The 230686-nt window shown below is 41.4% G+C and carries 186 protein-coding genes, 6 tRNA genes and 1 other RNA gene (1 of these 193 only partly in view); 110 read left to right on the plus strand and 83 right to left on the minus strand.

Annotated features, from left to right (window positions below; all coding sequences use genetic code 11):
• Both ABTV71_RS23480 and ssrA read left to right on the plus strand, forming a co-directional pair.
• Positions 1 to 1351, plus strand: the 3' portion of a protein-coding gene (locus ABTV71_RS23480; RefSeq protein ID WP_433901292.1) for a M3 family metallopeptidase. The gene continues 680 nt to the left of window position 1, outside the view; the window shows 1351 of its 2031 coding nt (coding positions 681–2031); its start codon lies off the left edge, out of view; its stop codon occupies positions 1349 to 1351.
• Between the two features lie 160 nt (positions 1352 to 1511).
• Positions 1512 to 1879: a transfer-messenger RNA gene (ssrA, locus tag ABTV71_RS23485) on the plus strand.
• Positions 1880 to 1924: 45 nt separating this feature from the next.
• On the opposite strand, the gene ABTV71_RS23490 is transcribed toward ssrA, so the two are convergent.
• Positions 1925 to 2773 (minus strand): AraC family transcriptional regulator, encoded by an 849-nt coding sequence (locus ABTV71_RS23490; RefSeq protein WP_433901293.1) that lies wholly within the window; start codon positions 2771 to 2773, stop codon positions 1925 to 1927.
• 232 nt (positions 2774 to 3005) lie between these two features.
• Between ABTV71_RS23490 and ABTV71_RS23495 the strand changes: the two genes are divergently transcribed.
• From ABTV71_RS23495 to ABTV71_RS23510, 4 genes are all read left to right on the plus strand, one after another.
• A complete protein-coding gene (locus ABTV71_RS23495; RefSeq protein WP_121126687.1) occupies positions 3006 to 4685 on the plus strand; it encodes a GMC oxidoreductase in 1680 nt (559 codons plus the stop codon).
• A gap of 4 nt (positions 4686 to 4689) precedes the next feature.
• On the plus strand, positions 4690 to 5262 hold the full coding sequence (locus ABTV71_RS23500) for a gluconate 2-dehydrogenase subunit 3 family protein (RefSeq protein ID WP_433901294.1): 573 nt from the start codon (positions 4690 to 4692) through the stop codon (positions 5260 to 5262).
• A gap of 63 nt (positions 5263 to 5325) precedes the next feature.
• Positions 5326 to 6387 (plus strand): sugar phosphate isomerase/epimerase family protein, encoded by a 1062-nt coding sequence (locus tag ABTV71_RS23505; RefSeq protein WP_121126689.1) that lies wholly within the window; start codon positions 5326 to 5328, stop codon positions 6385 to 6387.
• A gap of 20 nt (positions 6388 to 6407) precedes the next feature.
• Positions 6408 to 7559 (plus strand): Gfo/Idh/MocA family protein, encoded by a 1152-nt coding sequence (locus ABTV71_RS23510; protein ID WP_433901295.1) that lies wholly within the window; start codon positions 6408 to 6410, stop codon positions 7557 to 7559.
• Between the two features lie 140 nt (positions 7560 to 7699).
• On the opposite strand, the gene ABTV71_RS23515 is transcribed toward ABTV71_RS23510, so the two are convergent.
• Both ABTV71_RS23515 and ABTV71_RS23520 read right to left on the minus strand, forming a co-directional pair.
• Complete coding sequence (locus tag ABTV71_RS23515) at positions 7700 to 8746, minus strand: glycoside hydrolase family 18 protein (RefSeq protein WP_433901296.1); 1047 nt, start codon at positions 8744 to 8746, stop codon at positions 7700 to 7702.
• Between the two features lie 110 nt (positions 8747 to 8856).
• A complete protein-coding gene (locus ABTV71_RS23520) occupies positions 8857 to 10140 on the minus strand; it encodes a DUF5009 domain-containing protein (RefSeq protein WP_433901297.1) in 1284 nt (427 codons plus the stop codon).
• A 433-nt stretch (positions 10141 to 10573) separates the two neighbouring features.
• Here ABTV71_RS23520 and ABTV71_RS23525 point away from each other — a divergent pair, with 433 nt between their 5' ends.
• Entirely contained in the window at positions 10574 to 11077 is a 504-nt protein-coding gene (locus ABTV71_RS23525) for an N-acetyltransferase family protein (protein ID WP_433901298.1), read from the plus strand.
• A gap of 72 nt (positions 11078 to 11149) precedes the next feature.
• Entirely contained in the window at positions 11150 to 11590 is a 441-nt protein-coding gene (locus tag ABTV71_RS23530) for a hypothetical protein (protein ID WP_433901299.1), read from the plus strand.
• A 75-nt stretch (positions 11591 to 11665) separates the two neighbouring features.
• Here ABTV71_RS23530 and ABTV71_RS23535 read toward each other — a convergent pair whose 3' ends face one another.
• Together ABTV71_RS23535 and ABTV71_RS23540 are read right to left on the minus strand one after the other, a co-directional pair.
• Positions 11666 to 16408 carry a TonB-dependent receptor plug domain-containing protein gene (locus ABTV71_RS23535; RefSeq protein ID WP_433901300.1) on the minus strand — a complete coding sequence of 1581 codons (4743 nt, stop codon included), beginning with the start codon at positions 16406 to 16408 and terminating at the stop codon, positions 11666 to 11668.
• 10 nt (positions 16409 to 16418) lie between these two features.
• A complete protein-coding gene (locus tag ABTV71_RS23540; protein WP_433901301.1) occupies positions 16419 to 19181 on the minus strand; it encodes a hypothetical protein in 2763 nt (920 codons plus the stop codon).
• Positions 19182 to 19322: 141 nt separating this feature from the next.
• Between ABTV71_RS23540 and ABTV71_RS23545 the strand changes: the two genes are divergently transcribed.
• Positions 19323 to 20804 (plus strand): FAD-binding oxidoreductase, encoded by a 1482-nt coding sequence (locus ABTV71_RS23545; protein ID WP_121126695.1) that lies wholly within the window; start codon positions 19323 to 19325, stop codon positions 20802 to 20804.
• A gap of 18 nt (positions 20805 to 20822) precedes the next feature.
• Here the strand turns inward: ABTV71_RS23545 and ABTV71_RS23550 are convergent, their stop codons facing one another.
• Both ABTV71_RS23550 and ABTV71_RS23555 read right to left on the minus strand, forming a co-directional pair.
• Complete coding sequence (locus tag ABTV71_RS23550) at positions 20823 to 21641, minus strand: universal stress protein (RefSeq protein ID WP_121126696.1); 819 nt, start codon at positions 21639 to 21641, stop codon at positions 20823 to 20825.
• A gap of 118 nt (positions 21642 to 21759) precedes the next feature.
• Complete coding sequence (locus ABTV71_RS23555; RefSeq protein WP_121126697.1) at positions 21760 to 22647, minus strand: sugar phosphate isomerase/epimerase family protein; 888 nt, start codon at positions 22645 to 22647, stop codon at positions 21760 to 21762.
• A 257-nt stretch (positions 22648 to 22904) separates the two neighbouring features.
• On the opposite strand from ABTV71_RS23555, the gene ABTV71_RS23560 reads away from it, so the two are divergent.
• The 4 genes from ABTV71_RS23560 to ABTV71_RS23575 all read left to right on the plus strand — a co-directional run bounded on the left by ABTV71_RS23560 (position 22905) and on the right by ABTV71_RS23575 (position 25872).
• A complete protein-coding gene (locus ABTV71_RS23560) occupies positions 22905 to 23087 on the plus strand; it encodes a hypothetical protein (RefSeq protein ID WP_121126698.1) in 183 nt (60 codons plus the stop codon).
• 539 nt (positions 23088 to 23626) lie between these two features.
• Positions 23627 to 24130: a helix-turn-helix domain-containing protein gene (locus tag ABTV71_RS23565; RefSeq protein ID WP_121126699.1), complete on the plus strand. Its 504-nt coding sequence runs from the start codon at positions 23627 to 23629 to the stop codon at positions 24128 to 24130.
• A gap of 265 nt (positions 24131 to 24395) precedes the next feature.
• Complete coding sequence (locus tag ABTV71_RS23570; RefSeq protein WP_121126700.1) at positions 24396 to 24890, plus strand: hypothetical protein; 495 nt, start codon at positions 24396 to 24398, stop codon at positions 24888 to 24890.
• 319 nt (positions 24891 to 25209) lie between these two features.
• Positions 25210 to 25872: a DUF6266 family protein gene (locus tag ABTV71_RS23575; protein WP_433901302.1), complete on the plus strand. Its 663-nt coding sequence runs from the start codon at positions 25210 to 25212 to the stop codon at positions 25870 to 25872.
• Positions 25873 to 25914: 42 nt separating this feature from the next.
• Here ABTV71_RS23575 and ABTV71_RS23580 read toward each other — a convergent pair whose 3' ends face one another.
• Together ABTV71_RS23580 and ABTV71_RS23585 are read right to left on the minus strand one after the other, a co-directional pair.
• Positions 25915 to 26133, minus strand: coding sequence for a hypothetical protein (locus ABTV71_RS23580; RefSeq protein WP_433901303.1), 219 nt, complete (start codon positions 26131 to 26133; stop codon positions 25915 to 25917).
• 25 nt (positions 26134 to 26158) lie between these two features.
• The gene (locus tag ABTV71_RS23585) at positions 26159 to 26434 is read right to left on the minus strand and encodes a hypothetical protein (RefSeq protein WP_433901304.1); all 276 of its coding nucleotides are present in this window, start codon (positions 26432 to 26434) and stop codon (positions 26159 to 26161) included.
• Between the two features lie 206 nt (positions 26435 to 26640).
• Here ABTV71_RS23585 and ABTV71_RS23590 point away from each other — a divergent pair, with 206 nt between their 5' ends.
• From ABTV71_RS23590 to pstB, 4 genes are read left to right on the plus strand one after another with little or no spacing between them, the layout of a single operon-like run.
• On the plus strand, positions 26641 to 27501 hold the full coding sequence (locus ABTV71_RS23590; RefSeq protein WP_245971444.1) for a PstS family phosphate ABC transporter substrate-binding protein: 861 nt from the start codon (positions 26641 to 26643) through the stop codon (positions 27499 to 27501).
• 6 nt (positions 27502 to 27507) lie between these two features.
• Positions 27508 to 28398 carry a phosphate ABC transporter permease subunit PstC gene (gene pstC, locus ABTV71_RS23595; protein WP_121126705.1) on the plus strand — a complete coding sequence of 297 codons (891 nt, stop codon included), beginning with the start codon at positions 27508 to 27510 and terminating at the stop codon, positions 28396 to 28398.
• Positions 28388 to 29245, plus strand: a complete 858-nt coding sequence (gene pstA, locus ABTV71_RS23600) for a phosphate ABC transporter permease PstA (protein WP_121126706.1) — start codon at positions 28388 to 28390, stop codon at positions 29243 to 29245. The genes pstC and pstA overlap by 11 nt, the downstream gene beginning before the upstream one ends.
• Positions 29235 to 29981, plus strand: a complete 747-nt coding sequence (gene pstB, locus ABTV71_RS23605; protein WP_121126707.1) for a phosphate ABC transporter ATP-binding protein PstB — start codon at positions 29235 to 29237, stop codon at positions 29979 to 29981. Before pstA ends, pstB begins: the two co-directional genes overlap by 11 nt.
• 130 nt (positions 29982 to 30111) lie before the next feature.
• Here the strand turns inward: pstB and ABTV71_RS23610 are convergent, their stop codons facing one another.
• Together ABTV71_RS23610 and ABTV71_RS23615 are read right to left on the minus strand one after the other, a co-directional pair.
• The gene (locus ABTV71_RS23610) at positions 30112 to 30522 is read right to left on the minus strand and encodes a hypothetical protein (protein ID WP_433901305.1); all 411 of its coding nucleotides are present in this window, start codon (positions 30520 to 30522) and stop codon (positions 30112 to 30114) included.
• A 293-nt stretch (positions 30523 to 30815) separates the two neighbouring features.
• On the minus strand, positions 30816 to 32681 hold the full coding sequence (locus ABTV71_RS23615; protein WP_433901306.1) for a YfbK domain-containing protein: 1866 nt from the start codon (positions 32679 to 32681) through the stop codon (positions 30816 to 30818).
• Between the two features lie 81 nt (positions 32682 to 32762).
• Here ABTV71_RS23615 and ABTV71_RS23620 point away from each other — a divergent pair, with 81 nt between their 5' ends.
• The 4 genes from ABTV71_RS23620 to ABTV71_RS23635 all read left to right on the plus strand — a co-directional run bounded on the left by ABTV71_RS23620 (position 32763) and on the right by ABTV71_RS23635 (position 37195).
• A complete protein-coding gene (locus ABTV71_RS23620) occupies positions 32763 to 33341 on the plus strand; it encodes an RNA polymerase sigma factor (protein ID WP_121126709.1) in 579 nt (192 codons plus the stop codon).
• Positions 33328 to 34596, plus strand: a complete 1269-nt coding sequence (locus ABTV71_RS23625) for a carboxypeptidase-like regulatory domain-containing protein (protein WP_121126710.1) — start codon at positions 33328 to 33330, stop codon at positions 34594 to 34596. Before ABTV71_RS23620 ends, ABTV71_RS23625 begins: the two co-directional genes overlap by 14 nt.
• Positions 34597 to 34721: 125 nt before the next feature.
• Positions 34722 to 36692, plus strand: a complete 1971-nt coding sequence (locus ABTV71_RS23630; RefSeq protein WP_433901307.1) for a transglutaminase domain-containing protein — start codon at positions 34722 to 34724, stop codon at positions 36690 to 36692.
• A 326-nt stretch (positions 36693 to 37018) separates the two neighbouring features.
• On the plus strand, positions 37019 to 37195 hold the full coding sequence (locus ABTV71_RS23635) for a MepB family protein (protein WP_433901308.1): 177 nt from the start codon (positions 37019 to 37021) through the stop codon (positions 37193 to 37195).
• Between the two features lie 21 nt (positions 37196 to 37216).
• Here the strand turns inward: ABTV71_RS23635 and ABTV71_RS23640 are convergent, their stop codons facing one another.
• On the minus strand, positions 37217 to 38692 hold the full coding sequence (locus ABTV71_RS23640; RefSeq protein ID WP_433901309.1) for a PLP-dependent aminotransferase family protein: 1476 nt from the start codon (positions 38690 to 38692) through the stop codon (positions 37217 to 37219).
• A gap of 127 nt (positions 38693 to 38819) precedes the next feature.
• On the opposite strand from ABTV71_RS23640, the gene bioB reads away from it, so the two are divergent.
• From bioB to bioD, 6 genes are all read left to right on the plus strand, one after another.
• Positions 38820 to 39896: a biotin synthase BioB gene (bioB, locus tag ABTV71_RS23645; RefSeq protein ID WP_433901310.1), complete on the plus strand. Its 1077-nt coding sequence runs from the start codon at positions 38820 to 38822 to the stop codon at positions 39894 to 39896.
• Between the two features lie 44 nt (positions 39897 to 39940).
• The gene (bioA, locus tag ABTV71_RS23650; RefSeq protein ID WP_183078827.1) at positions 39941 to 41227 is read left to right on the plus strand and encodes an adenosylmethionine--8-amino-7-oxononanoate transaminase; all 1287 of its coding nucleotides are present in this window, start codon (positions 39941 to 39943) and stop codon (positions 41225 to 41227) included.
• Positions 41227 to 42384, plus strand: coding sequence for an 8-amino-7-oxononanoate synthase (locus ABTV71_RS23655; RefSeq protein WP_433901311.1), 1158 nt, complete (start codon positions 41227 to 41229; stop codon positions 42382 to 42384). The genes bioA and ABTV71_RS23655 overlap by 1 nt, the downstream gene beginning before the upstream one ends.
• Complete coding sequence (locus ABTV71_RS23660) at positions 42381 to 43088, plus strand: DUF452 family protein (RefSeq protein WP_433901312.1); 708 nt, start codon at positions 42381 to 42383, stop codon at positions 43086 to 43088. Before ABTV71_RS23655 ends, ABTV71_RS23660 begins: the two co-directional genes overlap by 4 nt.
• A gap of 17 nt (positions 43089 to 43105) precedes the next feature.
• Positions 43106 to 43936 (plus strand): malonyl-ACP O-methyltransferase BioC, encoded by an 831-nt coding sequence (gene bioC / locus ABTV71_RS23665; protein ID WP_433901313.1) that lies wholly within the window; start codon positions 43106 to 43108, stop codon positions 43934 to 43936.
• Between the two features lie 116 nt (positions 43937 to 44052).
• Positions 44053 to 44700, plus strand: a complete 648-nt coding sequence (bioD, locus tag ABTV71_RS23670; RefSeq protein WP_433901314.1) for a dethiobiotin synthase — start codon at positions 44053 to 44055, stop codon at positions 44698 to 44700.
• A 202-nt stretch (positions 44701 to 44902) separates the two neighbouring features.
• Here the strand turns inward: bioD and ABTV71_RS23675 are convergent, their stop codons facing one another.
• On the minus strand, positions 44903 to 47416 hold the full coding sequence (locus ABTV71_RS23675) for a phosphocholine-specific phospholipase C (protein ID WP_433901315.1): 2514 nt from the start codon (positions 47414 to 47416) through the stop codon (positions 44903 to 44905).
• An 82-nt stretch (positions 47417 to 47498) separates the two neighbouring features.
• On the opposite strand from ABTV71_RS23675, the gene ABTV71_RS23680 reads away from it, so the two are divergent.
• The 4 genes from ABTV71_RS23680 to ABTV71_RS23695 all read left to right on the plus strand — a co-directional run bounded on the left by ABTV71_RS23680 (position 47499) and on the right by ABTV71_RS23695 (position 51363).
• Positions 47499 to 48275 (plus strand): response regulator transcription factor, encoded by a 777-nt coding sequence (locus ABTV71_RS23680; RefSeq protein WP_220700163.1) that lies wholly within the window; start codon positions 47499 to 47501, stop codon positions 48273 to 48275.
• A complete protein-coding gene (locus ABTV71_RS23685) occupies positions 48272 to 49675 on the plus strand; it encodes an ATP-binding protein (RefSeq protein ID WP_433901316.1) in 1404 nt (467 codons plus the stop codon). The genes ABTV71_RS23680 and ABTV71_RS23685 overlap by 4 nt, the downstream gene beginning before the upstream one ends.
• Before the next feature lie 374 nt (positions 49676 to 50049).
• A complete protein-coding gene (locus ABTV71_RS23690) occupies positions 50050 to 50883 on the plus strand; it encodes a sulfite exporter TauE/SafE family protein (protein WP_108636901.1) in 834 nt (277 codons plus the stop codon).
• Between the two features lie 78 nt (positions 50884 to 50961).
• The gene (locus ABTV71_RS23695) at positions 50962 to 51363 is read left to right on the plus strand and encodes a DUF1634 domain-containing protein (protein ID WP_433901317.1); all 402 of its coding nucleotides are present in this window, start codon (positions 50962 to 50964) and stop codon (positions 51361 to 51363) included.
• Positions 51364 to 51383: 20 nt separating this feature from the next.
• On the opposite strand, the gene ABTV71_RS23700 is transcribed toward ABTV71_RS23695, so the two are convergent.
• A complete protein-coding gene (locus ABTV71_RS23700) occupies positions 51384 to 51923 on the minus strand; it encodes a GNAT family N-acetyltransferase (protein WP_433901318.1) in 540 nt (179 codons plus the stop codon).
• 270 nt (positions 51924 to 52193) lie between these two features.
• On the opposite strand from ABTV71_RS23700, the gene ABTV71_RS23705 reads away from it, so the two are divergent.
• Positions 52194 to 52781, plus strand: coding sequence for a Crp/Fnr family transcriptional regulator (locus ABTV71_RS23705; RefSeq protein WP_121126722.1), 588 nt, complete (start codon positions 52194 to 52196; stop codon positions 52779 to 52781).
• Positions 52782 to 52888: 107 nt separating this feature from the next.
• Positions 52889 to 53482: a YceI family protein gene (locus tag ABTV71_RS23710; RefSeq protein WP_121126723.1), complete on the plus strand. Its 594-nt coding sequence runs from the start codon at positions 52889 to 52891 to the stop codon at positions 53480 to 53482.
• 128 nt (positions 53483 to 53610) lie between these two features.
• Here ABTV71_RS23710 and ABTV71_RS23715 read toward each other — a convergent pair whose 3' ends face one another.
• The 4 genes from ABTV71_RS23715 to ABTV71_RS23730 all read right to left on the minus strand — a co-directional run bounded on the left by ABTV71_RS23715 (position 53611) and on the right by ABTV71_RS23730 (position 57384).
• Positions 53611 to 54399 carry an SDR family oxidoreductase gene (locus ABTV71_RS23715; protein ID WP_433901319.1) on the minus strand — a complete coding sequence of 263 codons (789 nt, stop codon included), beginning with the start codon at positions 54397 to 54399 and terminating at the stop codon, positions 53611 to 53613.
• Positions 54400 to 54479: 80 nt separating this feature from the next.
• Entirely contained in the window at positions 54480 to 56135 is a 1656-nt protein-coding gene (locus ABTV71_RS23720) for an ABC1 kinase family protein (protein WP_433901320.1), read from the minus strand.
• Between the two features lie 114 nt (positions 56136 to 56249).
• Positions 56250 to 56891, minus strand: a complete 642-nt coding sequence (locus ABTV71_RS23725) for a hypothetical protein (protein ID WP_121126725.1) — start codon at positions 56889 to 56891, stop codon at positions 56250 to 56252.
• A complete protein-coding gene (locus ABTV71_RS23730) occupies positions 56881 to 57384 on the minus strand; it encodes an RNA polymerase sigma factor (protein WP_121126726.1) in 504 nt (167 codons plus the stop codon). The genes ABTV71_RS23725 and ABTV71_RS23730 overlap by 11 nt, the downstream gene beginning before the upstream one ends.
• 122 nt (positions 57385 to 57506) lie before the next feature.
• Here ABTV71_RS23730 and ABTV71_RS23735 point away from each other — a divergent pair, with 122 nt between their 5' ends.
• Complete coding sequence (locus ABTV71_RS23735) at positions 57507 to 57944, plus strand: acyl-CoA thioesterase (RefSeq protein WP_433901321.1); 438 nt, start codon at positions 57507 to 57509, stop codon at positions 57942 to 57944.
• A gap of 111 nt (positions 57945 to 58055) precedes the next feature.
• Here ABTV71_RS23735 and ABTV71_RS23740 read toward each other — a convergent pair whose 3' ends face one another.
• From ABTV71_RS23740 to ABTV71_RS23750, 3 genes are all read right to left on the minus strand, one after another.
• On the minus strand, positions 58056 to 58499 hold the full coding sequence (locus ABTV71_RS23740; RefSeq protein ID WP_121126728.1) for an Hsp20/alpha crystallin family protein: 444 nt from the start codon (positions 58497 to 58499) through the stop codon (positions 58056 to 58058).
• Positions 58500 to 58786: 287 nt separating this feature from the next.
• Positions 58787 to 59512: an AAA family ATPase gene (locus ABTV71_RS23745; RefSeq protein WP_433901322.1), complete on the minus strand. Its 726-nt coding sequence runs from the start codon at positions 59510 to 59512 to the stop codon at positions 58787 to 58789.
• An 80-nt stretch (positions 59513 to 59592) separates the two neighbouring features.
• On the minus strand, positions 59593 to 59961 hold the full coding sequence (locus ABTV71_RS23750; protein WP_121126730.1) for a dihydroneopterin aldolase: 369 nt from the start codon (positions 59959 to 59961) through the stop codon (positions 59593 to 59595).
• Positions 59962 to 60145: 184 nt separating this feature from the next.
• Between ABTV71_RS23750 and ABTV71_RS23755 the strand changes: the two genes are divergently transcribed.
• The 3 genes from ABTV71_RS23755 to ABTV71_RS23765 all read left to right on the plus strand — a co-directional run bounded on the left by ABTV71_RS23755 (position 60146) and on the right by ABTV71_RS23765 (position 63952).
• Positions 60146 to 60874: a 3-keto-disaccharide hydrolase gene (locus tag ABTV71_RS23755; protein ID WP_121126731.1), complete on the plus strand. Its 729-nt coding sequence runs from the start codon at positions 60146 to 60148 to the stop codon at positions 60872 to 60874.
• A 159-nt stretch (positions 60875 to 61033) separates the two neighbouring features.
• Entirely contained in the window at positions 61034 to 63211 is a 2178-nt protein-coding gene (locus ABTV71_RS23760; protein WP_433901323.1) for a DPP IV N-terminal domain-containing protein, read from the plus strand.
• 135 nt (positions 63212 to 63346) lie between these two features.
• Positions 63347 to 63952 carry a CDP-alcohol phosphatidyltransferase family protein gene (locus tag ABTV71_RS23765; protein WP_245971446.1) on the plus strand — a complete coding sequence of 202 codons (606 nt, stop codon included), beginning with the start codon at positions 63347 to 63349 and terminating at the stop codon, positions 63950 to 63952.
• A gap of 149 nt (positions 63953 to 64101) precedes the next feature.
• On the opposite strand, the gene ABTV71_RS23770 is transcribed toward ABTV71_RS23765, so the two are convergent.
• Together ABTV71_RS23770 and asnB are read right to left on the minus strand one after the other, a co-directional pair.
• On the minus strand, positions 64102 to 65667 hold the full coding sequence (locus ABTV71_RS23770) for a M20/M25/M40 family metallo-hydrolase (RefSeq protein WP_433901324.1): 1566 nt from the start codon (positions 65665 to 65667) through the stop codon (positions 64102 to 64104).
• A 226-nt stretch (positions 65668 to 65893) separates the two neighbouring features.
• Complete coding sequence (gene asnB, locus ABTV71_RS23775) at positions 65894 to 67582, minus strand: asparagine synthase B (RefSeq protein WP_121126735.1); 1689 nt, start codon at positions 67580 to 67582, stop codon at positions 65894 to 65896.
• Positions 67583 to 67820: 238 nt separating this feature from the next.
• Between asnB and ABTV71_RS23780 the strand changes: the two genes are divergently transcribed.
• Positions 67821 to 68396: a Crp/Fnr family transcriptional regulator gene (locus ABTV71_RS23780; RefSeq protein WP_121126736.1), complete on the plus strand. Its 576-nt coding sequence runs from the start codon at positions 67821 to 67823 to the stop codon at positions 68394 to 68396.
• 169 nt (positions 68397 to 68565) lie between these two features.
• Positions 68566 to 69027 carry a VOC family protein gene (locus tag ABTV71_RS23785; RefSeq protein ID WP_121126737.1) on the plus strand — a complete coding sequence of 154 codons (462 nt, stop codon included), beginning with the start codon at positions 68566 to 68568 and terminating at the stop codon, positions 69025 to 69027.
• A 133-nt stretch (positions 69028 to 69160) separates the two neighbouring features.
• Here ABTV71_RS23785 and ABTV71_RS23790 read toward each other — a convergent pair whose 3' ends face one another.
• From ABTV71_RS23790 to ABTV71_RS23800, 3 genes are all read right to left on the minus strand, one after another.
• The gene (locus ABTV71_RS23790; protein ID WP_121126738.1) at positions 69161 to 69496 is read right to left on the minus strand and encodes a HopJ type III effector protein; all 336 of its coding nucleotides are present in this window, start codon (positions 69494 to 69496) and stop codon (positions 69161 to 69163) included.
• Between the two features lie 38 nt (positions 69497 to 69534).
• Entirely contained in the window at positions 69535 to 71373 is a 1839-nt protein-coding gene (locus ABTV71_RS23795) for a UbiD family decarboxylase (RefSeq protein ID WP_433901325.1), read from the minus strand.
• A gap of 163 nt (positions 71374 to 71536) precedes the next feature.
• Entirely contained in the window at positions 71537 to 72406 is an 870-nt protein-coding gene (locus tag ABTV71_RS23800; RefSeq protein ID WP_433901326.1) for a hypothetical protein, read from the minus strand.
• A 464-nt stretch (positions 72407 to 72870) separates the two neighbouring features.
• Here ABTV71_RS23800 and ABTV71_RS23805 point away from each other — a divergent pair, with 464 nt between their 5' ends.
• From ABTV71_RS23805 to ABTV71_RS23820, 4 genes are all read left to right on the plus strand, one after another.
• Positions 72871 to 74127, plus strand: coding sequence for a deoxyribodipyrimidine photo-lyase (locus ABTV71_RS23805; protein ID WP_245971447.1), 1257 nt, complete (start codon positions 72871 to 72873; stop codon positions 74125 to 74127).
• A 181-nt stretch (positions 74128 to 74308) separates the two neighbouring features.
• Entirely contained in the window at positions 74309 to 77050 is a 2742-nt protein-coding gene (locus ABTV71_RS23810) for a 2-oxoglutarate dehydrogenase E1 component (protein ID WP_433901327.1), read from the plus strand.
• A gap of 63 nt (positions 77051 to 77113) precedes the next feature.
• A complete protein-coding gene (odhB, locus tag ABTV71_RS23815; protein WP_433901328.1) occupies positions 77114 to 78355 on the plus strand; it encodes a 2-oxoglutarate dehydrogenase complex dihydrolipoyllysine-residue succinyltransferase in 1242 nt (413 codons plus the stop codon).
• A gap of 279 nt (positions 78356 to 78634) precedes the next feature.
• A complete protein-coding gene (locus tag ABTV71_RS23820; RefSeq protein WP_433901329.1) occupies positions 78635 to 79711 on the plus strand; it encodes a hypothetical protein in 1077 nt (358 codons plus the stop codon).
• Between the two features lie 6 nt (positions 79712 to 79717).
• On the opposite strand, the gene ABTV71_RS23825 is transcribed toward ABTV71_RS23820, so the two are convergent.
• Together ABTV71_RS23825 and ABTV71_RS23830 are read right to left on the minus strand one after the other, a co-directional pair.
• Positions 79718 to 81643 (minus strand): LTA synthase family protein, encoded by a 1926-nt coding sequence (locus ABTV71_RS23825; RefSeq protein WP_433901330.1) that lies wholly within the window; start codon positions 81641 to 81643, stop codon positions 79718 to 79720.
• Between the two features lie 4 nt (positions 81644 to 81647).
• Complete coding sequence (locus tag ABTV71_RS23830) at positions 81648 to 83531, minus strand: LTA synthase family protein (protein ID WP_433901331.1); 1884 nt, start codon at positions 83529 to 83531, stop codon at positions 81648 to 81650.
• A gap of 362 nt (positions 83532 to 83893) precedes the next feature.
• Between ABTV71_RS23830 and ABTV71_RS23835 the strand changes: the two genes are divergently transcribed.
• The 7 genes from ABTV71_RS23835 to ABTV71_RS23865 all read left to right on the plus strand — a co-directional run bounded on the left by ABTV71_RS23835 (position 83894) and on the right by ABTV71_RS23865 (position 97262).
• Positions 83894 to 86530, plus strand: coding sequence for a valine--tRNA ligase (locus ABTV71_RS23835; RefSeq protein WP_433901332.1), 2637 nt, complete (start codon positions 83894 to 83896; stop codon positions 86528 to 86530).
• 156 nt (positions 86531 to 86686) lie between these two features.
• Entirely contained in the window at positions 86687 to 87028 is a 342-nt protein-coding gene (locus tag ABTV71_RS23840; protein ID WP_241254838.1) for a DUF4342 domain-containing protein, read from the plus strand.
• A 24-nt stretch (positions 87029 to 87052) separates the two neighbouring features.
• Positions 87053 to 87427 carry a MauE/DoxX family redox-associated membrane protein gene (locus ABTV71_RS23845; RefSeq protein ID WP_433901333.1) on the plus strand — a complete coding sequence of 125 codons (375 nt, stop codon included), beginning with the start codon at positions 87053 to 87055 and terminating at the stop codon, positions 87425 to 87427.
• Between the two features lie 389 nt (positions 87428 to 87816).
• Complete coding sequence (locus ABTV71_RS23850; RefSeq protein WP_433901334.1) at positions 87817 to 93102, plus strand: translocation/assembly module TamB domain-containing protein; 5286 nt, start codon at positions 87817 to 87819, stop codon at positions 93100 to 93102.
• Positions 93068 to 95398, plus strand: a complete 2331-nt coding sequence (locus ABTV71_RS23855; protein WP_121126749.1) for a BamA/TamA family outer membrane protein — start codon at positions 93068 to 93070, stop codon at positions 95396 to 95398. The genes ABTV71_RS23850 and ABTV71_RS23855 overlap by 35 nt, the downstream gene beginning before the upstream one ends.
• Before the next feature lie 259 nt (positions 95399 to 95657).
• Complete coding sequence (locus ABTV71_RS23860) at positions 95658 to 96596, plus strand: malate dehydrogenase (RefSeq protein ID WP_121126751.1); 939 nt, start codon at positions 95658 to 95660, stop codon at positions 96594 to 96596.
• A gap of 210 nt (positions 96597 to 96806) precedes the next feature.
• On the plus strand, positions 96807 to 97262 hold the full coding sequence (locus ABTV71_RS23865; protein WP_433901335.1) for an aspartyl protease family protein: 456 nt from the start codon (positions 96807 to 96809) through the stop codon (positions 97260 to 97262).
• 53 nt (positions 97263 to 97315) lie between these two features.
• Here the strand turns inward: ABTV71_RS23865 and ABTV71_RS23870 are convergent, their stop codons facing one another.
• Positions 97316 to 98536, minus strand: coding sequence for an MFS transporter (locus ABTV71_RS23870; RefSeq protein WP_433901336.1), 1221 nt, complete (start codon positions 98534 to 98536; stop codon positions 97316 to 97318).
• Between the two features lie 178 nt (positions 98537 to 98714).
• Here ABTV71_RS23870 and fsa point away from each other — a divergent pair, with 178 nt between their 5' ends.
• The 3 genes from fsa to rnr all read left to right on the plus strand — a co-directional run bounded on the left by fsa (position 98715) and on the right by rnr (position 102327).
• Entirely contained in the window at positions 98715 to 99374 is a 660-nt protein-coding gene (gene fsa, locus ABTV71_RS23875) for a fructose-6-phosphate aldolase (RefSeq protein ID WP_433901337.1), read from the plus strand.
• Positions 99375 to 99504: 130 nt separating this feature from the next.
• Positions 99505 to 99933: a Fur family transcriptional regulator gene (locus tag ABTV71_RS23880; protein WP_121126754.1), complete on the plus strand. Its 429-nt coding sequence runs from the start codon at positions 99505 to 99507 to the stop codon at positions 99931 to 99933.
• A gap of 261 nt (positions 99934 to 100194) precedes the next feature.
• Entirely contained in the window at positions 100195 to 102327 is a 2133-nt protein-coding gene (rnr, locus tag ABTV71_RS23885) for a ribonuclease R (protein ID WP_433901338.1), read from the plus strand.
• A gap of 71 nt (positions 102328 to 102398) precedes the next feature.
• Here the strand turns inward: rnr and ABTV71_RS23890 are convergent, their stop codons facing one another.
• On the minus strand, positions 102399 to 102812 hold the full coding sequence (locus ABTV71_RS23890) for a hypothetical protein (protein WP_433901339.1): 414 nt from the start codon (positions 102810 to 102812) through the stop codon (positions 102399 to 102401).
• An 857-nt stretch (positions 102813 to 103669) separates the two neighbouring features.
• On the opposite strand from ABTV71_RS23890, the gene rpsL reads away from it, so the two are divergent.
• The 4 genes from rpsL to rpsJ all read left to right on the plus strand — a co-directional run bounded on the left by rpsL (position 103670) and on the right by rpsJ (position 107211).
• The gene (rpsL, locus tag ABTV71_RS23895; protein ID WP_002993550.1) at positions 103670 to 104083 is read left to right on the plus strand and encodes a 30S ribosomal protein S12; all 414 of its coding nucleotides are present in this window, start codon (positions 103670 to 103672) and stop codon (positions 104081 to 104083) included.
• 19 nt (positions 104084 to 104102) lie between these two features.
• Positions 104103 to 104570, plus strand: coding sequence for a 30S ribosomal protein S7 (gene rpsG, locus ABTV71_RS23900; RefSeq protein WP_077437603.1), 468 nt, complete (start codon positions 104103 to 104105; stop codon positions 104568 to 104570).
• Between the two features lie 133 nt (positions 104571 to 104703).
• Positions 104704 to 106827: an elongation factor G gene (gene fusA, locus ABTV71_RS23905; protein ID WP_121126758.1), complete on the plus strand. Its 2124-nt coding sequence runs from the start codon at positions 104704 to 104706 to the stop codon at positions 106825 to 106827.
• A 78-nt stretch (positions 106828 to 106905) separates the two neighbouring features.
• Positions 106906 to 107211, plus strand: a complete 306-nt coding sequence (gene rpsJ, locus ABTV71_RS23910; RefSeq protein ID WP_028070501.1) for a 30S ribosomal protein S10 — start codon at positions 106906 to 106908, stop codon at positions 107209 to 107211.
• Positions 107212 to 107282: 71 nt separating this feature from the next.
• Here rpsJ and ABTV71_RS23915 read toward each other — a convergent pair whose 3' ends face one another.
• From ABTV71_RS23915 to ABTV71_RS23925, 3 genes are all read right to left on the minus strand, one after another.
• Positions 107283 to 107948, minus strand: a complete 666-nt coding sequence (locus tag ABTV71_RS23915; protein ID WP_121126759.1) for a porin family protein — start codon at positions 107946 to 107948, stop codon at positions 107283 to 107285.
• A gap of 866 nt (positions 107949 to 108814) precedes the next feature.
• A complete protein-coding gene (locus ABTV71_RS23920; protein ID WP_121126760.1) occupies positions 108815 to 109948 on the minus strand; it encodes an AI-2E family transporter in 1134 nt (377 codons plus the stop codon).
• A 116-nt stretch (positions 109949 to 110064) separates the two neighbouring features.
• Positions 110065 to 110682, minus strand: coding sequence for a porin family protein (locus ABTV71_RS23925; RefSeq protein WP_433901340.1), 618 nt, complete (start codon positions 110680 to 110682; stop codon positions 110065 to 110067).
• Between the two features lie 380 nt (positions 110683 to 111062).
• Here ABTV71_RS23925 and ABTV71_RS23930 point away from each other — a divergent pair.
• A tRNA-Cys gene (locus tag ABTV71_RS23930) sits at positions 111063 to 111133 on the plus strand.
• Between the two features lie 33 nt (positions 111134 to 111166).
• Entirely contained in the window at positions 111167 to 111346 is a 180-nt protein-coding gene (locus ABTV71_RS23935) for a spore protein (RefSeq protein ID WP_077437607.1), read from the plus strand.
• A 34-nt stretch (positions 111347 to 111380) separates the two neighbouring features.
• On the opposite strand, the gene ABTV71_RS23940 is transcribed toward ABTV71_RS23935, so the two are convergent.
• Positions 111381 to 112127 carry a copper homeostasis protein CutC gene (locus ABTV71_RS23940; RefSeq protein WP_433901341.1) on the minus strand — a complete coding sequence of 249 codons (747 nt, stop codon included), beginning with the start codon at positions 112125 to 112127 and terminating at the stop codon, positions 111381 to 111383.
• 296 nt (positions 112128 to 112423) lie between these two features.
• Between ABTV71_RS23940 and ABTV71_RS23945 the strand changes: the two genes are divergently transcribed.
• Positions 112424 to 112822 carry a hypothetical protein gene (locus tag ABTV71_RS23945; RefSeq protein WP_147430538.1) on the plus strand — a complete coding sequence of 133 codons (399 nt, stop codon included), beginning with the start codon at positions 112424 to 112426 and terminating at the stop codon, positions 112820 to 112822.
• A 46-nt stretch (positions 112823 to 112868) separates the two neighbouring features.
• On the plus strand, positions 112869 to 113162 hold the full coding sequence (locus tag ABTV71_RS23950; RefSeq protein WP_108636779.1) for a Smr/MutS family protein: 294 nt from the start codon (positions 112869 to 112871) through the stop codon (positions 113160 to 113162).
• A 58-nt stretch (positions 113163 to 113220) separates the two neighbouring features.
• Here ABTV71_RS23950 and ABTV71_RS23955 read toward each other — a convergent pair whose 3' ends face one another.
• The 10 genes from ABTV71_RS23955 to ABTV71_RS24000 all read right to left on the minus strand — a co-directional run bounded on the left by ABTV71_RS23955 (position 113221) and on the right by ABTV71_RS24000 (position 130471).
• Positions 113221 to 114201 carry a 3-keto-disaccharide hydrolase gene (locus ABTV71_RS23955; protein WP_121126764.1) on the minus strand — a complete coding sequence of 327 codons (981 nt, stop codon included), beginning with the start codon at positions 114199 to 114201 and terminating at the stop codon, positions 113221 to 113223.
• 137 nt (positions 114202 to 114338) lie between these two features.
• The gene (locus ABTV71_RS23960; RefSeq protein ID WP_433901342.1) at positions 114339 to 115877 is read right to left on the minus strand and encodes a sodium:solute symporter family protein; all 1539 of its coding nucleotides are present in this window, start codon (positions 115875 to 115877) and stop codon (positions 114339 to 114341) included.
• 187 nt (positions 115878 to 116064) lie between these two features.
• On the minus strand, positions 116065 to 118347 hold the full coding sequence (locus tag ABTV71_RS23965) for an FAD-dependent oxidoreductase (RefSeq protein WP_433901343.1): 2283 nt from the start codon (positions 118345 to 118347) through the stop codon (positions 116065 to 116067).
• A 66-nt stretch (positions 118348 to 118413) separates the two neighbouring features.
• Complete coding sequence (locus ABTV71_RS23970; RefSeq protein ID WP_433901344.1) at positions 118414 to 119091, minus strand: GDSL-type esterase/lipase family protein; 678 nt, start codon at positions 119089 to 119091, stop codon at positions 118414 to 118416.
• A gap of 171 nt (positions 119092 to 119262) precedes the next feature.
• Positions 119263 to 120699, minus strand: a complete 1437-nt coding sequence (locus ABTV71_RS23975; protein WP_433901345.1) for an SGNH/GDSL hydrolase family protein — start codon at positions 120697 to 120699, stop codon at positions 119263 to 119265.
• A gap of 35 nt (positions 120700 to 120734) precedes the next feature.
• Positions 120735 to 122168 (minus strand): hypothetical protein, encoded by a 1434-nt coding sequence (locus tag ABTV71_RS23980; RefSeq protein WP_433901346.1) that lies wholly within the window; start codon positions 122166 to 122168, stop codon positions 120735 to 120737.
• 20 nt (positions 122169 to 122188) lie between these two features.
• Positions 122189 to 124837 (minus strand): glycerophosphoryl diester phosphodiesterase, encoded by a 2649-nt coding sequence (locus tag ABTV71_RS23985; RefSeq protein ID WP_433901347.1) that lies wholly within the window; start codon positions 124835 to 124837, stop codon positions 122189 to 122191.
• Positions 124834 to 125718, minus strand: coding sequence for a DUF5017 domain-containing protein (locus ABTV71_RS23990; RefSeq protein ID WP_433901348.1), 885 nt, complete (start codon positions 125716 to 125718; stop codon positions 124834 to 124836). Before ABTV71_RS23990 ends, ABTV71_RS23985 begins: the two co-directional genes overlap by 4 nt.
• Positions 125719 to 125749: 31 nt before the next feature.
• Positions 125750 to 127315 (minus strand): RagB/SusD family nutrient uptake outer membrane protein, encoded by a 1566-nt coding sequence (locus tag ABTV71_RS23995; RefSeq protein ID WP_433901349.1) that lies wholly within the window; start codon positions 127313 to 127315, stop codon positions 125750 to 125752.
• Positions 127316 to 127333: 18 nt separating this feature from the next.
• Entirely contained in the window at positions 127334 to 130471 is a 3138-nt protein-coding gene (locus tag ABTV71_RS24000) for a SusC/RagA family TonB-linked outer membrane protein (protein WP_433901350.1), read from the minus strand.
• A gap of 248 nt (positions 130472 to 130719) precedes the next feature.
• Here ABTV71_RS24000 and ABTV71_RS24005 point away from each other — a divergent pair, with 248 nt between their 5' ends.
• Positions 130720 to 131730, plus strand: coding sequence for a substrate-binding domain-containing protein (locus ABTV71_RS24005; RefSeq protein WP_220700164.1), 1011 nt, complete (start codon positions 130720 to 130722; stop codon positions 131728 to 131730).
• A 145-nt stretch (positions 131731 to 131875) separates the two neighbouring features.
• Here the strand turns inward: ABTV71_RS24005 and ABTV71_RS24010 are convergent.
• Positions 131876 to 131949 (minus strand) — tRNA-Pro (locus tag ABTV71_RS24010).
• Between the two features lie 766 nt (positions 131950 to 132715).
• On the opposite strand from ABTV71_RS24010, the gene ABTV71_RS24015 reads away from it, so the two are divergent.
• On the plus strand, positions 132716 to 135091 hold the full coding sequence (locus ABTV71_RS24015) for an ABC transporter permease (RefSeq protein WP_433901351.1): 2376 nt from the start codon (positions 132716 to 132718) through the stop codon (positions 135089 to 135091).
• A gap of 170 nt (positions 135092 to 135261) precedes the next feature.
• Here ABTV71_RS24015 and ABTV71_RS24020 read toward each other — a convergent pair.
• Positions 135262 to 135335: transfer RNA gene (locus tag ABTV71_RS24020), tRNA-Pro, on the minus strand.
• Positions 135336 to 135910: 575 nt separating this feature from the next.
• Here ABTV71_RS24020 and ABTV71_RS24025 point away from each other — a divergent pair.
• From ABTV71_RS24025 to ABTV71_RS24060, 8 genes are read left to right on the plus strand one after another with little or no spacing between them, the layout of a single operon-like run.
• Positions 135911 to 142888 (plus strand): SDR family NAD(P)-dependent oxidoreductase, encoded by a 6978-nt coding sequence (locus ABTV71_RS24025; RefSeq protein ID WP_433901352.1) that lies wholly within the window; start codon positions 135911 to 135913, stop codon positions 142886 to 142888.
• A gap of 19 nt (positions 142889 to 142907) precedes the next feature.
• Positions 142908 to 147152 (plus strand): beta-ketoacyl synthase N-terminal-like domain-containing protein, encoded by a 4245-nt coding sequence (locus tag ABTV71_RS24030; RefSeq protein ID WP_433901353.1) that lies wholly within the window; start codon positions 142908 to 142910, stop codon positions 147150 to 147152.
• Positions 147140 to 147439, plus strand: coding sequence for an acyl carrier protein (locus ABTV71_RS24035; RefSeq protein WP_433901354.1), 300 nt, complete (start codon positions 147140 to 147142; stop codon positions 147437 to 147439). Before ABTV71_RS24030 ends, ABTV71_RS24035 begins: the two co-directional genes overlap by 13 nt.
• Positions 147430 to 148212: an alpha/beta fold hydrolase gene (locus ABTV71_RS24040; RefSeq protein WP_121127195.1), complete on the plus strand. Its 783-nt coding sequence runs from the start codon at positions 147430 to 147432 to the stop codon at positions 148210 to 148212. The genes ABTV71_RS24035 and ABTV71_RS24040 overlap by 10 nt, the downstream gene beginning before the upstream one ends.
• The gene (locus ABTV71_RS24045; protein ID WP_433901355.1) at positions 148205 to 150610 is read left to right on the plus strand and encodes a glycosyltransferase; all 2406 of its coding nucleotides are present in this window, start codon (positions 148205 to 148207) and stop codon (positions 150608 to 150610) included. Before ABTV71_RS24040 ends, ABTV71_RS24045 begins: the two co-directional genes overlap by 8 nt.
• Positions 150611 to 150613: 3 nt before the next feature.
• Positions 150614 to 151885 carry a condensation domain-containing protein gene (locus ABTV71_RS24050; protein WP_433901356.1) on the plus strand — a complete coding sequence of 424 codons (1272 nt, stop codon included), beginning with the start codon at positions 150614 to 150616 and terminating at the stop codon, positions 151883 to 151885.
• The gene (locus ABTV71_RS24055) at positions 151882 to 153135 is read left to right on the plus strand and encodes a condensation domain-containing protein (RefSeq protein ID WP_433901357.1); all 1254 of its coding nucleotides are present in this window, start codon (positions 151882 to 151884) and stop codon (positions 153133 to 153135) included. The genes ABTV71_RS24050 and ABTV71_RS24055 overlap by 4 nt, the downstream gene beginning before the upstream one ends.
• An 8-nt stretch (positions 153136 to 153143) precedes the next feature.
• On the plus strand, positions 153144 to 153686 hold the full coding sequence (locus ABTV71_RS24060) for a hypothetical protein (RefSeq protein ID WP_433901358.1): 543 nt from the start codon (positions 153144 to 153146) through the stop codon (positions 153684 to 153686).
• A 36-nt stretch (positions 153687 to 153722) separates the two neighbouring features.
• Here ABTV71_RS24060 and ABTV71_RS24065 read toward each other — a convergent pair whose 3' ends face one another.
• From ABTV71_RS24065 to ABTV71_RS24075, 3 genes are all read right to left on the minus strand, one after another.
• On the minus strand, positions 153723 to 154202 hold the full coding sequence (locus ABTV71_RS24065) for a hypothetical protein (RefSeq protein ID WP_433901359.1): 480 nt from the start codon (positions 154200 to 154202) through the stop codon (positions 153723 to 153725).
• Positions 154203 to 154597: 395 nt separating this feature from the next.
• Complete coding sequence (locus ABTV71_RS24070; protein WP_433901360.1) at positions 154598 to 157162, minus strand: tetratricopeptide repeat protein; 2565 nt, start codon at positions 157160 to 157162, stop codon at positions 154598 to 154600.
• 293 nt (positions 157163 to 157455) lie between these two features.
• Positions 157456 to 157529, minus strand: a tRNA-Pro gene (locus ABTV71_RS24075).
• A gap of 342 nt (positions 157530 to 157871) precedes the next feature.
• Here ABTV71_RS24075 and rplS point away from each other — a divergent pair.
• The 5 genes from rplS to ABTV71_RS24100 all read left to right on the plus strand — a co-directional run bounded on the left by rplS (position 157872) and on the right by ABTV71_RS24100 (position 164142).
• The gene (gene rplS / locus ABTV71_RS24080) at positions 157872 to 158219 is read left to right on the plus strand and encodes a 50S ribosomal protein L19 (protein WP_077437627.1); all 348 of its coding nucleotides are present in this window, start codon (positions 157872 to 157874) and stop codon (positions 158217 to 158219) included.
• 334 nt (positions 158220 to 158553) lie between these two features.
• A complete protein-coding gene (locus ABTV71_RS24085) occupies positions 158554 to 159639 on the plus strand; it encodes a carbohydrate-binding family 9-like protein (RefSeq protein ID WP_433901361.1) in 1086 nt (361 codons plus the stop codon).
• 125 nt (positions 159640 to 159764) lie between these two features.
• On the plus strand, positions 159765 to 161375 hold the full coding sequence (locus ABTV71_RS24090) for a CTP synthase (RefSeq protein WP_121127187.1): 1611 nt from the start codon (positions 159765 to 159767) through the stop codon (positions 161373 to 161375).
• Between the two features lie 39 nt (positions 161376 to 161414).
• Entirely contained in the window at positions 161415 to 163238 is a 1824-nt protein-coding gene (gene yidC, locus ABTV71_RS24095) for a membrane protein insertase YidC (RefSeq protein WP_121127186.1), read from the plus strand.
• A gap of 121 nt (positions 163239 to 163359) precedes the next feature.
• Positions 163360 to 164142 (plus strand): META domain-containing protein, encoded by a 783-nt coding sequence (locus tag ABTV71_RS24100; RefSeq protein WP_433901362.1) that lies wholly within the window; start codon positions 163360 to 163362, stop codon positions 164140 to 164142.
• Between the two features lie 80 nt (positions 164143 to 164222).
• Here ABTV71_RS24100 and ABTV71_RS24105 read toward each other — a convergent pair whose 3' ends face one another.
• Positions 164223 to 165572, minus strand: a complete 1350-nt coding sequence (locus tag ABTV71_RS24105) for an acyl-CoA dehydrogenase family protein (RefSeq protein WP_394342610.1) — start codon at positions 165570 to 165572, stop codon at positions 164223 to 164225.
• Between the two features lie 347 nt (positions 165573 to 165919).
• Here ABTV71_RS24105 and ABTV71_RS24110 point away from each other — a divergent pair, with 347 nt between their 5' ends.
• From ABTV71_RS24110 to ABTV71_RS24125, 4 genes are all read left to right on the plus strand, one after another.
• Entirely contained in the window at positions 165920 to 166141 is a 222-nt protein-coding gene (locus ABTV71_RS24110; protein WP_121127183.1) for a PG1828 family lipoprotein, read from the plus strand.
• A gap of 151 nt (positions 166142 to 166292) precedes the next feature.
• Positions 166293 to 166496 (plus strand): hypothetical protein, encoded by a 204-nt coding sequence (locus ABTV71_RS24115; RefSeq protein ID WP_286858028.1) that lies wholly within the window; start codon positions 166293 to 166295, stop codon positions 166494 to 166496.
• A 125-nt stretch (positions 166497 to 166621) separates the two neighbouring features.
• Entirely contained in the window at positions 166622 to 167971 is a 1350-nt protein-coding gene (purB, locus tag ABTV71_RS24120) for an adenylosuccinate lyase (protein ID WP_121127182.1), read from the plus strand.
• A 72-nt stretch (positions 167972 to 168043) separates the two neighbouring features.
• Complete coding sequence (locus ABTV71_RS24125) at positions 168044 to 168598, plus strand: NifU family protein (RefSeq protein ID WP_433901363.1); 555 nt, start codon at positions 168044 to 168046, stop codon at positions 168596 to 168598.
• Positions 168599 to 168705: 107 nt separating this feature from the next.
• Here the strand turns inward: ABTV71_RS24125 and ABTV71_RS24130 are convergent, their stop codons facing one another.
• On the minus strand, positions 168706 to 169995 hold the full coding sequence (locus tag ABTV71_RS24130) for a glycoside hydrolase family 3 C-terminal domain-containing protein (protein ID WP_433901364.1): 1290 nt from the start codon (positions 169993 to 169995) through the stop codon (positions 168706 to 168708).
• An 82-nt stretch (positions 169996 to 170077) separates the two neighbouring features.
• Positions 170078 to 170677, minus strand: a complete 600-nt coding sequence (locus ABTV71_RS24135; RefSeq protein WP_433901365.1) for a hypothetical protein — start codon at positions 170675 to 170677, stop codon at positions 170078 to 170080.
• Between the two features lie 187 nt (positions 170678 to 170864).
• On the opposite strand from ABTV71_RS24135, the gene ABTV71_RS24140 reads away from it, so the two are divergent.
• The 7 genes from ABTV71_RS24140 (at position 170865) to ABTV71_RS24170 (ending at position 176703) form a co-directional block, all read left to right on the plus strand.
• Positions 170865 to 171713 (plus strand): transketolase, encoded by an 849-nt coding sequence (locus ABTV71_RS24140; RefSeq protein ID WP_121127179.1) that lies wholly within the window; start codon positions 170865 to 170867, stop codon positions 171711 to 171713.
• 2 nt (positions 171714 to 171715) lie between these two features.
• Positions 171716 to 172669: a transketolase family protein gene (locus ABTV71_RS24145; RefSeq protein ID WP_433901366.1), complete on the plus strand. Its 954-nt coding sequence runs from the start codon at positions 171716 to 171718 to the stop codon at positions 172667 to 172669.
• Between the two features lie 21 nt (positions 172670 to 172690).
• Positions 172691 to 173236 (plus strand): RNA polymerase sigma factor, encoded by a 546-nt coding sequence (locus tag ABTV71_RS24150; protein WP_104385686.1) that lies wholly within the window; start codon positions 172691 to 172693, stop codon positions 173234 to 173236.
• A gap of 33 nt (positions 173237 to 173269) precedes the next feature.
• Entirely contained in the window at positions 173270 to 174238 is a 969-nt protein-coding gene (locus ABTV71_RS24155; protein ID WP_433901367.1) for a hypothetical protein, read from the plus strand.
• Positions 174238 to 174657, plus strand: coding sequence for a hypothetical protein (locus ABTV71_RS24160; RefSeq protein WP_245971482.1), 420 nt, complete (start codon positions 174238 to 174240; stop codon positions 174655 to 174657). The genes ABTV71_RS24155 and ABTV71_RS24160 overlap by 1 nt, the downstream gene beginning before the upstream one ends.
• A 61-nt stretch (positions 174658 to 174718) precedes the next feature.
• Positions 174719 to 175915 carry an aspartate aminotransferase family protein gene (locus ABTV71_RS24165; protein ID WP_433901368.1) on the plus strand — a complete coding sequence of 399 codons (1197 nt, stop codon included), beginning with the start codon at positions 174719 to 174721 and terminating at the stop codon, positions 175913 to 175915.
• A gap of 26 nt (positions 175916 to 175941) precedes the next feature.
• Positions 175942 to 176703 carry an SGNH/GDSL hydrolase family protein gene (locus ABTV71_RS24170; RefSeq protein WP_433901369.1) on the plus strand — a complete coding sequence of 254 codons (762 nt, stop codon included), beginning with the start codon at positions 175942 to 175944 and terminating at the stop codon, positions 176701 to 176703.
• A 60-nt stretch (positions 176704 to 176763) separates the two neighbouring features.
• Here the strand turns inward: ABTV71_RS24170 and ABTV71_RS24175 are convergent, their stop codons facing one another.
• Together ABTV71_RS24175 and ABTV71_RS24180 are read right to left on the minus strand one after the other, a co-directional pair.
• Positions 176764 to 177960: an MFS transporter gene (locus ABTV71_RS24175; protein WP_433901370.1), complete on the minus strand. Its 1197-nt coding sequence runs from the start codon at positions 177958 to 177960 to the stop codon at positions 176764 to 176766.
• 59 nt (positions 177961 to 178019) lie between these two features.
• Entirely contained in the window at positions 178020 to 179207 is a 1188-nt protein-coding gene (locus tag ABTV71_RS24180; protein WP_433901371.1) for a class I SAM-dependent rRNA methyltransferase, read from the minus strand.
• Positions 179208 to 179311: 104 nt separating this feature from the next.
• Between ABTV71_RS24180 and ABTV71_RS24185 the strand changes: the two genes are divergently transcribed.
• Positions 179312 to 180214 carry a hypothetical protein gene (locus ABTV71_RS24185; RefSeq protein WP_433901372.1) on the plus strand — a complete coding sequence of 301 codons (903 nt, stop codon included), beginning with the start codon at positions 179312 to 179314 and terminating at the stop codon, positions 180212 to 180214.
• Positions 180215 to 180229: 15 nt separating this feature from the next.
• Here the strand turns inward: ABTV71_RS24185 and thrC are convergent, their stop codons facing one another.
• The 3 genes from thrC to thrA all read right to left on the minus strand — a co-directional run bounded on the left by thrC (position 180230) and on the right by thrA (position 185135).
• On the minus strand, positions 180230 to 181537 hold the full coding sequence (thrC, locus tag ABTV71_RS24190) for a threonine synthase (RefSeq protein WP_121127171.1): 1308 nt from the start codon (positions 181535 to 181537) through the stop codon (positions 180230 to 180232).
• 123 nt (positions 181538 to 181660) lie between these two features.
• Positions 181661 to 182599 carry a homoserine kinase gene (locus tag ABTV71_RS24195; protein ID WP_121127202.1) on the minus strand — a complete coding sequence of 313 codons (939 nt, stop codon included), beginning with the start codon at positions 182597 to 182599 and terminating at the stop codon, positions 181661 to 181663.
• Positions 182600 to 182687: 88 nt separating this feature from the next.
• A complete protein-coding gene (thrA, locus tag ABTV71_RS24200) occupies positions 182688 to 185135 on the minus strand; it encodes a bifunctional aspartate kinase/homoserine dehydrogenase I (protein WP_433901373.1) in 2448 nt (815 codons plus the stop codon).
• A gap of 531 nt (positions 185136 to 185666) precedes the next feature.
• On the opposite strand from thrA, the gene ABTV71_RS24205 reads away from it, so the two are divergent.
• Positions 185667 to 186248, plus strand: a complete 582-nt coding sequence (locus ABTV71_RS24205; RefSeq protein ID WP_121127201.1) for a C40 family peptidase — start codon at positions 185667 to 185669, stop codon at positions 186246 to 186248.
• A gap of 105 nt (positions 186249 to 186353) precedes the next feature.
• A complete protein-coding gene (locus ABTV71_RS24210) occupies positions 186354 to 186866 on the plus strand; it encodes a phosphoribosyltransferase family protein (protein WP_433901374.1) in 513 nt (170 codons plus the stop codon).
• Between the two features lie 8 nt (positions 186867 to 186874).
• On the opposite strand, the gene ABTV71_RS24215 is transcribed toward ABTV71_RS24210, so the two are convergent.
• From ABTV71_RS24215 to ABTV71_RS24235, 5 genes are all read right to left on the minus strand, one after another.
• Positions 186875 to 188347, minus strand: a complete 1473-nt coding sequence (locus ABTV71_RS24215) for a LysM peptidoglycan-binding domain-containing protein (RefSeq protein WP_433901375.1) — start codon at positions 188345 to 188347, stop codon at positions 186875 to 186877.
• A gap of 182 nt (positions 188348 to 188529) precedes the next feature.
• Entirely contained in the window at positions 188530 to 188730 is a 201-nt protein-coding gene (tatA, locus tag ABTV71_RS24220) for a twin-arginine translocase TatA/TatE family subunit (RefSeq protein ID WP_108636737.1), read from the minus strand.
• A gap of 93 nt (positions 188731 to 188823) precedes the next feature.
• A complete protein-coding gene (locus ABTV71_RS24225; RefSeq protein ID WP_121127167.1) occupies positions 188824 to 190137 on the minus strand; it encodes a murein hydrolase activator EnvC family protein in 1314 nt (437 codons plus the stop codon).
• Between the two features lie 108 nt (positions 190138 to 190245).
• A complete protein-coding gene (locus ABTV71_RS24230) occupies positions 190246 to 191049 on the minus strand; it encodes a DUF4292 domain-containing protein (protein ID WP_121127166.1) in 804 nt (267 codons plus the stop codon).
• The gene (locus tag ABTV71_RS24235; protein ID WP_433901376.1) at positions 191039 to 192760 is read right to left on the minus strand and encodes a tetratricopeptide repeat protein; all 1722 of its coding nucleotides are present in this window, start codon (positions 192758 to 192760) and stop codon (positions 191039 to 191041) included. Before ABTV71_RS24235 ends, ABTV71_RS24230 begins: the two co-directional genes overlap by 11 nt.
• 235 nt (positions 192761 to 192995) lie before the next feature.
• Between ABTV71_RS24235 and rplM the strand changes: the two genes are divergently transcribed.
• The 6 genes from rplM (at position 192996) to ABTV71_RS24265 (ending at position 197844) form a co-directional block, all read left to right on the plus strand.
• Positions 192996 to 193439 carry a 50S ribosomal protein L13 gene (gene rplM, locus ABTV71_RS24240; protein ID WP_077437655.1) on the plus strand — a complete coding sequence of 148 codons (444 nt, stop codon included), beginning with the start codon at positions 192996 to 192998 and terminating at the stop codon, positions 193437 to 193439.
• 11 nt (positions 193440 to 193450) lie between these two features.
• On the plus strand, positions 193451 to 193837 hold the full coding sequence (gene rpsI / locus ABTV71_RS24245; RefSeq protein ID WP_108636733.1) for a 30S ribosomal protein S9: 387 nt from the start codon (positions 193451 to 193453) through the stop codon (positions 193835 to 193837).
• Between the two features lie 18 nt (positions 193838 to 193855).
• Complete coding sequence (rpsB, locus tag ABTV71_RS24250; protein ID WP_104385702.1) at positions 193856 to 194653, plus strand: 30S ribosomal protein S2; 798 nt, start codon at positions 193856 to 193858, stop codon at positions 194651 to 194653.
• 198 nt (positions 194654 to 194851) lie between these two features.
• Entirely contained in the window at positions 194852 to 195688 is an 837-nt protein-coding gene (tsf, locus tag ABTV71_RS24255; RefSeq protein ID WP_108636732.1) for a translation elongation factor Ts, read from the plus strand.
• A gap of 214 nt (positions 195689 to 195902) precedes the next feature.
• Entirely contained in the window at positions 195903 to 196766 is an 864-nt protein-coding gene (locus ABTV71_RS24260; RefSeq protein WP_121127200.1) for an SDR family oxidoreductase, read from the plus strand.
• A gap of 253 nt (positions 196767 to 197019) precedes the next feature.
• Positions 197020 to 197844 (plus strand): helix-turn-helix domain-containing protein, encoded by an 825-nt coding sequence (locus ABTV71_RS24265; RefSeq protein WP_433901377.1) that lies wholly within the window; start codon positions 197020 to 197022, stop codon positions 197842 to 197844.
• Here ABTV71_RS24265 and ABTV71_RS24270 read toward each other — a convergent pair.
• Positions 197841 to 198101, minus strand: coding sequence for a hypothetical protein (locus ABTV71_RS24270; protein ID WP_433901378.1), 261 nt, complete (start codon positions 198099 to 198101; stop codon positions 197841 to 197843). The two genes, ABTV71_RS24265 and ABTV71_RS24270, sit on opposite strands and share 4 nt — an antisense overlap.
• Before the next feature lie 203 nt (positions 198102 to 198304).
• Between ABTV71_RS24270 and ABTV71_RS24275 the strand changes: the two genes are divergently transcribed.
• From ABTV71_RS24275 to ABTV71_RS24285, 3 genes are all read left to right on the plus strand, one after another.
• Complete coding sequence (locus tag ABTV71_RS24275) at positions 198305 to 198694, plus strand: hypothetical protein (RefSeq protein WP_433901379.1); 390 nt, start codon at positions 198305 to 198307, stop codon at positions 198692 to 198694.
• Positions 198695 to 198844: 150 nt separating this feature from the next.
• A complete protein-coding gene (locus ABTV71_RS24280) occupies positions 198845 to 199621 on the plus strand; it encodes an ABC transporter ATP-binding protein (protein ID WP_433901380.1) in 777 nt (258 codons plus the stop codon).
• 1 nt (position 199622) lies between these two features.
• Entirely contained in the window at positions 199623 to 201302 is a 1680-nt protein-coding gene (locus ABTV71_RS24285; RefSeq protein WP_433901381.1) for a hypothetical protein, read from the plus strand.
• A gap of 562 nt (positions 201303 to 201864) precedes the next feature.
• On the opposite strand, the gene ABTV71_RS24290 is transcribed toward ABTV71_RS24285, so the two are convergent.
• Together ABTV71_RS24290 and ABTV71_RS24295 are read right to left on the minus strand one after the other, a co-directional pair.
• Positions 201865 to 201938, minus strand: a tRNA-Met gene (locus ABTV71_RS24290).
• Positions 201939 to 202229: 291 nt separating this feature from the next.
• Positions 202230 to 202303 (minus strand) — tRNA-Met (locus tag ABTV71_RS24295).
• A 65-nt stretch (positions 202304 to 202368) separates the two neighbouring features.
• On the opposite strand from ABTV71_RS24295, the gene ABTV71_RS24300 reads away from it, so the two are divergent.
• From ABTV71_RS24300 to ABTV71_RS24320, 5 genes are all read left to right on the plus strand, one after another.
• Positions 202369 to 202746, plus strand: a complete 378-nt coding sequence (locus ABTV71_RS24300) for an START-like domain-containing protein (protein ID WP_028070596.1) — start codon at positions 202369 to 202371, stop codon at positions 202744 to 202746.
• A gap of 101 nt (positions 202747 to 202847) precedes the next feature.
• Positions 202848 to 204332, plus strand: a complete 1485-nt coding sequence (locus ABTV71_RS24305) for an LptF/LptG family permease (RefSeq protein ID WP_433901382.1) — start codon at positions 202848 to 202850, stop codon at positions 204330 to 204332.
• A 71-nt stretch (positions 204333 to 204403) separates the two neighbouring features.
• Positions 204404 to 205618: a bifunctional 3,4-dihydroxy-2-butanone-4-phosphate synthase/GTP cyclohydrolase II gene (locus ABTV71_RS24310; protein ID WP_121127158.1), complete on the plus strand. Its 1215-nt coding sequence runs from the start codon at positions 204404 to 204406 to the stop codon at positions 205616 to 205618.
• Between the two features lie 78 nt (positions 205619 to 205696).
• Positions 205697 to 206131: a thiol-disulfide oxidoreductase DCC family protein gene (locus tag ABTV71_RS24315; RefSeq protein ID WP_433901383.1), complete on the plus strand. Its 435-nt coding sequence runs from the start codon at positions 205697 to 205699 to the stop codon at positions 206129 to 206131.
• Between the two features lie 165 nt (positions 206132 to 206296).
• Entirely contained in the window at positions 206297 to 207727 is a 1431-nt protein-coding gene (locus ABTV71_RS24320) for an NAD-dependent succinate-semialdehyde dehydrogenase (protein ID WP_121127199.1), read from the plus strand.
• 165 nt (positions 207728 to 207892) lie between these two features.
• Here ABTV71_RS24320 and ABTV71_RS24325 read toward each other — a convergent pair whose 3' ends face one another.
• The 6 genes from ABTV71_RS24325 to ABTV71_RS24350 all read right to left on the minus strand — a co-directional run bounded on the left by ABTV71_RS24325 (position 207893) and on the right by ABTV71_RS24350 (position 212745).
• Positions 207893 to 208699: a DUF4476 domain-containing protein gene (locus ABTV71_RS24325; RefSeq protein ID WP_433901384.1), complete on the minus strand. Its 807-nt coding sequence runs from the start codon at positions 208697 to 208699 to the stop codon at positions 207893 to 207895.
• Between the two features lie 56 nt (positions 208700 to 208755).
• On the minus strand, positions 208756 to 209316 hold the full coding sequence (locus ABTV71_RS24330) for a CopD family protein (protein WP_121127155.1): 561 nt from the start codon (positions 209314 to 209316) through the stop codon (positions 208756 to 208758).
• Between the two features lie 290 nt (positions 209317 to 209606).
• Positions 209607 to 210644, minus strand: coding sequence for a uroporphyrinogen decarboxylase (gene hemE / locus ABTV71_RS24335; RefSeq protein WP_121127154.1), 1038 nt, complete (start codon positions 210642 to 210644; stop codon positions 209607 to 209609).
• Positions 210644 to 211162: a hypothetical protein gene (locus ABTV71_RS24340; RefSeq protein WP_245971480.1), complete on the minus strand. Its 519-nt coding sequence runs from the start codon at positions 211160 to 211162 to the stop codon at positions 210644 to 210646. Before ABTV71_RS24340 ends, hemE begins: the two co-directional genes overlap by 1 nt.
• Before the next feature lie 10 nt (positions 211163 to 211172).
• Positions 211173 to 211880, minus strand: coding sequence for a response regulator transcription factor (locus ABTV71_RS24345; RefSeq protein WP_070563139.1), 708 nt, complete (start codon positions 211878 to 211880; stop codon positions 211173 to 211175).
• The gene (locus ABTV71_RS24350; RefSeq protein ID WP_121127153.1) at positions 211870 to 212745 is read right to left on the minus strand and encodes a sensor histidine kinase; all 876 of its coding nucleotides are present in this window, start codon (positions 212743 to 212745) and stop codon (positions 211870 to 211872) included. The genes ABTV71_RS24345 and ABTV71_RS24350 overlap by 11 nt, the downstream gene beginning before the upstream one ends.
• Positions 212746 to 212863: 118 nt before the next feature.
• On the opposite strand from ABTV71_RS24350, the gene ABTV71_RS24355 reads away from it, so the two are divergent.
• On the plus strand, positions 212864 to 213568 hold the full coding sequence (locus ABTV71_RS24355) for a YjjG family noncanonical pyrimidine nucleotidase (RefSeq protein WP_433901385.1): 705 nt from the start codon (positions 212864 to 212866) through the stop codon (positions 213566 to 213568).
• Positions 213569 to 213674: 106 nt separating this feature from the next.
• Here the strand turns inward: ABTV71_RS24355 and ABTV71_RS24360 are convergent, their stop codons facing one another.
• The 3 genes from ABTV71_RS24360 to ABTV71_RS24370 form a co-directional block, all read right to left on the minus strand.
• Positions 213675 to 214484, minus strand: a complete 810-nt coding sequence (locus ABTV71_RS24360; RefSeq protein ID WP_121127257.1) for a 3-keto-disaccharide hydrolase — start codon at positions 214482 to 214484, stop codon at positions 213675 to 213677.
• A gap of 66 nt (positions 214485 to 214550) precedes the next feature.
• On the minus strand, positions 214551 to 216995 hold the full coding sequence (locus ABTV71_RS24365; protein WP_433901386.1) for a TonB-dependent receptor domain-containing protein: 2445 nt from the start codon (positions 216993 to 216995) through the stop codon (positions 214551 to 214553).
• A gap of 104 nt (positions 216996 to 217099) precedes the next feature.
• Positions 217100 to 217381 carry an ATP-dependent Clp protease adaptor ClpS gene (locus tag ABTV71_RS24370; protein ID WP_172396517.1) on the minus strand — a complete coding sequence of 94 codons (282 nt, stop codon included), beginning with the start codon at positions 217379 to 217381 and terminating at the stop codon, positions 217100 to 217102.
• 78 nt (positions 217382 to 217459) lie between these two features.
• Here ABTV71_RS24370 and ABTV71_RS24375 point away from each other — a divergent pair, with 78 nt between their 5' ends.
• Entirely contained in the window at positions 217460 to 218506 is a 1047-nt protein-coding gene (locus ABTV71_RS24375) for a 3-oxoacyl-ACP synthase III family protein (RefSeq protein WP_121127260.1), read from the plus strand.
• A 70-nt stretch (positions 218507 to 218576) separates the two neighbouring features.
• Here the strand turns inward: ABTV71_RS24375 and atpG are convergent, their stop codons facing one another.
• The 9 genes from atpG to ABTV71_RS24420 form a co-directional block, all read right to left on the minus strand.
• Positions 218577 to 219479 carry an ATP synthase F1 subunit gamma gene (gene atpG / locus ABTV71_RS24380; protein ID WP_433901387.1) on the minus strand — a complete coding sequence of 301 codons (903 nt, stop codon included), beginning with the start codon at positions 219477 to 219479 and terminating at the stop codon, positions 218577 to 218579.
• A gap of 78 nt (positions 219480 to 219557) precedes the next feature.
• Positions 219558 to 221132, minus strand: a complete 1575-nt coding sequence (atpA, locus tag ABTV71_RS24385; RefSeq protein ID WP_121127262.1) for a F0F1 ATP synthase subunit alpha — start codon at positions 221130 to 221132, stop codon at positions 219558 to 219560.
• A gap of 55 nt (positions 221133 to 221187) precedes the next feature.
• Entirely contained in the window at positions 221188 to 221730 is a 543-nt protein-coding gene (locus ABTV71_RS24390) for a F0F1 ATP synthase subunit delta (protein ID WP_433901388.1), read from the minus strand.
• Positions 221731 to 221759: 29 nt separating this feature from the next.
• Positions 221760 to 222260 (minus strand): F0F1 ATP synthase subunit B, encoded by a 501-nt coding sequence (locus ABTV71_RS24395; RefSeq protein WP_104385733.1) that lies wholly within the window; start codon positions 222258 to 222260, stop codon positions 221760 to 221762.
• 111 nt (positions 222261 to 222371) lie between these two features.
• Positions 222372 to 222560 carry an ATP synthase F0 subunit C gene (gene atpE / locus ABTV71_RS24400; RefSeq protein ID WP_028070619.1) on the minus strand — a complete coding sequence of 63 codons (189 nt, stop codon included), beginning with the start codon at positions 222558 to 222560 and terminating at the stop codon, positions 222372 to 222374.
• Positions 222561 to 222596: 36 nt separating this feature from the next.
• Positions 222597 to 223685, minus strand: a complete 1089-nt coding sequence (atpB, locus tag ABTV71_RS24405; protein WP_433901389.1) for a F0F1 ATP synthase subunit A — start codon at positions 223683 to 223685, stop codon at positions 222597 to 222599.
• 94 nt (positions 223686 to 223779) lie between these two features.
• Positions 223780 to 224178: a hypothetical protein gene (locus ABTV71_RS24410; protein ID WP_433901390.1), complete on the minus strand. Its 399-nt coding sequence runs from the start codon at positions 224176 to 224178 to the stop codon at positions 223780 to 223782.
• Positions 224171 to 224398, minus strand: a complete 228-nt coding sequence (locus ABTV71_RS24415) for an AtpZ/AtpI family protein (RefSeq protein WP_233789610.1) — start codon at positions 224396 to 224398, stop codon at positions 224171 to 224173. Before ABTV71_RS24415 ends, ABTV71_RS24410 begins: the two co-directional genes overlap by 8 nt.
• A 49-nt stretch (positions 224399 to 224447) precedes the next feature.
• Entirely contained in the window at positions 224448 to 226673 is a 2226-nt protein-coding gene (locus ABTV71_RS24420) for a helix-turn-helix domain-containing protein (protein WP_433901391.1), read from the minus strand.
• 199 nt (positions 226674 to 226872) lie between these two features.
• On the opposite strand from ABTV71_RS24420, the gene ABTV71_RS24425 reads away from it, so the two are divergent.
• From ABTV71_RS24425 to ABTV71_RS24440, 4 genes are all read left to right on the plus strand, one after another.
• Positions 226873 to 227370, plus strand: a complete 498-nt coding sequence (locus tag ABTV71_RS24425) for a cupin domain-containing protein (protein WP_121127268.1) — start codon at positions 226873 to 226875, stop codon at positions 227368 to 227370.
• 298 nt (positions 227371 to 227668) lie between these two features.
• A complete protein-coding gene (locus tag ABTV71_RS24430) occupies positions 227669 to 228403 on the plus strand; it encodes a hypothetical protein (protein WP_433901392.1) in 735 nt (244 codons plus the stop codon).
• 10 nt (positions 228404 to 228413) lie between these two features.
• Entirely contained in the window at positions 228414 to 229523 is a 1110-nt protein-coding gene (locus ABTV71_RS24435) for a hypothetical protein (RefSeq protein ID WP_121127270.1), read from the plus strand.
• Positions 229524 to 229555: 32 nt separating this feature from the next.
• Positions 229556 to 230545: a hypothetical protein gene (locus ABTV71_RS24440; RefSeq protein WP_433901393.1), complete on the plus strand. Its 990-nt coding sequence runs from the start codon at positions 229556 to 229558 to the stop codon at positions 230543 to 230545.
• The last annotated feature ends 141 nt before the right edge of the window (positions 230546 to 230686 follow it).

Consider the following 230686-nt stretch of genomic DNA (forward strand, 5'->3'; position numbering starts at 1 on the left):
CTATGCCGACAACCGCGAATTGCGTAGGGAAATCACCTTGGCCGCAGGGCGAAAGGCTTTTCAGGACAATGAATATAACAACGTTGAAAACGTATTAAAAATTGTAAAACTACGTTTTGAACGCGCTAAATTATTAGGATATACCACCCATGCAGATTTTGTGCTGGCTGAACGAATGGCACAGAATCCGACGAAGGTAACCGAGTTTCTGAATGATTTGCTCGGGAAGGCGAAACCAGCCGCGCAGCGGGAGTTCGCTGAATTAAGTGCTTTTGCTAAGAAACTGGACGGCATCGAACAGCTGGAGAAATGGGATGGTGCATACTATGCGGAGAAACTAAAACAAGAACGTTTTAATCTGGATGACGAGAAGCTTAAGCCCTATTTCAAGCTCGAAAATGTGCTACATGGTGCATTTGAGGTTGCACACCGCCTATTTGGCATCAATTTCAAAGAAGTCAAGGATATTGAAACCTACCACGAAGAAGTACAGACCTTTGAAGTCACCAAAGATAACGGCGACCTCGTCGCTATCTTCTATGCCGATTTCTTTCCACGTAAAGGGAAACGAAATGGTGCCTGGATGACTTCCTTCAAGCCGCAGTACGTACAGGACGGAAAACAAGAGCGTCCGCATGTTTCCATTGTATGCAACTTCACCCGCCCGACGGCAACAAAACCATCCTTATTGACCTTTCAGGAGGTTACAACACTATTTCATGAATTCGGTCATGCGCTGCATGGTATGTTGGCTGACACGATTTATCCAACCTTATCCGGCACCTCTGTCTATTGGGATTTTGTTGAATTGCCAAGCCAGGTCATGGAAAACTGGTGCTACGAAAAAGAGGCCTTGGAATTGTTTGCCAAACATTATGAAACAGGAGAAGTGATCCCAATGGAATTGGTGGAAAAAATCCGTGAGAGTGCATCTTTTCTGGAAGGAATGGCCACGATGCGCCAATTGAGCTTTGGCTTATTGGATATGGGCTGGCATGGACAAAACCCAAGTGCTATTGCTGATCTGAAAACATTCGAAGATGAACAATTCGCATCCACCAAGTTGTACCCTGATGTCAAAGAGAATGCGATGAGCACAGCCTTCTCCCATATTTTCAATGGCGGCTACTCATCAGGTTACTACAGCTACAAATGGGCCGAAGTACTGGACGCAGATGCTTTTGATTATTTCAAACAAAATGGCATTTTCAACACCGAAATTGCCCATAAATTCCAAGATAATATCTTATCCAAAGGCGGAACAGAACATCCAATGCTACTCTATAAACGATTTAGGGGACAGGAGCCGTCTGTTGAGCCTCTACTCAAACGGGCAGGTTTACTTAAATAAGCAGCATACAACTTTTATAAAACCCCAGAAGATAAAATAGCTGGGGTTTTCTTATAGCGTATAAACAGACTTAACAGCCTCGTTTTCATTAATTTATCAGCTAGAATGAACCTTCAGTTGATTTATTATCAAAAAAGTCGTATCTTTGCTAAACATAATTGGGGTTGACCGGAATTGACAGGATGGAGACGGTTATGTAAGCATGTAGTGCGTTGTTAGTAGAGCACTTTAATCTGAACTTTCAGAATTATAACTGGCGAAGAAAACTACGCCTTAGCTGCTTAAGTTAGACTTAACATAGCTATTTGTCCCGTTAGATCCTGTTCTTTGGTTTAACATTTGGGGCATCGAACGATAGAACTGGCAAGTGTGATGTTGCTAAGCACTTGTGAGAAACAGCAACTACGGCGTACGGTATAGGTAAGCGACTCACCTTCCCTCGCCCGACAATCAAAGAGAAGCTAAACATGTAGAAAGCGTATACAGTACCATGACTGGACGAGAGTTCGAATCTCTCCAGCTCCACTTGAAAAGCCATATTCAGCATTGCATATGGCTTTTCTTTTTTAGTCACTATCCCGTACGAAACTGTTTTCTATACTTTAAGGGTGACACCTTTGTAACCACTTTAAACTGTTTGCTGAAATGTGCCCAACTGTTATAACCACTGTCATAACAGATATCCAAAATCGGCCGATTCGTATCTCGCAACAGTTTGCAGGCATGACCGATCCGGAGCTCCTTTATAAAACCAAAATAACTCTTTTTAATGTTCTTTTTAAAAAAGCGGCAAAATGCCGAAATTGACATATTCGTACTGGCGGCTACCTCCTCCAAGGAAATAGGATTTAAGAAATTCTTGAAGGAATAATCTATTATCGCTTCGATAACGATGTTTTCCTCACGGCCTGCGATCGTATCAAAAGCCATGGTGATCACCTTTTGTTCCTCTGATGCCCCGATCCTATCCATACAGCTTAATAGTAGCTGAATACGTTCAAGCCCCTCTGTATTTTCAATCTGACGGATCATAAGCGCGATCTCTTTCGAAAGATCTCCCGTAAGCTGGATTCCCGTGCTATCATTTTTCAACAAGCCCGCGATAACATGCATCTCGGGAAGCGCTAAAAATCCCGTTCCCCAAAAATCCTTTAGAAAATGAACCACTATAGCACTCCCGACCGCGTCCTGCTTCGATTTGCGAAACCAATGGGGCAGATCCGATCCAAGAAAGAACACGTCTCCCTGCTTGTAATCACCGATGTAATCACCAATAAGCGCTGTACCGTTTCCCTCGGTGATCAAAATTAGCTCACATTCGGGATGCCTATGCCAGGCCGTTTCAAAAGTCGGTGTTCTGTACGTTCGACAGGCAAAAGAGTATTGTTCTTCAACGTGTATTTTCTGGATCAGTGTTTTCATTCTAAAAATCTTACTAGCGAATACATCTGCTATCTGAACACATAATATACGATTATAAAGGCGAAAAATGGCAAGATAACATATTTTTTCAGCCAAATAGCAGTTGAAAGATGCTCGATGGATACTGTAAATTTATCGTAGGACAAGGGAACCAAATGTAAATCGTATGCGGCTATCGCATAAAAAATAAACCAAAATAAAATTATGAACTCAACCTCAATAATAATCAACCATGGAAGCTAATACGTATGATGCCATCGTCGTAGGCTCCGGCATCAGTGGTGGATGGGCCGCAAAAGAGCTTTGTGAAAAGGGATTAAAGGTCCTGATGCTGGAACGTGGAGGCCCCTACGAACATGTCAAAGATTATAAATCTGCCTTACGCGAACCATGGGATCTCCCGCACCGCGGACGTACAACTACAGAACAGAAAAAGAAGTATCCAGTTATCCATCGTGGCTGGGCCGCCTCAGAGGCCGTCATGGACGGTTGGGTGAATGAGGAGGACTGTCCTTATACCGAATTGAAACCTTTTACCTGGTGGCGTAGCTACCGCATGGGCGGGCGCTCTACCTTATGGGGCCGGCAGTCCTATAGGTTTAGCCAAATGGACTTTGAAGCCAATGAAAGGGATGGAATCGCTGTATCTTGGCCCATTGGCTATAATGATATTGCCCCTTGGTATGACCATGTTGAAAAATTTGCCGGTATCAGCGGATCCATAGAAAATATCGCACACTTGCCCGACGGACAGTTTCTTCCCCCAATGGAGCTGAACTGCGTCGAAAAGGACGTAGCCAAACGTATTAAACGAGAATATGGAGACAAACGACACCTGATCATCGGACGAACCGCAAATCTGACAGCCCTGATTCCGGGGCGGTCAAAATGTCAATTTAGAAACCGATGCTGGGAAGGGTGTCCTTTTGGCGGATATTTTAGCACACAGTCCTCTACCCTACCAGCTGCTATGAAAACCGGCAACCTGACCGTCCGGCCCTACTCGCTGGTTCGGCAAGTCATCTATGATAAAAATACCAAAAAGGCTAGCGGCGTAGAGGTGTTGGACACCGAGAACAACCAAACTTATGAATTCAAAAGTAAAGTGGTCTTTCTGTGCGCATCGGCTCTCAACAGCACATGGATTTTATTCAACTCCGCAACAGACATCTGGCCAGATGGTTTGGGTAGCAGCAGCGGGGAACTAGGACATAATGTGATGGACCATCATTACAACATCGGTGCTTCCGGAATCGTGGAAGGTTACGAAGACAGGTATATATTCGGTAAAAGAGCCAATGGCTTTTATATTCCCCGATTTGTCAATATAGGTAACGACAAAAGAGACTACCTACGTGGTTTCGGTTACCAAGGTAGCGCCAGTCGTGAAGGTTGGGGCAGAGAGATTGCCGAACTCAATATTGGCGGTGATTTCAAAGATGCGCTCACCGAACCCGGTCAGTGGACCATCGGCGCTACCGCTTTCGGCGAGATACTCCCTTACCACGATAATAAAATCGCACTGGACAAAGAGCGAAAGGATAAATGGGGATTACCGGTACTGGCCATGGATGCGGAGCTGAAAGAGAATGAGCTGAAGATGCGGAAAGATATGCAGGAAGAAATGAAAGCCATGCTTGCCATTGCGGGAATAAAAAATGTGAACACCTGGGATAATGGCCACGCCATGGGGCATGGCATCCACGAAATGGGAACCGCAAGAATGGGGCTGGATCCCAAAACCTCAGTACTCAACAAATGGAATCAAGTATGGGATTGTCTCAATGTATATGTCACTGATGGCGCCTGCATGACTTCCTCCGGTTGCCAAAATCCTTCACTGACTTATATGGCACTGACAGCAAGGGCGGTAGATCATGCCGTCAGTGAGCTCAAGAAAATCAACAGTTAAGCCAATGGAAAGAAGAACACTTTTAAAGATGATCGCCTTACTTACGGGCGGAGCCGTAATTGGCGGCGATGCTTTTCTGACGGGCTGTAGCTCCAGCAAAGAACGCGACCTTAGGGAACGCCTCAAGTTAACTCCAAAACAAATCGTATTTTTGGATGAGGTGGCAGACACCATACTCCCCACCACGCAAAAAAGCCCGGGAGCCAAAGCAGCTAAAGTCGGCTCTTTTATGACTGTCATGGTGAATGACTGCTACGAGGCCCCAGATCAGGAAATATTTATTGATGGGATGGAAAAATTGGAGGCGGCCTGTAAAAAAATGCATCATCTGGGATTCTTGGAAGCTACAGCCGAGCAGCGGCTTGCCCTACTAACAGCTATAGACAAAGAAGCAAAAGAGTATGCACAAAAAAAAGGAGAGGCACCCAATCATTATTACACCATGTTTAAGCAGTTGACACTCCTTGGCTATTTCTCTTCGGAAATTGGCTATAAACAGGCACTCCGTTATAATCAGGTTCCGGGCCGATATGAAGGGGATGTTCCCTATGAAAAAGGAGATAAAGCCTGGGCTTAAAACAACGAACAGAAAACTATAAGGCCATCCCTATGGGCAATCTTATTTACGTAAAAAATATCTATGACAACAATTAAAGGACCTGCTATTTTTTTAGCGCAATTTGCCAGCGACAACGCACCGTTCAATACCCTGGAAGGCATCTGTGAATGGGCTGCCTCGATCGGTTACAAAGGTATCCAGATACCTACCTGGGATGCTCGATTGATCAATCTCCAAAGAGCCGCGGAAGATAAAGACTATGCATTGCGGCTCAAGACTACTGTACAATCCTACGGCTTGGAGATCACCGAACTATCCACGCACCTCCAAGGGCAGCTAATTGCTGTAAACCCCTCTTTTGACCCGTTATTTGACTCGTTCGCACCGTCAGAACTACATAATAATCCCAAAGAGCGGCAACAATGGGCGGTACAACAGCTCCACTATGCGATCAAAGCTTCCCATAACCTCGGACTGAAGGCCCTTGCAACGTTTAGCGGCGCATTTCTTTGGCCTTACGTTTATCCTTGGCCGCAACGTCCGGAGAATCTGGTGGAAACAGGATTCACGGCACTCGCCAAAATGTGGCTCCCCATATTGGATGCCTGCGAACAATACGATGTGGACCTCTGCTATGAACTCCATCCGGGTGAAGATCTGCACGATGGCGTCACCTTCGACATGTTCTTGGCAAAAGTCAATTATCATAAACGGGCAAATATCCTGTACGATCCCTCACATTTTGTCCTGCAATGCCTTGACTACCTGCAATTCATTGACATCTATCACGAGCGGATCAAAATGTTCCATGTAAAAGATGCTGAATTCAATCCATCCGGCCGTCAAGGTGTATATGGTGGTTATCAAAATTGGCAAGCACGGGCTGGACGTTTTCGTTCCATTGGCGATGGGCAGGTCAATTTTAAGGCGATCTTTACCAAGCTGACGCAATATGATTTTCAGGGCTGGGCAGTCCTGGAATGGGAGTGTGCCTTTAAAAACTCCGAAGATGGGGCCCGTGAAGGTGCACAACATATCAAGGATTACATTATTCGGGTAAGTGATCACGCGTTCGACGACTTTGCTTCTGCTGGTCCTGATGACAACCTGAATCGAAAATTGATAGGTTTATCAGACCATTAAAAACCTAAAATACAGTTATTATGGAAATCAGAAAAATCAGGATGGGCATGGTGGGGGGTGGCAAAAATGCTTTTATTGGTGCCGTACACCGCATGGCAGCAGGTATAGATGGACAGATCGAACTATGTTGTGGCGCATTAAGTTCGGATCCTGTTAAAGCACGGGAGTCCGGAGAGCTGCTTTCGCTCCCTACGGATCGAATCTATCCAAATTTTCGGGAAATGATCCTGCGTGAAAGTCAGCTACCATCTCACGAACGGATGCATTTTGTAAGCATAGTAACTCCAAACGTTGCCCATTTTGAGCCAGCGATGCTCGCCCTCGAACATGGATTTCATGTCCTATTGGAAAAACCCATGACTTTCACGCTAAACGAAGCGGAGTTATTAGAGCAGAAGATCAACGAAACAGGGCTGCTACTTTGCGTGACTTACACCTATTCGGCATATCCTATGATCAAACAGGCACGTCAGCTGGTTCGCGAAGGCAAGCTCGGCAATATCCGTAAAATCATGGTCGAATATCCACAGGGCTGGCTCAGCACATTGATCGAGACCGAATCGCCACTGGCGGCCTGGAGAACAGATCCCGAAAGAGGTGGATTGAGCAGTTGCATGGGTGATATTGGAACACACGCCGCCCATTTGGCTGAATATATTTCCGGTTTAAAAATAACCCGGGTATGTGCCGATCTCCGAACTTTCGTGGCGGGAAGACGATTAGAAGATGACGGAAATGTCCTGCTGGGGTTTGAAAATAATGCAACAGGTGTACTCTCGGCTTCACAGGTAGCGGCAGGCGAAGAAAATGCTTTAAAAATAAGAATATACGGCGAGAAAGCTGGTCTTGAATGGAATCAACAGGATCCCAACACCCTACTATTGAAATGGCTTAACGAACCGGCACAAATATTCCGTGCCGGACAGCAATACCTTTCCCCCCTCGCCCAGCACAACACTCGCTTACCGGCCGGACATCCCGAAGGTTACATCGAAGCGTTTGCCAATATTTACAGAAATTTTTCAGCCGCTGTTCGCGCAAAGATAAACGGTACCAGTCCCTCGGAGGCCATGCTGGATTTCCCTACCGTTGCAGATGGAACTAGGGGCATGAAATTTATCGAAACGGTAATAGCTTCTGGACAGTCCAGTCAAAAATGGACAGCTTTCTAATCGTCATCACAATAACGTAAACGCTAGAAGTCAATTCCATAACCGAAATTACTGCACCTTCAACTATGAAGCCTATCAATAGGTCAGTAATTTCGGTTTTCCACGTTCTTTTGAAATGCTTTCTATTGGAACGCCTTTTATCAACGTATAATTCCCTTATATACCGCATCTCGCAGTACGCCCGCCTCGGTATCACCGGCATATTCCCAATACATCGCTCCCAGTAAACCCTGCTCATGCACATAATCGCATTTCAAGGAAATGGATTTGGGTGTCTCAAAAGTCAATATCAATGTTCCCTCTGCATTGACCAGATAATGTGCCTTCGCTTCATCGTCCCATTTCTGTTCAAAGCCCTGCAAATTCAGGAGATCCTTATAGTCTATAAAATCTTTAATATCCGTTTTATTTCCACGTCCGTAAAATGGGATACCGAGCACCAGCTTTTCAGCGGGCATGCCACCTGCGATATGCGCCTTCACCGCTTCAGCACAGGTCGTGCGCCCTGATAAAGGTGAACGATGCAGACTCGCATGATGATAAGGGGGATTTCCTGAATCATAAGTCATGATATTCACAAAATCCACGTCGTTTTTAATCTGGTCGAATGCGATATACTGACCACTTGATACAGAGGCTAGTGTCAATAGTTTTTTTCTACCGATAGCCTTACGAATATCCCGCATTAGTAACGTATAATTCTCGGTATCCGATTCCGTCGCGGAAATACCGGCAGAAGGGTTGGTCGGGTATTCCCAGTCAATATCAATGCCGTCAAGTTTAAACACTTTCACAACACGCGCGCAATCCGCAGCAAATTTTTCCCGGTTAACGACATCAGCAGCCATCTCACTAAAGCGACCACTTCCCCAACCACCAATGGATAACAAGACTTTCAAGTGTGGATGCTTTTTCTTCAGCGCTATAATACTTTGTAATCTGGCTTCATTGTCGATACGCACTCCATCAAAACTGTCATTGACATGCCCAAAAGCATAATTGATATGTGTCAGGTACGTCGGATCCGGTATCACGCTTGACCAGGAAGTCACATAAGCAATTACCACTTTTTTATTTTTTTCAAATGCACAGCTCTTTTGGGGACAAATAATCATTGCCAATAAAGCTATCGCTGTAAAGCCAAGGGTTATTAACTCGAGGGGATTTATACTGTTTTTAGATTTCATACACATCATAATATTAAAGATTCAAATTAAACTGAGCCGATTCTGAGTCGCTTGACTAAATTTCGTTCTCTATTTAGCCATATAGTAAGCGTACAACGATCCGTCTTCTATTAAAGTTTTAAATAGATATTTATCTTTTTCAATAAAATAGCATACCACAGCATAGCGAAAGCCCATAGCAGTGAACCACCAACAGCAAGGAGCATATTATCCGATTGTTTATAGAAAAACAAAGGAATCTGCAATCCCCAACAGATGAAATAAATTAAATCCGGTGCGAGATAGGTCGTCAAAGAATTCTTTCCGGCCTCCTCGAAGACGAATATTCCTTTATGGTATTTCCGAATATCTATTACATAGTAGATAACAAGCAGTAAGAGCAGGCTGATACCACAACAGAGCAATGCCCAACTTGGCGTGCCGTGAATTTTGGATAATATAAACCAGGGACGCAGTGCAAACCCGCCCACGAACCATAGTATTCCAATAATCAGCATCCAACGTAAAAGCAACTTCGGTGTAGCAGCATACCGTTTGATTAATATGCCAATGATTGTTCCAGCCAATACAATACAAGGTACATTCCCTGATAACAGCACCCCTAAGTAGTCTCCAATGATCGGAATATGCAATTTGAATGCTGTTTGAGACAGGATATTCAGGACAAGAAACAGCAGCCAAAAGCATCCTACAATGGAGAGCCTTCCCCGACTTAACACAAAAGTAGTGGCAGCAGCAAAATAACCCCAGCCGATCAAGCCCAAGATTCCCCACCAACCGATCTCCAAGCCTTTACCCGCTGCAGCTTTAAAGCAATAAGCCAAATAACAGATTCCCAGAACCCCAAGCAGACGCATCCCTTTAAATAGGGCCTGATTACCGGATGTAGTAGGATACCTATTCCAGACCAGAAATATACAGAGGTACAACAAACCCAACCACAGAAAGCTGGACATTCCTGTCAATATCGCATCCACACGGCCTCCGTTCAGAATCAATACACCGATAAGGATCAAACTCAAGGTACGGGAGACAATATGAAAAAAGATAAGCCCCATGGACTCGCCCATCTTTTCCCGTGCGGCCACGGCATAAGGTACAGCCATTCCCACCATGAAAAGGAATCCCGGAAAAACCCAATCTGCCAATCCCATGCCATCGACATCCGCTTCCGTATGCAGCATCCACTTGGGGACACCGGGAGCGAATATATCGTTGACAAATAACATCAGAAATAGGGTCATACCACGCATGACATCCATTGAACGGATTCGAATTGATTGTTTAGGTTGTTGTTGATCCATAATGCTATCGATAAATCCCAAGAAATCAGCTTTCATACCCGCCAAACACTCGGTTCCAAGCATCCCCCCCACTGTATCCGGCAGCTCCATAGAATTAAAAAAACACGAGATATAGTCCTCAAAAACTAGGCATACCTGATTTTTCTTGTTGTAAGGTTTATATCCGGCAAACAAAGCTGCTGTTTGCTTACCCTAAGATGAGAAAATTAGGTCGTATTCAAGAGAAAAAAATGTTCAGATTAGTGCAATTTTTGCTCTTAAAAACTGATCTTTATAAGAACATAGTTGCTTTATTAAGCTTTTATACTGGAATATTGATTCCGCTATCAAGCATTCACCCCGGGAGACGGCACTATTTATTAAAACCTTGAAGTCAGCGTAACCTAGGCTGTTGATCAACAAAAAAAAACTCGCTTTTTAATAGCGTATATGAAACTTCTTCTGTAGGAAAAACTTTGACAAAAAGCATCAACTATATGGTAAAACTTATATTTTTGACTTTAGTTCTAAAACAGCATTTAACATGAGCCAGTTAATATTTCGGGACGCCAGACAGGCGGATTTACCCCTTATTGTCGCGATATACAACACCACCATTGCATCCAGGATGGTCACGGCCGACACCAGTCCAGTGTCCATAGAAAGCAGACAAAAATGGTTTGATGAACATAGTCCGTCAAAAAGACCGCTTTGGTTGGTCGAGGACGAAAATAGCAATATCCTCGGCTGGGTGAGTTTTCAGTCGTTCTACGGCCGGCCGGCCTACGATGCCACAGTAGAGATCAGCATTTACCTGGATGAACAGCAAAGGGGCCGTGGACTGGGTAAACAAATCCTTCAGTACTGCATAGAGCAGGCTCCAGCGTTGGGGATACATACCTTGTTGGGCTTCATCTTTGCGCACAACGTCCCGAGCATCACACTTTTTGAAAAAATGGGCTTCCAGGAATGGGCGAACCTTCCCAATATCGCTACGCTAGATCATGTGGAACGGAGTCTAAAAATAATGGGTAAACGGGTAAGTTAAGTCATACAATTGGCCTTCAAGAGAAAAATCATTAGCTTTAGGTAATGATTTTACACTCTTAAAGCCACAGATATGACTTCACGATCACACCCATTACTATTGACGCTTCTTTCTATATTCTTTTGGGTCAATCCAACCTCAGCGCAAAATCCGGAACGGACCAAGACCATCATGATCTCCGCGGATTCTGCCTATACAAAAATTGTACAGGCTCTTCATGAAAGCGGCTATTATATTGCTAAATTAGACCGTCCTTCGGGTTTTATTCAGACAAGTGTATACAACAAAAACACAGGATTATTTAGTAATGAAGGCGACACAAAAATTTCCAACTTTTTGGTTAGCCCCTTATCCGATAGAACAGCTAAAATCGTCCTCAATATATTCCTGATTGAACGTCGTAGAGGCGGAAGCTTTGATTCTCCGAATTATTACGAAGAAAATAAAGGCATCATTCGAGATGATAAGATTTACCAGCAGATCTGGAACAAAATTTTACCACTTCTACAATAAAGCTTATAAAACCAAGCCTGCCACCAAACTTTTGGCAGACTTGGTTTTATCCGATCGTACAATTAGGCTATTTGACTATTCAATCTCGACCTTCAATCCTTCTTGCCAATCTTTTAGCTCTTCGGTATAATATAAATAGCCCGAAGATGCGGCGCCTTGGTATCTCCCTGGCACTTGGGCTTTTAAATCTATAGACAGTTCTTTCGTTTCATTTGCATCAATTCCGCGCCAATATAACACCAGGTAATTTTCAAAAATTTCGTAGTAGTCTACGAAGCCTTTCTCCATTAAATCCCTTAATTGTTGAGGCTCGGGAGTTAATCCTCCTGGAATACCGACCTTCGCTAATGGCATTGCCTGTGCCCTACCCCCCTTATTGTGTAACCGCACCTTGAGTACCGTATTGTCACCCAGACGAACACGATTGCTGGATAAAGATGTTGACAGATCCAGTGTCCTATCCTTTGCACTTGGCGGTTCCAGTGTCAAATAATTAAATCGGTAGGAAGCTACAGCATAATCCAGGTTTTCCAGGCGCAAGGAGATTTTATGTTTTCCTGCAGGCAGCTCCGTCAAAAACATTCTGCTCAGCGAGTCAGCCACGAGAGTGGTGTCACGGATCAGTAGTTGCCCGTCCAGCCATAGTTCCATCTTTTTCCCTTTTTTCACCCGCATATCCCGATCAAACAGTTGATAATATCCTGTTGCAGCTTTTAAGGCGAGTCCCGTTGCCTGGGTTGAACCATAATAGCCCTGATCAGCAGATTTTACAAGTGCCTCCATACAGGCTGTCAATTCCGGAGATGCTTTGTTTTCCAATTGGAAAACAAGTGCGATCCAGGCCAGCGTTTCATTTCGCAGCGAACGTCCATCCGAATTCGTAATGCTTCCTTCTGCTAAGCCTTTCTTATCTTCAATTACCATAGGAAGAATCTCCTTTAGGCGTAACTTCAGGCTCTCCAATTGCTCCAATTTATTGAGATTCTTTGCCGTAAGCGCTACTATTGCCATACGATAAGGATCTTTTGTCCCCAGGACTTCCTGATAAGCCTTTTGAAACTCCAGCTCGATTTCCGCCCTTTCACCTGCAACGCTTAATGCATAAGTGATATAAGCATTATTTATAGATTCGCGATTCCCGGAAAAAGTGTACCGTCCTGCTCCTTGATGGTATCCTCCCCGACCATCTTTTTTTGATAAAAGCCAGTTCTGAGTACGTTCGATCATCTTTTGATCTACAGCGATAAATGGCTTCATTTCTATAAATTCAATTAAACCAAAAGCTGAAAGCACCTCATGTGCCGGCGGTTTTCCATACCAATCAAAGCCTCCTCCTTTGATTTCGTAGGCCGCCAATTTTTTATAACCACTGGTCAAAAATTCTTGTGTTTTGCGTTGCAAGGATTCATCTCCCCTAAGTTGCTGAAGGAGAGAAAGCGCATATATATTGGGATAGACTGACGAAGACACCTGTTCGAAACAACCGTATGGTTCGCGGACAATGCGTTTCAATCCCTGCGTAATCTGCTTCAATGGATTAAGGTATAGCTCCACCGAAAGCCGTTGTGAACCCACCATAGTGTTTTTCAGTTCAAATTCATGTGCTAAGTATTTGGATGTTGAATGACCGAATTCTACAGGGAAACCTTTGTCAAATAATTTAATATCCTTTATAATTCCCAATACCGTGGAATCAGTACGGATAGAAAAACGTATCTTGTCTTTTTCATTCGACGGGTGCCTTACTTCAAGTGGTACACGCACCTGACTTTGCTCCTGTGCGCCAATTTTCAGATTATTCCCCTCAGATTTCCATTCAAGGTTGTCCCCTATCAGGTCGACCTGACTACGGATTGATACAGGTTGCCGTCTTGTATTATCAACCAATAATTGCGCATTGATCAAATCTCCCTGAGAAGCATACAAAGGCAATTTGACGTCTAAGCCAATTTCGTCTTTCACTTGATATGTTGTCTGTTGACTACGTCCTATTAGACCATTTTTACCAATCCCTTCCGTTATGATCCGATAAGAAGTATTTTCATCAGCATTGGAAAAAGTAACTTGGGCATATCCTTGAGCGTCAGTCTCAATATGATAATTCCAATAGATATTATCCCTAAAATCGTCTTTGATCAAGGCCTGTTTATTTTGGTACTTCGGCACATAAAATTCTTGTGGCTGATCAAAACGAACCTTTGGATATACCGTATTCAAAGTCAGATATTTTTGATTTCCCACAAGATGGCCTTTGCCAAACAAATTGAAGGCATCACCTTCCATTCCTTTTCCGCCTTTGGTCGTAATCACGATAACACCGTTGGCACCACGTGAACCATACAGCGCCATGGCCGAAGCATCTTTTACGATACTGATACTTTCGATCAAGTCAGGCGGAAAACCGGCAAAATTTGCTATATTGGCCTCGTTATAAGCTACCCCATCCACTACGAAAAGAGGTCCACCGGTGCCGCCGATGGAGCTGATCCCACGAATAACAACAGGTGCATTGGACCGCTCACCCGAGGGACTGACACTAATTCCGGCCACCTTACCCGATAAAGCAGAGATTAAGTTCACCTGTGAATAGAGCTCTTCGCGGCTGATTGTGGCCACTGACCCAGTCACTGCGGTCTTCCGGTCTGTTCCATAGCTGATCACAACCACTTCTTCTAAATTCGATTCTTGATTAAATCGTGGAGACGCCATTTCCAATTTCGGCGGGATAGCCGTTTCATCGTTGACAAGTTTGATAGGCAAATTCGTCTCAATCTGTACTGAAACAGAATCGGTTAAACGTCTCTTTTCCCTTGTAGGTAAGTTAGCAGGAGATTCACTCTGAAATGTGGAAACATAATACAATTCATTTTTTCGATGAGTCGGTACGTAGATTCGCCATAACGTAGTAGGGATAGTCCGGATCGAAAAACATCCGTTTTTATCAGGCATTACAGTATATAGCAAACTATCTGCTACTACGTAGATTTTTGAGGAATACGGAGTATTTTGTCCGTTTACCTGCTTATAAATTACACCCCTGAACATATTATTCGGTTGATTTTTTACCACCAAAAGTTCATCGTTGCTCAACACCTTATCCCATTGATAATTTCGCCAGCCCTGTGTCAGCAAAAGCATATCGAGGGCTCGCGTACGTTTGTCCTTGGTTGGATCAAAATAGAATGCGGGTTGATAGATATCGCCCTGCACTGCAGTACCCAGCCACATCCAAGAGAGGATATGATGCTGTTTATCATTCAAATAGCTTAAAACCTTATCATCAACAACACTCAAAGATAACGCGGCCGGAATAGATTTTCCCTTCGCATCCCGTGTCTCAATCGTCAACTTCACATCCTCCCGCGTCTTATAGATCGCTTTATCGCTTGTTACATGAATCTGCAAACCATCCTCTACTGCATTAAAAAATAATCGCTCACTCAGAATTTGTCCTCCCTGTAAAATAGATATACTCAGCACCCCTTGCGGCAAACCAGCTTTTGGTACAGTAAGAGAATTTGTACCTTTGGTCACCGCAATCTCTTCAGTGCCGAAGATTTTATCTTCCTTTCGGATAAAATAGCTCACCCGACTGTCCATGCTACTGATGACTTCCAATCGCAGAACATCTTTTGTCTGTTCTTTCAGCTGCACCTTTACACCGTTATTTTTTACTGTAGGCAATGCCATCCTTTCTGTTGTCGGATATGGCTTTTTCAATTGCGCATAATAGGTTCGTCCCTTTTCTGGGACGAATGAGAATTTCCCCATACCCTGGTGAAAGGAGGCAAATTTGCTGATCTCCTCGCCAGCATCATTATAGACAACACCCTCGATATCTGCAGGAAATCCTTCCGGGTTCAAAGCTTTAAATGCAACCACATTCAAAAAGTCTGCTAGAAGATATCCCCCTTCAGGCATAAAACTAACAGCGATATCTTCAAAAACAATAGGGACATTCTTAGATATTGACTCAATCAGCTGTTGCTGTACGAAACGGACATTCAAACTTACATGATTATCTTTCAGAATTTCCGGTAATGCAAATGATATTCGGTATTTACCCAAATGATCGGTCTTAGCCACCTTCGAAAGATATAGCTGCCCACCAATACTCACGTCATAGTCAAAAGTTTGATTTGAAATCGGACGGTTCGCCAAGTCCTTGATACCAAATTCCGCTACAACGGTTTCTCCTTTCCCATAAGATTCCTTTTCCAGTTCCAATTGCATGAAGAGACGCGGTGGATTGGTACGCATTATGGTGATTTCCTTTTCATAAGCTAGATTTGGAAAATTGGTCATCCAAGGAGTCTGCACTTTCAATCGGTAGATGCCCCCCGCAAGCTGACCTCCCAATTTCATGCTTCCTTTCGAATAAATTGTATTTGCCGCAAATTGCTTACGCAGAACTACCTGTCCATTCGGTGCAATTAGGTCTACGATAATAATATCACTTCTACTAGAGACACCGAAACCCGTATTGCATAGATATGTAGTAAAATAAACTGTTTCTCCCGGTGTAAAAATAGTCTTATTTGTATGCGTATATATACGTTCCAAAGGTAGCAGGTCATTATATTCATTCATTTTAGCACGAACCGACTGCATCTGACCAAAAGTATTAATTGCAAATAACAAACATAATATTGTAAAAAAATAAGCAAGGCAATACTTTTGAATCTGTCTTGGATCAGCAATTTTAAATACCAATGAATTATTTTCAAGAATATCAGCATTTCTTTTAGTGGTGATATCAGCTAGGAAACCTTCATCTCCAGATCTATTTTCTTTAATTTTTAAGTTATCAATAATCATGGCAAGTCGGTTAAAAATTCAGTAATACATTAAAACCAAAAGTTTTCATCAACGGTGAGTTAAAGTAATCCAATCCAACCGCATTACTCTGTCCCAACAAGGATGAGCCCGGAAAATTACCTTTATATTTACTCCAATACATCAAATTTTCGGCATAAAGAATTAAGTCAATTTTTTGGAGATAGTGCCATGATATATCAAAACTACGTGAAAGATTCACTTTGGAAAGTCGTAGGTAGCTTGCGTCTTCGATAGCCTCTTCAGCGACTCCCGATATCCCATAGCGCACCCACCTATTAAGGTCTGTACTTTCGCCCGGATCATAGTAATCAACCCGTTTATTATTTTTATTTCCCTGTGGATCAATTCCCGGGAACAACTGATTTTTCAGCAATCGCTCAGTGGCGGTTTCCCTTGAGCGTCCCATATAATTGAGCGTTTGCCGTGTCCCGTTCCAGACCTTACCGCCCTTGCTCCATTCGAGATCAACATCCAAACGGAATCCTTTATATTGCAAAGTATTGCCAAAGATGAAAGAAAAATCGGGATTTGGGTTTCCCAGAATCTTTTGCTCAGGGGACATAATGGGATAGCCATCGCCATCAATCTGGAGTTGACCATCTGAGGTACGTTCGTAGACGGTTCCCACTATCACTCCGATCGGCTGGTTGACAATATAGTTTTTACTGATTTCCTGCATACCAGCTATTTGGACACGATCAGCTGCCACATGAATTTTGTCAACCTTATTGATATAACGGTGAAAATCCAGTCTCGGCGACCAAACTACATTACTATTATAAACGCCAAACTGAGAAGAAAGAGCAATTCGAAATCCTTTTTGTTGATAGTCGACTACGTTGTTTAGTTTATATTGATTGCCTTGCAACAGCGGCGCATAACCATTTTTCACATAAAACTGATAAAAACTTCCATCGAGGTTCCAAAACTTTCGTTTGAGAGAAGCACCAAACTCATAATTGATCTTCCTTTGCAGTTTATCCACAGGGTTCCATAACAGCAATTCATCCATCGGCAAGAAAGATTGAAAATCCTTGATGGAATATCGCATCAGACTAAATTGTATATCATTATTGATCTGGTTGGGCTCAAGGTGCGAAAGGTCGAATTTTGTCCACACATTACTGATAATATTTTCCCAATCAAATAGATCGAATTCAAACCTCCTTTTCACCTGACCAACAAAATTAAAGGCGGTCTTATTTTTACTCTTGTCGTTTATCAGTATACTTGGTAACAAGTCCAAATTCCAGTTGGCATTATAGCCGCCAAATTCTTTTGCTACCAATCCAGCTTGAAATTCCAAAGATTGATGCACCAATGAAACCGGAGCAAAATCTGTTTTTGATCTTTCCAATGACATCCACTGTTTTTTGTGCCAAAAATTTCCTTGTAGATACAACTTTTTATTTTCACCCAGATAGTACTTTCCCTGAACATTTGTGTCAAACAGTTTTGTTTTTAATCTACGATTGACAAATACATTCCTATTCATTCCGCTCACGCTTCCTACCAGACCATAGTTCAGTTTATTTTGTTGGTATTGATAGTTGAGTTGTGCGCCCAAGAAAAATCGGCTATGATCCCAGTCATATTTCAGTGCGCCTATGTATTTCTGGTTGAATTGGTTGTCCCGATTATTTTGGAACAGATACCAAGGATTAGTATAAACATCGGAAATAATGGAAGTAGGCTGTGCTTTAGCGTCAACATTGACCGGAGACAGGTATGCTCCCATAAGGACATTGGCGTAGTTATTGCCTACCATGGGCATATCTTCATCGGATTGATTGAATTTATTCAGTACCTGAAAATGATGTTCAACGCCAAAATAGCGCGAGTAATTCAGCTGCGTTCCCCAGAACTTAGCCCGATTCGGGTCAAAGAGGCCCTGCTTCTTGGAATATTCAATTTCACCATAGAATTTACCCACACCATCTTTATTATAGGTCATATCCAACGTGGTAGAGCTGTGATGGCCTTTGCGATATACATTTTTGTTGTTATAAAAACCAGGCAGGTCAATTTGGGCGACAGAAGGTCCCCAGCTGTAAGGAACGTCATTCGAGGCAATCAATAGTCCGTCTTTCGCGCGCCCCTGAACATAATCAGTTTGCAGTCTGACGCGGTCATCAGCTTTACTGACCGATCCCCCGAGCGTCAGATTGATATCAAGCAGTCCATAGCCCGGTTTTTGATTTTGATGGATGTAAATCCGATTTCCTTTCTCCGTCATACTGTAATAAGCTCCCCCCTTATTTCTAAAGACCACAGGTCTTGTGGATACGATCGTCGAGGTATCCAATGGAAATAAATTCAGATCGGTATGCTGTTCTCTTGCCGCCACAAGTTCCACAAGATATCCTCCGGACTTAGCAAAGGGATCCGACCGAAACTCATATAATAGGTAAGTCGTTGGTAGCTGAACTGGATATTTCCATAACTGTATTTTATCACGATCATTGAGATCCATTCCAAATACACCATTGACATCAGTGCGTATCAGTTTCCGTGTATGTAATCCGGTATTCAGTTCGGCAAAACTGGATACGATATTGTCAGCAACACGAATCACCGCTGCATCTTTCAATGGCCTTCCGACAGCGTCTGTAATCTTACCTTCGTAATGTTGTACCTGACCAAATAGCATCTGAGTAACACAGAGAAATAAACACAAAGAGGTATACTTTATCATCTTTTCAAGTAATAATTTAGACAGGGATGCAGCAGGCAACGGAATTCCATAACGCATATTATTTTTTTTGAGACTTTTTATAGAACTCGGTTAAATAACTTTTCGGATAAAAATAGAATAAAAAAAACAATAAATTTATATTATTTTGGCAGTGAACTATCCTTTCGATCGTTCGCATTATTAAATTGAACGGAGACCATGCGTATAACCCAAAGAACCAAACGTTATTCATTTCTAACCTTGCTTATTCTTTTAGTGGTTATTGCATTCCCCATTATCCATCTACTCAAAACCAAATGGAGAGAAACCGATAATCACAGGGTCCTTCCTTCGCGGCATGTGGATGATGCCAGCGCACTTAATCTGACCAGCGTCGATACCATCATTGCTATACCAAAAGACAGGTCGGCTATTGAAAATCAATTGCGGCAAATTCTGCATTATGCAAATACCAAGAGGTTAAAAATAGCGTTGGCCGGAGCCCGTCACAGTATGGGCGGGCATACAATGTATCCGGATGGTATAGTGATCAATATGCTCCCTTATAACCACATGCAGCTTGACACGGTAAACAATATACTAAGCATCGGATCAGGTGCACTTTGGACGGATGCCATTCACTACTTAGACCGTTATGGTAAATCAATTGCAGTGATGCAAGCTTTTAGTTCATTTTCTGTTGGTGGATCACTGAGTGTCAATGGACATGGATGGCAAAAGAATTCGCCGCCCTTAGCTTCCAGCGTACTTTCTTTCACATTAATGAATGCCCAAGGTCAGGTACTCCACTGCAGCCGCGACGAGAACACGGAACTGTTTCATCATGTGCTTGGTGGATATGGCCTATTTGGTATTATACTCGATGTAAAGCTAAAAGTTGTCGATAATCAGTCCCTAAAATATCATTACGTCAACTTAGCTCCAGAAAATTATACGAAGTATTATAAAAAATATATTCTTGACAATCCAAAAGTAAATCTGGTCTTTGGACGATTACGCGTTTCCAAAAAACATTTTCTAGCGGAGGCAACGCTCAATTATTTTGAACAGACAGAAGAACTGCCGATACAGCTATCCCGACAGGAAAAGAAAATTGAAGAAACCAAAAGACTGATATTTAGGGGTAGTGTCAATAGCGAATATGGAAAGCGGCTCCGCTGGGATCTCGAAACATCTTCAGCCATTCCTGCACGGCATATCACATTTACCCGAAATGAGATCATGGATAGCCAAGTCTCCTTGATCGAAAACAAAGATACCACATCGACGGATCTGCTCCACGAATACTTTATTCCTGAACGAAATTTCATGAATTTTATTCAGGACATAAAACCTATTTTATTAAAATCGGAGCTGGATTTGCTGAACATTACCATCCGCGCCGTCAATCGGGACCATGACGCCTATTTAAATTATGCACGGGAAGACGTATTTGGTTTTGTGCTCTTATTCAATCAAAAAAAAACAGCCCTACAAGAGGCTGATATGTATAGCCTCACGAATCTTCTGGTCGATGCGGCCATTAAAAACGAGGGGACATACTATCTCCCCTATCGCCTACATATCGCAAAAGACAAAATGAGAAAAGCCTATCCGCAAGCAGATAGTTTTTTCAGAACTAAAACAAAATACGACCCGTCGGAACTCTTCAACAACAAGTTTTACAGACACTATAAATAATCCACAAGACCTGACCAATTATATGGAGATGGTCAACAGCGGAACATCCAGGCCTGAGGCCATCATGCGCGTTTTGCTTCGATGTGTCAGTGAATTCCAGAAACCATATTTATAGGGAATCATGACCAAAAGATCAGTATTACTTTCTTTAACCTCATCACGAATGGCTTTGACCACCTCATTAGACGTTACATTTTTATAATAATAACTGACGATGCCCATGACGTCTCCGATTGCCGCTCGGGTTTCATTTCCCTTTTCTTCATTTAGCTGCTCAACGGTTTTACGGATATTAAGCACTTCCAATACGGCATTAAAGTCAGTTGCGAAATCTTTCACCTTTTCAAGAATTTCTTTTTGCACTCCGCGTACGATGTCGCAGGCGAAGAGGATATGCTTAAGCCCACTAAATTGTGCTCCAAGCGGAACAGATAGAATAGGAATTTTTAGTTTACTAATGGCCGACGTAGTTGTATTACCCAACATATCCTGGTCAAACGAGCGTTTGGCCATACCCATGACCAATAGGTCGGCACCTGTCTCCTGAATGCATTTTGTAATCTGATCGTAGAATAAACCCGTTGCCAGATAAGGAACAGCAGGCACCCCGCTTTGCCGCGTGATACCCTCCGCTTTATGGGTTAAAATCTTGTTTTGATGTTCAAAAATTTTGAACATGGAATCGGGAGAAAGACGTGCGTTCATCGCATGTATCGAGGGGTTCTGCAGTGAGAACAAGATGATCTCATATTTTTTACCAGCGAAAACTTCGAGTATAAACTTTAGGGCATGTTCTGCCTCTTCAGCATAGTCTGTAGCAACAATAATCCGTTTCATATTTTCCGTTTTTATACGATTAAAAAATCCCTTTTTAATACACTCAAGTTAACGAAAAATAATAAATCCATCAACCGGACAATTGTCTCAGCATCGTCAATTTTCTCCCGATTAATGGCTATTTAGAATAACTGGCCTTTACAAAAGGAGCCCTTTTTAGGTAGTCTATACTTTGCTCAAGACCTGTGTAAATATCATTATGTGTTTCTTCCAATTCAACAAACAAGTATTTCAGTCCACCTGTTTTGACATTGTTAAAGATCGCATCAAATCCGACCATTCCACTTTGACCGATTTCACGGTGATCTTTAATATGTAAAGCCTTAAATCTACCCGCATATTTGTTGAAGTAATCAACGGGACTGACATCACCGATTACAGCCCAGTAGACATCCATTTCGAAGAATACATTTTCGGGATTGGTATGCTCCAGCATGTAATCGTACATTACTTTATCTTCAACCTTTTTGAATTCATGAGCGTGGTTGTGGTATCCATAAAGCAACCCCTGTTCACGGCATTTTGCCCCCACAGCATCCAGATAACGGCATTGTGTTTCCAAGTCTTTGAGTGTCTTAGGCACATCCATCCAAGGCGTCACAATATATTTCATGCCAGCAGCCTTGTGGGTAGCGATACATTGGTCCCACCATTTCAAGGATTCGGAGAAATCTCCAGAGGCAAGCTCCTGCGCAGACAATGTTTTGGTTGCATGGGAAGAAAGGACCTTCATCCCTGCTTTTTCTACCTTGGCCTTAAATTCCTGCGGGCTCAGATTGTATAGCTTGCCGTCATTATAACCAGCAGCTTCTACGCCTGTATACCCAAGTGCGGCGATCTTTTGTAAAATTTGATCGAAATTTGGGTTCTTGCTGATTTCCTCACGTACGGAGTACAACTGTAGACCAATTTCTTTCTTTGCGGCTTTCTGTTGCGCAAAAGTCGGATTAACGGCTAATAGCATACAGCCAGCCATGAATGATCCGATAAGCGTTCTTCTTTTCATGTGTTTTATTTATTACCGACCTATCCAACACGAAAGTTATGGTAAACATACGTTTACGGGTTGTTTAGGTTTATTCGTGTTAAGTGCAGTTGCAATGTATGCAAATACTCTAAAAAACGCAATGCTTTTGGACTTTATTTATTCACACCGCCTGTTTTCCATAGCGAGAGGAATCTTTTTTCTTCCAAAAAAAATTGAACATCTTAAACGATTTACCTACCAAACATGTTCTATGCATAGGACAATATGAAATAAAGATGGAAAATCAATTCACTACCCCAGAGCATAGCCAGGACAAGCCAGAGGAAAAATTACCCGATGTAGCCGTTGAAGAAAAAGACGATGCGCCTGCGGGTCGAAATATCAAACGCACATTAATTATTGCCGTTTGTGTGCTGATTGTATTTTATTTGATCTATTATTTTATGAGTGACCATTAAGCATTGAATTCGCTTTTCTTCATAATTTGCTAGTTATATCGGAGATTTCCATCTTATCGGCTCACGGATCGGTAAGATGGAACCATTCGTTGTAATCGGAGCGCTGGATATAAGCAAGTAGTAAAGTAATCGTTGCTTGGTTAACAGGCAGTTCTGCAAAGAAGGAACACGCAAGTACAACAAGCATGGGAAACTATAAAGATTATCAGAAAAAGCAGTAAATAGTTGCATGATGCAACTTACCACAGCTCCGGCGGAACTTGACGGATTCTTGGAAACCAAAGCTGGGCAAGTCGACTTATTTTTTGTTTACATGTTTTTCAATTGGTATCCCGGAATGTATTATAGGATATCGATATAGGGCTGTTACGCAATCCTCGTCTCTGTTATATAATAATATTTTTTTAAAAATTTCTTAATAAAACCACGTATATAACTGATGTCTTCGTAAATCCATCTCAAAACAAATATAAAAAAAAGCAATTATTTAAGCAAAATAATAAACATTATTTTGCGCAAATTCTCATTCAATTCGTCATATGACGGAGAAAGACAGAGAAAAACTCGCATCGATTGGTCTGCGCTTCCGTGCACGGCGCAACGAATTATACTATTCTTTAAGGGATCTATCTAATTTAACCGGTATTTCTACCGGGACACTGAATGGTATAGAAAAGGGCAAAGACCTGACCTTAACCAACTTTTTGGTACTATGTCATAGCCTCCAGATCCAGCCCAAAACATTCTTTGAAAATGATATCGCATTTGATTCTCCATATTCCCTTCCTCCTGAAGTACAGGAACGAATTGCTGTCAGCAAAAATTTGGATAACCTAGTCTATAATTCAGATTTCTTTAATACACCTAAGCGTGTGGCAGAAGTTCTACATGAATTGGGAATTGATAGAAGTCAAAGCAATAAATTCTCAGTATACCTCTCCGCTTATTGCGAAGAAGGCGCACTTGAATATGAACAACTACACAACTATAAGAAATACCGGAAGAAAAGAAGCTTTACTTCGAAAGCTCCCGAAAACGGTTAGCTCTTTTGAAAGTCTTCAGGTCGTTAAAGCACCATATCTCCGTAAGACCTTCAGTGCTTTCTTATGGCCCACATCAGACTTACCAACATGTTATCCACATTGTATGGATAACTCTTATCTTCCAATGAGCACCACTTATTCTTTAATCTTCCTGTTCGGACAGCCATAGGTACAAAATATTTCCTACATTTTTTTAAAAAAATCTGTAACACAATGTTCAGACACCATACTAATTTAAAAAATAAACATACTAAACTAGACAATTATGGAAAAGCGATCTATTTACAGCTGGAAAAACAATTTATTGGGAAATAAATCAAAACTATATAACAATGATACCCTGATCGGCTCATTGGAATCCAATGACTGGACACTAGATGCCAATGTTTCTATCCGCTCAGATCAATATAGTTTTAAAAATAAAGGTCTTTTCAACCCATATACTGAAATACGCAATAAACAGGGTGAACTAATCGGTGACATCGAATACAACAACTGGACAGGAGGAGCAACCATTAGTCTAATTGACAAAAAATACAAGTGGAGTACTCGTAATATGTGGATGTCGGCCTGGAAAATCGAAGATGAACAGGGACAAATTGTTGAAGTAAGTCCTTCTGTCATGGGGAATGGCGGAACAATAGAAAGCATTGAAAACAGCGAGCTATTATTATCAATCAGTCTATATCTCCAGAAAAGAGTTGCGGTGATGTATTCAATGGTTACACTTATTCCCGTCTTCGCAATACTCTTATTTTAATCAGTCTCAACGACATTCATTACGACTTCATATCATATAAAACAGGCGAAATGCCTGTTTTTTTTGTACTAATCACAAGCCACAGACCTCTCCCATTCAATACTAAAACTTTTCTTCAACTAGGGATCATGCTCTCATTTAATAGGGATTTCATACGGACCTCATTCGGACTTTACACGGACCTCATTCGGATGAAAGCGTATAATCTCCCTGTCATACACCTGTTTTGTATCAGTTAATTTACAATAAATATACTGCTTGATGTAAACTTTCCCCCTACTTGTCTGTTAAAAGAATCAAACAAATTATAAATGAATTTATGGCACGAGTAAATAATGGAGCAAACGGCGCTCCATCCGGAAAGGTTGGCGCTGTCGTGTTTTGCAAATGGAAGGATATCACCTATGTACGTTCGCTTCCTAAAGTCAAGAAAAGAAGAAAACTATCTGACAGGGAAAATAAAAACAGAAGTAAATTTGCCTTTACACAAACTTTTTTGGGTCAATTCACTAAATTTTTCCGCTTAGGTTTTCACCGATACAAAGAAAATATGACCGCATTTAATGCGGCGATGTCCTATCATCTTGAACATGCAGTCTTCATGGGTGCACAGGGGCCTGCAATCAATTATGAAAAATTTGCGATCAGTAGAGGATTGGAAGATATTATCATTTCCACATCCACCGAGATCATAAACGGCAAGCTCGAGATCAAATGGGAACTCAACAGAACGAAAGAATTGCTGCACCATGAGCTAAGTGACTTTAGAAGCATGGTACTCCTATTGCCTGAGGATCCGAAAAACCATGCCACAGGAGTATCATTGGGCAACTCTATCGAATATCGATCCCAATTGATTGACCTACCTAAGGTCGGTGAAAGTTCAGTTTTTCATGTCTATCTGGGTTTTGCAGCAACAGATGGCAGCAATCGTAGTATGAACAGCGTTTATCTGGGTATAGTAACAGTAGAGAAAGAATGATTTAACTTTATGCCAAATACCTTATGACGATAAACAGGATTGCTATTCTCGTTTCGCAGTAAATGATTCATAGCTCTGCTGTATATAAAGGTACAGATCATACGTATTCCAAGATTGCACTTGTTCAAAAGTTGGCCTGTAGGCTTCCATAAAAGGCGTAATATCCTCGTCTTTTATGGAAGTACCCAATTTAACAGCATTTCTATTAAAGACACTGTCTATTTTGCTTTCCCTAATCGCATGTTGAATATTCTTCTCCATTGCTCTAGCTCGTTTTCCATTCTTGCTAAAAAGTTCGTAGAAAAAAGTGATCGGTTTTCCTGTTCTTCTCCTTTTCTATTTCTTTTAAATCATCGATCTCTTTGTTATGTCGGTTCCTTGTAATCACAATTTCATCAAGTACGATAGGGCGTTTCTTTAGAAAGATAGAATCTGTTAGCTTGTCGCCAAAAACTAGCTTCGTTTGCCAGTGATCATGTCTAAATTCAATGGTATCACCTAATTTATAGTCAAGGACAAAATTTCCATACTCATCTGAAACAGTATGTTTTTTTGAATTCAAATTTAAAAGGTTAATCCCCCGGAGCAGCAAGGTTGTATCAGCCGACAAAATTGCGCCCCGGTATTCATTTCTCTTTTGGCCATAAACTGGCCGTACCCTGGTTGACGACGACCAACATGAGGTAATGTATTTACAAAATATGACTTCACAATAAGATAACATAACGCTAACACAAAATCATTCTTCTTCTGTTTAACTTAGTAAGAATGAATAACATGACTTTCAACCGTCTTATTTCTACTGTACTTTTAAGTTTCAGTATCCTCTTATGCTCCTGTGGCAATAATGACCATACCATCAAGATGAAAGGTTCCGATACCGAGGTCAACCTTGCTGTTAATCTTGCCGAAGCATATAACAAGATGGATCCAACCTTCAGTATAGCCATCTCTGGCGGCGGTTCAGGTTTGGGTATTACTTCACTTTTGAATGGACAGGCAGATATTGCCAACTCCTCGCGCCCGCTTACCGAAGAAGAGCAGACACTCTTTCAAAAGAAAAATATACGGCTGAAAACCGTTGTTTTTGCCGAAGATGCTACCGCTTTCGTTGTTCATAGCGACAATCCGATCACGGAAATCGATGTAAAAACACTGTCAAAAATCATGAGTGGACAGGTTGAAAACTGGAAAACAATTTCCGAACAGGATGTCCCGATTAATATCTATGGTAGACAAAGCAGTTCGGGAACCTATTCATTTATTCGCAAGAAGTTAAAAATAGCCTATAGCCAAAAGGCCAAAGAAATGACCGGTAATGCACAGATACTGGAAGCCATCAAAATCGACAAGTCGGGTATCGGTTATGTCGGTGCAGGTTATATTTCCAAAAAAATTCAGGACAACAAAGGAATCAAGGTATTGAAAATCAAAAATGAAGTAGATTCCAATGCCATATCCCCCTTAGATCCGACAGCCATAAGAAATAGGTTGTACTTTTTCCAACGGCCCCTCTATCAGTTTATTCCCGAAAAATCATGGGACAAGGTCCTGTCATTTATCCAATTCGAGACCAAAGGGGAAGGAATGAAGATTATTGAAAACTCAGGTTATTACCTTATCCAATAAAATAACATGCAGTACAAAAAACGAATAACCATCGATAAGATCGCCAAAATCATATTCAAGTCTACCGGATATTTGGTCCTTGCGCTTCTGGGAGGCATCTTCTTTATGTTGCTCTATAACGCCATTGCGTTCTTTCTACAAGTTTCACCGCTTGATTTTATTACTGGAAGCCAATGGAATCCCACTGCTGCAGAGCCTGCATACGGTATTCTGCCTTTAATTGTGAGCACCTCAATTGTTTCGCTGGGCGCCATGCTAATTGCCATTCCACTTGGTGTGGGGACAGCAGCTTTTATTTCCGAATATGCGAATCCCAAACTCAAAACGGTTTTAAAACCGACCATAGAGATGCTTGCTGCAATCCCTTCCGTCGTGATCGGTTTTTTGGGGATCGTGCTCCTTGGCCCCGGAATAGCAGATCTGAACAACTTGCCCAATGGACTAAATGCGTTAAATGGTGCCATCTTACTAGCGATCATGGCCCTGCCAACCATCATTACCATTTCAGAAGACGCCATCCATGCAGTACCACAAACCTATCGTGAAGCAAGCTATGGACTCGGTGCCTCCCGTTGGCAGACATTGCGCAAAATTACGATCCCGGCAGCAGCTCCGGGAATCATTGCAGCAGTGATGCTGGGTCTAGGAAGAGCGATCGGCGAAACCATGACCGTACTCATGGCAACCGGCAATGCGGCGATCTTTCCTAAAGGATTTTTTGATTCGGTGAAAACCATTACCGCAACGATCGCCATTGAAATGGGAGAAGTACCTTATCAGACAACGCACTATTACGCCCTGTTTGCCATAGCGATTGTCTTATTCTTTATGACTTTGGTAGCCAATCTGATTGGTGAATATTTTATTAACCGTTTTAGAAAATACCATGCAGCATAAATTCAAAAAACTGGCACCGATCGTCGAATGGAGTACACTTCTCCTCTCCACGGGACTAGTCTGCTTCTTTTTGTGCGTGATCCTGTACGATATCTTTACCAAAGGTTATCAGGTGCTGTCCTGGGAATTTGTATCCAAACTGCCTACCAATGGTATGACACAGGGTGGTATTCTAACCCCGGTTATTGGTACCGTATTTCTGACGTTGATCACGGCGATCTTCTCCATTCCCTTTGGAATCTGTTGTGCCATTTACCTCAACGAATATGCTGAGAATACCTGGCTGACCCGGACGATCCGTGCTTCTATCCGTAATTTATCCGGTGTCCCATCTATTATCTATGGTCTCTTTGGTCTGGCCTTATTTGTTCAGGCGTTGAATTTCGGAACTTCAATTTTATCAGCCGGACTGACCTTGGGTCTATTGTCCCTTCCCTATATTATTACAACAACTGAAGAGGCCCTGCTCCGTATTCCCAGGAGTATGCGCGAGGCTGCATTGGCCGTGGGTGCCACCAAATTCGAATCAATCAAAGATGTAGTGCTTCCCGCTTCCTTGCCCGGCATACTGACGGGAATTGTCCTGACACTTTCCAGAGCTGCCGGCGAAACAGCCCCCATTCTCTTTACAGGGGCCGCTTTCTATATCACCAATTCCTTTGGCAACATCAATCAGGAGTTTATGGCACTGCCCTATCACCTGTATATGCTGTCAACACAACATCAGTCTATCGAAGAGGTCAGACCCATCGCCTACGGTACCGCTTTAGTCCTTATCGTCGTGGTCTTCCTTATGAATTTAACAGCTTTCTATATTCGGTATAAGTTTAGAAATAATGAAAAGTAAATTGGTCGCTGAACATCTCAACCTTTGGTTTGGGAGCAAACAGGTGTTGAAGAATATCAATATCGAATTTGAAGAAAATAAAGTTACGGCATTGATCGGGCCATCCGGCTGTGGCAAGAGTACCCTCTTACGAAGCCTCAACCGGATGCATGACCTCTATCCGGAAGCTCGGATCGAAGGACAGATCAAACTGGATGGCCGCGAGATCTACCAAAAGGATGTGGAAGTCACTGACTTGCGCAAGCGTGTGGGGATGGTATTCCAAAAAGCCAATCCATTCCCCAAAAGTATTTACGAGAATATCACTTATGGCCTCAAGATCAACAATCTGCTTGCTGACAAAGCAACCGTACAAAAGGCATTGGAAGAAGCATATATCTGGGAAGAGGTCAAAGATGATCTCAAAAAGCCCGCTACCCGGCTTTCCGGAGGACAGCAACAAAGGCTCTGCATCGCCCGTGCGGTAGCCTTGCGCCCCGAAATTATTTTGATGGACGAACCTTGTTCGGCGTTAGATCCAGTGAGTACCCTGAAGATTGAGGAACTTATTCACCATTTGAAAAAAAAATATACGATTGTCATCGTCACACATAATATGCAGCAAGCACAGCGTGTGGCCGACAAAACAGTTTTTATGTATCTCGGTGAGATTATTGAACAGGGAGATACACATCAGATTTTTAACAACCCACAACACGAAACCACCCGTAATTATATCAGTGGACATTTTGGTTAACCCACTCAGCAACTCCGAAACACACCTTCTGTGTGCAGGTCCACTGCTTTCTCTCATGTTCGGCGAGGTCGTGTATCGCCGAACATCTTAGATCACAAAATAAATTCAACAACGGTACCCTATTCAGCTATTAGCTTCCAAAAGGATCAGTCTTTTTTTCTGTTTTCAGTATCCCGATCAGATGCTGTAAGGCCTTTTGCAAACGTTTGGCATCATCTTCTGTCTGGATCGCCCATAGGATTTCTTCGGTATTCGCAGCCGATTTATAGCGAATCTGATAGCCGGCCTTTACTCTTGCAATGATAAGGGGTTCCGACTTAGAAATATCACTCCGATAATGTTGCCCTGTTGAAAGAAATACAGTCAGGACTTTCCCGTCTACCGTAACGGTATCAATTTTGGTTTCTTTGTAGCGGTAGGCCATTTTATACAGCTTGTTGATATAGGCTATGGTTTGCTGTTTGTTGAGCGCCGTATGTTGCCCTTGTGACGGTGTCCCCATTCCTATTAAAAGGAAGCAACATAAAAGGAAATTTTTCATTCGAAATGGTGTTATTTATCTGCTCTTTATTAATCTGTGCTGGTGTTCATGCCGACACATAAAACGGTAAGCAATTATTCAGTCTTAAAAATATCTATTTATTTATAATTTTCCGATGTCTATTTTTCAAAAATCTGCTTACCCAGGCCGAGCATACAGCAAATTGATAGCTATTCTTTCTGTGCAACGCTTTAAATGAAACAACCCGGAGCGATTTGTCAATCAACTGCACCGGGTTTTTCCTCTCCTTTTCCTCAACACATTATTCCTTTAAATTTAAACAGGAAAGTTAGCTACAATTTTGTTTTCGATAAGTCGCGTGCATTTTCAGCCATCCGGATAAATTCGGCTCGGTAGCCTTCATCGTCAGCTCCCTTTGCAGTCTTTGCCCGTGCGATCAAACGATCAAAATTAGCCTGCTGTTTAAAATCCGAATCTCGAAGTAACAGCCCCAGTTCGGCCACCGCAGTTGCAAAGCGTAAATCTTCGCTAACTTTATTCAAATCAGTAACCTCAGTCGGCACTACCTGCTGCTGCAATTTGCTTTTTTCACCTTCAGGTTCCTTGTAACGGAATTTGACCGTCGCTAATTCTCCATTACCTCTGACCTCGATATATTTCGTCGAATTCTGTTGGTATTTCAATGGATCCACTGTCCCGACCATCGTCGAGCTGACTCCTACGGGAACGATCTCATATAACGCTGTAACCATATGGCCTACGCCCATATCGCCACCCATCTTTTGATCGTTGTTGAAATCTTCCGCTTCAAGCAGGCGATTTTCATAACCGACCAATCGATAGGCCTGAACATAATTCGGATTAAACTCCACCTGAATCTTGACATCTTTAGCCACCGTAAATAACGTGCCGCCAAATTCGGTGACCACGGCTTTCCGGGCTTCGGAAATATTGTCGATGTATGCGTAATTGCCATGTCCTTTATCCGCTAAAATCTCCATCTTGCTATCTTTCAAATTTCCCATACCATAACCGAGTACAGTCAGAAAAACCCCCGATTTGCTCTCTTTACCAATCAGCTCTTCCATAGACTCATCGTCGCTCTCACCCACATTGAAATCACCGTCGCTGGCCAAGATAATCCGATTGTTCCCGGCCTTAACCAAGTTTTGGCGGGCAATCTCATAGGCTTTTTTGATCCCTGCAGCGCCAGCCGTACTTCCTCCGGCCTCCAGTTCGTCTATGGCCGTTTTGATTTTCATTTTCTGACTACCGCTTGTACTCTCCAATTTTACGCCGGCCGAACCCGCATAGGTGACAATAGCAACACGGTCGATATCGCGCAGCTGATCCACCAACATTTTTAAGGAAGATTTCACCAAAGGCAATCGCCCGGAGCCCATCATTGATCCGGATACATCAATCAAAAAAACCAAGTTTGAGGCTTTAAGTTTGTCCGTTGGAATATCTTTGGCTTTTAACGTCACACGCATCAACTGATGCGCATTATTCCAGGGGGCCTTGGTCAATTCGGTTACAATATTCACTGGCTCGCCATTCTTTGGTCCCGCTACCCGATACTGAAAATAATTGATCATCTCCTCAACACGTACAGCATCTTTATCGGGTAAACTGCCCGCATTGATAAACCGACGGACATTGCTGTATGAAGCGCCATCCACATCGGCAGCAAATGTTGACAAGGGTTCCTTTAGCGGATTGATAAACTTATTTTCCTTGATTTTTTGATATGATTCCTGATTTTGATCTGGTACATAGGCCATTCTCCTTATGTTTAAACTCGCAACCTGTCCAGACAATGCTGCGACCATCTGTGCTGAACCCACCACGCTCTGCTTGGCTTTTGGGGTATAACCCCTAACGACAACTTCATCCAGCGTACGATTATCCTGTACCATTGCGACATCTACTTTGCTCTTTCTCTTTACCTCGACACGCTGTGTAATATAACCGAGATAACTGAATTCCAGGATTGTCTTCCCTGCTTCCGCCTCAATCCGGTAATTTCCATCACGATCAGTGGATGTGCTTTCTTTCGTTTGCACATTTGTTACCACCACGGCATTCAGCGCCAATTTTGTCGTTGCATCCGTTACTTTACCTTTCACCTCATATTTTTGCCCGGCATATCCACCGACGGATAACAGCAGGCTCATTAAAAAAAGTATTGTTCTCATAAACTTCATTTTTTTGTCAAGGGATGCGGCAAATATTAAATTTCCATAAACCAGAAAAAAAAAATATTTTTAGCAAATAAAATGTTCGCATTCAAGTCGTCAAAAAAGGATTCAACGCAAGACCATGAGCTCTTGCAACAATATCAGGAGGCATCTGATCTCAAGGTATTGGGCGATCTCTATCAACGACATACCGAAATGGTATATTACGTATGCTTACGGTATCTTCAAGATCCAGAACTGAGCAAAGATGCGGTGATGAATATTTTTGAAGAGCTTATCTACAAAGTTAATAAGCAAGAAATCAAAGACTTTCCGAGATGGCTCTATGTGTTGAGCAAAAACCATTGCCTGATGTATTTAAGGTCAAAAAAGAACAAATCTCAAATTTCTCTGGATGAATTTGTGAAATATCCCGAAGATCTGCATCAGTATGAACAACATGATGAAAAAGAGGAACAATTGACGGCCATGGAAGGCTGTCTGGAGAAACTACCGGATAAACAGCAACAGTCCGTCAGACTCTTTTTTTTGGAGGAAAAATGTTACAAAGAGATCAGCGACTCGACAGGATATAGCTTAAATGAAGTGAAGAGTTATATCCAGAATGGGAAGCGGAATTTAAAAAATTGCATGGAGACTTGGAATGAGCGACAGTAATTACGACATAGCATACTTAAAGAAATACGTCAATGGCCTACTTTCTCCCAAAGAAATGTACGTCATTGAACGTGAGGCCCAACGTGATCCCATGTTGGCAGATATTCTTATGGGTATAGAAATGGATCAAAACAATGCTGTTCCTTCCGATCTCAATGCACGTATTGCACGGCGTGTCGAAGACGATAAAGAGACAAAAGTAAAAGTCTTCGACTGGAAACGACTGGCCATTGCCGCCAGTGTGGTTACTCTTTTAGGCATAGGAATTATCTATTTCCAACAACAGAAAAGCCCGCCTGAAGCAAACCGTACAGCTGATGTTGCCTTGCCGGCTGATGCTCCGTCATCAAAGTTAAACCCTCAAGCGGATTCTGTTGCCTCAACTGTTATTGAGCCCAATCTCAAGGAACCGGATAATCCTCGTTTGGCTAACAACAGTAAATCTTCCGATATCCCTCAGCACAGACAGGAGGAGAGCATCCCCCCTTTAAAGGAACAATCTCTGCGTGTAGCCCCGGTTGAAATGAACAGGGGTATTCAATCAGATAGATCCGCTCGCGATTCAAAATTAATGGACAGCGCGGTTGTATACGGTTACGCTCCAAAAGCAAAACAGAGTGTCACAGGAAGTAATGTTATTATCAGAGGTCAACAGCTTAATCAAAGCAATGCGCTCGCAGGTCGGGTGGCGGGCATCAATGTGACCCCACAGACCAATGGCAGCCCATTACAGGTCACTGTACGTGATAAAGAAACTGGCTTACCGATATCGGGTGTTACAATCATGCAACCAAATAGTAAAGTGGCAACAAATACAGATGCTCAAGGAAAAGCCACCATACAGCCAAGCTCAGTGGACTCGCTGGTTGATATTATGGCTGTGGGTTATAATACGGTTGCATTAAATATGCGTCGCAACAAGAACCTGAACATAAAACTGCAGCCTTCGAGTGCAACACTGGAGGAAGTGGTAGTCACAACCATGTCCTCCCGGAAAACAAAAAGTGCAGAACCGGTCTGGGGCTGGAAATCATTTAACAATTATGTCAAGAAAAAAACGGCGAACAGCCGATATGAAGGCACGGTACGCCTAAATTTTTATATAGATAAAGATGGATTCCCGTCCAATATTAATATCTTACAAAGTGCAAATGATTATCTGGACAATAAGGCCAAAGAGATTTTACTTTCCGGACCAAAATGGAAAGGTGAAGACAACCGATACGTCACACTGACATTTGATTTTACCTATTAAAGTCCAACAAAACCCAACTAATAATAATAGCTTATATATTAACATCAACAAAAAATTTAAGCTTATAAAATTTAAAATTATTTCATACATTCGCTATATAATTCTTAACCATATAGTGACTTTTTATGAAAGGCTTTTTAACCAGTCTGCTTCTTTTCGGCAGTTTTTGGGCACATGCCCAAGATTTTTCATTTGGTAAAATAAAAAAAGAAGATTTCGCCATCGATATTGGTAAGCTGGACACTGCTGCCAATGCATTTGTCATTCGTGAATATGGCTCCGCACAGGTCAACTACACTTCCCATACCGGCCTCGTTGTCGAGTTTGTCAAGCATGTCAGGATTAAAATATTGAACAAGGAAGGCTATAACCATGCAAATTTTACAATCCCACTTTACAAAAGTGGAAATGATCGTGAAGTTGTCACTGAAATCAAAGCTGCTTCTTACCACCTACAGGGTGACAAAGTGATTGAAACCGAAATGACGAAGGCAAATGTCTTTAACGAAAACTCTTCAGAGGACATCTCCTTGACTAAGGCTGCTATCCCACAAGTGCAGGAAGGAACAATTATTGAATATCGATATAAAACAGAATCCCCCTTTATTTTCAACCTCAACTCCTGGGAATTTCAGGAGGAAATCCCCAAACTATATAGCGAATATGTCACACGTATCCCGGAAATCTGTCATTATAAATCCAATTTAAAAGGCGGTATCCCGATCAAGGGCCGCAAAACTGAAAATTATAACACCGGGCTACATAGCGAAGTTGGCGAAATCCTGGGCGAAAAAACGACCTATACCATGGAGAATATTCCCGCCTTCCACAGCGAAGACTACATGACATCTTCCAAAAATTTTCGATCAATTATATTTTTTGAGCTCGGGCGGTATAGCATCCCTATGGGCCCGACAAAAGACTTTTCCCTAACCTGGGAGAATGTACGCGAAAAATTGATCGCCGATGAAAGTTTTGGCGGTCAGGTAAAAAGAAAAGGAGCCCTGAAAGAATTTATCGACCCCGTATTGCAAGGAGCAAATAACGATATAACAAAAGCTTCCCGTCTTTATGCCTATTTCCAGAAACGGATCAAATGGAATAATAAGCATTCCATCTATGCAAAAAACGTTAAGGATGCACTTGAAAAACGCACTGGCAACAGTGCTGACATCAATCTCGGATTGGTCAATGCACTACGTTATGCGCAATTAGAGGCTATCCCAGTGATCTTGTCAACGCGGGACAATGGTTACGCCGGATTGTATGCCCCGGCAATGTCAGAATTCAACCACGTTATCGCCCAGGTAAAACTCGGTGAGGAATATTATCTACTGGACGCTACCTCACCCTATGAACCCTTTGGCAACATCCCCCTTAAATGCGTCAACTATCAAGGTCGTTCTATTCCGTTGACCGAAGAGTCCGATTGGGTAAAACTGGAATCAAAACTCCCATCTTCCCAAAGTAATTTCTTCGTTGGTGAATTAATGGAGAATGGCACTTTAAAAGGAAAATGGGTCACCTCCCGGAATGGTTATATGGCCTCAAGAATGCGCGAACGTTTACAGGGGAGCAATTCTGAAGAGGAGTTTTATGAAAAATGGGACGAGGAAAATAATCGATTCAAAATCAACAGCTTTAAAGTCTCCAACCGGGATTCACTAGACAAACCCCTAGCCGAAGAATTTGAAATCGAAATTGAAAATTTTGCTAGCTTACAAAATGACCAACTCGCTTTTAACCCTTACATTGATAGCAAAACGACCAAAAACCCTTTTAATTTGACCGAACGGAATTACCCTATTGATTTTGGTTCCTTGATTCAAGAGGAAAGCTATATGGAAATCAAACTGCCAAAAGGATATACATACGCCCCAGAGACAAAATTAAAAAATATCAGTATGGCCTTACCTGAACGTGCAGCCCGCTATATTTTTAAGGTCAGTAACTCAGATCCAAACGTCTTGTTTATTGAGTCCGCAACACAATTTAACAAACCGTTGTTTCTGCCCGAAGAATATTTTGATTTAAAAGAGTTTTTTAGCCGGATCATCCAAGCACAGAAACTGGACATTTCATTAAAGAAAATCTAATCGCCACCTTAACAAAAACTTCATGTTATATTGACGATAAGCTTAAATAAGGGTGATAAATTTGAATATCAAAAAAGAAGAAATAAAATGATTAAAGATTCAGAATTATTCGAACTAGAGCACACCTTCCTTGGTGAAGGTTTTGAGTTAGATGGTGATGACATTATCACCGATGAAGACTAGGTCTTCACCTTTTTTTAAGCAAGTATTATTCCCCTTATATAATCTCTAAGCCCGGTTTATTCCTCTCCGGGCTTTTTCTTGTCATTTTTATTTTTGCTTCTCTGGCATGATACGCACTCAGACAGCAAATCAATCTTCGATGGATGTTCTATCAAGCCCCCTTTACAATTGACGACAAGATTGATTACTACCTTATTTCCTTGGAACAGGACCAGCGTCTTGGTTTCTTTATTTTGCCAAAACAGATTTTAATCGGCAGACGCATCTTATCAACCGCTCAAAAGGAAGGCAAACGCATGTTTTGCGTTTATAAAAATTAACACAAATCCTACAGGTTAAGGTTAGCTAACCAGTCCCTGATAAGCCTCATGCAACAGGAGAACTGCTTCACATAGATCTCTTTCATCGAAATGGGCAAACCCTAACCGGAGAGCAGTGATGCCCCTGTTCTGATACAGGCAATTACTGGGTAGCAACACACCTTTTTCTTTTGCTCTTTCCTGCAAAGCGATTAGTGAAAAACTGGAATTAAACCGGACCCAAAAAGCTAATCCCGAAACCGGGACCTCAAAGGCGACTTTATCTCCAAAATGGTTATGCAGCATTTGCGCAAATAATTCTTTTCGCTCAGCGACTATTTTTTGAAACTTGCGTTGATAACGAAAAATATCACCTTGATGGATAATTTCACCCAATGTTTTTTCAATCATAAAATTGGGCTTCCCAAAGAGATTGAGGTATTTTTTCCCCTCTTCCAAAAGATCCTGGGGGGCAATCAAAAAATTCATTTGAAAGCCGGGATCCAGAAAACGGCCGAAAGTACCTGTGTAAATGACACGCTGACCGCCGTTCTTCCGAAAAAGGGATTCCTCTTTACCCTTGACCAACGAAGACTCAAAATCAACATCATCTTCGATCACGATAAAACCATATTGTTCGGCCAGCTGCAGCAGTTGTGTTTTTCTTTTTTCCGAAAGGCTTACCGTAGTCGGGTACTGGCATTTCGTATTGATATACACACATCTGATCTCACCCGGCTTAAACTGTGCTGCGATGTAATCAATATCCATCCCTGCGGCATCCAGAGGGACCGTTTTAAGCCGGGCACCGGCTTGGCTAAAGATCATATTCGGCAAAAAATAGCTTAGACTTTCAATCAGCACGATATCGCCCTGCTGGATCAATAAACGTGATAAAATAGAAAAGATTTGTTCCCGGCTGGCGATCGGGAGCAAAAAGTTGCGGGAGAGATGAAACCCACGTGTTAGGTTGAGATAATAACTCAACTGATCCCTGAAAAACAAATTCCCATCAGCAGTGGCCGGCAATTCGTCACCCTTCTTTTTCCGTTTCACCATTGAAGCATAAAAACGTACCAGCTCTTCGCTCTCGATGATCCGGTAATCCGGGGTACCGTCCGTAAAATAATATTTTTCGGGAATCTCAAACATAGGTGTATCCAGAATCAATTCCCGTCTAAAAGGATATGGAGCCCGATCCGGAGGTTGCCGAAAAGCTGCAGCCGGAGAAGCTGCACTAGCAACACGTTCGGGATTTTTCACGAAGGTACCTCGGTTTGGCAGAATCTCCACCCAGCCCTGCTCCTGCAGTTCGGCTAACGCGGCCACAACGGTTTTCCGGTGTACCTTAAGTTCCGTAGCGACCTTTCGGCTTCCCGGAAGAAGATCACCTTCCTCCAGCAGGTTGCGTTTGACGGCATTGATAAATTGATAGACGATCTGTATATAAACAGCATCCTCTTTGCGACGATCAATCTTAATAATCGAATGAAAAGCTATACTAACCGGACTACTCATTATGTTTATTTCGGACTACCAAAATTAAGGTTTAAACTGTAATATTTGCAATTCATCTATAAAAATTCAAAACACAGGTGATTTAACCACAACAACATATTGGTTCACGAATGATAAAACAAAAAACATGAGTACAGAAAAAAAATGGACACAAGTCGAAGTCGTCGCCCTATATAACAAGCCGATTATGGAACTAGTGTATGAAGCAGCGACAGTCCACCGCCGTTACCACGACCCCAATAAAGTACAGGTTTCCACATTGATTTCCATAAAAACAGGAGGATGCCCTGAGGATTGTGCCTACTGCCCGCAGGCGGCACGGTATCATACTGAAGTGAAGGCTGAACGGCTGATGAGCGTTGAGCAGGTCAAAGCACAGGCGCTGGCTGCCAAGGCTCGCGGGAGTTCGCGGATATGCATGGGGGCCGCCTGGCGTAATGTAAAAGACGGACCTGAGTTTGACCAGGTATTGGATATGGTACGTACCCTCAACAGACTTGATATGGAAGTATGCTGCACCTTGGGTATGCTGACCGAAAATCAGGCACAACGGTTATCGGAAGCCGGACTCTATGCCTATAATCACAACCTGGACTCTTCTGCCGAATATTATGAAGAAATCATCTCGACCAGAAGTTACAATGACCGTCTTCAGACCATCGAAAATGTACGTAAAACCAACATCACTGTATGCAGTGGCGGTATTATCGGCATGGGTGAAAACATAGCCGACCGTGCGAATATGCTGATTACACTTGCCGCTCTCCTACCACAACCAGAATCTGTACCGATCAATGCCCTGGTGCCTGTCCCGGGTACACCAATGGAAGCGATGGAAACAGTATCCATCTGGGAAATGGTACGTATGGTGGCTACGACACGTATTTTACTACCACAGACACAGGTCCGCCTATCCGCAGGCCGTAGTAATATGAGCCACGAAGGACAGGCACTATGCTTTTTTGCGGGTGCCAACTCTATTTTTGCAGGCGACAAACTGCTGACCACACCCAACCCGGACATCAATGAAGACCTCGCGATGTTCAAAACCCTGGGGCTGAATCTACAAAAGCCTTTTGAGAAAAAAAAACAGCCCGAAACCATCGCGACGGAAGCGGCCCAATACCATGCATTGGGCGAACGCCCGCAATGGTCAAGACCCGGTCATAGCATTGGACGAAACCTTGCCAAACAACAGGAGTAATAAAACGAAGTCAATGTTCAGCTTTTGAAAAGAAAATAAAAATAATGATACAATACGACGCCACGGACGATTTCGACAGACAACATTTATGGCATCCATATACCCGGATCCAGGATCCCCTACCGGCCTACAAGGTCCGTCGCGCCGAGGGCTGTATGATCGAACTGGACAACGGTCAGCAGCTTATCGACGGGATGTCATCCTGGTGGTGTACCATCCATGGCTATAACCACCCAGTCCTAAATGCTGCGGTAACTGCACAGCTCAACAGCATGTCCCATGTGATGTTTGGCGGGTTGACACACGAGCCGGCAATTGCGCTGGGTAAAATACTCCTCGACATCACGCCATCTTCGCTCAACAAAATATTCTATGCCGATTCCGGTTCCGTTGCCGTGGAAGTGGCACTTAAAATGGCGTTACAATACTGGGTAGCGCAAAACAAGGTCAACAAAACTAATTTTGTCACCGTTCATTCAGGCTACCATGGTGACACCTGGAATGCTATGTCCGTATGCGACCCTGAAACCGGAATGCATCGCATTTTCGGCAATACCCTTCCACTACGTTATTTTGCAGAGGCCCCCAAGATCGGGTTTGATGAGCCATGGGACGAGAGCGATATTGCTTCCCTGGCTGAGCTGATCCGAACACATCGGGACGAACTGGCCGCGCTGATCCTTGAACCCATTGTCCAGGGTGCCGGCGGGATGCGTTTCTATCATCCCGAATACCTGCGCCGGGCAGCTAAACTTTGTAAAGAGAATAACATCCTACTGCTATTTGATGAAATTGCCACGGGATTCGGACGTACGGGGAAGCTCTTTGCCTACGAACATGCTGCCATAGTACCGGATATCCTCTGCATCGGCAAGGCATTGACAGGGGGATATATGACGCTGTCAGCTGTCATCACCTCCACTGCTATCGCTGAAACGATTTCCAACGGTAAGCCCGGCACATTTATGCATGGCCCGACTTTTATGGCTAATCCACTGGCCTGCGCCGTAGCCTATGCATCGGTCAAATTATTGTTGTCCACAAACTGGAAAGCAAAGGTCAAATCCATTGAAGCTCAGCTTGTAAAAGCGCTTACCCCGGCAAAAAACCTCCCTCAGGTTGAAAACGTAAGGGTGCTAGGCGCCATCGCCGTCATTGAGATGAAGGTCCCTGTCCCCATGGCCGAAATACAGCAAAGATTTATTGAAGAAGGTGTCTGGATCAGGCCTTTTGGCAAACTGATTTATATCATGCCGCCCTTTATCATTAGTGCCACGGAGCTTGACAGATTAACACAGGCTTTGCTTCGAGTTGTCAGAGAAATCAATTAATGGAAAACAATCTACTGCATAGCTTCGTGGATGAGCTCCACGAACTCGAAAAACAAGGCAATAGCCGCGAGCTTCCCCGGATTACCCAACAGGGAAATACCATAAGACAGGGAGAGCAGACGAGCTACAACCTCTCTTCAAATGACTACCTGGATCTTGCAGGAGATACCGAACTACGCGAAGAATTCCTTCAGTTGCTCAATAAGGACAATGCCTTTTTCAGCGCCTCATCCTCACGCCTGTTGACAGGAAATCATATGCTGTACGCAGCACTTGAAACGCAGCTCAGCATGATGTTTGGCACCGAAAATGCACTGATTTTTAACAGTGGCTACCACATGAACGTGGGCATCCTTCCTGCTATCTGCCATAGAGGTACCCTCATCCTCGCCGACAAATGGGTACATGCCAGTCTAATTGACGGCATCCGGCTTTCGAAGGCTCAACATTTTCGGTACCGCCATGGCGACCATGCCCATCTCGAAGAATTATTGGCAACCTATGCTTCCCGCTTTGAACGCATCATTATCGTTACTGAAAGTATTTTCAGTATGGACGGCGACTGCACAGACTTAGGTTACCTGGTCAGTCTCAAACATCGCTATGCTAATGTTCTGCTGTATGTCGACGAGGCGCATGCGGTGGGTGTCCGCGGTATAAAAGGGCTTGGTTGTGCCGAAGAACAAAATTGCATTGCCGAGATTGATTTTCTGACCGGAACCTTTGGAAAAGCACTGGCTTCCCTGGGCGGATATCTAGTCTGCCGGCAGGCTATCCGTGACTATTTGGTCAATAAAATTCGAACATTACTGTTTACGACAGCTCTTCCTCCGGTCAACCTGATGTGGAGTTTATTTGTCCTGAAGCGCTTGGATAGTTTCACGGACCGCCGTCAGCAACTCCAAAAAAACAGCATATTGCTCAAACAGCAGATCCTCGCAAAAGGTTATGATTGTCGTTCGGAAAGCCATATTCTTCCCCTTATTATCGGAGACAGCAAGACGACAGTACTGAAAGCTGAGGACCTGCAACGAAAGGGATTTTATGTACTTCCTATCCGTCCGCCCACTGTACCGGAAGGAACCTCAAGAATACGCATTTCATTAACAGCAGGCATAAAAACCTCACTCATTCATCAACTTTCGGCAAACTTATGATACTCAAAAAAATTACGCCCGCGTTTCATGCCGTAAAACCGGACAATCCTGTTCTGATGGATTATACCAGCTCGTCCAACAAAAAGCTTGTATTATTTTTTGCGGGCTGGGGAATGGATGAACAGCCTTTTTTGGGATACGGCAGGCCCGACAGGGACCTGATCATTGCCTATGACTACCATTCCCTTGCACTGGACGAAAGCCTGCTCGGGGGATATAAGGAAATCTGGGTTTTTGCCTGGTCTATGGGGGTATGGGCCGCCACACAGGTATTACCCGAGCTCAAATCCAGAAATTATCCAATCCGCACCTGTACAGCAATCAATGGCACGGCGTTTCCGATCGATGACAAAAAAGGTATTCCCAGCCAAGTATTCAAAAGTACCCTTGCCACACTGAGCGAACGGACACTGGATAAATTCCGGCTACGTATGTGTGGCTCCAGGAACCTGTTGCAACAATTTCTTGCCAGGGCACCCAAGCGTGATATCGAAAGCCTTCGAAAGGAACTGATCGCGATCGAAGAGCAGGTCGGAGCGTCTTCAGATATGGCTTTTCACTGGGATCAGGCTTACATCGGAACGGAAGACCGAATTTTTAGCCCAGAAAATCAGCAACGCGCCTGGAATCATACTCCACATAGATTTTTCGATGCTGGCCATTATCCCCCGAAAATAGTTCAAGCGCTTTTGCAGCAGGTTTAAAATAGATATAGTTTAAAATGAAAATAACGATCGACAAACAGCGGGTTAGATCCCGCTTTTCCAAAGCCGCACCAAGTTATCATTCAACAGCTGTGATCCAAGGTCAAATTGCCAAAAAAATGATCACGCTGTTGCAGGAATTTATTCCAATGAAACCAGACCGTGTATTGGAAATAGGTTGCGGAACCGGCCTTTTCTCCAGCCTATTGCTCCAACATTTTTTACCAAAGCATGTCTTCTTCAATGACATCAGTCCAGAAATGATAACCCGGGTAACAGATATGGTTAAGCCACCAGAGGAGTGTCCAGTCCAGAGTTTACTGCAGGCCCCCTTGCAGTCCCCCCCTTCAAGCCAATACAGTTTTATCTGTGATGACGCCGAAAGCTGCACCTTCCCCGAACAATTGAATGTGATTGCCTCCTGTTCTACCATCCAATGGTTTGAACGCCGCGACTCTTTCTTTGCACGCTGTCATTCTGCCCTCCTTGCAGATGGTATTCTTGCTTTTAGCACCTTTGGCGAGGAAAATATGCACGAGATGACTGCAACAATACAGGTCGGTCTCAGCTATGGTTCGAAATCAGAACTTGTAGCAGAACTAGTCGACTTGGGTTATGAAATTCTGCTCGCCGAGGAAGAACGGATCAGACTCTATGTTGACAACCCTTTACAGGTACTTGACCACCTAAGACAAACCGGAGTAACAGGCATAACAAGCCACTGCTGGACAAAAGGCAAACTGCAAGCTTATTGTAATGCTTATACAGCACGCTATACGATAGGAAGGCAGGTTACACTGACCTACCATCCCATCTATATTATTGCAAAAAAAAGAAGGGATCGCTAAACAGAAAAAATGCATGTATGCATATCGGCTGATCGAAAGTAAAATCTATCGAAAGACAAACAAGCAGCTAATCAATACAAGTAATTGATTAGCAACAGCGATATACTAGAAATTGAATGATAAAAAAAGAAATGAACAACAACATTTATTTTGTCTCTGGCATAGATACAGGGATCGGAAAAAGTTATGCGACCGGCTTTATCGCAAAACAATGGAATGCAGCTGGTCTGCGCACAATAACCCAGAAACTGGTACAGACAGGAAATACATCAATTTCAGAAGATATTATCCTACACCGAGAACTTATGGGAATCGCTTTTACGCAGGAGGACATGCAAAAAATAACCATGCCTGAAATTTTCAGTTACCCGGCCTCCCCTCATCTGGCGGCACGTATAGATAAACGGGAAATTAATTTTGAAAAAATGAGGCAGGCAACAATCCAATTAAGCCAACGTTATGACGCTGTACTGATTGAAGGCGCCGGAGGCTTAATGGTGCCGCTCACGGAGAATTATCTGATTATAGATTATATCAAGGAAATGGACTACCCTTTGCTTTTTGTAACGTCCGGAAAATTGGGCAGCATCAACCATACCCTGCTTAGCCTGGAGGCGGTTGCCAGACGTAAGATTCAACTGCACACAGTGATTTACAATACATTCCCTGTACCCGAAGACAATACCATTAGCGCAGATACGCAGCGCTATCTGCGGACATATATTCAGACCCGGTTTCCGGAAACCGCCTTTATTGTCATATAACAGTTGATCACCTTATAATGTAGTATGGCGGTCCGCAGACCCAATTTTACCGTTATATGCCACAGCTTTAACGTAAGTCACGGGACTTCACATAGGGGTATAGTCATAATTAGCCAATGCCTAATTAACCACCCAAAAGATCTCGCAGCGAAATTCAATTCTGCTACAGCAATCTTATCCCGTCCATGCTGACGAAAAAAAACTAGGCCAATAAAGGATCTGTGGTGGTTTCCGCGCCAGTCTCCAATCGCCCGGCAAGCTGTAACCCGAAATTTGCACCACCCAGCCCCATAATGGTAAAATCATACCAATTGCCCTGTTCGGCAACATCCACAATCAGGGCCAGCTCTTTACCAGCTTCGATTTCTTTTGTTGATCTATAGGTCTGATAATGCAAACTTTTGACTTCCACCTGAACGGCCTTTACGTCGAGGTTCTTCAAAGTCAACAGCAGCTTCCCGCTTGGCGTTCTGGTCAGTGATTTAAATTCCGGCGACACCGTAGCTACGAGCGCCGGCGCATCTTTATGCCCGGCAAACCTCCGGTAAAAGCCATTTGGTCCATGCAGATCAAAGGCATATTCTCCGCCTTCAAACTTATTAAGATCCCATTGATAGCTGAGTCGATCTCCCGCCTTAACCGCAAAATTCCAGTTTCGATAGGTTTCGGTTTGTCCCGCCGCATCGGTATAGGCAAGCGGGCTATACACATTGAAAGGCACCCCACTGGTCTTTTGACCAAACAGGGTGGTATCCACCAGCATCGTCATATGAAATATACCGTTCTGCACATAACCAAAGACATCATGGCCATAAGGCAAACCAGGAGATTTACGAATTCCCTTTTCCTGTATACGATTGAATTGTGGCGTCCATACCTGCTGTTTAGCCCGGTTCAGATCTGTGATCTCCGCAAATCCGCCAGGGTCTTTCTTGAACTGTGCATTGTAGATAGTTTCTATATATTGGTTCCGCTCCAGAAAAGGAAGCTGTTCCTGTCTTTGGACAAATGGCGTAAAAGCCGATGTCAGGTCACCACAGATTGTTCTTCGCCAGGCACTGATATGATCTAGGCGGATATTCTTGTTGTATTTTTGATTAAAGAAGTATTCTAAAAACTGTAAGGTAGACGTATGGTCGAATACCTGTGAACAGACTTTTCCGCCACGCGACCAAGGTGATGCAATATACATCGGCACACGAAAGCCTAATCCGACGGCCCCTTCCCGGGCCTGTTTCTTCGGAATCCCCTGTTTGAGTTCATTGTCCAGCCGCACCATTTCAACCTCGCTGTCTATCCCCGCTGAACAGGCTCCGGTATCCTTTTTCATCAGATCTGGAACCAGGAAAGGTTTCACATGGTCGTAATACCCATCATTCTCATCGTAAGTAATGATAAAAATAGTCTTCTTCCAGACTTCGGGATTTTTGGTCAGGATGTCCAAGACTTCCGAGACGTACCAAGCACCATACCAAGGTGCGCTGGGATGATCGGAAAAGTTTTTTGGACCGGCCAGCCAAGATACCGCAGGCAATTTTCCGCCATCGACATCTTTTCGGAACTGATCGAGCACGTCACCTTTGGGTACTTCGACCGTCCGTTTTTTGCCTTGGTCTTTAAACTGCAGAGCCTCAAGCTTACGATAATTATCGTCACCTTTATTTATGGTAAATGCGCGCTGATGCAGCGATTTGGTAAAATCAGAAAGCTTATTATACTGATCTGCGTTGAATTCCTTCAGTTCGGCTTCGGCCCGTCCCAGTGCTTCGCTTTTCTTACGGATATCAGCACGGATTTTCTTTGCATTTTCCTCCGATTCGGGAGACCGCTCTTCGAGCCCCGAAATCTGCCCCGGCAGATCGCGCACCTGCGCCACAAGATTGCTGACATAAGTATCTTTGAACTTCACTTGATAGGCCTGAAAAAATTCCAGCAGATTACAGCCGAAGTTGGACAACCAGGCGCGTTCTTCACCCGATAAGCCTCCGCCACAGCTTGTTTCATTCTGATAAAAGCGCCAATCGATGCCATTCTTTTCCAACAGTTCCGGAAAGGTTTGCCAGGTCATTTTGCCATACCCAAAATCATCATTGCGAATATTGACCTTTTGCAGACCGTCCTTCATTTCGGTGATCTTTCCTGTCCAAAAGAACGAACGGTTGGGGGTTGTACTGGTCATGCCCGAACAGAAATTCTGATCGCATACGGTAAAAGCGTCCGCCAATGCATAATGAAAAGGTAAGTCTTCGCGGTTAAAATACCCTAATGTCAGCGGCATGGCGGCATATTGCTTATTTCCGGATTGCTTTGCCGTCAACCATTGGTCATATTTCCCCTGATTAAAGGCATCAACCTGACTTGCCCTGCTGTGTGGAAGGGAGCCCATCCAGGTCACCTTGCTGTCTTTGAGATTTAAGCGGAAAGGAGCAAATACCCTACCCGATTTGTCCGTCTGATACCAGGCTGGCAGACCATTGGGCAGGCGTACAGCACGTGGATCGTTAAAGCCACGTACACCGGATAAGCTTCCCAAGGTATGATCAAAAGAACGGTTTTCCTGCATCAGGATCACAATATGCTCCGCATCCAGAAAACTGCTCCCCGCCACGGGATCTATCGCAAAGGCTTTTTGAATGGATGCCGGCATAAAGCTAGCAATACCAGCGGCTCCTGAAAATAACAAGGTCTTTCGAAGAAACTCTCTTCTGCTTTCCATAATGTTTATCTATAGTTTCGATTTGAATTTACTTATATTTCTTTTTGTTTCATATTTCTTCGTGTAAATCTTACGTTACTAAATGATATTACCAGAAGGGCGCTATCCCAAAGTTACTTTTGATGCGGTTGGCAAAATTTGTTTATTTTTACGAAACGACAATGCATACATTATGGTGGACATTTTGCTACTCGAAGATGACAGGGTTCTTTCGACTGAAATCAAATCCTTTTTATTGAGTCAGGGCTTTACCTGTGATCTGGCTTTTGACGGCATTGAGTTTCTGGCACAGACACATCAAAAAAAATATGATTTTTACCTGTTGGACATCAATGTCCCAAAGATCAATGGTCTTGAAATCTGTAAGAAGATAAGAAGCCATGATGCGCTGACCCCGATCATCATTCTTTCAGCCTATGATGATATCGGCGACAAAAAGGAAGCATTTCTGCGTGCCGCAGACGATTATCTGGTCAAACCCTTTGTGCTGGATGAGCTGTTGATGCGCATCAACTCACTCCTGCGCCGGCAGCAGTATAAGGAAAGCGACAGCTTAAAAACTTTGATTATTGATGATCTTGTTATCTATCCCGAAGAAGCCCGCGTCCTCCGGGCCAATGAGGAAATCAGCCTGACACAGAAAGAATTTCAGTTACTGCTGATCCTGGCTCAGGCCAATGGGCGCACCTTGTCCAAGCAGTATATCTCAGAAGAAGTATGGAAAAATCAATTTCTGACAACACAAAACACCATCGAAGTCTACATTAATTTTTTACGTAAAAAAATAGACAGGAATTTTGAAAAAAAGCTTATCCACACCCGCCCCGGATTTGGTTATTACCTTGCAGCCGACAAATGACTTTAAAAAAGAAAATAGCGATCGGTTTTAGCATTGTCTTCTCCATTTTATTTGGAATTGCAATGCTTATTATCTATTACGCCAGCGTCGATTTCAGGAATGATCAATTCCGTCAGCGCCTGGTAGATAAGCTGGACTATATTTCACATTACATTGCCAACACCCCTTCCTTTGACCGCGAATCTTATAAAATCTACTTTCAGGATATTGAAGATGGACTTTTTTATGAGGACGTCATTATCCTGGACAAGAATAAAAAACTTATTTTCAGCACGGTAAAAGATAAAACCATTACCTGGGATCAGCGCATTATCAACCGACTGGAAAATGAAAAACGCATCTTCTATAAACAGGATCAATATGAAATACTGGGCAAATATTATCTGATTAACAAACAGGCCTACTATCTTTTGGTAAAGGCCCAGGATTATTCGGGCAACGAAAAATTAGACCACCTGGCCATCGTACTAACCATCTTATTTTTACTGAGTGCCCTGCTGATCTGGTTTTTTAGTTACAACCTTATTCTGCATTTATTAAGTCCTTTAGACAGGCTAAAAAAAGACATCACGCAGATCAATGCCAGTAAGCTGACAAATCCGGTTAAATACACCGGAAATACGGACGAGATCGCGGTATTGACCCAGGCATTCAACACCATGTTGAAGCGGCTGTCCAATGCATTTGAATCCCAAAAAGAATTCAACTCCAGTGCCTCCCATGAGCTACGGACACCGCTGGCCAGAATGTCATTTCAACTGGAGAACCTCCGCCATCAGCATCAGCTTGATAAAGACATCAGCCATGTACTTGAAAATATCTCAAAGGAGACACAGCATCTTTCGGAAGTAACAAACTCCTTGATGCTGCTTTCAAAATTTGATTCGGCAACACTACAGACTACTTATCAGGAGGAACGCATCGATGAGATTATTTTTATCGCATACGAAAAGGTAGTAAAAACCTTTCCCGACCTGCAGCTCGACTTTTCTATAAAGGGCGTCGACGACCCCACACTGAGTCTTTTTTGCTCCGCCCAATTAATTGAAATAGCGTTTGTCAATCTTTTCAAAAATGCAGCACTCTATTCTTTTCATCCCGAGGTGACTGTTGTTATCCATGAGTCCTCGGACCAGCTAAAAGTAGTGGTCAGCAGTCACGGTGCCCCCCTCAGCACGAATGATCAAAAGCGTATTTTTGAGGCCTTCAGCCGAGGGGAAAATGCTTCGGAAATCACTGGATCGGGCTTGGGTCTAAGGATTGTCAAACGCATTGTAGATTCTCACCAGGCAAGCGTCGAATACAAAGCCGATACGACGCATTCCGCACATACATTCGTGCTCACGTTCCTTAAATCAGCAGATGAAGACCGTCCGCCCTATCCCCTTTCCGATAGGTAGCCGCCATCAGATCTGCTATACTATTTTCTGATCAACGGATACAGGGGAGCCTGTCGTCCGGCGGTTAATTTTAAGTTTTTTTTAAGTATTTATTAAGGAGCTTTTAATCTATATCCTTTTTCTTTGCGCCAAAGATCTGATCAGGATAACAACAAAAGCCTTGTTATTTTTTAATGTAGTTAATTCAGACCCTTTGCGGTCTTCAATACTACCTACGTCATGAGGTACCTGGCAGTACTTTTTTCGGGATACATGCTGATGTAACATTTGTATCTATTCGGGCCACAAAGTTTCAAAAACAATAAAAAGCCCTTAAGTTTACAACAAATTATCTTCCGGGGCTATCTGATGTCCCCGGAGCAACAAACAACTATATGACTATTCTCACCTTTACACTCATCCTCCTTTTGGGTGCATTTGTAGCAGGACTCTTAGGTTCGCTGACAGGATTGGGGGGAGGGGTCGTCGTCATTCCATTGCTGACCCTCCTGTTCCACGTTGACATCCGTTACGCCATTGGGGCAGCACTACTGGCCTCAATAGCAACTTCTTCGGGTGCAGCCACCGCCTACGTCAAAGAAGGGATCACCAATATTCGGCTCGGGATGTTCCTGGAAATCGCAACCACAATTGGCGCTGTCATCGGTGCTGTTATCGCGATCTACATGCCCACCAATACCATTGCGATTATCTTTGGTGTGGTATTGATCTTTTCGGCTGCAATGACGGTGCGCAAGAAAAATGAACATGCACTATCCGGTGGTTCGGCTTTGGCCGAAAAGTTAAAACTGAACAGTACCTACCCCTCGGAAGGTAAGCTTGTTCCCTATAAACTGACCAATGTCGTCGGCGGCTTTTCATTGATGGGCGTTGCCGGGGTACTCTCGGGACTACTGGGCATTGGTTCAGGCTCCCTTAAAGTACTCGCCATGGACAGCATGATGAAAATTCCGTTTAAAGTAAGTACAACAACAAGTAATTTCATGATCGGCGTTACTGCCGCGGCTTCGGCTGTGGTTTACCTACAACGGGGCTATATGGACCCGGGCATCGCCTTTCCCGTGATTTTGGGTGTACTTTGTGGCGCTATTACAGGGTCAAAGCTTTTGAAACGAATGAACCCCAAGACCTTGCGCATTATTTTCGCTGTAGCCATCACATTGGTCGCACTCGAAATGATTTTCAATGGATTTCAACAAAAATTTTAAGCGGACAAGTCTTTAACGATTAACAATACGTTTCGTTCATGCCGTTGGCAATAAACATGAAAAAATAATTATTTGCAGATGAAACAGGTATTTTCAAAAAATTATTGGGGTGATAAAGATATCTCACTTTTGGTGGGGCAAATTTTACGCATAGGCGTTATCCTGGCCTCCTCTATACTGGCGATCGGTGGTATCTGGTATCTGGTAGTCCATGGACAGGATTCAGTACCCAACTACAGAGATTTTATCGGTGAGGGAAAATCCAATACCACCATCCATGGGATTATCATTGGGGTATTCAACAAAAATATTCCCCAAATTATACAACTTGGGGTTTTGCTCTTGATCTGTACACCTATTGTGCGGGTAATCGGCTCCCTCTTCGGTTTTATTATTGAAAAAGATAAGCTCTATATCATCATTACATTGATTGTATTGACCGTTATTGTCGGCAGTATATTGAGCGGAGTCAAGGGATAATTCAGCTAAGCAACAGCTGTTTATCGCTTGGCTCTGAGCCATGTGGACTTATCCAGGGCATATTCAAAATTCTTTCGTTCGGGCTCGTTGACGTAAGACACCATTTTCTCGGCCACCTTGCTCGCCCCCAAACGTTCTACCGCTTTTTGTGAACGGTAATTTTCGGCCCCTACGTGCAAATAAATCCTATCCACAAAATTAAAGGCAAAGTCAAACATCATTTCCTTGACCAAAGGGTTTATTCCTGCTCCCCAATAGGCTCTCGCATAAAAGGTAAAACCGACGAAAATAGACTTTTCAGCCTCATTCAAACCATAATACCGGGTGCTTCCTATGCATTGCCCGGTTGTATTATCTAAAATAAGGTAAGCCGCTTTGCTCTCCAGGGCCGCATCAAAAAATGCACGAAAGACACCCTCCTTCCAGCGGTCTTTATTAGGATGTTGTTCCCATATCAAAGGATCTTTCGCCACTTGATACAGGGCATCAAAATCGACCGGGTCAATCAATTTTAATACGACCTTATCATTCTCAAGTTTATTAGGTGCTACAAACTTCATTAGAACATGTTTAACGTTGGACCTCTACCAAAATTTAAAATTTCAATAAAAGATACCAATTATTGATGAAACCAAGTTGAATTACGTTTTCTTTATTCAAATATTACACCAAAATGTCCAAATTAATAGATACCTGAACCATCATATTGTTCATAATCAGCAAATGCCGCTGTTTCTTTCACCCTAAGCTTCGCCGCTAGGTTATTTTGCTTTAAAATTGGCTGAAATCAACGGTCGGATTAAAAGTAAAATTTTGTATTTTGCACCCTAATGGAACAATTCAAGGAATTTGTAAAAAAGCGTATCAATGTCAGCGAAGAAGAATTAGATGATATTATATCGCGTTATCATGTCAGAAAAATCAAGAAAAAGGATTACTTTTTAAGGGCCGGTGAAATCTGTCACTATGAAGCCTATGTCGTCAGTGGCCTGTTTAAATCATTCTATGTCACAGCCGATGGTATCGAGCATATTCTACAATTTGCCATTGAAGACTGGTGGGTCGGTGATATTGCGAGTTTCAATTATCAGGAACCGGCTCTGCAGAATATCCAGGCCCTGGAAGATTCGGTTGTCCTTACCTTATCGAAAACCGATAAAGATAAACTATACGAAGACCATCCGATCTATGAAAAGCTTTCCAGAATTATGGCCCAACGTGCACAAATCGCCTCCCAGCACCGTATCATATCAAGTATAGGTTTTACGGCCCAGGAACGCTACTTGGATTTTATCAAAAGATATCCTAAAATATACCCACGGATCTCGAATATGCAACTCGCCTCCTATCTCGGGGTCACACAGGAGTTTCTGAGCCGTTTAAAAAGACAAATTTTAAAACCCAATCGAAATTCTTGACCTACATCAATTTTTTCTATTTAAGATTATCCCACCTTTGCAAAAGCTTGTTCAAACAAACATTATGAACAATTAAACGTTTGATAAATAAACAAATAGAAAACAACATGAATAGAATTTTCCAATTTCTGGCAGTAGCAGTATTAATGGTTAATGTTGCTGTGGCACAAGTAAAATGGTCGGCAGACCCCGGGCATACCAACGCGAGATTTGATGTCAAACATCTTGGCATCAGCTTCGTTGATGGTCAGTTTACCAAAGTGGAGGGAACAGTGGAAACCGCAACCGCAACAAGTTTCAACAATGCAAAAGTAAATTTCTCCATTGATGTCAATAGCGTTGATACGCGCATTGAAGCACGTGACAATCATTTAAAAACGGATGATTTCTTTGCCGCGGAAAAGTTTCCAAAAATGACGTTAAAATCAGTTACCTTCAAAAATGCCAAGCTGAAAGGTAAATACATCATGGTAGCGGATCTGACCATCCGCGACGTAACGAAGAAAGTAACCTTCGATGTCACTCAAAATGGCGGTGTCATTACCGATCCTTGGGGAAAAACACGTGCGGGCTTTACAGCAAAAGCTAAAATTAACCGTCATGATTTTGGTATAAAATACAACGACAAATTACCTTCAGGTGTAGAAGCTGTTGCTTCCGATGTCGACATTATCGTCAATACTGAGTTGGTTTTGAACTAAGCAAAGTTTTTTAAATCACACAAACTAAAAGTGGCTACCCAAGATTTGGATAGCCACTTTTTTAAAGGTTTACTACTCCTCAGCCATAAGCTCGCCGCCCTCATTCTCGGGCGAATTTCTTTTTTACCTTACAGGCCTTTCAACATACCCCCATCCAGGGGAATATTAGTCCCCGTGAGATAATTAGCGTACTCTGAACAAATAAAGGCAACCAGATAACCATATTCCTCAGGTTTGCCTAGGCGTGCGGCCGGCACCTGTTTTAAGCGTAACTTTAGCGCTTCCTCATACGATATACCTAACCGCTGTGCATCCATATTAGTCAACGATTGAATCCTTTCGGTATCGAATAACCCTGTTAAAATACTATTGACTGTTACGCCATTTTTTGCGACATCATCCGAAAGCGATTTGCTCCAGCTGATCAATGCGGTACGGATGGTATTTGATAAAACAAGATTAGATACGGGCTCTTTTACAGTGGAAGAGGATACATTGATAATGCGTCCATAACCATTTGCCAACATATACGGCAATGCGCAAGAAGTCGTATAGCAATGATTCTGGAACAAAAGTTCAAAAGCATGCTGGTAGTCCGCTAGATTTTTCCGGTCGATGGTCCCCGCCTGTGGTCCGTTGGAATTATTGACCAGAATATCCACTTTATTTGACAGAAAATAGTCATCTATTTTCATCTTATAGGCTTCGTGATCATTATAGTCGACCCGGATATATTGGTGCCGCTGCCCTTTCGAGGTATCCAGACTGTCCAACGTATGCTTCAATTTCTCCTCGCTGCGTGATGCCAGGGTAACCGAAGCTCCACAGGATGCCAGCACTTGAGCAATGCCCGCGCCAATACCGGCAGAACTGGCGCCGATCAGAGCCTTTTTTCCAATTAAATTGATTTCCATCATATGTATTGTGCTATGTCGTTATCCGAGATTATTCATTGTATAAATCATTCAAAAAAACAGGCTAATGCCAACGAAGTCATTTAATCATTATCCTTCGCCCTGATCATGGCGATAAACAAATATACCGCAAAGACCCATGCCGACCCCAGACATATCCAGGCAAAAACAGGGATCCCCAGCCACTGAGGTTCAATACGTGCGACAATAACCATTCCCCCCAATAAGTTGAGCGACATAAACATAATACCGATCACAATCCGGTTTACCCCCTTACGGAGAATGGCATTGAACGAGCGTGCACTGATCAAGCGATGGTTAAGCGTAAAATTCCCTGTACGAAAAAGGCGTACCAAAGCGCGCATGTCTTCCGGCAGCTTTTCCACATCCCGGGCGAAGGATTCGACCTTATGTTTTCCTTTCTTAAAAATAGCTTCAGGCGAAAGCCGCTCCATCATAATCCGACGCGCAAAAGGCTTAATGCTTTCCATGATATTCAGATCAGGATAAAGCTGACGGCCTATACCTTCCATCAGCGAGATGCCACGCATAAGCTGATAGATATATTCTGGAAAATATAAACGATTATCACCGATGATTTTCCAGAGTTTATTGAACAGCAGATCGAGACTAAGATCACCCAGGGAAACATTATCGATCATATCAAATATTTCGTACAGGGAGCGTTCAAACTGATTTCGGTCAGGGATATGGCTCACGACAGCCACATCTTCAATAACGTCAGCGAGTCGAACTGCATCTTCGGAAATTGCAGACTGAATAAACTCTTCGAGCTGTCGTCGGTCAATTCCGAGCAATTTGCCCATGTTGCCGAAGTCCAGAAAGGCAATACGGCCATCTGGCATCACCATCATATTACCGGGGTGCGGGTCGCCATGAAAAAAACCATGGATAATCACCTGTTCCAGGTAAAGGTTGATCCCATTTTTCACTAAGGTTTCCACATCCATTCCTCGCCGTTTGATTTCTGCTACATCCGTCACTTTGAATCCTTCGAGGTATTCCATACAGAGCACGCGGTCGGTAGACAGATCAGGATAGACTCTGGGCACTTTGATCAGCTTGTTGCCTTTAAAATTCTTGGCGAAGCGTTCGATATTATGCCGTTCAATGACCAGGGACATTTCTTCCTGTAGGGTCATTGCAAAAGATTCGACAATCAACGACAGATTAAGATTCTCCAGAGCATCATTGTACATGGTCAGGATCTTGGCGATATCCCGCATGAGCGCAAGATCAACGCGCATGACCTCATCTATTCCAGGCCTGCGTACTTTTAAAACGACTTTTGTTCCGTCTTTTAAGGTTGCCCGATATACCTGCGCGATAGATGCTGCGGCAAAGGGATCGGCATCGATGGCCTGAAACTGTTCTGTAGTGTCTAATCCCAGTTCCTCAGCAAGATATTCTCGGATGTTGACTTCAAAAGGCGGCACATTGTCTTCCAGGCGTTTGAGTTCCTCGACCAAGTCTTTTGGGAGCAGTCCTTCGCGTGTGGAAGCAGACTGCCCCAACTTAATAAAGGCAGGCCCAAGCTCCTCCAAAGCCATTCGGATACGTGTATATACGCCAATCTCGTCAACATCAATATTACGTTCCAAACTCGCTCTTGGCCCTTTCCAGGGCAACCGGGCAATAGCATCCTTGAAACCATATTTTGCCAATATGCTTAATATCTGGGAACTTCGCTGTAACTTCTTGGTCGGATTGTACATCATGGACAAGGATTTTAGAAAACAAGATACGGAACAAAAACCTTACCTTTTTCGCTTCACGGTTTGCTGAAAGTAAAAATTCAGTTATCCAGTAGGTTCCGGCCGTCCAAAAACGAGCTATTCAGCTTCCATTTGATCCAAATTTTCTTTGATCTGTTTGACGTAATCCCCGTAATAGACACGGATCATAATTTCAGTGATCAGTACAATAATTAGGATAGAAATAATTGCAGACAAGATGATCCATAAAATAAAGTTGGGATCCTGCTGTAAAGTCTCCTTGAAGTGATATAATTTTTCAAACCAGGCGACTGCCCTATTTTGGCCAATCATAATGAGGTAGAGAAATAAGCCCTGGGGAATCATGACGTAAGCTACAATACGATAGGTCTCTACGGCGTATTTAAGGTCATAATACAACTTCAGGAGATGTTCACGGGACGCGAGCAGATCAATCTGTCTGGCACTTTTGATCAGATAATAGAATCTACGGTAGTAGAGGAGGCTTGACAGGGAGATCTGTACAATAAAAAAGTAATAAGCAAAAGCCGCATACCCGGAGATTTTATAGATAGGCAGCATAGGTACGGCAATCAGGAAAAACATGCAGACCACCCAGGAAATAAATTCACGTTTGATATTGCGCCTCAGTTTGGCCATGATATTGCTGACTTCCTTATAATGTTTAAGATTTGGATTTTGTAAATCCTCATCCATAGGCTGTTCTTGCCAAGATTTTTTTAATTCATCAAAATTCATAATTGTATTTTTTAATGATTTGTTGAATCCGCTCTTTGGTACGATTTAATTTAACCCGCGCATTCACTTCAGATATCCCTAAATGCGCGGCTATTTCACGGTGGCTCTGACCTTCCAGAAATAAAAAGATCAATGCTTTTTCCACCGCGTTTAATTCATGTACTGCCTGATAGAATATTTTTAACTGCTCATCTTTATCCGGATCATAGGACTCTTCCGCAAAATCATGACGTTCCTCGAGGCTATCGTAAATCTGCTGTTTCTTCTCTTTCTTTAAAAATACCATCGCGGTATTCAATGCGACACGGTACATCCAGGTCGAAAACTTACTTTGATGCTTAAACGAGGCGTAAGACTTCCAGAGCTGATATACAATTTCCTGATAAAGATCCTGCCGTCCCTCATGGTCATCCATATACATACGGCTCACCTTGACGATAATTCCTTTATTTTCGTCAATCAACCGAAGAAATTCTGTTTCCGAATGGGTCACTTGGTAAATTTTTCTTTTAAGATCTTTTCAGGTAATATGTATAGCAAACAAACAAAGTGTTACAGCTTAAGTTAAAAATATGTAAATTGTTCATAAAAAGGAGGCAAATCAGGATAATAATTATGGAAAATATATTTTACGAAGGCCAGGTTATCTGGGCACAAATTGATGCCAATAGACATATGCGCCATTCTGCTTATGCGGATATCTGTGCACAGGCACGGAGCAATATGTTAAATAAAATGGGGTTCTCGCTGGATAAGTTAGCCGAGTTTCAGATCGGACCGATTCTATTTAGGGAAGAGCTGATCTACTCCAAGGAAGTACATCTAGACGAATATGTACAGGTTAAGGTAGAACTGACCAGATACAATAAGACAAACAGCCGGTTTTCTTTTGTACATCAGGTCTATCGCAAGGATGGTGCACTGTGCTGTACCGTCAACGTCGACGGTGCCTGGCTTGATTTAAAACGACGAAAGCTGACCAAATTACCCGAAGAAATGGAACCCTATTTGGCCAAAGTACCACGCGCCGCGGGATATGAAGAGATTGGATAAAAAAATCCCCCGGAATCTAAATGCATTCCAGGGGATTAAAACATAAACTAAACCTAAAAACTATCTTATGAAGCATCCGTCGCCCAAGTCTGACGATGCGCGTTATATCAACTATTTTACTTCGATCAAACGTTTTGCAATGATCGCGTCTTCTTTCTTTCCGACAGTTAAGATCAGTATTCCACCTTCGTACGCTGCCTCAATATTACTATAGTCAACAGTTTCGGGTAAAGTGAATGATCTTGAAAACGAACTATAATTGAATTCTTTTTTGCTGTACAATTTTTCCTCACTTGTCTGTTCGTCTTTTTTCTCTGCTGAAATCGTGATCAAATTTTTATCCACATTGATTTTAAAATCTGACTTATCCAATCCAGGAGCGGCCATTTCGATCTTAAATGATTTTTCAGATTCCGAGATATTTACTGCAGGAACACGTGAAACCAAACGATCTGAAATAAAATTGTCGTTGAACAGATTGTCAAATACGGTATTCACAAATGGGTTTACTGCGTCGGTGTTTAAACTTTTCGTAGGGAATTTAATTAATGCCATTTTTTTGTCCTCCTATTTTTTTTATTTTTTTGTTTAAGCTTTATTTTCTAACTCTTTTGTAGGAGCTATTCAATTCACGTACCAGTCGCAAAATAAAGACAAAATGTCATTTTATCATAAAAATAAAAGACATATTGACATACCTAAATTAAAAGAGGCTTTAAAATCGAACGATTTTGTCGTCGGTACGGGCCATGTCCCACTATGCGTTATTCGTATTAACGTCACAGTGGACAAACTGTTTTCAGAAGAACTTAATTTGACAAAACATCAAAATAAGTAACGCCTTAGCTTTCCTGTCCCTGCTTTTCTTCATGTTCCAGCGCCGCAATCAGCAAAAATTTAACCGCATTATATGTATAATCTTTTGCTTCGGCATAGGAGATCCCATAGATGCGTGACACAAGCGGATCGTATTGCGGAAAAGGCAAAAACAACGTATCGTAATAAGTATCCAACTGTACCTGAGTCGGCAATTCAAAAGCCAGACGAAGCTGGAATCGCCTGACAATTGCCGTGTCCAGTATTTCGGGATGATTGGTTGCCGCAATCAGTACTGCTTCAGCCGGAAAATAGTCGATCAGCTGAATAATCGTATTCACGAGACGGCGCATCTCACCCACATCTTTCTCTTCACTGATGCGCGCTTTCCCGATCTGGTCAAACTCATCCAGAAACAGCACAGCTTTTTCACGACCTGCCTTATCAAACGCCTGTTTGATATGCTGCGAAGTTTCACCGATACGGGAGGAGATCAGGTTGCTCAAATTCAATACATAAATGGGCTTGTCGAGTGCTGTCGCCAGCGCTTTTGCCGTTGTCGTTTTTCCACAGCCCGAATAACCGTGCAATAGAATCTTATTGCTTACAGGCAGGCCATATTCCGAAAGTTGCCGGATATAACGATGTTCCTTGATCAGCTGCAAGAGTTTCTGGCGGCTATCTGCCGCTAAAAAAACATCTGCTAGCGCTATCTTTTCCTTATCGGCTATAACAAGATCGTAAATATTCATTTAATTAGATTGATACATTATACAATGGATCCGCAAAATTAAGCAAGCACTCCGAGCTTTCGCTGGTCCAGTTTGAGAAATTAATCTTTCAGGTATTTGAGACTTACCTCCGAAAAGGACAGATCTCCGCCGAAAGGTGGGTTTGATTTACGGATGACAACCACGATTGTTTCGGCATGTGATACAGCCATTCTAATCTGCTCCAGTATCTCTGCGGCGGCAGATTCCAGCAATTTCCGCCTGGGCTGCATCACCTTTGCTGTAATCTGGTACAGCTCTTCGTAGTTTAAGGTATTGCGTAAATCTTCGGTTTCCGTATTATGAAAAGGAAAACAGACATCAATGGACACAAAAAATTCATTACCGAGAATCTGCTCTTCTTCGTAATAGCCAATTGGCGCATAAAACCGCGCCTCTTTCAAGGATACTGTCTGTAAAATGGTTGCCATGCACAAACCTAAGCAAATTGTTCCAAATCAAAAAAAACAATAGCCTTAACGAATTCCATGATATCCAGCTTAAGCAAACATCCTGAATACGCCGACATAGGCGCAGGGATGTACCCTATTCTGAAATTATAATTGTATATAAAAACAAATTTTCCTAAGTTTAAATACAACAAAAACCAAACAGATGAACTTTTCTTTACCTTCGGCACTAACGATGGCGATCCTATGCGGTGCCAGCGCGGTCTATGCCCAAACGAATATGAAAGCCAGCGACACAGAATATTATACTCCTGTCCCGCCTACTGTCACGCTTGACAAAGGAATCCCGAGTGATGCCATTGTACTTTTTGACGGCAAGGATCTGAGTAAATGGAAAAGCGAAAAGGGAAAAGCAAATTGGACTGTCGCCAATAATACGCTTGAAGTAAAACCCGGAAGCGGAAATATAGAGACAACCGAGCATTTTACCGACTTTCAGCTCCATATTGAGTGGAAGAGTCCGGAACTGATCAAAGGTGAAGGACAGGGCCGTGGCAATAGTGGTATATTCCTGCAGGGCCTCTATGAAATCCAGGTCCTCGACAACAACAACAATCCAACCTATGTCAATGGCGGCGCCGGAAGCCTTTACAAACAACGCCCACCCTTGGCGCAGGTTATTGTGCCCGACAAATGGCATGTATACGACATCATCTACAAAGCGCCTCAGTTTAATAAAGACAGTTTACTGATCAGCAAAGGCACAGTCACTGTCCTTCACAACGGTGTCATCGTCCAAAACAACACCCAGATCGATGGCACTACGGAATACATCGGACTACCGAAACAGGTGAGCCATGGCCCGGGCCCTATTATCCTGCAAGATCATGGTGATCTGGTGCAGTTCAGAAACATCTGGCTCCGCAAATTATAGGCAAACGCAACAATTTCAGTTAGACAAGCAACAATTCTGTACTAGGTTTTATAGGGCTATTTACCTAATTTAGCCCTATAAAATTTAAAAGCAAATGCCATCATAGCGACAAAAAAACGCTTATGATCGGTACAGCATCATTAAAAATAAAATATTCTAATGAAAAGAATTGCGCTATTCTTCTTGTTGGCAAGCGCTCTAACCAGCCATGCCCAGCGAAACCTTAATTTGGAAGAAACGGTATTTGGACCGCGCATCTACGCACCAACATCTATTCCTGCCACTTCCTGGATCCCAAAATCAAACAGCTTCTCTTACCTCGATAAATCGTATCAAAACCTGTTCTCCAAAAGCGCGGAAAACAACTGGACTGAAACAAGCTTGCTGTCGAAAGCAGAACTTGAGGCAGCTTTAAAAGCCGCGATTCCAAACGAAACATTCCATTTGCAAATGTTTCCTTACGACTACAAATGGCGTGACGGTAATTCATTGTTGCTTCAGGTAAACGGAAAGGACAAGGTGTACACAGTAGTCTACAACGTCAAATCAAAAAGCGTCGAAAGTTTTATCGGAAACGATAGTCAGGGAGCAAACCGTGAATTGAGCGCAGATTTTTCAAAAATTGCTTATCTGCTCGACAACAACATTGCTATCGTTGACAAAAATGGAAAAGTGACTGCAGTTACCAATGACAGTGACAAAGGTATCGTCAATGGCAGCGATTATACCCACCGTCAGGAGTTTGGCATAAAAAAAGGAATGTGGTGGAATGCTCAAAATGACAAACTGCTCTATTATCGCAAAAACGAGACTATGGTTGCCAACTATCCGCTGCCACAGTGGAGTCCCAAAGTAGCGGAGATCAAATGGATAAAATACCCCATGACAGGACAGAAGTCGGAAGAGGTAACTTTAGTCATCTTTAATACAGTAACAGGGCAAAAGGTAACACTACAAACCGGAGATCACAGTGAGCAATACCTGACCTGCGTAACTTGGGATCCTTCAGGTAAATTTATTTATGTGGGTGTTCTTAATCGGGATCAAAATGACCTTAAGTTTAATAAATACAATGCCGAAAACGGCGCATTGGTCAAAACATTGTTTGAGGAAACTGCAACCACCTGGGTAGAACCGGAAAATCCGCTCACATTTTTACCTAACAAGCCAGACCAATTTCTTTACCAGTCCGACAAAGAGGGCTACAACCAGCTGTACCTCTACAATACAGAAGGAAAACTGATCAAAAAATTAGGTTATCAGGATATTGTACTGGACAATCTATTGGATTTTTCTGCGGATGGAAACAAAGTAAGCTATATCGGTGTCACCAATAATGGCATGGACCGTCAGCTATTTGAGGTAGACCTGAAATCCGGAAAAACGGTTCAGCTGACAAACGAACCCGGTATACACCAGGCTTCGCTGAGTGATGACGGAAAATATATCTATGATCAATATAGCGATCTGAAGACGCCGAACATGATCCAGATCAAAGCGGTCAAATCAGGCAAAGGAACGGTACTGGTCAAAGCTGACAATCCGTTCAGCGGAAAAATCAATAATCCAAAAATAGAATTTGTCCAGCTGACTTCGGCAGACGGCAAATACCCGTTGACCGGCCGCATTATCTATCCAAATGATTTTGATCCAGCCAAGAAATATCCGGTCATGTACTATTTGTACGGCGGTTCACATTCCCAACTGGTTTCCAACAAATGGCTGGGCGGTGCAGGCTACTTTGATCTCTATATGGCACAACAGGGATATATCGTATTTACCATGGACAATCGAGGCACCAATTACCGGGGCCGTGATTTTTATACCGCTACCCATCGTAACCTTGGTCAAAATGAAATGGCCGATCAACTAAAAGGAATTGAATTTCTGAAATCAAAATCCTTTGTCGATCAACAACGCATGGGCATCTTCGGTTGGAGCTTTGGCGGTTTTATGACCACCTCATTTATGTTGCACCATAACGACATTTTTAAAGCAGCAGTCGCTGGGGGGCCGGTTATCGACTGGAAGTTTTATGAGGTTATGTATGGTGAGCGCTATATGGACACACCACAGGAAAACCCTGAAGGATATAAATTGACGTCTTTACTAAATAAAGCGGATCAGCTGAAAGGACGTTTATTAATCATCCATGGCGCACAGGATCCGGTCGTTGTACAACAAAACAGCATGGAATTCCTGGAGTCATGCATTAAAGCCGGAAAACAGGTCGATTATTTCTTATACCCTACCCACGAACATAACGTAATGGGTAAGGACCGCATTCATATGTACGAGAAAATTGCCGATTATTTTAATCAGCATCTCAAAAAATAAGCGAGCATATCATTAAACATAAGGCGCCTTTCTTTCCGATCGGCGCCTTTGTATTTTTTCGGGACAATGTTTATCTTTAATTTACATTATTTTGTACCGTTCACTATCAACCAGATACACCAGCATTTGTAAATTTTGAAAAAACAGATCCCTTTTGCACTGATCCTGCTTCGCCTTTTTCTAGGCCTATTGCTCCTGGCATTCTATTGGTTTAAAATCGATTATTTTAAATACTACGCCATCACTTTTCTTGTGATCGGTCTCCTGAGCGACATCTTTGATGGCATAATCGCTCGAAAGTTGAACATTTCTACGCCCTCATTACGCCGATGGGATTCCAGTGTTGACCTTATTTTCTTTAGCTGCATTACGTTGGGAACATACCTAAGCTGCCCTTTATTTTTTAGGAATAACGCGACACTAATATTCGTTCTACTCGGTTTGGAGGCCTTGACCTATGTGGTTAGTTTCACAAAATTCAAAAAAGAAATTGCTACCCATTCTATCGGCGCCAAGTTGTGGACTTTGTTTCTATTTACGCTATTGATAGAACTGCTCCTACATTGCCAATCCACCTTTTTATTCCAGGTGACCATTTGGCTGGGCGTCATTACCCGACTGGAAATTATCGCCATTATCCTTATTCTGAAGAATTGGTCTAATGATATTCCTACTGTCTACCATGCCATTCAGTTACGCAAAGGAAAGACCATTCGCAAAAACAAACTATTCAATGGTTAATTTGGATACTGTTCCAATCCTTCAGAAAGGCTATACAGCGTCCAATGGTTTGCCTTAATGGCGCCAGATTCTGTCTGCATAGGAAATCTGGGCAAAGGCGAAACAATGAAAGAAAAGGGATACGATCGTAAATACAAGCTGTTTCATCATTAATTACCACTTGTTCTTTTGGATTGTAAATTTGTCGGCCAGGACATTTGTTTACCTGACTTATCGATGGGGAGCACAATTTTGTCGCGCGATACCAAGCCCGGCTCCTCGCAAGCGAGGTAAGTCAACACCGCGACGATAATCGCATTTTGCCGGACCTCATCAAAGACGATTTTATCGTAAGTATCCCGATTGGTATGCCAAGTTACCTTTCCATAATCCCAGGAGGTGGAAGAAAGACCAAAAGCCGGAATTCCTTTTTGGACAAAAGAAGAGTGGTCACTCCCACCGGTTCCGGGCATCCCCGGAAAACTAGTCTGGATTTCATTACGAAATTCTTCGGGCAGATACTGCAGCCACCGGCCAATGTATTCATAAGCTTTTTCAAAACCACTTCCAGCGACGCGCACAATACGTCCGGTTCCATTATCCTGGTTCCAAACCACCTGAATATTGTTAGCGATATCGGGATGATCTTCAACAAAAGCCGACGAACCATTCAGCCCCTGTTCTTCACTGCCCCAGTTGCCCACCAGGATGGTTCGTTTGTTGTCGGGGTACACTTTTCGTAAGATGCGAACAGCTTCCATCATCGTGATGACCCCTGTTGCATTGTCCGTCGCCCCCGAAGCTCCATCCCAGGAATCCAGGTGCGCCGACAGGACCACATATTCATTTGGTTTTTCTTTTCCCTTGATCTCAGCAATGCTGTTATACGTCTTTGCTGTTCCGAGTTCTCTGGATTTCCCCTGCAAAAGTATACGCGGTCTGACACCACGTTCAGCCATGCGATAAAGGAGGCCATAATCTTCCAAAGCGACATTAAACACCGGAATCTGTCTGGATTTTGCATCAAAAATGCGCGTAATCCCCGGTAGTTCGGTCCAATAGGAATCAATCACTCCTACAGCACCTACGGCTTCCAGGGCCAATGGCAGCGTACGTCGGGTGCTACCCGTATAGGACATGCTAAGCTCCCATTGCCTGAGCTGCTCACTTTTGAGCGCCTGATATTTTTCATAAGCTTTGGCAGAAGCCGATTCCTTCCAGTTGGCATCGGATCTACCTGAAATGGGATTCATTCCGATCAGGACAATTTTCCCTTTAACTGTCTTTAGCCAGGACTGAAAATCAGCTTGAGAACGAAACAGCGGCATCGCCAACACCTCAGCTTCCACACCTTTTTCTTTTGTCGTCGGACTAAAAGCCAGCTGTGTTCCTTCGAGCGATTTAATCCGTGGATAAGTCATGGTCACCTGGGAGGTTCCCCTTTCCCAGGAGCGCCATTCACCGTAGGCTTCATTACGTGCATCCGCACCCAGCGCGGTATACTGCTTGACGACCCAGTCATGTGCCTGCTGCATCTGCGGGCTTCCGACCAGACGGGGACCGATCATATCAACGAGTTCAAATGCATAGTTTTCGAGCTGCGAATTGACCTGAGCTTCCCGGACAATGGCAGCAACGACGGCATCTTTATTTTGCGCAAAAATAGCTGTGCTGCTCAACAGCAAAAATGCCAGTCCAAAAGACTTCAGATTTCTTTGTTTCGTATATTCTTTCATTCGTATGTTCGTTCAGCATCCTGTAGGTTCGGCAGGATTGGTTTTCGGAAATTTACAAAAGATAATTCAAAAAACATACGCATAGCGCTTGTTTATGTAAAAGCAACCCTTCAGCTACCTATACTTTTACGAAGCGGGGATCAGTCTTCGCGGATCTACAGTTCAAAAAAAATAGGGATATCCCCGGATACCCCTATTACAACATTATATGAGATTGGTTGATTAGTTACACGGCTTCGACTTTGGATTTCTCATAACTTTCCTGATGTACGGAGGCTACCGCCCTACCCGATGGATCGTTCAGGTTCTGGAATGATGCATCCCATGCCAGTGCTTCCGGCGTGCTACAGGCGACAGACTTCACTGACGGAACGGTCTGCGCAGCTGCAGTAGACGGAAAATGCGATTCAAAGATTGTGCGGTACAAAAACTCCTCCTTATTTTTTGGTGTGTTGATCGGAAAACGTTCTGCAGCGGCAGAAAATTCCTGATCTGAAACCTTACTTTCAGCCTGTTCCTTTAAGGTATCAATCCAGCTATATCCGACCCCGTCTGAAAACTGTTCCTTTTGGCGCCAAGCAATACTTTCCGGAAGATAATCTTCAAAAGCCTTACGCACGACCCATTTCTCCATGCGGCCATCACGGATCATCTTATCCGATGGATTGATACGCATGGCAATATCCATAAATTCTTTATCAAGGAAAGGAACACGCCCTTCGACACCCCAGGCTGCCAGTGATTTATTGGCACGCAGGCAGTCATAGAGATACAGTTTTTTCAGCTTACGGACAGTTTCTTCGTGAAACTCCTGTGCATTTGGCGCCTTATGAAAGTACAGATAGCCTCCAAAAAGCTCATCAGAGCCTTCACCAGATAGCACCATTTTGATGCCCATTGATTTAATGACACGTGCCAATAGGTACATTGGTGTTGAAGCACGCACGGTTGTGACATCATAGGTCTCCAAATGATAGATCACGTCACGGATAGCGTCCAAGCCTTCCTGGATGGTAAAGTTGATTTCATGATGGATTGTTCCGATATGATCTGCTGCTTTTTTTGCAGCGATTAAATCCGGAGCCCCTTTCAGCCCCACGGCAAAAGAATGCAATTGTGGATACCAGGCCTCTTCTTTATCGTCCGTTTCAATACGCTTGGACGCAAACTTTTTGGTCACGGCAGCAATCACCGAGGAATCAAGCCCCCCCGACAGCAATACACCATAAGGTACATCAGACATCAGCTGACGATGCACCGCATCTTCCAGGGCTTTACGCAAAACAGCAATATCAGTCTCATTGTCTTTTACTGTATCATAACTTTCCCAGTCCCGTTGGTACCAGCGCTGTGGCGCTGTACCTTCTTTGCTATATACATAATGTCCCGGAGGAAACTGCTCAATCGTCTCGCAGAAACCTTCCAGCGATTTTAATTCAGAGGCCACGAACAGTTGTCCCTGTGCGTCTTTTCCATAATACAACGGGATAATTCCCATGTGGTCGCGGGCTACAAAAAATGAATCATCACGTGAATCATATAATGCGAAACCAAAGATACCATTGAGCTCATCGACAAACGATGGTCCCTTGGCCAGATAAAGCGCCAATATCACTTCGGAATCACTCTGTGTTGCAAATTCATAATCCGGAAGACTATTTCTTAATTCATGGTGGTTATAGATTTCGCCATTCACAGCCAGTACTACTTTGCCATCCGGACTGTACAAAGGTTGACTACCTGATTTCGGATCAACGATAGCTAATCGCTCATGCGCCAATAAAGCCTTCTCGCCAGTGAATATACCAGACCAATCTGGACCACGGTGACGAATACGTTTTGACATTTCCAATACTTGGGATCTCAATGAGTCTGCGGGTTGCTTCAATTCAAAAGCGCCAATAATTCCACACATATTATGAAAATTTTAAATATTTCGTTTTTACATTATGTTATTGACACAAAGTAAAACAATTAAAAACTAAATTCATAATAATTTTTAAATTTTATTATATTTTTATCAATGAATCATATTTAAACAAATCAAATTAGCAACAAAACATCTGTTTATTTACAACAATCACACATCAGATTAAAAAAGCATTTCAAGATTTATCTTTAAATTCACTACGTAATCAAATAAACCAAGGACAATGGATCTAATAGGAACTTTTTACAGTGGCCTCGCTATCACGGCGGACGAACTGAATTCCATAAAAGAGAAACACCAGGCCATTACAATAAAAAAAGGCGATTTTATTTTAAGCAAAGGGCAGGTGTCCAATGCCTATTATTTAATAGAACATGGCCTTACACGGTCTTTTTTACACGACTACGAAGGCAACGAAGTCACCATCGGTTTTTGTGGCGATAATGACGTAGTGATCGAGGTCGCATCTTTTTTCCAACGCACCCCAACCGTGGAAAATATACAGGCGCTTACGGACACAAAACTTTGGAAAATACGATTTGAAGATCATCAGGAATTATTTCATCGCATCCCCGAATTTAGGGAATGGGGGCGTTCGTGGATGGCACAGGAACTGGTTCACAGCAAAAATAGAGCTATCGCGATGATTACCGAGCCAGCCACTAGCCGCTATCTGCGCCTGATAAAAGAAAAACCCATCCTGATTCAGCAGGCCCCGTTGAAACATATTGCTTCGTACCTGGGCATCACAGATACTTCTTTGAGCCGCATCCGCAAAGAAATTGTTCATGGTAATTAATGGTCTCCCCGTCGACAGAAGTCTATTTTCAAATCTTGCCTTAAGGCAAGATTTTTATCGAAAGTTCCGCTTAATTTTATCTTCAATTCCAAAGATAGTACTCCTGGTTGCTATACTAGAAGAAAGAAAAATTTGAGAAAAAAATCAATATATCCAAAAATTAGATATCATGGCAAAATTACACGCTTATTTAAATTTCAACGGTAACTGTGAAGAAGCTTTCACATTTTACGAAAAAGTCTTTAAAACAAAAAACCCGGGGTACATGCGATATGGTGATATTCCGGCAGATCCACAAATGCCCCCAGTTCCGGATGATGCCAAAAACAAGATCTGCCATACCGCCATTTCAATCAATGGCGAGAGCATGCTCATGGGAGCAGACGTTATTCCCGCTTTCGGCCAGCAATATGTACAGGGCAACAATACTTATGTGATGTTGATGTGTGACAATGCTGATGAAGCCAAAACACTCTATGAAGCCCTCAGTGTCAACGCAAAAGTAGTAGAAATGCCTTTGGGTGAAACATTTTTCGCGGAGCTATACAGCTCATTCCAAGATCAGTTTGGCATCTGCTGGATGGTCTATTTCGGTGGCAGCAAAGATGAAGATTGTGAAAGTAAAGATTAAAAAAATCGTTTTCGCATAGATCAGCATATGAAAAAGGGGCTTCCGATGAAGCCCCTTTCTATTTTATGGTAACAACACTCTCCTGGAAGGCATTGGTTTGCTTTCAGCTAAATAGCAAACCATCCATTTGATATTATTTATCGGTTAGGACTTCGGCGTCAAAAACAACACCGTTCCAGCCGTTCGCCATAAACTGCCGGATATTTTGATGCCCCTCGCCTGTCGGGTTATCCAAAACATTCTGATAATGCTCGGCAAACAAAACCAAAGTATCTGCTACCGAAAGATCGTGGCGTTTGGCAAAATACAATACTTTTGCGCTTCCCTGATTTTCCGTTGCCATATTTTTCAGGCTTCCATTTTGAAATGCCGCTGGACTATAGTGATAGTTTTCTGCAATATGATCCAGGACCTCCTGAAACTGCAGCTGATTCTCTTTTGATCGGGCTAATAATTCTTCTGTTTTCATCAGATTAAATTGTCTATACTTATTTTGCTTAATTGTCCTTAAATGATTCCGTGCAGCGAGCCCCCTTTAGCTCCCAATCGGTCAACTCGTTTCTCAACAGCCTCGTCCTTAATCAGTGCCGGGGCATGATGCGGTTTGCTACGGGCATCAATAATAATTGGCCCTTCACAGCCCCAATGCTTGAAAGCAGTAAAACTCTTGATACCATAAATATCAAATGCGGGGTTACTGCGTGTAAAGGATATCCAGACAAAGTTATTGACCGTCTGAGCCGTAAAACCAGCATCATCGCACAATATCAACAGCGGAAAACCTTCCCAGGCCAGTCCTTCGGCAGCACGACACCATTCCCCGATGAGCCTAGCTTCGTCCACATAGTTTGTAAAGGCCGCTCCTTCAAGCGCCAATACACCCGGAATAACAAACTTCGCCCGGTTGAAAGGCCTTGGCAGATCAAAATTTGACGGCAATTCACGCGCAAGTGCTCTTTTTCTGGTACCCGCAGCAGCAAACACCACCTTTGATCCCGCGTTTAATCCATCACCCGAATAATCCAACGTATCTATGGTCGTATTCGTCTGAAAATGGAGATCTCTTGTCGGATCAATGCGCTCCAGAATGTGACCGAAGAATCCCGGGATATCGTAAATATCCAATTTTGGATTATCCTCATGCGCCGAGATAAAAAGATATTTGGCTAAACTCAGCTGATTTTTCCCGAGAATCTGATTGGCAATGGTTAAAATTTCCTGCGGACGGTCCACGGTCTGATAAGGTGTATAGCGCTCCGATCCGATCGCAAACAATAAGGGATGCACTCCCGCTGCATCTACAGCATTGACAGCATGCAGTCCGGAGATCTCCTGCGGAATTGCAGCCCCCGTGATTTCATGAATAAGTGCCCCGAAGCTCGTATCTTCCTGCGGCGGCCGCCCCACCACGGTAAAGGACCAGATCGGATCCTTCTTATGGTATACATTATGCACCTTCATCAGGGGAAAAGGATGGGTAAGACTGTAATAACCAATATGATCACCAAAAGGCCCCTCGGGTTTGTTCTCATTGGGATATACTGTACCTGTAATAACAAAATCCGCATCGGCAGAAATGCAAAAACCTTCATTATCGTAGAAATAGCGAAACCTTCTATTCCCTAATGCACCGGCAAAGATCATTTCAGAAAGCCCTTCAGGCAGCGGCATGACGGCAGACAAAGGATGTGCCGGCGGGCCGCCAACAAAGATGCTTACCATAAGTGGCACGCCGAGCTCATTGGCTTTTGTTTGATGAATGCCTATTCCGCGGTGCAACTGATAATGCAGTCCAATTTCCCGGTCCGGAATATAATCGTTGCCTGAAAGCTGAATCCGGTACATGCCCAGGTTGGCATGCATGATTCCCGGCTTAGTTACATCTTCGGTATACACCTGTGGCATGGTAACAAAGGCCCCACCATCCATTGGCCAATTGACAATCTGAGGAAGTTTACCAATGCTAGTTTTACCATGTAGGATCGGAGCCCCTGATTTCTTCTTCCAGGGCAGGGCACCTAGAGCAGTCATGGATGAGCCGATATATTGAAATGGTTTTTTTAACACAGCACCCGGATTCATCTTGACATCCACCAATTTTTTTAGATGGTCCAATGAATCACGGAACATAAACTTCGAACGGTCCAACGTTCCAAATAGATTGGATACGGCGGGAAATTCCGAGCCTTTTATATTTTCAAAATACAGCGCCGGTCCGGCCACATCAAACACCCGCATATGAATTGCAGCCATTTCCAGGTAAGGATCAACTTCCTCTTTAATCCGGATTAAATGACCATTTTTCTCAAGATCCGCAACACATGCTGCGAGACTATTGTATCCCATATATTAAATCTGTATCAACGCGTTAATCCACAAATTTAAGAGAATAAATCAGAAGTAAATAATTATTCATACCAGAAAAACTCACCCGTGCACAACGCATCAGAGACCTTAAATCAAAGAAGGGATTACATGTGGCTGGCAGCGGACAGCAGGTGTCACACCATCAGGTATCCATACTGACATAGGCTTTCAATGGCGTAAATTCAAAGGGCTGGACTTTCTGCCAGGTCGAGTTGTCCACATTTTTTTCATAATAAAGCACCCGTCTAAATTCATCAATATCTTCCTTATTGATATCGTTGAACCGGCTCAGCAACAATTTCGCAAAAAATTTATTGACGCCGATCTCCCGTTTTTGCGTGTCGGAAGTGGAGCTTAGAAATTGATAAAACAGATTTCTAAATGTCACCTCTTCATGTCCGCCGAGGTAAATCACCTCAGAAATAAAATTATTCTCCCAGGGCATTTCCCGAAGCCAGCGATAAACATCCAGCAAAGGTAAAGGATGAAATTTCAGGGAGGCCACCCAGTTCCAATAGAATATAGTCTGCCTTTTGGCCAGTTTGCTAAAAATTCGATTTAACACACTTTCCTTTCCGATAACACTACTTTTGACCACAATGGTATACTGCACGCGCAAAGCCTCCAGGAGGTTGCGAACAGGGTCCAAAAAATGCTCATCCATCAATCGGGCCACATAAATCACACGGTTATTGCCCGCCCGCTTACAGATTTCCACAAAATTACGGAGCCCAAGCAGTTCCAGTTGAAGCTGAATATCATTATCGAGCGAAGGAACCTGTGTAAAATAAATCCCGAAGTTCAGGTCACTGATCTGAAAATTATCATATGCGGGGCCTTTTCGTAAAAGATCCAGTTCAAAAAGTTTTGCTGTCACCTTCTCTTTCACAATTTTATTAAAAATGGATAAATTTCGCACCAAACCTGTAACATCAAAATCTTTCGTTTGTAAATAGCATGACGCCCGTCGTCCTAAATAGGTATTTAGCCCACTGATTAAAACCTTTTTCATCCTTGTAATTATTTCTGAGCACTCGCTTTAAATGGCATAAATGAATTGATTTTATCGGTTTATCCCATTCGAACTGTCCAATAGATTGTGTAAGCTCCCGATGGTTTTGTTTTCCAAAATGCTGACTAACTAATATCATAATTCCCTGATTTTAGAACAGAGAAACATCAAATAAGTTTAACACTATTTTTATTTTTCCTTTCGAATACCTTGCTTTTCCCAACAAAGGAATGATTATCGGTCAGTTAATCCGTTTTTTATCACTGAATTAAAAACCTGCAAAGACAGTATTCCGAATTTATTCTCCTCCGAAATTTTGTCCCAAACCTCTTCTTTGTCCTTTTTATGTCAATTCATGCCCAAATATTTTCATAAACACAATATCCTTATATATTTGTAAATCTTCTGAAAATAGGCTGCACTAAAAAGTATTTATCTTCACCTCTATGGACAAAAGGGCTACAATGATCTGGTTTAGAAATGATTTAAGACTTCATGACAATGAAGTATTTTATCAAGCCTCTGAGAAGAGTTCTTTCATCATTCCGGTCTATTGTTTTGATCCCCGTTATTTTGACCGCAATCAATTTGGCAATTTAAATACAGGAGTACTGCGCGCGGCATTTATCATTGAGGCAGTTACTGCACTCAAAGAAAAATTGAAAAGCCATGGCAGTGACCTGCTGACTTATATTGGCAAGCCTGAAGATATTATCCCGCGGATTGCTCAAAAATACCAGGTTAATGAAGTCTATCACCACCGGGAAGTTGCCCTTCGCGAGACTTCCATTTCCGAGAAAGTAGAAAGTGAATTATGGAGCAGCAAAATCAATCTCCGTCACTTTATAGGCCATACACTTTACCACAAAGAAGATCTCCCTTTTCCAATTAAGGACATCCCTAATGGATTTTCCATTTTTAAGAAAAAAGTAGAACGTGAAAGTTCGGTGCGCCAACCGATTCCTTTCCCGTCAAATTTCCTGACGCCACCACATCTGGAAGACACCAAGATTCCGACGCTAAAGGACCTTGGTTATTCGGAGCAACAGATTAAGTCTGTTGATGACATCTATATATTGGGTGGCGAAGACACAGCACTGAGTATTATGCATTCGGTTTTGTCCACCTATCCGGAGACAGAGCAGGATCCGGTCATATTAGGTCCTTTTATCGCTGCCGGAGCCTTATCGCCAATTCTTCTTTACAACAACATTAAGAAATTAGGAGAAGGAAAAAAAGATAAACGATTTGAGAAAATAATAGACATTTTACTTTGGCGGGATTATTTCCGTTTTATGCTCAAAAAATATCCCAATATATTTTTCAAGCCCCTGGGCACGAAAAATAACAGCACTGTAGATATTCCGGCATTAACGGTAAATGAGGAGTTATTTGAGAAGTGGAAATCCGGACAGACAGACCATGACTTCATCAATAGTACCATGATACAACTCAAAAAAACAGGCTACATTCCCTATCAGGCCGGATTGATCGCAGCAAGTTACCTGGTGCATGAATATCAGGTCAATTGGTTAAAGGGGGCTTCCTGGTTTGAGGAACAGCTATTGGATTATTCTCCGGCTACGGTATATGGCCAATGGTCACATGTCGCCGGTGTCGGGACGAGTGAGAAAGACAATAAGGCCTTGGACTGGCAAAAATTGATCAAAACAAATTTCCCAAATGGCCTTCCAAAATTGGATGAATTATTCGCTAAATAAATCTTCGGCAGAAATAAATAATTTCAAAACAAAAGAAATTTGCAGGGCATAATAGACCCGTTTTAAATCATGCTAAAAATGTTAAGAATTGGATAGATTTATTGATTAAATTATTCAATTTCAGTATTAGAAACTCTTTTTTTATTCATAACTTTGACAAATTTCATAGTTTTAATTGTAAATGGACAATCTGACATATTTGAGTAATGCTGATTCGGCTTATGTCGATGGCTTATATCAATCGTACAAGCAAGATCCCCAATCGGTAGATTTCGGATGGCAAAAATTCTTTGAAGGTTTTGATTTCGGTCAAAATGCTGGTGGAACGACAGGTTCAGTAGGCGAAGCTACTCCTGAGCACGTATTGAAAGAAATCAATGTGCTGAACATGATCAATGGTTACCGTGACCGTGGCCACCTCTTCACACACACCAACCCTGTTCGCGAAAGACGTAAGTACTACCCCGGAAAGGAATTGGAAACCTTTGGTCTTGCTGAGGCAGACATGAATACGGTTTTCAATGCAGGTGTTGAAGTGGGCTTAGGTCCAGCAACATTAAAAGACATCCGTCAATTGGTTGAAGACACTTATTGCCGTTCTATTGGTGCAGAATTCAAATATATCCGTAATCCAGAAAAGATAAAATGGTTGCAAGACCGCATGGAAGCGGATCGTAATATGCCAAAATTTTCTTTGGATACCAAAAAGAGAATCTTAAACAAACTTAACGATGCCGTTGCTTTTGAAAATTTTTTGGGAACCAAATTTTTGGGTCAAAAACGTTTTTCATTAGAGGGTGCGGAAAGTTTAATTCCTGCATTGGACTCTGTCATCGAGAAAGGTGCTGACATCGGTATCCAAGAGTTTGTGATCGGTATGGCGCACCGTGGTCGTTTGAATGTATTGACCAACATTATGGGTAAATCCTACAAATCCGTATTCTCTGAATTTGAAGGCAAAACCTATGCGGACGACCCCGAAGTCAACTTCGGTGGTGACGTAAAATACCATTTGGGGTTCTCCTCAGAAGTGAAAACCAACGATGGCAAATCTGTGCATCTTAGTTTGGCACCAAATCCTTCCCATCTGGAAACGGTAGATCCAATTGTCGAAGGTATGGTACGTTCTAAAATCGACTTCAAGTACGATGGCGATTCATCGAAAATTGCACCTATCATTATCCATGGTGACGCTGCAATAGCCGGTCAGGGCGTTGTCTATGAGGTCACTCAAATGTCCAAACTAGATGGCTACAAAACAGGAGGTACAGTCCATATCGTTATTAACAACCAGATTGGATTTACAACAAACTATAAAGATGCACGTTCTGGAACATATTGTACAGATGTAGCAAAAATTACGTCTTCGCCAGTATTCCATGTCAATGGAGATGATGCTGAAGCTGTCGTTTATGCGATTAACCTAGCTGTTGAATACCGTCAAAAATACAAAACAGACGTATTTATTGACTTGTTATGTTATAGAAGATTTGGTCACAACGAGGCCGATGAGCCTAAGTTTACACAACCTTTGTTGTACAAAATCATTGAAAAACATCCAAATCCGAAAGAAGTATACGCAAAAAAATTAATTGCTGAAGGAAGCGTTGATGAAGCGTATTCGAAAAATATAGAGAAAGAATTTAAAGCGGAATTGCAAGCTAAATTCGAGGAAGCAAAAACAGTTGAAGTATTGACTGAAGAAATTCCGATGTTTAAAGGTGCATGGGAAGGATTGCGTCCTGCGAAAAAAGGAGAAGTATTAACAACAACCGATAAAACACAAGTTGCGAAAGATACGTTCCTGAAATTAGCGAAAGAGATTACCACGTTACCTGCGGACAAAAAATTCTTCCGAAAGATCACCCGTTTATTTGAAGACCGCGCCAAAATGATCAGCAATGATGCATACGATTGGGCAATGGGTGAATTAATGGCCTACGCGACCTTATTGGATCAGGGTAATCGTGTTCGAATTTCTGGTCAGGATGTACAACGTGGTACATTCTCACACCGTCATGCGGTATTGACGCTGGAAGATTCCGAAGAGAAATATGTTCCATTAGCAAACATTAAAGGTGGTGATAAGTTCTCGATCTACAACTCCCTTCTTTCAGAATATGCTGTTTTGGGCTTTGAATATGGTTATGCATCTTCTAATCCAAATTCATTGACAATCTGGGAAGCGCAGTTCGGTGATTTCTACAATGGTGCTCAAATTATTGTAGATCAATATCTGTCAAGTGCAGAAACAAAATGGAAACGTTCAAACGGTTTGGTCATGATGCTTCCACATGGTATGGAAGGCCAGGGGCCTGAACACTCTTCGGCACGTATCGAGAGATTCCTGGAATTATGTGCAGATGAGAACATGATCATGGCAAACTGTACATCCCCAGCAAACTACTTCCATTTATTGCGCCGTCAACTGGTACGTGAATTCCGCAAGCCATTGGTGGTATTTACGCCAAAATCCTTGTTGCGTCACCCGAAAGTGGTTTCTCCATTGAAAGACTTTACAGAAGGTGTATTCCAAGAAGTTATTGACGATGCAAATGTTGCTGCAAAAGATGTAAAACGCGTATTGTTCTGTTCCGGTAAAGTTTATTACGACTTATTGGAAAAACAGGAAGCGGACAAACGTAAGGATGTTGCAATTGTCCGTATTGAACAATTGTTCCCGATTCCAATGGATCAATTAAAAGCAATCCGTAAAAAATACAACAAAGCCAAAGAGTTTGTATGGGTACAAGAGGAAAATGAGAACATGGGTGCATGGTCTTACTACTGCCGCAAACTGATGGGTACAGAAATTGCATTTACAGGTTTCGTAGCGCGTAAAGAAAGCGGAAGTACAGCGACAGGTTATATGAAACAACACGTTGCCCAACAAGCTGCAATCTTAAATAAATCATTCGAATAAAAACAATTTAAAATCAATTGCGTCTTATCTACAGGACGCAATTGTCAATAAAGAACATTATATATGAGCTTAGAAATTAAAGTACCAACCGTAGGTGAATCTATCACGGAGGTAACCTTATCACAATGGTTGAAACAAGATGGCGATTATGTGGAGATGGATGAAAACATCGCCGAACTGGAGTCAGACAAAGCAACGTTTGAATTACCAGCTGAAAAAGCAGGTATCTTAAGAATCATTGCACAAGAAGGTGATACTTTAGAAATCGGTGCTGTCGTTTGTACAATTGAAGAAGGTGAAGCTCCTGCTGGCGGTTCAGCTCCAGCTGCAGCGCCTGCTACTGAGGCATCATCAACTGCTGCTCCGGCTGCTGCTGCAAAAGACGAAGATCCAGATAGCTATGCTGCTGGTACAGCCTCCCCTGCTGCTGCAAAAATTTTGAGAGAAAAAGGAATTGATCCTTCGACTATAAAAGGAACAGGCAAAGATGGCCGCATCACAAAAGAAGATGCTGAAAAAGCGCAACCTGTTGCTAAAACTGCTGCTCCAGCGGCAAAACCTGCGGCTCCGGCTGCTACCCCTGCCGCCGCTCCAGTGGCTGGTTCAAGAAATGAACGTCGTGAGAAATTATCGTCTTTACGTAAAACAATCGCGAAACGTCTGGTCGCTGTTAAAAATGAAACAGCAATGTTGACAACATTCAATGAAGTCAATATGCAGCCGATCATGGATCTACGCGCTAAATATAAAGATACGTTCAAAGAGAAATTCGGTATCGGTCTTGGTTTCATGTCTTTCTTTACAAAAGCAGTAACAACAGCATTGGCAGAATGGCCAGCAGTTAATGCTCGTATCGAAGAAAATGAAATCGTATACTCGGACTTCGCAGACGTTTCTATCGCAGTTTCTGCACCTAAAGGTCTGGTTGTACCTGTTATCCGTAATGCGGAGTCTATGTCTTTGGAGCAAATCGAAAAAGCAATTGCTACATTGGCAGGTAAAGCTCGTGACAACAAATTAACGATCGACGAGATGACTGGTGGTACATTTACAATCACTAACGGTGGTGTATTTGGATCCATGATGTCAACACCTATCATTAATGCACCGCAATCGGCTATCTTGGGTATGCACAACATCATTCAACGTCCTATCGCTGAGAATGGTCAGGTTGTGATCCGTCCAATGATGTATATCGCGCTTTCTTATGACCACCGTATTATTGACGGTCGTGAGTCAGTAAGCTTCTTGGTTCGTGTAAAACAATTATTGGAAGATCCAGCTCGTTTATTGTTGGGCGTATAATTGTTACCAGAATATTTTAACGTAAAAAACCTATACGATTGTCGTATAGGTTTTTTTATGCGAATGTTAATCATCTCTCCCGCTTCCTCGTCGCATAGACCGTCTGATTTAGCTTTTGCCGAATTCGCCGTTGCGAATATAAATCAGGGTTTTAATTTCTTCTTTTTAATTTATACTTTCATCTGTGGATATTTGATTTCGCTGATAGCCTCTTAGCAAACAAATAAGCCTAGCAGGTATTTATAACCGGCAGAACGGAAAATGCATTAAATAAACATTATGAACGGAAAGATAATAAGTCTGACGATGGTTCTTTTGCTCGCTGTGCTCACACTCTCTGCCAATATGGCCAATCCTTTTGGCCCGCACAGCATCACAGCACAATTGGTTCCTGCAGGTAAAGCGAAAGTACTTCGCGAACGAATTGATATACACCTTGTGCGCGACTCATTGGATTATGATGATAAGAGCCAATTCAATATCGAGTATATAATCCATGCGGAGGAAAACATAGACTTCCCTTTGGTATTCCTTGCCCTCAATTTAGATGGATTAGAAAAGGTGACCATTAACCAAAAAGAGATTAAATCCGTCCCTTTGGATCCATCGGACACAAAATTCTCTTTCTTACGGTTCAAAGATGGTTATTATGAGATCAGCTATGGAAAAGCGGAATGGGAACGAATTAACCTGAGTGACGCATTTTATTTTACGGCCAAGCTTCACAAGGGTGAAAACAGCATCAAAGTTCAATACCGTGCATTTATGGGTTATGACCGTCGGGATATCCTCACAAAATATCAAATTGAATATCTCCTATTTCCTTCAAAGTACTGGTCTTCCTTTGGCCCGATTGACCTATACCTGCATACGGGGAATAAAATGAAGGCATACGCACAGGATTTGGGTGTTCCTAAAGCGCAAACTGATACGCTCGTTCACTGGATCATTGAATCCACCGGAAAACAGGACAGTTTTAAAATCGAAGTAGGCGAAAAAATATCGTTCCCCGCAAAGATACTTCTTTGGATAAATCCCGAAGTCCTTGCCCTGATCGGATCCATTCTACTGCTCTATTTTCACATCAGGTATATCTACAAAAAATACAAAACAGGTGCTTACCGCTATGCTTTGCTGCTAGGAAATCTTATTGTACCGGCGTCATTTTACGGTTTTTGTTGGTTCTGGACCAGTCTGGCAAATTACTTGGTCAATGGCATTTTTGAGCATAACGCCAGGGGTTATATCCTCCTGGTCATGTTTACGCTACCTCTGATCTATATCACCTATGACCTTGCCCTATTTGTTGTCGACAGGAGTATCAGGGCTAAATTTCAGAAAAAGCAACCGGAATAAGCAGGCTTATCTTTTATAGGTCAGCTTATTTTCAATCATCCGATTGTTATATTGCTGAATAAAAGCTTTCATCTTGGTTTCCATTGTATCCAGGATTGCAGGATGCTGCTTAAGTAAATCTTGCTTCATCAACCGATCTTGCTTCATGTTATAAAGCGATACCGGTTTAAGACCATCATAAGACATCATAAAGTCTTTATAATAAAAGTTATAGCTTCCTGCATTATTGTTCAGCACAAAATTGTCCCTTCCCGGCATAAATGCATCCGAGCCAAATGCAAAATAAGGCTCATCATAATGGAGGTAATTTAAGACCGTGGGCATAATATCAATTTGTTGGACCAATTTATCCGTTTTGCCGACCAATCCATCTCCGGGTGCATAAAATATAATCGGAATCTGAAAACCACCCGCTGTGGTCTGATACTCCGGGAGGTAACTTACCGTAGCATGATCGGCGCAGATTACAAATAAGGTATTGTTGAACCAGGGCATTTTGGAGGCCGTCGCAAAAAATTCACGTAGGGCATTGTCGGTATAGCCGATCGGTTCCTGTACCGGCAGTGGCCCTTTGGGAAATTTTCCCTGATATTTTTCGGGAACCTTAAAAGGATGGTGTGAGGAAAGTGAAAAGAAACTCGCAAAAAACGGTTGTTTTAACGTGTTGATCTTATTGGCCGTAAACTGCAGAAAAGGTTCGTCCCAGATGCCCCAAATACCGTCGAAATCCTGATCGTTATTGTATTCGTTTTTACCAAAATAGTGTTGAATTCCTGCCAGTTTCATGTAGGCCGAGAAGCCCATACTTCCGTTTGGAGCACCATGGAAAAAAGCGGTTTCATAGCCTTTCTTTTTCAAAAGTTTGGCCAGACTGGTGGTCTCATTACCGGAATACACCGATAGTACAAATGGCTCACCAATGGAGGGAATACCTGTAATGACCGACGGTAAAGCATCGATGGATTTGCGGCCGTTGGCATAGGTGTCAGTAAAGGTATAGCCATGGCGAATCAGAGAATCCAGAAAAGGAGTATATCCCTTATATTTTCCGCCTTGAATATCTTTATTCAGCTCGCCAAAATGCTCTTTTGCAAAACTTTCCAAAATCAGCACAACAACATTCTTTTTATTGAAAGGCTTATCCGTCTGCGGGAGATGAATCGGGTCATATATCTTGGCCAGCTCTTGCTCCGGATAATAATTCTTCGGTTTGAGGCTCACAGCCTTTAGAGTTTTCAGTATGCTGAATGGTGTATTCAGCACGATATTCATTTCCTCTGGGGTGTCTACGTAATCGCCGGCATTGCTCAAAGTGATCGGACGGGTGCTATGTGCCCACCCGCCACGGACACCACCTATAAAAAGAAAAGCGGTCATTAAAAAGAAGGGAACCTGAACCAGGAAAGTCTTCCAGGAATAACCTTTTGGTTGTTCGAGTTTGATCAACCGATACGATTTGGACAGTCCATAAACGAGCATTGCAAATACCAGCAGGAGATACCAGTAATCAAGACAAAAGTCAAATGCCAATTTAAACAAATTGGTTTCATTTGAAAACTGGCTCAATACTGTGCCAGTGGTCCGTTTTAGTGTAAAAGGATAATAGACATAGTCAATTAAATTCAAGGCGATCCCTAGCGAATTGACTACGACAAAAATCCATTTGGAAACCCGCTGATAGGTGGGATTATAAATGAATGGTCCGGGTACCGTTTGCATAACAATGTAGAGAATATTCAGATAGAGCAAAGCAACGGTATCAAAACGAACGCCCCCGCCAAACATCACAAACAGTTTTCCTGCATTTACGTTGGGAAATAAAGAAGAATTCAGTAGGTAAAATCCCCATCTCAGCAGGGCATAAATGATTAAAAGAAAGGCAAAACGAATGGCGACTGCAATATAGGGTGCTAGTATTCCTCTTAATTTCATCCTGTTAATATTTTAGAAATTCACGATAAACCTGTTGATAATATGCTTTGGCAATATTTAAAATACTGTCTGTTTTAGCTGCAGGATAGTCTTTGTTAGCTCGATAATTGATAATTCGCCCCACATTATCAAAAGATACCGCCTGTTCGGGTGTGATTGTCCCAAAAGCATCTTTGGAGTTATAGAACGCAATTTGCGATGTCGTAGGGTTGAATAAATCACGGCTCCAATGATATCTATTGGTTGGGAGCTTCAGCTGCGTCAATAACGTGGCTGCCAAATCCGTTTGATTTCCTATGCGATTGAAGATTTTGCCCCGATATTCAGGCTTAATTACATCGCCAAAAAAGATCAACGGAATATGAAATCTATTCGGGTGATAAAGCTCCCATTTTTCCGAGGGCAAACGATGTCCATGATCCGCAACAATTACAAAGAGCGTATTTTTATACCATGCTTCCTTTTTGGCTTTGCCAATGAAATCGAAAACAGCCGAATCCGTATAGTTGGCCGTGCTTCTAAACTTATCTGCATTATTGGTACTACCAAATTTGTAACCATGCTTTAATTCGAATGGTTCGTGATTGATCAAGGTAAAAATCGTTGAAAAAAACGGTTGTTTTTCTTTGTTAAAATCTTTGATCATCTGATTAAACACGACATGATCGTAAACGCCCCAGGAAGCTCTTTCGGCATCCAGTCCAAAACTGCCATTATCAACTACTCTGGAGATCCCGTGTGTCAACATATAGGACTTGAAATTATAAAATTCACTTTGTCCGCCATGATAAAATGAGGTTTCATAACCTGCGTGATCAAATTCCTGCCCAATGGCAGGCATATTTTCATGTTTGTCAATATATTTAATGATACTTTCCGGTCCTTGGGCCGGAAATCCGCTCAAAATAGCAACCATGCCCTTGTCCGAACGGTCAGCCGCCGAATAGATATGATCAAACAAAATCCCGCCTTTGATCAGTTCTTCCATATGAGGTGTAATTCCCTTCTCACCGCCCAAAGATTGAATAAGATCGCCGACAAAACTTTCCAGCATAATGATGACAACATTCGGACGCGTGGTGGATAATACCTCGACTGCCGAATCGGGCTTGCTCTGAAAAACTGGCTTTAGCTGTTCCCGAATAGCCTTATCGTCCGATCCATAGAAATCATAAGGGTTTTTCAGCTTTGTGCTTTTGGTGAAAAAATCGCGCAAAAGTGACCACTGTGTATTCACCGCTGCATGATTATAAAAGGTAACTTCGGAATAATAAGCTTTACTGGGGTTTAGTGTCGCGCGGCCATAGCCCCCGCGAATAAAGGTAAAAAGAACAAAGACGCCTACTACCAATTTAAAAAAATTGCCAACCGGTGATTTAACATTATAAAAATGCACCTTTTTAAACATCCAGCGATAAAGAAAATAGCCACAGAATATGCCCACTAACATCCCCAATATCGGAAGAAAAACCGGTGTAGATTCTGCTGAAGCTACCGCTCCGGAAGGTGAAGCCAAGAAAGCATCTATCGCACGTTTCGATATTTTGTCGCCCCATTCGCGATAGATATTGACATTGATAAAGCTGGTTACGAAAAATAAAACGAGTACAATAACGGTATAAACATCAAGGATGGTACGCTTTGGCTGAACCTTTGGAAAGAATCCCAGAATACAATAAATAAGAAATGGAAGGGCGCAGATATAGGATACCGCTGAAAAATCAAGGCTTAATCCATGAAAATAAATTCCAAAAATTTCAGTCAGATGATCCGTCCCTATTTTCTCAAAAAAAGCAGAAATAAAGATAAATCTGTCTAAAAAACAGACAATTAGCCAAAACAAGAAATATTGTGTTAACGCTCTAAGTTCGTTCGCAAATCGTTGCATCCCTTCGTGTAAAAATAAAACAGGCAAATTTACATTAATTTACATTAAAACTTGGCTAATTGACTAGTAATATGAAGAAAAGATTAAAAAAGTATTAAGGTTTGAGTAGTGAGTAGTGAGTATTGAGTATTGAGTACTGAGATTCTGCTTGTACAAGCCTTCGGCTTATTCGGATGGTTCCAACTTTTTAATTTTTGCCTCTTTAGACATTGTCTTCGATCTTTCATCTCTAATGCTTGCCCATTTCATCTTTAGTTCCTCGTCTTTGATCTACAATCAATAACAAGATCAATGATAACAAGGAAAATAACATAGAATTCCTTACTTTTGTATTCCTTAAAAATTTGAATATAAAATTTAAAATGAGCATAGCGAAAACTTACAATCCAAAAGAAGCTGAAGAAAAATGGTACAGCTATTGGAAAGCGAACGGATTTTTCCGGTCCACTCCTGACGAACGTGAACCTTATACGATTGTAATGCCGCCACCGAATGTCACTGGCGTATTGCACATGGGTCATATGCTGAACAATACCATTCAAGACGTTTTGATTCGCCGCGCACGTATGCAGGGTAAAAACGCTTGTTGGGTACCGGGGACTGATCACGCCTCCATCGCCACTGAAGCTAAGGTCGTCGCTATGTTAAAGGAGCAAGGCATTGATAAAAGGTCCTTATCGCGTGAGGATTTCTTAAAACATGCCTGGGAATGGAAAGAAAAATACGGTGGTATTATCTTAAAACAATTGGAAAAACTAGGTGCTTCCTGTGACTGGGACCGTACCCGTTTCACCATGGATCCTGAATTATATCAATCGGTAATCCGTGTATTTGTCGATCTTTACAATAAAGGATTAATCTACCGTGGTTACCGCATGGTCAACTGGGATCCGGAAGCAAAAACCAATATTTCGGATGAAGAAGTTGTTTACAAAGAAAAGAACGGGAAATTATACCACCTGAAATATCAAGTTGAAGGATCAGATCAATATATTGTTGTTGCGACCACTCGCCCTGAAACGATCTTTGGCGACACGGCCGTATGTATCAATCCAAATGACGAACGTTATGCCTGGTTAAAAGGAAAACAGGTAATTGTACCGATTGTAGGCCGTAAAGTGAATATCATCGAGGATGAATATGTTGATCTGGAATTTGGTACGGGCTGTCTTAAAGTAACTCCGGCACACGATGTCAATGACTACAAACTCGGCAAAAAGCATGATCTGGAATTTGTGGACATCTTTACAGACGAAGCGAAGTTAAATGACAACGGCTTACATTATGCCGGCATGGATCGTTTCAAAGTCCGCAAAGAGATCGAAAAAGAACTTGAAGAAAAAGGATTGCTGGAGAAAGTAGAGAACTATACCAATAATGTCGGCACATCGGAAAGAACCGGTGCGGTTATTGAGCCTAAGATCTCCAACCAATGGTTCCTGAAAATGGAAGACCTGGGAAAACCTGCCTTGGATAATGTCATGGATGATACCATTAAATTTCATCCAACTAAATTCAAAAATATCTACCGTAACTGGATGGAAAATGTAACAGATTGGAACATTTCCAGGCAATTGTGGTGGGGACATCAGATACCTGCTTACTTCTATGGCGATGGTAACGACGATTTTGTTGTTGCTCAAACCGCCGAAGAGGCACTTTCACTGGCCCAGCAAAAATCGGGCAATGCGGGTCTAACGCTTACAGATTTGCGTCAGGACGAAGATGTGCTTGACACCTGGTTTTCAGCTTGGTTATGGCCAATTTCTGTATTCAACGGTATCAATGAACCTGAAAATGAAGAGATCAACTATTACTACCCAACACAGGATCTAGTCACTGCACCTGATATAATTTTCTTCTGGGTAGCACGTATGATCGTATCGGGTTACGAATTCCGTGGGCAATTGCCTTTTGAAAATGTTTATTTCACTGGTATTGTCCGCGACAAGCTAGGCCGCAAGATGTCAAAATCTTTAGGTAATTCACCAGATCCGATTGATCTAATGAATGAATATGGTGCCGATGCAACACGGATGGGCATGTTATTGACAGCTCCTGCTGGGAATGACCTGCCTTTTGATGTCGAGCTTTGTGTCCAGGGCCGTAACTTCGCCAATAAGATCTGGAATGCCTTCCGTCTGGTAAAAGGCTGGGAGATTATTGATGCTCCGGCTTCGCAAGCAGATAAAATTTCGGCGTCATGGTTTGATGCTCGGTTCAACCAGGCATTGGCTGAAATTGAAGAAAACTTCAAACACTACCGTTTATCAGATGCCCTGATGACAACATATAAATTGGTCTGGGACGATTTCTGCGCCTGGTATCTTGAATTAGTCAAACCGGCTTATGGTTCTCCTATCGCTTCGGAAACCCGAGACAAAGTAACATCTTTCTTTCAACGTGTATTGACATTGGTACATCCGTTTATGCCTTTCCTAACGGAGGAGCTGTGGCATGATGAACTGTTCGGCGCAAAAGAGGAGCAGGACTGTATCATTGTTGCTGAATTTCCAAAAGTCAACGTATTTGATGAGCAGGTTATCAAAGATTTTGCGGTAGCGCAACAAATCATTTCCGAAGTTCGTAATATCCGCAACTCAAAAGGTATTTCTCCAAAAGTAGCATTACCTCTGGCCATTAATCAACAATCTGATATCGATCTTGGGCAATACATTGCCATCATCACAAAAATTGCCAACCTGGAGTCTGTCACTTTTGTAACTGAAAAAGTAGCCGGCGCAACAAGCTTCCTGGCAGGAAAAGATGAATGCTATGTGTTATTGGAAAATAATGTCGACATCGATGCTGAGCGCGAGCGTATCGAAAAAGAGCTGGATTACCTGAAAGGATTCCTAGTGTCTGTAGACAAAAAGCTTTCAAACGAGCGCTTTGTACAAAATGCAAAACCTGAAATCGTTGAAAACGAAAAAAGCAAGAAGGCAGACGCAGAGGCTAAAATTAAGATCCTTCAAGAAAGTTTAACGGCGTTAGGTTAAAAACCATAATATCATAATTTTTTAAAGTCCCGCGAAACCCGCGGGACTTCTTTTGAGGTGCACTTTCCTGTCCATTTATGGCCTGGTAGAATCGTACCCCTTTTATATGCTAGCTTCATTGTTGATTTTTAACTTTATACGGATTCCTGTAAAAAAATGAATAACTTTATAAGAACGAACTTAAATTATATCATTATGGGATTCAAGGAAACATTTCAAATCAACGGAGAAAACCTTTTACAAAAGATCAAAGAAATCATTGCAGAGGGTAATGTAAATAAAATCAGTATCTCGGACAAGCATGGTAAAGAAATCATGAGTTTTCCGATTACAGTTGGCGCGATCGGACTGATCCTGGCGCCGGTATTTGCCGCAATAGGCGCCGTGGCAGCCTTGCTTACCGAATGCACAATTACGGTAGAGCGCAATAGCGAAAAGAAGGAAGAGGATAAAAAGGATGGTCCCTCAGAACCACCGACAACGATCACTGTCAACTAATTTGACCTTAAAAAATTTACGATCATGAAAATCCTAAAGAATATTGTTTGTGTTTTGTTTGGCTTACTTTTTATGAATGCAGGCTTAGATAAAATCCTTCATTATATGCCTATCCCACCAATGGACATGGACATGCAAAAGGTGTTTGAAGCTTTCGGCACGATAAAATGGTTATTGCCTCTTGTCGGTGTCATCGAAATCGTCGGTGGATTATCATTTCTATTCCCTAAAACAAGAACTGTCGGGGCACTGGTTATTCTGCCAATACTAATTGGTATTTTTACGCATAATATGGTTTTTTATAGCCAACAGGGATTAATTATCTGGGCCGTACTTTTCGTCATTTGGCTATGGGTCGTATTTGAAAATTGGGGGAAATATAAAAAACTGATGGCATAATTATCCTGTTCATCCAAACAAAAACGACAGGATCCTGTCAGGGAAAATTCCTATTATTAAGAAATTAATAGGGATTGTACGTTTTTGTTAGTATAAAATTAAAAAATAAAAAACTTTATACTCCAAAAATGGTTTGGTCAATTATTTGATGGGTTTGTAGATACTCCTCAATAGCACGATTTAGCGCGAGATGAGGGGGGCGGCTCAAGGTTTACATATATCTATACGTAGCGCAAATTAAACGTTATGTAGCAGAAATTAAACTTGCATATACAAGCAAATTTATCTTAGTTTGCTGAAACGGCGGGATATAACTTAATATCTGAAAAACTTTGCAAACTTTTTTCCGTTTTAGTTTTTATTAATAGATACTTAAATCAAATTATACGTTGAACAGATTTACCCGAATTGCATTCAGAACAATATTGTGGATTATTGGAGTAATAATTGCGCTGATTATTCTAGTTGTATTTTTGATCCGGATACCCGCCGTTCAAAACTATATTGCCGGAAAAGTAACGCATTATGTCGAAGGGAAAATAGGCACTCCGGTTAAAATCGGTTACATCAATATTGATTTTCCGAAAAAGTTAGTCTTACAAGATATCTATATGGAAGATCAGAGCAAGGACACTCTCGTTGCCGGAAAAAGCATCGCTGTGGACATCAACATGCTCAAGCTTCTGAAAAACACCGTAGAAATCCAAAGTATCGAAGCGGAAGGGATCACTACAAAAATTCGACGAACACTGCCTGACAGTTCCTTTAATTTTGATTATATCGTCAAAGCATTTGCCTCCGAAAAGGAAAGTAAACCTACCGCAGATACCACTTCTGCCCTCGTTTTTAATCTGGACAAGGTAAAGCTTGATAAATCTCATATCGTTTATGCTGACGATGTTATCGGAACGAGCGCTGATGTGTATCTGGGCACGCTAAATACCAATATTAAAAAATTTGACCTGACCAAAAATATGGCCTTCAACCTACCGAAGGTAAAAATAGACGGATTGAATGCGACCGTAAAACAATGGAAGCCGGCCGTTGACGGTTCAGCTCCATCGGTCGAAGATTTTGGGATTACGGACAAGACAGCAAAAACAACGACGCTCCTTCCGGATGTGGGAATACAGATCGCCGAGCTGACTAATATCCTGGTTCGGTATGAGGATGAATCCAGTTCTCTGAAAACCAAGTTTAATATAAAGAATCTTCGGGCAGATATCAACAAGATTGATTTAAACAAAGAAATTGTCGATCTCCAGACCATCCAACTTGATGGTGCCGATAATGACGTGCTCTTTGGAAAGGTTGCAAAGAAAATTCCGCCCAAAGGCGACACGACAGCCGATACCACAAAAATTAAGTGGGTTGTCTCTGCCAAGGATATCAGCATCAATAATACAAGTCTGGCCTACAGAGATGACAATCAGGCGCGCATGAAAGGCTTTGATTACTTCAATATTAAAATTCCGGGGATAAAAACAAATCTAACCGACTTATATTATAGTGCGGACTCCATTAGTGGGTCACTGAATGAGCTGACGGCATCCGATCACTCAGGCTTGGTTATTAAACAGCTCAAAGGTGACTTCAAGTATACAAATACAGGGGCAGAAATTAAAAACCTCTATGCGGAAACACCACGTACACTTATCCGCGACTACCTCAAAGTCACCTATCCTTCCCTGGATATCATTAGCAAAAAGCCGGAACTGATCTATGTAAATGCAACGGTCAAAAAGAGTCATGTCGATATGCGTGACATTTATTACTTTGCTCCTTTCCTCGATACGATGCAGGTCATGAAACCTTTGATGGATAAAAAGTTTAATATTGATGGACGCGTGATAGGCAAGTTAAACGACCTCAATATTCCTAATATTGATTTCCAGACGCTATCCAATACGCGGATAATCGCCAGTATGCGACTGAAAGGACTGCCAAATGTGGATAAAATGTCCATTGACCTGAATCTAAAAAAATTAACCACAGGACGTTCCGATATTGAAAAACTCGTTGCAAAATCCATGCTGCCAGCCAATATCGAACTGCCGAATACGATCGGACTAACAGGTACCTTTAAAGGCGGTATGACGGCTTTTGACACCAATCTTTCATTGGTAACCGAAAAAGGAACAGCAAAATTTGACGGTAAAGTCAGCATGGCAAACAGAGATACCAGTTACGATGCTCTTGTTAGTATCCGCGATTTTGATATTGGGAAGATCATGAAAATGGACAGTACCTTAGGTATACTTTCCTTTGAAGGAAAAATAAAAGGACATGGCACGGATCCCAGGAAACTTGTCGCCAATTTCGATGGTAAAGTAAACCGCATGGATGCCATGGGTTATCGGTATCAGAATATCGATATGAATCTCGTTGCAGATAAAGGAGACATCAAAGCATCGGTCGTGAGCCCCGACCCCAATATTAAGCTGAAACTGGATGCCACGGCCAATATGAAATCCAAGTATCCACAGGTAGATTTTGAATTGATGGTGGATACCATCAACCTCAAAAACCTGAAGCTAATGGCGGACGATTTCAAATACCACGGTAAGATGGTCGGTCATTTTACTTCCGCTGATCCAAACTTTCTCAATGGGGAGGCACATATCACCAACTCGTCCATTGCCTACAACGATGCCTATTACTCCTTGGACAGTATTTCCCTGATTGCAAAATCGGATACATCCAGAAATTTGTTACTTCTTAAATCTGCTTTTTTCAATGCACACTTGGTTGGGAAATATAAGATTCTAGAGCTACAAAATGCTATTCAAGATATTTTGCAAGTTTATTATCAACCTGGAAAACCGGTGAAGGTACCCCCCTATGAACCACAGAATATCGAGTTTTCAGCGCAGCTGACCCGTACCAAATTTGTACAGGATTTTGTCCCGGAATTGACAGAAATGAAAGATATCACCCTAGATGGAATGTTCAATAGTGCCACGAAAACCATATTGGCCAAACTGGATGCCCCTAAAATAATCTATAACGGAACAGAAATAAATAACGTTACCTTGGATATCAATACCTTGGATAGCACCCTTTATTATTCTGCTTTGATCAATAAGATCAAGGTCAGTAATATTGAACTAGTCAATACCGTGTTTAGTGGTAAGGTCATCCAGAATAATCTGGATTTCGGGTTATGGATCAAAGACAAGAAAGAGAAGGAACAATATCATTTAGGTGCCAATATGCGCGTGGACAATGGGGCCTTTGTCTTTAGTCTACTACAGGACGGACTCATGCTGAACTACGACAAATGGACCGTAAATCCGTCCAACGTGCTCAAATTTGGAAGTACGGGGATTCAGGCAAAAGACTTTGTCCTGAGCAACAAGGGGCAAGAATTGAGTATCACTTCGCAGGACAGCGTTTTGAATTCGCCTGTCAATATTTCCTTCAATAATTTCCGTATTGAGACTATAAGTAAAATGCTCGAAAGCGATATTATGGATCTGGGCGGTGGCATCAATGGGCAGGCTACTATATCACGACTGGAAAGTAATCCTGTATTTGTTTCGGATCTGGTCATCGATAAATTCTATGTTGGGAAAGATACCGTTGGAAATGTGAACATCAAAGTCAATAATGAAAAAGAAAACACCTATAATGCAAACATCAGTATCAGCGAAAATGGCAACAACGTGGTGTTAAGTGGGGATTTTATCAGTCCACCGAAAGGAGAATCGAGTCTGGATTTCACCTTGGATATTAAGCCATTGACCATGCAGACTGTGCAAGCATTTAGTTTGGGCTATCTGAAGGAGTCAAAAGGAAACCTCGAAGGTCAATTAAAAATAACAGGCTCCCCTTCCAAGCCGCTTATAGATGGCGATGTCAAGTTTAAAGATGCCCAATTTAATATCGCGATGTTAAATGCTCTTTTCAAAGCAAAAGATGAAACTATACATTTTGGTAATAACGGAATCACTTTTCCTAAATTTGCATTGGAAGACAAAAAAGGAAATATTGCTAAGGTGACGGGGTCGATCGATACAAAAACCTATACTGATTTTGATTTTAATCTCAATGTCAATACCAACAATTTTGAGGTGCTCAACTCTACCCAGACAGACAACGACATGTTCTATGGTAAGATGTACCTAACCTCCAATCTACGGATCAGAGGAAACCTAGATAAGCCTGTTGTCGATGGAACAATCAAAGTACTTGACGAAACTGACTTCACCTTTGTCATGCCAAATGAAAACCCCGGGATGGCTGACCGCAAAGGGGTGGTCGAATTTGTTGATAAGAGTGATACAACCCGTGCGAATGTATTTGCCAAGTTGGATTCGATGACCGTTACCAGATTGACAGGAATGGATGTAGACCTCAACCTGCAGACAGACAAAGAAGCTAAATTTAAAATTCTTCTGGATGCAGGCTCCCAGGATGCTCTTAATATTCAGGGTCAGGCTGAATTAAATGCCGGTATAGATGCCAGCAGCAAAATTACTTTGTCCGGAACATTTACTGTAGACAAAGGGAGTTACTCGTTTAGTTTTGGTCCTGTGAAAAAAGATTTTACCTTCCAAAAAGGAAGTACCATCACCTGGAATGGAGACCCCTTGGATGCACGACTGAATATCACAGCAGCATATACGACCAAAGCGCCTACGTTGGAATTAGTCGCGACGCAATTGGGTTCGGAAAACGCAAATTTGTATAAACAACGTGTACCATTCAACGTGTTGCTAAAAATTACGGATAAGCTCTTCCAGCCGCAATTGGGTTTTGACATTGATTTGGATGAGAACAACTCTATTGTATCCCAAGACGTGGTCAGTAAAGTAAACAATGCATTGACTACCCTCCGCGAAAACCCCTCAGAACTTAATAAGCAGGTATTCTCACTCATTGTATTGGGAAGATTTATGTCGACTAATCCATTTGAAAGTTTATCCGGAGGCGGCGGCACAGAAGCGATTGTCAGAAACAGCATCAGTTCGTTTTTGAGTGGACAGTTAAATCGTTTGGCTTCAGAATTAATTACGGGTGTAGAATTGGATTTCAACTTGACTTCTGAAGAAGATTATACTACCGGGGCTGGGCAGACAAGGACAGATCTGAATATCGGTGTCTCAAAAATGCTCCTCAATGACCGGCTGAAAATTACGATAGGTTCCAATTTTGAAGTTGAAGGCAATACCCGTCCTGGCGAAGCGTCCAATAATATCGCTGGCGATATTCAATTGGATTACCAACTTTCACAAGATGGCCGCTATTTTGCCCGTATGTATCGCAAAAACCAATATCAGGTAACCCTTCAAGGGCAATATGTGGAAACAGGTATCGGATTCATTATTAATATGGATTATAATAAGTTTAAAGAGATATGGATGAGTTCAAAAAAACTCAAAGAATACTATGATACCGACAGCAAAGGGTTTAGGAAACGCTTTAATGTGGAGCGGATGGAAACCGACTCGGTCTATCGGGACAGTGTACGTACAGTGATTAGAGACAGTTTGATGCTCCATAGTCCAGCATATCGAAAACGTATTGAAGAACGCGAAAAAGAAAAACGTAAACAAGAATTGGACTCAAGCAAGAATGCGCCAAAAAATCCGGGTCCAAAAACAAAATTAGATACGATCAGAACGACTGCGATTAAAAATGAAGATGAGGAAAGGAGTTATCATGCGAGCTAAGCTGAAATTTGCTATCGGAATATTGACACTGACTACGATCATAGCATCCTGCTCTTCTACCAAGAATTTGAAAGAAGGGGAAAGCCTGTATGTCAAAGGTAATGTCATTATAGATTCAGACACCATTTCAAAAGAGAACAAGGAAAAACTTTCGACCTATCTCCAGTCGTCCTTGATGCCCAAACCCAATAAACGTCTGGCAGGTGTCCCATTTAAGCTATATTTTAACAATATGGCCGGTGATTCCGCCAACAAAAACATGATCAAAAGATTCTTCAAGAAAATTGGAGAAGAACCCGTTCTGTTGAGCGACGTCAACCGTGAGTACAATGAAAATCTCCTACGTAACCGCATGGAAAACATTGGTTTTTTCAATGCCGAGGTTAAATCAGACACCTTGGTTGAAGAGAAAAAGGCAACTATCAATTATACGGCTAAACCGAATCTGATCTATAGGATACAATCGGTCAAGTTTGACATGGATAGCACAAGCCAATTGGGACGGGATATTCTTTCATCTTCAGACAAAAGCTTACTCCAGATAGGGAAAAATTACAGTCTTGATGTTATCTTGAATGAGCGTGACCGTATTGACAATGACCTTAAGAACAAGGGCTACTACTATTTTAGTCCGGATTATATTTTGGTGGAAGTCGATAGCTCACATCGAAATAATCGGGTAGACATGTATGTGACCGTAAAAAAGGAAACACCTGCCCAAGCGAAGATCCCGTCTAAAATCAATAAGATCTATATTTTCCCGAACTACACAGAGACCAGTTCGGGCTACCAAAGATCAACGCGCAATGCCGAACTCTTTGACAGCAGTTACTATTTTATTGATCGAAGGCGTACCTTTCGGAAGCCGGTCATTGCCAATCATATTTTCTTTAAACCGGGGGATGTCTATAACCGTACGGCGCACAACCAAACAATCAGTCATTTGGTCAGTCTAAATAGCTGGAAATTTGTGAAGAACAATTTTGTCGATAGCAAGGAAGTCCCCAATGCACTGGATGTCTACTACTATCTGACACCGTTGCCAAAAAAATCGTTGCGGGTAGAGCTTTTAGGAAAAATGGCTTCAGTCTACAACGGTACAGAGGTAAACGTCAACTGGACATTGCGCAATGCATTTAAAGGCGCTGAGCAATTGAGCTTTAACGTCTTTGGCGGATATGAAACACAGACCGGGGGAAATGCGGATCTAAATTCCAGTTATTACCGCTACGGAATGGAAGCTACAGTAACTTTTCCGAGGATACTCTCTCCCTTCGGGCATATCAATCCCTCGCGTCGCTTTATTCCCAAAACCTATGTGAAAGGCCGATACGAATTCCTGAACCGTCGCAAGGCTTATACCCTCAATTCCATTGCATTGGACTATGGTTACATCTGGCAGGAATCGGAAGAAAAGCAGCATGATTTGGCTTTACTGGAAATTACCTATGTACAGCCGAAAGGCATTTCGGAGAATTACCAAAAGCAAATGGATACGATCCCTGCTTTGCGGCATGCGATCGATCCCCAGTTTACGATCGGACCAAATTACAACTTCACGTTCCAGAATACGATGAAGCAACATTTGAAGAATACGTTCTATTTCAAAGGAAATTTAGACCTGTCGGGCAATATCCTCGGTCTGATCAAGGGAGCGGATTTTAATAAAGGCAAAACCTTCAAGTTATTTGACGCATACTTCTCTCAGTATATCAAAATAAGCGGTGACGGAAGACATTATCTTAAATTATCGGAGAATTCACAACTAGCTTCAAGGGTGAGCCTCGGTTTGAGTTATTCCTATGGGAACTCGCGCTCCCTACCTTATTTGAAACAATATTATGTCGGCGGTCCAAACAGCATCCGTGCCTTCGGCGCCCGCGCTATTGGTCCGGGAACCCTTGCCCCGGAAAAACTGAGCAATGGCCTGTTTTATGCTGATCAAACCGGTGACATCAAATTGGAATTGAATACCGAATACCGCGCTAAGCTGGCCGGTTTTGTACATTGGGCAGCATTTATTGATGCTGGTAACGTCTGGTTGCAACGTGAGGATGTCAACAAACCCGGAGCCAAGTTCAGTAAAAACTTTCTAAATGAACTTGCCGTGGGCGGTGGCGCCGGCCTACGTTTTGACTTTACTTTCCTGATTGTCCGGACGGATTTTTCGATTCCCTTCCGTATCCCTTACTTACCAAAAGGAGAACGTTGGGTGTTTAAAGATATAGATTTTGGCAGTTCGAAGTGGCGAAAAGATAACCTGATGTTCAATTTGGCTATTGGATATCCGTTCTAGAATTTATTTCTATCATTTAACCCACTCTCTTGATGCATTGATTTACCTAAGGTCAAAATCAAATTGCTACCTTTTTTATCTTTGCAATCAAGTTATTCCAGTGAAATTGATTGATTTACTGATAATAATTCATTAAATTCAAGCATTATTTACTAATCCACATTAATGCTCATGAAATATCCATGCAAAAGAACGGTACAAGCATTCGTGAAAATGGACTGGATATTCCATATGCCCATAATAAACAAATAATTTACATATGAAAGTAACTATTGTTGGTGCTGGAGCTGTAGGCGCAACTACAGCAGACAATTTAATCCGTCGAAATGTCGCCGAGGAGATTGTATTATTGGATATCAAGGAAGGATTTGCGGAAGGAAAAGCGCAGGATATGGCTCAAACGGCGGCCTTATTGGGATTTGAATCCAAAATCAAAGGTGTAACCAATGATTATCTGTCAACTGCGGGCTCCACTGTTGCTGTCATTACTTCTGGCATTCCCCGTAAACCGGGGATGACCCGTGAGGAATTGATCGGAACAAATGCAAATATCGTCAAATCAGTGGTAGAGAATTTAGTAAAACATTCTCCGGATATCATTATTGTTATTGTATCCAACCCAATGGATACGATGACTTATCTTGCACTCAAATCGAGTGGCTTGCCTAAAAATAGGATTATCGGGATGGGAGGAACATTGGACTCTGCACGCTTCAAATATCAATTGAGTGAAAAATTAAATGCTTCGGCGGCGGATCTCAACGCCATTGTCATTGGTGGCCATGGTGATACCACGATGATCCCGTTAATCAAGCACTCCACGTGGAACAGCATTCCGGTCAGCAACTTCCTTACGGCTGAGGAGCAGGAAGAGATCGTCCATAAGACGATGGTCGGTGGGGCCACATTAACGAGTCTGATCGGTACTTCAGCTTGGTATGCCCCCGGTGCCGCTACCGCTGCCGTCGTGGAAAGCATCGTGCGCGACCAAGGTAAATTATTTACTGCTTCTGTTTACCTCGAAGGGGAATTTGGACAAGAAGATATTAATCTAGGTGTTCCGGTTATCATTAACAAAAAAGGATGGGACCGTATTATTCCATTGCAGTTGGATGAGGAGGATAAAGAAAAATTCAGTAAGAGTGCCGATGCGGTACGTGCCATGAATAACGTATTGAAAGAAATCAATGCATTATAATTGGTATAAGCAAATGAAAAAAAGGCTGTTATTTTAAATGACAGCTTTTTTGTAATATTCCGACCGGGCTGCCCACACTCTACAGCCGCCATTAAAAGAATAGATTATTTCTCCCTTATCTTCTATCTGACAGATGACACCCCTAAATTTTACTTTTGAGGTGAAGATAATAAGCCGGCGTCAAAATTTTTTTTAATTAAATTTTTGGCTATGTTTGGGACTATGACGAAAGTACCATTTCAAATCCTGGATCTTCAAGGGCAAGGAACACATATTCTAGTTGATGTAACGCTATACGAACGCAATTTTAAAATGGTGATTGACACAGGAGCATCTAAAACCGTATTTGACAAAACTCAAATGGCACATCTTCTGGAAGATCAGTTGCTGCTGGAGCCATCAGAAACCCTTTCAACTGGTCTCGGCACCAATTCCATGGAGAGCTTTACTATGGAAATCCCCAGCCTGGCGATCGGCACCTGGCGAATCAACAAATTAAAAACTGCAGTATTGGACTTAAGTTCCATTAATTATGCCTACGGGCAAATGGAACTTGATCCCGTCATCGGGGTATTGGGGGGTGATATTTTTGCCGACTATGGCGCCGTCATTGATTACGCCAAGCAGACATTACGCTTACGCGACCGAAAAATCAAGAATAAGTAAACCTCCGGCTTGTACTCCCAAAAATCTAAATCCTCCATACGAACTACTCAATACTAAAATCGAAAAAGCCTTTTATGGATATGTAAGCGAAGGTAAGTATAATAGAGGATAGCGATCAATATCCCCAATCCCCCCATGGTATATAAAGTCGCCCTTAGACCACAATAACTGGCCAAGGAGCCGATCATCAATGTTCCTATCGGAAAAATTCCCTGGAAGGCCATGACATAATATGAAATAGCCCTGGCCCGGTATATCGGTATGGCATGTGTCTGAATATAAGTATTGATACTCGAGTTCTGCATCATCATGGCAAAGGAAACCAGCATTACATAGACGAGCGCCATCTGCAACATACTCGAATGAGCAAGGAAGAGCAAGGCCAGTCCCATCAGCGCAGCAGCCCCCATCACCTGATACCGCAGGTTTGATCCGGACTTCAAGCGAGCCATATTAAATGCGCCGATCATAGCTCCCAATCCAGCTGCACTTTCAAACCAGGAGAAAGTGCGTTCATCCCCATGGAACATTTCTTTTGCTATGGCCGGTAAGAGCGAGGTATAAGGGATCACAATCAAACTGGAAAACGTCATGATAATAATCAAGGAGGAGATATGTGGCGAACGCTTGAGGTAGCGGAAACCTTCAACCAAGCCTTCCCAGTTGCTCCCTTTACTGAGCTGCCCTTTGGTTTCATCCACCTGCATCATCAACAATGTAATGATAACCGGTACAAAACTGATAAAATTCAATGCGAAACAGACCAGCTCGCCATAAGTACTGAGCAAAATACCCCCAATCGCGGGTCCCAGCATCCGGGCAGCGTTAAAGATAGTCGAATTGAGCGCAATGGCATTGGGCAGATCCTTGCGGTCACCGACCAGGTACATCATCAAAGACTGCCGGCCGAGCACATCAAAGGAGTTGATGACCCCTTGTATCAGACCGAGAACCGAGAGCCACAGTACACTCTCCCACTTGAGGTAAACCACCAACGTGAGTATACCAGCCTGTATCATCAGGCCGATCTGCGTCAATAATACCAATTTATATTTTTTGTGCTTATCGACGAAGCTTCCGATAAAAGGCGACAATACCAACGAGGGCAATAAAGAAATAAACTGAACGAAACCCAACCAAAACACAGAACTTGTCAGTTCATACACCAGCCAGCTGATCGCTATCCGTTGCATCCACGTTCCCATCAGGGAAATTGCTTGTCCTATAACATGTAAACGGAAGTTTCTATAATGGAGAGACCTAAAAACCTGCATATTGAAAGATAATACTATAAAAATATAACAAAAAAGAAAGAGAAGAGGTTCTTATTTGCAAAAATAATGATGCAATTCATTGAAATCAATGCGTAATACTGGAATATAATCAATAACTTTGCACCTATTATTTCGAACGTTAAAATAATCAAATAATTATCATTCAATAACATACACAATGAAATTTTTTATTGACACAGCGAACCTAGAGCAAATCAAGGAAGCCCAGGACTTAGGCGTATTAGACGGTGTAACGACCAATCCAAGTTTAATGGCTAAAGAAGGTATCAGCGGTGATGAGAACGTAATCAACCACTACAAAGCAATCTGTGCAATTGTTGACGGCGACGTGAGTGCTGAAGTTATTTCGACTACTTATGAAGAAATGATTAAAGAAGGAGAAGCCTTGGCAGCTCTTGACAGCAAGATCGTGGTCAAAGTTCCTATGATCAAAGATGGCGTGAAAGCAATCAAATATTTCAGCAATAAAGGGATTAAAACAAACTGTACATTGGTATTCACCGCTGGTCAAGCGCTATTGGCGGCAAAAGCAGGTGCGACTTATGTATCTCCTTTTATTGGCCGTTTGGATGATATCTCTACCGACGGATTGGCATTGATCGAAGATATCCGTCTGATCTATGATAACTACCAATATCCAACACAGATCTTGGCCGCTTCTGTACGCCATAGTGCACACATCTTGGGCTGTGCTAAAATTGGTGCAGATGTGATGACAGGCCCATTGTCGGCAATTTTATCTTTATTAAAACACCCTCTGACTGACAGCGGTTTAGCAACATTTTTAGCTGACCACGCAAAAGCTGCGGGTAAATAAATTAGACTATATTTCGGTATAGGTTTTAAACCGATAAGGAGAAGATGACAATAATCTTAACCTTATCGGTTTTCTTATGTGGATAAATTCCGTATTTTTGTAGTTGATCTAAGGTTTAACGAAGAAGTCCATGGAACAATCCAATACCGTATATCCAGAAATCCTGAAACGGAATAGCTTAAAAGTCACCCAACCCCGGTTGAAGGTACTTGAAATTATTTCAACAAAAGATTCGGCCATCTCCCAACCTGAATTGGAGAAATTATTGGGTAAGGATATCGATCGTGTGACATTGTATCGTGTGCTGGCCAGTTTTGAGGAAAAAGGTATTATCCACAAGATCTTTGATCTGCACGGAACCGCTACCTATGCCATGTGTTCCACCAACTGCTCCGAACACGACCATCATGACCAACATGTACATTTCATCTGTCGGGTATGCAACTCGGTCTATTGCCTGGATGAAATTACATTACCAAAAGTAAATATCCCCAATGGGTTTAGCCTGGAAGCGATTGCCGTAAATGCACTCGGCGTATGTAACCATTGTAAAAAATAAATCACAACTTACAGCTTCAAAACAATTTTTCGCTTGATCTGTCTATAGTTTGATAATTGGATTCGCTCCGATTGGCTCGGCTATTGTACAGGTGAATGCTGATTTTTTTTGTACCTTGTATCAACACCGCAAGCATACTTGATAAGTGATTGCGCACATAGCTGGTTTATTGTACCTGCGGGTCTAATAACCACTGTTTTACACATTGGCTATCATACAAATGACTTGGTGGCTAATACGAATGAGTAAATAATAAAACGAATGAAGACAAGAAAAGATAATCCCTATAAAGAGGTATTAACACAACTGATCATCGATATTTTCGAAAAATCAGGAAACAAGCCACTCAACTATAAACAAGTTTCTTCCAAATTGAATCTGACGGACAACGATTCCAAAGTTGCCATTGCCGATATTTTACAGGATAATGTCCGGAGTGGACTATTTGTCGAGGTTGAGCGTGGAAAGTTCAACCTCAAGCAGCTTAAGGTATATGTGACCGGAAAAGTGGATATGACGGCTGACGGCTCTGCCTATATCATCCCAGACGATGAGTTTGAGAACGATATTTATATTGCACCCCGTAAACTAAGGCAGGCTCTGCATGGGGATATTGTCAAAGTACATACTTTTGAGAAAAGAAAAGGTGGACGTAAAAAAGAAGGCGAAGTTGTCGAAATCTTACAACGGGCCAAAACCGACTTTACCGGAACAATCAGCATTTCAAATAATTTCGCATTTTTTATCGCCGACGACCGCAAGATGTTGCACGACATCTTTATACCACTGGACAACCTGAATGGTGCCAAGGACAAGGAAAAAGTTGTGGTTTCGATCATTGACTGGCCAAGCGGCAGCAAGAATCCGGTTGGTACCGTCAAGCATGTCCTGGGGGTCAAGGGAGAGAACAATACCGAGATGAATGCTATCCTCGCAGACTACGGTTTCCCACTGGAATTCCCAAAGAAGGTAGAAGAAGAAGCCAATAAAATTACGGAGGAAATCAGTAAGGAAGAGATCGCCAAAAGACGTGATTTCAGGGGAGTTCCAACCTTCACGATTGACCCTGCGGATGCCAAAGATTTTGATGATGCCCTATCGTTCCAAAAGCTGGAGAATGGCAATTACGAGATCGGTGTCCATATTGCCGACGTATCACATTTTGTGATTCCGGATACCGAACTGGATAAGGAAGCTTTTAACCGGGCTACATCAGTCTATCTAGTAGACCGTGTTATTCCAATGCTTCCCGAGCGATTGTCCAATGGCGTATGTTCATTACGACCACATGAGGACAAGCTCTGTTTTTCGGCGGTATTCGAGTTGGATGAAAAAGCCAATATACACGATCAATGGTTTGGCCGCACGGTTATCCATTCAGACAGGCGCTTTAGTTATGAGGAAGCACAGGAAGTCATTGAGACAAAATCTGGTGATTTCAGTACTGAGATTTTAAAATTGAATGAACTGGCATACATCCTCCGGGAGCGTAAGTTTAAGAATGGTGCGATCGCCTTTGAAAGTGAGGAAGTCAAATTTACCCTGGATGAAAACGGCAAACCTACAGGTGTCTATACCAAAATACGTAAGGATGCACACAAGCTGATCGAAGATTTTATGTTGTTGGCCAACCGTAAGGTGGCTGAATATATCGGTAAGCAAGGCCGCGGTAAAAACAAATTAACATTTGTATACCGTTACCACGATGTGCCGAATCCGGAAACATTGACGACATTTTCGCAATTTGCGGCACGATTTGGCCATAAGCTGACCATTAAAACAGACAAGGAAACAGCGAAGTCCCTAAACGCAATCATGACGAAGATCGAAGGTAGTAAGGAGCAAAACATGCTGACCTCTTTGGCGGTGCGCTCCATGGCCAAGGCCATCTATACGACGAAGAAAACAAGCCATTATGGATTGGCATTTGACTATTATACCCATTTCACCTCCCCTATCCGTCGATATCCGGATGTGATGGTACACCGTCTTTTGCAGTTCTACCTGGATGGTGGCACAAAGGTCAATGCCGAGCACTATGAGAAAATGTCAGAGCACTCTTCACAGATGGAGAAAAAGGCAGCCGAAGCGGAACGCGCATCCATCAAATACAAACAGGCAGAATATCTGCAGGATCAGATCGGCACAGAATATACCGGTATTGTCTCGGGTGTGACCGAATGGGGTATGTATGTGGAGATTGAGGAGAACAAGTGTGAGGGTATGGTACGCTTACGTGATATCACGGATGATTTCTATGTACTGGATGAGAAGAACTACGCGATTATCGGCCAGCGGAAGAAAAAGAAATTCCAATTGGGTGATGAGGTGCAAATCCGTGTGAAGAAAGTAGATCTGGATAAACGACAGATAGATTTTACGTTGTTGTCTTAGTACAGTCAGATTTAAAGCCCTGTATCAGGAATACCGATACGGGGCTTTATTACTCTTGCATCGAAGGAAAATTATTGCTTAGTTCCTTCAAAGGTATAAAAAACTTCAGTTGCACTCGTCTTCTCTCCCTGGCAAAGAAGAGTTTTATTCTTCACGTCAAACAAGAATTTTCCTTCGGGAGAAACGCCTGATGTTTGAATCGATATATTCATGTTATTGACAACCTTGAACTCTTTTGCTGGAATCTTTAATGCTTTATCTCCGATCTCAACTTTGAGTGTATTGTCAGATACTTTTGTAACCGTTAAAATTTTATCAAACATAGGTCCGTTTGTATTTGATAAATCCAAACTACCCTTGTAAGTACCTACAGCTGCATCGATACTTCCGCCTGTTTGGATAGGCTCATCTTTATCCTTAGAACATCCGACAAAAGCGAAAGCTACTAACGCTAATACCATTGCATACATTAATTTCATTTTCATAATTTGCATACTTTAATTTGTTTTTTTCTGTTAATTATCCGTCCGTGTTTGACAAACGTCTTGCCAAAAAGAAGCATAAACACGCAAAAAGATAAAATATACTCAGAAACCAGTAGAAGAATATTTTCACAGAAAAAACACAGAGCGACTAGTATTCAAGACAATAAAGATTTTTACGAGTCAAACATTGTGTTCTGCTTTTCGCTCCCAGCCTAAGACAACGCTACTATCGTTGTCCTTATTTGACAACATAATAATAACCAGTAGCAGCTGCTAAACTTGCGAGCGCAATATCGGATTGTACAAGCAATAAACGAGGGACCCATTATTATCACAACAAACCTTACATATTATTGCGCTATCTCAGAAAAGGAAACATTCCGCACTGTGTTTACTCCATTTCGCCAAGTAAAATATCGATTCTGCGCGATGTCGGATTGGATCAAACCAGTGTTGGAATCATTTTTCCATGTGGGGAAATGAAAATTCCACTCGGCGAAATCATCCAAACCATTGACAAAACGAGCCAGACAGGTGGCGGAATCATTTCGACAGTGAACTGGATCATTTCGTTACTGCGGCGGATGACACAAACGGGCGTCGAACCAATTCCGACAGACGGGGAAATGAAACTTCCACCCGACTAAATCATCTAAACCAAGGACAGCATGCACGAGAAGGAGCGCGAACTCATCAAACCAGGAGGGAAAACAGCTTCGCCAGAGGGAAAAGGCATCCGACATCTCTAAAAAATAATCTAAATTTTATACACTAACTATTTAATATTCAAAACGGAATCAGTATCTTTGCGAACTTAAAATAATTTAGGTATAAAATTTATAAACAAAAACAGGTAAATGCCTACTATTCAACAATTAGTTAGAAAAGGTAGAGTAGCTCTGGTTGATAAGAGTAAGTCACCAGCGTTGGACTCATGTCCACAGCGAAGAGGTGTATGTACACGTGTATATACTACTACCCCTAAAAAACCAAACTCAGCAATGCGTAAAGTAGCTCGTGTACGTTTAACAAACGGTAAAGAGGTCAACGCTTACATCCCTGGAGAAGGTCACAACTTACAAGAGCACTCGATCGTATTGATCCGTGGTGGTCGTGTTAAGGATTTACCAGGTGTGCGTTACCACATCATCCGTGGTGCATTAGATACTTCAGGTGTAGCAGGTCGTAACCAACGTCGTTCTAAATACGGAACTAAGCGTCCTAAACCAGGACAAGCAGCTGCAGCTCCAGCAAAAGGTAAAAAGAAATAATTAAACGGAGGAAAGAAAAATGAGAAAGTCAAAACCGAAAAAGAGAATCATTTTACCTGATCCAAAGTTTAATGACGTTCAGGTAACACGTTTCGTAAACAATATGATGGTAGATGGTAAAAAATCCATCGCTTATGATATTTTTTACGATGCAGTAGAATTAGTAGAACAAAAAACACAAGAAAGCGGTTTAGAAGCTTGGAAAAAAGCTTTAAACAACGTTATGCCTGCTGTTGAAGTTAAATCACGCCGTGTAGGTGGTGCTAACTTCCAAGTTCCTATGGAAGTTCGTCCAGAGCGTAAAATTGCTTTGGGTATGAAATGGTTAATTTCATACGCTCGTAAACGTGGTGAAAAAACAATGTTCGAAAAATTAGCAGGAGAAATCATTTCAGCTTCTAAAGGTGAAGGTGCTGCTGTTAAGAAGAAAGAAGATACGCACAAAATGGCTGAAGCTAACAAAGCGTTCTCACACTTCAGATTCTAATTTTGAAGACATTCAAAAAAATATGATTACACCGACCTCCGATAAACGAACACTCTTTTATCAAGGTCGGTGTACTTATTTAACATTACATTTAAACACATAAGGCCCGTAAGGCCAGCTGCTTAAAAATATTATGGCAAGAGATTTAAAATTCACTAGAAATATCGGTATCGCTGCACACATCGATGCTGGTAAAACTACAACAACTGAGCGTATCCTTTATTACTCAGGTGTAAACCATAAAATTGGTGAGGTTCACGAAGGTGCTTCAACAATGGACTGGATGGAGCAAGAGGCTGAGCGTGGTATCACGATCACTTCTGCTGCAACAACTGTATTCTGGAACTACCGTAACAACAAATACCAAGTAAACGTTATCGATACACCTGGACACGTGGATTTCACGGTTGAGGTAAACCGTTCGTTACGTGTATTGGATGGATTGGTATTCTTGTTTTCAGCAGTTGATGGTGTTGAGCCTCAATCTGAAACAAACTGGCGCTTAGCTGATGGCTACAAAGTACCTCGTATCGGTTTCGTTAACAAAATGGACCGTTCAGGAGCTGACTTCTTGAAAGTTGTAAAACAAGTAAAAGACATGTTAGGTTCTGATGCTGTAGCTTTACAATTGCCTATCGGTGCTGAAGATACGTTCACAGGTGTGGTTGATTTGATCAACAACCGTGGTATCGTTTGGAATGAGCATGATAAAGGAATGACTTTCACTGAAGTTCCAATTCCTGAGGATATGTTGGACGAGGTTGCTGAATACCGTGAGAAATTATTGGAAGCAGTAGCTGGCTATGATGAGTCTTTGATGGAGAAATTCTTCGAAGATCCAGATTCATTGACTGAGCGTGAAATCTTAAATGCGTTACGTGCAGCAGTATTGGATAACTCTATCGTTCCTATGGTTTGTGGTTCATCTTTCAAAAACAAAGGTGTTCAAACCATGTTGGATCTTGTAATGGAATTATTGCCTTCACCTCTTGATGTAGAGGCTGTAAAAGGTACTAACCCTGATACTGGTGAAGAAATCGAGCGTAAACCATCTGTTAATGAGCCTTTCGCAGCTTTAGGTTTCAAAATTGCGACTGACCCATTCGTAGGTCGTTTATGTTTCATCCGTGCTTACTCTGGTAAGTTAGATGCAGGTTCTTATGTATTGAACACACGTTCAGGTAACAAAGAACGTATCTCTCGTATCTTCCAAATGCACGCGAACAAACAAAACCCTATTCCTTTTATCGAGGCAGGTGATATCGGTGCAGTTGTAGGTTTCAAAGACATCAAAACTGGTGATACACTTTGTGACGAAAAAGCGCCTATCGTATTAGAGTCCATGACTTTCCCTGAGCCAGTAATTGGTTTAGCGATTGAGCCTAAAACTCAAGCTGACGTGGATAGATTAGGTATTGGTCTTGGTAAATTGGCTGAAGAGGATCCTACATTCGTTGTTAAATCTGACGAAGAGACTGGCCAAACAGTTATCTCTGGTATGGGTGAGCTTCACTTAGAGATCTTGATCGACCGTTTGAAACGTGAATTCAAAGTTGAGGTTAACCAAGGTGCTCCTCAAGTAGCATACAAAGAGTCTATCAATGGTACTACTGAGCACCGTGAGGTATACAAAAAACAATCAGGTGGTCGTGGTAAATTCGCGGATATCAAAGTTGTTATCTCTCCTATCGATGCAGATTACGATACAACAAAATCAGCACTTCAATTCGTAAACGAAATTGTGGGTGGTGCGATTCCAAAAGAATACATCCCTTCGGTTCAAAAAGGATTTGAAGCATCATTGAATAATGGTGTATTAGCTGGTTACCCACTTTCTGGCATGAAAGTTCGTTTGATTGATGGTTCATTCCACGCAGTCGATTCAGATTCATTGTCATTCGAATTGGCAGCTAAAATGGCTTACCGTGAGGCATTGCCTAAATGTTCTCCAGTATTGATGGAGCCAATCATGAAAGTTGAAGTATTGACTCCAGAAGAAAACATGGGTGATGTAATGGGTGACTTGAACCGTCGTCGTGGTCAAATGCAAGGTTTGGATTCACGTAACGGTGCACAAGTAATCAAAGCATTGGTTCCACTTTCTGAAATGTTCGGTTACGTAACTCAATTACGTACAATCACTTCAGGTCGTGCAACATCTACAATGGAATTTGATCACTATGCTGAAGCTCCACGTAACGTTGCTGAAGAAGTAATCGCAAAATCAAAAGGTAGAATCAAAGGTTCTGTAGAATAATATAGAACTCAAAAATAAACCGACCGCTGGTTGTTAATAGCTCTAATCAGCGGTCATTTTTTAATAATATCATATACTATGAGCCAAAGAATCAGAATTAAATTGAAATCTTACGATTACAATTTGGTTGACAAATCAGCTGAAAAAATCGTAAAAACAGTAAAACCTACAGGTGCAGTTGTTAGTGGTCCTATTCCATTGCCTACTGAGAAAAAAATCTACACGGTATTACGTTCACCACACGTTAACAAAAAAGCACGTGAGCAATTCCAATTGTGTGCTTACAAAAGATTGTTGGATATCTATTCATCAAACGCTAAAACTGTTGACGCATTGATGAAACTTGAATTGCCTTCAGGTGTTGAAGTAGAAATCAAAGTGTGATAGATTTCAGTCACTGAAAAAAGAAAGGGCCTTTCGTAAGAAAAGCCCTTTTTTATTGTCCCGTCTTACCATTATAACTGATAACCGATACCTACTGAGAAAACACGGTTTTTAGCTGAACTATCGCCAGAATCCTTCGCTATATTTGTTAGCCCTAGACTATAACCAGCATTAATCAAGAAACCATTAGCAAATTTAAAACCAGCTAAAAGGTTTGCTCCAGCATCAAAAGTTTTCAAACCCGCATCACTAAAGCTTCCACTGTCCGTTCCATTAGTACCACCATACTCATCGAATCCGCTCATATTCTCTATTTTTTCTTTAACATGAATTCCAATCCCCGCATAAGGTCCGGCCCCCAAAAAGACATTACCGGAATTTCCTGTCGGAATAGAATATACAAAATTCACAGGTACCTCAATGTACATAAAATCTTGTTTGATATTCCCTGTTGCTCCACTTACCCCGATGATCTCAGCCAACTTCTCGACCGAAATTTTACGTCCTTTACCTTGTAAAGAAACCCCGGGCTGGATGCTAAAATTGTTTGCCAATGGCAAATCCGCATAACCTGCCACATAAAATGACGTTGCCGCGTCAGAGGTATAAGAAAGACCTTTAAGAGATTCTTTCACCTTCGCAAAGTTTGCCCCTGCTTTAAAACCATAAGAAGTTTGTGCTTTTGCTCCAGCAATAAAACATAATGCTGCTGCAATTGAGAGTAATTTTCTTTTCATTAAAAAATAAATTAAATATAATACTAAAATAATATATTTTACTGAAATACAACCAAAAATGAATCGACAAATTTCCTATAACATTTTTTAGAACTTCAAAGGTTCCTGTATACAGCCTATCACTTAACTCCTATTTTTTAAGCTGCTCTAGCCATTGAAGTACCATCAGCAAAAAAGCCAACAATGGAAATAACACGCTCACAAAACACCTTAAAACGATCAAATTTAAACAACTCTCCCCTCTTCCATTGACCAATCCCGCGTTTCCCCCTTTTGCAGAGGCTTTCTTAAGCCACCAAGGTACAGAGCAGGTCCGAAGACCGCCGAACAAAGTCCAAAGGCCACCCGAAAAAATCTACTCCTTAGTTGTTTTTTGACCGCTGCTTTTCAAACGCTTTGTTAGCATGGGACAAGTACCTGTATAGTGCTTTTTTTTTGCCGATTGGGCTAAACAACAATTGCGCAAATAACGCTACATCTGTACTTAAACAGTACTTAACGAGTACATAGACAACTACTTCCCCATTCTTGTAAAAATTATTCATTTTTTAAAAGGTATTAAGAGCTAAATCTAAGGGTGTTGGGATAGGTCTTTAAGCGGCATATAACAGGGTCGCTACGCTCTCAAAATTAGAGAAAGTCATCATATGACTTTAACCGCAGAGCGACTCCGCTGGCTTGATTTTGTTTTTTGCAAATATTTTTTCATAACGTGTTATAGTTATGAGTCTCTTTGCAGAAAGGAACTATAGCAAAGCCCTATGCTGTCATCGTACAGGTTTCCGGGGACCATAGAACCGATAAACAATAGTATCCGTAATACCATGATTATCAATATTAAAAATAAGTTAACGGTTTTAATAAAATCACTCCTTCGCCTCATTTTCAATAATCTTCTTCTCAATCGGATTTAAAGTCTCAAATAGATCCTTATACACTTCATCCTTACTATCTTCTTCCCCCAGCAAGAATCCCCATGGTTTCAGCTCTTTAATGCGGTCCATCACAATCTTGACTATCGCCAAAATAGGGATTGCCAAAAACATACCTGAAATACCCCAGATCATCTCACCGATTATAATGGACAGCATGGCAAATAGGGAATTGACCTTCACTTTGGATCCTACAATTTTGGGAACAATAAAATTGCTGTCAATCATATGTACGATAATCAATGCTAGAATGACTAACACAACATGGGTCAATGACGAGGTAGCGAAAGTAAGAATGGAGATAATCAGCATGGATGAGAAAATACCTACATAAGGCAGTACGTTGAATACGCCTGTGATTAAAGCCAAGAGTAAACTGTACTTCACACCAATTAGGGAGAGGCAAATAAAAACTAAAAGGGAAACTAAACTCATCTGGATCAACAGACCGATCAAATACTTCTTGACAACATATTGAATTTGCCTAACAACATCTACAACAATAGGTCGATCTTCGACACGGTTAACAAACAAAAGGAACTTCACAATATGACCTCTATAAATCAACAGGAAGAAGGTATACAGGAATGTAAAAACAAATAAAATAAACAGGGAGGAAAGTGAAACCAACGCCGTTCCTAAAAACAGGGTACCAGAATCAACTGACTTTGAAGCTGTTTTGTTGATAAATTCCATCTGCTCTTTGTGCTGTATTCCAAATTGTTCACTGACCCAGATTTGCAGTTTGCCTGCTCCGTCCATTATCTGCTCTTTAAATGCCGGAAAGTCTTCTTTAAGCAGTGTGAGTTGCGAGGCTAATAAGAAGAGACCGTAACCCAGTACCCCGAAAAACAGAATTACGCTGAGTATTCCGGCCAATGTCCGTGGGAAACGTAACTTGTGTTCCATAAAATTGCTTAGTGGAATCAAAAGCAGCGAGAACAGCAAGCCCAAAATCATCGGGATAAGTATCGTATCACCAATCTTTGCCAGATACCCCAAAAGAAGGATACTGATTAATACACAGGCCAACTTCACATAAAAGGGTAAAGTGAGGAATCTTTTCATTGAATATTCTTTTGAATAAAAATAACAATTTCGGATGACTTAAGTTTAGGGAAATAAAAAAGTCCCTACAGATGCAGGGACTCTTTCCTCATAATAAGCTTAAGTACTTATATTTCTTATAGTCCAAAGCCAATACCAATAGACCATACGCGGTTTTTAGCCATATCACCTGATGCAGGGGCCAAGTTTGTTAAACCAAGTCCATAGCCAGCATTGATCTGAAAACCGTTGGTTAATTGATAACCTGCCAAGAAATTGATACCGAAATCGGTACGCTTAAGATCATCATTTTCGTTACTACCAAAATTAAGGTCTCTATCACCTTGAACAGCACCATCAAAAACTTCTCCCTTACGTTTACCGCTTAAGCCAAAACCTACATACGGTCCTGCACCGATAAAAAAGTTACCAGACCCTCCTGTAGGCAATTTAGCCACTAAGTTTACTGGAATATCAAGAGACATAACACTTTCTTTTGTTTCAGTTGAAGAAGTTGGTTCCCATTTCCCCCCTTTATTCTGCAAAGACAATCCCGGCTGAATAGAAAAATAGGGCGAAACCGGTGCATCCAAGTAACCTGTTACAAAGAAACCTGTATTTGATTTGGTGCTTCCGTTATCTATTGAATATTTAGGAATGTTTACACCCGCACGGAGTCCATATCCCAATCCGCCTTGTGCAAAAGCTCCTAATGAACCAAATAAAATTGCTGCAGATAATAATAGTTTTTTCATGTTTCCTAATTTAATTTACTTTGTTCTTCTATCATTTATTCTCATATATTTCTTGTATGAGATTTATTACAGTGACATTTGCAATATCTATTCCAAAATAGATAAACTATTCATTTTCACTTCAAAACAAAAGAAAAAACTCGTGCCGTTTTTTTTTTGAATGTCCTCTAAATGATACAGTAGCTTGTAGAAATTTTAATATTTTCTACTGATGGTATACATTAGTATTTCTACGCTTAAAGCCTGCATAAGCAACATACTCAAAAACTACACCCTTGGTTTTCAAGATAATGCTCAAAAACGCAAAAGTTTTATCACAAAGATTTTTTAATTCCAATTATAAGTTTTATTTTTGCAGACCTTCAAAAGGAAAAAAATAGGGTCGGATGGCCGAGTGGCTAGGCTGAGGTCTGCAAAACCTCCTACAGCGGTTCGAATCCGCTTCCGACCTCGTTTTATTTTAAACAATAAAAATATTATCAAAATGGGAGTTACACGTTTAAAAAGAAAAGATAGAAGAAATAAAACTGTTTCACGTGTTGAAGTTCAGTTCTTGAAATTAGGAACTAACGTTGAGTTAGGTTCTAGATCAAAAATGAAAGCTAGCAACCAAATCGTTAAAAACGATGCTATCTTAAATCAATTAGCTGCAGAAGCTAAATAAGCACAAAGAAATTAGCAGCCTTTAAAGTTATACTTTAAAGGCTTTTTAATAAGTCTACCATCTGGTGGACTTTTTCTTTTGAGCTCATCCACTGCGCCTCGTCCATCCCCTTCACCTGATCCTGCGAAAATCTCATCTTTGAAGACTGACTTTCTTTTGCTGAACTATGGATCGCAATGGCCCCAGTCTCCGCCAAGATTGTCGTGATATTGGAAGCATCCACTCCGGCACCTGGCATAATCACAATTCGTCCGGCTGCCTGCTCAATTAATTGTTTCAGCAATGGCGCACCGGATAAAGCTGAATTTCTCAGTCCCGAAGTCAAGATACGGTCAATACCCAAAGCAATGATATCTTCCAATGCACCAAAAGGATCTTTGACCCGATCAAAAGCACGGTGAAACGTGACATGCATAGGTCGAGCAGCATCAACCAAACGCTTTGTATTAACCTTGTCCACGGCACCATCGGCATTCAATACCCCTAGGACAACGCCATCCATGCCCAATTCCTTACATAGCTCAATATCGGCGATCATCTCCAGCATTTCTTCTTCCGTATATAGAAAGTCTCCACCCCGTGGTCTGATCAGGACATGAATTCCGATATGAACAAGCTCACGCACCAGTTTTAGTTGACCAAAAGACGGTGTTGTACCACCATTCTCCAGATTCTGACAAAATTCAATACGTGTCGCACCGCCTTTCTCCGCTTCAATTGCTGATGCGACTGAATTGGAACATATTTCCAATTGATAGCTTCCGATTGTTTTCTCCTTCATTCAATTCTATTTTTAACCCGTTTTTACGCAATGCGAATAACGCAAAAAAAAAGCAAAATACCTATTTTTTAGCTATAGGGCAATTAGGATAATCTACTCCGCTTTTTCACGGAGGCCCTCAAGATCCAATAACTGTTATGCAGAACTCCCACTATCGTTGGTCAACTATTATTCAAATTAAGAAAAACATTTATTCAAACCGTTTGTATATACCTTACATGCTTTTATTTAAAATTCTAATAACCAACATTATATAAAATTTAGATAAAAATATCATGGCTATTATATCAAAAAACATGGAAATACAGGAAAGGATCATCGGCACTTTTGAGGAGCTCCAATCCGCCATACATGGTTTAGAAAGCCAGCTTGTTGAATTTGAAATATTGTTTAATCAGGCATGCGATAGGCATATCGCGTCCGATTTTCAGAAAGAATGTCTGCTAGACCGAATTTCCTCCCGGCATGTGACAATCGTGTCCAGGCATGAAAGTCTGCAACTTATTCAAGAAACAGTTTCTGCTTATCGTGATTATGACGGCTTGTTCCTGGATCATAAGCAGTTATTGCAATCGCTGGAATTACTGATGTTAAATCATGCAGAGAAAGAGGAATACGAAATTGCTGCCATTATAAAAAAATGGTATGAAAAATTCGCCCGGGCTGTTGATTTCATCGCCGATCTCGCCTACTAAGTCGTTGTTTTGTTTTACATTTGCGGCATTGTAATATATTTGAATCATGCGCAAACCACCCGCTATAGTTGATCTACACGCAGATGCTTTTCTCGAAGACTGGGAAGACTACTCGGCTGACGAACTGATGTTAGAATCTATTGATTACCTCAGATCCAACCTGGATGCAGCCATTTATTGGGAGATGAACGAAATCAAATTTATTCACGGAAAGGGAAAAGGTACCTTAAAAAAAATGATATTTAAGGAACTACAGGATTACAAAGAAAGTGGTTCAATTGATCGATACTATACTTCATACCAGAACGAAGACGTTGTGGTCGTTGTAATTGGAATCTAAAAGGAATGAGCCCGATAAAATATCGAGCTCATCACATGAATAATTGCTTTCTACACTCTTATTTAACGGCCGGTGTAATAACTACTTTACGGAATTCAACCGGTCCGTGATCACCCTGGAAATAGATCGGACCAGGTTCAGCCTCTCTACTATCCAGTGCTCCGCCGGTAATCCCCGGAATCTCTTGATTGCTGATCACTGTTTTACCATTGGCAACCACAGTCACCAGGCGTCCTATCAATGTAATATCATAGGTCTGCCATTCTCCGGCCCCTTTGTTCACCATCTCATTTGCTGCAAGGAAACCATAGACGCCTGCAAAAAGGACGGCATTAGGATGCGCATCTTTCGGACTATCCTCAATTTGCACCTCATAGCGCCCTCTAAGATACACCCCACTATTACTGCCTGAAGGAATTTTAAATTCAACGTGCAATTTAAAATCTTCAAATTTTTGTTCCGAGACGAGGTTAGAACCCGATTGAGGACTGGTTAAAATACCATTTTTCACAATCCACTGATTGGTTTTTCCGGTCGCTTTCCAGCCCGACAGATCCTTTCCATTAAAAAGCTGGATCGGTTTCCCCCACTTTACGGCGGCCGTTCTTTTTAACTCGGGCGCACGTACTCCTTTAAAACGATGTGTTTTTCCATCTGGTTCCGTTATCGTTCCCTGCAATGTTCCGTTTAAGATCTCCCCTTCTACACTTAAATTCATCTTTCCGCCTTCCCATTGTGGTGGAATTGCGAATTTGAATTTCCCATTTTCGTAAAAAACCTGTGAAACAGGCCGTGCGCTTCCAGAAGTACTTACGTAATGACCGACTAAGGTCTTGTAACCCGACAATTTCACTTCAAGCCAGGAGGGTGCCGGTGTGCCATTGACGTCAACTTCAATATCCCAACGCCCGATCAGTTCTTTTCCTTCAACTTCTTGCCTGTAATGCACAGATTCTTTTGCGAATGATTTAGCAGAGATCACTTGTGGTAATGCACAAGAAGCTAAAACCCCTAAAAGAAAAGCGGTATTTCTTTTCATCTTATGTATGTTTATATTCTAATTGACAATAAATTTTAAGCAATTTAACTGTTTAATAGCGGGTTTACAAACATATAAAGTTAAAAAACACTAAGAAAACGAAGTGCCTCAGATAATCTGTGCTGATTTTTGAGTATTTAAACCTGATTTATAAAAACTCTATTAGCTGCGCGCCATGGAACCAACGCACTTATAAATATTACCGTGGCAATTCCGCCTACTAATGGAGAACGGTCTGCAAAGAAAAAACACAATACATAAAGCAGCAACGCAATAAAGGTGAGCGAAAATGCAATCATCTTCAATCCAAATTTATTCTGGCTTTTCAATGCTATTTCCTCTTCTTTATCAATCCGCTGTACACTTTCCTTACGCGCGGCTTTAATGTTTTTGAGCGCAATATATTCTGAACTTATCTTTCCACGTGATTTCGCATATAGTTCAACACAAGCCAACAAAACGAAGGGCAGCATAACACCAAGCAGCATCTCATTGGCTCGGCTAAGTTTATAGTCTATCAACCAAGGAAAAATAATTTTAAACAGCAGATTGACACCCAGACTAACAGCAGTTATATACAGGGTTGCCTTTCCTGTCAATCGCTTTGAAAACAATGCCCATATCGGTGGCGCCAATAATGGTCCTCCAGTAATGGCGCCTATACTCAAAGTAAACTCTACTATCCCTCCGATCAGTGGCACAATCAGCGCTACAATAATCATAAAAAATCCAAAAAACCAAGATGATGCACGAGCGATAAACATCAGCTTTTTTTCCGTTGCTTGCGGGTTTAATGTCCCCTTATAAATATCGTTCGTAAAAACAGCTGACACAACATTCAAGGCTGTATTTGCAGATGCCGATGTAGAGAAATACATCCCCGTAAGCATCAATCCAAGTAATCCCGCAGGCAGCACTTGCTTACAAACCATAATGTAGGCCGTCTCGGTAGCCAATCCGGTCAAATCTGGATTGATCGCCTTGTAAACCATAGGCGGAATCATCCACAAAATCGGGCTAGCGATGTATAAGGCAGCAAATAAATAAGCAACTTTGGATGCTGACCGGGGTGTATCAACACTTGTATAGCGCTGTACAAACGTCCAATTACCTCCAATATAAAAAATATGATATAAAGCAAAAGCGACAATAAACCCCCATGTATATTCACCATTGACAACATTGAAAAAATCATCAGGCGCTTTATCCAAGAAGGACTGCACACCACCAACTTCTTCAAAAACCAATGGAATGACAATCACGATCGCTGCGGTCAGGACGACAAATTGTAGGATATCTGTCACCATGACCGCCCACAACCCGCCGATGGCCGTATAAGCAATCATTAAGATTCCCAAAACGATGGTAACTGGTATCAAAGGATAGTCCAGCGATTCGGAAACAAGTTTGGCCACCGAATACAGAACCGACCCTTTGAGAAATACCGACACGATCATAAAGACGTAGATGTAACACTTCTGAACTGCGCTCCCCAGACGCTCCTTAATAAACTCGGCAGCAGTAAGATTTCCTGTAGCCTTCCATTTAGGAGCTAGATAAAGTCCTGTTATCAGTCCACCTATACACATGGTCCACTGAATGGTAATCGCTACCCAGCCATGACTATACGCTATTGAACCCCAAGCGACAAAGGTACCTGCTGAAAAAAAACTCATAAATAGGGACATTCCCCCTATAAACCAGGGCACGGATTCACCGCCAGCAAAAAAGGACTTCAGGTTTCTCCCGGTTCGTGAGAAGCTTATCCCTACAAGCATTATGAATACCGAAAAAACGATTATAACTACTGTATCTATCATCTTGTATCAACTATTAAATTACTGAATATTATCATTTTAAAGACTATGCATAACACCTAACAGCAAAGATGGCTGCTGGCACTTCCGCAGAAGGGTGTTCAAGAGATATAATCAGCTGATCTGTAACACAGGATTCCGGAAGTTCTATCACATTTCTGGTCTGAAAATTTCCCTGCTGCGTATAAATAATCTTTCCATTTCCATCTTCAATAGTATAATTCCGCACACAGAATGGCATAACGGTCTCGGGATGGGTCATTAACACAGACTCCATCGCATGATCCAAATCGGTATCAAAATTAATTTCGATCCTTCTTATGTGCTGCTTCTGCTTCCATTTTATCGAAATTATCGGCTGCTGGTCGTCAGTTGCAGCGACCCAGGCATTCGGACGAACTGTCGGCCGGTCTATGCCATTGCGTACATTTTCGACTCCAAAAACCGATAGGCCCGCTGTTAGCTGAATGGCGAGGTTATGTCCATCAGGGCGACGTTGTGGCGTCCAAAATTCAAATGAATCTACTCCAGATCCCGGCAGCGCTATCTGTTTCCCATTATTTGAAACAGCTTTGTTCACACCGTTAAAAACGGATAGTAATCCGGATATCCGTTGATGGGTATAGGCCAATCGCACATGCTCGTTTTGAAGAAACGTGAGGAAAATATACTGATCCTCATTTAGTTCCAATTCAAAATCCAGTGTTACTGTCTGAAAGCCGGGTTTTACACGAATTTGCATTTTCGCCAACTCCCGGTCTGGCGTGAAACCACCTTTTCTTTCGCTGCCCCTAAGCTCCACGTTCAACACTGTTGTCTGCGTGGCTTCAATATCCAAAAAAAAGATGGGCAGGGTACCAACAGTGACAGGAATAAGCTGTGCCGCAGCTATAGTCAGGGGTTTCCACAGCATATGCTCTTTCGAGAATCCCTTAAAGTCCAGATTGCTCGAAGAGGTCAGTTCGGCCTGCTGTACAAGATCGCTGCTATCGGATAAATGAAAACCGGGAATATATTGGCCGGATCGTTGCAGTTCTTTCTGTAACTCCTTCATGTAACCTGTCTGACCGATCTCTCTTGGTAAAAGCTGCTGCTGAACGCATAGTTTTGCGGCCATCGCCACAGCTTGTGCAACATATGCACATGTCGCCATTACCCGAGTCGCTCCAAATGCGACATGGGATACACTGATCAAACGACCCGCCAAAAAGAGGTTTTCAATATTACGGCTATATAAACAACGATAAGGAATATGGAAAACGCCTTTACTATGCCATTGGTTACAGGGCTGACGGTCGCTAAAGACGCCATCCGCAGGATGAAGATCGATGGACCAGCCACCATAGGCTATGGCATCCGGATGTTGGCGCTGTTCGACGATGTCTTTTTGTGTCAGGATATAATCGCCTTCAAACCGGCGGCTTTCCCGCTTCCCGGGAACCATTCCAACCCATTCCAATGTCAGGGTGTCGGCTTCGGGAAATTGGCCTGAATTTTTAATATAATCCCACACGCCATAGATGATTTTCCATAGTTCCCATTTGATCTCTTCGGTATCGTGCACAGTATCCAGACGCCCGCCGTATTCCACCCACCACAGCTTGCATCCATGTTCTTTGGCATTGAAGTTTTTGAATCTCGGTATTTCTTTGGTGACATCCATGGCAAAAGCCGGGGCAGTATAAGATACCGTCTTTCCGATATCCTTGGTATAGAAATACAACGTGTGCCCCAAAAGCTCTCCATAGGAGGTGTCGGGCGCCATGGCTTCGTCAAATTCTTCCCGGGTTTCAGCGCCCATACGGAAAGCCGCCCCAGATAAAAAACCGACTATTCCGTCTCCGGACGCATCACAAAATAAGGATGACATTAGCTCATATTGTGTCGAGTTCTGACTGCAAAAAGCGCTCAACGATTTTATACGATCACCAGCTGCCTTATGGACTTCGTAGACACTGGTATTGAGCAACAATCGAATGTTGTCCTCTTGCTTTACTTTGTCAAGTAAAATCATGTCCAATATAACAGCATTGCCCTCCGGGTTGCGGTACACATTTTCAACCAATATCTCGTCAATAACACCACCTTCTCTACTCCAGCGATTGTTGTTGCCCATATGGGAAGTGGCACCCAATATCCACAACCTCACCTCACTGGAGGCATTTCCCCCGAGTACAGACCGATCCTGTACCAAGGTGACACGCAAACCTTGCCTGGCTGCCGTAATCGCAGTACACACGCCAGACATCCCACCGCCAACAACTACGAGATCTGCGGCAATAACTTCTTTCTTCAATGTCCTGGAGGCTCCTCCCTTACTATAAATCATATATTCTTTCTTTTTTATCCTTTTTGTAATTCAATTTTATATTTAATTATTCCTGGGTTCATCCACCTATTTTATAAATTTGGATATCACATCTTTCCAGATATGGTATCCCTCGGCAGTTAGGTGCAGCCCATCCGGGCGATAATATGCTGGTATTAAATTACCATTGGCATCCAGCATCTGGGCATAAACATCGGCATATCCGGTATTGGGCTGCTGTTCCATAAATTGTTTAATTCTAGCATTAACCTCTTCGATCTGTATTTTATCTTTCAATCGGCGCGGTGAGGGCTTGATGGATATATAGATTATTTCAGCATGCGGTTTCGACTTTCTTATTTCACCAAATAAGGCAGTGAACTGTTCAACAATGCTGTCTGTCGACCAACGAAGTCCAATATCATTGTCGCCTTCATAAATAAAAATTTGCTTTGCATCGTATGGTGTAATCAACCGTTCTCTATAGGTATAAAGATCCACAGTCTTGGTTCCGGATACCCCTCTATTCAGTACAGTCTGCCCTGGGAAATCATCCTTTAACGTTTTCCAATTTTCGATGGTCGAACTACCAACAAAAAGAATGACCTTTTTGGGCGGTGGATTTTGCGCATCCAGACGCTCATAACGTTGTATCTTTTGCTCCCATTTCTGCCGTTGCGTTAATACAGATTGGGCATAAGTGTATGTCATGCTCAAGCAGAGTAATAGGCAGTTTAGTCGCTTTAATAGCTGAATTATTTTCATCCGTATAAATTATTTGTTCATCAATTATTCTTTAACCAAGGTACTATTCATAAGTATTTATCTGCAATGATATTCATGAGTTCGTTTTACTCATTAAACTGGTTTTTAAGGTGTTCGTAAGTTCAATTGTTCCGTACACTCGGTTTATGCGGCCTTCAAATCATGATGATTTCATCCTTTTTCTTTTCCAGTAGTCTTTAAAATTGGTTTGCCACGTAACAGAATCCGCCCTAAATAAATCTTGGATGAATCATATTTCGCAGGATGCCGGTCAATATCTTCTTGTTGGGACGGACCTAATATCATCTTTTTATCTGCTCTCAATGGCGATATACGAAAACTGACTTCATGCGTTCCTTTGGGTACCTTGATCACATCATATTGACCCCGATATCGGTTATTACAGTATGCGTTAAATCGATTCAACTGGATATTGCCGTGATTCTCTGCCACCATTTGATAAGGTTGAAATCTTCCTGACTGCGATTTATGGAGCCCTATCTGATGACCATCTACCCATACTTCAAGCTGCCCCACCTCGGGCCCACCGATGTCAAACAGGCCAAATAGATCACCTTCAAAAGTGAATGAAAAGCGCGCGCCTTTTTCTTCAGCGACCATCAAGGTATCAAACCATCCATTGAACGCCTTTAATTTAGATCCTTCTGTAGGAAACGCGGCCCATTTAACATCAAAATCAGCAAGATCACTGGGGATGTACATCCCTGCTACATCCCATTCGGCAGATATCAGCGGCTGAGGCAATGAATGTATTTCCATTTGTGAAGGCCCTTTCATCTTCTCAATTCCACGGGCAATGGCTGCAGCGTAAAGATTACCACCAGCTTGCAGTGGGTGTATTCCGTCCGTAGAAAATAAAATACGACCTCCTGCAGAATCTACATCTCCCTTCCACAACAACTTGTCCTGAGATTCCAAGCGCGCAATCTCCATTCCCAAATGTATTGTAGGAATACCGTAATGATCGGCCAATGCTTCCAAAGCTTCAATATGTGGCGGTATCTTTCTATTATTATATACCTTGGTCTCTGTGGCCAATATGGCATAAATTAAACAGATATCGGTATGCTGATCATGTTGGATAATCTGCCTGACCATACCTTCCATGCCTGCAGCATAGGCGCCATTGACTGCAAAATCGATGATAACCAGATCGGGATTGTGCGATAATACCTGTTCCCTGATTCTAAAGGATCCCAAGTCCGTGCCTGTTCCGGAAACGCCAGCATTGACCCACTTAAATCTGGTGGATGGGTAGCGTGCCTGTAAGTAAGCTGAAATCTGCATCCGGTAACAATAATTGGCTTGTGTCAGGCTTCCACCGATGAATGCTACTGATACATCCTGGCCCTTGCTGACCTTGGCAAAAAAATTAGGCATACCACCACGCACTACACACTCATCATCACGCTTAAAATCACCAGGCACAATAAGTTCTTCTTTCGCCGTATCCACAGAAAATAACAATTGCGAAGCGTCACCTTGCGAAGCGGCAATCTTGTTGAGCTCCACACTATTCTGCGCCCCTAGACCGGTCATTATTAAAAAAAACAACAGGAAACTTATAACTGATTGATATGTACGCATCTCGTTGATTTAAGTGATCATAAACTAGTTGAACATCAATTCACGACGGTGATATTCGAGGTAAAGGGATTTGCTACGATATCAGACTGCAACATATCCCTACCCCCGACTTTTACGTTTTTGAAGGTCACATCCTTAATCATATGATCGGCGTCATAGCCCTCGAAAATTGCCGACGTCGCACTGCTGACGCAATCAATAAATCGAATATCAGAAATAGTCCCGGGCCTATACACCGGATTTGAGTTTGCATTTTGCTTAATATACATCAGTACAAATCGGGTATTTCCAGAGGTCTCATCACGGATGCCCTCAAACGTGATATTCTTAACATCCGCCCAGTCAGAATGTGGGATCGCTACCGAATGACCACCCCAGGTCATTTTGGCGATATCAATATCTTTAAAGGTGAGCTGTTCGACACTACTGGTTTCTAAGGAAGATCCTATGCGGATACCTACGCCTACCTGGTTTTTCCAGATCATGCAGTCGTGGGCACTACAATTTAAAAGCGGTGTTTCGCCATCTGCAGCGGCATTTGTTGCATGCCAACCAAAACCATCATCTCCTGATCCGATAAAACAATGGGAGAAATGCACACCTTGACATCCTGAGCCCAAATCCAAACCATCATTGTTCTGCCCAAAGCTCAACAGGTTGAGATGGGATACATCCACATTCGACGAATTGACCATATCTACTTGCCAGCCTAAGGCCGCATGGCGGACGCCAAATCCCCGAAGTTCCACATTCTGACTACGGTAGACCTTAACGAAATTTCCTGCTACAGGAGCGGTACGATCATCAATATAGCCCCGACCGATCAATTTGACATTAGATACGTTTTCTATCAATACTTTTCCCCTGAGAATCGCCCCTTCTTCTAAATAATAGGTTTTATTGGATTCAAGTTTAAAAACACCATTGACACCATGATGGATTCCCTTGGCAAAAACAACTGCCCCCTGTTTATAGGCGCTGTAATCCGGAGATCCAAACAGAAGTAAGGGCGCACGACCAGGGATAGCCAATGCATAATTGTAGTACTCAGGGATGGTAAACGTCAATTCATTTCCGTTCTTGGTAACCGGTATATTCAACCTTTTGGGCGACAGCGTAAAATTTGAGAAAGAACTGCTACAAATAATCTTGACCTGAGTACCTGGAACATACGTAAATAAAGCGGTATGTACATCGGTCTGCCCTCCATTCTCCACCAGATCATAACAGGTTTCTTGCCATACGTCCAGGGTATCGTCGTTGACGATCACCTGATAAGCCAGGCTTTTCACCATGGGTGAATCTAACTGTCCGGTAGTAGAGGCCATTCGTGCAAGTTTATTTTCTACTTGCGTTTCATTTGCCTGTAAACTCTTTTCGACTCCAGTACAACTTAAGACCGTAAACATCATTCCAAAGAATATGGGTATAATCCAGTATTTTTTTTTCTGCTTAATGTTGCTATTCATGTTATTGGTTGTTTAAATGGTTATTGATAACTGATTTTTATTATTCTTAGTCCTGTTGCCGGCAGAGAAATTTTCCAATCTGAGGATGCTGCCATCCGTATCTCATCCGTCCCGTCGGCATTGAGAAGACAAGCTCCCCGCTGTTCTGATCCAAATAGACGCTGGGGTTGGTCTTTATCCAACTTGAGTTGAATCTCCTGCTGATCGACACTATTGTTCAGCAAAACAATATAGAGCTCCTTAGTATCACTGTTCGTTGCCAGGATATAATCTATCTTTGCATTATCGAGGCTGATAAGTCCCTTTTTCATTTTCAGATCGACTGACCTGCCAAATATTCTCCCTTTATCAAAGCCGTAACTGCGGTGTGGCCCAACTTTAGGTGTTATAAATCCACTCGGAAAGGAGATGTTGCCATTGGAACGAACCGCTGCTTCGGAGAGTAGATAATCGGTAATCCATCCCAATTGCCACCAGGCATGATGCGGAAATGGTCCAGCCCCTTTATTCATCGCATCCCAGTAGTAAGAAGCGACCCCAGTATTTGCGTCCACAAATGCATCCCGTCCCCAGACAGCGGCTCTTGCCATATTCAGCAATAAGCTGTCTTTCGTCTGTCCATAAAGTCTTACAAACAGCCCCGCATGACTCGATAGCAGAATAGGGCCATGATGATTTGCAGAGCCCATAATACCGCCATGTTCAAATCCCAGCCCCACTTGACTGATTTCCCAATCTTGACGAGCGGTCCCATTCACGCGTTTAACCTCCCGAGAGGGGATCGGATGTGTATAGATCGATGTTGTATAGTATCTGGCGACCTGATAGGCTGTTGTCTGATAGCGTGGATCCTTAGTCAATGTATACATATCGAGGAGTGCCTGTATAGACTGTGCTGTTGCAAAATCAGGTGCAAATCGGGTATCACCACAGACACCCAGGAACCATCCTTTTTTTGCTGCATGTTCAACAAACCAGTTTGCGGCTTTGATTGCTCCTTCTCGATATTTTTCGTCCTTTAACAACTGATGTGCAACTAAGAGTCCATAAAATGTTGGTCGGAGATCGGCTACATCCTCAAACATGGGGCGGACTGACTTATTATCATAGGCAACTTCCCAATGTCCATCGGGATGCATTTTGGACAACAACCAGTCTGCGGCTTTGCGCAACGCTTGTTTAAGATCAGACCGATCCGGCTCAAAAAGTAATATATTACCGATATCCATCAACATGTAATAGCTGGTGCCAATGGGTTCGCTATATGGCCCCCATTCTTCGGTAAACTGTTGACTGCGATATAGGTAATACTGCCCGGCAGCTGATCCATAAAAGAACCCAGGTTTCCGCTGTTGTTGCTGCAACTTGAAGTTTAGGGCTGCGGGAAGTCGTTGCTGTTTGAGTGTGGTATCTCCAGTCAGTCTAGCCAGCATCCACATCGCACCGTAATCGGAATTTTTCATGGCATCTTTCTCAGCCCCATATACTCCACCCAGATAATCCTGGGCTCCGATTACCGCATTCTTATAGTTTACTGTCCGCCACTTGGAGGTACTATCGGCAATGACATAATCATACATCGTGTAAAGACGATCCGTTAAGGAGCGTTTTGTTTCTTTCAGTTTTAAAAAATCACTGAACTTATATATACCGTTTATTATATGCCCCAGTACATTATACCAAGAAGTTCTCTGAATTGTATATCGAAAGGAAAATGTTATCTCTTGTCCTTCTTTCAAATAGGACCCCTCCTCACCCAGTACCGGATGATAGAGTGTCGGTGTAAGCTCCTTATTTCGATTCATCAACGACAATCCAAGTTTCCAGTCCGCATGTGTCTTTATGTCTTTCAGCCAGGGATCCCTTGCGGTTCCGGGTTCAGCTACGGTCGCTAAGGTCACTCCAGATTGTGTCGTTAACAGCGCCGCTAATGTAGAGGCTGTACGTTCACGGACGATGACTGGACGATCTGGGATACCATGTCCGTAAGCGTAGGCATCCACAAAGTCAGGATTGAGCGCTGCTCCTTGGAATAATCCCGGAATCACCGCCCACTGAAACTGCTGGCGATCAGCAATCGCCAGTGATGGCGACGACAGGGAATAATAACCGCTTTGTTTCGCTTTTAAAGTCATCTGTACACGGATATCATGCGTATGATCTGGATCAAGGTTCCATTCTTCCGACAGGACAATTTTTTCGTTTTCGTATTGAAATCTCAACGTCGAGCGCGAAGCTGAAGCCGCTATAGTCGGTTGATAGTGCAATACTTCACCTGCAGTATTCAGGCTCACAGGTGACAAACTTTGTGACCAGACTGGAATCACATAGCGATATTGAGAGTCGGGGAAATGAATAAGCTTCCCAGCATGATCATAAACAACTGTAGATCTGTCCAGCGGCTTATTTTTTGCGTAAAGGATCGTTCGCTGTTGTGCCGCCATCGTTAAATGCTCCTTTTTTCCCACGTCATCGTTTAAGGTAACGGATTGAAGCTGATAGCCATTTTTACCCTCACGCCAGATCAGTTGCAGCGCACTATTTTCTAGGCATACATCAGCCCCGCTTTGTGCGAAAACACTTGCGAAGCATAAAAATGGCAGTATCATCATCATCCATACCCCAGCGCAATGACTGTATCCGCTATTTAACCGTTGCATATCGTTCATGGTGTAATGGTTATTGTCACTTCGGCGTACCCTACTTTGCGACCACTGTACCAGTCGGAGGAGGTTTCAAATACAGCTTTATAGACACCTGGTGTCTTGTACACATAGCTGTACTCCCTCAGATTTGAACTAATATTTTTAAGTGCTATTCCTTTGTCCGCAATGGATTCCTTTACTTTAAAACCTTTTGTAATCACCCAGTCATCATTATCGGTATCGGATGCAACACCGCCATACATCAATAGCTGTGTTGTCGAAATTGTCCATCCCTTACTGTCATTTAGAAAACTTACGGCATTCCAGCCTGCATTGGATATCGTAGCAACATTCGTCTGCACGCCTTCTGGCGATACTTTTACCGCATTAAAACTGCGAATGACCCATCTGTTCTGTTGCGGCTTTTGAAAGTCAGTATATCGGAACGCCAGATATATTGATCCTGTATCAACCGGACTGAGATACGATTTTAAACTTACAGTTCCAGAGGGCGTATTATCTTGCCCAGTGGAGAAAACGGCTTTGTCTGAAATATCTGTCCAGGCGGCTTTATCAACCTCTTCTTTCGTGTATATTCCGCTGAAATTATTGGAAACCAACAATTTTAGATTGTCATAGATAACACCCCATTGTACAAGTGTTTTGAAATCTACCTGTAAATCATTATCTGCATAAAGGCGATCTTTCAAGGCATAGTTGTGTCCATTCTCTCCAGAATAGAATACAATATTGTCAGGGGTTCCCTCAAATCGGAATACAACGGTATCACCTACCCTGTAACTTGAGGCATTCGTCCTGACCTCCATATCTGCACTGGCGATATCCTCTTTCATACAACTGGCACTCAATACGGCCAGCATGAGATACATCATTGATATTTTCATCTGTTTCTATTTATTTTGTGATCCACCAGATTTACCAACCCGGGTTTTGAACAATCTGTTTATTAATGGTTAACTCAGTGTTCGGAATGGGAAACAGCACGTTTCTCTCGGTCGTGTTCAGGCCGGCATTACCACCATATCGATGTGGCGCAGGTGCGTTGACTGAAATATCGCGTCCCAAGGCATTCATAGTGGGCACATAAATTCCCCAACGAATTAGATCATGTCTCCGGATTCCCTCGAAACAGAATTCGCGAAGGCGCTCATCCCGTATATAATCCAGAAAGGCTATTTTATCCATTCCGATCGGCGCATCACTATCTCCATTGACCTCATTTAACGCCTTACCAAAAGCTCTCCTACGCACTTGATTGATTGCTTCGTAGGCGGCTGTAGTTGGGGATTCGTTGACCTCATTTTCTGCCTCAGCTTTCATCAGCAAGACATCGCTATACCTTATAATTGGAAAATTGGTCGAATTGGCACTCCTCACTTTGGTACCGGTCTCATATTCCCGTCTCCATTTTCCGGGGTTTCGTTCATAAAGCTGAGCTGCGTTATAATATTGTTTTTGCGTAACCCCTGCTGTAGTCACAAATCGATAGGGGCTGATACTCCAGTCGCGCCGCATTGTATCTTTCTGACCAAACAAATCGTATAATTTGGCTGTAATCCGCATTGCTCCGCCTGAATATCCAATACGTTCATCGGGACATTCGATACCGTTCTCGATACCAACCATACCAGCCTGATCGATGTTGCCGATCTTATTTCCAAACATGCCAACTTCCCAAAGGCATTCCTTCGGTTCGTTGATATCTTGTGAATGGTTGATAAATATTTGCTTATAATTGGAATTGAGCTGATGCTTTCCTGAAGCAATCACTTTATCCGTATATTCGATAACATTTTGATAGCGAGCATGGTCATTGAGGGGCTGTCCCGCCATTTTTAAAAACACACGGGCCAGTACGGCCTGAACGGCTGTTTTGCACACTCTTTCATTAGGCACCACTCCGCTTTCATGAACCAGGTTTTCCGCTTCCTGCATATCTTTCACAATCTGTGTATACAAAGCCGCCAGGGTAGCCTGAGCTGGGTAAGGGTCGTTTGGAGACTGCGTAGAGGATAGTTTTAAAGGAACTTTTCCAAAGAAATCGGTTAGGATATAATAGTAATATCCGCGCATAAAGAGTGCTTCGCCCTTGATGGCGTTTCTTTTGGTGATATCCATCTCTACACGATCGACATTTTCCAATAATAGATTTGCTCTATTTATCCCTTCGTATAAGGTTTCCCATAATCTAGTAATGTCCAAATCAGCAGCGTCCATGACCATCACTCGAATATTGTTGATTGATATATTCTTGAAATAGGCCTCATCACTAACGACAAGATAGCTAAAAAGCCCACGGCTATACATCCGCCCATAGGTGTCGATCAGCCTATTATAGACTCCATTGAGACTATTCATCAATTCGCTTTCATTTCGAAAATATTTTTCAGTGGTCACAAAGTCAGGTTCTTTATCCAGCAATTTGGAACATGAACTGGTTAGACAAGCGATACATATAGAAAAAATAAAAATGCGTTTCATCTTGATCAAAGGTTAGGTTTAAAAATTAAGGTCAATTCCGACTGTCATCGTACGAGGACGCGGATAAGCGGACCAATCGAAGGAAGGGGTCAGTGCTCCTGGACGGGTGCTGACTTCGGGATCGAGCCCGGAATACTTTGTCCATGTAACCAGATTTTGTGCAGCGACATAAAGTCGTATGGATTTCATCCGTAATCTTCGGAGCTGATCAGCATTGAAGGTATAGCCTAAAGACAGGGTCTTGAGTCGTAAATAGGATCCATCCTCAATTGTTCTGGAAGAATACACCGCTGGCCCCTGGCCGCCGACACGATATAGCGCGTTGGTCTGGTTTTCCGGTGTCCAACGATCAGCAAAAGAAGCAAACATATTCAGAAAACCGCGAGCGACAGGATCTCCGCCTTCAAACTCAATGCGATTGGCATTTAAGATATCCCCACCATAGCTCCATTGTAAAAAAACATTCAGATCGAAGTTTTTATAATTAAAGTTGTTGTTGAATCCGCCGATATGTTTTGGATTTGGATTACCTATTATTGTGAGGTCATAATTGTCTACCTGTCCATCGCCATTGATATCCTTGAAACGGATATCGCCGGGCTTAATACTTGTTCTGGGGGTACCATTATTGGGTTGACCTGCTTTAAGTAGATAATTCCCGTTGACCAGATCAAAATCTGCGTATTGGTATACACCATCGAAAAGATAGCCATAAAATAAAGCAATCGGCTGTCCGGGTATTGCGATATAAGGATATGCATTATTGAAATTCCCCCAGGTGACACGTGTTGCCAAACTCGGTTCTCCTTCATTGAGCTCAAGAACTTTGTTTTTATTAAATGCAATATTAAAACTTGAACTCCATGAGAAATTTGGAGTCTGTACGTTTTTGGTCTCCAATGTAAATTCGATACCGCTGTTAGATACACGGCCAATATTTTTGAATCCGGTAAGGAATCCCATACTGGGAGCCAAGGTTGCATTCAATAATAGGTCACGTGTCTCTTTGTGATAATAGTCTGTAGTAAGGGACACTCTATTCTTGAGTATGGAGAGGTCAAGACCAATATTGGTTTGAACAGTAGTTTCCCATTTTAAAGATGGATTTCCAAGATTCGTCGGTACCATTCCCTGACCGGCGCTGTTGCCTACACTGTAGCCTGAGGCTGGATTCATCTGCAAGGCAGTCAATGAAGCATACTCTGATACACGATTATTTCCGGTAGAACCTATGCCTACGCGCAACTTTGCATCACTGATAATATTTATCGGTTTCAAAAAGTTTTCCTCTTTCAATCGCCATGCAAAAGATCCCGAAGGGAAATAGGCCCATCTATTTGATTTTGGAAATTTGGATGAGCCGTCACTTCTGAAAGACAATGTTAGCAAATACTTTGAGCGATAATTATAATCAAGCCGCCCTAAATAGGAAATCAGTCCACTGGAAGCGTCAGTCACTGGCGCCATCGTAATCTGCCCTTCGTCCAGCCCTTTGATACCCAATGTTTCATTAGGTATCAAAATGGACGTAAATCCGTTGGTATAGTTTCGAATATCTTGTATTGTAAATCCGACGACTGCCTTTAACCGATGTCCACCTTTAAATTTCTTGTCATAAGACAGGGTATTCTCATTCAATAGATTTGTAATCTCATTGTTCCAAATAGAACCATTTACTTTATTGTTTGAAAATGGATGTCCTGCTCTGGATTTTGAGTTAAAGAATACCTCCCGTCGCTGGTTTATACGCGTGTAACCACCAGTCGCCCTAAATGTCAACTCCGCTGCCAATTTATATTCGAAATAGCCATTGGCCACGAGATTTGCACTGAACAGTGGATTATACTCATTCTGCACAGCTAGATAGGGATTGATTCGCAAATCAGTACCTAAGCTAGGATCCATATCCGGGTCAAAAAGATCATCTATCAGAGAGGCATCTGTAAGTGGATTTCCAGTGATTGGCCGAAATCCCCATATTCCATACATCAGACTCGCTGTCGGACTAGGCTGAGACTCTGACACTACTGTACCATATCGCTTATAGGCTGTATAGTTTAAATTCAAGCCTACTTTTAATTTTTTATTTATGGTCTGATCCAGCACTATTCTTCCTTGATATTTATTAAACCCACTGTTTAGTATGATCCCATCCTGATCCAATAATGATCCGGAAACGGCATATCGTGTACGATCGGTACCACCACGCATCGCAATAGAATGATTATGGGTAACCGCATTTCTAAAAACTTTGTCCTGCCAATTGATACCCTCCATGCCGCGGTAATCGTCCAGAGTCTTACCATCCTTTAGATAAATATCTGTATAGAGGGTGGGATTCTGTTCCAATTGATATTTCACAAATTCATAAGGATTTAGCAGCTCCTGCGTTTTGATGATCTGATTGAGCCCAACCCATCCGTTGTAGTTAACAACGGGAGTTCCAACCTTACCTTTCTTGGTTGTTATGAGGACAACGCCGTTAGCTCCCCTGGCTCCGTAAATGGCTGTCGCGGAAGCATCCTTCAACACCTCCAAGGACTCAATCTCTTCGGGATTAATGGTGTTACCAACAGATGTTTCAACAGGAAATCCATCAACGACATAGAGTGGAGAGTTATCTTGTGTGACCGAGTTATTACCCCGAATAACGATACTGAGTTCCGCACCCGGCTGTCCGTCATTTGAACTTACCTTAACGCCAGCCACCCGGCCGGCTAAGGCCTCCTCGAAATTGGCGACAGGGGCTTTACGCATATCTGTTAGATTAGCCTGACCTACCGCTCCGGTCAGATCACGTTTAGTGGTTGTACCATAGCCGATAACGACAACATCATCGAGTATCTGTTCGCTTCGTGAAAGCTGGATATTCTGGACACGATCCAATCTAGCCGCATGTTTTACAGTAACATAGCCAACCATTGAAAAAAGTAACAATTCACCTTGAGAGATGGGCGATATAGAAAAATTACCCAATGAGTCTGTGGAAGTTGTTACAGTTTTATACTGATTAGATACTGTAACCCCGACCAAAGGAAGCCCTTCGACATCCATCACTCTTCCTTTGACAGAAGTGGGCTGTTGTCCAAAAGAGGACAACGTTAGAAAAAAAATCCCCAATAAAAGCAGAGCCGCCTTTAGATGAAATAGAGTCATAATAGTATTTATAATTAGTTATTCGTTGCAATCTAGTCTGGTCTAGACTGGTTTGCTTTTATAAAAGTATAAATTATATTTGTCCCTGCAAAAAAAAAGTAAAAAAAGATGTAGTTTCTTCTTGAGAATATCTTCAAAGGAGGAGAAAATGATCGAACTTATTCGGTTATCTGAATAAGATCAAGACTTGCATATAAAAACAAGTTTATCTAAGTTTGACTCTATTATCGTAAATGACAATTCATCACATGTCCACTACAAACGAAACAGGCAACGGGTCTCGCATGAAGTATCTTCAACTAGTAGATCACATTCATGCATTGATCGAAAAGAACGACTTACATATTGGAGACCGTATTCCTTCCTTAAATCAATTGCAGGACCAACTCAGCATGAGTAAGGAGACGGTCTTGAAAGGTCTTAATTATCTACTCGAAAAAGGAATAATTGAGTCTGTCTACCGCAAAGGATATTATGTAAAGAAAAAACAGGTGGAGCATTCCTATCGCATCCTGTTACTTCTGGATAAAATGAATACCATGCGTGAACAGATTTATCAATCCTTGTTAGTTGAGACAAAAGGGACCGCAGCGATCGACGTTTACTTTCACCATCACAACTTTAACGTCTTTCGTAATATTATCACTGAAAACATCAACAACTATACGCATTTTGTTATTGTTACATTCCTGAAAGAAGACCCATCTCCGATCATCAATCTTATTCCTCCGAACAAACGGATTATTATCGACTACAACCAATTGGGCCTCTCAGGAAATTATACGGCGATCTATCAGGACTATGAATACGATATTTACAATAGCCTTTCCTTATTGCAGAATAATATTCAAAAGTACCAAAGAATCATATTGATCGCGCATCCTGAAGCTTTACATGCCGAACATGTCATAAAAGGTTTCGTCCGATACTGCGAAGAGTCAAGCATCAATTATGACATTATTCCAGACGTAGATGAGACAAAGTTTAAGAAGCATACAGCCTTTATCACCTTTAGTCGCTACGATTCGGACGACGTATCCTTAATTAAATTGGCGAAGAAGCATGGATTTACATTGGGTGAGGATATAGGCCTTATTTCCTATAATGATACTGATGTCAAAGAGATCCTCGAGGGAGGAATTACGGTAATATCTACCGATTTCCGGGCAATGGGAAAAGCGGCAGCTCAAGCTGTACTTCAAAAGAAAACCTTAAACGAACGCAATCCTACTCAAGTTATCATTCGGAAATCTCTTTAACCCTAACTTTCGTTAGCGCTCTTTAATCGGGATGGAAGGATTGGCTGAGTCCCCTCCGGGTCAAACCTATATACCTTCAAGAGGTCGCAGGTTCTCATTCCGCCTAGAAACAAGAAAAGCCCTAACTTTCGTTAGAGCTTTTTAGTCGGGGTGGCAGGATTCGAACCTACGACCTCCACATCCCAAATGTGGCGCGATACCGGGCTACGCTACACCCCGAAAAGGTATCACCTTTGTTTTGTGTGGCACAAAAGTACACTAAAAATATTTTTTTTCAAAATTATTTTCAACAATATCGTTAACCAACTGATCCGTTGATAAATAAATTTACAACAAACAAATTACGCCAAAAATACTGTCTATTATTTTCGTCTAAACTTTCCAGTAGGAATTCAATATTAGGATCTTGTCCATAAAGGTTTATGGTTACCAACAATCACAAGGTCAATAGTATTTTCATTTTTCATAATATTTCGTTCTATCGGACCACCCCAAAAGAACTTATATGGTTAGCTATACTGGCTAAAGATACAAAAATTTTTACAGCACAGATTTCAATAAGTCAATTTCGTTTTTGCATTTCATTGGATACGACAGGTCGATTTATCTTTTGATATACCGCAATTACTCCAAGCAACAGCAGCATCCAATTTTTAAACGTCATTTTTAATATGCTCATAATTTATTTTGGGGGTACATTTACAAGTATTATACCAAACTCTAATTGTCAACATGACTTAAGTCCCTTAAAAAAACGGAGTTGTTTAGCTGTCCGAATGTGAATAATTGGTGTTCGAATATGAACAGTCAACAAAACAAAAAAATAAAGCAACACGCTAAATACAAGATACTTAACTATTTGGCAATCTATTTGACAATGTCTGAATATTGAACAACGTATTTTATACCATAGTTGAATGACCGATTTCGTCGGACTAGTTGATGAGCATAAGTTTTAAAACACAGACACTAATAGAGAAAAAGTATGATAAAGAGCTATTTCACAATTGCATGGAGAAATCTGCAAAAAAATAAAGTATTTTCGTTTATCAATATTCTCGGCCTGACAATAGGGATTACGGTGTGCCTGATGATATTTCTTTTTATCGTGAATCAATTCAGTGTGGACAAATTTCATATCCAAGGCGACCGGATTCACCGGGTGATGCGTGGCTTTAACAGTTCGAAGGAGCGCGTACCTTACCTCTCTGCTCCCTATGCCACAGCACTGTTAACAGATTATCCTGATGATATCAAGAAAGCAGTAAGAGTGATGCCGAACAATGGATTGTTTTCCTTTAATAATATCGCGTTCAATGAAAAAAAGCTCTATGTTGCGGATGCTGATTTCTTTGATCTGTTCAGTCTTCCCCTGATCAAGGGAAATGCGAAGACTGTTTTGCAGAACCCCGCTAGTGTAGTGCTCACGGAGACAAGTGCTAAAAAATACTTCGGCAATGAAAATCCGATAGGCAAAGTGCTGAAGCTAGATAAAAACAAACAGCTTACCGTTACAGGTATCGCAAAAGACGTCCCCACCAATTCACATTTGGATTTTGACCTGGTCATACCACTCGCCAACTATTCTAAAGAAGAGTGGTTTAAAGGGTGGATTAACAACAGTATGTTTACATATGTCCTACTCGGTGAGCATACTGATAAAAAACTGCTCGAAAGCAAGCTTCAACAGTTTATGGATAAACACATGAAAGCAGTTTCCAATGTCATGAACATTAAATTTGATCTTTCGCTCACGCCATTATATGACATTTATTTTGAACCTCACAGCCAATTTGACGATGTAAAACATGGAGAAAAAAAAGTCGTATACATCTTTCTTTCCATCGCTATCCTGATATTAGTGATCGCTTGTATCAATTTTATGAACCTCTCCACCATTCGAGCGGTGGACCGGTCAAAAGAAGTCGGCCTGAGAAAAGTACTGGGGGCCCAACGCACACAACTAACCTATCAATTCATTGGTGAATCTCTCCTATTGACTTTTATATCTTGCTTGCTCTCTATTGCCATATTACAACTACTGATGCCAATTTACAATCAGCTCTTAGGATACACGTTGACGGTTTCTTGGGATTCCTGGCCGATATATGCCTTTTTGGCCGCCATTATCCTTGTCGTTGGATTATTGGCAGGAAGTTATCCAGCTTTTTACCTGTCGACTTTTTCTCCGATCCAGGCATTGAAGGGCAAACTGCAATTAGGTAAGAGCGGAGCATTGTTTCGTCAGATTTTAGTGGTATTACAGTTCAGCATTTCCATTTTACTTATTATCGGAACCACCATCATCACAAAACAGATGAAATATGTAAAAGAAAGAGGGTTGGGATATGATGATCAGCAAAGCATAGTGATTCCATTGGATAATAGTGAGCTGTACAGCAACATGCATACTTTCAAAAACGAGTTGCTGAGCAACAGCAACATTGCCTCAGTTTCGTTCATGTCCGGCGAACCGGGCGGCTTTTTCGATAGCCATAATTTTGAGGTGGAGAGAAAGGATACCAAGTCATGGAAATCGAGAACGGAATTTACCGACTTTAGATTCGTCCGTACCTTAGGGCTAAAGATACTTGCTGGGCGGGATTTTTCCATGCAATATCCAACAGACTCCACCAAAGCAGTACTGATTAACCGTACAGCAGCAACACAGCTTGGTTTTACCCCCGAACAAGCCATCGGTAAATGGGTAAGAAATACGATCCGGGATTCTTCACGCCGAACCATCATTGGTGTCGTGGAAGATTTCAACTTCCTTTCCCTGAAAGAAAACATGGATGCACTTGTTATTTCGCCATCCGACGACCTAAGAACAGTAGTTATAAAATTGAATACGAATGACTTTCCCGCTGCATTGAAAACAATCGAAGCCGCATTCAATAAAGCAGCTCCGCTTTATCCCTTTGAATACACTTTTTTGGACCAGAAGTTTGACACTCTTTATAAAACAGACCTCAGGCAGCAAAGAATCCTTGGTCTATTTGCCGGATTGGCGATATTTATTGCCTGCCTGGGGTTATATGGACTGGCCTCATTTACAGCGACCAAACGAAATAAAGAAATCGGAATTCGCAAGGTCCTGGGCGCCTCGATATCGGGTGTGGTGGCACTGCTTTCCAAAGATTTTATGAAACCAGTGCTAATTGCCTTACTCATCGCCTCACCTATTGCCTGGTGGATTATGAACAAATGGTTGGAAAACTTTGCCTACCGCATTAACATCCAATGGTGGATGTTTGCCGCTGCAGGACTGATTGCAATCGGCATTGCACTGGTTACAGTAAGCTGGCAGGCACTTCGGGCCGCATTAGCCAATCCCGTTGATAGCCTGCGGGATGAATAATGTAGGGATCGATGATCGCTATTATTCTATAATATAAAAGTCTAATTTTCGTTTGCGTTTTTCCTCCGGAGTAGCAGGATTGAATCGAATCTCATGGCTCTTTAAAAAGCTGAGGGTGCTCATCCCGCCTAGAAACAAGAAAAGCCCTAACTTTCGTTAGAGCTTTTTAGTCGGGGTGGCAGGATTCGAACCTACGACCTCCACATCCCAAATGTGGCGCGATACCGGGCTACGCTACACCCCGAAAAGGTATCACCTTTGTTTTTGTGTGGCACAAATATACGCTTCTTATGCATGTTTTGCAAGCATTACCACAAAAATAAAACTAATCAACTGATATATTGACCATTATTAATATTTAATTTCAAAGTTAAATACACTCGTTATTATACCATAAATGAACTTCAATATGTCGATTTGCTTTTATCATTTCTAAACAGCCCAAATAAGTTACTACAACTATGATCAAACAGCGAAAAAAGACAAGTAATTACAAAAAAACATTGTTAATAAAAGTTTATGAGATAAAATTATCCATTTAGTTATTCAAACATAAAGTATTTTATTATTTCCCTCAAGATCAAGCAAAAAATAAAAATCAAAACCAAATTTAAATAAATTTGTAGCCTATCGGTTAATAACACTCAAGCATTTACTGCTTTTTTGTTAAAAAATCATTACCAAATTACCTTTATTATTAAATATATAATAAAAATTAACTACTTTTATTCCAACATAACAACCCTCCTATCAAAACCACAACGATTTTGATGTTTGTTATGGGATCTCCTGCTATTATATGTTCAAATTCATCAATGCATGAAAAATTTAACCATTATTGGATTAACACCTTTTGAAAAGCCTGACGTCAATCTTATGCCCAAACTCCATCAAGCGGGTGCATTTCCCGTATTAAGTTTGGGACACGACTTAGCCAACGCTCAGGAAGCACTGAATCAACTTGATCAGACTGCTATATTTACTTATGGAATTTATTTTCCAAATGATAAACTTCTATCCCTTGAAATTCCGGAGAAAGTAAGCGTCGTCATTCTTCCCTTTGGTACCCCAGTTCCCACAGCTCAGCACCTGTCCATAGTGTATCAGGTCAGTAGTCTGGAAGAAGCCAAACAAGCGGAACAGCTTAACGCAAAAGGAATTATCATAAAAGGAAATGAAGCTGGAGGTCTCGTTGGATATGAATCCACATTTGTGCTCTTCCAACGGATTGTCAAAGAAATCCAGTCCATACCTGTTTGGGTACAGGGCGGCATAGGTCTACATACCGCTGCTGCCGCAAAGTCCCTCGGTGCCACTGGAATTGTGTTGGACAGCCAACTTGCGCTGTTTCCGGAAAGTGCGGTTCCCCAAGACTTCAAAACACTCTGTGGAAAATTAAACGGCACGGAAACTAAGATCCTTGCCAACCATCGCGTACTGGTGCGACCAAACTCGCCGGTGTTATCGGATCAGGTTGACACGGCCGAACTCCGAGCATATTTCACCGACCTGAACCCTGCTACGAGTTATATCCCGATGGGGCAAGACATTTCCTTGGCCATCGATCTTTACGAGGATTTCAGGACACTAAAAAAGCTTATTTTCGGATTTAAGGAAGCCATGTACGGCCATTTAAAGCAGGCGAAAGCTTTACAGCCGATTGACCGTGATAATGTATTAGCGAAACAACTAGGCCTGTGTTATCCAATCGCACAAGGCCCCATGACCCGGGTCAGCGATGTTCCGGCCTTTGCCAATGCTGTAGCGGAAGCCGGCGCGCTTCCTTTTGTCGCGCTATCCCTCCTACGGGGTGAACAGGCCAAAGCCCTGGTTATGGAAACCAAACAACTCGCCGGAGATAAAACCTGGGGAGTGGGGATCTTAGGTTTTGCACCGCAGGAATTGCGTGAAGAACAGACGACCTATATCCTGGAAGCTAAGCCTCCCGTTGTCCTGATTGCCGGTGGTCGACCTGCACAGGCTAAGGTATTTGAAAAAGCCGGCATAAAAACGTTTCTACATGTACCGTCTCCTGCCCTGCTCGACATGTTTCTAAAGGAGGGTGCCAAAAATTTCATTTTCGAAGGTCGCGAATGCGGTGGCCACGTAGGACCTCTTTCGAGCACCGTTCTCTGGGAAAAACAGATCGAACGCATCTTAAAAGAGGATCATCCAGAACAGATCAGTGTTTTCTTTGCCGGCGGTATCCACGATGCATTTTCTACGGCATTTGTCTCCATTATGGCAGCTCCTTTAGCAGCGCGTGGTGTCAAAGTAGGCGTACTGATGGGAACTGCATATCTCTATACGCATGAAGCGGTAAGCAGCGGAGCTATTCAGGAAGAGTTTCAGAGACAAGCTATGCAAGCCAAAGATACCGTTCTGTTGGAGACAGCACCAGGGCATGAAACTCGTTGTTTGAATACGGCTTTTGCACAACACTTCAACCGGGAGAAATCCAAACTATTGGCTGCAGGCATAGATAAAAAAGAAGTCTGGGAAAAACTCGAAAAATTAAACGTCGGCCGTCTGCGTATTGCAGCTAAAGGTGTCGACCGTCAAGGAAATCAACTGGTCAACATCCCTAAAAGTGAACAACTGGACCTGGGTATGTATATGATCGGCCAGATTGCAACCATGCAAAACAAGGTGATCTCCCTGGATGCGCTGCATCAACATGTCGGCATCGACAATCAGCTGTTTATCCATGAAGCAATATTACCGGAAGAACCGCTTTCCAGCGAAAAACCGCTGGATGTCGCCATTGTCGGAATGGAGTGTATTTTTCCGGGAGCCAAAAATCTGGAAGAATTTTGGCGCAATATTATCCTTGGAAAAGATAGTGTTACCGAAGTTCCTGACGAACGCTGGAACAAGGCTATTTACTATAAACCCGATGCAGATGGTCCAGATGTATCCCACTCAAAATGGGGTGGTTTCATTCCGAAAATTGATTTTGATCCCTTGGCTTTCGGGATTCCACCACAGTCACTCGCAGCGATTGAACCAACGCAATTGCTGACGTTACTGGTCGCCAAGCGTGCGATGGAAGACGCCGGTTATGGCGAAAAACAAATCAACCGCGAAAACATTTCCGTAATCATCGGTGCGGAAGGCGGCAATGATCTTGCCAACAGCTATAGCTTTAGAGGGTACTATAAACAGGTCTTTGGTGAACTGCATGAAGAAGTGAAAGAGGCATTACCACATACCACCGAAGATTCCTTCCCCGGTATCCTGGCCAATGTTATCGCTGGTCGGATCACAAATAGACTGGATCTTGGCGGTCGAAATTTTACAGTGGATGCTGCTTGCGCCTCATCCCTTGCAGCGATTGATCTAGCTTGTCAGGAACTTATTCTGGGTAAATCGGATATGGTGCTTGCGGGTGGAGCGGATCTCCATAATGGAATCAACGATTACCTGATGTTTTCCAGCACACATGCGCTCTCACGTAAAGGACGATGTGCCACATTTGACAGTGATGCAGATGGGATTGCTCTTGGCGAGGGGGTGGCGATATTGGTGCTCAAACGCTATGAAGATGCTGTACGTGATGGCGACCGCATCTACTCGGTTATCAAAGGTGTTGGCGGATCCAGTGATGGTAAAGCCCTAGGCCTCACCGCTCCCCGAAAAATCGGTCAAGTACGCGCACTGGAACGTGCCTATAACCAAGCGGGTATCAGCGCAGCATCCGTTGGTCTAGTTGAAGCACATGGTACAGGAACAGTCGTCGGTGATAAAACAGAACTGAGCGCACTGACCAATTTATTCAGCCGTTCAGGAGCCTTACCAGCACAAACGCATTTAGGTTCGGTCAAAACCCAGATCGGCCATACAAAATGTGCGGCAGGATTGGCAGGCTTGATCAAAGCTTCCTTAGCTGTATTTCATGGTGTAAAACCACCAACACTTCACCTCCAACAGCCGAATGCCTATTATAATGCACAAACAAGTCCGTTTGCTTTCCATGCTGAAACTGGTTTATGGGGAGAAAAAAGACGTTATGCTGGCATCAGTGCCTTTGGTTTTGGCGGAACAAATTTCCATGCTGTTATTGCGAATCATCCGCAGGAAGATAGTACAATTGCTTTGCAATCCTGGCCATCAGAACTATTCGTTTTCCGTGGCGACAGCTATGACGAAGCAAAGGGGCAACTGGGTCAGGTAAAAACACTTTTAGATATCAACGATAGCCTCCCGCTAAAAGATATCGCCTACAGCTTGGCGGTTGCTTCTGAAAAAGCGATCCAGCTCAGTATTGTTGCAGATACAGCCGAAGACCTAATGATGAAAATTGAATTGGTACTATCTGGTATTGAAAGCAAAGACACCTTTATAGTCAATAAACGCGAAGGTAAAACAGCATTCTTATTTCCGGGACAAGGTAGTCAACGCATTAATATGGCCCGTGATCTCTTTGTGGTATTCCCATCAATGCGAAAGCTGATCTCCCAGTATCCTGAACTGGAAAAAGTGGTCTTTCCTTCAACTACGTTTGATTCCGATTCTTTAAAACAACAAAAGGAAACCATCAAAGATACTCGTCTGGCACAACCGCTTTTGGGGATCGTCGATTTAGCCTTAGCTAAATTCCTCCAGTCATTGGGTATCGTCCCAGATATGCTGGCCGGCCATAGTTACGGTGAATTACCAGCATTGTGTTTCGCCGGTGTATTTGACGAAGAACAATTAGTCGAACTGAGCAGCAAGCGGGCTCAATCCATCCTGGATTCGGTCGAAAATGGAGATCCCGGCACCATGGTTGCTGTTAACGCAAATGCAGAACAGCTGAAGGCACTCCTCAATCGTGTTGAAGGCTGTTATCCGGTGAATTACAATTCTCCGACGCAATGTGTTGTTGCAGGTAGCACAGTCGCTATCGGGAAACTCATGGAACTGTTAAAACAGGAACGTGTCTCTGCTAAAAAGCTGGAGGTTGCCTGTGCTTTCCATAGTCCTTTAGTCGCTAGATCAAAAGAGCTTTATGCGAATGTATTGAAGGATGTTCCATTCCAAGAAATGCGACTACCGGTCTGGTCAAACACAACAACAAGCATATATCCTACTTCGGTATCCGAAATAAAAGCAAGACTGACTGATCATTTGGTTCAACCTGTCCGCTTTGTTGAGGAGCTTCAGGCCATGTATGCTGATGGCGCACGGATATTTATTGAGGTAGGTCCAGGCAAAGTGCTGACAGGCTTAACCAAAGCCTGTCTGGAGCAAGATCAACTGACCCTGTACGTAGAGGATAGCAACCGCAACAAATTGACGCACCTACTCTGTATGCTTGCACAATATTTGGGAACTGGTCGCAATTTCGCTATTGATAAACTTTTTGAAGGTCGTCAGATTCAACCAATCCAGCTAGATCAACCAAACTTATATAAGAAAAACCCTACTATCTGGCGTGTCAATGGACAGGCTGCACATCCAACGACAGGAACGCTACCTGTCAATGGCGCATTGCCAATAGTAAGCCCCATTAAAATGAGCAACCTTAACAACCCTATAGCTGCAACGACAGAAGCACAACCTGCTGCCGAGCGTATGCTGCAAGAATACTTAAACAGCATGAAAATGCTGATCCAGGCGCAACGTGATGTCATGCTTTCCTTTTTGGGGCAAAACCCACAAGTAGCACCTATGCCGGTCTATTCAAGTCCCGCACCAAATGTGACTGCAGACCGTATAACCCCGATTACCGTTCAACCCACGCTCAGCGACAATTACGCTGTCGCAACAGTGGTACAAACTCCAGCTAAAGACATTAAAACATTATTGTTACAGGTAGTAAGCGACAAGACCGGTTATCCACATGAGATGCTGGGTATGGAAATGGACCTGGAAGCCGATCTCAGCATTGATTCAATCAAGCGGGTCGAAATTATCGGAACATTGCGTACAGAGCTTGGAACACTAAAGTTCGATCATGCAAATGAAGATACAATCATGGAACAATTGGCTGCCATAAAAACCTTAAATGGTCTGGTTTCCTGGTTAACAGAATTCAGCGGCGCAACAGCAGTGCCGGCCACAAGCGCTCAAACAGCAGTATCGACACCCACAACAAATCAGTCTGCGCTCTCCCTTGCAGAATTACAAACAGCAATACTGGATATCGTCAGTGAAAAAACCGGTTATCCCAAAGAAATGTTGGGATTGGATTTGGACCTGGAAGCAGATTTGAGCATAGACTCGATCAAACGGATGGAAATCATTGCTGAACTGAAGACCAAAATTGGTTTTGGAGAGGATCTCGAACATGCCGAAGATCTAATGGAAACCTTAGCAGCGATTAAAACCCTTAACGGTCTTGCTTCCTGGATCAGTGAAGTTAGTGATACAGCTCCTGAACAGAGCCTCTTGTCCAGACTTCGTTTTGACCTGACACCAGCAGATGCGGCCTCAGCACAAGACACAGAAATTCTACAGGGCAAACGTTTTGCCATTGCTCCTGACCATGGGCAGCAGACAATGGCCATCAAAACCATGCTCGAAAAACATGGTGCTATCGCGGAACTGGTCAATCCGGAAAATGATCTTGCTGTCTTTGATGGACTAATTATCTCCGACATATTTTCAGCGACAGTACAACATAATATCATAGATCAAGTTGATCTGATCAAAAAAATGGATCTGAACAGGGCCAAATGGGTCTATTTAATCTCTGATATTCCGGCACATGTAGAAAAAACAAACGATACACATGCCTTACGTCACTACCAGGGTTACCCAGGACTGTTTAAAAGTCTAGCCCGTGAGTTTGAACAGACCAACTGCAGGTTGATCAGTTTAAACACGCCACAGGAAACAGATCAAATCGCAGAAATCGCTCTAAAAGAGATCTTAACCACAGACAAAACCGTAGAAGTCATTTACAAAAATGACCAGCGTCATACAGTCGATATTATTCCTTCACCTCTGTCGACAGGCAGCGAAGAAGTGCAAATCCAACTGGATCAAAAATCTGTTGTCCTGGTACTTGGCGGTGGACAGGGTATTACTTCCGAATTAGTAAAACACATGTCAGCCTCCTACCCTTGTACTTACATCCTTGTGGGCAGGTCAGCAGACCCAAGAAAAGATATCCCGATCTCGAAAGAACTGGAAACAATGATCTCCAAGGAACAGATCAGAGCTCACCTCATTCAATCGGGGCTATTCCATGCTCCGGCACAAATTGAAAAAGAGACCCTGCGCGTCTTTAAAAACAATCAGATTCTGCGGACGATCCGTGATATGGAGCAACTGGGAAACACCGTCGTTTATGAATCATTGGACCTCTGTGATGAGGCTGGATTAACGGCCTTGCTCCACCAGATTTATGAACAATATGGACAGCTCGATGGTGTTATCCATGGTGCAGGTTTGCTGGAAGATAAATTGTTCAAGCAGAAAACGACCAGCTCTTTTGGACGTGTCTTTGATACCAAAGTAAAACCATTACGCGTATTGGCGGAACAACTACGTTCGGACTGTAAGTTCGTCGTCTTATTTTCCAGTATAGCATCTGTTTATGGCAACAAAGGTCAGACAGATTATGCGGCAGCAAACAGTGTATTGGACGACTATGCCAATGTACTGAATAAACGTTTGAAAGGAAAGGTTATTTCGATCAATTGGGGGCCTTGGAAAGGTGCCGGCATGGTTTCACAGACATTGGAAACAGAATATGAACGCCGTGGCATCTCCCTTATTCCTTTGGATGAAGGGAAAGAAATTTTCCTTAACGAGATCAGGTATGGTACGGAAAGCCAAGTGTTAATTATGTCAGGCAACAATTGGTAAACCGTCTTATCCATTGATTATGAAAAAAACAGATATTGCCATCGTTGGTTTATCTTGTGTCTTTCCGGGGGCACAGGATGCCAATATGTTCTGGCAAAATATCATCAATAAGGTCGATTCCACTGAATTTGCTCCAGCTGATCGCATTGACCCGATCCATTTTAGTGATGGTCCGGAGACTGTAGATCGCTTTTATTGCAAACGTGGTGGGTTTATCTCTGACTATATGTTCGATCCAACGGCATTTGGCATTTTACCACTTGCCGTTGAGGGAACCGAGCCGGATCACCTGTTAACGCTTGATCTGGTACAGAAAGCACTGGAAGACGCCGGCGTATTCCAAAAACAGGTATCCCTGGAAAAGGCAGGAATTGTGATCGGGAAAGGAAATTATACCGGTCCGGGAGCTACCCGTGCCATAGAAATTGTACGTACAGGCGAACAGATTTCCTCCCTTTTACAGGAACTTTTACCGCAGGTGCCAGCGGCAGATATCGAAAAGGTAAAACAAGCATTCCAGGAACGCAAGGGACGCTTCGCCGCTGATACGGCTATGGGCTTAATCCCTAATCTTGTGGCTTCGCTTGTTGCCAACCGCTTCAATCTTGGCGGTGTGGCCTTTACCGTAGATGCTGCTTGTGCCAGCGCCCTGATCGCGGTAGACCATGCTGTACAGGAATTGCAGCGTGGCCGTAGTGATATCATGATTGCCGGCGGTGTACATACCGGTCAGAATGCAGCTTTTTGGAGCATCTTTGCACAATTGGGTGCCCTTTCTCACAACCAACAGATCAAACCTTTCAGCATGGATGCCGATGGCTTACTCATCGGTGAAGGCTGTGGTTTTGTTGTATTAAAACGACTCGAAGATGCTGTACGTGACCAGGATAAAATCTATGCTGTCATCAAAGGCATAGGCGTGAGCAGCGATGGTCATGGCACAAGCGTCATGAGTCCATCGGTGAAGGGACAATTAAAAGCTTTACAACAGGCTTGGATAAATGCTGAACTGGACGAAAAACAGATCGGCTATCTGGAAGCACACGGCACAGGGACACCTCTTGGAGATAAAACTGAACTACAGACACTGTCGCAGTTTTTCGGTAAAGAAGACGCTGCCCCAGTCGCTGGAATCGGTTCGGTCAAATCCAACATCGGTCATGCCATGCCTGCCGCAGGAATCGCAGGCCTGATAAAAACCTGTTTGGCGCTACACCACGATACATTGCCACCAACCCTTTATTGCGAAAACCCGACCGCTGATATGCAGACAACACGATTTGCTCCGGTACAGGAAGCAAAAAGCTGGTCAAAGACAGGTCTGCCTAGGGTGGCCGCGGTAAATGCTTTTGGTTTCGGCGGTATAAACGCGCACGTGGTCTTAACAGGCTATGATATGCCTAAAAAAGACCCCGTATTGTTACTTGCCCGACCAACACATGCGGAATTATTATCGGCTTTACGGAATAACGATACGACAGTGGGTGAAGGCCATTATCGTCTCGCCCTATTTGATCCCACCCCAGAGCGGATTGAAAAGGCAATCAAAATCGTTTCTAAAGATAAAGCCTGGCGCAACAAGCAGGATATCTGGTATACCTCTACCCCTTTATTACAAGAGGGTGGCAAGGTTGCTTTTGTCTTTCCTGGTTTAGATGGCTTAGCTAAAGGAGAGGTAGACTCAGTCAGCCGCTATTTTGGGCTGACAGCACCTATACAAACCGAAGGTGAAGGACTACTGAATGATGCCTTGGCTATTTTCAATTCCTGTAGCATTCTGGACAATTCCCTTAAAAAGCTAGGGATCTATCCGGATATGAATGCTGGACATAGCTTAGGCGAATGGTTGGCTGGCTATTCTGCGGAACTGGCGGAAGCAAGTTCGGTCAAGGACCTGATTGATGTACTTAACCCACAGACTTTTGAACTCAAGGATTCCAAATTTATTGCCATCGGAACGGGGCTGAAGGAAATTACACCTTTAATCAGCGACATTCCCAATATTTATGTTTCCAATGACAACTGTCCCCATCAGGTCATTCTATGCGGCAGCAACGCCGCTTTGGAAGAACTTGTGCCCTTATTAAAGGCAAAACAGATCTTCCATCAGATCCTGCCCTTTCAGTCGGGTTTTCACTCACCTTTTGTGGCAGACAAGCTCGATCTGATTCTAGCAGGTATGGAAAAAGTACAGTTTCAGCCGACCAAGATCCCTTTGTGGTCGGCTACCACACTGATGCCTTACCCATCGGATCAACAGGCTATCCGTCAACTGAGTGCAGAACATCTTGTCGAGCCGGTCCGTTTTCGTGAGTTGACAGAAAAGCTATATGAAGATGGGGCCCGTTTCTTTATCCAGGTGGGTACCGGCGGATTGATCGGTTTTATCGACGACACCTTAAAGGGAAAAGCGTTCAGCACTCTAGCGTCCAGTGTGGCAACACGTTCGGCACTTGCGCAGTTACAACGTGTCGTAGCGGCTTTATTTGTGGAAGGAAAAACAGTGTCGCTGGATTTTCTGGCGGTACAAAACCACGCAAAAAAAGTTGCGAGTAAAGGTATGAAACTACAGCTCGGTTCGCCTATCGTCCGTAATTTTGATGCGGTCAAGAGCTTAGGAAAGTCTTTTGACACAGTACAGCCACAACTGACCGCCGGAACAGCTGTAAGGGGCAATCATCCATTGGTACAGGCATTTCAGGAGAATATCGCGGATATGATCCGGATGCAGGAAGAAGTATTGACACTCTTTCAGAACCGGCCAGCGCCTAGCGTTTTGGCAACTGTCACCAAGCCCCTTGTCGTAGAAAAACCTGTAGACAGACATTTTTCAAAAATGCTACAGGTCAATTTGGACAGTCATCCTTACCTGATCGATCATAGTCTGCTGCGACAACCGCAGGGATGGTCAGAAGTAGCGGACATGGAACCGGTGATCCCGATGACCATGATTTTTGAATTGCTGGCTGAAATCGCTCAGGCAGAACAACCTGCGGCCAAGATCCATAAGATCATGCACGTGAGTGTGTTCCAATGGATGAATGTAGCCAAACCATTTGAGAAAATGGTCAAGGGCGAATGGCGGTCGCCTCAGCTTGCCTATCTGGATATCGAGAATTTTGCAAATGCAGAGGTAGCACTGTCTACAGCATATCCCGTCGCACCACAGTTTGATCTTTCCATAGGTGAGTCCCTGCCTATCACGCGTACTTCCGAAGAAATCTATGATAAGCATATGTTCCATGGAACAGCCTATCAAGGGATTATGGCGGTAACTGCCGTAGGTAAAAAGGGTATCATAGGTAAGATCAAGGGTAATGGTGGAAAGGGCTCGCTATTGGATAATGCGGGACAATTATTCGGTTTGTGGCTTCAGCTTACACTGACCAAAGATCGCATTGCATTCCCTGTTAAAATCAAAGAAATCGAGTTTTTCGACGACATGCATGACCAAGATGGCCTATTCGAGTGTACCTGTGTGTTGACTGAGCTGAACGATGAATTTGCTATCGCAAACATTACGCTCCAACGAAACGAAAAAGTATGGTGCTCGATCAGGGGCTGGCAAAATAGACGACTGGAAATCGATGAAGCACTATGGAATGTTTCCATGTCGCCACTGCACAACCGTATGTCAACGGAAATCGCACCGGATGTTTTCTTCTTTCACCAAGCCTACACCCGGGTTGCTTCTTGGGACTTTATTCTGAAACGCTATTTCAACCAAACGGAAAAACAGCACTACCAACACTTGCTGCCCAACCGCCGAAAAAGTTGGATGGTAAGCCGTGTAGCGGTAAAAGATGCTGTACGCCAGTTGCTGAACCGTCAGAAAAACCTCCCCTGCTACCCTATAACGTTTGAGATCCGCTCTGATGATCTCGGTAAGCCTTATTTACTGGGTGAGGCGACTAAAGATATTCATGTATCACTTGCCCATAAGGGAAAAGATGCCGTAGCCATCGCCCGTCAAGACAGACCTGTAGGTATTGACATGGAACTCATCGAGGAGCGTAGTGCTGGTTTTTACCCACTGGTCTTTACCGATGCTGAAATGGAATTGCTCAAAGACCGGGAACAGGCGGAATGGACAACCCGTTTTTGGGTAGCGAAGGAAGCTTATGGTAAATTTTTAGGTACAGGCTTAAAAGGCAACCCTAAAAAATACGAAGTGGAGCGCATTCAAGGCGATCATCTTTGGATCAATCAAATAGAAATAAAAACAATCAAACACCAAAATTATATTATCGGATGGACACTGTAAACACCACATCAAAATTGAATCACGAAGAATTATTCGCTTTATTAAAAGGCTTTATAACAGAAGTTATCGGCGAAGAATTTGTAGAAGAGATGGATATTAGGCCAGAAAGTTCCTTTACAAAGGACCTTGAAATGGACAGCATTGAAATTGTTTCTTTTTCAGAGAAAATCAAAGCGCATTTTGGTGAACAGATTGATTTCACCGGCTGGTTATCTTCGATGGACCTGGACCAACTAATCAATCTTGACCTTCGCATGATCATCAATTATATCCACGAATGCCAATAATTACGGTCAACAATAGGAAAGTTCATATACAGGAACTGAACAAAGGTGCTGAACATACCGTGGTATTGATCCACGGCATGTTCAGCAACCTCTCTATTTATTATTTTAATATTGCTCCAATCCTAGCGCAGCATTTCCACGTGGTCATGTATGATCTCAAAAGTCATGGCATGAGTGAACGTGTATCGGAAGGCTATGATCTTGAAAATATGTCATCGGATCTGATTGCTTTGTTGGATAGTCTACAACTTCAAAACGTCCATCTGCTGGGTTACAGTTTTGGTGGACTAATCGCGCTTAAAACGGCATTGCAGATCCCAAGCCGTGTGGAACGACTGGTCGTTATGGAGGCTCCGGATCCACAGGATGAGAAAGCTCGCAACATCATCGATGAGTATAGTAAGGAATTTTTGGAACATTATATTGCCAATTTTACCGATACAACAAAAATGAAAATGGGTAAGCGACAATTTGAAAAAAATCATCGCCTTTACGAGTTTTTATTCAACCAGACGAGCATCAAAGCTGATATGATCAAAGAAAAATATTTCCTCCATGAAATGGATACTGCAACATTACCGCCGTCCACCTTACTGTTGTATGGAAATACATCGAACTGTAAACCAACGGGGGAATGGCTACAAACAAAAATATCTGGTGCTCAACTTAAACTCATTCCGGGAGATCACAATATCCCCATACAAGAACCTATACAGATAGCTGAAACTATCGTTGATTTTTTATCTAACCCTTTATTACAAAACCATGGCTAAATTTGTGTTTGTTGTCCCCCCACTGACAGGTCATGTCAATCCGACGTTGAGCATTGGTGCTGAACTATTGGAAAGAGGACATGAAGTAGCTTGGATCAGTCTAGACAAAAACTTAACTAATAAACTTCCAGCTGGCGGAAAGCTTTTGCTTATTCAATATGACCAGACGGATGAAGAAAAAAAAGAAAGCGAACAGTACCTTGATATCATTTCAAAAAAGATTGTCTATGGTATCGATAGCATCAAGTTTCTTTATGAAGATGTACTTATCCCTTTAAATAGACATTGTTATAAAGGTATCCTTACCTTATTAGAGACATTTGCACCTGATCTCGTGATTGGCGACCATCAATTATTTGCGGCATCCATCGCTGCAAAAAAACTGGGGCTCCGCTATGCGACCACTGTCACGGCTCCCGCAGCCATTAAAATTGTCAGTGAACTCCCAAAGGTACACGAATGGGAAGAAAAGCAGATCGTCGCTTTGCAACAGGAACTCGGGCTAACTGGAAATAAATCTTTGGATTGCTCGGATTTGCTTACGCTTGTCCTAACATCCCGTTATTTCTTTGGTGAGATGGATCTCAGCTCAAACTATCAGTTCACAGGACCTGTCCTGGCCGAACGTCGGGTATCGGCTGTATTTGACTGGGATAAACTGCATGCTAGTAATCGAAAAAAAATCCTGGTCAGTATTGGTACTACCTTTGATCACGACCATAAGAAAGCATTTTTCCAAAAGGTTATCGATGCATTTGCGGGAGAGGAGCTGACTGTCGTAGTTGTTTCAGATCCGCAGCTATTTGATGCCTGGCCTGAAAACTTCATGGTTTATCAACAAATCCCGCAATTGGATCTGTTACCACATCTGGATGCTGTTGTATGCCATGGTGGCCATAATACGGTTTCCGAAACTCTTTCACAGGGACTACCACTTGTGGTCATCCCGATCGCTTACGACCAGTCACATGTCGCGGGTCGCGTAGTGCGTACCGGTGCCGGTGAACGACTGAATTTCAATCGTTTTAAAGCACATCATTTAAAAGATAGTGTCCATACCATCTTGAATAATCCAACCTATCGTGAAGCTGCACATACCGTCCGTCAATCTTTTGTCGATGCGGGTGGCACGAAAACCGCTGCAGACCTCTTGGAACAAACTGCTGCTCCTATCGCTTCAAGAGCGGAGGTACCGGCTAAGTTCCTCTTTGTTGTTCCACCATTTTTTGGACATATCAGCCCAACATTAAGTGTAGGTGCAAGCCTCCTTGCCCGTGGGCATGAAGTCCGGTGGTTTGGCATAACGCCATTAGCTGATCATCATATCCCCGAAGGTGGAAGTTATATCTATCCTGAAGCGGATCTGGTACCTTTTCAGGGGGAACTCCAACAGCTATTGAAACGTCAGGATGATGGTCCCTCCTGTTCGGGCCCCGAAGTCATGAAACTGGCGCTGGAAGAAACCTATGTCCCGATCGCGAAAATGATGATGCCGGGATTGGAACGTCTTCTCGGCCAATGGCAACCTGATGTGATCGTAAACGACTGCATCACCTTTGGAGGTGCACTATTTGCACATAAACATCAGATCCCTTGTGTGACAACAACTCCCGTTCCACCGGATGTCATGGGCGACACGGAGAAGAGTGCTCCTAAGATATTTGAGTGGCAGCAAAATCTGATCAAAGACCTTCAAAAGGCCGTGGGAATTTATGATGAAGGAATCTTTATACACTCCCATCAGCTTAACCTGATATTTACGTCACAAGCTTTTGCCGGTTTTGAAACGGTACCGCCTCACATGAAATTTGTCGGACCGGTCAAAGGTCGTCCAAACAATACCCCTTTTGACTGGGAACGTTTGGCCGCCAGCACTACTCCAAAAGTATTTGTATCCTTAGGTACACTACTCGTGGATATTCGAAAAGCATTTTTCGGTAAACTGATCGAGGCCTTTGCCGATCAGCCGGTGACAATTATTGCCGCTACCCCACCAGAAATATTTGAAGAATGGCCTTCCAATTTTATTGTGAGTGGCTTTGTTCCCCAATCCGCTTTGATGCCACACATGGATATGGTTATTTGCCATGGGGGCTTCAATACGGTGAACGACACCTTTACAAATGGTTTACCCATGCTGATCACACCAATCGCCTATGATCATTTTCATACAGCCAAACTTATTGAGCAGGCGGGTTGCGGGCTTAGCATCCGATACAAACGTATGCGTATAGATGCATTGCGGGACACCGTGTTTGAATTGTTGGAAAACCCGATCTATCGAAATGCCGCCAAGGAAGTACAGAAGACCTTTCTAACCGCTGGCGGTAACGACCAGGCGGTAGCGCTATTGGAAGATTTTGTAAAACAAGAATGTTTGACATTGGCACAGGTGTAGGCGATGAAAAGAAAACTATTATTTGGTGAGCGCATGCTGTTGGGGGATGGAACTGAACCCTTCAACGCCGTCATTCCTTTTCGGCTACGTGGTGTTTTCAGCGAAGAAGATATCAAATACGCCTTGAGCCGATTACAGGAAAAACATCCCTGGCTGCGGGCACTTATCCAACATGATGACAAAAATACACCTTGGTTTCAGGTTCCGGAACTAACCGTATCGATTCCGATACGGTTAGTAAACCGAAAAAGTGAAGACGACTGGCAAGAGGAATCCAAAATGGAATGGCATTCGACCTTCGATTATCAGACGAAACCATTAATCCGATTTGTCTGGATTAAGGGGGAAGAAGTCTCAGATATGCTATTCGTTTTCCATCATTGCTTATGCGATGGTGGCTCGGCCATGGCATTATTGTATGAATTTCTAAAAGTACTGGACAATCCGGCCGCGGAAATCGGACTGGAAAATCCGATCCTTGGCATTGAAGATGTCGTACCAGAACATATCTTAAAGAGTGTTAAGAAGCGGTTTAAGGCAAAAACAATTGGCCGATTAGCAGCTTTAGCGATTAAATGTATTCCGGTCGGCAGAAAAGCGATCGATCGGCAGACGGACTATCTGATTCACTGGAAGTTTGACCAAGCCACCAGCAAGCAACTTATTTCTCATTGCAAGTCATTGGATGTCACAGTCAACACATTTCTGGGGGCCACCGTATTGGAGGCATTCCGGAAAGTACGTGGTTCGTCGGCATTCAATAAAGTTTCCTGCCCAGTAGATATCAGGCGTTTTGCACCACAGATAAAAGATGACCATATTTTCGCTTTCGGATTAATGATTGTCATGTCTTCGAACCAGAAAATAAGCTTTTTGGATAACCTCCGGTTGATGCAGGATGAAGTGGAACGCAAAACAGCGAAGCTCAATCCTTATATCACCATGATGGTCATGGAATCTGCCCACGATGCGCTAAAGAACTTTACAAAACTCTTAAAACGGGGCAAGTCATCCAATGACTGTATGTTTTCCAATTTGGGACGCATACAGATCCCGGACCAATATCGGGCATTCAGCCTGGAAACAATCTTTAGTCCTTCGGTCATTGGTCCTTTGGGCAATACAACGACCATGGTCACCTCCACCTTTCGTGGACAAATGGATTTCTCCTTTATGGGAAGTGAGGGGTATTTACCACAGGCAGAAGCATTGGCCATTCGCGATGAGATCATAGATCGCATCAGACAGCAACTAAATTATCAGGAGGCATCATGATCGAACGGAAATTAATGATGGTAGAACGGATCATGTATGTTGATGCCGAAACACCCTTAAATTGTGTATTTGCCGCCAAGATAAGCGGGGAGATCGCCGAAGAACACCTTCGGAATGCCCTCAACAAAATTCAGCAAAAACATCCATTGCTCCGATCGGTTATCAGCATAGAGGATGCAAAGCAACCCCGATTTGCGGTCAAAGAAGATATGGAATCTATTCCACTCCATATTGTCCAACGTCAAACGGATATGGATTGGCTGACAGCGTCGGAACGGGAATGGTATCGCCCCTTTAAAGCTGACAATACCCCCTTGGCTCAATTGGTCTGGATCAAAGGTAATTCAGTTTCGGAATTGCTTTGGGTATTACCACATTGCATCTGCGATGGTACCAGTATTGTCACATTGATGCGGGAGCTACTTTGCCTGTTGGATAACCCCGATAGGGAACTCGAGCCCTACCAGCTCTTTGAATCGGTTCATGAATTCCTGCCGCAAGGCTTTGAGCTTCAAAAAAAATCACGTAGAGCCAAGTTCTATTTGCTATTGGCAAGATTTTTCTTTTTCCTGCAACGAAAGAGCAGAAAAAGAAATTTAGGAAAAAACTATGCGATGCACTGGAAACTGGATGCAGAAACAACGGCTGCTATAACCCAAGGCTGTAAAGACCAAAGCATTTCTGTCCATGCGCTCCTATGCACGGCATTTATGCAAGCTTTTCGGGAAGTGCAAGGTAAAGCTGCAAAAAATAAAGTGATCAGCCCAGTTAATATCCGGCACTTTATTCCAGAAATCGAACAGGACCACATGTTTGCCTTTGCACCAACGGTGGAGCTTTCTCTAAAAAAGAGGAATGATAATATCGTGGATACTGCGAAAGATATCAAAACGGCGCTCACACAAAAAATAGAAAAGATGGATGCCCGGGAGCTACTCTGGATGGGAGAACAGATGCACCCGCTTGTGGATCGCATGATTTCCATGTTAAAATCGAGTCCGGGAGGACATGACGTCACGCTATCCAATATGGGTAAGCTCCAAATTCCAAACGAGTACAAAAACTTCACTCTGGAGACCATATACAGCCCAACAGTGGCTTTCCCCTGGTTGAATTCAAATACCTTGGTTGCAACGACGTTCAATCAACAAATGGATTTTACGTTTATGTCCAATGAAGATTTTTTACCAAAAGAAGAAGCGATTAAAATAAAAGATAAGGCGATCGCAATCATGACCTTATCCCTATAGCACTCCACATGACGAAGTTTACGGAATCAAAGAAAATAAAAAAAACAACGCTCAGGCGATTTTTAAGGAAGCGCGCAATTTATTATATCCTCCCCAATGTTGTCTTCAATTTCCTGGTTGCCTACGCCAGCTTTCAGGAGCTGGGATATACGCACTTTTTTGCTGGCCCACAGAGTCTGGCTCGACTGACACTACCAATGGCGATATTTTTACCTGTTGTCCTTACAATGGATATTATCAAGCGGGTGATCGCAGCCATAGAACAGGAATCGATCGCATTAACAGTAGACAGTGAACTGAACAGGAATAAATTTATTACGAAGCTGTGTATTATCCATGGCTTCGTAACGGGTTTATTGGTATTCCTATGTCTGATACTCGCCCAATATAACCTACCTACACACTACAAGTTAAATGCAACTGCAATGGCTATTTTAGATGCGCTACTCGCAGGTGTATTATCGATTTTGTTCACCTACTTACCGATCAGGAAATTAAGAAAATATTTATCTGAGCCGTCGCTAGTCATGCCGGAAATAGAACGAAATTAGTTTCCCCTTGTGGGAAGCTCTTCCTTCTAACATTTGCTACCTAAAATCAGTATATATTTTTGCTTCAAGTTCGCCCGCGCTTATTGGTGGCTTAACAAAATCCTTTTCCGGTCTGTCCGGTAATTGTTTCCCCTTTCCCCTTGCAAAACCAAGCTTGTATCCAATATTGTCATAAGTTGTCAGGTATACATTATCGTATTCTGTATCAGACTCACTGACATATAGCATCACATTTTTGTTTGCAATATTTTCGGTAACCCAACTATCTGTTGGTTTGGTGGTTGCCCAAGCAATGATTGAAAAGCTCCTATCAAAGCCTATTGGGTAATTTAAGTAGTTGATAAAAAAACAATAAATATCAAAATCAATATCGAAAGGAAAAGTTACCGCGAACTTTCTGTTCGACAACTTTGTCAGCCTCAGAATTGCTTGAAAATTCTCTTGATTATGAGAATTGCAAAATTCCTGCAAAATTTTTTCAATGTCATTTTCATCAATATCGTCTACAATGACCAATTTATCGTTAATGACTTTTTTTGTTGGATAGCTGCTACCCGGAGGTCTACTTGTATTGCTGATAGATTGTGTTTTTAGATTTTTGAATTTTATCCATAATATAAAAATTACAATTGCTACGATAACTGTATACACTACCAATAAGTATTGCTGTTTCATCTATTGTCCGGTTTTATATGGTCATTTAAGAATTGTCGGTGACAATTGGTTTTGTGAGATAAATATACATAAAGTTTTATCAGGCCTTGTTTAAAACATGTATTTCTTTTTTTCAGAAATGCTGCTGTCATAGCGAGCAGGTTTTTGGTTTTATTGACTGTTAGGATTAAACAAAAAGAGCCGTATCAAAATAGTTATTTTGATACGGCTCTTTTTCAATCGCCCAAAAAAAGCTGCTACTTAGAGTTCAATTTCTGTAAACGTTCTTTTGCTGAAGGGACAATATCATCATCTTTTTCATAATTTTCAATCACGCTTTTCAACGTACTCTTCGCCTGAGAAGGATTGCCTTTACGCGCATAGGTATCTGCAAGCAACACGAAGCTCTTTGCCACCCAGTATTCATGTGCCTCCCTATTATTGATCACATCAAAGGCTGTCTCTAGGGCTTTGTCATACTCTTTGTTATCATATTGTAATTGCGCCACACGGTACCGTGCCTCTGCGCCTACATCCGTTTGACTCTTCAGAGCGGCCAGATTGAGCTCTTTCATGGCCGACGCTATATTCTTGTCCTTCAGAAAGGCCCTGCCACTGTATAAGTGTGCCTTGGCAATTTCCTCCTCTGTTGCACTATCGTAATCTTTCACAAACTGTACATATTTGGCCATCTGCTCCATATCGCCGAGTTCGAAATAACAGATCATCAGGTTAGTTACCGCGTAGCCATAGTGTTTTTTATATTCGGAATTTAGTTCCAATTTTTTTAGGTGGACAATGGCCTCGTTGTATTCCTTTAAGTCCAGATATAAAGCGGCCACTGTAAGCAAAGTATTCTCTGTATACTTACTTGTCCAGTCGTTTAGAATGATATTCAGATCGTGCAAAGCTTCCTGCGGATGCCCGGTCTTGTACGAACTCACCCCACGGATGTAGCGTGCATATTTTTCTTGTTTGGGTTTGGGGAATTTATCAAAATAGGCATTGATCGCCTCCACAGAGGCTCCATATTCTCCTCGGGCAAAAAGGGAATGGGCTGCCTGGAAAGCCTGATCATCTTGCTCTGCAGGACTCAGATTACCCACATTGCTACCGATCGCATACCGAATATAGCTCGTAGCATCGCCCTGATCGAGGTAGATGTTTTCAATGAACCGCATCGCCTGCTCTGCCTCGGCGGTTCGCGCATATTTTTCCACCACCTGTTGGAAGGTGGCCTTCGCTGGTTCGGGTTCATCGTTATTATACTGCACAAGCCCAATGGTCATCAGTGCACGTGGGACATAGCTGCTGCGTGGGTACTTTTCGATCATTGCTTGCAACCCTTTGAGCGCGTTCTCATAATCGCCCATAGTGAAATAGGTGTAAGGGATCTCAAAAGCCGCGTCATCGGCATAGTTCGAAGCCGGAAATTGCTTCAGAACGGACCGCAGGGTACTGAGCTTTGTTTCATTGTCGCCCTGCAATCCAAAGAGCACACCGCGTTGGAACAACGCATAGTCCTGATTGGGCGCTTTCCCGTTGATCAGCTTGTCATAGTAGCTGTTGGCCCGGCCGTAATCGCGCAGGCACAGATAAGAATCGCCCAGACGTGCGATCACGTCATACCGTATATTTTCATCCACGGTACCACCTCCAGCCTTCAGAAAGCGCTCAAAATAATCGGCTGCCAGCGCGAAACGGTTATTTCGGTAGGCCGCATAGGCTAGCCCATAATTGGCATAATTATAGACTTCGTTGTTTTTTGCCGCAGGCAAGCTTAGGAACCGGGAGAAATTTTCTACTGCCTCCCCAAATTTGCGCACTTCATACATCGCCTCCGCTTTCCAGTAGGTCGCCAGAGCCGCCATTTCCGCATTGACCGGAAATTTTTCCGAACGCATAAACATGGATATACTATTTTCGAAAGCACGCTCGTTATAGAACTCCAGTCCACGGTAATAGGTTACCTGTTGATAGATCGCATCGACTTCCCTGCCGCGCTCCCTCAGCGATTCCAGCATACTGACCCCTGCATGGAAATTGGTCGTCCCTCGCAGGATCTCTGCCGATAGTATTTCTGGACTTTCCTGTCTTTTGGCACCCGGATCTGCAGGCTTCACTTCCTGGGCGATATATTTCTCGAGAACTTGCTGGGCGGCCTGGGTGGAGTCCATGGCAAGTAGCACTTTGGCGTAGTTAAATAGCGCATCGGCTTTCACTTGCCGATCGAGATCCAGTTTCGTCGCTTTGACGAAGGCATTTCGCGCCGCCTGCTTGTCGCCCGTTTCCAGGGCGATATGGCCCAAGGTCATGATCGCTCCTTGATAAAAGGCATCAGAAGGTTTCACCGATTCCATCATACCGCTCGCTCTTTTATATTCGCCGGCTCCATAGGCCAGATAGCTGATGCGGTAATTGTCGATATTACTTTGCGAAGCGTCCGGATGACGTTTCATCAACTCATGGTAATATGCCTGTTTATATTTTTGTTGTGCCAAATAGGTGCTGGTCGCGATCTGGCGCAGCTCCGTCTCGATCGCTTCGCGGTTGATAAGTTGCATATTTGGACTCCTGCGCACCTTGACGGCATCAGCCAGCATCGGCCGATAATCGCGTACGACATCAATGGAATCCATCGTCTGGACTTGCTCTACAGTTCGTTGTCCGGGCAGCTGTTGCTTTTCTTTTTGTTGCGGCTGTTGCTTCTCTTTCTGCTGTTTCACCACTTCCTGCGCATGTCCTGTAGCTAACATAGCCGAAAGTACTCCAGTAAACAGGCATTTCAGGTAGGTGTCGCCGATTCTTTCTTTCAATATCATTGTTCGTCCGTATTTCTGAGTTTTTCCAAACGTTCCTTTGCCGAGGAGGCAATAATGTAATCTTCCTTAGCTAGTAGAGCCAAAACTAAAGAATTCCATCCACATTGGGTAAATCGTGATAAAAAATTGGCCCGTAAAAGGCTATTTATAGGTCATATCCATCTCGTTTCCACGATCCCCTATTCTTTTGCTTGCTATCGGCAACTGAATTGACACAATAATGGAGCCAAGAAGAAACATACACAGGAACGATAAAAACAAAAAAAGCCCTAACTTTCGTTAGAGCTTTTCAGTCGGGGTGGCAGGATTCGAACCTACGACCTCCACATCCCAAATGTGGCGCGATACCGGGCTACGCTACACCCCGAAAAGGTATCACCTTTGTTTTGTGTGGCACAAATATCGAATCAATTTTTGAATTTGTCAATACCTTAATTCATTTTTTACACTAAATCACTGATTGATTGACCAATATTTTTATCAGCAGCTTCTATAAGAGCCATTTTCAGGCTTAAAAACACGGCCAAATAATCATATAAAGGAATATTCAAAATAACATTAGATTATCCATTTCATTTTCATATCTTTGCGTCCGATTTGAATAACAGTCGACACTTTTTTTAAAAAGTATTTTCATATTCAAAAAATAAGTCGTAATATTGCATTCCGATTTTTACAGGATATAAATCGTTAATAATTACTCGAAATCATGGATTTAGTAAAATTTGTAGAAGAACAAGCGGTAGTAAGAAATGAAATTCCCGCTTTCAAAGCCGGAGATACCATCAGCGTTCATTATAAAATTCGCGAAGGAAATAAAGAGCGTGTTCAGGTGTACCAAGGTGTAGTAATCCAATTAAACAGCGAAGGTGCTAACGCTACTTTTACCGTTCGTAAAATCTCAAACGGTGTAGGTGTTGAACGTATTTTCCCTGTAAACTCACCAAACATTGAAAAAATTGTAGTAAACAGCTATGGTAAAGTTCGTCGCGCTAAATTATTCTATTTACGTGGCCTTACCGGTAAAGCTGCTCGTATTAAATCAAAAAGAATCTAATTACGACTACCACAGCATAAAAAAAGGCTTTGATGAAATTCAAAGCCTTTTTTTATTTCTACCATATCAACCATCTTCCTACCCGGGACAATCTACTCCGATCCCCCTACCACTTAGAGAGCAATATAGGACCCCATGTAATAAAATTAAGACAATCTAATCTGATCTCTTAAAAAGAATTACCCCTCTTTGCTTAGCTAAAACATTTTACTTACTTTTAGCACCACCAATCTTCCATACATAGAAATCAATGGAAATTTTAGGATTTTATAAAGACAGCCCCATTAAGCGCTTACATAAATTTCTTGGTGACTAATAGACATACAATATCTTGATGAAAACTGTTTTTTTTATATTAGCTCTTACTTTACAGACGACAACCATTTTTGCACAGCGAAATGTAGGTGATTTTCTCCAATTACAGTCCAAGCCAGAGATTTACTTTGTCCAAAAAGCTCAGACCGCGATCGAAATTGACGGTAAAGATGACGAAATATCTTGGGCAAAGGCAGCATGGACAAATACATTCAAAGATATAGAAGGAAACAGTAAACCAAAACCTGAGCTAGAAACTCGTGTCAAAATGCTCTGGGATAACGAAAATCTCTATCTGTTTGCTAAGTTGGAAGAAACTCACATCAAGGGTTACCTCAGACAGAAAGACACGATAATCTATCATGACAATGACTTTGAGGTATTTCTGAAACCTAATCTGCAATCTCCAGAATATATTGAAATTGAAGTCAATGCGCTGAACACGATCATGGATCTCCTCATGACCAAACCTTATCGTTTTGGTGGGAAAGCTAACCTAAACTGGGACACCAAAGATATCCAAAGTGCTGTTTATCACGCTGGAACAATAAATAACCCGACCGATATCGATAATTTTTGGACTGTCGAAATGAAAATTCCGGTCAAAAGCCTAAAGTATTTTGGCGAGGGGAATCAAATCAAGGCAAATGAAATGTGGAAGATAAATTTTTCCCGCGTACAATGGCACTATGATATCCATGAGAAAGGTTATAGCAAAAGAAAGGACAATACAGGTAAGCCACTTGCGGAAGAAAACTGGGTATGGTCGCCCATTGGTCTGATTAACATGCATTATCCCGAACGATGGGGACATATCAAATTTGTGGATCAAGATGACCAACAATTCGTAGATGAACAATTTTTAGCATTAGAAAAGACTGTCTGGAATATTTTTTATCTGCAACAAATTTACGGAAATGTGAATAAGCGCTTTGCAACATCTCTTGATGAATTGAGCAAATTATACCCTGAAATAATTAATATCTGTAAGCACTATCAACTTGTCTTTTCCAATGCCAACAAGTTCTATCGTGTTGAGATTAAGTCGAAATCGCAGCCCAATTTAAAGGCTACAATCGATAACCAGGGCAACATCTATTTTTAATTTATTTATTCAGTGAATCTTTCAATTATAATATTGAATAAAAAATTGCTATCTTTGTATCCCGTACATAAAGCAACTATTATTGGTCATTTTGACCACATAAAATTGAAAATCCTTTAATTGTTATGACTAAATATATTTTTGTTACGGGCGGCGTTACTTCGTCGTTAGGGAAAGGTATTATTGCAGCCTCCCTTGCTAAACTTCTCCAGGCACGTGGCTACAAAGTGACCATTCAAAAATTCGACCCTTACATTAACATTGACCCGGGAACATTGAATCCTTATGAGCATGGTGAATGTTATGTTACTGAAGATGGAGCCGAAACTGACCTTGACCTTGGCCATTATGAGCGCTTCTTAAACGTCCCTACCTCACAAGCGAATAATGTAACAACAGGTCGTATCTACCAACACGTCATCCAACAAGAACGTGAAGGCGCATATTTAGGAAAAACTGTTCAAGTCATCCCACATATCACCGATGAGATCAAACGCCGCATGCAGCTATTGGGTGAATCTGGTGAATATGATATCATTATCACTGAACTTGGTGGAACTGTAGGGGATATCGAATCCCTTCCATTCGTTGAAGCTGTAAGACAACTACGCTGGGAACTGGGAGCGAATAATTCTTTGGTTATTCACCTAACTTTGGTCCCATATTTAGCCGCAGCCGGTGAACTTAAAACCAAACCAACACAGCACTCCGTCAAAACATTATTGGAATATGGCGTACAACCAGATATCTTGGTATGCCGTACAGAACACAAATTATCTCAGGAAATCCGCAAAAAATTAGCACAGTTCTGTAATGTTAACATCAATGCTGTCGTGGAATCCATTGATGCTTCGACCATCTATGATGTTCCTTTATTAATGTTAAAAGAAAATCTGGATAAAACAGCCTTAACAAAGCTAAAACTTTCCAATAAAAATGAACCGGATCTAGAAAACTGGAAAAATTTCTTAGGCAAGCTCAAAAACCCAACAAGCGAGGTTAATATTGCGCTGGTCGGAAAATATGTGGAGCTTCCGGACGCCTATAAGTCCATTACCGAAGGATTTATCCATGCTGGCGCAACAAACGAATGTAAAGTAAAGGTGAGTTATATCGCTGCCGAAAGTGTTACAAAAGAAAACGTCGCTGAAAAGCTAAAAGGTATGGACGGCGTATTGGTTGCTCCAGGCTTTGGCGAACGTGGCCTGGACGGCAAATTAAACGCAATCAAATATGTACGTGAAAATAACATTCCATTCTTTGGTATTTGTCTGGGTATGCAATGTTCGGTTATCGAATTTGGAAGAAACGTATTGGGATTGAAGGATGCCAATAGTTTTGAAATGGATGCCAACACGAGCAATCCGGTCATTAACCTGATGGAAGAGCAGAAAAATATTACCAATATGGGGGGAACAATGCGTTTGGGCGCCTACGATTGTGAAATTAAAAAAGGAACAAAAGCCTTTACGATCTATGGAAAAACAAAAATTTCCGAAAGACACCGTCACCGTTATGAATTTAACAATGACTATTTAAAACAATATGAGGCAGCAGGAATGATCGCTTCAGGCTTCAACCCGGAGACTGGATTAGTCGAAATTGTCGAATTGAAAAACCATCCGTTTTTCGTTGCCGGACAATTTCACCCAGAATTAAAGTCAACTGTTGCAAATCCTCACCCACTTTTTGTTAGCTTTGTAGCCGCTGCTTTGGCCAACAAGAAATCAAAGTAGTATTAGAAGGATAAAATTAATTAAGTTTAATTATTAAAAATGGATAGAAATACCCTAATTGGTTTGGTTCTGATGTTTGCCATCATCACTGGTTCTTTTTACCTGATGAAGCCTTCAGAATCAGAAATCAAACAAGAACAAGCGCGACAAGAGGCTAAAGCAAAGGCCACTAAAGGACTTCCTGCTTCAAATGACTCTACCGCAAATGCTAAAACAGCGCAAACAGCAGCGATTGCAGATTCAGCTGAACTAAAAAAACCTTTTGGTGCATCAAAATTTGGAACTGAAAAAATCATTACACTTGAAAATGATGCCATCATTGCCAAAATCAGTACAAAAGGTGGTAAAGTGAGATCAGTCGAACTCAAAGGTGAAAAGAATTTCAATGGAAAACCTTTGATGCTTTTTGACGGTGAAGATAATAAGTTTGGTTTCCTCTTCAATGCAGCAGGACAGAACGTCTCGACAAACGATTTATTCTTTACGACAGAATCTTCGGATATCCAGGTTTCCGGTGAAGGAAAACAATCAGTAAAATTCAAACTGAATTACAGTGCCGATCAATATATTGAGTATGTATATTCTATTGCCGGAAAAGGTTACAATGTAGCTCTTGATGTCAATACAAAAGGTATTCAAAACCTGATCCCACAGAGTCAAAAAACATTGACATTGAACTGGAGTACAGTTCTTAGACAAAAAGAACAGAATATTGAATCTGAAAGACAAAAATCTACCCTTTATTATCAAGAAGATAATAAAGTAGACCATTTATCAGAATCGAAGGATGATGATGAAGCACTGGAAAAGAAAGTTCAATGGATTGCTTTTAAGCAACATTATTTCTCCAATATCCTCAATGCAAAAGATGGATTCGTTAACGCGAAAATCGATGTAAAACATGCGACGGAAGGCGATGTCGTAAAATTTTACAATACAAATGCTGAATTGGCTTTTGACAACCATAAAGACAATAATTATTCATTGAACTTCTTTTTTGGGCCAAATCAATACAATGTATTAAAAGCAGAAGGAAATGATTACCAATCCATTATCAACATGGGCTGGGGGCCTATGCGCTGGATCAATCAATGGATTACCGTGCCTGCATTTAATTTCTTGGATGGTTTTCATATGAGCTACGGTATTGTCATCCTATTACTTACATTATTGTTAAAACTGGTTCTTTCGCCAATGACTTACAAGTCATACGTATCTATGGCTAAAATGCGGGTATTAAAACCGCAGTTGGATGAAATCAAAGCCAAAGTCGGTGAAGACAATCAAATGTTGATGCAACAGGAGCAAATGAAATTGTATAAACAAGTTGGCGTGAATCCACTCGGAGGCTGTCTGCCCCTTGTGCTACAAATGCCATTTACAATTGCTTTCTTCTATTTCTTTCCAAATTTATTTGAACTGAGAGGACAAAGCTTTTTGTTTATGAAGGATATGTCAACCTATGATACCTTATTTACATTTGCCCCTATTTTTGGATCATTCAATCACATCTCTTTGATGTGTATCTTGATGACCCTGACAACATTATTGACCACTTGGTATAATAATGCCACTTCGGGCGCAACTGGTCAAATGAAATACATGGGTTATATTATGCCTTTGATTTTCTTCTTTGTCTTGAATAGCTTCCCTGCTGGTTTGAACTATTACTATTTTTTAAGTGCATTATTTACATTCTTGACCCAGTTAGTAATCCGTTCAATGGTAAATGACGATAAAATCTTAGCTAAACTGGAGGAAAATAAAAAGAATCCAAAAGCTGAAAAGAAGTCTAGCTTCCAAGCTAAAATGGAAGAAATGATGCGTGCTCAGCAACAAGCGCAACAAAACAAAAATAAATAGTACAATTTACATGGCTGATAAATAAGGCTTCCCCATGGGAAGCCTTATTTTGTTAAGCACCTTTTGTAGCGCTTTGCCAAACCAAACGTTAGAAATAATGTTTTATATAAAAATTTAAAAGATGAGATTTAGAAACATTGTGGTATTGATGATGGCTGTTCTTGCGCTTACAAGTTGCGCAGTATCGAAAAAGAATTCAGACAAACAAAACACGGACAATACATCGGCCCTTCTTATTGGAAAAAAATGGCAATTAATAGAAATCGGAGGGAAAGCTGTCGCCGACCAGGTCAATGGCAAAGTCCCTTTCCTAAAATTGGAAGAAAAAAGATACAGCGCCAGCGGTGGTTGTAACGGCATAGGTGGTGAACTTACTTTTTCTACCGATGGAAAAATCAAATTCGCACAGGGAATGTCAACGATGATGGCCTGCCCAGACATGTCAATCGAGCAAGGATTATCCAAAGCGTTGATCACCGCAGACAACTATACCATCAACAATGGTATCCTCAGTTTAAATAAAGCAAGAATGGCTCCCTTGGCAAAATTTAAATTATTGGAGGAAAAGCAAAATTTAAGCGGAACCTGGGAACTCGATTACATTTCCGGACCACGTATCGCTTTTGAGGGATTATATCCGAATCGTAAACCAACGATGACATTCAACACTGTAGACGGAAAAATAAATGGAAATAGCAGTTGTAATAATTACAACGCTACATTTAAGACAAATGGACATCAAATAAGTTTTGGACCGATCATGTCTACAAAAATGGCTTGCGAGGGTAGCGGCGAAGCGACTTTCTTTTCTACATTAGAAAAAGTAAACAGCTACGATGTCAGTGAAAATACATTGACTTTTATCATGGGTGATATTGCTATGATGAGGTTTCATCGAAAATAAAATAACGAAGGCTTGAGATAACTCAAGCCTTCGTTATTTTATCTGGCACCTACCACAACAATTAGGTCTAGAAAACGGTATTATACAAAGGCACTAAATCCGGTAATACTTCTTCCGACGATCAATGAATTGATTTCTTTGGTCCCTTCATATGAGTATATCGCCTCCGCATCAGCAAGAAATCTGGCGACATTATATTCCAATAAAATGCCATTCCCCCCCATGACTTCCCTCGCCTTAGATACAATATCTCTCGTACGCAATGAACAAAAGACCTTAGCTAGTGAAGCATGTTCATCCCGCAGCTGCCCTGCGTCCTGGAGTTCAGAAAGCCTAAAGACGAGCGTTTGCATAGCTGTAAGGTTAGAAAGCATTTCGACCAAATGATTTTGGATCAACTGAAAAGACGCAATAGGCTTGCCGAACTGTTTTCTTTTGCGTGTATAATCTAAAGCATTTTCATAGGCTCCGCGCGCGCAGCCCACAGCCATCCATGCCACCCCCGCGCGCGTCATCTGGAGTACTTTGCCCGTATCTTTAAAAGAATTGGCATTTTGCAAACGATCTGTTTCGGGGATGATACAGTTGTCTAATGTAATCAATCCATTTTGCACAATCCGCAAAGCCATTTTATCTTTGATCTTTTCAACTGAGAACCCAGGATTATCTTTACGGATAATAAAACCTTTCACCTCGCCATCATCCAGATCTCTTGCCCAGACAATCGTGATATCAGAAAAGGTTGAATTTCCAATCCATTTCTTCTGACCATTCAACACCCATCCCTCCTCGGTCTTCTTACAAGTTGTTGTCAAACCGCCCGCGACTCCAGAACCAACTTCCGGTTCGGTAAGACCAAAAGCACCAATTACTTCCATCTTTTGCATTCTTGGCAGCCACTCTTGTTTTTGTTCCTCCGATCCACAGATATAAATCGACCCCATGGCTAAACCACTCTGTACGCCAAAAAAAGTAGCAACTGAAGCGTCTACCCGAGCAATCTCCGCCGCAATAATGCCTTCCATCAGCGAACTTCCGCCCATACATCCATATCCTTCATAGGTATACCCGCAGATATTTAAGGCTGCTAGTTTTGGTACAATTTCAAAAGGAAATTCGTCCCTTAACCAATATTTATTGACAATAGGCTTTACCTCCACCTCCATAAACTCACGTACCTTTAGTTGAAGTTCGCGGTCTGATCCATTTAATTTGCTATCCATATCGTAGAAATCTCCATTGATAGGGGGTAATTCTTTTTTCTGATTACCGGCATTCAGCATTTTCATTAAACCATGGAGCTGTTTATCGTCCATTTTCGAGACCGCATCCATCACAGCGCCTAGATCTACCTTTTTCGAGATTTCCTCCAATTTGCCAAAGTCTATTGATTTTGCCAAATCCATTATATTCTTAACTTTATCAAACATGATCGTCATTCTTTTTAGAGCGTTTCTTCATAAATTAATAAAAATAATTGAAAATTGTTTGTGCAAACGGTCAGCGAGTAACAAACTGCTCTCCTATCCCTACCCCTACCCTAATAACTCTCCAAACAAGAATATCGATCCATTCGTTTGGGCTTTTTTTTAATTTCTCGCCCATTAGATCAGTTAAAAGGACTAATTTGAAGATTACCCTATATAAATAAACCATTAATTATCAAATAGTTATATATTTTTAAGAAAATATATTTTTTTGAAGGGTTACCTTTTTGGGTTCGGTGTATTAACAAATGAAAAAAAAAATATTTCAATTTAAATTAGAAAATTAGAAAATGAAAAACGCATTAAAATTCGGTTTCTTAGGTTTAGCTTTAACTGTAGCTTTCGCATCTTGTAACAACACTGAGAAAAAAGCTGAAGGTGCTGCTGATTCAGCATCTGCTTTAGTTGACTCTGCTGCTAACACATTAGATTCAGCTAAAACTACTGTAGATTCAGCTACTGCTAAAGTTGATTCAGCTACTGCTAAAGTTGATTCAGCTGCTACTAAATAATAATTAGAAACTGAATAACGTATTCGGAGAGGCTTTTCGCAAGAGAAGCCTCTTTTTTTAAAAAAATATTGAAGAGTAGGGTTACCTTTTTCATTTACAGGTATCAAGTCTTAAATAACAAGATTTAGAAATTACTTTTAATTTTAATAAAATGAAAAACGCATTCAAATTAGGTTTCTTAGGATTGGCTTTAACTGTAGCCTTCGCTTCATGTGGTGAAACTGGTAAAAAAACTGACGCAGCTACTGATTCAGCTAACACTGCTTTAGACTCAGCTAACACTGCTTTAGATTCAGCTAATACTGCTGTTGATTCAGCTAAAACTGCTGTTGACTCAACTAAAGCTGCTCATTAATTCTTTGAAACAGAATTTCAACAGCATAAAAAGCCTCCCGTTAACGGAGGCTTTTTTTATATCTATCCCAATTAAATTGCTAAGCTCCAAGCATTTTTTTACCTTTGCCAAAAATCATTCAATCTATGGCTTTATCATCCTTAACAGCAGTTACGCCTATTGACGGACGCTATTACAATAACACCAATGAGCTTGCAGCTTTTTTCTCTGAATTTGCCTTAATAAAATATCGAGTGCGCATCGAAGTCGAATATTTTATAGCGTTAAGCGAATCAGGAATCGTTCAGTTGCAACATTTCGATAAAACGTTGAACGAAAAATTAAGAGATATCTATCGAAATTTTTCGGAAGAAGATGCAATCTGGATCAAGAATACCGAAAAAGTTACCAATCATGATGTTAAAGCTGTTGAATATTTTTTAAAAGATCAATTTGAAAAACTGGGGTTGCAGGATTATCTTGAATTTATCCACTTTGGCTTAACATCTCAGGATATCAACAACACGGCCATTCCACTTTCCTGGAAAGAGGCTATCAAAGAAAGTTATACACCGGTCATTGATGAATTGCTCCATGAATTAAGGTCTTTGGCAACCTCTTGGTCCGACATTCCCATGCTCGCCCGTACCCACGGACAACCCGCATCTCCAACTCGCTTAGGTAAAGAATTGTATGTTTTTGTCGAACGTATAGAGCGTCAGTTACAGCTTTTACATACCGTACCGTATTCAGCAAAGTTTGGTGGGGCAACGGGTAATTTCAATGCTCATCATGTAGCTTATCCAGAAACCAACTGGATTGAATTCGGCAATAACTTTGTCAATAAAATCTTAGGACTGGATCGTTCACAAACCACGACCCAAATTGAGCACTATGACAATTTTGCCGCTAGCTGTGACGCATTAAAACGAATCAATAATATTGTCATTGATCTATGCCGTGATATATGGACTTATATCTCCATGGAATATTTTAAGCAAAAAATCACTGCTGGTCAAATTGGCTCTTCTGCAATGCCGCACAAAGTCAATCCAATCGACTTTGAAAATGCAGAAGGAAATTTAGGTATCGCAAATGCTATATTTGAACATTTAGCGGCCAAATTACCGATTTCACGACTTCAAAGGGACTTAACAGATTCAACTGTGTTACGTAATATCGGTGTTCCATTTGCACATACCTTAATTGCAGTAAAATCGACATTGAGAGGTTTACGCAAATTAATATTGAATGAACAGGCCTTAGCGAATGATCTTGAAAATAATTGGGCTGTTGTTGCCGAAGCGTTACAAACGATCTTGCGCAGGGAAGGCTATCCAAAACCATATGAAGCACTGAAAGATCTAACACGCACCAATACACAGGTGACCAAAGAGACCATTGCATCCTTTGTGGACAATCTCAATGTATCTGAAGAGGTAAAAGCGGAATTAAAAGCAATCAGCCCTTCTAATTACACTGGTGTCACTTTATAAGCTTTGACTTATAGATGACCTTAACAACGCTTCTTTTGATATATCTTTGTTTGGAATAAAAATAAAACTTAAATGGCTAATATCAACGTATATACAGAATCTACTCCCAATCCTTCAACCATGAAGTTTTTGGTCAATAAATTATTGATCAACGGTAGTGTGGATTTTCCAAATAAAGAAGCTGCACAAGATTCACCTTTCGCACAGGAGTTGTTCAAATTCAATTTTGTAAACGGTGTATTCTTCGCAAGCAATTTTGTGACCATTACCAAAACAGAAGATGCGGAATGGGAAGATATTGAAGCCTTATTGAAAGACTTTGTAAAAGGTGCTGTTGAATCTGAGCTTGCAGTAAAAGTTGTGCATCATGATTCAGAAGTAAACTTTGAAGGCACAGAAACAGAAGTAAAAATACAACAGGTATTACATGATTACGTACGACCAGCCGTTGAACAGGATGGCGGTGCCATTCATTACAAATCCTTCAACGAAGGTATCGTAACCGTTGAATTAAAGGGATCCTGTAGTGGTTGCCCTTCATCGACGATCACGTTAAAAGCTGGTATCGAAGGTTTATTAAAACGGATGGTTCCAGGGGTGACGGAAGTCGTTGCAGAAGCAATGTAGGACTCATGCGAACCAATGAAATAGAAAAAGGATCCGGCACATCTACTGGATCCTTTTTCTTTTTAGCGCGTTTTGATGCCTCTATTGATGCAAGCACAATTACATCACTAATTGACGACATCAAAAGAATCTTTCAACGGCAGGTTAGCGGATGAATTTCCGATAAAGATTTCAAATATCCCAGGCTCTACAGTCCACTTGTTGTATTGATCCAACAACTCAAGATGTGCTGGTAAAATTGAAAACTGGACAGACTTTTTCTCGCCGGGATTCAATTCGATTTTTTCGAAACCACGAAGATCCATCTCGTAAGCTGTAACTGAAGAAACCACATCTTTGACATATAGTTGAACGACCTCCGCTCCCTTTCTTTTTCCAATATTTTGTACATCCACCGTAACAGTCAACGAATCCGTTGGTCGTATTTGCTTTTTATTCAGCCGCAAATTTGAAAATTGAAAATCGGTATAACTTAAACCATAACCGAAAGGATAAAGGAATCCAACAACCCGACTATTTCCCCAGCCATTGGGCCCCACACCAGGTTGCCCCGCCTGTGCCGCGGGTTTGGTCGGGAAATTCATTTCAATCTGTCCAACAGATTTGGGAAAAGAAATCGGAAGCTTTCCGCTTGGATTATACTCGCCAAATATCATATCTGCCACAACACGTCCAGATTGGCCACTGAGAAACCAGCTCTCCACAATGGCTGGCAAGTATTTATTTTCCCAATTAATGGACAACGGTCTTCCATTTACGAGTATCAGAATGATAGGCTTTCCGGTCTCTTTTAACTTCATCAAATAATCACGCTGTTTACCAGGCAGATTGAGATCTGAGCGAGACCGGCTTTCACCAACTTCACGTTCTGATTCGCCCATGACGGCAATAATTAAATCTGACTCCTGCCCAAGCCGGACACCAGTGGTCATACTTTGGATTTCCTCTTTAGATAGGTCTGTTGGGATAATTTCACTTTCAGGCCAGTTTTTATCGACAACATCCACTCCTTTCGTATAGTTTACCTGCAGTGCTTTGTCCTTGGCATATGCTATAATACCATCCTTAATAGTTGTTATTGGATTATTTGATGGACCATAGCGACTTGTCGTGTAATTTGTTGCCTCGGCCATGGGGCCTGTGACCAAAATCCGCTTGTATTTATTGATATCAATAGGTAGGAGATGCTGCTCATTTTTTAGCAGAACAATGGATTCTCTGTTCATCTGCAGAGAAATATTTTCATCGGCTTGGGTATGGACTTTCTGATCAGCTAAACCGGTATTATCGATAAGCGGATGATCAAATAGTCCCAGTTTAAACTTAACCGTCAGCACCTCCCGAACACGTTGATTCAATACGTTCATGTCGAGCCCACCTTCGTTGATAAGTTCCATCAAGGGAGTCAGGTATGTACTTGGTGGGTCAAAATTCGTCCGTACATTAAGTCCGCCTTCCAAAGCCTGGCGGATCGCCTCTTTATAATCCTTGGCCTAAGTATTTCGCTTCTCTTCCGACAATCTCACCAGCGGTTCTCACCAATTTGGTATTCCAGGTACTTCCGATATTGATCGGAGCAGGTAATGGTGTCGCCCGATCATGGTTTAGACCATGTATTCCTTCATTCGTAAAATCAACAGGGATTCCCAGGCGGGTATGTTCAATAAACCACTTTTGCACATTATTCAACGCGACAGCATGGCGACTGAAGGGATAAGAAAAGAGACTTTTTGCTGACCTATTATAGGCTAAGCTGTTTAACATTTCATCAATATTAGCCAATCCATGCTTCCATATTTCATTGTCCCAGGTGGCAGCAGGCTGTTCATCCTTCAAAACTCGTCCATACCCATAAAGGGTAACGGTTTGATTAGCCTTTTCATGGGCTGTCATCTGGCTCAATAAATCATCCACACGACTCGCTATGGATTGTTTGGAATCCTCATAGACATCCTTTTTACCATTTTTATTGAAGTCGATCCAATCTTTATGATAAATGGCTCTATTCTGAGCGAAAGAATAGAATTGTAATGCAGAAAATGCAGCAACAAGCAAGAAGCGTTTAAAATGATTGGACATTATCTTGAAAATTGTGGGTCTTATAATTAAAAGCAAGGTACAAAAAAGTCAACATTAAAAAGTCAAAAGTTAAAATGGAGGCAGTTCACAGGCTGCAGGCTTATCAAAATAAAGAAATTCACTTTTTAACAAGCATCTAGCTTAAAAATAGTTAACTTTACGACCAATTGTGAAACCAACAAAAAAAATGAGTGCAGATATTAACAAACTAGAACAAATTGCATCACAAGTAAGACGTGATATCGTACGTATGGTACACGCTTGTCAATCAGGACACCCAGGTGGTTCATTAGGTTGTACAGATTACTTTGTGGCGCTTTATTTCAATGCAATGAAACGTAATCCTTCCTTTGATATGGACGGAAAAGGTGAAGATTTATTCTTCTTGTCAAACGGACACATTTCACCTGTATTTTACAGTACATTGGCACGTGCGGGGTATTTTGAAGTAAACGAACTGGCAACATTCAGAAAAATCAATTCTAGACTTCAAGGTCACCCAACGACACACGAAGGCCTTCCGGGCATCCGTATTGCGTCGGGATCTTTGGGTCAGGGACTATCTGTTGCTATTGGAGCTGCACAGGCAAAAAGATTGAATAAAGACAATAATCTAGTTTATGTATTAATGGGGGATGGTGAATTGCAGGAAGGCCAAGTTTGGGAAGCTGCAATGTATGCACCGCACAACAAAATTGACAACTTGATTGCTACAGTTGATTACAATAATGCACAGATCGATGGATCTACAGATCAGGTACTGTCATTAGGCGATCTTCGTGCTAAATGGGAAGCTTTTGGCTGGGATGTGATGGAAGTGACTAAAGGAAACGATATGGCTTCGGTAGTTGCTGGCTTAGAAGAAGCAAAATCACGTACTGGAAAAGGTAAACCTGTTGTTATCTTATTGCACACAGAGATGGGAAAAGGTGTTGATTTCATGATGGGTTCTCATAAATGGCACGGTGTTGCTCCAAATGACGAACAATTGGCGTCGGCATTGAATCAACTTACTGAAACTTTAGGAGATTACTAGAAATGAAAAAATATACTTACACAGAGTCAAAAGATACACGTTCAGGTTTTGGAGCTGGCTTATTGGAAGCTGGAAAACAAAACGAAAATGTGGTAGCATTATGTGCTGATTTGATCGGATCATTGAAAATGAACGATTTTATCAAAGAATTCCCAGAGCGCTTTTTCCAAATCGGTATTGCTGAGGCAAACATGATGGGTATCGCTGCTGGACTTACTATTGGTGGTAAGGTTCCTTTCACAGGTACATTTGCCAACTTCTCTACAGGTCGCGTTTATGACCAAATCCGTCAATCTATTGCATATTCAGGTAAGAATGTAAAAATTGCCGCTTCCCATGCGGGATTAACCTTAGGTGAAGATGGTGCAACACACCAAATTTTGGAAGACATTGGATTAATGAAAATGTTACCCGGAATGACTGTAATTAACCCTTGTGACTTCAATCAAACAAAAGCGGCTACTATTGCGGCAGCAAAATTTGAAGGTCCGGTTTATTTACGTTTTGGCCGTCCGGTAGTTCCTAATTTCACATCTGCGGACCAGGAATTTGTCATCGGAAAAGCAATCTTATTAAATGAAGGTACAGATGTAACCATTATCGCTACAGGCCACTTGGTATGGGAGGCCATTCAAGCAGGTGAAAAATTGGCTGAATTGGGTATCAGTGCCGAGATCATCAATATCCATACCATCAAACCGTTGGATGAGGAAGCGATCTTGAAATCTGTTGCAAAAACAAAATGTGTCGTGACTGCTGAAGAACACAACCGTCTAGGCGGATTGGGCGATAGCGTTGCACAGGTATTAGCAAAAGAATTACCTAGCCCACAAGAGTATGTAGCCGTAAATGACAGCTTTGGAGAATCAGGTACTCCAGCACAACTTATGGAGAAATATGGTTTAAACGCAGACGCTATTGTTGTTGCTGCTCAAAAGGCAATCAATAGAAAATAAGAAAACTACACAGGTCAATATATGGATGACGCTTTAATAATAGCAAAATTCGCCGAAGAAAGTACGCGAGAAGAAGCTTTCCGTTTATTGTTGAAAAAATATCAACAAAAGATTTATTGGCATGTGCGAAGAATGGTCATCGATCATGACGATGCAGATGATGTGGTGCAGGATATTTTCGTCAAAGTATGGAAGAACCTTGGAAACTTCCGTGAAGATTCGCAATTGTATACCTGGCTATATCGGATCGCTACAAATGAATGTATTACATTCTTAAATAAAAAAAAGCAAAAGCAGAACGTGTCGTTGGACGACGACACGACTGCTTATTTAGCAGAAACACTTGCTGATGGCAATTACTTTAATGGCGACAAAGCGCAAATGAAATTGCAACAAGCTTTATTGACATTGCCCGAGAAACAGAAATTGGTTTTCAACATGAAATATTTTGAAGATATGAAGTATGAGGAAATTTCTGAAGTACTGGGTACAAGTGTTGGAGCATTAAAAGCTTCCTATCATTTGGCCGTAAAAAAAATAGAGTCTTTTTTTAATAACCACGATTAAACCTTTTAGCGCAAATAGGCTCTAATAGATACTATGAAGGAAAATAGCACATATCATGATGGGCTGGAGTTTAATCATCTTCCAGAATCATTGCGTAAAAATCCTTTTGCCTTGCCTGAAAATTATTTCAGTGATTTAGAATCTAAAATAATAGGGCAAGTCAAGTGGATGGAATGCAAGGATGAATCTGTATTTGAGGTTCCTGAAGGATACTTTGATTCACTCCCAGATCTTGTGCTGAGCAAAATAGCGGAGGATTCCCTCAAAAACAAGGTCGCTTTGGAGGGCTTTACTATTCCTGAACAATATGCTGGGATATTAACAGAAGATATCTTTCATCGAATTTCAGAAGAAAACTTAAAAGAAAAAATCCAATCGGATGGATTTACAGTGCCAACAGGTTATTTTCAAACGCTTGAGCAAAATATCACTACAGACATTGCGGAAGCAGAATTAAAGGATATTGTTTCAACAGAAGGCTTTGCCGTTCCTGTAAATTATTATTCAGATCTTGAAGCAAGTATTTTAGCCCGTGTTACTGAAGAAAAATTAAAAGATGCCATTCCTGCGGCAGGTTTTGATATTCCCTCTCATTATTTTGATAATCTTTCAGATAAGATTATTGGAGCTATTCAGGAAGCTGAACAAGAAAGAGATTCAACGCCTATCCGTCACTTAGGGAAACAAAAAAAATGGTATGCTAGATATGCCGTAGCAGCATCGTTCACAGCTATGTTAGCCCTTGGGGGGTATTGGGGATACCAATACCAGCAACAAAATGCTTTTACTCAAGAGCAAGATAACTTAGCCGAAGAACAGTTGAGTCAACATTTATCTGAAATACCAAAGCAGGAAATTATCAATTATCTTTCTGCTTCTGCTTCAGGAGATGACATTATATATATGTCCCAATATACGGATGAAACAAATCTTCCGACAAAAGGATTTGGCACTAATATATCTAAACAAGAGATAGAAGATTATCTAAACTATACCTTATAATGATGTTCAACAAAAAATACATATGGATAACATTGTTCTTTAGTATATTTTCTATAGCCTTGGGCTTTGCACAAGACAAAAATCGTTTCCAAGCTATTGAAAATGAAAAAATAGCTTACATCACTAAAGAACTAGATTTGACTCCGAAAGAAGCACAGCAATTTTTTCCGCTCTATAATGAATATAGCCAAACATTATGGGATATCCGGAAAGAAAAATTAAATGGTGCTCCTAAAAACAGTTTTAGAGGTGGATCGAGGGATGTATTACAGTATGATGCCAAAGAGGTACAGATAAAGAAAGAGTACCGTGCAAAATTTGCCAAAGTAATAGGCAATGCCCGAGCATCGCAATTCTTTGAAGTAGAGCAGGAGTTCAGGGAACATCTCTATAAATCTTTAAAAAATAGAGGAAGGTAATCCCGAAAATAAAAAAGAAGTCTTAAAGACTTCTTTTTTATTTTCGGACATTTGTAAAATCATGTTAAGCAACAGAGAATTATTTTTAATGAACACCGCTCAGACCTCTAGCTCACCTAGATTGATTGAAGTGGTTAAAGCCGAAGGTGTTTACCTATATGGCCCCAATGGAGAAGAATATATGGATCTTGTCTCCGGATTTAATGTGAGTAATATCGGGCATCGCCACCCCAAAGTGCTCGAGGCAATAAAGGCTCAACTCGATCAATATCTGCATGTCACGGTCTATGGTGAATTTATACAAGCGCCACAAGTCCAGTTTGCAACAGAGTTATTAGCGGAATTACCTTCAAATTTTCAATCGGTATACCTGACCAACAGTGGTGCAGAAGCTGTAGAAGGGTCTATGAAAATAGCGAAGAAGTATACCGGACGAAGGCAAATTATCGCAGCCAAGAAGGCTTATCATGGTAGTACACAAGGTGCCCTTAGCCTTATCGGGAATGATGAATACCGTCAGGCTTATGCCCCACTCCTTCCGGAAATAGACTTTATTACATTTAATGATCCCGAGGATTTAGCGAATATTACAGATAAAACTGCTGCTGTCATCCTAGAAGCCATTCAAGGAGAAGCCGGTGTCAGAGTTCCTGATATAGCCTATATACAAGCTGTAAAAAAACGTTGCGATGAGACAGGCACACTGCTCATATTTGATGAAATCCAGACAGGTTTTGGCCGCACGGGCAAGTTATTTGCGTTTGAGCATTTTGGTATAGTGCCGGATATCCTCATGTTGGCGAAAGGCATTGGAGGAGGCATGCCTTTGGGTGCTTTCGTTGCAGCCAAAGAGGTGATGGACGTCATCAAAGACAACCCCATGTTGGGCCATATTACGACCTTCGGAGGCCATCCTGTAAGTTGCGCCGCGGCACGTGCATCGCTTGCTGTAATTAAATCAGAGAAGCTGGTAGAACAAGTGGCTTATAAAGCCAATTTCTTTCGGGAAAAACTCAGTCATCCGGCAATCAAAGAAATCCGTGGGCTGGGACTTATGATGTGCTTACAATTGGACAGCTTTGAGCAAGTCTATAGTGTGAGTAAGTATTGTGCCGAACAGGGAGTAATGATCGACTGGTACCTTCATTGTGAAACGGCACTTCGTGTAGCCCCACCGTTAACCATTACCGAAGCTGAAATAGAAAAAGCCTGTAACATCATTGTAAAAGGTTTGGAAAAATATGCTAAAAGTATGTAACTTTAAAGCATAACAAAAACCTAATAATGAGCACAAACCGCAGATCATTTATCAAAAAAAGCATAATTGGTGCCGGTCTTTTGACCGGTGCTAATTTATTGGGCAACGAAGCTTACGCCTATGGAGAAAGCTTCAAATCTTCAAAAATAAGTTTGAATGATGGAGACGTCATCCTGTTTCAGGGTGACTCCATTACGGATGTGGGCCGCGATAGGGATAACAGAAAAGCCAATGACACCAACGCTTTGGGTCGTGGTTATGCTTTATTGGCCGCGAGCGAACTATTGAATAAATATGCCGCAAAGAATCTAAAAATTTACAATACCGGAATCAGTGGCAATCGTGTACCTGACCTTCAAAAACGCTGGGCAGAGGATACTTTAGCAATCAAACCAACCGTATTAAGTATCTTAATCGGTGTAAATGATTTCTGGCGAACCATAGACCGCGGAGCCAAAACAACTGTTGAAGAATATAAATCCCAATACCAACAATTGTTGCAGGAAACCTTGCAGAAACTTCCAAATGTCAAACTGATTATTGGAGAACCTTTTGCCGTAAAAGGGGTTGGCCATATCACAGATGCCTGGTATCCTAAATTTCTAGCCTATCAGGAGAGTGCACGTGAAATCGCAAAAGAATTCAATGCGATACTCCTTCCCTATCAGAAAATCTTTGATAACGCACAAAAGACAGCTCCAGGTGCCTATTGGGCAGCGGATGGTGTACACCCTACGCTAGCGGGAGCACAAATGATGGCCACAGCATGGATGGATTGCATCAAATAAAAAACGAGAGGGCGGATATTTTGACAATATCCGCCCTCCCATTTATTAATAAATCGCATGCTAAATCTCTTTATAAGGCGTCTTTTGTAAATCCGGAAGAAAATAAGCAACGATACCTATCAAGGGTAAATATGAACACAGGTGATAAATAAACCCGATGGAGGTATGATCCGCCTGCCAACCGAGAACGGCCGATCCTATCCCGCCCATGCCGAATGCAAAACCATAAAATAGCCCTGAAACCATTCCTAGCTTTTTAGGCAATAATTCCTGCGCATAGACAATAATGGCCGGAAAGGCTGAAGATAATATCAATCCGATAATGACAATCAGTATTCCAGTCATCGTGAGACCAACATAGGGTAAAGCCAATGCAAAGGGGGCCACGCCTAAAACCGAGAACCAAATCACATACTTCCGTCCAAAACGATCCCCGAACGCTCCACCCAGCAACGTACCAACCGCAACAGCTATCAGAAAATAAAACAGATATACCTGTGCTTCAACTTCATTAATCCCAAATTTTTTCATGGTGTAAAACTGGAAATAGTTTGTAATACTGGCGATGTAGAAATACTTTGACACGATTAATAACAATAGAATAAAAACGGTAGTAACAATACGTGAATTGGGTAGATCCGGTACACGAATAATTCTTTTTGTCTTTCTGGAAACATTTGCAAGCCTACGTTTATACCAAGTACCAATATAGTAGGAGATAAACTGACCAACAATTGTAAATAAACACATCCAGGCAATGGCCTGCTGACCGCGAGGTAAGACTAGAAAAGCAACGATAATAGGTGCCAAAGCTGTACCTGCATTTCCGCCTATCTGAAATATAGATTGCGCCATACTCCTTCTACCGCCCGAAGCCATATAGGCTACGCGCGAAGATTCAGGATGGAAGATCGAGGAACCGATACCTACCAGGAAAACGGAAAACAAGATCCATGCATAAGTATGCGCCTGGGAAAACAGCAACATGCCCACAAGGGAAAAGGACATACCGATAATCTGTGAGTATGGCACCGGACGCTTATCAGTAAAAGAGCCTACAACAGGCTGAAAAATTGACGCAGCAATCTGATACACCAGTGTAATCATCCCTACCTGTGAAAAACTCAGGTGGTGCTCTTCTTTTAATAAAGGGTAGGTAGCAGGAATTACAGCCTGAATAAGGTCATTCAGCAGGTGCACCATGCTCACGGCAAACAAAATAGAAAAAATAGGCCTGGTTTCTTTTTCTTTGATCATGATTTCGCTTAAATTAAAAAGGTCGATTTATCAAATCAACCCTGTATATCTGCATTTATCTATATTACGCGTACCAACAATCCTTTGAGGTATTCACCTTCAGGAAAGGAGGCCCGTACAGGATGGTCCTCAGGCTGATGGAATTGTCGAATAAATTGTATTTCTTTGCCTGCATCCAAAGCTGCCCAGGCAAGCACCTGCTTAAATGTATCCATATCCATTGCGCCGGAACAAGAGAAAGTGGCTAATAATCCACCGCTATTCAACAGCATTAAACCCCGACGGTTTAAATCTTTATAAGCACGTGAGGCACGCTCCAAAGCCGATCGCGAAGGCGCATATTTAGGTGGATCCAGAACGATCAAATCAAATTTTTCCCCTTCATCTATAAATTTGCGCAATTGCTTATTGACGTCTGACAATATTGCTTTATGCCGGTTCGGCTCAAATCCGTTTTCGACGACATTTTTTTCCAGCGTTTCAATGGCCAATGATGAACTATCCACCGACACGACTTGACTTGCTCCAGCTTTTAAGCTGTTCAACGTGAACCCACCAGAATAGCAGAAACAATCCAATACACGTTTATCAGCAACATATTGTGCGGTCAACAATCTATTTTCCCGCTGGTCACAGTAAAATCCTGACTTTTGACCGTCAATAATATTTACTTTATAATGAAGACCATTTTCGATGACGTCTACAAATTCAGGCGGCATCGCCCCCGACAAAAGACCATTGGTATCAGGTAAGCCCTCATGTTCACGAGATTTCAGATCACTGCGTTCATAGATTCCAGTAGGATTTAACAGCGTATTTAGCTCCGAAATAACGATATCTTTAACTTTTTCTACTCCCACAGAATGAATCTGAATAGAAATAAAATCAGCATATTTATCCACGATTAATCCAGGAAGAAAGTCTGCCTCGGCAAAAATCAAACGAACGGTATTGGTAATGCCTTCCTGCAGCAAATGTTGTCTAGCTATCACCGCCTTTTGAATACGGCTGCGCCACCAATCCGCATCAATCTGAGCTTGTGGATTCCATTCCAATAAACGAATCGCTACCCGGGAGCTATTGTGAAACAATCCGTATGCAATAAACTCACGCTCCGCATTGTATACACCAACAACTTCGCCATCTTCTATCTTATCGGACAATGATTTAATTGCTCCCGAAAATACCCAAGGATGCAATTGCCAAGCAGCCTTATCTTTACCCTTATTCAAATAAACTGATTTCATTACTGCAAAATTAACTTATTAATTGTAAAACTTAGATTCTTTAGTGTAATAAAAAAGTATTCTGAAAGAAATATTCTTGTATATTTACAAAATGAATTTAAAACATGTTTTTTTTAACCACAGCGATTATCGCTATTATATTTTCTTGCAAAAAATCTGATCCTGAACCCACAATTAAAAATGAGGAAGATCTTGAGGTTGTCAATTCAACTTCATTTGAGAAAATAGAAATGAAAGTCAGTCAAGAAATTAAAGCTGAACCATATTTTATGGTCGGCTATGGTTATGATGCAAAAGAGAACCTACTTTTTGTCAATAAAGGCCTGCGTGCAAAAATCCTCGACACAAAAAAACTAAGTCAGTCTACCGAAATTTATAGACAATTTGGGTCAACCGGTGGTGGGAAAGTCAGGGAAAATATGTCAAAAGATCAATTATTACGCGAGCTGGAACTGTATTTCGGCTTCACCGCAGAGAAATTCGGTACGACCGAAACAGAAATACTCACAAACATTCCAGAATCGAGCGAGGATATTCAGCTTTCACATTATTATGCTGAAAATTTTTCCTATGGAACTTATGAGTTTAGCGCTAAAAAACCAGTATTTCAGCTTCAAGAATTTATCAACTTTGTCAATAACAATACTCCGACCGATATTGTAAAAAAATATGGGACACACATTATAATTAGCTGTTCCAAAGGAGCATCAGCAAAATTGATCAAATACCTGCAGAAAAAGACCATACTCGAGGATAAAGTTGCAAAAGATTGGAAAATTTCAGCATTTGTCCTAGGTGGAGATCTTCGAGTATTCGATTTTCATCCAACCAAGAATACCATTGATGTCAGTGCATGGTTAAATACGTTAACAGAAGAAAATGGTGATTTTATTAGCTTTGGAAGATACGACCCGGTTCTACTCTATGAGCTTATTTCCGATAAAAGCAAAAAGCTCGAATTAAAGAATTACATAGACAACTATCTTGGCATAAAAAAGGGCTCCTAATGGAGCCCTCCAAGTTTAGTTATGGTTGATTAGATATCTTTTGAACGCTTCGAAGTTGACCGCCAAAGGTTCCGCTAATTTTTCTTTTCCCTGCAACGCTTCTGCACCGTTCGGCAATACAATTTTTGCAAACACATCTGTATCTATCGCATCCGGAAATTTACAAGGATGTGCAGTCGATAAGAATACCGAAGCATAATTTCCGGGAAATTCGCTCGCGTAAGCCTTCGCACCCAACCAAGCAATAGCCGTATGAGGGCAGGCAATATAATTTGTTTCTTGAACGAGCTTTTCCATCCCAGCTTTTGTTTCTTCGTCAGTAAAGGTATAAGAAGAGAGCATAGCTTTTAACTCTGCCAGATTACCTGCAAAAAGATCCTGAATCCGCACCCAATTGCTTGGGTTTCCAACATCCATGGCGTTACTCAACGTCTGGACAGAAGGTTTGGGTTCGTATTGTCCTGAAGAAAGGAATCGTGGCACTGTATCGTTGACATTTGTCGCTGCCACAAAATGTTTGACAGGAAGCCCCATTTTGTAAGCTAACAAACCTGCGCCAATATTTCCAAAATTACCACTTGGCACGGTAAATACGACTTCATTGATACCTTGGGATTTCAGTTGGGCATAAGCATAAAAATAGTAAAAGGTTTGCGGGATCAATCGGGCAATATTGATTGAATTGGCAGATGTCAGTCGCAATGTTTGATTGAGCTCTTCATCATTAAACGCCAGTTTCACGAGCGCCTGACAGTCATCAAATGTACCATCGACCTCAAGGGCGCGTATATTTTGCCCGTTTGTTGTCAACTGTAGCTCTTGTACCTCGGAAACTTTGCCCTTGGGATATAATATGGTCACACGAGTCCCCTCTACTCCCAAGAAACCTAATGCCACAGCTCCTCCAGTATCGCCTGAAGTTGCGACGAGTACATCCAACAATTTATCATCAGCTTGAGAAAAGTATCCCATAATACGGCTCATAAATCGAGCTCCAAAATCCTTAAAAGCATAAGAAGGTCCATGAAATAGCTCCAGTACAGCCGTACTATCGGTCAGGAATTTTACGGGTGCTTCAAAATTAATCGCTTCATCGATGATTTTCTTTAAATCCGATTTGGGAATATCATTGCCCAAAAGTGTTGAAGCGACTTCCAACGCAATTTCCTGTAGAGAGTATTGTTGTATATTTTTGATAAACAAGGGATCCAATTGCGGAATCTGTTCGGGCATATATAAACCTTTATCTACTGGCAGCGAATTAAATACGGCATCTTTGAAAGAGACAGCTAATGCTTTATTATTTGTACTGTAAAACTTCATCTTTTTATATTTACTTTAATATACATCTATACTGAATATGATCTCCCCATATTATACAGTCGTCATAGATCAGTCAGACGCCATTTCCATGTACTATTTTTATAAACACGGTATGGCAAAATTTTAATTTAATACTCTCGGTCCTTCTATATTTACTTTTGAGACGTAGCCAAAGCTCTCAATTTCATTTTCCTTGAGATGAGCCTGGATGCTGTCTGCAATCTTTTGGGCGATCTGCTCATCCCGTGTCATTGCAACGACCGAAGGGCCTGAACCTGATATACCAAAGCTCAGAGCTCCATGCTTTAGGGCGATTTCCTTCATTTCATAAAACTGCGGAATCAATATCGCACGCGTAGGCTCTATAAGAATATCCTTCATGCTCCGGGAAATCAGATCATAATCTTCTTTAAATAAAGCCGCTACCAATCCGGCAATATTGCCCCATTGCGTCACAGCATCTTTTAGCAAGACTTTATCTTTGATTAATTGTCGTGCATCACGTGTAGGGACATCGACCTGTGGAAACACCACTGCTGCCACTAATTCCTTCGGTGAAGGAATAGAAACAACATCCAAAGGCTCATTGCCCCTGATTAACGTTATACCACCATAAAGTGCCGGCGCAACATTATCGGCATGACCTGTACCACAGGCTAACCGCTCCCCCTCGACACAGAACGGTAACAATTCTTCTTTCGTTAATGGGTTGCCAAGCATAACATTGATCGCAAAAAGTCCTGCCACCGTACTCGCCGCACTGGAGCCCAAACCCGATCCGATTGGCATGTGCTTGTGCAATTCAATTTCGACACCGACTTTCGACGCAATATTTAACGCTTGCAACAGATACTGAACACAAGCAGACACGGTGTTTTTACTTGGCTCGAGCGGGAGCCTACCATCATCTCCTGTGATCTCTTTTATGGTGACTCCGGGTTGCTGCTTTCGCCGCATGATAACTTCATCTCCAGGTTGCTCCACAGCAAAACCCAGTATATCAAAACCACAGATCATATTCGCAACAGTTGCAGGAGCAAATACCCGAACTTCCGGCAGCATCTTGTCCAAATTGATGACTTTACCTTTTAGATATTCTACATTTAAATTATTAGCCATTACTTCAATCGTTATTTACTTCAAAATAGTCTTATGCTCCAACGTTAACCAAATCCGCGAACACACCCGCCGCAGTCACTTCGGCACCGGCACCGGGCCCCTTGACAACCAAAGGGCGTTCTTTGTATCTTTCTGTGGTAAAAGAAATAATGTTATCACTACCCGATAGCGCGTAAAAAGGGTGGTTTTCATCTACAAATTGGATCGCGATAGAAACTTTTCCATTTTCAAGCTTTCCGATATAACGTATTACCTTCTTCTCACGGGCAGCTCTTGCTTTCATATCTTCAAAAAAAGCATTCTCATTCTGTAATTCCGCATAGAAGGCATCCACGGTATCGGCTTTCAGACAGGCTTCCGGAAGAATCGGTCCCAGATCTACATCTTCCGCTTCAACGGCGTAGCCAGCGTCTCTTGCCAAAATCAACATTTTACGCATAAAGTCTATTCCCCCCAAATCATCCCTTGGATCCGGTTCGGTATAACCCAACTCTTGCGCTTGCTTTACAACATTGAAAAAGGTAGCATCGTCTTTGAAATTGTTGAAGATGTAAGATATCGTACCGGAAAGAATGGCCTCAATCTTTAAGATACGATCGCCACTCAACATCAAGTCTTTAAGAACCCTTACGATAGGTAGCCCGGCACCGACATTCGTCTCATAGAAAAAGTCAACCCCATGTCTATGGGCAGTATCGCGAAGCGTCTTGTATTGTGCATATTTTCCAGAATTCGCGATTTTATTACAGGTTACGATGGAGATATTGGATTTAAAGATATCTTCATAATACGTGGCCGGCAACTTGCTTGCTGTATTATCAATAAACACACAGTTTGGTAAGTTTAAGGCTTTCATTTTTTCAATAAATAAAGCCAGATCAGCCTCGGAACCATTTTTTTCGAGCTCAGCCGACCAATTATTTAGTTCTACACCTTCGGTATTAAACAACATCTTACGGCTGTTGGAAATTCCAACCACTTTGATCTCGATATCGTTCTTATCCAGCAGAAAATCATGTTGATCCTCCAATTGTTTAAATAACGTTGCCCCGATATTACCTGTACCGATATTAAACACGTGCAATGTTTTTTTCAATTCCGCGAAAAAAGCATCGTGAACAGCATTGAGCGCTTTGGCCAAATCTTCTTTACCGATGATGACGGAAATATTATATTCCGATGACCCTTGTGCTATAGCTCTTACGTTGATACCATTTCGTCCAAGAGCAGCAAATAACCTTCCGGACATCCCCGGAGTCCTTTTCATATTTTCGCCAACAATGGCCAATACAGAAAGATTATCCTCTATAGCAGGAATGACCAGCTTATTTGCTTGGATTTCCAGTTCGAATTCAATTTCAATCAACTGTATCGCACGCTTCGCATCCGAGGGATTAACCGCAAAGGTGATGCTATGCTCCGAAGAAGACTGTGTGATCAATACAACATTAATCTGCTCCCTTGCCAACAGCGTAAAAAGTCGCCCGCTAAACCCAGACTTGCCAATCATTCCTGATCCACTTAAATTGATGACAGAAATATCCGAGATAGAAGAAATCCCCTTGATCGGCAACGCAGTTTTTCCGCTGTCAAATTGGATTACCGTACCCGAGAAATCAGGCTCAAAAGTATTGCGGATGACAATCGGAATTTTCTTCAAAAATGCGGGTATCATGGTTGGTGGGTAGATTACCTTAGCACCAAAATAAGAAAGCTCCATTGCTTCAGTATAGGAAAGCACCGGGAGTGAAAAGGCTTTTTTCACGATCCGCGGATCTGCAGTCAACATGCCGTTAACGTCAGTCCAGATTTCAATAGCTGTCGCATCTAGTATCGATCCAAAAATGGCAGCAGTATAGTCCGATCCACCTCTTCCCAGGGTAGTGATGCGACCATTCTCATTGCTACCAATAAAACCGGTTACAAAAAGCAATTTATCACTGTGTGTGATATACATTGATTTCACGAGCTGCTCCGTCAGGGTTTCATTTAAATGAGCGTTGCCAAAGTCCGAATCGGTCTTTACATAATGCGAGGCATCAATAAATAGAGACTCCGGTATATACTGTTCCATTACTTTAGAAACCATATAATTCGAGCATCGCTCACCATAACTCAGAATTAGATCCTTACTTTGATTACTGAGCTCCTTCAGTGCAAAAATTCCCTGGAGCAGATCCTCGACCTCATTGAAAAATAACTTAAGTTTGGTGAAAACCGGATTTTGGAACTTGACTGCGAGGAGCTCTTTCACTACTGCAAAATGTTTATCCTCCAAAGATTTAAGCCCATCAGAAAAGGACTTTCCTTCTGCAGCTTCCTCTGCCAACTGGGTTAGTAAATTTGTTACTCCTGACATCGCAGATAATACCACCAGTGGTTTTTCCTTAGCATCATAGGATTTCTTAACAATGCTTAAGACTGCTTTGAGACTTTCTACTGTTCCGACTGAAGTTCCTCCGAATTTTAAAACTTTCATACTGATTTATACCGTTTGTTTAGTTTGATTTATGTGATAAAAAAGAAGCGCTTTCCTTTTTGAGGAAAGCGCTTCGAAATATTGTGTCTACAATTATATACAATGAAACTACTTCCTCCTAAGTTTTATCCCGGTGGTAATAATAATCGTTGTAATAATTGTGTTTGTGCTCATTGTTATTGCTTATGTGCAGTAAATATAGAACAAATATTATCACATTCCTAAAGAAAATTAATATTTTTTTTCAGATTCACAAAAACAAGCCTTAAAGAATGATATTCTACCATAAGCCGATTGGTTGATCGGAACTGATACCGCTATATGGCTGTAGTAAAAGTTCGACAGACCGATTAAATTTCAATATGTCCAAAAAGCGTTAAGAAAGATGTTAAAATTGTTAAAATTTCGTTAAATCGCCTAAAAAAAATTTGACCCTGAACTGATATTGTATTATATTCGCAACAGTGCTGTCCAAAATAGATGACAGTATTGAATATTAAAAAGTTAAATGTTGTACAAAAAAGCGATTTAATGAAAACAAAGAAATTTATAGCGTCAATGCTATTTATCGGCTTATGTCTAGTGTCGCAGGCACAAACCAACAGAAACTCCAAACCAGAATCAGATCCTGATAACCTCGCCAAAGAATACTTCTCACAAATCATGGGAGTTGCAGTCTCAGCAACTACAAATACAAAACTTTATCAATTTGTTTACGAATGGCTAGGTACGCCATATCGGTTGGGCGGAGACTCAAAAAGAGGTATTGATTGTTCTAAATTTTCCTACGAATTATACGACAAGGTGTTTAACACCTCTTTAGGCTACAACAGCCGTAATCAGTATTCGCAAGTAAAGACAGTAGAGAAAAATGAATTGAAAGCAGGTGATTTGGTATTTTTCAAAATCAGAAGCAGAAGCATCACTCATGTGGGGGTATATATTGGTGATAACAAATTTGCTCACGCTTCGTCCAGCAAAGGCGTAATGATCAGCAACTTAAACGAACCTTATTGGAGACGCTATTATTATAATGGTGGCCGTTTGCCAGAAGACAACAAATCGCTCACTGCCGAGATATTAAAAGCAGAAAAAGATAATAAACTGAATTAAGGATTCCGTTATCGAGATACAAAAGTCCAAAGCTTTAAACGGCTTTGGACTTTTTTTATACAATTTAATATCCTATTTTTACCCTATAATCATCGAAATACTATTATGTCTTCAAAGAAAACGCTCATCTTAAATAAAGAACAAATAAAACAGAAGTCTATCCGTATTGCCTATCAGATTTTAGAAGACAATTTTGAAGACGAAACACTTGTTTTGGTTGGAATTGCCGATCGGGGTTATGTATTTGCACAACGCCTTCAGGCGATATTAAAGGAGATCTCAGACAAGGAAATTCTTTTGATTAAAGTGACCATGAAGAAAACAAGCCGGTCATTGAGTGCGGGCACGGATTTACCTGTTGACATAGCAAAAGACAAAACGATTATCCTAGTGGATGATGTATTAAATAGTGGCAGAGCGCTGGCTTACGGTTTGGGTGTATTCCTGAATGTTCCATTGAAGAAAATGAGAACTGCCGTACTGATCGATAGGAGTCACCACAAGTTCCCGATCTTCAGTGACTACTATGGCACCAAATTGTCCACGATCCTAAAAGAACATGTTACGGTTACCCTAGAAGAATTTGATAACGAAGAAGATGCAGCATGGTTGGTATAACCATGTTGCTATTTCTTTGACACTTTCAGTTTCATTCCCGGCTTAATCCGGCTTCCGTTCAGATCATTATCGCTTTTTAATCGGCTAACAGATACGCCATTTTTATTGGCTATCTGAGATAAGGTATCCCCCTTTCTAACCACATAGTATGCTGTACGTGTAGAAGCACGTTGTTGGCTCTTCTTGACCGATTTCTCAGCATTGTGTGCTAGTCTTGTATTGATATAATTATCTTCTTTCTTGATCGTTAGATTTTGTCCCGGTACGATTTGATTTCCGCGTAGGTTATTCCACGATTTTATATCCTGAACAGTAACTTCAAACTTTTCAGCGATGGAAGCGAATGTTTCCCCTACTTTGACCTTGTATTTACCGCCTTTTAAAAGCTCGGCAGGTTCATTGGCGCCAGCACTACTCGCCGTTGATACCGCAGCAGGAATAGGTGTAGTAAGCGCAGCGTAAAGTTCTTCGGTCGCTATTTTCTTATCCAATACAGGCAATACCAATCTTAGAGGTGTTTCTTCCGTACCATTTAAAATATTCTTTTTAAAGCTCGGATTTAGCGCACGAAGTGTTTCTTTGGATACGTTCATCACTTCCGCAATCTGGTTTAAAGAGATCCGTTTATTGACCTCCAATGCTTGAGTTCGTAGAGAAAGCTCAGTATCAGCAGCATTTATGTTGTTTTCCTCCGCATATTTCATCGCATAAGTCATGGCTATGAATTTGGGAATGTAATTTTGGGTTTGTTGGGTAAGATAGGGGGCAATATCCCAAAAGGTAGGCTTTTCCTTACCCGATCGTTGAATTGCCCTGCCCACAGCACCTTTTCCGCCATTGTAGGATGCAATTGCCAAAAGCCAGTCACCATATTGGTCATACGCCTCTTTCAATATCTTCGCGATCGCGTAACTAGAAGCAATGGGATCCATGCGTTGGTCGGTATAACTATCAACAGTCAAGTTATAAGTCTTTGCTTCATAATACATCAGCTGCCACAGCCCCGTAGCACCGGCGCTCGAAATATCCCTGGGGTTCAATGACGATTCGACCACACTGAGGTATTTCAGCTCCCTAGGCACTCCAACTTCGTCCAGAATACGATCAAACATCGGAAAGTAATACTGACCAAGCCCCATCATTCTACACATATATGGATTGTAATTATCAGAGGTGTATTTGGAGATCAGATCTTTTACCCGTGGTGAGTAATCTAAAGGTATTTCCCGCTCTATTGCTTTGAGTTTGCGAACAAGTTGTATTTCTTCGTCAGTAATAGTAACATCATCATTTCGGTTATTCCCTGAAGATTTAACACTGTCTAAGTATAGATAAATCTCCTGTTTTTCTTTTTCAATCCTTTCTTGGATGATTTGATGCGTGGCTTCTCTCATGCCTTCCACAGCGCTTTCTTGAGCCATGAGCGGCAGCATATAGCACACCCCTCCTAGTATTGAAATTAACGTCTGTTTTCCGATCATAAATTTACTGTTAAATCCAGGTTCGATTTTTTCTCTTAAAAATCAACAATAATCTAAACGTTTAGAAATGGGTTTTAGTATAAAAATGGTTCTGACCTATTCAGCTATAGGTCCAGAATAAAACAAAATACGATTTTGCTCAACACAAAATCGTATCTATATTACTAGGGAGATGATCTCCCTTATTTGGTATTATCTTCTACTTCGGATTTTTTTTCAGGGGAAGACTCATCTTTTTGGCCTTCTTTGAATTCCTTCACGCCCTTACCCAATCCGCGCATCAATTCAGGAATCTTCTTGCCACCAAATAATAGTAACAATATTACTACAATGATAATTAACTCCTGCCCCCCGATTCCCATGATTAATAATGATGTTGACATAACTATAATTTCTTGTTTTTCAATTCTTTTAAACTAAATCTTTTCTCTCTCCTTACAAATGTAATGATAATTATTAAATATAGTAATTATTTCTTATCTCGCCAACCAGGACATCGGGTTCAGTGGGGTTGATCCCTGATAAACAGAAAAGTCTACCATTGGTACGCCCGTATCTGAATCCACATCCGCCGTACCTATTGTTTGACCTGTACTTACCTTTTGCCCTTTAGACACACTTACACTACCCAAATTATTATATACTGTAAAGTACTCACCGTGTTTGATCATCACAATACGCTGTCCATACATCGTCAACACACTACTTACCTCACCTGCAAAAACAGCTTTGACAGCAGCACCAGTGGACGTTTGAATTTTCACTGATTCGTGATCCCAGTTTACATTTCTACCAACACTTTCTCCACCAAAGCCCTGCATGACCTTCGCATTGGAAACTGGCCAAGGCAAGCTGCCACGGTTAGATCTAAAATCATTGGAAAGCCTGATCGCTTCTGGTGTGCTACGCAAGACCTCAGAATCTGATTTACGCGCGGTATTGCCACTCTTCGTATTCGTATTGTTTTTACCTTTCGACGCATTTGCCGACTCATTGGCTTTCCGATTACGCGCGGCAGCAGCCTCAGCAGCACGGCGGGCAGCTTCTGCACGCCTTCTTTCAGCTTCAATTTCCCGTCTTATGATTTCTTTAATCGCTGCATTGATACGACGCTCCTCTTTTTGCTTTTGTGTAATATCTTTCTTCACGCCACGTTCCGTAACAATAAGCTCGCTCAGTTGCCCAGAGTAAACAGAACGCTGTTGAGCGATGGTTCGCTTCTCATTTTCTTGCTCCTTCATAAGTGCGACCTGTTTATTTCGATCGGCCTTCAACTGCGCAATTTTTTGCTCAATCTGTTTCTTTGTATTCTCAATATCAGCGGCTTTCAATTTTCGGGAATCATTAAATTGCTGTAAATATTTAACACGTCTAAATCCTTGGTTAAAATCTTTGGAAGCAAAAATAAACATCAACTTATTGTAGGCATTACGGTTACGAAAAGCAAACATGACCATTTTTTCATAATCACGTTTCATTTTTTCCAGTTCAGCCTTCAATTTGTTAACTGCAGCTGTATTGGCATTGATGTGTTTATTGATTACTGCTACCTCAGAAGTAATAGTATTTATCTTTTGTTCACGTAAGTTGATTTGCTTACTCAATGCTGTCACCTGCTGTTGTGTCAACGATTTTTCCTTGGCAATTTCTTTAACAGTTTTCTGCAATTCAGCAATTTCTCGATTGAGTTTCTCCCGTTGCTTTTCCAGCTCAGCCCTTGTCTGTGCCGCCGAAATACCAATCATCAAAATGAATGCTACTATACCAAATATCGTCTTCTTAAAGTTCATTTACAGTACTATTTATTTCGTATTTGCCTTTTTCCCAGCTCCATTATATTCATCAACACTAGCAAACTAAATGCGAAAGTAATAAATCTAACGGAAATAGATCACTTCTTATCGGATTACTTTATATCGCGATGACACTGAAAAAGGCATTTCAACAGGTTCATTAAACGTAACCTTGTTAAAATTAATTTCTGTTTTTATCTCCTGACTTCCATCGGAGATAATCATTTTTAACAGCATCGGAAATTCCTGTCCAGAGGCCATTGCATATTCACCATAGTTTGCTTCGAGCAACTGTTTCTTCGACAACTGTGACAACCGGAACTGGTAAGGCCGATTATTATTGTTCAATTTATATAGAAAATCAAGCTCATTCAATGTTCCATCCAATTGTACAGAATTCGGATCCTGCTGAAAGTTCACCGCATCAATATCTGACAAGAGGTTAATAGACAGATTCGCCAATAATAAATCCTGTAGATTAGCAAAAGTAAGATCCGGGCTGGCAAAACGGTATAGGTAGTCAAATGGTTTGACCAGATATTCGCTCTGAAACTTATTCAGGATCTGGACACTATCTGGTGTTATTAACATACGAGCGACTTCGATCCCAAGGGTTGCTGATATCGAAATCCAGATTTTTCTATCTTTTTCAATCCGGATATTAGAGGTGACATCGAAGTTATCCTTGCCGAGGTCGAGCCGCATTTTTGCTTTCCCTGAAAAGGTCGAGTAATTTAAATTGGTCAAAAAAAGATTACGCAAAGTCGTTTTCTTTGCCTCCCGTGTATCATCTTTAATGACCAGTTCATTCTCTGATTTGAGATCCGCTCCTTTCAGCAGTTTCTTTTTTGAGCTACAGGAAGAAAGCAGAAGAACCAGAATACCTACCCAAACAATTTTATTCCACATAACTTTTAGTCTCAATCTTCTTTTTTAGTTTCTGTTTACTCTCTTCAGAATCCATCCCTTTTTCCAATGCCAGATTCCATTGCTTCACCGCTTCTGTCGTCTTACCGAGCTTAACCAAAATATCGCCGTAATGTTCCAGTAATACTGCAGTCTGCGGATTTGTATTTTTTAGCGCCTTTTGAATCCAGACTAACGCATCCTCATATTTACCGTCGGCAAATAAGACCCAGGCATAAGTATCCTCAAATGTTCCGTTATTAGGCTGCATTGCGATAGCCATAGCAGCGTACTTTGTCGCTTCATCGAGTCGTTCTTTTCTTAACGATAAATAGTACGCTAAATTGTTCATGGCCGTCACATTTGTACTATCCAGTCGAATCGCTTCCATATAAGCTGCATCCGATTCTTTATACATCTTCAATGTATTGTAGATATCGCCCAGCCCACCGTAGATATTGGCTTGTAAAAAAGGAGTTTCATCCTGGGCGTTATTTAATGCAGCCTCCATAAACTTGCGACTATTCTCTGTATCCTTCTTCATCAGATAGGCCATGCTGGTAAAATAGAGTATGGTCGGATTATTGGCCACATAATGCAGGGCTTCACCACCATGAGCAATAGCTTGATCAAACTCGCCCTTATCCATATCCAAGCTCATTAACATCCGCCAAGCATCGATCTGATAAGGATTCATAGTTACGGCAACAGCTAACGAACTTTGCGCCGCCGTTTTATCTTCATTGAGCCACAATACCTGTCCTTTGGCCATGTGGCTCTCCGCTATTCGCGGATGAACCTCAACTAAGATATTAGCCAACTCCAAAAGCTGTGCATTTGTGTAGGGGCTTTTTGGGCCCAACAAAGTCATGATGATTCTATTTTTATCACCAAAATCAATCTTTTTAGATTGAAAGCCTTTTTTTAAGGCATCGAACGATAATTTGATCTTTTTATCAAAGCGGTACAGATCTGCTAAATCAAAATAAAGAAAATCTTCCTCTGAAATTTGAATTCCTTTATTGATATACTCTAAGGCAAGTTTTGAGTTTTTGGAAAGATTATAAGCCTGCGCCAATTGCCCATATACTTGGGCCAATTTGGTTCCTTTGTCAGCCCAAGGTTTCAAAAGGTCGATTACTGCCTTGTGATTACCGGCATCGTTCAACAGCACACTACCCACCATATCCAATGTATCGGAAGCAGATTCAATTTCCTTTGTTTTATAAAAATACTCCAACGCCGCGTCCTTATGTCCTCCGTTAAAAAGTAGCATCATTCGTTCACGCTTTAATGAAGCAGTATTATTATCATCTAAATCAATCAATTTATCCAAATAGATCAATGCACTATCTGCATCATTTTTGCTTTTGAATGCATCTATGGCGAAGCTGAGGTACTCGGGTTTCGGTTCAATTTCCAACGCGGTTTTTATTGCATCAATCGCGCCGTCCTGATTTCTCATTTGAGCAAAAAGGATCGCTTTTGTAAAATAGATATCATCTGCTTTGGGGTAATCTGCGAGTATAGCATCCAATGAATCCACGCCCGGCCCAATTTTCCCCTGCTTTAATATCTCTTGCACATTTTTGAGTCGCGTATCATAAGGTCTACTTTTTTTTTCTAATGATTGCGCCTGTAAAGCGCTGACGGTACCAAAGAGAAATCCAACAAAACTTAAAACAACACGTTTATTTAAAAAAGTCAATCTCATCTACTTCCACTAAATAATTAAAAATTCTTCCTGCAATATACTAACTAATGTAACAATATTCATTCGCGTAAGTTGTAAAAATATTGAGATTAGCCCAGTCCGCAAGAAACTTGGCTCGTTTTCAATAAAATAAGTGAAATAGATTTTAAAATATAGAATAATAGATGTACCTTTGCAGACCCTTGTGATAAGGGGAAGATAAATAAAATTTTACAAATTATTTAAACAAAAGCAAGTGAATACGTTAAGTTACAAAACTGTCTCTGCCAACAAGAACACCGTTAACAAAGAGTGGATCGTTGTTGACGCTGAAGGAGAGATTTTGGGGCGTTTGGCGAGCAACATCGCGAAGGTAATTCGTGGTAAGCACAAGCCTACATTCACCCCACACGTAGACTGTGGAGATAACGTTATTGTTATCAATGCAGACAAAATTAGATTGACAGGAAACAAATTAGGCGACAAAGTTTACGTACGCTATACTGGATATCCAGGTGGTCAACGTTTCGTTTCTCCTAAAGAGTTAATGGCTAAATTCCCTGAACGCATCATTGAGAAAGCTGTTCGTGGTATGCTTCCTAAAAACCGTTTAGGTCGTCAATTATTTAAGAACCTTTACGTTTATGCTGGTACTGAGCACAAGCATGAAGCACAAAATCCAAAACCAGTTAAATTTTAAGGAGAATCGACATGTCAACAACTAACACTTCAGGAAGAAGAAAAACTGCTGTTGCCCGCATTTACTTAACTGCTGGTAGCGGAAACATTGTTATAAACGGTAAAGACTACAAAGAGTATTTCCCAACATTACCTTTGCAATACATCGCTACACAATCATTAGGCGTAGCTGGTGAATTAGCAAACTTTGATGTAAAAGTAAACGTTAACGGAGGTGGTGTTAAAGGTCAAGCAGAAGCTGTTCGTCTAGCGATCGCTAAAGCTTTGGTTGAGCTTAACCCAGAAGTTAAACCTGCATTACGCGCTAAAGGTTTAGTAACACGTGATGACCGTATGGTTGAGCGTAAGAAACCAGGACGTCGTAAAGCTCGTAGAAGATTCCAATTCAGTAAACGTTAATCAAAGGAGGATCAAAAAATGGCAAGAACTACTTATCAAGATTTATTGGATGCAGGTGTGCACTTTGGTCACCTTACACGTAAATGGGATCCGAAAATGGCTAAGTACATTTTCATGGAGCGCAACGGTATCCACATCATTGACTTGAACAAAACTCTTACGAAATTAGAAGAAGCTGCTTCAGCTATTAAACAAATCGTAAAATCAGGTCGTAAAGTTTTATTCGTAGCAACGAAAAAACAAGCAAAAGAAATCATCGCACAGCAAGCTAAAGAGGTTAATATGCCTTTCGTTACTGAGCGTTGGTTAGGTGGTATGCTTACTAACTTCGCTACAGTTCGTAAGTCTATCAAAAAAATGTCTAACATCGACAAAATGCAAAAAGACGGTACTTATGATGTATTGTCTAAGAAAGAAAAGTTGATGATTCAACGTGAACGTATCAAATTAGAAAACCTTTTAGGAGGTATCGCTGATTTAAACCGTTTGCCAGCTGCTTTATTCATCATTGATGTGAAAAAAGAACACATCGCTGTTTCTGAAGCAATGAAATTGAACATCCCTACTTTCGCGATGGTAGACACAAACTCTGATCCTTCAAACATTGATTTCCCAATCCCCGCGAATGATGACGCTAGTAAATCTATTAGCTTAATCGCAAGCATTATTGGTCAAGCAATCCAAGAAGGTTTGGACGAGCGCAAACGCGACAAAGAAGAAGAAGCTGAAAAAGATGCTGCTGCTGCTAAAGCAAAAGTTGACAATAGTGAAGCTTCAGAAGCTAAACGTCCTCGCAAAGCGAAAGACGGAGAATAATATTTTTATTCCAAACCGGATAGCGTAGCGTTAGTTTCTGGAAAAGATTACTTTTCTTGAACTAGCCTATCTGTCCGGTTTTTTTGGTTTAACAACACTTGATGATCAAGGAATGTTAAACTTCATATTAGCTTAACATGTTTTAGGTTAATATTGTACAAAATTTTCAGTAGTAAACAATAATAAAAAGAAATAAACATGTCAGTACAAATTTCTGCATCAGATGTAAACAAATTGCGTCAACAAACTGGCGCTGGTATGATGGATTGTAAAAAAGCTTTGGTTGAGTCTAATGGTGACTTCGAAGCTGCTGTAGATTACTTGCGTAAAAAAGGTGCTAAAGTAGCTGCTAGCCGTCAGGATCGCGACTCTAACGAAGGTGTTATCATCGCTAAAGCAACTGCCGATGGTAAATCAGGTATCGTAGTTGAAGTAAACTGTGAAACTGACTTCGTGGCGAAAAACTCAGATTTCGTAGCTTTCGCAGAAAAAATCGCAGACCTTGCTTTAAATAACAAACCCGCTTCTTTGGAAGAATTAAAAGGTTTGGAACTTGATGGCAAGAAAATCGCTGATGCTTTGATCGAGCAAACTGGTGTAATCGGAGAGAAAATTGACGTTTCTAAATACGAAACAATCTCTGCAGAGAAAGTAATCGCCTATATCCATGGTAACTACCGTTTAGGTGTATTGGTAGGTCTTTCTGCTGATGCAGCTGGTGCTGAAGAAGCTGGTAAAGATGTTGCAATGCAGATCGCAGCGATGAACCCTATTGCAATTGATAAAGATGGTGTTGATCAAAACACAATCGAGCGTGAAATCGCTATCGCGAAAGAACAAATCATTGCTGAAGGAAAACCAGCAGATATGGCTGAGAAAATCGCTCAAGGTAAATTGAACAAATTCTTCAAAGACACCACTTTATTGAACCAAGAATTTGTAAAAGATTCTTCTAAAAATATCGCTCAATTCTTAGATTCAGTTTCTAAAGGATTGACTGTAACTGCTTTCAAACGCGTACAATTAGGCGCATAAGCAAGCTCCTTTTCTAGCAATAGATCGGATAAATAAAAACAGGGACTATTCACAAAATAGCCCCTGTTTTTATTTATAGACGGCTACTCCTTACAGCCTTATCCCCTCATCATTTATTATCATTCTCCGCATTTCCCTGTCTTTCAGCTACCGCTTTTTTTTTAATTCAAATTTATGTAACTTAAATTATATAAAAACGAAATAAGATATGGGCATGCTAAAAGACGATTCACTAAAAGGCAAACGCATTTTAATTACAGGCGGCGGTACTGGGCTAGGAAAAGCGATGACTGATTATTTCTTGGAATTAGGCGCCTCCTGTCTGATCAGCAGCCGAAAGGATGATGTGATTCAACATACAGCAAGGGAATTGTCTAACAAACATCAGGGCAAATGCCTCGCCATAGCAGGCGATGTTCGGAATTATGAAGATGTAGAACGTGTAGTTGCTTATGGGTATGAACAACTGGGCGGCATAGACATCTTAATCAACAACGCTGCGGGAAACTTTATATCCCCCACCGAACGCCTGAGTCATCGTGCTTTTGAGTCCGTCATTGGAATTGTACTTCAGGGAAGTATAAATTACACATTGGCACTAGGCAAACGCTGGATCGATAATAAGGATCAAAACAAAACGGTACTCAGTATCGTAACCACCTATGCCTGGACGGGTTCGGGATACGTTGTTCCTTCGGCTACAGCCAAGGCCGGTGTCTTAGCCATGACAAGATCTCTTGCCGTCGAATGGGGCAAGAAAGGGATACGTTTAAACGCTATTGCCCCGGGGCCTTTTCAGACTTCCGGTGCTATGGAACGCCTGCTTCCTGGCGAATTGGGAGAACTGTTATCTCCGACCAAACGGATCCCCCTTGGCCGTCTAGGTCAATTAGACGAGCTGGCAAATCTCGCCGCCTATCTTGTGTCTGACTATTCGAGTTACATCAATGGCGATGTGATAACAATAGATGGTGGAGAATGGTTAAAAGGCGCAGGAGAGTTTAACGGTCTGGATATTATTCCCGAGGAACAATGGGATAATATTGAGAAAATGACGCGAAATGCAAAAAGTACCTAATGATTTCCCTGTTTCAAAAACATCCAATTTTTCCCGTAAAAACCAACGGGTATAAGGCCAAAATAACGATATTTGCTCTTCGATGCCAGCTGGATATACATGATATTGGGATGCGTTCGATAGCTGATACCGTTCGCCAATCCTGTTTAACACTAAAGGTATTCGCGTGATCATTGCGGGCTATTCCGACAGAGAATATCACGGCATTCTGAGATTCATCAACAGTTTTTACAATAAAATCTACATACGTCTAATGAGCTTACTCTTCCTTCCTGAAAAAATCAAACATAAACAAAAGATCAATCTGCACGAATTAGGCTTTGATTTTGCTTTAGTTTATATCTCGGAAGGTCTCTTGGTATCGAAAAATACCGGAGCTAAATTTCTTAAAGAAAATTTACTTTTCCTGAACACTAGTTCAGAAATACTTGAAAGTAAGAAAGATTCAACTGTATTTATTTTATATTTCTCAAGTCACTACTTCAAAGATCTGCATCATATACAGCAAAATTTTTGTCTGTCCCACAATCCGCAACATATTTTCAATTCGGAAACATTACTAAATAAAAGCCTGTCCCTAAAAAAAGAAAACCGCAAGATAATCGAAAAAGTCTTGTCGTTGATTTATCAACAGGCGGAATCTGAAGAGGCGGCAACTTCCACATTTATTTTTCATCAAGTGATGTCGCTGTTTGCATTCATTGAAAATATATTAAAAGAACTGAACCTACCGGTCAATGAGTCTCGTGAAATGTCTCTGGAAATAGAGGCCTATATTCAACAGAACATCTATTTCCCTGACAAACTACAAATTAAAAATATAGCAGATCACTTTCAGATTTCAGCTAATTATTTCGGCGCTTTTTTTAAGAAAAGACAGCAGAAAAGCTACAAATTATATATTGATGATATCCGTATCCAACTTATTGAAGACAGGTTAGGATCTAGCCAATACACAATGAAACAGATTGTAGATGAACTGGGCTTTAACGACGAAAGCCACTTCACCAACTTTTATAAGAAAAAAAGAAATATGACCCCAAGCGCTTATAAAAGATCGAAGAAAGGATCTAGTTAATGATCAAGCTGAATGATTCCGTTGAGGTCATTGTTCAATGATCGTTGTATCGCTTCGTCTAAAATCAATATCTTTTGACCTTGAACCATGTGTTCTTCCCCCCCATTGGTATTTGCCTGTGTAGAATTGAACGACTCCAATTTCATGGGAAAATAAATTGGGTTCTCATCTTCCGAACGCCCGATAGTCAACAGGATATTATACCCTTGTAGACGTAAACTCTGTAATGTCTGATAATTTAAACGTTTGAAAATCATAGTGGCCAAGATTTACTGTTTTTAATAAAACATAATTGTTCTCCATTTGTTTGCTTTATCAGGACAAATTTTACGTTTTTATGGCAGTTACTTCAAAGTCATTTCGAGCTAAAAAAACAATGCATTTTCCTAATTATCAGCATTAATTTTTAAAACTTTTTATCTTCCAGCCTGTTTTATTACTGTAGATAAATCAGAGCATTATGGCTGGCACAGAACACAAAAAAACAAAGGGAAAGGTCGAATCAGATTACCCAGATTCAGAGCAAAACTTAACTTATAATGAAGAGCTGGAAAGTTATGAACTGGATGTAGATGACAATGATCCGGATTATGATCATCCGGCAGATTATGATACGCTATCTGAAGGGGCAATAGACGATGATTCAAGTTATGACGATTCCAACCCTTTTGTAGGCGATGAGTATGCTGATCGTGAAGATTTGGAGGAAGAGAATCTCGAGGATGCACATATGCGCATAGATACCTTCAAACATGACCGTTTATCCCCATTGGATAAAAAATTGGCCAAGAACAAAGAAGATCTAAGAGAGGATCTTGATGAAGAGGGATATCCAAAAAATGACAGGTAGTTTTCCGATTATAAAGTAGTTTTGAAAGGAGTCTTAGGACTCCTTTTTTATTTTATATTACATTTTTGCAAAGAAAATATGGAATTCGACATTCAAATAAGTGGGTAACTCTTTATTTTTATGTAAGTTTATGTTGAAAGTTTTAAATACATGGAAAGTACCTTACCGCTCATTCGTATTATTGACCTAAAAAAATCATACGGAACTAAAGAAATTCTAAAAGGAATCAATTTGGATATATTCCCAGGCCAGGTCATCGGCTATATAGGCCCCAATGGCGCAGGAAAATCTACGACAGTTAAGATCTTAACAGGCTTGATCGAAGATTTTACCGGACATGTCGAGATCAATGGTATCGATATTCAAAAGGATCCTCTTTCGATAAAATCCCTGCTCGGATACGTTCCCGAAAATGCGGAGCTATACGAAGTATTGACTCCGATGGAATACCTTGATTTCATCGGAAAATTATACGGTATGGACGATGTTACAATTCAAGAGCGATCCTTAAAATTATTGAGTGCATTTGGACTCGCCGCAAACGCTACAAGTAGAATGGATACCTTTTCTAAAGGCATGCGGCAGAAAGTACTTTTAATTTCTGGCATTATCCATAACCCGCAGATCATCATCCTGGATGAGCCCCTGTCCGGACTCGATGCCAACGCGGTGATTTTTGTAAAAGAACTCATATCATTGTTGGCCAAAGAAGGTAAAACTATTTTTTACTGTTCTCACATGATGGACGTCGTTGAAAAAGTTTCCGATAGAATCCTGTTAATAAATCAGGGAAGTATCATTGCGGATGGTACTATCGATGAACTGAAGTCGGATCCCAATGAATCACTTGAACATATATTTGCCAAATTAACCAATACCGATAATGGTGCACTGGATGCATCTAACATCATTCGCGCTATTCAATAATATGGAAAAATTTATTTTACGATTTATTCTTCTGTTTAGGAGTATCTGGGAAAGCCTAGGTGTGAACTATGCACAGTTTAAAATTATTTTAGAGACTAAAGTTACGCTAGACAATAGAAAACCGATCACATTTAAAAAACGGAACACCGGAAAATCCTCCTCTTCTACCTCCATTATACAATTTATTATGTATATGATCATTGGCCTGATGTTCATGGTTATTCTCATCCTTATTCCAGATCGTTACTTAGCTCTTGCTCTTATGCTACTCTGTTTTACCAGCATGCTCAGCATTACATTGGTATCAGACTTTTCACCCATACTTTTAGACACGAGGGACCAGTACATTATTATGCCAAAGCCCGTAAGCGATAGGACAGTGGCCTTATCACGAATAACATTTATCGCCATTAAACTTTTCAATCAGATTATTGCATTATGTCTGCCGCTAGTGGTGTATGTCTTATTTAACTGGGATATAACGGGCATTTTTCTATTGATTCTACAACTTCTATTGAGTACACTGATTGCGCTGGTTTTTGTCAACGGGTTCTATATGATCAGCATCAAATATCTGTCCATCCAAAAATTTAAAGATATTATTGCCTATATACAGATCGGACTTTCACTGATCATTTTTCTAGCCTATTATCTTGGTCCCAATCTGATTCAAAAAATTGTTGAGTCACAGCTGACAATTGAACAGCTTAAATTTCTATGGATATTTCCCAGTACCTGGGTCGCCTCTTTTCAGTCTTTGCTTCAGGGCGACCATAGCCTACAATCCATTATATTTTCCATTTTGGGCTTAGTTGTTCCTTTCTTTGGAATTTATGCTTGTACAAAATTATTTTCCAGAGGTTTTAATGCCAAAATAGCTGCTCTAGCAAGTAGTGATACACCGTTATCTGAAACTGGTCACTCGATTTCAAACACTGGTAAACAACGACCATTCTATAAAAAATTGGGTGCCAGTATATGCTCATCTCCGCTTGAAGAGGCTGGATTTAGTATTGTATGGCTTATAAGTTCAAAAACAAGAGAATTTAAACAGCAACTCTATCCCTCTTTAGCTTATCTTCCCATCTATTTTATATTCCTGTTTTTACGGACCGGCGAGGGGCTACCATTCGCAGAGACACTGGACAAATTAAGAGACTCGGGCCTATACATTATCATGTTTTATCTGTCACTGTTGACCATATTAACGGTATTTCAGCTGATCACGCAGAGTAATAAATATAAAGCAGCCTGGATCTATTATGCTGCTCCAATAGACCGTCCGGGGCAATTTATGACGGGGGTTCTTAAAGCCTGCCTCGTTAAATATGTGCTGCCATTTAACATTTTGTTTTTCTGTATCTGTGTTCCTTTATTTGGTATCAGTTCGATAAATGATTTATTGCTGTCCTCAGCTGTCGGTGGGATAGAAAGTATTCTCATCATGCTCTTTCTGGTCAAAAATTATCCTTTTTCCAAAGCAAGTCAGTCCAGTTCCAAAGCGCTGGTCAATTTATTGATTTTAGGCTTGCTGGGACTTTTGGGTTATCTTCATAAAGTGATTTTTCAATACGAACTATTGGTTTGGGGTTTAGCGGCGATTGGTTGGTTATTATTTTTTATCATGCTCAAATACCTCCAAAAAGACGATTGGAAAAGCCTCACTTTTGATGACAATTAAGCAATTACCATGAATATCAGCTGCAGTATAGGGTTCCATGCGCAAAACTGCAGTATGCCGTCCCGGCTTTGTGAATAAATCAATTACATCGGGTTGCTGCAGATCCCCCGGACACCAATACGGTTGTGCGTGACAACATGGGTTATTGCTGGCTTTTGCGCAATAGCATGATAGCCGATGATAAGCCACACAAGAATAAGAATAGGTCTGAAGTTCATTATAGTAATAGAATAATAGGTAAGAAAATGAGCAAATATACATTTAATATCGCAACCTATTATGAGCAAGTATATCAGGCATCGCTCACACGAAAATTGTATTAGATAACAACGCATGACCACTAACAGATGGCTGTCGATAGGCAGCGCTTAGGATGGAAACGTAAGCAAATAATATAAAATTGCTAGTGCACAAACCTTAAGGAATATAAACCAGTGAATCTTCTAAAGCTCAAGCAACTGTTCCAGTTGATTTAAGGAGAATTCTGATTGATCCGTGACTATTCCAAAAATTTAGTATCAAAAAAAAAAGAAAGTCTGAAATTAGACTTTCCTTCTTTAAGTAGCGGGGAGCAGGATCGAACTGCCGACCTCAGGGTTATGAATCCTGCGCTCTAACCATCTGAGCTACCCCGCCGTTTCGGTATGCAAATATACCACTTCACCTGTCAATTCAAAAGATTTTTTTATTTTTTTTAAGGATTTATTACGACCAAAAACCTACATCCCACACAACAAACTCATTCTTAACGAAGTAAAATAATGACTCAATCGCAAAAAAAGTCGGGATAAGATGCTAAGATTTTTAATTCAAAAAATTGTGAAAAAGCCTTCAACTTTTCACAAAAAAACTTGCAATAACAAAATAAATATGTATTATTACAAATAATAAGTTTATGTAATAGAAAGCAAAATGGAAAGAGATTTGTAGCGGGGAGCAGAATCGAACTGCCGACCTTTGGGTTATGAATCCAACGCTCTAACCATCTGAGCTACCCCGCCATTTTGGGAATGCAAATATAGCTTATTTTTGATTTAAACAAACTAAAATTTAAAAAAACATTTATATGGCAGATAAAATAAAATTCCAACTAGAATATATCATCAACTCTTCACCTAGAATTTTATTTCCGTATTTGCAAGAACCAAACGAACTGGCTCAATGGTTTGCAGATGATGTAAACTACAAAGACACTGTTTATACCTTCATTTGGGATGATGAACCGCATCGCGCAAAAATCGTAGCTTCCAAAGAAAACAAATCAGTGCGTTTTAAGTGGCTCGATGATGATCCATACTATTTCGATCTAGAGATAGATCAGGATGAGCTGACAAACGATGTTGCACTTAAAATAACAGATTTTGCTAAAGAAGAGGACTTGGAAAATAGAAAATTAATCTGGAAAAATTCAATCGTCTATCTTCAGAGTGTTATAGGTGCATAAAAAAACCTATCTTTGCAATATATTTTCACCAAGGGCTCTAAAAGAGCTCCTTGGCTGGAAGATGCTTTAATGTAAAGGCATCAATTTGCTTAGCGTCACGGATGAAAAAAGTTCATTTACTTATTCTTCAAGCTTTCATTAAACCATTCATCGTCACATTTTTTATTGTGATGTTTGTATTATTGATGCTTTTTCTATTCAAATACATTGATGATTTGATCGGAAAAGGATTCGAGTGGTATACCATTATGGAGCTTATTGGGTACCAATGCGTTGTTCAGATTCAAATGGCAATGCCCTTATCCATGCTATTGTCTTCCATTATGACCTTCGGTAACCTGGGGGAAAGCTATGAGCTCGTGGCGATCAAGGCTGCAGGTGTGTCGCTACGCAAAGCCATGACTCCCTTATTTGTACTTGTTGCAATTTTTGCCTCAAGTTCCTTTCTATTTTCCGATTACATCTTACCGGTTGTCAACCTAAAAATGGGAACCCTATTGACAGATGTCCGCAATAAAAAAGCTGATTTTCTAATCAAACCGGGTATTTTTAACAATACAATACCGGGATACTCCATTCGTGCAAGAGGAAAAAATAAGGAAGGAACGATTCTATATGATCTGATGATTTATGATCATCGCGGGGGCAATACCGCCAACAATGTTTTGATGGCTAAAGAGGGATACATTTATAATTCGCCTGACAACAGCTATATGATCCTCAAATTGAAGGATGGAATACGCTATGAAGAGTCGCGAACCAAGAACTCAAAAACATACGATCCACGCCAGCAATTCACACGATTTAAGTTTAAGGAGACGGAACAGAAGTTTGACATGGGGAGTTTTCAACAAGGCAAAACGGATGAAAGCCTTTTTAAAAGCCACCATGCCATGCTAAATCTCAAGCAATTGGACATGTACATTGACTCGAACCATATCAAAATTGACAGTATGGGCAGGGCAATTACAAGAACCCTGGATACACGTTATAATATTTATTCAAAGTATTTCAATGCCGTTCAACCAGGACAAGCTAAAGTAAAAGAAGCAAAAATTAAACCTTATAACGATTTAGTAGCTGATTTAGTGCCGCCTGAACAACGGACTCAGGTCACCATGAATGCGTTGAGCCAGCTAAACTATTTAAAAGAAGATCTCAATAGCCGTACACTTGAATTTAAGGACTACAAGACCAAAGATATTCGGTATCGGATCGAATGGCATAGAAAATTCACATTAGCGGTATCCTGTCTTCTTTTATTTGCTATTGGAGCACCTTTAGGCGCTATTATTAGAAAAGGTGGTCTCGGTCTTCCGGTCGTTATGGCCATTATCTTCTTTTTAATCTATCATATCATCTCTACTGTCGCCGAAAAAACAGCCAAAGATGGTGCGATATCGTCAGCTGTGGGTATGTGGATGGCCATTATCATATTGACGCCACTAGCAGCATTTTTAACCTATAAATCAACCACAGATTCAGCACTATTTGATATAGATCAGTATAAATTAAAAGCTGAAGCAACCTGGAAGTGGATCAAAGAGAAATTTGGTAAAAAGGATAAATTAAAGGAGTCACATTAGATTTGTGACAGCCTTATTATAAATAAAATTAGATTCTACACTAACTTTGTATCAATACAATTTAACAATAAATGGAATTCAAATTAAACACGATCGAAGAAGCGATCGCTGATATACAGGCAGGAAAAGTAGTTATCGTCGTAGATGACGAAGATCGTGAAAATGAAGGTGATTTCGTCACCGCCGCCCGCAACGCAACTCCCGAAATTATCAACTTTATGGCAACCCATGGCCGAGGTTTAGTATGTGCTCCTATTACCAAAGAAAGAGCTGATGCTTTACATCTTGACCTTATGGTAGGGCAAAATACTGCCATTTACGAGACTAATTTCACCGTTTCTATTGACTTACAGGGATATGGCTGTACAACAGGAATCTCGGCATCCGATCGTTCAAAAACCATCAAGGCAATGATCGACCCAAATATTCACTACGAAGAGTTAGGCAGACCGGGACATATCTTTCCATTGATTGCTAAAGACGGTGGTGTACTGCGTCGTACAGGACATACCGAAGCAACTGTTGACCTTGCCCGTTTGGCAGGTTTTGAACCAGCAGGTGTATTAGTCGAAATCTTAAAAGAAGATGGTGAAATGGCAAGACTACCAGAATTAATGGAAGTTGCCAAAAAATTTGATCTAAAAATTATCAGTATTGAGGACCTTATTGAATACCGCTTAAAACACGATTCGTTGATCAATGAAGAAGTAACGGTCAATATGCCCACGCAATATGGTGATTTTCAAATGAAAGCTTTTACACAAAAAGATACTGGTGAACAACATCTTGCTCTTTATAAAGGAGAATGGAACGAAGACGAACCTATTCTTGTCCGTGTACATAGTTCTTGTGTGACAGGCGACATTTTTGGCTCCTGCCGTTGTGACTGCGGGCCTCAACTTCACAAGGCAATGGAAATGATCCAAAAAGAAGGAAAAGGAGTGATTGTCTATATGAATCAGGAAGGCCGTGGTATTGGACTGATCAATAAATTGCATGCTTACAAATTGCAAGAGAATGGATTAGATACTGTTGATGCCAATGTGCAACTTGGATTTAAAGCTGATTTGAGAGACTATGGTGTAGGAGCACAGATCCTGCGAAACCTTGGGGTAACTAAAATGCGTCTGATGTCCAATAACCCTACAAAACGTGCAGGACTCGTCGGTTATGGTTTAGAAATTGTAGAAAACGTTCCAATTGAAATAACAGCGAATCCCTACAATGAGGAATATCTGAAAACAAAAAGGGATCGTATGGGGCATACCATTATGAAGAATTTATAATAAAGATCCGAAAGAATTTCAAAAGCGGTGTTTTTCTAGGGAAAAACACCGCTTTTTTATGAAAGATGTGATGTTATCATGGCAGTTCTTTCGAGAAATAGAAGTAACTTTATATTAATGGATACGCAAGGGAAACATATCATCTTTTTTGACGGTGATTGCTTAGTTTGTAATCGTTTTGTTCAAATTCTATTGAAAATAGACACCAATAATAGGTTTCTGTTTAGTTCCTTACAGTCTGACTTTGCTAAAAATAGTTTAAATGCGATTCCAAAAAATATAGATTCCATCATTTATTTATCACCCGCAGGTAGATATATCAAAAGCGAAGCGATATTGAATATCTGCAAAACTTTAGGTCTTCCCTATTCAATCGTTTATTTTTTAAAAATACTACCCAAAAAATGGCGTGACGCAGGTTATGATTACTTTGCAAAAAATCGTTACAAATGGTTTGGCACAAATAAGTATTGTGCGGTTCCCAATGAGCAGCAACGAAAAAAATTCGTCTAGATAAAGCTTCCCATAAAATCGTTTGTCTGCGAAACAATAGGTAGAAGAATTTTGTTCCAAAAGCAGCTGATATACCAAGCAGACCAAGATGATGATATGTCCACAAGAATAAATAAGTAAGGGGCACATGTAGAAGCGATGCCTTAACAAAAAATAATGAATCCAATGAAAAATCCACTCTTAATTGACAAAGCCTATATAAACGGAAAATTCATCACATCAAAAAATACGTTTGATGTCGTCAACCCCGCCACTGGAAAAACAATCGCATCCTTACCTGATTTAAAGGTTGCAGATTGCACAAAAGCCATACAGGCTGCTGATAAAGCATGGAAAAGCTGGAAAAATACAACAATTTCGGAACGATGTCTTATTGTTCGCAATTGGTACAATCTCATTCAACAAAATAAAGACCGACTTGCAGAAATTATAACACTTGAGAGCGGAAAGCCGCTCAACGAGTCGAAAGTAGAAGTAGATTACGGGAATTCATTTGTTGAGTGGTTTGCAGAAGAGGGTAAGAGAGCCTATGGGGAAACGATCCCCACTCAGAAAAAAGGGATAAGAATGATGACCATCCGACAAGGAGTCGGCGTCGTCGCAGCAATTACGCCTTGGAATTTCCCTTTAGCCATGATTACTCGAAAAGTCGCTCCAGCACTTGTTGCAGGTTGTACAGTTATACTCAAACCCGCCTCCCAAACACCTTTGTCCGCAATCGCGTTGGTCAAACTAGCCGAAGAGGCAGGCCTGCCAAAAGGTGTCTTTAACGTTATTACCGGAAAGGACAGTGCTGGTATCGGAAAGGAACTTGCCACCAACAACCTAGTGCGAAAACTATCTTTTACGGGCTCTACTGAGGTTGGCAGAACATTGATCGAACAGTCCGCCTCAAACATTAAGAAAGTCTCCATGGAACTCGGAGGAAATGCACCTTTTCTTGTTTTTAACGACGCAGATATTGATGCCGCCGTGGAAGGTGCTATCGCCGGTAAGTTTCGTAATTCCGGACAAACCTGCGTCTCAATCAACCGTTTTTTGGTCCAGGAAGACGTTTACGACGATTTCGCTACAAAACTAGCCCATGCTGTGGGTCAATTAAAGGTAGGCAACGGCTTAGATAAGGGTGTTCAAGTTGGACCTTTGATCAATGCCAAAGGTTTGGAAAAAGTACAACATCACGTCCAAGATGCTCTAAAGCATGGAGCAGAACTGGCAACTGGAGGTAATGTAATCAAAGACCTATTCTTCCAGCCAACTGTACTGACCAATATCCCTAAAGAGGCCCTAATATTTCACGAGGAAACTTTCGGTCCAGTCTGTGCATTATTCAGTTTCAAAACAGAAGAAGATGGTATCGCCATGGCCAATCAGACTGAATTTGGTCTTGCCTCCTATTTCTACAGTACCAATATCAATCGTTGTTTCCGTGTTGCCGAACAATTGGAGGCGGGCATGGTAGGTGTTAACACGGGATTAATATCGAATGCAGCAGCCCCCTTTGGTGGGGTAAAACAATCTGGCGTCGGCCGTGAGGGATCAAAACATGGCCTAGATGAGTACATGGAATTGAAATACATCTGTTTCGCCGAATAAATACGACATAGCTTAACTGAAAGGGGTTACTCATACCACAAAATCCATTGTTGCTTGGAAATTTGATGCAGATAGCCCCTTTGTTCATATAGCTAATCTCATTTGACCTCGTTCATAGGCAATTGGAATTAAAAAGGTTAATTTCAATCCAAACCAACAGGCAAACTAACGCTGAGTTTTAATAAATGCTGTCAATTTTTCCCGAGTTGAACTAAATGACAGCGCATCACCTACCTTATCATAGTTCTCTTTATCCACACAGCTTGGATAAGCGTATTTAGCAAAAGCCAATTTGTTGTCGTCTCTTATAAATAGTTCCATGAGGTCTATGATTTCGGAACTGCGCAATCTCCTATTTTCCAATTCCTGCGCAGCGATCTGCAAGCGGTCATGATCATTTTCTTTTTGATTGAGCAGATCATTCAACTGGTTCGCATCGTTTTTTTGCAGATAATCATTATCGTCAATCGGATCTCTCTGATTTTGTCGATTATTATTTATATCATGCTCAGACTCGTCATATCGCTCGTCTTGTTGTTGATCCCGATAATATCTATCCTCGTTGTAATCATCATCACCGTAGTTATCCCCATTACGGTAATTATCACTATATCGACCTACAGGATTCATGGACTCCAGTACAATCCCTCGATTCCCCCCACGGCTGCTTACGGAAAATACGACATCAAGATATTGGCCATTTCGATTAACAAGCTGCACCGCAGTTCCGTTTAGAGTTCTACGCTGTCTATTTGCAAATACTATTCGGAGATTGTACCTTGGATTTTGTAAGTTCGGCACACGAATATCGTTGGAGGGTCTATTATTGTACAAAACATTATTAATATAAAGAAAGAAAGGAACATCGATAGAATAGACATTTAATGTTCCTCCATAAGGTCTATAACGTTGGGCAAATACCCCAGTTGCAATAGCAAGCAACATGATCACAGTCAAAAGTCTTTTGTACATATTCCTTTTCAATTTATAATCGTTCGACTAACGAGAATAGAAAAGGATTAAGAAAACTAAGAATTTAACGTTTTATTCGAATTACTTTTATTTCTGAACTTTTTGTAGAGCTTCACAGCCATCATTAAGGAAATCGACAATATTAAAAGTCCGAGGACACCAAATATCCAATTGAGAGCAGACTTTAATACAACTGTAAATACGATTGCAAATAATAAGACGGTCGCCAGCTCATTCCAAAGACGCAATTTGGTCGAGGACCAAGTCGATGATTCGCCTTTTAACTGAAACATAATATGTTGGCAAGCGAAATGATAAAGAATCAACCCTAATACAAAAGTGAGCTTAACATGCATCCAGCCCATGGTCAATAATCCCGGATTAATATACAGCATAACGAGGGCGGCCACAATGGTGAGGTACATTGCTGGTGTCGTGATGATCCACCACAATTTACTCTCCATCAGTATAAACTGTTTATGCAAAACCCCATACTCTTCCGCAGATTTGGATTTAGCTTCAGTATGGTAAATGAATAAGCGAACAATATAAAATAATCCAGCCATCCAACAAACTACAAAGATAATATGAACTGCTTTTGCGTATAAATAGACCATGGGTACAAAAGTAAGAAAAGTTAGGGGCAATCAATAAAGCTAAGCTTTGATTAGAAAAATCTTACATGGAGTATACAAAAGATTGGAACTTGTTTGAGCCTTTTATTTCGGCTTATTTACTATATTCCGTAAAAGCTGGGTTCAAATACTTCATAGAGGTAAATCAACTAAATTTTAGTTGTTCACAGCAAATCATCATCACATAAAAAAGACCTGCCAGTTACAGCAAGTCTTCATTTTATTCGGATATATCGCTAAAATCTTTTCTTTGGATAATCGCAATTGAAAATTTAATAGCGAAATTCTTTCACCACCTCGATTGCATATTTTACATTATCAAAAGGGATATCAGGCATAATACCATGTCCCAAATTGAATATAAAACCATTCTCTCCGCGCATACGTTCGAATAATTCTATAATTTTCTTTCTGATAACAGGTTTTTCAGCATATAGTACAAACGGATCTAAATTCCCTTGAACAGCTATTCCCTGTGGCAAGGATTGCTTCATATTTTTAAGATCTGCATTCCAATCGATTGAAACCACATCTGGCTGCGCCTCCACCATCATTGGAGCAAAGACAGATGATCCCTTACAGAAAGAGATTACCGGAATATCTTTGCGGTTCAACTTGGAGATAATCTGTTTGTTGTAATAATGTGAAAAATCACGATAATCATTCCAGGATAAAGCCAATGCCCAGCTATCAAACAATTGGATTGCATTTACACCTGCCTCGATCTGCATGTTAAGATAGGCGACAGTGACATCAGCAATCTTTTGAAGGATCATATGTGCTAATTCAGGTTGATTGTTTAACATCAACTTCGTCAACTTGAAATCCTTTGACGAACCACCTTCGACCAAATAGCTTAAAATGGTAAAAGGCGCTCCCGCAAAACCGATCAATGGGATACGATTATCAAGGCGTTGCTGAATTACTTTTATGGCATCAGCTACATATTGCAGTTTATCCAAACAGTCAATTGATAATGCTTCTGCCCCCTTGACAGAACGAATTGGATTAGAAAAACGAGGACCTACACCTTGTTCAAATGACAGATCTCCACCCATTGCTTCTGCTGTAACCAAAATATCCGAAAACAAGATTGCTGCATCTATTCCCAACAAATCCACAGGCAACATCGTTACATCCGCTGCAATCTCTGGTGTTTTGCACATTTCAAGAAAAGAATACTTGTTTTTGATATCCCAGTATTCTTTCATAAAGCGCCCAGCTTGACGCATCATCCACACCGGAGGTCTCTCCGTTTGCTGCGAGAATGCAGCTCTAATCAATAAGTCGTTTTGTAAAGTACTAATCACTATAAATGTTTTGAAATTTCGTTTTCTATTTTTGTAATAATACTGACCTGTCTTGCGGTTAAATGCAATTTGTTGGCCACATCTGTATATGCCTTTGCTCTTTCATAATCTGTCTTTCGCAGTGCAATATTGGCCAGATTGATCATTACCATGCCTTTTTCATTATCTTTTTTCCAAGGTAGACGGGAAGCGAGCTGAAAATGATATTCAGCCTCATCGATACGTTCTTCTTTTAAGGCAATATTTCCCATCATAAATTCATAGAAATTACGGCGCCCCTTACGAAGGGTATCTGGATTTTTTATTTCGGATAACAAGTTTTTTGTTCTCTCATAGTCTTGTCTATGAAAAGCTTGCGTTGCCAAAAAAACTGAGCCCTCCCGGAAATGGCTCCAAATTAGATAACCAATTCCACCAGCCAGCAAGACAGCTGTCTGATAATGTCCTTGATATAAACCATAACCCAAAAGTAATGCAGCAATAAAAATAACGGCTATTCTAGCCTTAATTGTCATCATCTTTTATTTGCTATGCGTTATTGTCGGTAAACTTATAACCAACTCCTCGGATAGAATGGAAATAGATCGGGTGTTTTTGATCAGGTTCAAAATATTTCCGGAATGTCAAAATGAAATTGTCAATGGTACGCGTTGAAGGATAGACGTCATAATTCCATACAGTCTCTAAAATCTGCTCACGGGAAACCGCTTCATTACGACGTTCGATCAACAGCTTCAATAGCATGGTTTCTTTTTTCGTCAGAGAGGTAATCGTTCCATCTGCGTGATGCAATTCATAAGAATTAAAATAGATGGTTTTATCACCGATTTGATAAGAATTCAATTCTTTTAGATCATCCGGTTTCATTCCACGACGGACCAAATTTCCAACACGAAGAATCAACTCTTCCAGATTAAAAGGTTTTACCAGATAATCATCAGCCCCTTTTTTGAGCCCTGTGATACGGTCTTCGCTACTGTTCTTGGCAGTCAAAAACATGATCGGAACCTCGGTATTCTGTAGTCGAATTGTTTCAGCAACTTGGAATCCGTCAATTTCAGGAATCATAACGTCCAGAACTACGAGATTGAAACGTTCTTCCTTAAAAACTTTCAATGCTTTTTTTCCGTCAGTCGCCGTAGTGACACGGTAACCCTCCATTTCGAGGTTCAACTTGATAGCTTCTAACAAGTGTTCTTCGTCTTCGACAAGTAATATTCTTTGTTTACTTTGCATTTCTTTCAAATGTTACTTCAAAAATACTCCCTTTAGGAGTGTTATCTTTAACTTTAATGGTCGCGTCGTGCTTCTGCAACACGGTTTTCACGATATATAACCCCAAACCAGTACCTTTGGTTTTCCGTGTTGCTTCACTTCCCACGCGATAAAACTTATTAAAGATAAGTTTTTTCTCTTCATCACTGATACCAATACCGTGGTCAGCAACAGAAAAAATTATTTTATTGTTCTCTGTGTATAATTTTACATCCACCATAGCGCAAGCCGGTGAATATTTAATAGCGTTCTCTATGAGGTTTGTCACGACATTACTTATCGCAAATTTGTCACCATGGATAATAATATCCGATTCCAGATAAGGTTTCAATACCTGCGAACTGCATGAATTTTTTTGAAGCCGGTCGACAATTTGCTCCACCAAAGATGTAAAATTAAAGTCCTCTTTGGGCATGCTGTAATTGCGGCTGTCCAGCTTTGTTGTCATCAATACATTCTCAACCAGATCGTCCAACCGTTCAATATCTTTTAATGAATTTCTTAAAAAAGTCTGTTGCTGTTCCTTATCCAGATCCCGTCGTAAAATAGTCTGAATATAAAGCTTCACTGATGCTAAAGGAGATTTCAACTCATGTGTGATGGCTAAAAGGAAATTCTGCTGTTGTTGCAGCAATTTCTGCTCGCGCTCTACAAGACGCTTTAGCCGCCATGCACCCCATAAAAAAATGATCAAAAAGAAAATACCCTCGCCTATAATCATATTCTTTTTGCTTGGGTCAAACCGGATGAACATCACCCCCCACCAGATCAACTGCATGATCGCATAAAACAAAAGAAAATAAAAGAGTAAAAGCGCTTTCTTCATGTAACAAAAATAGCTATTCACCAAGGCATTCGGAAATATCCCGAAGATTATGACACAAAGAAGAAAATTAGCCGATTCACAATAAGATAAAATCTCCCCGGAGGTAGTATATTTGCATATGTTTAATCGTGAGAAAAAGGATATTTTCTTTGATCTAGATCATACCATCTGGGATTTTGACAAGAATGCCGAAGAAAGTCTCCACGAATTATATTTTAAATACAAGTTTGACAGCTTGTTTGACAAGGAATCCCCCACCCGTTTCATCGAAACTTATACGGTCAACAATCATCGACTCTGGGGATTATACCATCATGGAAAAATTTCAAAACCCGAATTAAGAAAGGCAAGGTTCGCCGATACCTTTACAGCATTAGGCGTAGATCCTGAATTATTTCCAGAAGAATTTGAATTGGAATACTTGGCTATTTGTCCCCAAAAGACGAATTTATTTCCCCACGCCCATGAAACCTTAGCTTACTTGGACGAGAAATACAACCTACATTTAATCTCCAATGGTTTTAAAGAAGCTTGTGAGACCAAAATGAAAAAAAGCAATTTGAATAAATATTTCAAAAATATCTTTATTTCTGAGGTCGTGGGTGTAAACAAACCAGATCCGAGAATATTTCAATTTGCGCTGAAGACGACTTGCGCAGAGGCACCACAGTCACTGATGGTCGGTGATAACCTGGATGCGGATATACGCGGGGCAATGAATGTTGGCATGGACGCAATCTTCTTTAACCCTAACAGAGTGGAAAAACCCGAAGATGTCCCGCATATGATCGTCGATCTGAAAGAATTACAATCTATATTATAAAAAAAGCAGCTTTAAAGCTGCTTTTTTTATAATATCTGTTTTTATTGAGCAGAAATCCCCCTCCTGCTGACTATCATGGTTGTTATGACTTACAAGAGGGACGGTTTTATTTTAAAACTTTAACAGTTATATTTTTAAACCAAACGTCATTTCCATGATCTTGAAGACCGATCAATCCTGATTTACTTTCGCCGCCCACATGACTCAATAACTCAAAAGCCAATGGCCATTTTTCTTGGCTAAATTTACTTTTTTGTAGTAGATCAATCCATGATTTATCCCACAGGGTGTATTCGACGACTTTCACACCATTTTGGAAATGTTCCACTTTTCCATTGTTTACACGGATCTTCACTTTATTCCATTCGCCATAAGGTTTGCCATTTTGTGGTTTCGCAGGAATCATATCATATAAAGACGTAGACTTGCGATTTCCGTCAACCCCCATTTTAGCATCCGGATGGTTTTCGTTGTCAAGTACCTGGCATTCCGGTGATGAAATATAGATTGGCTGCCCTTCGACTTCTTTTGCCAGGAAAAAAATTCCCGAATTTGCTCCTTTGGCAACCTTCCACTCCATTTCCAATTCGAAATTTTTGAAATCATGTGCGAAAATCAGATCTCCGCCTTCATCTTTACCAACATTTGCCTGGCTATCAAACTTAATTGCGCCTTCATTAATAACCCATCTTTTAGGCACGACAGTTTTATCATATCCTCTCCAACCTTCCATCGAAGTACCATCGAAAATAACATATGCTCCGGCTTTATTCTTTTTGAATTTCTTGATATCCACACGAGGCAAATCCAGAATTTTGTAAGCAGGCACGTCTTTTTTTGCTTGTGCTACGGCAGTATGTAGATGTGCTGAAAATGCCATCACCGATACCGCAAGAACTGTTTTTAATAACTTCATTCTTCTAGTTTTAGGTTTGTTTCAAAATTAAAATTACGTATTTGGGCTTAAAAAGAGGAATATTTTTTAATATTCCTCACCGCCACTGTTTATTTCATTCGTTTGTGCTTCTTTCTTCTTAGACCTATTTAAATCCTGACTACCAAAACGATAAGACAGTGACAAGGTTACCATCCGCTTCATCCAACGGTGTTCAAAATTTGATATAAGTTGCGATGTCTCTGTCACACCATTCATTTTCCGCGAATTAAATACATCTCTGACATTTAACATAACTGATGCTTTTTTCTTGAATACATCCTTTTTCAACGCCACATCCACCCCTTTCATTGCATTCATCTGCCCTTGAGCCATCACGCGTGAAGAATTATACTCACCTCTCATTTGAGCCGAGAAAGTAGGTGTGAAGCGATAGTTCGCAGTTAAATTTGCATTATAAGCGAAATCCTTTCTTTCTTTTATATCGTAGTCCGGATTTGCATTATATTTAATATGGATCAAATTAAGATTAAATGTAAAATCAAAATCCTTCGTCGCGTTGACTTTTGAAATAAATTCAAAGCCCGAAAGATTACGGCTGGTCATATTCTCCCATCGACTATACGTTCTGCCATCTTCAATTTTGTAAACAAAAGGCTGGATAACCTCGCTCGCGTGATTAAAATAGGCCGAAGATATTAAATTGAACTTCCCAAAAGTTTTGGCGAAGCTCATTTCAAAACTATGTACATCTTCTGGTTTCAGATTTGGGTTTCCCTGACGGTAATTCAAATCATCGGATACATTTAAAAACGGATTGACCTGCCAACCCCGGGCACGTTGTACCCGCCGCGAGTAACTAAACTGAACTTTGTCACCATTATCATCTACATCATATGTCAAGAACAATGTCGGATATAATCTAAAAAAGTTTTGTTTTGCATTGGATTCTTTTTCCACGGCATCGGGATCCTTGGAGATATAAGTAGATTTGAGTTCAAATTGCTCTCCCCGTAATCCAAGCTGATAGCCGACTTTGTCCGTCAGCTTATTTTGATAGTTTGCATAAATTGCATGGACAGCACTGGTAAAATCAAAATCATTACTGATCCTATAATCTCGTCCATAAATCTCATTTACGACCAAAGTATCGGATAATTGCGTATCAAAAGATTTTCTAATCTGGGAACGGTATCCGGCCTCAAATTTGCTTACTTCGGAAAATGGCAACACATAATCCAGCTGGAGATTGATATTCTTGCCGTCTTCAGAGGTTACATTCTTGCGGGAAGTATTTTTACGTCCGTCAGTATATTCTTGAAAGAAATCGTTTGTGCCATCTTCCTTGTCTCTTCCGTAACTCGCATTCCCGGTCAATTCCTCCCCTTGTCGCTTAAACTGATGTCTAAAATCGGCGTTGAATTCATAGCCAAGATCGTCTTCGAATTGGGTCGAATTACGATCGCTCGTTCCGGTTTCAACTGTCCCTTTATAAAACCGATAATCTAAATCCTCTATCCGCTTATTATCCCGAATGCTCAAATTACCTGAAAAGCTCAATGAGGTACGATCAGACATATTGTAGTCAAATCCAGCCTTTACTGTATGGCTATTTCCCTTCCTGGACGATTCAGACTCGCTATAATTACGTGTTGTATCGCTCAAAAAGATATTGTCGGTCTTTCCACTCCCAACCATGTTGCGTTTATTGAAGTTATAAGATCCGAAGTAATTGAATTTCCGATCCCGATAATTCAATGTTAGACCGGCCATATAATTGTCATAGGAACCAGCGGATGTATTTACCGATCCATTGAGCCCTGTCCGAATATTCTTCTTTAGGACAATATTGATTATCCCGGTTTGTCCTTCCGCATCATATTTAGAGGAAGGATTGGTGATGACTTCAACTTTTTCAATGGAATTGGCCGGAAGACTCTGAAGCAGAGATGTGACATCGTTTCCTGCCAGTGCTGACTCACGGCCATCTATTAAGATCTTAACACTGCTGGATCCCCGCAGACTCACTGAGCCATCTTGATCTACCTGAAGCGTAGGTACATTGGCCAACACATCTGTTGCTGTCCCCCCCGCGCTCACCAAACTCTCTCCAACGTTAAAAGTTTTACGGTCAATGCCAATCTGCATCGCAGGAACTCTCCCCTCAACGACAACTTCGTCCAATAGCTCCCCAGTGGAGGTGAGGCCGATCCGCCCAAGGTCTTTAGTTTTTGAAGCGGTCACATCAACTCCTACAATAGTAGAGGTTTCATAGCCCACGTAACTGATACGAACATTATATTTGCCTGGTGTGATATCCGAGAATAAAAGAAATCCTTGATCTACAGACTGCGCTCCTTTAACGTAGTTGTTGCCTGTATCTAAAAGGGCCGCACTCGCTGATGAAATAGGTTTGGAAGTCTTGCTATCGATCAGGATAGCTTTGATTTGACCGGTTTGTGCAAAAGCAATAACCGGTAGAAAGAATAAAAATAATAATAAAAATTTAAACGATTTAGCGTTAAATAACATGAGAGCTTCAGCTTAGTTTATAGTTATAATGCAAATAAAACTAAAACTTACAGACAAAATTGAAGCGTAACCATATTATTACGGTAACAAAAAGGATAGTAAATTTATTCTACTGACACTGTAAGACCTTCTGCTTTCAAAATTTTGCGGTAGATTTCCATCTCGGTGAAAGTGCCCTCCAAAACGGCGCACTTACCTTCAGTATGTACTTTCCATGCAATTTTCTCAGCTTGTTTTTCGGTATATTGGAGGTGATACATCAGACAATGGATCACATGTTCGAACGTATTCGTTTCGTCATTCCACAAAATCAAGCGATTAGAGTCCTTAACAGACGCTAATATCTCTTCTAACGTAAAGGTTTCTTCAGCAGTTTGGGTACCCATGCTGCAAAAATAGAATATTTTTTTCTAAATTAACGACAATATAAAAGGGAAGAATACAATCTATTAGAGGAATTTATTATGTTTCAGTCGAAAATCGCAGGAATTGGTTATTACGTTCCGAAAAACGTATATACCAACAATGACTTAACACGTTTTATGGATACCAGTGACGAATGGATTCAAGAAAGAACGGGTATTAAAGAACGCCGCTATGCCGACCGTATCGGAGAAACAACCACCACAATGGGTGTTGAAGCTGCAAAAATAGCAATTGAACGCGCCAATATTACTAGAGAAGATGTCGACTTTATTATCTTTGCGACCTTATCTCCTGACTATTATTTCCCCGGCTGTGCAGTATTACTGCAACGGGAAATGGGAATGAATGAAGTGGGCGCGTTAGATATTAGGAACCAATGTTCGGGTTTTATCTATGCCCTGTCTATCGCAGATCAATTTGTCAAAACAGGTATGTATAAAAATGTCCTTGTAGTAGGTTCGGAGAAGCATTCTTTTGCACTCGATTTTTCCACCAGAGGACGTGCTGTCTCCGTTATTTTCGGTGATGGTGCCGGAGCAGTAGTTGTACAGCCTACCACCGAAGCCGGCAAAGGCATTTTGAGCACACATTTACATTCGGACGGCGCTGAGGCAGAAAAGCTCGCAATGTATTACCCAGGGGCATCAAGCGGCATATGGTTAGATAAAATGCCCGACTGGCCAGAACAGGAACTGGGGGGATTATTGATGACCAAAGAAATGCTCGAAGATGGAACTGCATTCCCTAATATGGACGGACAGGCTGTGTTCAAAAAGGCCGTTGTAAAGTTTCCCGAAGTTATTCATGAGGCTTTGACAAAGAACAACCTGAAAACTTCTGACATCGACTTATTGATTCCCCATCAGGCCAATCTTCGTATTTCACAGTTTGTGCAGAAAACACTGGGATTAAATGAGGATCAGGTGTTCAACAATATCCAAAAATACGGCAATACTACAGCAGCGTCCATACCTATCGCATTAGCTGAGGCATGGGAAGCTGGGAAAATCAAAGAGGGCGATTTGATTTGTTTAGCCGCCTTTGGTGCAGGCTTTACTTGGGGATCCGCCTTAATCAGGTGGTAAAAAAAAATACTAAACACAAAAAAAGCGTTAACCTTTCGATTAACGCTTTTTTTATATTTTCGAATAAGAATTATCCGTTTGACAAAGCTGCTGCTCCAGAAACGATTTCCGTTAACTCTGTAGTAATTGCCGCCTGACGTGCCTGGTTGTAAGATAACTTAAGTGATTTCAATAAGTCACCCGCATTTTCAGTCGCTTTATCCATGGCTGTCATACGTGCTCCATGCTCAGAAGCATTGGAATCCAAAACAGCTTTGTATAATTGAATCTTGATGGCTTTAGGAATTAATTCCTCGATAATCTTCTCTTTGGAAGGCTCGATGATATAATCCACTTCAGCTTCTATTTTTGCTTTATGCGTATGTTGTATGTTTTCCTCTGCAGGTGGTAATAAAGGCAAAATCTGCTCCGCTGTCAATTCTTGAACTGCAGCGTTTTTGAATTGGTTATAAACCACTTCTACACGATCAAAATTACCTTCCTTAAATTGTTCCATGATAAATTCTGTCACTAGGGAAACAGAGCCAAAATTTAAATCAGAAAACAAGTCTGAATGGTTTGCTATTACATTGAAACTACGTTTCGAATAGAAATCATAACCTTTTTTACCAATACCAATGATACTCAAATTACCTTTTGCATGCTGCTCGGCATATTTGTTAAAGATCAAGTTATTGGTTGCTTTGATTACATTCGCATTGAATGCTCCAGCCAAACCTCTATTAGAAGAAACAACAACGATCAACACCTTATTTGGCTCACGATCTACTGTAAAAGGAGAATTACTTCCCTCCACACTTGCAGAAACATCAGCCAAAATATCTCTTAGTTTATTCGCATATGGGCGCAATTGTAAGATAGCGTTAGTAGCGCGCTTCAATTTAGCAGCCGAAACCATTTTCATGGCTTTCGTGATCTGCTGTGTTGATGATACCGAGGTAATCCGGTTTCTTACTTCTTTTAAATTTGCCATATTTGTTTTAAGTATTAAGTACCTAGTATTGAGTATTGAGCCCAGTCAACTGACTCAATACCAAATACTCATTACTAATTAATATTTTGATGCTAAATCCTTAGCTACTGTTTCTAATACTGCAGTCAACTCATCTGAGAATTTACCAGCTTTGAAAGCTGACAAAACTTCTGGATGGCGTTGTTCCAATTGTGTTAAGAACTCTTCTTCAAATTCTCTTACTTTATTTACTGGAACGTTACGCAATAAACCTTTGGTTCCAATGTAAATGATCGCAACTTGCTTTTCTACAGAAACTGGAGAGTATTGACCTTGTTTCAAGATCTCAACGTTACGAACACCTTTATCCAATACCGCTTTGGTAGCAGCATCCAAATCAGAACCGAATTTTGCGAAAGCTTCCAATTCACGGTACTGCGCTTGATCTAACTTTAATGTACCAGATACTTTCTTCATTGGCTTGATCTGAGCGTTACCACCCACACGAGATACCGAAATACCTACGTTGATCGCCGGACGAATACCAGCATTGAATAAGTTAGACTCCAAGAAAATCTGACCATCTGTAATCGAGATTACGTTGGTAGGGATATAGGCCGACACGTCACCTGCTTGTGTTTCGATAATCGGAAGAGCTGTCAATGAACCACCACCTTTAACCAAATGTTTGATAGATTCAGGAAGGTCATTCATATTACGGGCGATATCATCCGAAGAGTTGATTTTCGCTGCACGCTCTAACAAGCGGCTATGTAAGTAGAATACGTCACCTGGGTATGCTTCACGGCCTGGAGGACGACGTAACAACAACGAAACCTCACGATAAGCCACAGCTTGTTTAGACAAATCATCATAAACGATCAATGCTGGACGACCTGTATCACGGAAGAACTCACCGATCGCAGCACCCGCCATTGGCGCGTAGAATTGAAGTGGAGCAGGATCAGCAGCGGAAGCAGCTACAACAACTGTATAAGCCATTGCACCTCTTTCCTCCAATGTACGAACGATATTCGCTACAGTAGAATTCTTTTGACCTACAGCAACGTAGATACAAAATACAGGTTGACCTGCATCGTAGAATTCCTTCTGGTTTAAGATTGTATCAATACAAACCGCAGTTTTACCTGTTTGACGGTCACCGATAACCAACTCACGTTGACCACGACCTACTGGAATCATCGCATCAATTGCTTTAATACCTGTCTGTAATGGCTCAGTTACTGGCTGACGGTAGATAACACCTGGAGCTTTACGCTCAATAGGCATTTCGTATAATTCACCTTGGATAGGTCCTTTACCATCAATTGGTTGACCCAATGTATTTACTACACGTCCCAACAAACCTTCTCCAACTTTGATGGATGCAATACGGTTGGTACGTTTAATCGTATCTCCTTCTTTAATTTCGTCAGAAGGGCCTAAAAGTACAACACCAACGTTGTCTTCCTCTAAGTTTAATACAATACCTTGTAATCCGTTATCAAATTCAACCAACTCACCGGACTGAACTTTAGTTAAGCCGTAAATACGAGCAATACCGTCACCTACTGCAAGTACGGTACCCACTTCCTCTAGTTCGGCTTCTGATTTAAAGCCCGCCAATTGCTCTCTTAGAATTGCCGAAACTTCATCTGGTCTTACCTCTATCATTTTAATTATTATAAGGGGTTTTTTGATTTATTTTACTTTAAATACCAGAATAACCTTAGTTACCCTGATTCAAATATCTTTCTAATTTGTTCAACTTACCAGCAATACTTGCATCAATCTGGCGATCACCAATATTGACGACAAATCCGCCGATCAATTTGTTATCGACTTTATTGACCAATATCACTTGAGCGTTGGTTTCTTTTGCAAGTACATCTTTCATTGCGGCTAAATTAGCCTCAGAAAGCGGTGCTGCAGAGGTAACTGTAGCTTTCACAATACCTTTTACCTCGTTATACTCACGAACAAATTCCTGAGCAGTAGCATATACGATCGTCCCACGACCTTTGTTGATCATGATCTTAAAGAAAGCCAAGATATTTGGATTGATCTTATCTTTAAATAAAGCATCTAATATATTCTTCTTCTTGTCCAAAGGAACAATAGGATTGGCCAAAACAGCCTGCAATTCTGAACTGGACTTTAAAACAGCAATGAAAGAATCCATATCTGTTTTGATGGTCTCCAGTGAGCCTTGCTCCTTAGCCAAGTCAATTAATGACTTTGCATATCTCGATGCTACTTTAAATACTGACATAATTCTATTTCGTAATTTGAGTGACCGGATTAGTTCAATTTAACGTCTTTAAGCAAATCTGCTACAAGCGCTTCTTGCTTACCTTGGTCCTCAAATTCCTTGTTTAACACTTTACGGGCGATATCCAAAGACAAAGAAGAAACTTGTGATTTGACTTCAGCCAATGCTTTATTCTTTTGTTCGTCAATCTCCTCTTTCGCTTGAGCAATCATTTTAGCACCTTCATACTGCGCCTGTGTTCTTGCCTCAGCAACGATTTTTTCTTTTAGCTCTTTTGCTTCTTTAAGGATAACATCACGTTCTGCACGAGCCTCTTTAAGCAATTGTTCGTTTTCATTTGTCAAACGAGCCATTTCTAATTTAGCTTTCTCAGCAGCTTCCAATGCATTTGCAATTCCTTGCTCACGTTCATCTAAAGCGTTGACGATAGGTTTCCAGGCAAACTTGCCCAATAAAAAGATCACAACCAACAAGATGATTAGTTGCCAAAAGAACAAACCGTACGAGAACTGATTAATTAATGCTTCCATTTATATACAATTGTAAATTATAATTTTCTTTTGTTTTGTATTTTTTTGTTTAAATACAATCTGCAACCAACCGTTGCAGATTGTATTTAGTAAACTTTTAATCAGCTTGGATTATTTACCTAAGATTAAAGCACCGAATGCTAAACCTTCAACTAAGGCACCAATGATGATCATCGCAGTTTGAATTTTAGATGCTGCTTCTGGTTGACGAGCGATAGCTTCCATTGCTGAACCACCGATTTTACCTAAACCTAAACCTGCACCGATTACGATTAAACCTGCTCCAATTAAGTTGTACATAATAATTATTTTATAAAATTTAACAAAAAAATTCGATTAATGATGAGCGTGTTCCTCAACTGCCATTCCAATAAACAAGGATGACAACATGGTAAAGATAAAGGCTTGCAAAAACGCAACCAGTAGCTCCAAGAAAAACAACACTAAGGTTAACAACATGGATACCCCGATACTGCCACCGACAGTCAATTGTTGTTGAAATAAATAAACGATTGCGATCAAACCCATCACAACAGAGTGACCAGCAGTGATATTCGCAAACAAACGCAACATCAAGGAGAAGGGTTTTGTAAACATACCCAGTACCTCGATTGGTGCTAAAATAAATTTAAAAGGAACTGGAACACCCGGCATCCAAAAAATATGTTTCCAATAATCTTTATTTGCTTTAAAGTTGGTAATAACGAAGGTAAACAACGCCAAACATAAAGTAACTGTAATATTGCCCGTCACGTTAAAACCTAGTGGAGTCATACCCAACAAGTTTAAAACAAAGATCAAGAAAAACACAGATAACAAATAAGGCATAAATTCTTTATAACGATGACCGATATTAGGAACAGCCATTTCGTCACGCACATATAAAACCAAAGGTTCTAAAACACGACCAACACCTTTAGGAAGATTATTTACGCCTTTTTTATAGGTTTTAGCTAAACAGATAAAACCCCAGAACAATAAGAATGCTGCTAATAGTAATCCCACTACATTCTTTGTAATCGAAAAATCTAAAGGTTTTGCATTCGTAGGATGGTGTGCTTCATCAAAATTTAAAGTACCAGCAGCATCTGTTTTATAGATCTTACCGTGGTAAAGTGTGTAGTATTGACCGTTTTTCTCCACTACAGACTCGCCATGATGAAACTCGCCAGAAGAAAAAACAACCAATCCATTATCAATAAGAATTACTGGCAATGGAAAACCGTAATGTTTTCCTGCTTTTTGATCGGAGAACAAAGAAAAATAATGATCATCTTGTAAGTGATGTTGACTATACGCTTTGATTTCCTCAGCTTGGGTTTTAGGCGCATCCCCATGCGCTTCTTCAGCTGCTTTTAAGGTAAAAGGATTGACAGCAAGAAAAATTACTGCAAATAATAAAAGTGCTCTCTTAAGATTCACCATTTCAGATTACTATTGAATAATAAAAAATTTTGCGCAAAAATACAATTTTATTTGGCATAAATCACCATTTGTTCAAACTTTTTCCAAAAATAGTTTAAACCTTTTTATCTGCCTGATTTAAAGCGCTAAAAGCGACATATACATCGACAAACAAAGCGATAAAAAATACAACCAAAAAGTTATATTCTATAAAGTTGTTTTCAATGGTCTTTAAACCGTTTTTAATATAAATATACCCTGCAACAGCCTTCAGTAGCACCAGCCCCAAAAATATGACACCTAATTTCTCAGGCATGGACCAGTTTGCAAAAAAGACCAACATCGCAACCAGCAACGAAGAACAGCATCCAAATGCATACATTCCAACGAGACTGTAATTGGTCTTTGACCAGTACTGCCCCACATTCATACCGGATATCACTAAATAATGTGCAGCAAAACTTGCTACAAAGACAATCAGCAGCACAAGGACGCTTTTCAAATAACTATTCATTCTTATTAATTTGATTTGCTTGCCTGATGAACTGATACAGAGATACAACCACTCCTAACAGTGTCAATCCCTTCATTCCCCATTCACCCGCAATCGCATATTTATTGTCTAACCAACTTCCGACCCAGTAAAATAAATATATTGTCACACCCATCTGAATCGGCATGGAAGTAAAAACAATCCATTTGTTAATCTTTTTATTGGTTTTCTCCTCTTTCAATTAGTTTATAATAAAAGGTTGACAAATATACATCATAAATCCTTACCCACTACAATCCTAAAACTTTTTGTCCAATTTTAATATCCGGATAGTCTATATCCGCCCCTAATAGCATCTTGAGCTCCGAAGAAGATTTATCAGGATTTGCACGAATAACGTCCAAGATACGATCCAGTTTCTCTTGATCAATTAATTCTGTTGCTTCAACCTCCGTCCCCACAAAATTAATCAAATGTCCGTAAATCGTACCGGCTACCATCCCGCGCTTACCTGCTATATCAGCGATACTCATCCCTTCTTTAAACATTTCCAATGAAATATCTTTCGTATCTAATTTCTTGGCGCCTTCCTCATCAGCACTTTGAGCTGCCAGCACCTCCTTTTCTTTCGTTTTAACCTGAGCGGCTACATCAAGCATGGCGGTTTGGAAATCCTCTCTTTTAGACAGCGTTTCAGCAATAATTAAACAATGTTGTAACTGTTCGCGTTTCCTTTTGTAATCCAGCAATATGGCCTTTAGCTCATCAATATATTTCTTTGTCCGCTTACGAATCTGGTATTCTTCAATGTGTTTTGTCAACGCTTCAATAAGGTCCTTATCCATTCGGGGCAAAAACCAATTTACAGCGGCAGTGGAACGTTCACAGATCAGATCATAGTCAATCGCTTCTTTATCCCGAAGAAGATCATAAAGGACAACAATAAATTTATGTGCTACCTTCTCCTGTGTCTGGAGCTGTTTAACCACCTCCTGAAAGAACTGAATGGCCGTTTCCTTCCCATCGATATTGCGTTCTTCCATTGATTTAAGCAGCTCTGAAGTCTCCGCTAAGAGTCCATCCCACCGAAAACCATTCATTAGAATCTGCCCCAGGTAATTTCGTTGGCACTGTTCCAATATTTCATTGATATTGGATTGGGAATGTGCCCGTTGCGCAAATTCAACCACTTGGTAATCCGTGCGGATGGCATAAGATGGAATAATAGATTTAAGCACCAGTCCATCCAGACTTGTCAGACGGCTTAATGCAACGTAAACCTGTCCTGCAGCAAAGGAAGTACCCGCATCTATAATTGCCTTCTGGAAGGTCAATCCCTGACTTTTATGAATCGTGATTGCCCAAGCTAATCGCAGCGGAAATTGAGAAAATGTCCCTAGAATTTCTTCTTTGATCTGATCCTGTCCTTTATCATAATTGTAACGGATATTTTCCCAGGTTTCCCTTTTTACCGTCACCTCTTCAGAACCATCTGGAAAAGTAACCGATACAGTACCATGTGCTGTATCTATATCCTTTACCGTACCAATTTTACCATTGTAATACTTTCGCTCCTCACCAGAATCATTTCGGATAAACATCACCTGTGCACCTATTTTTAATGATAGTGTTTCCTCGGCAGGATAAGATCCTTGTGCGAAGTCATCTTTCACCACGGCTTTTAAGTTGAGCATTTTCCCGGATAATGACGCCAACTTTGCGCTATTAATCTCGTCGGCATTCCGATTATGAGATGTCAATGTGATATATTGTTCCTCCTCCTTTGGCACGAAATCTTGCTGATAGTACCCATTTAAGGTAGCCAGCATCTCACTGGTGCATTGATTATTCCGTATCGCATTTAAAATCGAAATAAAGCTCTCGTCCTGCTGACGATAGATTTTATTGAGTTCTAACATGACCAAAGGGCTATCCCGTAAGATTTTTGCATTGAAGAAAAACACCGAAGAATAATGATCACGTAGGACATTCCATTCCGCATCTTTGACCACGGGTGGTAATTGATATAAATCTCCGATAAACAACACCTGCAAACCACCGAAAGGACGCATATCGCGACGAACCGACTGTAATATCACATTGATCGCATCTAATGTATCTGCCCTTACCATTGAGACCTCATCAATAACCAACAGCTCCAGTTCCTGCAAAATCGCCCGTCGTTGTTTTGTTAGTTTTATTGTGCTGAACAAACGGGATTTATTATAGATATGACTGTCCTGCTCATCCCAGCGCAACTCATAATCCTCCACAAAAGTTCCGAAAGGAAGCCAAAATAACGAGTGTAAAGTCGTCCCTCCCGCATTCATGGCAGCGACACCTGTCGGTGCGGTAATAGCCATTTTCTTGTAGCTATGCTCACGAATATATTTCAAGAAAGTCGTTTTACCTGTACCTGCCTTTCCTGTAATAAATACATTCTGATTGGTTTGGTTAACAAATGCAACAGCCTGCATAAATGCTGTGTTTTCCCGATCGACTTGAAAATTTGACATATCCTGAAATTAGATTGATCACAAAACTAAGGATTTCATTTTGAAAACATATCCTACCCCTGGATTGTATATTTTATAAAAAAACGCGTTTTACTGATGATTTTATCAAAGCTAAAACGGTTAACTAAAAACATTAATGATTTTTTTCTATATTTAGCTGCTGAATTAAAGATGAATAAATTTTTAGAAATTTAATAACATGGCTATAGATAAAATCGCATTATTTGAGAAAGTGCAGGAAATGTTGACATCCAAAGGGTTCAACATTGAGAAATCGGATGCAGCACGCCCTTGGGGTGGCTTTTTTGTTATCGACGAGTCACAGGCACAAGAGTTTGCCAATGAGTATTTTGGAGGATTGGATGTTCAGGAATTACGAATTTCGGGAAAATTAAGTCCAAAAATTCTGATCGTTGCGCCAGACAAGAGACTTTCTTGGCAATATCACTACCGTCGTGCCGAAATCTGGCGTGTCATTCAAGGCAACGTAGGTGTCATGGTTTCGGATACAGATGAAGAGTCTGTTGTCTCTACCTTGAAAGAAGGCGAAACGATCAGATTACGTCAGGGACAACGTCACCGTTTGATCGGTTTGGATGGCTTCGGTATTTTGGCTGAAATCTGGCAACATACGGATGCCAACAACCCTTCTGATGAAGACGATATTGTTCGCGTTCAAGACGATTTCGGAAGATAAGAAGCTTCCTCAGTTACTTTTTACAAAGATTTCCAATCCAAGATTGGGAATCTTTGCTTCCCCGCTTTATTTTATCCTTTAGGTAATCCATCCCCCCGTCGCAGCATAGCCGGATCCTGTTTCACACAACTTATTGATCTGATGATCCCCATTTGATAGCTGTACTGGAATTACCTGTAACGGCCTATTCATCCTTTTTGAGCATTAATTAACCTGATGATGATTTCATCCAATAAATTTAGCTACCACAATCCTATTTTTTACTATTTTAGTATACGTAATAATAAAATGTCAAATTATGAGCAACGATGAAAACAAGAAAAGTTCGGGGATATTAAGCAGTCTTAAAAAATTAATTTTCGAAGATGATCAGACAGGTTCCACTCCCCCATCGCCGCCTCCGGTTCCACCTGCTCCGACAAAAGAAAAATTAAGTACCCCCACATATACGTCGGCACAGCCCCCTGTGTCAACCGGAAAAACTCCGCCGCCTATCCCCATAACAGCCAACGATGGATCTACCGATCTCAAAGAAATGAAACTGAAAGTATACGCCATCCTCGAAAAACTCAATGAACAAGGAGTTGATTTTTTTGAAGTCTGGAATGCTGCTGCTGCAATGGGAAAAGTAGAGGAAAATACCTTAAAAGCCGCATATACCTCCCTGAAGTTTGTCGATGGTTCGTTATCGAAGGAAAAACTTGTGGCAACTGGCACAAATTATGCTAATAAGCTTAAAGAAACCATTGCTAAAGAGTCGGAACAAAAAGAAGCTGAAAAGAAAAGGACGGAACAAGACCGAACGATGGAGATTACAAATTTGAACAGTGAAATCAAAGCATTAACGGAAAACATCGCCAAACTGCAGGATGATCTACAGAAAAAGCAAATCGCACTGGGACAAATTAATGAAAAGTACGGACCAAAAATTAAAGAAATCGAACAAAAAATAGCCATAGGCAACGCGGCTGTCGGTGAGGTCATTACCGAAATCAACAGTGCACTACATATGATTAATCAATCAATTACATAACTTTAAATCAATGGAAAAAAAAGACCAATACATTAATATTCCTGCTGAAATAAAGACGCAGCTCCCGATATTTCAAGTTTTAGGAGACCATTTGCCTGCTCAATTAAAATCCCCGGAAGCAAAAAAGACAGTCTCCGCAATTTTCTTTTGGGCACTGATACTGGGGGGGGCATTTGCTTTTTTCAAATACCTTCCCATTATGCTCGAGTACGCAGGAAAGAGTATTTTATTTGTGATCTTCAGCATTATTCTGATCACCTTATTACTTTTAGCACCTAAGATTATTGCCCTACTACATCGTTTGGGTACTGTATTACTTTTCAAAGGCGAAAAATCCATTATCAGAAACAATCCGATAGAGACCTTACAACTGTTATCCCGTGATGCGAAAGACACCCTAAAACGTGTGAAGGAAAAGATCAGTAATGTGGACGGTGTGCGCATCGATATGATTCAAAGTGGTGAAACGGCACAAAAAACTGCCGAAGAAAAGTACACCTATGCAAAAAGGTTTACAGCAGAAGCTGCTAATCTTGACGAAAAATCAAAGGAGGAAGCGAGCAGAAATAATGCGGAAAAAGCTAATGCATACGCAAGAGATGCCAAGGAAACACGTACCAAAGCTTTTCTGCTGGGTAAGGAAGGGGAATCAGAAGAACAAAATGCACGTAGTTATGTACAATATGCCAATCAGTTTGCGAAAGTATTGGAAGTCCTCAAAGACAATGAAAGCGCGGCCCGTATTTATGTAAGTACGCTGGATAGCAGCATCTCCATCATTTCGAAGAAACTAGAAGCGACGCAAAAAATGAAAAATGCGACGGATGGGCTTGCCGATGTGTTTAATATCAAAGATGGCTGGGCTTTTCAGGAAGCGATGAACGCAGCTACAGGTGCTATCAGCCAAAATATTGCATCCATTCGTTCCAACCTAGACTTCTTGGATCAAAACAACAACATCACCGTAGGCGGAGCTCCTTCGCAGGGCGAACTTGAAGAATTTATCCGCAAGGTCGACGAGCGTAACTTAAAAGTGCTCAACGTCACTCAGATGTCCGATGCGAGCTACGAACTCAAACCAGAGGAGAAAGTCGACAAAGGCTTTACATTACTCGATTAATTAATCAAAACAATATCATATTATTCAAAATTATGGAAGAGAAATCGACATGGGCTAGGTTAAGATGGCCTATCAAAGCAATTATTATCGCATTACCTATCCTTGCTATTGGCTATTGGGCGATGCAGTCTGGCAAGTTTGACACTAAACTCGCCGTTAAACCGGACTCAACCAATATCAACGCTACCGGACCTGCAGCTTCAGGACCGGAAAACACGCGCTCATTCAACTATCAGCCTGAAAAGCCCGTTGACGGCGAGTATAAGGGTGTTGTAGAAGTAGGTGCTTCGGGATTCAATTCCTTTGTCGTCAATATGGATAAAGAAAACCGTTGGGAGATTATCTCCAAAGATTTTGGAAAATCCTTTGCCTATGAGGGATTAGCCACCACAGAAGATATCCGTAAAGGTCTAAAGGATTATATTGGTATGATGCTTGATAAAGGCGTAAAATCCAAAAATATCCACTTTGTGATCAGTTCCGGCGCCCAGAAAGAACCTAAAACAACTGTCATCAGTTCGGAACTTAGAAAAATGGGCTTCGTTGTGAATTTAGTGACAGCCGAACAAGAGGGAAAACTAGCACTTAAATCCGTGCTTCCTAAAGCCTATGAAGAAAATTCTTTTGTTGTGGACATCGGTTCGGGCAACACTAAGATTTCGTGGATTGATGGTGATACCAAATCTGAGGAAGCACCTGGTGCAAAATATTATGAAAAAGATTTAAAGGATGAGGCTGTTTATGCAGGAGTAAAAAAATTAGGTGAGAAAATACCGGCTTCAAAAAGAGAAGTCTGCTTTATCATCGGTGGCGTTCCTTTTGAGTTAGCATCTCAGACACGTCAGGGAGAGGAGCGTTTTACTGTATTGAATGATCCCACTTCTTATAAAGCCGATAAAATAAAAACCAAAAGCGGTGTCAACATTTACAAAGCGCTTAAAGATGCGACCAACTGCGACACCTTTGTATTCGATTGGGACGCAAACTTTACGATCGGCTTCTTGCTTTCTTTAAATAAATAAATAACTATATTTTACGACAATAAAAAAGAGCTGTGCTTTTTGAAGCACAGCTCTTTTTTATTGAAAATATTTGTTTCAATTGATCAGAAAAAAACTTCAGTTTACTTTTCATAGCTGTCGATGTCAGCGAAATCATGGAGT

The sequence above is a fragment of the Sphingobacterium puteale genome (assembly GCF_050986225.1).
In the GTDB taxonomy this organism is placed as follows: domain Bacteria; phylum Bacteroidota; class Bacteroidia; order Sphingobacteriales; family Sphingobacteriaceae; genus Sphingobacterium; species Sphingobacterium puteale.

Coding starts and splice junctions, on each gene's coding strand:
- ABTV71_RS24275 (WP_433901379.1), top strand. CDS start 198,305: ATGGCTGGCACAGAACACAAAAAAACAAAGGGAAAGGTCGAATCAGAT.
- ABTV71_RS24355 (WP_433901385.1), top strand. CDS start 212,864: ATGTTTAATCGTGAGAAAAAGGATATTTTCTTTGATCTAGATCATACC.
- ABTV71_RS23580 (WP_433901303.1), bottom strand. CDS start 26,133: ATGGAGAAGAATATTCAACATGCGATTAGGGAAAGCAAAATAGACAGT.
- ABTV71_RS23860 (WP_121126751.1), top strand. CDS start 95,658: ATGAAAGTAACTATTGTTGGTGCTGGAGCTGTAGGCGCAACTACAGCA.
- ABTV71_RS23865 (WP_433901335.1), top strand. CDS start 96,807: ATGTTTGGGACTATGACGAAAGTACCATTTCAAATCCTGGATCTTCAA.
- ABTV71_RS24100 (WP_433901362.1), top strand. CDS start 163,360: ATGAGATTTAGAAACATTGTGGTATTGATGATGGCTGTTCTTGCGCTT.
- ABTV71_RS23820 (WP_433901329.1), top strand. CDS start 78,635: ATGAACGGAAAGATAATAAGTCTGACGATGGTTCTTTTGCTCGCTGTG.
- ABTV71_RS23725 (WP_121126725.1), bottom strand. CDS start 56,891: ATGAATTTTGATGAATTAAAAAAATCTTGGCAAGAACAGCCTATGGAT.
- ABTV71_RS23490 (WP_433901293.1), bottom strand. CDS start 2,773: ATGAAAACACTGATCCAGAAAATACACGTTGAAGAACAATACTCTTTT.
- ABTV71_RS24365 (WP_433901386.1), bottom strand. CDS start 216,995: ATGTTATTTAACGCTAAATCGTTTAAATTTTTATTATTATTTTTATTC.
- ABTV71_RS23660 (WP_433901312.1), top strand. CDS start 42,381: ATGATACTCAAAAAAATTACGCCCGCGTTTCATGCCGTAAAACCGGAC.
- ABTV71_RS24170 (WP_433901369.1), top strand. CDS start 175,942: ATGAGCACAAACCGCAGATCATTTATCAAAAAAAGCATAATTGGTGCC.
- ABTV71_RS23810 (WP_433901327.1), top strand. CDS start 74,309: ATGGACAATCTGACATATTTGAGTAATGCTGATTCGGCTTATGTCGAT.
- ABTV71_RS24410 (WP_433901390.1), bottom strand. CDS start 224,178: ATGAATAGTTATTTGAAAAGCGTCCTTGTGCTGCTGATTGTCTTTGTA.
- ABTV71_RS23785 (WP_121126737.1), top strand. CDS start 68,566: ATGGCAAAATTACACGCTTATTTAAATTTCAACGGTAACTGTGAAGAA.
- ABTV71_RS24360 (WP_121127257.1), bottom strand. CDS start 214,484: ATGAAGTTATTAAAAACAGTTCTTGCGGTATCGGTGATGGCATTTTCA.
- ABTV71_RS23625 (WP_121126710.1), top strand. CDS start 33,328: ATGAGCGACAGTAATTACGACATAGCATACTTAAAGAAATACGTCAAT.
- ABTV71_RS23915 (WP_121126759.1), bottom strand. CDS start 107,948: ATGAAAAGAAAATTACTCTCAATTGCAGCAGCATTATGTTTTATTGCT.
- ABTV71_RS23960 (WP_433901342.1), bottom strand. CDS start 115,877: ATGAGTTTTTTTTCAGCAGGTACCTTTGTCGCTTGGGGTTCAATAGCG.
- ABTV71_RS23720 (WP_433901320.1), bottom strand. CDS start 56,135: ATGATGTACAATCCGACCAAGAAGTTACAGCGAAGTTCCCAGATATTA.
- ABTV71_RS23715 (WP_433901319.1), bottom strand. CDS start 54,399: ATGATGGAAATCAATTTAATTGGAAAAAAGGCTCTGATCGGCGCCAGT.
- ABTV71_RS24225 (WP_121127167.1), bottom strand. CDS start 190,137: ATGAACTTTAAGAAGACGATATTTGGTATAGTAGCATTCATTTTGATG.
- ABTV71_RS23680 (WP_220700163.1), top strand. CDS start 47,499: ATGATATTACCAGAAGGGCGCTATCCCAAAGTTACTTTTGATGCGGTT.
- rpsI (WP_108636733.1), top strand. CDS start 193,451: ATGTCAACAACTAACACTTCAGGAAGAAGAAAAACTGCTGTTGCCCGC.
- ABTV71_RS24420 (WP_433901391.1), bottom strand. CDS start 226,673: ATGTCAAATTTTCAAGTCGATCGGGAAAACACAGCATTTATGCAGGCT.
- ABTV71_RS24195 (WP_121127202.1), bottom strand. CDS start 182,599: ATGCTGCCGGAAGTTCGGGTATTTGCTCCTGCAACTGTTGCGAATATG.
- ABTV71_RS23755 (WP_121126731.1), top strand. CDS start 60,146: ATGAACTTTTCTTTACCTTCGGCACTAACGATGGCGATCCTATGCGGT.
- ABTV71_RS24000 (WP_433901350.1), bottom strand. CDS start 130,471: ATGACTCTATTTCATCTAAAGGCGGCTCTGCTTTTATTGGGGATTTTT.
- ABTV71_RS24145 (WP_433901366.1), top strand. CDS start 171,716: ATGAAAAAATATACTTACACAGAGTCAAAAGATACACGTTCAGGTTTT.
- ABTV71_RS23550 (WP_121126696.1), bottom strand. CDS start 21,641: ATGAAACGGATTATTGTTGCTACAGACTATGCTGAAGAGGCAGAACAT.
- ABTV71_RS24310 (WP_121127158.1), top strand. CDS start 204,404: ATGGAATTCAAATTAAACACGATCGAAGAAGCGATCGCTGATATACAG.
- ABTV71_RS23695 (WP_433901317.1), top strand. CDS start 50,962: ATGAAACAGGTATTTTCAAAAAATTATTGGGGTGATAAAGATATCTCA.
- ABTV71_RS24030 (WP_433901353.1), top strand. CDS start 142,908: ATGAAAAAAACAGATATTGCCATCGTTGGTTTATCTTGTGTCTTTCCG.
- ABTV71_RS23515 (WP_433901296.1), bottom strand. CDS start 8,746: ATGAAATCTAAAAACAGTATAAATCCCCTCGAGTTAATAACCCTTGGC.
- ABTV71_RS24305 (WP_433901382.1), top strand. CDS start 202,848: ATGAAAAAAGTTCATTTACTTATTCTTCAAGCTTTCATTAAACCATTC.
- ABTV71_RS24395 (WP_104385733.1), bottom strand. CDS start 222,260: ATGGAAGCATTAATTAATCAGTTCTCGTACGGTTTGTTCTTTTGGCAA.
- ABTV71_RS23710 (WP_121126723.1), top strand. CDS start 52,889: ATGAATAGAATTTTCCAATTTCTGGCAGTAGCAGTATTAATGGTTAAT.
- atpE (WP_028070619.1), bottom strand. CDS start 222,560: ATGTACAACTTAATTGGAGCAGGTTTAATCGTAATCGGTGCAGGTTTA.
- ABTV71_RS24215 (WP_433901375.1), bottom strand. CDS start 188,347: ATGATCGGAAAACAGACGTTAATTTCAATACTAGGAGGGGTGTGCTAT.
- ABTV71_RS23620 (WP_121126709.1), top strand. CDS start 32,763: ATGTTCGCATTCAAGTCGTCAAAAAAGGATTCAACGCAAGACCATGAG.
- ABTV71_RS23495 (WP_121126687.1), top strand. CDS start 3,006: ATGGAAGCTAATACGTATGATGCCATCGTCGTAGGCTCCGGCATCAGT.
- ABTV71_RS23980 (WP_433901346.1), bottom strand. CDS start 122,168: ATGAATAGCAACATTAAGCAGAAAAAAAAATACTGGATTATACCCATA.
- ABTV71_RS24345 (WP_070563139.1), bottom strand. CDS start 211,880: ATGCAAAGTAAACAAAGAATATTACTTGTCGAAGACGAAGAACACTTG.
- pstB (WP_121126707.1), top strand. CDS start 29,235: ATGAAAAGTAAATTGGTCGCTGAACATCTCAACCTTTGGTTTGGGAGC.
- ABTV71_RS24435 (WP_121127270.1), top strand. CDS start 228,414: ATGGAAAAAAAAGACCAATACATTAATATTCCTGCTGAAATAAAGACG.
- ABTV71_RS24005 (WP_220700164.1), top strand. CDS start 130,720: ATGTCCACTACAAACGAAACAGGCAACGGGTCTCGCATGAAGTATCTT.
- ABTV71_RS24350 (WP_121127153.1), bottom strand. CDS start 212,745: ATGAAGAAAGCGCTTTTACTCTTTTATTTTCTTTTGTTTTATGCGATC.
- ABTV71_RS23575 (WP_433901302.1), top strand. CDS start 25,210: ATGGCACGAGTAAATAATGGAGCAAACGGCGCTCCATCCGGAAAGGTT.
- ABTV71_RS23825 (WP_433901330.1), bottom strand. CDS start 81,643: ATGAAATTAAGAGGAATACTAGCACCCTATATTGCAGTCGCCATTCGT.
- rpsL (WP_002993550.1), top strand. CDS start 103,670: ATGCCTACTATTCAACAATTAGTTAGAAAAGGTAGAGTAGCTCTGGTT.
- ABTV71_RS24185 (WP_433901372.1), top strand. CDS start 179,312: ATGTTTTTTTTAACCACAGCGATTATCGCTATTATATTTTCTTGCAAA.
- ABTV71_RS23880 (WP_121126754.1), top strand. CDS start 99,505: ATGGAACAATCCAATACCGTATATCCAGAAATCCTGAAACGGAATAGC.
- ABTV71_RS24085 (WP_433901361.1), top strand. CDS start 158,554: ATGAAAACTGTTTTTTTTATATTAGCTCTTACTTTACAGACGACAACC.
- ABTV71_RS24440 (WP_433901393.1), top strand. CDS start 229,556: ATGGAAGAGAAATCGACATGGGCTAGGTTAAGATGGCCTATCAAAGCA.
- purB (WP_121127182.1), top strand. CDS start 166,622: ATGGCTTTATCATCCTTAACAGCAGTTACGCCTATTGACGGACGCTAT.
- ABTV71_RS23705 (WP_121126722.1), top strand. CDS start 52,194: ATGGAACAATTCAAGGAATTTGTAAAAAAGCGTATCAATGTCAGCGAA.
- ABTV71_RS24390 (WP_433901388.1), bottom strand. CDS start 221,730: ATGTCAGTATTTAAAGTAGCATCGAGATATGCAAAGTCATTAATTGAC.
- pstA (WP_121126706.1), top strand. CDS start 28,388: ATGCAGCATAAATTCAAAAAACTGGCACCGATCGTCGAATGGAGTACA.
- ABTV71_RS24260 (WP_121127200.1), top strand. CDS start 195,903: ATGCTAAAAGACGATTCACTAAAAGGCAAACGCATTTTAATTACAGGC.
- ABTV71_RS24070 (WP_433901360.1), bottom strand. CDS start 157,162: ATGATATTGAAAGAAAGAATCGGCGACACCTACCTGAAATGCCTGTTT.
- ABTV71_RS24325 (WP_433901384.1), bottom strand. CDS start 208,699: ATGTACAAAAGACTTTTGACTGTGATCATGTTGCTTGCTATTGCAACT.
- ABTV71_RS24060 (WP_433901358.1), top strand. CDS start 153,144: ATGACGAAGTTTACGGAATCAAAGAAAATAAAAAAAACAACGCTCAGG.
- ABTV71_RS23740 (WP_121126728.1), bottom strand. CDS start 58,499: ATGGCATTAATTAAATTCCCTACGAAAAGTTTAAACACCGACGCAGTA.
- ABTV71_RS23505 (WP_121126689.1), top strand. CDS start 5,326: ATGACAACAATTAAAGGACCTGCTATTTTTTTAGCGCAATTTGCCAGC.
- ABTV71_RS24105 (WP_394342610.1), bottom strand. CDS start 165,572: ATGTTTGATAAAGTTAAGAATATAATGGATTTGGCAAAATCAATAGAC.
- rpsG (WP_077437603.1), top strand. CDS start 104,103: ATGAGAAAGTCAAAACCGAAAAAGAGAATCATTTTACCTGATCCAAAG.
- ABTV71_RS24045 (WP_433901355.1), top strand. CDS start 148,205: ATGGCTAAATTTGTGTTTGTTGTCCCCCCACTGACAGGTCATGTCAAT.
- ABTV71_RS24025 (WP_433901352.1), top strand. CDS start 135,911: ATGAAAAATTTAACCATTATTGGATTAACACCTTTTGAAAAGCCTGAC.
- ABTV71_RS23805 (WP_245971447.1), top strand. CDS start 72,871: ATGATCTGGTTTAGAAATGATTTAAGACTTCATGACAATGAAGTATTT.
- bioA (WP_183078827.1), top strand. CDS start 39,941: ATGATACAATACGACGCCACGGACGATTTCGACAGACAACATTTATGG.
- ABTV71_RS23760 (WP_433901323.1), top strand. CDS start 61,034: ATGAAAAGAATTGCGCTATTCTTCTTGTTGGCAAGCGCTCTAACCAGC.
- ABTV71_RS23570 (WP_121126700.1), top strand. CDS start 24,396: ATGGAAAAGCGATCTATTTACAGCTGGAAAAACAATTTATTGGGAAAT.
- ABTV71_RS24375 (WP_121127260.1), top strand. CDS start 217,460: ATGTTTCAGTCGAAAATCGCAGGAATTGGTTATTACGTTCCGAAAAAC.
- ABTV71_RS23920 (WP_121126760.1), bottom strand. CDS start 109,948: ATGAAAAGATTCCTCACTTTACCCTTTTATGTGAAGTTGGCCTGTGTA.
- ABTV71_RS23675 (WP_433901315.1), bottom strand. CDS start 47,416: ATGGAAAGCAGAAGAGAGTTTCTTCGAAAGACCTTGTTATTTTCAGGA.
- bioB (WP_433901310.1), top strand. CDS start 38,820: ATGAGTACAGAAAAAAAATGGACACAAGTCGAAGTCGTCGCCCTATAT.
- ABTV71_RS23925 (WP_433901340.1), bottom strand. CDS start 110,682: ATGAAAAAACTATTATTATCTGCAGCAATTTTATTTGGTTCATTAGGA.
- ABTV71_RS24130 (WP_433901364.1), bottom strand. CDS start 169,995: ATGGAACTTATCAACGAAGGTGGGCTCGACATGAACGTATTGAATCAA.
- ABTV71_RS24160 (WP_245971482.1), top strand. CDS start 174,238: ATGATGTTCAACAAAAAATACATATGGATAACATTGTTCTTTAGTATA.
- ABTV71_RS24115 (WP_286858028.1), top strand. CDS start 166,293: ATGAAAAACGCATTCAAATTAGGTTTCTTAGGATTGGCTTTAACTGTA.
- ABTV71_RS23510 (WP_433901295.1), top strand. CDS start 6,408: ATGGAAATCAGAAAAATCAGGATGGGCATGGTGGGGGGTGGCAAAAAT.
- ABTV71_RS23735 (WP_433901321.1), top strand. CDS start 57,507: ATGGAAAATATATTTTACGAAGGCCAGGTTATCTGGGCACAAATTGAT.
- ABTV71_RS23640 (WP_433901309.1), bottom strand. CDS start 38,692: ATGAGTAGTCCGGTTAGTATAGCTTTTCATTCGATTATTAAGATTGAT.
- ABTV71_RS23655 (WP_433901311.1), top strand. CDS start 41,227: ATGGAAAACAATCTACTGCATAGCTTCGTGGATGAGCTCCACGAACTC.
- ABTV71_RS24125 (WP_433901363.1), top strand. CDS start 168,044: ATGGCTAATATCAACGTATATACAGAATCTACTCCCAATCCTTCAACC.
- ABTV71_RS23790 (WP_121126738.1), bottom strand. CDS start 69,496: ATGAAAACAGAAGAATTATTAGCCCGATCAAAAGAGAATCAGCTGCAG.
- ABTV71_RS24265 (WP_433901377.1), top strand. CDS start 197,020: ATGAGCTTACTCTTCCTTCCTGAAAAAATCAAACATAAACAAAAGATC.
- ABTV71_RS23525 (WP_433901298.1), top strand. CDS start 10,574: ATGAGCCAGTTAATATTTCGGGACGCCAGACAGGCGGATTTACCCCTT.
- ABTV71_RS23700 (WP_433901318.1), bottom strand. CDS start 51,923: ATGAAGTTTGTAGCACCTAATAAACTTGAGAATGATAAGGTCGTATTA.
- ABTV71_RS24205 (WP_121127201.1), top strand. CDS start 185,667: ATGAAAACAAAGAAATTTATAGCGTCAATGCTATTTATCGGCTTATGT.
- atpA (WP_121127262.1), bottom strand. CDS start 221,132: ATGATAGAGGTAAGACCAGATGAAGTTTCGGCAATTCTAAGAGAGCAA.
- ABTV71_RS24165 (WP_433901368.1), top strand. CDS start 174,719: ATGTTAAGCAACAGAGAATTATTTTTAATGAACACCGCTCAGACCTCT.
- fusA (WP_121126758.1), top strand. CDS start 104,704: ATGGCAAGAGATTTAAAATTCACTAGAAATATCGGTATCGCTGCACAC.
- ABTV71_RS23745 (WP_433901322.1), bottom strand. CDS start 59,512: ATGAATATTTACGATCTTGTTATAGCCGATAAGGAAAAGATAGCGCTA.
- ABTV71_RS23590 (WP_245971444.1), top strand. CDS start 26,641: ATGAATAACATGACTTTCAACCGTCTTATTTCTACTGTACTTTTAAGT.
- ABTV71_RS24300 (WP_028070596.1), top strand. CDS start 202,369: ATGGCAGATAAAATAAAATTCCAACTAGAATATATCATCAACTCTTCA.
- ABTV71_RS23685 (WP_433901316.1), top strand. CDS start 48,272: ATGACTTTAAAAAAGAAAATAGCGATCGGTTTTAGCATTGTCTTCTCC.
- ABTV71_RS23535 (WP_433901300.1), bottom strand. CDS start 16,408: ATGATTATTGATAACTTAAAAATTAAAGAAAATAGATCTGGAGATGAA.
- ABTV71_RS23990 (WP_433901348.1), bottom strand. CDS start 125,718: ATGAAAATATCAATGATGTATCTCATGCTGGCCGTATTGAGTGCCAGT.
- ABTV71_RS24150 (WP_104385686.1), top strand. CDS start 172,691: ATGGATGACGCTTTAATAATAGCAAAATTCGCCGAAGAAAGTACGCGA.
- ABTV71_RS23985 (WP_433901347.1), bottom strand. CDS start 124,837: ATGAACGATATGCAACGGTTAAATAGCGGATACAGTCATTGCGCTGGG.
- ABTV71_RS23975 (WP_433901345.1), bottom strand. CDS start 120,699: ATGCGTACATATCAATCAGTTATAAGTTTCCTGTTGTTTTTTTTAATA.
- ABTV71_RS23955 (WP_121126764.1), bottom strand. CDS start 114,201: ATGAAAAGAAATACCGCTTTTCTTTTAGGGGTTTTAGCTTCTTGTGCA.
- ABTV71_RS24340 (WP_245971480.1), bottom strand. CDS start 211,162: ATGATGACAATTAAGGCTAGAATAGCCGTTATTTTTATTGCTGCATTA.
- yidC (WP_121127186.1), top strand. CDS start 161,415: ATGGATAGAAATACCCTAATTGGTTTGGTTCTGATGTTTGCCATCATC.
- ABTV71_RS23635 (WP_433901308.1), top strand. CDS start 37,019: ATGTTCTATCAAGCCCCCTTTACAATTGACGACAAGATTGATTACTAC.
- ABTV71_RS24035 (WP_433901354.1), top strand. CDS start 147,140: ATGGACACTGTAAACACCACATCAAAATTGAATCACGAAGAATTATTC.
- ABTV71_RS23780 (WP_121126736.1), top strand. CDS start 67,821: ATGGATCTAATAGGAACTTTTTACAGTGGCCTCGCTATCACGGCGGAC.
- ABTV71_RS23770 (WP_433901324.1), bottom strand. CDS start 65,667: ATGAAAGAATATACGAAACAAAGAAATCTGAAGTCTTTTGGACTGGCA.
- ABTV71_RS24425 (WP_121127268.1), top strand. CDS start 226,873: ATGGCTATAGATAAAATCGCATTATTTGAGAAAGTGCAGGAAATGTTG.
- ABTV71_RS23800 (WP_433901326.1), bottom strand. CDS start 72,406: ATGAAAAAGGTTTTAATCAGTGGGCTAAATACCTATTTAGGACGACGG.
- ABTV71_RS23950 (WP_108636779.1), top strand. CDS start 112,869: ATGCGCAAACCACCCGCTATAGTTGATCTACACGCAGATGCTTTTCTC.
- ABTV71_RS24270 (WP_433901378.1), bottom strand. CDS start 198,101: ATGATTTTCAAACGTTTAAATTATCAGACATTACAGAGTTTACGTCTA.
- ABTV71_RS24210 (WP_433901374.1), top strand. CDS start 186,354: ATGTCTTCAAAGAAAACGCTCATCTTAAATAAAGAACAAATAAAACAG.
- thrA (WP_433901373.1), bottom strand. CDS start 185,135: ATGAAAGTTTTAAAATTCGGAGGAACTTCAGTCGGAACAGTAGAAAGT.
- bioD (WP_433901314.1), top strand. CDS start 44,053: ATGATAAAAAAAGAAATGAACAACAACATTTATTTTGTCTCTGGCATA.
- ABTV71_RS23615 (WP_433901306.1), bottom strand. CDS start 32,681: ATGAGAACAATACTTTTTTTAATGAGCCTGCTGTTATCCGTCGGTGGA.
- ABTV71_RS23940 (WP_433901341.1), bottom strand. CDS start 112,127: ATGAAGGAGAAAACAATCGGAAGCTATCAATTGGAAATATGTTCCAAT.
- fsa (WP_433901337.1), top strand. CDS start 98,715: ATGAAATTTTTTATTGACACAGCGAACCTAGAGCAAATCAAGGAAGCC.
- ABTV71_RS24155 (WP_433901367.1), top strand. CDS start 173,270: ATGAAGGAAAATAGCACATATCATGATGGGCTGGAGTTTAATCATCTT.
- tatA (WP_108636737.1), bottom strand. CDS start 188,730: ATGTCAACATCATTATTAATCATGGGAATCGGGGGGCAGGAGTTAATT.
- ABTV71_RS23555 (WP_121126697.1), bottom strand. CDS start 22,647: ATGAAAAGAAGAACGCTTATCGGATCATTCATGGCTGGCTGTATGCTA.
- rplS (WP_077437627.1), top strand. CDS start 157,872: ATGGATTTAGTAAAATTTGTAGAAGAACAAGCGGTAGTAAGAAATGAA.
- pstC (WP_121126705.1), top strand. CDS start 27,508: ATGCAGTACAAAAAACGAATAACCATCGATAAGATCGCCAAAATCATA.
- ABTV71_RS24135 (WP_433901365.1), bottom strand. CDS start 170,677: ATGTCCAATCATTTTAAACGCTTCTTGCTTGTTGCTGCATTTTCTGCA.
- ABTV71_RS24175 (WP_433901370.1), bottom strand. CDS start 177,960: ATGATCAAAGAAAAAGAAACCAGGCCTATTTTTTCTATTTTGTTTGCC.
- ABTV71_RS24315 (WP_433901383.1), top strand. CDS start 205,697: ATGGCAGTTCTTTCGAGAAATAGAAGTAACTTTATATTAATGGATACG.
- ABTV71_RS24330 (WP_121127155.1), bottom strand. CDS start 209,316: ATGGTCTATTTATACGCAAAAGCAGTTCATATTATCTTTGTAGTTTGT.
- ABTV71_RS24180 (WP_433901371.1), bottom strand. CDS start 179,207: ATGAAATCAGTTTATTTGAATAAGGGTAAAGATAAGGCTGCTTGGCAA.
- ABTV71_RS23830 (WP_433901331.1), bottom strand. CDS start 83,531: ATGCAACGATTTGCGAACGAACTTAGAGCGTTAACACAATATTTCTTG.
- ABTV71_RS24055 (WP_433901357.1), top strand. CDS start 151,882: ATGATCGAACGGAAATTAATGATGGTAGAACGGATCATGTATGTTGAT.
- atpB (WP_433901389.1), bottom strand. CDS start 223,685: ATGGTGAATCTTAAGAGAGCACTTTTATTATTTGCAGTAATTTTTCTT.
- ABTV71_RS24230 (WP_121127166.1), bottom strand. CDS start 191,049: ATGTGGAATAAAATTGTTTGGGTAGGTATTCTGGTTCTTCTGCTTTCT.
- ABTV71_RS23690 (WP_108636901.1), top strand. CDS start 50,050: ATGACTATTCTCACCTTTACACTCATCCTCCTTTTGGGTGCATTTGTA.
- ABTV71_RS24235 (WP_433901376.1), bottom strand. CDS start 192,760: ATGAGATTGACTTTTTTAAATAAACGTGTTGTTTTAAGTTTTGTTGGA.
- tsf (WP_108636732.1), top strand. CDS start 194,852: ATGTCAGTACAAATTTCTGCATCAGATGTAAACAAATTGCGTCAACAA.
- ABTV71_RS24320 (WP_121127199.1), top strand. CDS start 206,297: ATGAAAAATCCACTCTTAATTGACAAAGCCTATATAAACGGAAAATTC.
- odhB (WP_433901328.1), top strand. CDS start 77,114: ATGAGCTTAGAAATTAAAGTACCAACCGTAGGTGAATCTATCACGGAG.
- ABTV71_RS24110 (WP_121127183.1), top strand. CDS start 165,920: ATGAAAAACGCATTAAAATTCGGTTTCTTAGGTTTAGCTTTAACTGTA.
- ABTV71_RS23565 (WP_121126699.1), top strand. CDS start 23,627: ATGACGGAGAAAGACAGAGAAAAACTCGCATCGATTGGTCTGCGCTTC.
- ABTV71_RS23890 (WP_433901339.1), bottom strand. CDS start 102,812: ATGAAAATGAAATTAATGTATGCAATGGTATTAGCGTTAGTAGCTTTC.
- ABTV71_RS23540 (WP_433901301.1), bottom strand. CDS start 19,181: ATGCGTTATGGAATTCCGTTGCCTGCTGCATCCCTGTCTAAATTATTA.
- ABTV71_RS23530 (WP_433901299.1), top strand. CDS start 11,150: ATGACTTCACGATCACACCCATTACTATTGACGCTTCTTTCTATATTC.
- ABTV71_RS24015 (WP_433901351.1), top strand. CDS start 132,716: ATGATAAAGAGCTATTTCACAATTGCATGGAGAAATCTGCAAAAAAAT.
- ABTV71_RS23935 (WP_077437607.1), top strand. CDS start 111,167: ATGGGAGTTACACGTTTAAAAAGAAAAGATAGAAGAAATAAAACTGTT.
- asnB (WP_121126735.1), bottom strand. CDS start 67,582: ATGTGTGGAATTATTGGCGCTTTTGAATTGAAGCAACCCGCAGACTCA.
- ABTV71_RS23840 (WP_241254838.1), top strand. CDS start 86,687: ATGAATAACTTTATAAGAACGAACTTAAATTATATCATTATGGGATTC.
- rpsJ (WP_028070501.1), top strand. CDS start 106,906: ATGAGCCAAAGAATCAGAATTAAATTGAAATCTTACGATTACAATTTG.
- ABTV71_RS23945 (WP_147430538.1), top strand. CDS start 112,424: ATGGAAATACAGGAAAGGATCATCGGCACTTTTGAGGAGCTCCAATCC.
- ABTV71_RS24090 (WP_121127187.1), top strand. CDS start 159,765: ATGACTAAATATATTTTTGTTACGGGCGGCGTTACTTCGTCGTTAGGG.
- bioC (WP_433901313.1), top strand. CDS start 43,106: ATGAAAATAACGATCGACAAACAGCGGGTTAGATCCCGCTTTTCCAAA.
- ABTV71_RS23855 (WP_121126749.1), top strand. CDS start 93,068: ATGAAGATGAGGAAAGGAGTTATCATGCGAGCTAAGCTGAAATTTGCT.
- ABTV71_RS24370 (WP_172396517.1), bottom strand. CDS start 217,381: ATGGGTACCCAAACTGCTGAAGAAACCTTTACGTTAGAAGAGATATTA.
- ABTV71_RS23870 (WP_433901336.1), bottom strand. CDS start 98,536: ATGCAGGTTTTTAGGTCTCTCCATTATAGAAACTTCCGTTTACATGTT.
- ABTV71_RS23845 (WP_433901333.1), top strand. CDS start 87,053: ATGAAAATCCTAAAGAATATTGTTTGTGTTTTGTTTGGCTTACTTTTT.
- ABTV71_RS23500 (WP_433901294.1), top strand. CDS start 4,690: ATGGAAAGAAGAACACTTTTAAAGATGATCGCCTTACTTACGGGCGGA.
- ABTV71_RS23835 (WP_433901332.1), top strand. CDS start 83,894: ATGAGCATAGCGAAAACTTACAATCCAAAAGAAGCTGAAGAAAAATGG.
- ABTV71_RS24140 (WP_121127179.1), top strand. CDS start 170,865: ATGAGTGCAGATATTAACAAACTAGAACAAATTGCATCACAAGTAAGA.
- ABTV71_RS23630 (WP_433901307.1), top strand. CDS start 34,722: ATGAAAGGCTTTTTAACCAGTCTGCTTCTTTTCGGCAGTTTTTGGGCA.
- ABTV71_RS23970 (WP_433901344.1), bottom strand. CDS start 119,091: ATGAAAATAATTCAGCTATTAAAGCGACTAAACTGCCTATTACTCTGC.
- ABTV71_RS24280 (WP_433901380.1), top strand. CDS start 198,845: ATGGAAAGTACCTTACCGCTCATTCGTATTATTGACCTAAAAAAATCA.
- ABTV71_RS23560 (WP_121126698.1), top strand. CDS start 22,905: ATGGAAAATCAATTCACTACCCCAGAGCATAGCCAGGACAAGCCAGAG.
- rnr (WP_433901338.1), top strand. CDS start 100,195: ATGAAGACAAGAAAAGATAATCCCTATAAAGAGGTATTAACACAACTG.
- ABTV71_RS24040 (WP_121127195.1), top strand. CDS start 147,430: ATGCCAATAATTACGGTCAACAATAGGAAAGTTCATATACAGGAACTG.
- ABTV71_RS23965 (WP_433901343.1), bottom strand. CDS start 118,347: ATGATTTATAGTAAGGGAGGAGCCTCCAGGACATTGAAGAAAGAAGTT.
- ABTV71_RS23520 (WP_433901297.1), bottom strand. CDS start 10,140: ATGGAGCTGCCGGATACAGTGGGGGGGATGCTTGGAACCGAGTGTTTG.
- rpsB (WP_104385702.1), top strand. CDS start 193,856: ATGGCAAGAACTACTTATCAAGATTTATTGGATGCAGGTGTGCACTTT.
- atpG (WP_433901387.1), bottom strand. CDS start 219,479: ATGGCAAATTTAAAAGAAGTAAGAAACCGGATTACCTCGGTATCATCA.
- ABTV71_RS23610 (WP_433901305.1), bottom strand. CDS start 30,522: ATGAAAAATTTCCTTTTATGTTGCTTCCTTTTAATAGGAATGGGGACA.
- ABTV71_RS24430 (WP_433901392.1), top strand. CDS start 227,669: ATGAGCAACGATGAAAACAAGAAAAGTTCGGGGATATTAAGCAGTCTT.
- ABTV71_RS23545 (WP_121126695.1), top strand. CDS start 19,323: ATGCGTATAACCCAAAGAACCAAACGTTATTCATTTCTAACCTTGCTT.
- thrC (WP_121127171.1), bottom strand. CDS start 181,537: ATGAAGTTTTACAGTACAAATAATAAAGCATTAGCTGTCTCTTTCAAA.
- ABTV71_RS23995 (WP_433901349.1), bottom strand. CDS start 127,315: ATGAAACGCATTTTTATTTTTTCTATATGTATCGCTTGTCTAACCAGT.
- ABTV71_RS24285 (WP_433901381.1), top strand. CDS start 199,623: ATGGAAAAATTTATTTTACGATTTATTCTTCTGTTTAGGAGTATCTGG.
- ABTV71_RS23795 (WP_433901325.1), bottom strand. CDS start 71,373: ATGGGATACAATAGTCTCGCAGCATGTGTTGCGGATCTTGAGAAAAAT.
- ABTV71_RS23750 (WP_121126730.1), bottom strand. CDS start 59,961: ATGGCAACCATTTTACAGACAGTATCCTTGAAAGAGGCGCGGTTTTAT.
- ABTV71_RS24050 (WP_433901356.1), top strand. CDS start 150,614: ATGAAAAGAAAACTATTATTTGGTGAGCGCATGCTGTTGGGGGATGGA.